Source organism: Achromobacter pulmonis, from assembly GCF_902859765.1.
GTDB lineage: Bacteria > Pseudomonadota > Gammaproteobacteria > Burkholderiales > Burkholderiaceae_B > Achromobacter > Achromobacter pulmonis.
In genome coordinates this window covers 1-162,868 of record NZ_CADIJV010000010.1, presented here as the reverse complement: position 1 = coordinate 162,868, position 162,868 = coordinate 1, and the positions used below count along the sequence as shown (strand labels likewise).

Here is a 162,868-nt window from a genome sequence, read left to right as displayed (position 1 = left end):
CCGCGCAGTGCCCCCCCGCGCCGCAGCGAAGGCGCGCGCGGCGACAACCCGCGCCGTGGTGATGGCCCACGCAGCGACGGTCCGCGCGCGGGCCGCGCCCCGCAGCGCGCGCCGCGCCTGGACGATCAGTACATCGCGCCGGCCACGCCCGCCGGGCGCTTCTACGATCCGTTCGAAGACGACGGCCCGGCGCCCGACTTCGCGCCCGAGCCCGATTACGACGACGACGCCCCGATCGCGACCGCCCCTGCACGCGGCCAGGGCGACGCCCGCCACCACGCGCCCACCGTCGAGGTCCGCGAGCGCCGCCCGCGCGAACCGCGCCAGGCCGAGCGCTTCAAGGTCTTCGCCCCGTGCCCGCAAGGCCTGGAAGAAGCCCTGACCGCCGAAATGCAGGCGCTGGGCTATGACGATGCCACGGCCGGCCGCGCCGGCTGTTCCTTCACCGCCGACTGGGCCGGGGTGCAGCGCGCCAACCTGTATTCGCGCCTGGCCACCCGCATCCTGGTGCAGGTCGCCCACGCCGAGATCTCGCACGAAGACGACATACTGGATCTCGCCCGCGACACCCCCTGGGAACGCTGGTTCGGCGCCGAACAGACCCTGCGCGTCGACACCTCGGCGATCAAGAGCCCGGTGCAGAGCCTGCAGTACTGCAACCTGCGCGCCAAGGACGGCATCTGCGACCGCCTGCGCGAGCTGGAAGGCGAGCGGCCCAGCATCGACACGGTGCGCCCCGACGCGCGCGTGCACCTGTTCCTGACCGGCCACACCGCAACGCTGTACCTGGATACCTCGGGCGAATCGCTGTTCAAGCGCGGCTGGCGCCTGGACAAGGGCGATGCGCCCTTGCGCGAGAATCTGGCCGCCGGCATGCTGGCGCTGGCAGGTTGGGACCCGGCCGCGCCGCTGCTCGATCCCTTCTGCGGCTCCGGCACCATCCTGATCGAGGCCGCCTGGATCGCGCTGGGCGTGCCTCCCGGCATCTCGCGCCCGTTCGGCTTCGAGCGCCTGCGCGGCCACGACGCCTACCGCTGGCGCGACCTGAAGGACGATGCGCGCTCGCGCATCCTGCCGCAGCTGGACACACCGCTGGTCGGCTACGACCTCGATCCGCAGGCCATCGAATTTGCCCGCAACAACGCCGAACGCGCCTGGCTCACCGCGGACACCATCCGCTTCGAGGTAGGCGACGCCCGCGAAGTGCAGGCACCGGCCGACCATGGCTGGATCGTCACCAATCCGCCCTACGGCGAGCGCATGGCAACCGAACAGGACGCGGACCTGTGGCGCGACTGGGCCACCTGCCTGAAACGCAATTTCGCCGGCTGGCAGCTGCACATCATCACCAGCGACCTGACCCTGCCCAACCAGATGCGCCTCAAGCCCAAGCGCCGCGTGCCGCTGCACAATGGCGGCCTGGACTGCCGCCTGTTCGGCTTCGAGCTGGTCGCCGCCGGTTACCGCGACGCCTGACCCCCCGCGCCCCGGGGAACTTCCCCCGGGCCGGGCTCCTTCAGCTCCCTCCTTGCCGTTGCCCGCGCGCGTTGTAAAAGCGCAGCAATACCGCGCCCGTATCCTGCTGATGGTGCCCCGCAGCGCCAATTTGGGGCATCATCAGCACCAGGGTGTTGCCAATGCGCACCAGGCACTTGCACAGTTTCAGGGTTAACCCTATAATTCGGGTTATCCCTAGTAGCTAAACAAACTGTGCAAGCCCGTGGAGGCTATTGTGATCAACCCGAACAACACCATCCGCCTGACCGACGAACTCGAGCGCCAACTGATGCTCCAGGCCATTGAAGAACAGTTCCGCCCGCATCCGATGCGTGCGTTGGCCGCGGGCCTGCGTAAGCTGGCCCATGGTGTCCGCGCCCTGGCTGGCAAGACGAGCGCCAAGAACGCGCACTCCGCCGCCTGAGCAAGGCCGCTGGGCCCGACGGCCCGAACGATTTCCCCTTGGGGGCTGCATAGCCCCTTTTATAGACCCGCCCTTACCGGCGGGTTTTTTTTATGCGCGCTCCCCTTGCATCGCGGCCCGCGGATACGCCGCTTTGTCGGATAAGATACCCGCCCATGACCGACGCCTTCCTCGACCAGACCCCCAACCGGCTGCGCCGGTTCGCCTGCATGATGTACGAAGCCGTGCTGCTGTTCGGCGTGGTGTTCCTGGCGGGCTACCTGATGGACACGCTGACCCAGAGCCGCAACGCGCTGGCGCTGAGGCCGCTGCGCCAGGCCTGGCTGTTCCTGGCCATCGGCGTGTATTTCGTGTTGTGCTGGCGTCGTCGCGGCCAGACGCTGCCGATGAAGACCTGGAACATCCGCCTGGTCGATCGCGACGGCAATCCGCCCTCCACCGTGCGGCTGATCCTGCGCTACGTGCTCGCCTGGCCCCTGGTGCTGGCGGGCGCCGCTGTGGTCTGGGCCGCCGCCAGCGCAACCGGATGGCCTTCGATGGACATGTTCATCGTGGCCGCGCCATTCACGATCTTCGTTTGGTCGTGGTTCGATCCCGACGGCCAGTTCCTGCACGACCGCTTGCTCGGTACTCGCCTGCGCAATGCGCCGCAGCGCAAGAAAGTACGTGGACCGCGCTGACATCGGACGCCTGAACGGGTACTGAACACACCCGCTTACAACTGGCAAAATCGTGCGGCGAATTTGGTGATGGCTTTCAGAAAGTTGAAAGTCGCGCGCAAAGACAATGGGGCCCCTTTTCACAGACGCCCTGGAATCATCATGCGCGCTTTCCTTTCCCGCCTCTCGCTGGCTGCCGCCAGCGCCCTGCTGTTCCTGCCTCTGGGCGCCTTGGCGCAGAATGCCGCCGCGCAGCAGGAAATCGAGGCTGCCATGAAAGCCGCCTACGCGGCCGCCCAGGAAGGCCCGGCCGACATCAAGCTGGACAATCAGGCCGTGGTGCGCCTGCCCGAATCGATGTTCTTCGTGCCGCGCGCCCAGGCCGACCGCCTGATGGCGGCCTATGGCAACGGCAAGGACCCGTCGCTGCTGGGCGTGGTCATGCCCAAGAGCGACGATGACGGCTGGGTCATCACGGTCAATTTCGACAAGGCCGGCTACATCAAGGACGACGACGCCAAGAACTGGAACGTCAGCGAGCTGCTCGACAGCCTGCGCGAGGGCACCGAGGAATCCAACGTCGAGCGCAAAAAGCGCGGCTTCCCCGAGCTGGTGATGGACGGCTGGGTCGAGGCGCCCAAGTACGACAGCAGCACCCAGCGCCTGGTCTGGTCGGTGGCCGTCAAGCACAAAGGCGAGGCTGCCGACGACAACCCCACAGTCAACTACAACACTTATGCGCTGGGCCGCGATGGCTACATCACGCTGGACCTGATCACCCAGAAGAACCTGGTGCCGAAGGACAAGACCGCGGTGCTGACCCTGCTGGACAATCTGAAATACGTCGAAGGCAAGCGCTACGCCGACTTCAATTCGTCCACCGACAAGGTCGCCGAGTACGGCCTGGCCGCGCTGGTTGCCGGCGTCGCCGCCAAGAAGCTGGGCCTGTTCGCCGTGATCGCCGCGTTCCTGGCCAAGTTTGCCAAGGTCGGCATCCTGGCCGCCGCGGCGCTGGGCGGCGGGCTGTGGAAGCGCTTTCGCGGCAAGAAGGCCGAACAGCAACAGCCCTGAGCGATGAAGCTGCTGCTACTGCTGTTCTCGGGCCTGAAGTTCGGCAAGCTGCTTGCCACCGGCGGCACCATGCTGCTGTCGGTGGCGGTCTACGCCTTCATTTTCGGTTGGCGCTACGCGGCCGGCTTCGTGCTGTTGCTGCTGGTGCACGAACTGGGCCACTACGTCGCCGCGCGCCAGCGCGGGCTGGATGTGGGCGCGCCGGTGTTCATCCCGTTCGTGGGCGCCTGGATCCAGCTCAAGGACATGCCGCATGACGCCGACACCGAGGCCTATGTCGGCCTGGGCGGCCCGCTGGCGGGCACGGTGGCGTCGCTGGCCTGCTACTTCGCGGCGCGCAGCAGCGGCAGCGACCTGCTGCTGGCGTTGTCCTACGCGGGCTTTTTCATCAACCTGTTCAACCTGATCCCGCTGTCGCCGTTCGACGGCGGCCGCATCACCGCCGTGCTGTCGCCGCGCATCTGGCTGGTGGGCGTGCCGGTGCTGGTGGCGCTGTTCTTCTGGCGGCCCAGCCCGATCCTGATCCTGGTGGCCGTGCTGGCCTTTCCCAACGTTATCCGGGCTTTCAAATACGATCCGTCCTTGCCTGAAAACCAGGCCTATTACGGCACCACGCTGGAAAGCAAGCTGACCTATACCTGCGCTTACCTGGGGCTGGTCTGCGTGCTGGCCATCATGGCCCACGACGTGCACGACATGCTGGGGCATCTGCGCGCCTGACGCGCGTTTTCCTGATGGCGGGCCGCATCCGGCGGACGCTGCCGTCACAACAGCGTCACGGATTTTTCATGTCACGGTCATCGCCGCATGGTTTCATTCCGAGGCATGACGACAGCCCCCATGGATAGCACCGTGAACGAAATCCGTCCTACGCACTGGCGCGCTCTCTGGATTTCCGACATTCACCTGGGCACCGCCGGGTGCAAGGCGGAGTTCCTGCTGGATTTCCTCGAGCACAACGATTCCGACACCCTCTACCTGGTGGGCGACATCGTCGATGGCTGGCAACTGCGCAAGCATTGGCACTGGCCGCGGGCCCACAATGACGTGATCCAGCGCATCCTGCGCAAGGCCCGCAACGGCACCCGGGTCGTGTTCATCCCGGGCAACCATGACGAGTTCGCGCGCGAGTTCGCCGGCTACGCCTTCGGCGACATCGAAATCCTGGATGAAGACGTGCACGTGACCGCCAAGGGCATGCGCCTGCTGGTGCTGCACGGCGATCAATTCGACGGCGTGATCCAGCACAGCCGCTGGCTGGCGCACCTGGGCGACGGCCTGTACCAATTGGCACTGTGGCTCAACCATCATTTCAATCGCCTGCGCCACCGCATGGGACTGCACTACTGGTCGCTGTCGCAGTATCTCAAGCACAAGGTCAAGAACGCAGTGTCGTTCATCACCGATTTCGAGGAAGCGCTGGCCGGCGAGGCCCGCCGCCGCGGCCTGGACGGGGTGGTCTGCGGCCACATCCACAAGGCTGAGCTGCGCGACGTGGGGGGCATTCTGTACTGCAACGACGGCGACTGGGTGGAAAGCCTGTCGGCCCTGGCCGAGACCCACGACGGCCAGCTGCAGTTGTTGGACTGGGCCGCGATCCAGGCCGAGCGCCAGGCCGATCCGGCGCAGCGCAAGCCGCGCTCGCTGTCCCTGCCGGCGCTGCCGTCGGCGTTGCGCCGCCAGGGCAAACACCCGTGATAACCCTTATACGTCCCCGTTACGCAACGGGGATATTGCAGTTCACGGCCCTCTAGGTCATGCTTGCGATTGGGGCAACGGGCAAAAACTGACCCGTTCACGCTGCAACATGCTCACAACATAGGGCCATGAACGACCAATATCAGGTGCTCTACCAAACATTCCGCTGGCTGGTTCCCACCCAGTTCAACATCGCGGAAGCGTGCTGCCACCGCTGGGCATCCAGTAGTCCGGATGCGCGGCGCATCGCCATCTACTACGAAGATGAAGCCGGCAACCGCGAGGTCTGGACCTATGCGCGACTGGCCGAGGCCGCCAATCAGCTCGCCAATGGCCTGGTGAAGATGGGCGTGGGCCGCGGCGACCGCGTCGGTGTGGTTTTGGGACAACGCCCTGAAACCGTGGTCGCGCACATGGCGATCTACAGCGTGGGCGCCGTGGTGCTGCCATTGTCGGCTTTGTTCGGCCCTGAGGCGCTGCAGAGCCGGCTGTGCGATTCCGAGACCCGCGTGGCCATCGTCGACCATGCCTCCAGCGCCAATCTGCTGGCGGTCAGCGACAACTGCCCCAACCTGCAACAGATCATCGGCATCGGCTTCGCCGACGAACGCGTGCTGCCCTGGCGCAGCCTGCTGGCACGCCAGCCCAGTGAATTCAAGGCGGTGCCGACGCGCTCGTCGGACCCGGCCATCCTGCTCTATACCTCTGGCACCACCGGCGCGCCCAAGGGCGCCCTGCTGCCGCACAGCGCGCTGATCGGCAACCTGCCGGGCTTCGTCGCCTCGCAGGACTGGTTCCCCCGTCCGGCGGACGTGTTCTGGTCGCCCGCCGACTGGGCCTGGACCGGCGGCATGATGGACGCGCTGCTGCCCACCCTGTATTTCGGCCACCCCATCGTCGGCACCCGCGGCCGTTTCTCGGTCGAGCGCGCATTCGAGCTGATGGAGCGCTACCAGGTCACCAACACCTTCCTGTTCCCGACCGCGCTGAAGATGATGATGAAGGCGGTTCCCGAGCCGCGCAGCCGCTATCAGCTGGCCCTGCGCTCGATCATGAGCGCGGGCGAAAGCGTCGGCGACACCGTGTTCGGCTGGTGCCAATCGGCTCTGGGCGTGACGCCCAACGAGATGTTCGGCCAGACCGAGATGAATTACGTGGTCGGCAACAGCCAGAAGCGCTGGCCGGCCCGGGCCGGCAGCATGGGACGCCCCTACCCCGGCCACCAAGTCGCGGTGCTGGACGACGCCGGCCAACCGGTAAAGGCGGGGGAAACCGGCGAAATCGCCGTCAATCGCTACGACATCCACGGGTACCCCGATCCGGTGATGTTCCTGGGCTACTGGCGCAACGAGGCCGCCACCCAGGCCAAGTTCAAGGGCGACTGGTGCCTGACGGGCGACCTGGCGCGGATCGATGCCGATGGCTACCTCTGGTATGCCGGTCGCGCCGACGACGTGTTCAAGTCGTCCGGCTACCGCATCGGGCCTGGCGAGATCGAGAGTTGCCTGATCGGCCATCCGGCCGTGGCCAATGCCGCGGTGGTGCCTAAACCGGACGCCGAGCGCGGCGCGGTGGTCAAGGCCTATGTGGTGTTGACGCCCGAATTCGCCCAGCGCGACCGCGATGACATCGTCGAGAACCTGCAGGAGCACGTGCGCGAGCGCCTGGCGCCCTACGAGTACCCCAAGGAAATCGAATTCGTCGAAGAACTGCCCATGACCACCACCGGTAAAATCCAGCGTCGCATCCTGCGCCTGCGCGAAGAAGAACGCGCGCGTACGCCCAGGCCACAATGACGCGGACGGGTCCGGCAGCGACCCGCCGCAGTATTCCGGAGACAGGGCATGCCCATTTACCAGCTCGACGACCTCATCCCCCGCATCGACCCCGCGGCCTACGTGGCCGACAGCGCCGACATCATCGGCAACGTCACGCTGGAAGCCGGGGTCAGTATCTGGTCGCACGTCTCGATCCGCGGCGACAACGACGCCATTCTGGTCCGCCAGGGCACCAATATCCAGGAAGGCAGCGTGCTGCATGTGGATAGTGGCTGTCCCATGACCATCGGCCCCAACGTCACCGTGGGCCACCAGGCCATGCTGCACGGCTGCACCATCCATGAAGGCGCGCTGGTGGGCATGCAGGCGATTGTGCTCAACAACGCCGTGATCGGCCGCAACTGCCTGATCGGCGCCGGCGCCATCGTCCCGGAAGACCGGGTCATTCCAGACAATTCCCTGGTCATCGGCATCGGCAAGATCGTGCGCGAGCTGTCGGCCGAGGAAATCGCCAATCTGCACAAGAACACCGCCCATTACGTGGCGCGCGGCCAACACTACAAGACGGCCCTGAAACGGCTGGCCTGAGACCGCCGCCGGGATCGCCCTGCGCCCCTGTCGCCGGCAGGGGGAATCGGCCGTCCGATCGGCTAACATTCCCCCATGACCGATCAGCTTAAAAAATACCTCCTCGAAGACCGCAGCGTCCGCGTCCAAGCGGTGCGCCTCACGGATACCTGGAAGGCCGCCCAGGCCAACCACGACTACCCGCCCGCCATCACCCATCTGCTGGGCGAGCTGGTGGCCGCCTCCACCCTGCTGGCCGCCAACATCAAGTTCGATGGTTCGCTGGTGCTGCAGATCCAGGGCGACGGCCCGATCGCCCTGCTGGTGGTGGAATGCCGTTCCGACCTCAGCCTGCGCGCCACCGTCAAGATACGCGAAGGCCATGTGGTGCCGGCCGAAGGCGACATGCAAAGCCTGCTGAACCCGGGCGGCAACGGCCGCTTCATCGTGGTGCTGGACCCGCAGGCCAAGGTGCCGGGCCAGCAGGCCTACCAGGGCATCGTCCCGCTGGAAGGCGATACCGTCGCCGAGGCGCTGCAGCACTACATGAAAGCCTCCGAACAACTCGACACCCGCCTCTGGCTGGCGGCTGACGCCGAGCATGCCGCCGGCATGCTGATCCAGCGCCTGCCGTACCACGGCGGTTCCGACTCGGCGGCGCTGAGCGAGCAGGCCGCCAGCGAGACCTGGGATCGCACCTCGGCGCTGGCCGCCACGCTCAAGCGCGACGAATTGCTGGCGACCGATATCGACACGCTGATCCACCGCCTGTTCTGGGAAGAGACCCTGGTGGCCTTCGAGCCCGCACCGGTGCGCTGGCACTGCCCCTGCACCCGTGAACGCGTCGCCAACATGCTGCGCTCGCTGGGAGAAGCCGAGGTCAAGGACATCCTGGCTGAACGCGGGCAGGTCGATGTCTCGTGCGATTTCTGCGGCAAACCCTATGCCTTCGACGCGGTCGATTGCGCCGCGCTGTTCACCGGCAACCCGCCCGCCAGCGACCAGACGCCGCCCACCGTGCACTGACCCCGGGCGGGGGCCAGCCCTCGGTTTGTACCCATCGACAGGCGGTCATGCCCGCGCCACACTGGCCGGACATGACCGCCTTTTTTCACGCCCCTTCGCGCCCCTGCCCCCGTCAAGCGGGCACCGCCGCCGTCGAATTCACCGTGGCCGCGGCCACGGTGCTGCTGCTGGCCCTGCTGGCATTCGAGGCTGCCCGCTGGCAGCTCGCCCGCCAGGTCGCCCATCTGGCGCTGTTGCAGGCGGCCCGCGCAGCGAGCACGGCGCGGGCCGACCCCTTCCACATGCGCGCGGCCTTCCTGCAGGCGCTGTTGCCGCTCCATGCCGGCCCCGGTGGCGAGGCGGGCGCCCGCCTGCGGCTGACCCGAGCGCTCGAACGCGACGCCGCCCTGATGGGCGCCCCGCCCTGGCGCATCGAAATCCTGCTGCCCGCGCCGCCAGTCTCCCCGCGCGATCCCGCCCAGAGCCGTGCCGGCACGCTCAGGCTGCGGCTGACCTACCTGTACCGTCCCCTGCTGGCACCGGTGCGGGCGCTGCTGGCGATGTTGGCCGGCAGCGACGACGGCAGCTATGCCGGCCGGGCCCGGGCGCGCGGCCTGGCACCGATTGGCCTGGAAATCGAAATGGAAATGCACGCCGGTCCGCCAGAACGGCGGGCCAGCCAGCCGTATCCGGCCGGGATGGTGCTAGGGGCTTGCCGTCGCCTGCGCTGCCCTTGAGCGGACGCGTGGCGAGGAATCAGTGACGCGTGCCGCCGGACGGGCCGACGTTGGCGGGTTGAGCGGGATGGGAGGCATTGGCGCGCGCGGGCGTGGCCGCATCGGTGGCCAGCGCGGCGCCGCCCGCGGGCGGTTGGGTGTTCTGCGGCAGGATATGCACGAAGACCTCGCCTTCGCGCATCATGCCCAGCTCGCCGCGGGCGCGTTCCTCGATGGCGCCGGTGCCATTGTCCAGATCGCGCACCTCGGCTTCCAGCGCGGCGTTGCGCGCGCGCAGGCCGTCGTTGGTCTCGCGCTGCTCAGCCACCTGGCGTTGCAGGTCCCAGACCTTGAACCAGCCGCCCTTACCCAGCCAAAGGGGGTATTGGATCAGGCCTACCAGCACGAACAGCACCAGGAACAACAGGCGCATACGCAGGAACCCTCAGCAGTCGTGGCGCTAACAAGGCCGCGGCGCCTGCCGCGGCCCGCTTACATTAACGCAAGTTGTAGAAGGCTTCCAGGCCAGGATACGACGCGACCTCGGCCAGTTCTTCCTCGATGCGCAGCAACTGGTTGTACTTGGCCATGCGATCCGAACGCGACAGCGAGCCGGTCTTGATCTGCATGGCGTTGGTGGCCACGGCGATGTCGGCGATGGTCGAATCCTCGGTTTCGCCCGAACGGTGCGAGACGACGGCGGTGTAGCCGGCGCGCTTGGCCATTTCGATGGCGGCGAAGGTCTCGGTCAGGGTGCCGATCTGGTTGATCTTGATGAGGATCGAGTTGGCCACGCCCTTCTGGATGCCCTCGCGCAGGATCTTGGTATTGGTGACGAACAGGTCGTCGCCCACCAGTTGCACCTTCTTGCCGAGCTGGTCGGTCAGCAGCTTCCAGCCTTCCCAGTCGTTTTCGGCCATGCCGTCCTCGATCGAGATGATCGGATACTTGTCGCACCAGGTGGCCAGCAGGTTGGTGAATTCCTGCGAGGACAGCGAAATGCCGCCTTCGCCGGCCAGGGTGTACTTGCCGTCGCGGTAGAACTCGGAGCTGGCGCAATCCAGGCCCAGGGCGATTTGCGTGCCCGGCTCGTAGCCGGCTTCGGTGATGGCCTTCAGGATCAGCTGGATGGCGGCTTCATGGCTGGCCACGTTGGGGGCGAAACCGCCCTCGTCGCCGACCGCGGTGGACATGCCCTGGCCGTGGATCAGCTTCTTGAGCATGTGGAAGACTTCGGCGCCCCAACGCAGGGCCTCGCGGAAGCTGCCCGCGCCCACCGGCAGGATCATCAGTTCCTGCAGGTCGAGGGTGTTGTTGGCGTGCGCGCCGCCGTTGATGACGTTCATCATCGGCACCGGCATGCTCATGGGGCCGCTGCCGCCGAAGTAGCGGTACAGCGACAGGCCCGACTCGTCGGCGGCGGCGCGGGCCACGGCCATCGAGGCGGCCAGGATGGCATTGGCGCCCAGGCGTTCCTTGGACTCGGTGCCGTCCAGCTCGATCAGGGTGCGATCGACGAAGGTCTGCTCCTGGGCGTCCAGGCCCATCAGCGCTTCCGAGATTTCGGTATTGAGGTTCTCGACGGCGCGCAGCACGCCCTTGCCGAGGTAACGGCTCTTGTCGCCGTCGCGCAGCTCGATGGCTTCGCGGGCGCCGGTGGACGCGCCCGACGGCACGGCCGCGCGACCCATGGCGCCGGATTCCAGCAACACGTCGCATTCGACGGTCGGGTTGCCGCGAGAATCCAGGATCTCGCGGCCGATGATATCGACAATTGCACTCATGACTTTACATTCCCTGAACGATAAACATATTCATGACGGCCGCGCCTTCGCGGGCATTGCGGGCGCGCCGGTACTGCCAGGAGTCGTAGAAAGCCTGGGCCGCGGCCATGGACGGAAACTCCATGACGACGGTACGGCCGGGCTCACGCCCCTCGAGGTGCCGGGATTCGCCGCCGCGCACCAGGATCTTGGCATCGTACGCGCGCATGGCGAGCGTGGACAGACGCTTGTAATCCTCGTACTGCGCGGGCTTGGTCACGGTGACGTCGGCGATGAGATAGGCACTCATGGGGTTCCTTCAGGGCAGTTGCGTTGATGGGGTCGCGGCGCCGGACCGCATGACACGGGCAGTGTCGCGCAACACGGCCGGGCCGTGCCTGTCCGATGCTAAGTGGTTGTATCCGAAAGCAGCGCCACGGCCCTGGGCCACAGCGGATTGTCCACCAGGAGCGGAGACGGGGACAAGGCCGGCGGCCCGGGCGGCGCGGATGCGCGGCTCGGTGCCGCCGGTTTCCATTACGCTCCCTGGCCGCGGCGGGCCTTCTGCTCGATGGCGGCGCGGATGTAGCTGGAGAACAGCGGATGACCGTCACGCGGCGTGGACGTGAACTCCGGGTGGAACTGGACACCGACGAACCAGGGGTGGTCGGGCAGTTCCATGATTTCCGGCAGGTTCTCGGTCGGGGTGCGCGCGCTGATCACCATGCCGGCCTCTTCCAGACGCGGCACGTAGACGTTGTTGACTTCGTAGCGATGGCGATGGCGCTCGTTGACCTCGTCGCCGTAGATCGACTGGGCGCGGGTGCCCGGCTTGACCGGCACGCGCTGCGCGCCCTTGCGCATGGTGCCGCCCAGGTCGGACGAGTTGTCACGCTTTTCGACCTTGCCTTCGCGGTCCATCCATTCGGTGATCAGGGCCACCACGGGGTGCGGCGCGGAGGGATCGAATTCGGTGCTGTTGGCGCCGCCCAGGCCGGCCACATGGCGCGCGAACTCGATCACGGCCAATTGCATGCCCAGGCAGATGCCCAGGTAGGGCACGCCGTTTTCGCGGGCGTAGCGGATGGCGGCGATCTTGCCTTCGGTGCCGCGCTTGCCGAAACCGCCCGGCACCAGGATGGCGTCCAGGTGCTTGAGCTGGTCGGTGCCGCGGGTCTCGATGTCTTCGGAATCGATGTACTCGATGTTGATCTTCGAGCGCGTGTGGATGCCGGCGTGCACCAGGGCTTCGGTCAGCGACTTGTACGATTCGGTCAGGTCGACGTACTTGCCGACCATGCCGATGGTGAGCTGGTGCTCGGGGTGTTCGAGCGCGTAGACCAGGTTGTCCCACATGGACAGGTCGGCCGGCGGCGGGGTCAGGCCCAGCGCTTCGCAGACGATGTTGTCCACGCCCTGCTTGTGCAGCATGGCCGGGATCTTGTAGATGGAGTCAGCATCCCACACCGAGATGACGGCGTCCAGGGGGACGTTGGAGAACATCGAGATCTTGGCGCGCTCGTCGTCCGGGATGGGACGGTCGGCGCGGCACAGCAGCGCGTTCGGGTAGATGCCGATTTCGCGCAGCTTCTGCACCGAGTGCTGAGTCGGCTTGGTCTTGAGTTCGCCGGCCGACGGGATGAACGGCACCAGCGTCAGGTGCACGAAGGCGGCATTGTTGCGGCCCATGCGCAGGCTCATCTGGCGCGCGGCCTCCAGGAATGGCAGCGACTCGATGTCGCCGACAGTGCCGCCGATCTCGACGATGGCGACATCGGTGTTGCCATTCCAGGCGGCATCGGCGCCACGGGCGATGAAGTCCTGGATTTCATTGGTGATGTGCGGGATCACCTGGACGGTCTTGCCCAGGTAGTCGCCACGGCGCTCCTTGCGCAGCACCGATTCGTAGATCTGCCCGGTGGTGAAGTTGTTCACCTTGTGCATGCGGGCGGACACGAAACGCTCGTAGTGGCCGAGGTCCAGGTCGGTTTCGGCGCCGTCTTCCGTGACGAACACTTCCCCATGCTGGAACGGGCTCATGGTGCCCGGATCGACGTTGATGTAGGGGTCGAGCTTGAGCATGGTGACCTGCAGACCACGCGACTCGAGGATGGCGGCAAGCGACGCAGCGGCGATGCCCTTGCCCAGGGAAGACACCACTCCGCCGGTGACAAATACGTATTTGGTCATCGTAATAAGCGCCCGGGACGAGCGGGCGCGTGCGGGAAATTTGGATTATAGCCGGGAGGCGGAACTTGTCTGGGTTTTCCCTTAGCGCCCAGGAGTAACATTTGGCTGCATCCGGTCGCCGGCCTGTCGCGCCCGCCGCGCAGGCTTCATGCTATGTTCGTCCCCGTTTTTGACACACCGAGGAGCGGCACCGTCGATGATCATTCCGTCCACCCGTCCGAATGCCCTGGCCTGGCACCTGGCCCTCATCGCGGCCGGCCTGCAGCTGCTGGGCAACACCCTGGTCCAAGCCTATCTTCTGACGGCCTCGCCGATGGCCGGGCTTTTGCGCCAGACCTATGCGCGCCCCGACATGGCCGCCACGACCGTGGTGCAGATCGTCGCCGGCAGCCTGCTGATCGGCCTGGTGACCTGGTGCACCATGCAAGGTTGGCTGCGGCGCCACGGCGCTGGCGGTGTTGACCGGCCGCGCCGACTGGTGGCGGTGCTGTTGGCGATGTCCCTGGTGCTGTTCGTCCTGGTTTCGGCCGGGCAGGCGCTGCTGCATCATGGCTTTTATTCGCTCGTCACCGATCACAAGGAATGGCTGGACAACGCCTTCGGCCGTTCCGGTCCGGCGCGCATGCTGCTGATGGTCCTGCCGGTCAAAGTGTGCGCCCTCCTGCTGGCGATCCTGGGCGGCTGGCTGGCGGTGCGCATCGCCGCCTGGAGCGTTACCCCCGACGCCGGGGCGCTCCCCCCGCCCTATCGCCCGCGCCACGCGGCATGGATCGCCGCGCTGACGCTGCTGCTCTGGCAATTGCAGGTCGGGCTGATAGTGGGCGCGTACTTCATGGCCTATGCCAGCTCGCAGCAGTGGCTGGACTACGCCCTGGGCTACTGGGTGCTGCCGGCCCTGGTCTTGGCGCTGGCAGCGTGGACGTGCCTGAAGAGCCTGCCCGGACACCTGGGCCCGGCCGGATTCGGTCGCGCGTTCGCCCACGGCACCTTCGCATTCTGGCTGACACAGGCTCTCGGGGTCGGCCTGGCCCTGCTCGTTCTCAACGCCATGAGCTGGCGCCAGATCATGCGGGCCGCCCAGATGCAGACGACGACCGTACTGTCGCTGCTGATCTATGGCGTGCTGCTGGCGCTGGCCTGCCGGGCTGGCGCGCGGCTGTTTTACCGGCGCGCGGAACCGCCGCGAGCCAACCCGGCTTGACGTCGCGCTCAGATGGCGGCGGTACGACGCGCCAGCCAGGCCAGCGCCTCTCCCTGCACCAGCGGCGACAGGCGCTCGAATACCGTTTCGTGATAGTCGTTCAGCCAGGCGATCTCGTCGGCGCGCAGCAGCGACACCTCGATGCAACGCGTATCGATCGGGCATAGCGTCAGCGTCTCGAAGCACAGAAACTCGCCCAGCTCGGATGTCAGCCAGGCGCGGTTGGCCACCAGATTCTCGATGCGCACGCCCCAGCGGCCCGGACGATAGATGCCGGGTTCGTTGGAGGTGATCATGCCCGGCTCCATCGCCGTGTGCGGTCCGGGGGCCGCGCGGTAGGAAATGACCTGCGGACCTTCGTGCACGTTCAGGAAGTAGCCCACCCCGTGGCCGGTGCCGTGGCCGTATTCGGCGCCGCCAGCCCAGATCGGCGCGCGCGCGATGGCGTCCAGCATGGGCGACGGCGTGCCGCGCGGGAACGAGGCGCGCGACAAGGCGATCATGCCCTTGAGCACCAGCGTGAAATCCACCTTCTGGTCGGCGCTGGGCGTGCCCACCGCGACCACGCGGGTGATGTCGGTGGTGCCGCCCAGGTACTGGCCGCCGGAATCGATCAGCAGCAGGCCGTCGCCCTCGATGGTGGCGTGCGACTCGGCCGTGGCGCGGTAATGCGGCATGGCGCCATTGGCGTTGAAGCCGGCGATGGTGGCGAAGCTGGGGCAAACGTAGTCCGGGCGGCGGGCGCGCGCGGCGGTGATCTGCTCGTCGATGGTCAGTTCGGTGATGCGCTCGTTGCCCAGCGCGCCTTCGAACCAGGCGAAGAATTCGCACAGGGCGGCCCCGTCCTGCGCCATGGCCTGGCGGACATTGGCCAGCTCGGCGTCGGTCTTGCGCGACTTGATCAGGGTGGACGGGTTGATGGCTTCGACGCGCGGCACGGCCGGGTCCATCGCGTGGAACACGCCGCAGGTGACGCGGGCCGGGTCGATCAGCAGCTTCTGGTCGAGTTCGAGCGAGGCCAGCGCGTCGGCGGCCTGGGCGTAATCGGCCACCTCGACGCCGTCGACGGCCAGCGTGGCGCGCAGGGCGGCGTCGATCTTGCCGTCGGCCACGAACAGCGTGGCGTGATCCAGGCCGATCAAGGCATGGCCGACGAACACCGGGTTGTAGTCGACGTCGGCGCCGCGCAGGTTGAACAGCCAGGCGATGTCATCGAGCGTGCTGACGAAATGCACGTCGGCGCCATGGGCGCGCATGGCCGCGCGCACCTGGGCCAGCTTGTCGGCGCGCGTGACGCAGGCCTGCGGCGCCACGTGCTCGTAGATCGCGGCCTGCGGCAGGCCGGCGCGATCGGTCCAGATCTCGTCCAGCAGGTCGGCGCGGATTTCCAACGTCGCGCCCGATGCGGCGGCAGCCGCCGCCAGCGCGCGGTACGCGGCCAACCCCAGCACCTGCCCATCGACACCGATGACGTCGCCGGCGCGGGTGTTGGCGGCCAGCCAGTCCACATGGCCCGGCGTGGTGGCGACGGCGATCTTCATCAGTTGCACGCCGGTGCCGGCCAGCTGCGCCTCGGCCTGCACCCAATAGCGGCTGTCGACCCACAGGCCGGCGAAATCGGCCGTCACGACCAGGGTGCCCACCGAGCCCGTGAAGCCCGACAGCCAGCGCCGGCCCTGCCAGCGCGCCGGCAGGTATTCGGACAGGTGCGGGTCCGAGGACGGCACGATATAGGCGGAAAGGCCGTGGCGGCGCATGGCCTGCCGCAGTTGGGCGATACGGGCGTCGGTGCTGGACATGGGTTTCCTTAGCGCAACATGAAGGACATGGCGGCCAGGCTGTTGAGCGTGCGGATGGCGGACTGCATGCTGTCGGTGGTGAACCGCAGGGTCACGCCGTCCACGCGTTCGAGCGCGGGCCACATGCAGAACAGGTCGGCAAGGGCCGCGCTCTGGGTCTGCAACCGGCATTCTATAGGGGGCGCGATACGGAACGGAACCGCCTTTCTCAGATCGCGCACCGCCGTCTCGGCGGCGGCGGCGATGGCGCGGCGCGCTGCCGCCGGCGACAGCGTCACGCCGCTGCCCTGGCCGTGCGCCACCTTGGTCTGCACCCACTGCGCCCCCGGGAACAGGTCGGCGGTCTCGGCGATGAACACGTCGTCGCCGGTGGCCAGGATGACCGGCACGCCCATCTCGCCCGCCAGCGCGCCGTACAGGCCCGCCTCGCCCAGTTCCATGCCGTTGATGAAGACGCGCGCGAAGGCGAAGCTGTTGATGGTGTGCGCCAGCACGCCGCGGCCCTGCGAGCGTGAGTGGTAGCCGATCATGAAGACGGCGTCGCAGCCCTCTTCCAGGCCGCCCATCATGCCCAGGTAACGCGGCTTGCCCAACACCAGGCGAGCGCGCTCGTCCAGGCCGTCCGGCAGCAGGTTGCGAAAGCCGCCATGCGAATCATTGACCAGGACCTGCGTGGCGCCGCCCGCGAGCGCGCCTTGCACCGCGGCATTGGCCTCGCCGGTCATCCAGGCGCGGGCACGCTCGTATTCGCCATTGCCGGCGCGCACTTGTTCAGCATGGAAGACGCCGGCGACGCCCTCGATATCGGTGGAAATAAGGATCTTCATGGGAATGCCTCGATGGGATTCAGAATTCGGTGTCCGCCAGCCATTGGCGCCAGGCGGGCGCGGCATCGCGGATGGCGGCGCGGTGATGGCCGTCGCGGCCATGCACGCCCTCGGCACGCCAGAGCGCGGCGATGATGGCCTGCTCGCAGGCCTCGGCCGCCGCCTCGAACAGCGGATCGATGCGGGTTTCGTGCAGCATGGCGAGCGCCGGCATCGCACGCTCGGCCTGTTGCGGCACGGTGTACGCGGTGGAGAACGCCAAGGCGATGTCGCCGCTGCCGTGCCCGAACACCGAGCCGGTGCGGGCCAGGCCGGCGCCGGCGCGCAGCGACAGGCGGCGCAACTGGCGCGCGTCGAGCGGCGCGTCGGTCGCCACCAGCAGAATGATGGAGCCCTTCTCCGGCACGATGGCGGCATTCTCGCCGGCCTGCGCCAAGCCGCGATCCAATTGGTCCGCCAGCCGCCGGCCGAATGGCCGGCCGGCCACGGTCAGGTTGGGCAGGCGGCCGAAGTTGGCCAGCACCAGCGCGCCCACGGTATAACGCAGCCCCGGCTGGATCGGCGCCACGCGCGAGGCCGAGCCGATGCCGCCCTTGAACGAAAAACACGACATGCCGCGCCCGGCGCCGACCGCGCCCTGCGCCATCCGCTTGTCCGCGGCGGCCAGCGCGTCGGTGTAGTGCGATTCCTGCACCGCCATGGCCTGGATATCGTTGAGATAGCCATCATTGCACTCGAACACGAGTGGATTGACCGTGGCCATGCCGCGGCCGATCTCGGGATTAGCGGCAATCGCCGCGCGGATCTGGGCGTTGGCCACGGTGCCCACGCCAAAGGTGTTGGTCAGCGCGACCGGCGTTTCCAGCACGCCCAACTCTTGTACCTGGACTAGGCCGGTGCTCTTGCCGAAACCGTTCAGCACCGTGGCGGCCGCCGGCACCTTGTCCAGATAGAGGTCGCCGCCATGCGGCCGCAGCACGGTCACGCCGGTCTGCAGCGCGCCATCGGCCAGCGTGCAGTGGCCGACGGTGATGTCGCCCACGTCGCAGATCGAGTCCAGCGGGCCGGCTTCCAGCTTGCCGACGCGGGGTTGGTCCAGCGCTTGTTTTTCCATGCTTGTCGCTGCGTGTCGCCACGCTCCAGAATGCAAAATGCCGCCGTCCTGCGTAGCCGTGGCGCCCGCCGCGAGGCGGGCGCCCGGACGCGGGCGGCGGCAAGGGAACCGATGCCGCGCCGTGCCCCGCGGGGCACGGCGCGATAACCATTATCCGCTCGGCGCTTACTTGCGGTCGATCTTGGGATCGAGCGCGTCGCGCAGGCCGTCGCCCAGCAGGTTGAACGCCAACACGGTCAGGAAGATCGCCAGGGCCGGGAAGATCGCCACGTGCGGGGCGATCACCATGTCGGCGCGCGCCTCGTTCAGCATCGCGCCCCACTCCGGCGTGGGAGGCGAGGCGCCCATGCCCAGGAACGACAGGCTGGCCGCGGTAATGATCGAGGTGCCGATGCGCATCGTGCCATACACCACGATCGGCGAGATCGTGCCGGGCAGAATGTGGCGCATGATGATGGTCCAGTCGGACGCGCCCACGCTCTTGACCGCCTCGACGTAGGTCATCTGCTTGATCGAGAGCGTGTTGCCGCGCACCAGACGGGCAAACGCCGGCACGCTGAACACGGCCACGGCGACAATCACGTTGACCATGCTCGAGCCCAGGATGGCGACCACGCCGATCGCCAGCAGCATGCCGGGAAAGGCCAGCAGCACGTCCGAGACGCGCATGGTGATGCGTTCCCACCAGCCCTCGTAGTAGCCGGCCATCAGGCCCATGAAGGTGCCGACGATGGCGCCCATGGCGACGGACAGGAAGCCGGCAGCCAGCGAAATGCGCGCGCCCATGATGATGCGGCTGAAAATGTCGCGACCGAGCGAGTCCACGCCCAGCCAGTGGGCCCAGGACGGGCCGGCGTTGAGGGCGTCGTAGTCGAAGAAGTTCTCCGGGTCGAACGGCACGATCCAGGGAGCGAGGATCGCCACCACGACCAGCAGCAGGACGAAGACGCCGGCGCCCACGGCCAGCTTCTGCTTCTTGAATTTGCGCCAGAACTCGGTGGCGGGCGTGCGCACGTCGTTCTTGGGCGCGGCGGCGGCAACGGTTGCGGCGGGTGTCGTATTGCTCATGGCCGCCTCACTTGTAACGGATGCTGGGATTGATGACGCCATAGAGCACGTCGACAATCAGGTTGATCAGGATGAATTCGAACGAGAACAGCAGCACCAGGCCCTGAATCACCGGGTAGTCGCGCTGGGTCACGGCATCGACCAGCAGGCGGCCGAGGCCGGGCCAGTTGAACACCGTCTCGACCACGATCGAGCCTCCCAGCAGGAAGCCGAATTGCAGGCCCATCATGGTGACGACCGGAATCAGCGCGTTGCGCAGCGCGTGCTTGATGACCACGCGGCGCTCGCTCAGGCCCTTGGCGCGAGCGGTGCGCACGAAGTCTTCCTGCACCACTTCGACGAAGGAAGCGCGGGTGAAGCGCGCCATCACCGCGGCCACCGCCGCGCCCAGCGTGATGGACGGAAGAATGTAGTGTTTCCAGCTGGAAGCGCCCACGGTCGGCAGCCAGCCCAGGTTCACGGAAAATATCTGCATCAGCATCATGCCCAGCGCGAACGCGGGGAACGAGATGCCGGACACCGCCAGCGTCATGCCCAGGCGATCGGGCCAACGGTTGCGCCAGACCGCCGACACGATCCCGATGATCATGCCGAAGGTGACGGACCAGGCCATGCTGGCGATCGTCAGCCACAGCGTGGGCATGAAACGATCGGCGATTTCGGTCGAGACGGGACGCTTGGTACGCAGCGAGGTACCCAGGTCGCCTTGCAGCATGTGGCTGAAATAGCGCACGAATTGCTGCGGCAGGGGCAGATCCAGCCCGAGTTCCTTGCGCACCAGTTCGACGGTCTGCTGGTCGGCCTCCTGGCCCGCGGCCAGTCGCGCCGGGTCGCCCGGAAGCATGTGCACAAACAGGAACACGACCACGGCCACCAGCAGCAGCGTGGGGATCATGCCCAAAAGACGTTTGACGATGTAGGTCAGCATTGAAATTCCTGCAACATCGGCGGGGACACCGCGTCCCCGCCGTATGTGGCCTTGCAAGGGCCTCGCGGCCCCGAGAGTTACCGCCGGATTACTGCTTCAGATCGATGTCGCCGAACCAGAACGAGGTGTCCGGTTCCACGTACACGCCCGACAGGTTCTTCGACTTGACGTACAGGTTGTTCTGGGTCACCAGGAAGGCCCACGGGGCATCCTTCCAGATGGTTTCCTGAACGTTCTTGTAGATCTCGGTCTTCTTGGCGCGATCGGTGGTCGCCAGGGCTTGCTGGACGCCGTCGTCAACCGACTTGTTCGAGTAGTACGACACGTTGTTGAGCACCGGCGGGAACGCGGCGGTGGTCAGCAGCGGACGCAGGCCCCAGTCGGCTTCGCCGGTCGAGGACGACCAGCCGGCGTAGTACATGCGGACCTTGGCGTCCTCAGGCTTTTGCACCTGTTGCACGCGCTGCACGCGCTGGCCCGATTCCAGCACCTCGACCGACACCTTGATGCCGACTTGCGCCAGTTGCTGCTGCAGGAACTGCACCACCTTCACCGAGGTGCCGTCGTTGTAGGCGGACCAGAGCTGGCTTTCGAAGCCATTGGGGTAGCCGGCTTCGGCCAGCAGGGCCTTGGCCTTCTTGATGTCGTACGGCCACGGGCCGGTCTTGTAGGCGAAGTCCACGCCTTGCGGCACGACGCCGTCGACGACGGTGGCGTAGCCCGAGAAAGCGACCTTGGACAGGGCTTCCTTGTTGATGGCGTAGTTGATGGCCTGACGCACCTTGATGTTGTCGAACGGCTTTTGCTGCGTGTTCATCGACAGGTAGCGGGCCATGATCGAGTTCTTGTGATCGACCACATCCAGCTTGTCGTTCTTGGACAGCACGGCGGCCTGCTCGAACGGCACCGGGAAGGCGAATTGCGCTTCGCCCGTCTGCACCACGGCGGCACGGGTGTTGTTGTCGGTAACGGTGCGGAACGTCAGGGTGTCGATCTTCGGATAGCCCTTCTTCCAGTAGCCGTCGAACTTCTTGACCTTCAGGTACTCGGCCGGCTTCCATTCGACGAATTCGAACGGGCCGGTGCCCACCGGGTGGAAACCGATTTCCTTGCCGTACTTGGCCAGGGCGGCCGGCGAGATCATCATGGCGGCCGGGTGAGCCAGCGCGTTGATGAAGGCCGAGAACGGCTTCTTCAAGGTGATCTTGACGGTCAGCGGATCGACCACTTCGGTCTTCTCGATGACGCTGAACTGGATGTAGCGCGACAGGCGGTTGTCCGGGTTGGACGGACGGTCGAAGTTGACCTTGACGGCTTCGGCGTTGAAATCGGTGCCGTCATGGAACTTGACGCCGGGGCGCAGCTTGAAGGTGTACACCAGGCCGTCTTCGCTGACGGTGTAGTCGGTGGCCAGCACCTTCTGGATCTTCAGGTCCTTGTCGAACTCGAACAGGCCTTCGTAGTAGGCCTTGCCGGCCGCCTGGTTCAGCGTGCTGTTGGTGTTGTACGGGTCGAGCGTTTCCAGCGCGATGGAGACGGCAAACGTCACGTCCTTGGCAGCATGCGCCAGCGGCGAAGTGAGCACGCCGAAGGCCACCGCGGCGGCGGCCATCAGCTTGGTGGGGCGCAGAACTTTCATCATTGCAACTCCTGGTTCCTGTGCGGAATTAGGGGGTTTGGTGGAAGAAAAACAAGTACGACAACAGACTCAATACGCTCCGCCGACCGGATGACGGGCGACGAAGTGATCGGTTCCTACCTGCACCAGCGGCTGCACCACCGGCTCGTCGCCGAGCCGGCGGATGGGGCTGGGGATTTCATCGGACAACAAGGTGCGCTTCATGTGGCGGCGCGCCGGATCGGCGATCGGCACGGCCGCCATCAGCTTCTTGGTGTACGGGTGCTGCGGGTTCTCGAAAATCGCCCGGCGCGGGCCGATCTCGACGATCTGCCCCAGGTACATGACGGCCACGCGGTGGCTGACACGTTCGACCACGGCCATGTCGTGCGAAATGAACAGGAACGCAATGCCCATGTCGCGCTGCAGATCGATCAGCAGGTTGACGATCTGCGCCTGGATCGACACATCGAGCGCCGAGACCGATTCATCGGCGATCACGACCTTGGGATTGAGGGCCAGGGCGCGCGCGATACAGATGCGCTGGCGCTGGCCGCCGGAGAATTCATGCGGATAGCGCTGCGCCATTTCCGGCGGCAGGCCGACGCGTTCGAGCAGCTCGGCCACACGCTGCTCGGCCTGCTTGCCCTTGGCCACGCCATGCACCAGCAACGGCTCCATGATCGAGAAGCCCACCGTGACGCGCGGATCGAGCGACGCGAACGGGTCCTGGAACACGAACTGGATGTCGCGGCGCAGCGATTGCAGCTCGCTGGTCTTCAGGCTCACGATGTCGCGACCGCCAAAGCGGATCTCGCCGCCCTGGCTTTCCACCAGGCGCAGCAGCGAGCGGCCGGTGGTGGACTTGCCGCAACCGGACTCGCCCACCAGCGACAGCGTCTCGCCGGGGTACAGGTCGAAGCTGACTTTCTCCACCGCGTGCACGCGGCGCTGCACCCGGCTCAGGATGCCGCCGCGCAGGTCGAAACGCGTGACCAGGTTGCGCACGCTCAAGATGGGCTCGCGGTGCGCGGCCGGCACTTCCTGCGTGCTGGCGGCGCCCGGCTCGGCCACCGGCTGGGCCTTGCCATCCACCTGCAGCAGCGGAAAGCGCGCCGGCAGGTCGGTACCCTGCATCGCGCCCAGCTTCGGCACGGCCGACAGCAGCGCCTGGGTGTAGGCGTGCCGGGGCGTGGCGAAGACCGACGCCGACGGCCCTTCCTCGACCTTGTCGCCGCGGTACATGACCAGCACGCGATCGGCCACTTCGGCCACCACGCCCATGTCGTGGGTGATGAACACCACGCCCATGTGCATTTCTTCCTGCAACTGACGGATCAGCTGGAGGATCTGCGCCTGGATGGTGACATCCAGCGCGGTGGTGGGCTCGTCAGCGATCAGCAGCGCCGGCTTGCAAGCCAGCGCCATGGCGATCATGACGCGCTGGCGCATGCCGCCCGACAACTGGTGCGGGTAACGGTTCAGCACCGACTTGGCTTCCGGGATGCGCACCTGCTCCAGCATGCGCAGGGCCTCGGCGCGCGCGGCGGCGGCATCCATGCCCTGGTGCTCGCGGATCGACTCGGCGATCTGGTCGCCGGCGGTGAACACCGGGTTCAAGGACGTCATCGGCTCCTGGAAGATCATGGCCATGTCGGCGCCGCGCACATTGCGCATCACGCGCTGGTTGGCGCCGACCAGGTCGATCACGGAACCGTTGCGGCGGCGCAGGGCCATGCGGCCCTGGGCGATACGGCCGCCGCCATGTTCCACCAGGCGCATCAGCGCCAGCGACGTCACCGACTTGCCCGAACCCGATTCGCCCACGATGGCCAGGGTTTCACCCCGGTCCACATGGAACGACAGGTTGCGCACGGCTTCGACCGTGCGCTCCGAACCCACGAAGCGCACCGTCAGGTCGTCGACCTGGACCACGCGGTTATCCGGCAGCGCCAGGCTGTTTGCGCGATCAACCATATCTCTAGTAATCCCCAAAACTGACAAAAACGAAGCCCGCCGCCGCTCAGCGGTAGATGGCAGTGACCGGCTTCTCGCCGACGCGGGCGTAACCGCGGTACATGCCTTCCGTGTTGAACGGCAAGGCCACATTGCCCTTGGCGTCGACGGCCACCAGGCCGCCCTTGCCGCCGATGGTGGGCAGTTTTTCCATCACGACGCGGTTGGCCGCCGTTTCCAGCGACGCGCCGCAGTATTCCATCTGGGCCGCCACGTCATAGGCGGCGACCATGCGGATGAACATCTCGCCGGTGCCCGTGGTGGACACGGCGCAGGTCCGGTTACTGGCATAGGTGCCGGCGCCGATCAGCGGCGCATCGCCGACGCGGCCGACCTGCTTGTTGGTGATGCCGCCGGTGGACGTGGCCGCGGCCAGGTTGCCCTGCGCATCCACCGCCACGGCGCCGACGGTGCCGAACTTCTTGTCCGCATCCAGCGGATCGGCCGGCGCCGGCTGGCCGCGCGCGACCATGGCCTGGCCGTCGTGGTCCAGCACCGCTGCTTCCGGCGTTTCGCGCTGCACCCGCAGCAATTGCTCGCGGCGCGCCTCGGTCGAGAAATAGGCGGGATCGACGATTTCCAGGCCGGCATCGCGCGCGAAGGCCTCGGCGCCCTCGCCGACGAAAAACACGTGCTTGCTGGATTCCATGACCTTGCGCGCGGCGAACACCGGGTTGCGCACGCAATTGACGTTGGCGATGGCGCCCGAACGCAGCGTGGCGCCGTCCATGATGGACGCGTCCAGCTCGTGCGTGGCGGCGCTGGTGAACACGGCGCCGTGCCCGGCGTTGAACAGCGGGCAGTCTTCCAGCAGGCGCACGGCTTCGGTCACCGCGTCCAGCGCGCTGCCGCCACGGGCCAGCACGGCCTGGCCGGCGGTCAGGATCGATTCGAGCGCGCTCAGGTATTCCTGTTCTTTCTCGGGCGACATGGCCGCGCGGGACATCGCGCCGGCGCCACCGTGAATCGCGATCACGGGTTGAATCATCGTTTACCTACTCCATGGATGAGCCACGGCATCACGGACTGGGTCACCCCAGCGGCGGCCGCGACGGAATTCTTGGCCCGATAGGCCACCGCCGCCGACAGGGCCTCGATCAGGCCCAGCGCGGCGGTTTCGGAATTGGGGATCAGTTGGCGGCCGGACACCGCGTACAACACCACGGATGCCGTCGGCGCCAGCGGCGAAGTGGGCTTGTCGGTCAACACCAGCACCGGTACGCCGGCCTGCTTGGCCGCGGCCGCCAGCGTCACGGTATCGGCCAGATAACGCGGAAAACCGATGGCGATCACCAGGTCCTTGCTGGTCATGCGCGACATCTGCCGCGCCGCATGCGACACGCCGCCCGGGCCGGCCAGCGACTCGACCGAATGCAGGTGCATGCACAGTCCGCGCTGCAGCATGCCGGCCAGGAACCCGCTGGCGCCGAACCCGATGATGAAGACGCGGTCGGCGGCCAGGATCGCCTCGACCGCCTGCTCACAGGCGCCGGCATCCAGATTCTGCAGATTGCGCTGGGCGTTGCGGATGTCTTCTTCGAGGATCGCGGCGAAGATCTGCACCGCGCTGGCCGAATGCGCCAGCTCGGTGCGCAGTTTTTCGACCGGTTCCAGCGCCGCCTCGAAACCGCGGGCCAGCTCCGCGCGGAACTGCGGGTAGCCCGGCAGGTCCAGGGCCCGCGCGAAACGGTTGGCGGTGGCGATCGAGACCCCCGTGGCCGCCGCGAATTCGTCGATGGTCATCGTGGCCACGCGGAACTGGTGGGCCAGGACATATTCGGCCATTTCGTGCTGCTTGCGGCTCAGCGCGGGCTGTGCCCGGGCGATCCGATCAGCGATCGTGAGTGTGGCCTTGGTCATCGGGGAAAGGGCGGGGAGCGTAGCGAAGGTTTATGTAAATCTGTTTACACACAAATTTTAGATAAGAAAATTCATTTTCATACTAAGGGTATACCCGTGATTTAATGTAACAGTGCCTCAAAAGAAACGGGGCCGGTTTGCGGTACGCTAATGGCCCTCCCCGCCTCCCCGTTTTTCGGACTTTCTCGAATGCCCGCCTGGACCTGTAAACCCCATGCCGAACTGACCCTGGCCGAGCTCTACGCCATCCTGCGCCTGCGCTCGGAAGTCTTCGTGGTCGAGCAGCAGTGCGCCTTTCTCGACATGGATGGCAAGGACCTGCTGGGACAGACGGAACACCTGATGGCCTGGGAAAATGGCGGGCTGCTGGCCTATTGCCGCCTGCTTGAACCCGCGCTGAATGACGGCCAGGCCATCATCGGCCGCGTCATCACCGCGCCGGCCGCGCGCGGCACCGGCCTGGGCCATGAACTGATGCGCCGCGCCAAAGCCGAGGTGGCGCGGCTATGGCCGGGCGAGCCGGTCTACCTGAGCGCGCAGGCGCGGCTTAAGGGCTACTACGGCGGCCACGGCTTCGCGCCGGTCACCGACGAATATATCGAGGACGGCATCCCGCACGTGGGCATGCTGCTGCGGGAATCGGCCTGATCCCGCCTTCTGGAGCGGAAATGAAAAACGCCCCTTGCGGGGCGTTTGCCATGCTGGCGTCGAGCGGGCTTACTTGACCGCCGACACATCCAGCTTGGCGAGCGTCTTGGACTGGATCTCGTCCACCGTCACGCCCGGCGCCGTTTCCAGCAGCTTCAGGCCGTTGTCGGTGACTTCCATCACGCCCAGATCGGTGATGATCAGGTCGACCACGCCCACGCCGGTCAACGGCAGGTTGCATTCGGGCAGCAGCTTGACGTCCTCGGTGCCGTCCTTCTTCTTGGCCACGTGTTCCATCAGCACGACCACGCGGCCGACACCGGCCACCAGGTCCATCGCGCCGCCCATGCCCTTGACCATCTTGCCCGGGATCATCCAGTTGGCCAGGTCGCCCTTCTCGGACACCTGCATCGCGCCCAGGATGGCCAGGTTGATCTTGCCGCCGCGGATCATCGCGAACGAGTCGGCCGACGAGAAGATCGACGAGCCGGGCAGCGTCGTGACCGTCTGCTTGCCGGCGTTGATCAGATCGGCGTCGACCTCGGCGTCGGTCGGGAACGGGCCGATGCCCAGCAGGCCGTTTTCGGACTGCAGCCAGACTTCGACGCCCTTGGGCACGTGGTTGGCCACCAGGGTCGGCAGGCCGATACCCAGGTTCACATAAAAACCGTCTTGCAGCTCGCGCGCGGCGCGCGCCGCCATTTCATCGCGGGACCATGCCATGTCGTCTTCTCCTTAGGCCGGGCGAGTGGTGCGTTGTTCGATGCGCTTTTCCGGATTGGCGTTCAGCACGATCCGGTGCACATAGATACCGGGCAGATGGATCTGGTCGGGGTCCAGGCTGCCGGTATCGACGATCTTCTCGACCTCGACCACCGTGAGCTTGCCGGCCATGGCCACGTTCGGATTGAAGTTGCGGGCCGTCTTGCGAAATACCAGGTTGCCGCTGCGATCGGCGATGTCCGCCTTGACCAGCGACACGTCCGGCACCAGCGAGCGTTCCATCACGTACTGGTGGCCATCGAATTCGCGGATTTCCTTGCCGTCGGCGACGATGGTGCCCACGCCGGTGCGGGTGAAGAAGGCCGGGATGCCGGCGCCGCCGGCGCGCAGCTTCTCGGCCAGCGTGCCCTGCGGGGTGAATTCGAGCTCAAGTTCGCCCGACAGGTACTGGCGTTCGAATTCCTTGTTCTCGCCCACGTACGAGGCGATCATCTTGCGCACCTGGCGCGTATTGAGCAGCTGGCCCAGGCCGAAGCCGTCGACGCCGGCGTTATTGCTGATGCACGTGAGATCCTTCACGCCCGAATCGCGCAGCGCGGCGATCAGGGCCTCGGGGATGCCGCAGAGACCGAAACCGCCCACGGCGATCATCTGGCCGTCCTTGACGATGCCTGCCAGCGCCTCCTGGGCGCTTGCATAAACCTTGTCCATCGCTCCAACTCCTAGTTAAGGTCGAACTGAAGAGGGCGCGGCTGCCGGCTGCGCGGCCCCGCATCATCGCGGCGGGCCCCGATGAAGGCGGATTCGCGGCGCCGAGGGTGGCGCGCCCCTGTGTTTCTATTATGGTTCTGCCGGGGATTTTAACGGCATGACCGGCAAATGCGCGCGCTGTTTCAAACGGCGCGGCGAAGTCGGACCACGCGCCCGGCCCCGCCGGCTACGCGGCCGGCCGGAACTGCGTGGCCATTTTCGCCAGCACTTCAGGCGGCCATGGCGCGGACGTATTGGCCACGTAGTCCATCCAGACCAGCACATTGCGGCCACGAGCATAGGGGCCGCCATCATCGCCGACCTTCTCGAGCAGCAGCTCGAATTCGGCGCTGGAACGGCCGATGCGCGTCACCTTGTGCGTCACGCGCACGGTCGCCGGATAGGTCAGGGGACGCAGGAAATCACAGGAAGCGTGGGCCAGGATGGCGCCGTCATCGGCCGGCAGCTCGAAGCCCGCGTGGTACAGGATCTGCATCCGCGCCTCTTCCATGAGGCGGAAATACAGCGTGTTATTGAGGTGGTTCAAAGCGTCGGAATCACCCCAACGCAAGGGCAGATCCGCCTGGTGGGTATCGCCCACCGCCAGCATCCGCGCAGACTGAATCTCCGGGTTCACCAATTGCTCCTGATGGCTAAAAGAAATACGAAGACGTGCAAGGTCTCCGCCTGCAATACAATCGCCGATAATACTTCCAGCCAAATATGGAATACATACGGGGAGCTTTGCAATGTCTGAACGCGAGTCGATGGAATATGACGTGGTCGTGGTTGGCGGTGGTCCCGCCGGCCTGGCCACCGCTATCCGTCTGAAGCAGCTGGCCGCTGAAAAGAACCAGGAAATCGGCGTCTGCGTCCTGGAGAAAGGCGCCGAGCTGGGCGCCCACATCCTGTCCGGCGCCGTGATGGACCCGCTGGCGCTGACCGAACTGATCCCCGATTGGAAAGAAAAGGGCGCGCCGCTGAACGTGCCCGTGACGCAGGACAAGTTCCTGTTCCTGTCCGAGAACGGCGCGCGCGCCACGCCCAACTGGCTGCTGCCGCCCTGTTTCCACAACGAGGGCAATTACATCGTCCGCCTGGGCGATGTGGTCAAGTGGCTGGGTGAACAGGCCGAGGCGCTGGGCGTCGAGATTTTCCCCGGCTTTGCCGCGGTCGAAGTGCTGTACGACGACCAGGGCGCGGTGCGCGGCGTGGCCACCGGCGACATGGGCGTGGCCCGCGACGGCAGCCACACCGCCCACTACCAGCCCGGCATGGAACTGCACGCGCGCTACACGGTGTTCGCCGAAGGCGCGCGCGGCCAGCTCGGCCGCCAGCTGATCGAACGCTACAAGCTCGATGACGGCCGCGACCCGCAAGCCTATGGCATCGGCATCAAGGAAATGTGGGAAGTCGATCCCGCGCAGTCCAAGCCCGGCCTGGTGATCCACACCGCCGGCTGGCCGCTCGATGCCGACACCTACGGCGGTTCGTTCCTCTACCACCTGGACAACAACCTGGTGGCGGTCGGCCTGATCGTCGGCCTGGATTACGCCAACCCGTGGCTGTCGCCGTTCGATGAATTCCAGCGCTACAAGACCCATCCCGCCATCCGCGGCACGTTCGAAGGCGGCAAGCGCATCGCCTATGGCGCGCGCGCCATCGCCGCCGGCGGCCTGCTGTCGCTGCCGAAGCTGGCCTTCCCCGGCGGCGTGCTGGTGGGCTGTGAGGCCGGTTTCCTCAATGCGTCGCGCATCAAGGGCAGCCACGCCGCCATCAAATCCGGCAAGCTGGCCGCCGAGGCCGCGTTCGACGCACTGGTGGCCGACCGCCGCCAGGACGAGCTGGCCGCCTATCCGGAAGCCTTCAAGAATTCCTGGCTGCACGCCGAACTGAACAAGGCGCGCAACTTCAAGCAGTGGTTCAAGAAGGGCCGTACCGTGGCCACGCTGATGACCGGCATCGAGCAACTGGTGCTGAAGGGCAAGATGCCCTGGACCCTGCGCCACAGCAAGCCGGACCATGCCTGCCTGCAGCCGGCCTCGCAGTGCGCCCGCATTGACTATCCCAAGCCCGACGGCAAGCTGACCTTCGACAAGCTCAGCTCGGTGTTCATCTCCAACACCAACCACGATGAAAACGAGCCCGTCCACCTGACGCTGAAGGATCCTTCGGTGCCGGTGCAGGTCAACCTGGCCAAGTACGGCGGCCCGGAATCGCGCTACTGTCCCGCCGGCGTCTATGAGTTCGTCAAGGACGATCACGGCGAGGATCGCCTGCAGATCAACGCGCAGAACTGCGTGCACTGCAAGACCTGCGACATCAAGGACCCGACCCAGAACATCGTCTGGGTGGCGCCGCAAGGCGGCGAAGGGCCGGTCTACAGCGGCATGTGACGGGCGCCGCCGGCCATGGCTGAACGCGTGCTCTTCATCGGCTGCGGCGATCTCGGCCAGCGCGCCGCGCGCCGCCTGCTGGCGCGCGGCGATACGGTCTACGCGCTGCGCCGCCACCCGCCGGCGGACGACACCAGCGGCATCCACTGGCTGCCGGGCGATATCAGCCGGCCCGACGGCTTGCCGGCCCTGCCGGCCGGCATCACCCGCGTGATCCATGTCGCCACCGCCGGCGCGCGCGATCCCGCCGCCTATCGCGCCGTGTTCGTCGACGGCCTGAACCACGTGCTGGACGCGCTCGACACGCGCCAGGTCGCGCGCATCGTGTTCGTGTCCTCCAGCGCCGTATATGGCGAACATCACGGCGACTGGGTCGACGAAGACACCCCGCCCGCGCCGCAGGGTTTCAATGGCCGCATCCTGCTCGATGCCGAAGCGGCGCTCGCCGCGCGCGCGATCCCGCACACCACGCTGCGCTTCGCCGGCCTCTACGGTCCTGGCCGCCTGCAACTGATCGAACGGCTGCGGGCGGGCAAGGCCCGCGCGCCGCTCGAACCGCCGCACTGGGCCAACCGCATCCACATCGACGACGCCGCAGCCGCCATCACGCACCTGGCGCTGCTGCCCGACGCGTTGCCCGTCTACATCGGCTGCGACGACACACCGCTGCCGCTGCACGAGCTCTATGCCGATCTGGCGCGAATGGCCGGCGCCCCAGCACCGGCTGACGGCCCCGCGCCGGCGGGTATCGGCAGCAAGAAGCTCAGCAACGCCCGCCTGCGCGCCAGCGGCCTGACGCTGCGCTGGCCGGATTCGCGCGCAGGCTATGCCGCGCTGCTGGCGGACGCCGCGCAGGCATAGTTCGACCAAGGTCGAATCGTCGAGGGCGCGCCACGGCCATACTGGCCGTCCCTTCGATCATCCGCGCGCCGCCCATGTCCACGCCCTTCCCGCCCGATCCGCTGCAGGCGGTCACGCACCCCGACCCCTACCCCTATTACGCCGCGCTGGCGCGCGAGCGGCCGCTGTACCGGGACACCCGGCTGGGACTGTGGGTGGCCAGCGATCCGCGGACCATCCGCGCAATCATGCATCATCCCGCCGCCCGCGTGCGCCCCTTGGCCGAAGCGGTGCCCCGGGGCATCGCCCGCGGGCCGGCCGGCTTGCTGTTCGGCCGCTTCCTGCGGATGAACGACGGTCCGCGGCACGTCCGCCTCAAGGCGCTGTTCAGTCAGTTCCTGGCGCGGCAGGCGCCGCTGGCCCCTTCGCCCGACTGGTCGCGACTGGGGGCGGACACGGCATCGGCCGGCGCCATCGACCGTTATCTGCACGCCGCGCCCGTTTTTGCGCAAGCCTGCTCGCTCGGCCTGCCCGGCGCCGTGGCCGCCGACTGCGCGCGCGACATCGGCGCCTTCCTCGCGGCCCTGCCGCCTGCCACCGCCGATGCGCGCATCGCGGCCGGACACGCAGCCGCCGAACGATTGTTGGCGCGGCTCGGCGCGCACCTGGATGACCCGGCCGCCGGCCCCGCCTGGCGCGGGCTGCGCCTCCAGGGGGAACAGGCCGGCCTCGATCCGGCGCTGCTTGCCGCCAACCTGGCGGGCCTGCTGTTCCAGTCATGCGAAGCCGGCGCCGGCCTGCTGGGCAACGCCCTGCTGCGGGCCGGCCGCCAGGGCGCGGGGGGCGGCCTGACGCCGGCGCAGACCGGCGAACTGGTCGACGCGACGCTGGGGCACGATCCGCCCATCCACAATACCCGCCGCTTCCTGGCCGGCCCTATCGAACTGGACGGCCAGCGCATCGAAGCCGGCGAGACCGTGCTGCTGGTGCTCGCCGCGGCGGCCATGGCGCAGCCCGACGCGCACTGGACCTTCGGCGCACTGGGCCACGCCTGCCCCGGGCGCGACGCCGCGCGCCGCGATGCCGCCGGCGCGCTCGCGCATCTGCTGCAAGCGGGCGTCAATAGCGCCGCCCTGGCGGCGCGCTTTCGCTACCGCCCCCTGCCCAACGCCCGCATTCCCCAATTTGATCTGGCCAAGGAACCCGCCCCATGATCGCCGTAATATTCGAAGTCGAACCCGCCGATGGCGACCCCGCGACCTATCTGCACATCGCCGCGGGCCTCATCGACGAACTGAAGACCATCGACGGCTTCATCTCGGTCGAACGCTTCCAGAGCCTGGCGACCCCGGGCAAGCTGCTGTCGCTGTCATTCTGGCGCGATGAAGACGCGGTCAGGCGCTGGCGCACGCTGCAATCGCATCGCCGCGCCCAGGAGGCGGGACGGGGCGGCGTGTTCGCCAACTACCGCCTGCGCGTCGCGCAGGTGCTGCGCGACTACGGCATGCAAGAGCGCGGCCAGGCGCCGGGTGACAGCCGCAGGCATCACGGCTGACGGCGCGCGGCCTCAGGCCAGGTGGCGGGCCACCGCCTCGACCACCCGGCGCATATCGTCGGCCGACAGGTCCAGGTGCGTCACCATGCGCGTCGGGCCGCCATAGACGGCGCGCATCAGGATGCCGTCGGCCGCCAGCGCGGCGGTCAGGGCATCGCAACGCGCCGGCTCGAACTCCGCGAACACCATGTTGGTGTCCTGGCTGAGCACCCGTACCCCGGCAATGCCGCGCAGGCCTTCGGCCAGCAGGCGCGCGTTGGCATGATCTTCGGCCAGGCGCTCGACATTGTGCTCCAGCGCATACAGGCAGGCGGCCGCCAGCACGCCGGCCTGGCGCAGGCCGCCGCCCAGCACCTTGCGCCAGCGGCGCGCGCGGGCGATCAGTTCGGCGCTGCCCACCAGCACGGAACCGACCGGCGCGCCCAGCCCCTTGGAAAAGCAGATCGACACCGAATCGAACGGCACGCACATCTCGGCCAACGGCTTGCCGCTGGCCACGGCGGCATTGAAGACGCGCGCGCCGTCCAGGTGGGTGGCCAGGCCGTGGCCGCGCGCCCAGTCGGTCGCCGCGCGCACATAGTCGGCCGGGATCAGCTTGCCGTGGAACGTGTTTTCCAGCGCCAGCAGGCGCGTGCGGGCGAAGTGCGGGTCCCCTTCGGGCTTGAGCGCCGCCGCCAGTTTTTCCAACGGCAGCGAACCATCCTCGGCATGCTCGATGGGTTGCGGCTGGATGCTGCCCAGCACGGCCGCGCCCCCGCCTTCGTACTTGTAGGTGTGCGCCTGCTGGCCCACCAGGTATTCGTCGCCGCGCTCGCAATGCGCCATCAGGGCGGCCAGGTTGCTCTGCGTGCCCGACGGGAAGAACAGCCCAGCCGCCTTGCCCGCGCGTTCGGCGACGGCTTGCTGCAACTGGATGACGGTGGGGTCATCGCCCATCACATCATCGCCCAGCGGCGCGCTGATCATGGCCTGCAACATGGCCGGGGACGGCCGGGTGACGGTATCGCTGCGCAAATCGATCATGAAGCGTCCTTGAAGGAAAACGGAAATCCGGTAAACGGGCCGGTCAGCCCGCGCGCGCGGCGGGCGCCGCGCGGCTTACGACAAAAATGCCGGCGAGAATCAGGGCCATGCCGGCCAGTTCGACCGGCGTCGGGCGCTCGGACAACACGGCCCAGGCCATCAGCATCGCCACCACCGGCACTCCCAGGCTGGACAGGCCGGCAATCGATGCTGGCACCCGCCGCACCACCTGCAGCCACAGCAGCCAGCCCGCCGCGGTGGCGATCAGCACGATATAGACCATGCCGGTCCACAACTGCCAGCCCCATTGCGCCGGAATCTGCGGCACCAGCCATGCCACGGGCGTCATCACCAGCCCGCCGAACAGCATCTGCCAGGCGGTGAACGTCATCACGTCGGGCGCGTGGCGCTCGAACATGCGCTTGGACAGCACCGTTCCCACGCCCCAGCACAGGCCGCTGCCCAGCCCCAGCAGCACCGGCCGCAACGCGCCCACGCCGTGCCAGGGTTCGATGAACAGCACCAGGCCGATCGCGGCCAGGCCAATACCGATGCCATGGCGGACGGTTGGCCGCTCGCCCAGCAATCCCCACGCGAACAACACCACCCAGAACGGCATGGTGTAGGCCATCAGCGACACCTTGCCGACGCCGCCGGACACCAGCGCGGTCTGCACGAAGCCCTGGAAGCCGGCGGTCTGGGTCAGGCCGATCAGCAGAGTCAGCTTCCAGGGCGGCAAGGCCAGCGGCCGACGGGTGACGATGGCCAGCGCGAACAGCACCAGGCTGCCAGTGACGTAGCGCAGCGCCACGAAATCGAAGGGGCCGATGTACGGGACGATCAGTTTCATCGCGATCCAGCTGCCCGCCCACACGAGGATGGTGCTGAACATCAGGGCAAGCCCTGCGCGATCGAAACTGCTGCGGCTCACGGCGGCGTCTCCGGGGAAGAGGGATGGAAAAACGAAGATGCCCATGCCGGCAAACCGGCATGGGCATCTCGCATTATGCGCCCGTCAGGACGGGGACTGTCCATGCCGTCCGCATGACGGACGGCGCACGCCGCTCACAAGGGCTTGGACAGTTGTTCCAGGATGGCGGGATTTTCCAGCGTCGACACGTCCTGCGTCACTTCCTCGCCCTTGGCCACCACGCGCAGCAGGCGGCGCATGATCTTGCCGGAACGGGTCTTGGGCAGGTTGTCGCCGAAGCGGATGTCCTTGGGCTTGGCGATCGGGCCGATCTCCTTGGCGACCCAGTCGCGCAGCGTCTTGGCGATGGCCTGCGCCTCGGCGCCCTCGGGACGGGCGCTCTTGAGCACCACGAAAGCCACCACGGCTTCGCCGGTGGTGTCGTCGGGACGGCCGACCACGGCGGCCTCGGCCACCAGTTCATGCGCGACCAGCGCCGATTCCACTTCCATGGTGCCCAGGCGATGGCCCGACACGTTGAGCACGTCGTCGATGCGGCCCATGATCCAGAAATAGCCGTCCGCGTCACGCTGCGCGCCGTCGCCGGCCAGGTAATAGCCGCGCAGTTCCGGCGGGAAATAGCTCTTCTTGAAGCGTTCCGGATCGCCCCAGATGTTGCGGATCATGGCCGGCCACGGGCGCTTGATCACCAGGAAACCGCCGTTGCCCTGGTCGACGTCGCCGCCGGTTTCATCGACGATGGCGGCGGCGATGCCCGGCAGCGGCAGCGTGCACGAGCCCGGCTTGGTCGGCGTGGCGCCCGGCAGCGGCGTGATCATGTGGCCGCCAGTCTCGGTCTGCCACCAGGTGTCGACGATCGGGCAGCGCTCGCGGCCGACATTCTTGTGATACCACATCCAGGCTTCGGGATTGATGGGCTCGCCCACCGTGCCGATGATGCGCAGGCTGTCCAGGTCGTACTTGGACGGATGGGTCTCGGGCGCGGCTTCGGCGGCCTTGATCAGCGAGCGGATCGCGGTCGGCGCGGTATAGAAGGTGGTGACCTTGTGGCGCGCGATCATGTCCCAGAAGCGGCCGGCGTTGGGGAACGTCGGCACGCCCTCGAACACCACCTGGGTCAGGCCGGCGGCCAGCGGGCCATAGGTGATGTAGGTGTGGCCCGTGACCCAGCCCACGTCGGCCGTGCACCAGTAGACGTCGTCCTTGCGCGCATCGAAGGTCCACTTGACCGTCAGCAACGCCCACAGCAGGTAGCCGGCGGACGAATGCTGCACGCCCTTGGGCTTGCCGGTGGAGCCGGACGTGTACAGGATGAACAGCGGATGCTCGGCGTTGACCGGCACCGGCTCGCAGGTGTCGGCCTGGCCGGCCTCGACGTCATGCATCCAGAGATCGCGGCCTTCGTTCCAGGCAACCTTGCCGCCGGTGCGGCGATAGACGATGACGCGCTTGACGGCTTCGCAGCCGCCCATGGCGATGGCGTCTTCCACCGCCGGCTTGAGCGGGATGGTCTTGCCGCCGCGCACCTGCTCGTCGGCGGTGATGACCAGCGAGGCGCCCACGTCGACGATGCGCTCCTGCAGGCTCTTGGCCGAGAAGCCGCCGAACACCACCGAGTGCGTCACGCCCAGGCGGGCGCAGGCCTGCATCGCCACCACCGCCTCGATCGACATGGGCATGTAGATGATGGCGCGATCGCCCTTCTTGTAGCCCAGCGCGGCGATGCCGTTGGCGAAGCGGCACACACGCGCCAGCAGTTCGCGGTAGCTGACCTTGGTGACTTTGCCGTCATCGGTTTCGAAGATGATGGCGGTCTTGTCGGCGTTGCCGTTGGTCAGGTGCACGTCCAGGCAATTGGCCGAGACGTTCAGTTCGCCGTCGCCGAACCAGCGGTAGAACGGCGCGTCGGATTCATCCAGCACCTGGGTGAACGGCTTGGTCCAGTGCAGGTTGTCGCGGGCCTGGCCGGCCCAGAAACCGTCGAAATCGTTCTCGACCTGCGCGCACAGCGCCCTGTAGGCGTCCATGCTGGGAATCGCGGCGCCCTGCGCCGCGCGCTCGGGCGGCGGGAAGACCCGGGTTTCCACCAGTACGGACTCAATTGCATTCGACATGATCTTGTCTCCAATCTGTGATTCTGTTGTTGATGCCGCTTTTTATGTGACTGCCCACTCGCAACCGTATCGCCGCGCTCTTACGGGCACCTTACGCAAAATACGGGCCATAAGCCCGCATCCCGCGGGAACGTGCGGCAAACGTGGCAGCAACGGCATCGACAACCGACAGCGCAATACGCAACCGGCCGGCCAGCGCGTCCGCCTTGCGGCACGCTATGACCGGAACTTCATAAGAATATCAGTTGCGGCGGCCGCACGCGCCCTCAAGCGGCGCGGCGCGCCAGGCCGCGCGCCATGTCCACGCGCGACAGCAGCGCCAGGCCGCCGACGAAGAACAGCCCGGTCACCAGGATCGCCAGGCGATGGTTGCCATGCGTGGCCCAGGTCACCAGGCCATAAGTGAGCGGACCGATGACCGCGGCCAGTTGCACCGCGAAGGTCCACAGCGAAAAGAACTCCGCCAGGCGGCCGGCCGGCGCCAGCGCGCCGGTCATGGCGCGGCCCGCGCTCTGGGTCGTGCCCATGCACAACCCGGCCAGCGTCGCCGCCACCCAGAACACCGGCGCCGTCACGGCCGCGTAGGCCACCAGCACCATCAGGATCCAGCCGCATAGCGTGATCGCCAGCGCCGGCTTGTGGCCGATGCGATCCTGCACATAACCGAACGAGAAGGCGCCCGCCGCCGCGCCGATGTTCACGGTGAACACCAGCAGCATGATCTGCGGCGTGGTGAAACCCATGACCTCGGAGGCATACACCGCCGCCAGCGTGATCACGACCGAGATGCCGGCCTGGTAACAGGCGATGCACATCAGCAGCCGGCGGAACTCCGGAAAATGCTGCCCGGTGTCGCGCCAGGCGTAGGCCAGCCGCTTGAGCATGGCCAAGGCCGCCTGCGGCTCGCCGCTGGGCCGCGCCCGTTCGCGCAACAGAAAGAAGGAAGGCAAGGCCGCCAGCGCGAATACCGCACAGGTCACCAGGATGACGCGCGGCACGAAGTGCTCGGCGTCGAGCCCGTCGGCCTCGGCCAGCTTCACCACCACCAGCGACAGGCCCAGCGTGAGCATGCCGCCGCAGTAGCCGAAGCTCCAGCCCCAACCCGATACCCGCCCCAGCGCCGATGGCTTGGCCAGCTCGGGCAGGAAGGCCGCCACCACGGACTCGCCGACGCAATAGCAGTAATTGGAGATGACGATCGCGGCCAGCGCCAGCCACACGTCGCCCGGCCCCGCCTGGGTCAATACCAGGGTGGCGGCCACGCAGCCGATGGTGCTGCTGTAGAGCAGCCGCCGCTTGCCGGCGCGGGCATCGGCGCGCGCGCCCAGCGTCGGCATGGTCAGCATGATGAGCAGATAGGACAGCGACAGCGCGGCCGTCCAGGCCAGCGTGGCCCACGGCGCGCGGCCGCCGACCACGCCGACGAAGTAGGTGCTGAACACCGCCGTGAGAATCACGGTGGTGTAGCCGGAATTGGCGAAGTCATACATGGCCCAGGCCCAGACTTCGCGCCTGGCCACGCCGGGGTTCAGCGGACTGCCGCCCGCCTCCCCCGCGGCAGACACGGCCGCGCCGGCGGGCGCCTGCCGTGGCGTTTCCTGGCTCACAGGCCCAGCGCGGCGATGCCCGCCTGGGCGATCAGGGCGTCTTCGGTCGACTTCACGCCCGACACGCCGACGGCGCCCACCACGTGGCCGTTGGCCACGATCGGCACCCCGCCTTCCAGCATGCCTTCGATCAGCGGCGCCGACAGGAAGGAATAGCGGCCGTTGTTGATGATCTCTTCGTAGACGCGCGATTCGCGCCGGCCCAGGGCCGCGGTCTTGGCCTTGGCCGGCGCGATGTGCGCGGAAATCGGCGCGGCGTCGTCCAGCCGCAGCATGCCCAGCAGGTGGCCGCCATCGTCCGACACGGCGATGGTGACGGCCCACTTGTTCTGCAGGGCGTGTGCTTCGGCCGCGGCCAGGATTTTCTTGACGTCTTCGGCGTTCAGCACCGGCTTGGTATTCATTGCAGCGACTCCTTGATCTGTTCGAGGGCGGTGGGATCTTCGATGGTGGTCAGGTCGCCGGGATCGCGGCCTTCGCATACCGCGACAATGGCGCGGCGCAGCACCTTGCCCGAACGGGTCTTGGGCAAGGCGCCCACGAACCGGATCCGGGCCGGTCGCGCCACCGCGCCCAGCTGATCTTCCACCAGCCGCATGATATCCGCTTCCAGCTGCTTTGCGCCCTCCGCCGTCTCCGCCGCCGCGGGATTCTTCAGTACGGCGAACGCCATTGCCACCTGCCCCTTGAGCGCATCGGCCATCCCCACCACGGCACACTCGGCGATGCCGCTGTGGCTGTTGACGGATTCCTCGATCTCGCGCGTGCCCAGGCGGTGGCCGGCCACGTTGATCACGTCGTCGGTGCGGCCCAGGATGAACCAGTAGCCGTCCTTGTCGACCAGCCCCCAGTCGAAGGTGGAATACACCTGGCGGCCCGGGATCGATGTGAAATAGGTCTGCACGAAACGCTCGTCATCGCCCCAGATGGTCGACATGGCGCCCGGCGGCAACGGCGGCACAATGGCCACCACGCCCTTCTGGTCGGGCCCCAGATCCTCGCCGCTGGATTCGCTGACGATGCGCGCGTCGAACCCGTAGACCGGAAACGACGGACTGCCGAAACGGGTCGGCACCGTTTCGACGCCCGGCTGCGCCGACAGGATCGGCCAGCCGGACTCGGTCTGCCAATAGTTGTCGATGATGGGCTTGCCCAGCCCTTCGGAGATCCACTGCGCGGTGGGCTCGTCCAGCGGCTCGCCGGCCAGGTACACCGCCCGCAAGGTCGACAGGTCATGTTTTTTCAGCAGCGCCGGATCCTGGCGCTTGAGCACCCGCACCGCCGTCGGCGCCGAGAACAGCGTGTTGACGCCGAATTGCTCCACCAGCTTCCACAGGATGGCGCCGTCCGGACGTACCGGCGTGCCCTCGTACAGCACCGTCGCCTGCCCACCGATCAGCGGGCCGTACACGATATAGGAATGCCCCACCACCCAGCCGATGTCGCTGGTGCAGAAGAAGGTATCGCCGGCCTGGCCGTTGAACAGATATTCCATCGACGAGGCCAGCGCCACGGCGTAGCCGCCCGTGTCGCGCTGCACGCCCTTGGGCTTGCCGGTGGTGCCCGACGTATAGAGGATATAGCTGGGCTCGGACGACTCCAGCCAGGTGACCGGCACGTGCGCTGCGCGCCGGGCGGCGCGCAACGTGGCATAGTCCAGATCGCGCCCGGCCACCGGTTCGAACGGCGCCAGGCCGCGGTCGAATACCACCACCGCGGCCGGCGGCGTCTTGCACAGCGCAAGCGCCCGGTCCAGCAGGGGCTTGTAGGGCACCACCTTGCCCGCGCGCGAGCCCGCATCGGTACACACGATGACCTTGGGCGCCGCATCATCGATACGCTGCGCCAGATTGACCGACGCGAACCCGCCGAACACCACCGAATGCACCGCGCCGATGCGGGCGCAGGCCAACATGGTGAAAACCGCCTCGGGCACCATCGGCATATAGACCAGTACGCGGTCGCCGCGCTCCACGCCGAGGTCCCGCAGCATGGCCGCGGCGGCGTTCACCTCCTCGTAAACCTCCTGGCGGGTATACACGCGTTCACGCTCGACCTCGGTCGACACCCAGATCAGGGCAGGCTTGTCCGCCTGGGTCGGCAGCCAACGGTCAACGGCGTTGTAGCAGAGGTTGGTCCTGCCCCCCACAAACCACTTGGCGAATGGCGGCCGGGAGAAGTCCAGGACGGACTCGAACGGCGTTTCCCAGTGCACCCGGCCCGCCTGCTCGCGCCAGAAGGCATCGCGGTCATGAACCGAGCGGTAATGGAAATCCCTGGTTTTTTGCATTTTTGTCTCCTGGTATCGTGCATACGCCTTATGGCTGATTGCTTTCTTTTTGAATCCTTCGGTCATTTTGGTTGGCAAACCTTGCACCAGGCTTGCCACAAGTCAAAAAATTCTGCCACGCGTCCACGCCGCACGGGCGCCGGACTGGTTACAGTAACGAACCAGTCTTAAAAGTTTGGTAGAATCCCCGCGAAGTTGTACATAACGTATCCGTTGGTTGGCTGCTTGATTCCAGCCGTTCAGATGTTTTTCAGCGTTTTTGACGCTTTATGACAGCTGAACGCCTGAGTTGCGCCGCGACCTTCCCCAGGCGAATGCATCGACACTCCACCAACGCGCGACTGAACTCCCCCTCTGGCCAGGCAAACCGCGGTCTGCGTTTGCTGGCGCTGGCGGCGTGCGTCGCGGGTCTGGCGGGTTGTGCGGGCACACATCAGAAATCCAGCGCCTACACGTCCGAGATCGATCCCTACGAAACCGAATGGGTCGCCACCGCGGACGATCCCATCGGTATGCTGGTGGTGCAGAAATTCAAACGCGAGCGCCAGCGCAGCCAGGCCAGCGGCGTCAGCAGCGACAACGCGCTGGTCAGCGAAGCACTCAACTACCTGGGCATCCGCTACCGCTTTGGCGGCAACTCACCCGATACCGGGTTCGATTGCAGCGGCCTGGTGACCTATACCGCCGAACGCTCGCTGGGCCTGAAGCTGCCCCGCAATGCCGCCGAAATCGCCCAGCAAGGCGTTTCCGTCTCCAAGAGCGAACTCAAGGCCGGCGATCTGGTCTTCTTCAACACCATGGGCCGCCGCTACTCCCACGTCGGCATCTACCTGGGCGACGACCGCTTCGTGCACTCCCCCAGTTCCGGCGGCGTGGTGCGCGTCGAGAACATGACCCTGGCCTACTGGTCCAAGCGCTACAACGGCGCCCGCCGCATCGACACCAGCCTCGTCGCCACGGCGCGCGCCTCCAACTGAACGCCCCGGCATTCTGACCAGCCGGCCGGCCCGGCGCCATCCACCATACCGCGGCCCCTGCGGCGAACACGCACGACCGCCCTGAACAGCAAAACGCCGCCGGACTTTCCAGTCCGGCGGCGTTTTTCCTCTTCGCGGCCCGGGGCCGCGGGCCTTTGCGGCCTCCCCAGTTTGTCAATCTTGCGGGCGGCGCACAGGAATCAATGGACGGCCGCGACGCCCGCGCACAGGCCGCACTGCTGCAGGGCCTGCTGCATGCTGCACACCGAGCGGCGACAAGCCACCACCCGGATACCGCCGCGCTGGGCCGCATTGCGGAAGGTCTTCATGACGTTGTGACCCAGGAAATCCGTCAGCAGGATGACCAGCTGGGTGCCGGAGGGCAACTGCAACGTTTTCTTCTGGTGCGAGGGATCACGGCCGCTGATGTGGTGCGTGATCGAAATATTGTGTCCTTTGAGCAGATCCGGGATGTTGCCGAGCCTGTCGGCGCCGACTACCACTGCACTCAATCCTGCCGTCATGTTGAACCTCACTGGGTCGTTGAGAGACTGGATGTAATGATAATGATTCCTATTTTTTAGTCAACTCAAATGAGATCAGTTCTTATTTAATAATTTTAATGAGCTTGCGCGAAGGGATAGCGAGTCCGCCCCAGCCGCGCTGCCGGCTGGGGCCCGCCGCCCCCGGACCAGGCAAGAAAAAGGCGGCTCCCGAATGGGGAACCGCCTGGGGAAAACCGCCTGCGTGCCGGCGTCTGGGGCCCTGCTATTTCGGCGTGCCCTGCACCGCGTCGGTCACGACCGCGCGGGTCAGGGACGGCGCCAGCATTTCCAGGAAGGTGTACACATAGTCCCGCAGGAACACGCCGGCCTTGACGCCCACGCGCGTGGTGTGCGTGCCGAACAAGTGGCCCACGGGCAGCCCCACCAGGTTCGAATCGCGCCGCGGGTCATAAGCCACCCCGGCAATGATGCCGATGCCCAGGCCCACATCCACGTAAGTCTTGATCACGTCGGCATCAATGGCTTCCAGGACGATATCGGGATGAACCCCCTGGTTGGCGAAGATCTCGTCGATCGTGCTGCGGCCGGTGAAGGCGCGGTCGTAGGTGACGATGGGATATTCGGCCAGTTGCGCCAGCGACAGGCGCTTGGCCGCACTGGAGGTCAGCTCGGCCAGCGGGTGATCGGGCCGCACCACCACGGTATGCTCCCAGGCGTAGACCGGCAGGGTCGCCAGCCCCGGCGTCAAGGCCAGCGACTCGGTCGCCAGCGCCAGGTCGGCCTGCTCGTGCAGCACCATTTCCGCCAGTTGCGCGGGGCTGCCTTCGGCCAGCGACAGGTGCACCTTGGGGAATTGCTTGCGGAACGCCGGGATCACGCGCGGCAGCAGATAGCGCGCCTGGGTGTGGGTGCAGGCGATCACCAGCCCGCCTTCGTCGCGGCGCGCGAACTCGTCGCTGACCTTCTTCAGGTTGTCGACCTCGCGCATGATGCGGTCGATCACCTGGGACACCGCCAGGCCGGGCTTGGTCAGCCCCTTGATGCGCTTGCCGTGGCGTTCGAAGATCTTGATGCCGAGCTCGTCCTCGAACTCGATGATCGCCTTGGACACGCCCGGCTGGGAGGTATAGAGCATCCGGGCGGCTTCGGTCAGGTTGAAGTCGCGCCGGATGGTTTCGCGCACGAAACGGAATTGCTGCAGGTTCATGAATTGGCCCCTGGTAGACGGGCCAATTATAAGTAATAAGGACGCCTTTATATATTACTTATAAATATAAGCTTAGGCACAAGGCGTCCCTCTTTCAGCGCATCGAGATCGTGGTGTTCACGGTTTTGGCATGCGCCGACCAGCGCGCCGTGACCGTCTTGGTCTGGGTCCAGAACTGCACCGCCTGCTTGCCGTTGGGGCCCAGGTCGCCCAGCTTCGAGCCGCGCGAACCGGTAAAGCTGAACCAGGCCACCGGCACCGGAATCGGCACGTTGATGCCGACCTGGCCGACGTCGATGTTGTTCTGGAAGTAACGCGCCGCGCCGCCGTCCTGCGTGAACAGCGCGACACCGTTGCCATTGGGATTGCGGTTGACGAATTCGACCGCCTCTTCCAGCGTCTCCACGCCCACCACGCACAGCACCGGGCCGAAGATCTCCTCGGTGTAGATGGTCATGTTTTCGGTCACGCCGTCGAACACGGTCGGGCCAACGAAGTTGCCCTGCTCGAAACCGGCGACCTTCAGATTGCGGCCGTCCAGCAGCAGCTTGGCGCCTTCGTCCACGCCCTTCTGGATCAGGCTTTCGACACGCTTCTTGGCATTCGGCGACACCAGCGGGCCCAGGTCGGCGGCGCGATCCATACCCGAATTGACCTTGAGCTTCTTGGCGCGCTCGACGAAATCAGGCAGCCAGTTGCGGGCGTCGCCCACCAGCACGGCGACGGAAGAAGCCATGCAGCGCTGGCCGGCGGCGCCGAAGGCCGCCCCCACCAGTTGGTTCAGCGCCACGTCCGGATCGGCGTCCGGCAGGATCACGCAGTGGTTCTTGGCGCCCATCATCGACTGGCAGCGCTTGCCGGCGGCCGAGGCGCGGTTGTAGATCTCGGTGCCGACGCGGGTTGAACCGATGAACGACACCGCCTTGATGTCAGGATGCTCGCACAGGCCGTTGGCGGTATCCGGGCCGCCATGCACCACGTTCAGCACGCCCGGCGGCAGGCCGGCTTCCAGCGCCAGCTGGGCCAGGAACAGCGACGCGGTCGGGTCCTGCTCGGACGGCTTGAGCACAAAGGTATTGCCGCAGGCCACTGCGATCGGGAACATGAAGCACGGCAGCATCACCGGAAAATTGAACGCGGTGATGCCGGCGCACACGCCCAGCGGCTGGATCAGGGTGTAGACGTCAATGCCGGAGGCGGCGTTCTCGGCGTATTCGCCCAGTTGCAGGTTGGCGATCGAGCAAGCGTGCTCGACCACTTCCAGGCCGCGGCCGACCTCGCCTTCGGCATCCGGCAGGGTCTTGCCGTGCTCGCGGGTGATCATCTCGGCCAGCTTGCCGGTGTTGGCGCGCAGCAATTCCTGGAACTTCAGCATAACGCGCATGCGCAGGCCCTGGCCGCTGTTGCGCCAGGTCTTGAAGGCTTCCTTGGCATTGGCGATGGCCTCGTCCAGTTCCTCGCGCGTGGCGAAGGGCACCTTGGCCACGACCTCCTGGGTGGCGGGGTTGATCACGTCACGCCATTCGGTGGTCTTGGACTGTACGAGCTTGCCGCCGATCAATAGCGGAACGCGGGGGACTTCACTCATTTGATGCTCCTCACACTGCATAGTCGATGCGGATGGAATCCGCGTTCTTGGATCTCGCGCGGGCGCCGCCGGACTGCCCCGGCGGCGCCACGCCTTACTTCTGCACCAGCGGGCAGGTCGAATCGGCCAGCGGCTGGAAAGCCTCGGACGCCGGAATGGTCGCCACCAGCTTGGAATAGTCCCAACCGCCCTTGGATTCGGACGGCTTCTTCACTTCATACAGATACATGTCGTGGATCACGCGGCCATCGGGACGGATCGAGGCGTTGCGCATGATCGGATCCTTGATCGGCAGCGCGCGCATCTTGTCCGCGACCACCTTGCCGTCGGTGCTGCCCGAAGCCGCCACCGCGCGCAGGTAATGCAGCACGCTGGAATACACGCCGGCCTGCGTCATGGTCGGTTTCAGGCCACGGAAGGCCTTCTCGAAGCGCGCCGACCACTGACGCGTGGCGTCGTCGTAATCCCAGTAGAAGCCGTCCACGTACGACAGGCCCTGGGCGCTTTCGAGCCCCAGCGCGCGCAGGTCGGACAGGAAGATCAGCAGCGACACCAGGCGCTGGCCGCCGGCCACGATGCCGAACTCGCGCGCCTGCTTGACCGCGTTGACCGTGTCCTGGCCGCCGTTGGCCAGCGCCACCACCTGCGCCTTGGAGCTTTGCGCCTGCAGCAGGTAGGACGCAAAATCCGGCGCGTTGAGCGGATGGCGCACGCTGCCGACGACCGTGCCGCCCAGCGCCTTGACGGCCTTGGCGGTGTCGGCCTCGAGCGAATGGCCGAAGGCGTAATCGACGGTGATGAAGTACCAGGACTTGCCGCCCGCCTTGACCGTGGCCTTGGCGCCGCCGGCGGACTGCGAGTAGGTGTCGAACATCCAATGGAAACCGACCGGCGAGCACTCTTTGTTGGTCAGGGCCGTGGTGGCCGGACCGGAGAACATCACCACCTTGTTCTTCTCGCGCGCGATGCCCTGCACCGCCAGCGCCACGGCCGAATTGGTCAGGTCGGCGATGGCGGTGACGCCGTCGCGGTCGAACCACTCGCGCGCCTTGGCCGCGCCCACGTCGGCCTTGTTCTGGTTGTCGGCCGACACCAGTTCGATCTTCATGCCCTTGCATTCCGCGGCCAGGCAATCGTCGATGGCCAGCTGCGCCGCCGCCACCGAACCGGGCCCGCCCATGCCGGCGTAAGTGCCCGACATGTCGGTCAGGACGCCGATCTTCACTGGCGGTTTATCCGCCGCATACGCCTGACCCAACAGCGCTGCGCCCAGACACAAGCCTGCGGCCAGCCCGCGTGCGTGCAATTCCATGGATTTGTCTCCTGAGTGTTATGCGTTATGGCGCCGTCTTTGCGGCCTGCCGCTCCCGGGGGTTGCCCCAGGGCTGCCGACCCAGTGTAGATGTGTGAAAATCAACAAGCAACACCAGAAATGCACATTCCTTGTGCATCAATGCACAATCATGTCAGAGGCGAAAAACGTGCTGGATTGGGACAGCCTGCGGTATTTCCTGGAAGTCGCGCGGACCCAGCGCGTCAGCGCCGCGGCGCGGCGGCTCGGGGTCGAGCACACTACCGTGTCACGGCGCATCCGCGCCCTGGAAACCGAACTGGACACCCTGCTGTTCGAGAAATCGCGCAGCGCCGGCTTTGTCCTGACCGAGGACGGCCAGCGCCTGTTCGTACATGCCGAGCAGATGGAAAGCACCGTGCACAGCGCCCGCGAGGCCCTGTCGGGCATCGGCCAGGCGCTGTCCGGTCACCTGCGCATCGGCGCCACCGAGGGCTTCGGCAGCTACGTACTGACGCCGCTGGCGGCCGATTTCCAACGGCGCTATCCGCACATCACCCTGGACATTCTGCCGGTGCCGCGTTTCGTCAGCCTGTCCAAGCGCGAGGCCGACCTGGCCATCACCATCGAGCGCCCCCAGCGGGGCCCGTATGTCTGCAGCAAACTGTGCGACTACACGCTGCGCCTGTACGGCACCCCCGAGTATCTGGCGCGGCACCCGCCGATCCGTGACCGCGCCGACCTCGCCAGCCACAGTTTCATCGGCTATGTCGACGAGCTGCTGTTCAGCGAACGGCTGCGCTACCTGGAAGACCTGCTGCCGGCCAGCCGGGTGGTGTTGCGCAGCACCAGCGTGGTGGCGCAGTACCACGCGGCGCTGCAAGGGCAGTCACTGGCCATCCTGCCCTGCTTCATCGCGGCGCAGGACCCGCGGCTCAGGCCGGTGCTGGAAACCGAAGTGGAGATCACGCGCTCGTTCTGGATGTATTGCCACGAGGACCTGCGCAAGCTCAAGCGCGTGACGGTGCTGTGGGAATTCATCCGCAAGTCGGTGCTGAAGAATGCCGATCTGCTGGCTGGCAAGCGCGGCACGATGAAATACCTGCCCTGAGGGCGAGCCCCGGGGCAGGTCAGGCGGCGCCGGTGGCGCGAAGCGTCCTCAACTGTTCTTGGGCGCCTTGACGCGCAGCCGCCGCGCCAGCAGGAACGCCGTGAAGGCCGCGACGATCAGGTGGATCGCCACCGTGCCCACGCCAAAACTGAGCTTGCCGTTGGAAATCCAGGCACGCGACAGGTTGATCAGGTTCATGTACAGCAGGCCCACCAGGCCGGCGATCAACAGGTCGCCGGAACGGCCCAGGCGCGGATTCACGGCACCCAGCGGGATCGCCAGCAACGCCAGGTTGAGCGCGGCCAGTGGCAGCGAGATGCGCCACATCACCTGCGACCAGCTGCTGGTGGTGTTATCGGCCATCAGTTGCGGCGTGGTGCGGGCCTTGGCCGAGCGTTCGGCGGCGGCGCGCGCGGCCGCAACGGGATCGTCGCCCCCCTTGCTCTCCAGGCGCAGCCCGTATTTGTCGAAGTGCACCAGGCGGATCTCGGGCGTGCCCGGCTTCAGGTCGTAGCGATGGCCCTCGCCCAGCACCAGGAAGCGGTCGCCATTGGGCAGGGTTTCGCTGTGGGCGCTGCTGGCGGTCAGCACGCTGAGCCATTCCGGCCCGGTTTCGCGCGCGAACACATTGCCCAGCTCGTCGGAGGGCTTGGCCGGATCCTCGGCGAAGAACACGCGGTTGCCGCCCGCCGATTCCGCGAACTGGCCCGCGGTGACCTTGGACAGGTCGGAGCGCTGCTCGAAGCGTTCGTGGTATTCGCCGATCTGGCGATAGGCCCAGGGCGCGGCCACCAGCGTCAGTCCGGCCACCGCGATGGCCACGGGAACGGCAACGCGCAGCACCGGCTTGAGCCAATCGGCCAGCGACAGGCCGCTGGCGAACCACACCACCATCTCGGATTCCCGGTAGTTGCGCGTGACCGTGGTCAGCACCGCAATGAAGACCGACACCGCCAGGATGGTCGGCAAGGCCGTGATGGTGGACAGCGCGGCCAGCACGAGCACGACGTCCGCCCCGATGTTGCCACCCGCGGCTTCACCGAGCAGGCGCACCAGCAGCACGCTGAGCCAGACGATGAGCAAGGTGGAAAAGACGACGCCAGCGTGACTGGTGATCTCGCTGACGACAGAGCGTTTGAATAGAGACATGGGAGAATATGCGGGATAATCGACCGCATCATACAGACGCACACGGGAAACCCTCATGGAATTTAGCACACAGACCACCGCTTCCCTGCACCAGATCAAAACCGCCGCGCTGGCGATCGGGGTCTACGCCGACGGCGTGCTGAGCCCCGCCGCCGACCTGATCGACCGCGCCTCCAACGGCGCCGTGCGCGCCGTCGCGAAGAACGAGTTCCGCGGCCGCGCCGGGTCCACCCTGGTGCTGCGTTCCCTGCCGGGCGTGTCGGCCCAGCGCGTGGTGCTGGTCGGCCTGGGCAAGCAGGACGAGTACTCGGCCCGCGCCCACGCCTCGGCCGAACAGGCCTTCGCCGCCGCCTGCGTCGCGGCCCAACTGACCGAAGGCGTGTCCACGCTGCTCGCCAACCCGATCGCCGACGTGGCCGTCATCGCCCGCGCCCGCAGCGCCGCCATCGCGGCCGGCAGCGCCACCTATCACTATGACGCCAGCTTCGGCAAACCGGACCGCGACGCCCGCCCCAAGCTCAAGAAGATCGTGCAGATCGTCGAACGCGCCGACGCCGCCCAGGCTCAGAAAGGCCTGCGCGAAGGCGCCGCCATCGCCAACGGCATGGACCTGACCCGCACCCTGGGCAACCTGCCCGGCAACATCTGCACCCCCACCTACCTGGGCGACACCGCCAAGCGCCTGGCGCGCGAGTTCAAGTCGCTCAAGGTCGAGGTCATGGACCGTAAACAGGTCGAGGCCCTGGGCATGGGGTCGTTCCTGTCGGTGGCGCGCGGCTCCGAGGAAGCGCTGCGCTTCATCGTCCTGCGCCACGCCGGCAAGCCCGCCAAGAAAGGCGCCAAGGCGGCGCAAGGCCCCATCGTGCTGGTCGGCAAGGGCATCACCTTCGATGCCGGCGGCATCTCGCTCAAGCCCGCCGCCACCATGGACGAAATGAAGTACGACATGTGCGGCGCCGCCAGCGTGCTGGGCTCGTTCCGCGCCCTGGCCGAACTGGAACTGCCGCTGGACGTGATCGGGCTGATCCCGGCCTGCGAAAACCTGCCCAGCGGCAAGGCCAACAAGCCGGGCGACGTGGTCACCAGCATGGCCGGCCTGACCATCGAGATCCTCAACACCGATGCCGAGGGCCGCCTGGTGCTGTGCGACGCGCTGACCTACGCCGAGCGCTTCAAGCCGTCCACCGTCATCGACATCGCCACCCTGACCGGCGCCTGCGTGGTGGCCTTGGGCCACGTCAACACCGGCCTGTTCACCAAGGACGACGCGCTGGCCGAGGCCCTGTCGACCGCCGGCCGCCAGGCCCTGGACACCGCCTGGCGCATGCCGATGGACGATGCCTACCAGGACCAGCTCAAGTCCAACTTCGCCGACCTGGCCAATATCGGCGGCCCCCCGGCCGGCGCCGTCACGGCCGCCTGCTTCCTGTCGCGCTTCGCCAAGTCGTACCGCTGGGCCCACCTGGACATCGCCGGCACCGCCTGGAAGAGCGGCAAGGACAAGGGCGCCACCGGCCGCCCCGTGCCGCTGCTGATGCAGTTCCTGCTGGACCAGGCTTGAACCGCCGCGCACGGAAACCGGCATGACGCGCATCGACTTCGCTTTCGGCGCGCCCGACCGCTTGCGCATGGCCTGCCAGGTGGTGCGCAAGCGCTATCTGGCAGGCCAGCGCCTGGTGGTGTACTGTAGGGAAGGTTCGCGCCTGGCGGCTTTCGACCGGATGCTATGGGCCTTCGACGACACCTCGTTCGTGCCGCATGTCCTGGCCAACGATCCGCTGGCGGCCGAAACGCCCGTCATCCTGACGGCCAGCGACCCATGGCAGGCGGCCCAGGCCGCGGTGGCTGACGGCCAGCCGCAGCCCTGGCTGCTCAATCTCGACGACACGTGCCCTCCGGGCTTCGAAGCCTTCGAGCGCCTGCTCGAGATCGTCTCCGACGACCCCGATGACAAGCAGGCCGCGCGCCAGCGCTGGCGGGCATACCAGGGCGCCGGCCACACGCCGCACAGCCACGACCTGAGCCAGCGCCAATCGGGCGCCTGAAGTCCCGCGCCGCGAGCGCCTTTCACCTTTACGCCCCGCGCCGCCCCCGGGCGACGCCATCTCGATTCCCGGGAGCCTTCCATGCCCCACTATCCCTCCGACGCCGGCATCCCCACCCTGACCCAGCGGGCCGAGCCCACGCTGGCACCGTACCAGCCGCCGCCGTCGGCCGGCTCCACGCCGGCCTCCCCGGCACACGACGTTGGGCGCCCGGATGCCGGCGACACCTGGCCGGTGCTGACCGATGTGGCCGACGACGACGTGCCGCTGTTGACCGACGTGGCCAATGACGAGGAACCGGCGCATCCGGCTGGCAGCGCCGCGCCCCTGCCGCGCGAGCCGCTGACCGAAACGCCCCCCTCCCCGATCCTGGCGGCGCGCCTGCAGGCCGAGATCGAGCAGGCCATGCGCCTGGCCCTGGCCGACGCCATCAGCCAGGTCCAGGCACGCTTGGATGCGGAACTGCCCGCCATCGTGGCGCGGGTGATGCGCGAGGTCAGGCCCGGTTGAATCCGCGACGAACGCCCCCACCATGCGATCATGCGGTATCGACGCGCGTCCCCCGAGCGTCAATTCCTCCAAGAACTGGATTCTTCAGGGAACTGTAAGGTATCCTTGGCATCTAAGCCTTCTAGGCAAATCACTTTCTGCCGTAAACAGGAGTCCTCCATGAACGAATATCGTCCGTCCCCTTTTAACCGTTCCGGCGCCCTGGCCGGCGCGCCGGGCGAGGTCGCGCGCAACAAAGTCCTGCGCAACACCTATTGGCTCCTGGCGCTCTCGCTGATCCCGACCGTGCTGGGCGCGGCCGTCGGCCTGTACACCGGCATCAACCGTGTCATGGGCGCCAGCCCGGGCCTGTCCGCCATCGTGTTCCTGGTGGGCGCCTTCGGCCTGATGTTCGCCATCGAGAAGAACAAGAACAACTCGCTGGGCGTGGTCCTGCTGCTCGCCTTCACGTTCTTCATGGGCGTGATGCTGTCGCGCCTGCTCGGCTTCGTGATGGGCTTCAGCAACGGTTCGCAGCTGGTGATGACGGCCTTCGGCGGCACCGCGGTCGTGTTCGGCACCATGGCCACGCTGGCCACCACCATCAAGCGCGACCTGTCCGGCCTGCAGAAATTCCTGTTCATCGGCGCGGTCGTGATCCTGGTCGCCGCGCTGGCCAACATCTTCCTGCAGTTGCCTGCCTTGATGCTGACCATCTCGGTGCTGGCCATCGTGATCTTCTCGGCGTTCATGCTGGTCGACCTGCAGCGCGTCGTGAACGGCGGCGAAACCAACTACGTGTCCGCCACGCTGGCCATCTACCTGGATGTCTACAACGTCTTCTCGAACCTGCTGATGCTGCTGGGCATCTTCGGCGGCAACCGCGAATAAGCGCGCGCCGCGCTACAGTCGCAAGGGCCTGCATGCAATATGCGGGCCCTTTTTCATTGGAGCGAGCCATGCCCGACCGCCGTCGATTCCTGCAGGCCGCTGCCTGCGCCCCCTTGCTGGCCCAGCCCTGGACAGCAAGCGCCCTGACCACGCGGCAGCCGATGCTGGCCCGCCCGATCTGGTCCACGGGCGACATGCTGCCGGTGATCGGCCTGGGCACTGCCGACACCTTCAACGTGCCGCCCTCGGACGCGGCAGCGATGGCGCCACTGGCGCAGGTCGTGGATGCATTGCTGGCGGCGCGCGGCGCGCTGATCGACACCGCCCCCAGCTACGGCCAGGCCGAGGCGGTTACCGGCGCGCTGCTGGCGCGCGAGCCGGACCGGCGTCCATTGGTGTTCCTGGCCACCAAGATCAGCACCCAGGGCCACGAGGCGGCCCGGCGCCAGATCGAGAACTCGCTGCGCGCGCTGCGCACGCAAAAGCTCGACCTGATCCAGGTCCACAACCTGATCGATACTCGCAACCAGTTGGCGCTGCTGCGCGAACTCAAGCAGCAGGGCGTGACGCGCTACATCGGCATCACGCACTACACCGACGCCGCCCATGACGAACTGACCGGGCTGGTCGAAAAGGAGCGGCCCGACTTCGTGCAGATCAACCTGTCGGTGGGCGCGCGCAATGCCGAAAAGCGCCTGCTGCCGGCCTGCCAGGCCAATGGCGTCGCGGTGCTCATCAACCGGCCGTTCCAGGATGGCGCGCTGTTCCGCCAGGTCAGGGGCCGGCCGCTGCCGGACCTGGCCGCCGAAATCGGCTGCACGTCGTGGGCGCAACTGTTCCTGAAGTTCATCATTGGCCATCCGGCCGTGACCGCCACCATCCCCGCCACCTCCAAGCCCGCCAACATGGCGGCCAATGCACAGGCCGGTTTCGGCCGCCAACCAGACGCCGCCTTGCGCGAACGCATCGCCGCCCTGCTGGACTGAAACCATGCGAGCCGGCGATTCCTGGCGCCGCCGGGCGGCGCAAGCGCTGGGCATCGAGACCGGCGAGCTGGCGGCCGGCGCCTGCGGTTTCGCCTTTTTCTTTTTCCTGTTCTGCGGCTATTTCATGCTGCGCCCGCTACGCGAAACCCTGGGCATCCAGGCGGGTGTCGACCAGTTGCAATGGCTGTTCACCGCCACTTTTCTTGCCATGCTGGCGGTGGTGCCGCTGTTCGGCTGGCTGTCGGCCCGGGTCGCGCGCGCCGCGCTGGTGACCTGGGCCTACGCCGCCTTCGCCATCACCATGGCCTGCTACGCCGCGCTGTTCCATTGGCGGCCGGACGGCATCTGGGCCGCGCGCAGCTTCTACGTCTGGCTCTCGGTCTTCAATCTGTTCGTGGTCTCGCTCGGCTGGAGCCTGATGGCCGACGTGTTCCGCATGGACTCGGCCAAACGCCTGTTCGCCTTCATCGCCGCCGGCGCCAGCGCCGGCGGCCTGTGCGGTCCGCTGCTGGGCGGCCTGCTGGCCGGCACGCTGGGGCCGGCGGGCCTGCTGCTGCTGTCGGCTCTGTTGCTGGCAGCGACGCTGCCGCTCAAGCGCTGGCTGCTACGCTGGCGCGCCGCAACGCGCTCGGACGCCGACACCACCGAGCTGGCGGCGCCGATCCGCGGCGCCACCCTGGCCGGTCTGGCGCGGGTGTTCCAGTCGTCCTATCTCCTGGGCATCGCCGCGCTGGTCCTGCTGCTGGCGACGCTCAGCACCTTTCTCTACATGGAGCAGGCGCGGCTGGTGGCCGCCGCATTCCCCGACACGGCGCAACGCATCCGTGTCTTCGCCGTGCTGGACTTCACTGTCCAGGCGCTGTCGCTGTTGTCGCAATTGTTCCTCACAAGCCGGCTCGCCGCCCGGCTCGGGGTGCGCTTCCTGGTGGCGGCGGTGCCACTGGCGATGGCGCTGGCCTTCCTGCTGCTGGCGGTCCATCCGGTATTCACCGTCCTGGCCGGCGCCATGATCCTGCGCCGCGTGGGCGAATACGCCTTGGTCAAGCCCGGGCGCGAGATGCTGTTCACCGCGGTATCGCCCGAGGACAAATACAAGGCCAAGAACGTCATCGACACCGTGGTCTACCGTGCCGGCGATGCGGCCAGCGGCTGGGTCAAGGCGGGCATCGACGCGCTCGGCCACGGCGTGGCGCTGATCGCCTTGCTCGGTGTGCTGTGCGCGCTGGCCGCGGCGACGCTCGGCTACGGATTGGGGCGCCGGGCCGATCGGCAAGCGCCCTCCAATTCTTAGGTTTTCCAGAATGACCATCTGATTCAACCAAACGGATTTCGGCCGTTGCCGCCGCACAATAGCGCAGCCCTCAACGTTCCGGGAACCGCCATGACACGCATCGCCAGCCTTGCCGCCCTGTTGCTCAGCCTGACCGCCGCGCCCGCGCTGGCCGATTATCCCGAACGCCCGATCACGCTGATCGTGCCCGCCGCCGCCGGCGGCAACGCCGACATCACCGCCCGCCTGATCGGTCAGGAAATGGCGCGCCAGCTGGGCCAGGCGGTGGTGGTGGAAAACCGTGTCGGCGCCGGAGGCCGCATCGGCACGCAGGCGCTGGTGCGCGCCGCGGCCGATGGCTACACCATCGGCTACGCCCACGTCGGCACGCTGGTGCTGCATCGCTATCTCTTCAAGCAACAACTCTACGACCTCGACCGAGACATCGTCCCCATCGGGCTGGTGGCCGAGACACCGAACGTCATCGTCGTCAAGGCAACCTCGCCCTATCGCGATCTCAAGCACTTCATCGACGCCAGCCGCGCCCAGCCCGACCGATTGACCATGACCTCGGCCGACCCGGGCACCACCAGCGAAGTCGGCGTCAAATTGTTCATCGCCCAGACCGGCGCGGCTGTACGCCAGATTCCGTACAAGGCCACCGCCGCCCAACTGGCCGACCTGCTGGGCGGCCATGTGGATGCCATGATGGAAAACCTGCCGCCGCTCATCGGCAATCTGAAGGACGGCCGGCTGCGCGCCCTGGCCGTGACGACCCGGCGCCGCGCCGCCTCGAATCCCGATGTGCCGACAGTAGCCGAGCAGGGCTATCCCGATTACGAGCAATCGGCCTGGAGCGCCCTGGTGGCGCCGGCCGGCACCCCGCCCGCGGTGATCGCGCGGCTGAATACCGCCATGAATAAAGCCCTGCATTCGGACGCGATCGCCAGGGAATTGCGCAGTCGATCGCAAGAACCGCTGGGCGGCACGCCCGACCAGGTCAAGACCCAGATCCAGAAGGAATTGCCCAAATGGGAAAACATCATCAAGGCGGCCGGCACCACGCTGGACTGATGACCGACCGCCCCGCACGCCCCGGAGACGCACCATGGCCCAGGTAAGCCGCGAAGACTTCACCTGCGCCGCGGCCACCAACGCCTCGGCCTACCGGCGCATCACCGTGCCGGTTCTGAAGATCGACGCGGGTCCCGGCCCTGCCGTCGCGCTGCTGGCTGGCGTGCATGGCGACGAGTGGGAGGGCCAGGCCGCCATCCTGCAACTCTGGCAACTGTTGCCTGGCGTACTGCAACGCGGCACCGTTTACCTGCTGCCCGCCGCCAACGCCGAGGCATCGCTGGCCGGTACCCGGTTGTCGCCGTCGGACCACGGCAATCTCAATCGCGCCTTCCTCGGCGCGCCGGCACGCGGCTACACCGAAAGCGTGGCCGCCGCGCTGCAAGCCCGGTTGCTGCCGCGCGTCCAGGCCCTGGTCGACGTACATAGTGGCGGCGCCTCGCTGCGCTACCTGCCGTCGTCGGTCATCACGCGCTATGGCGATGACGCATTCGATGAGCGCCTGCCGGCGCTGGCGCGCGCCTTCGGCCTGCCGCAATGCGTGTTCTTCCGGGGCGGCGAAAGCGGCTCCCTGCCGGCCGCCGCCAGTCGCCTGGGCGTGCTGCGCCTGAGCGCGGAAATCGGCGGCGGCGGCGAAACCACCCACACGCTGGTGGCGCGCTGCCGCGACGGCCTGCTCGGCTGCCTGGCCGAACTCGGGCTGCTGGCGGGCGCCCCGCCCCGCCCCGCCAGCCCCACGCTGCACGATCTGGACGCCCCGGCCGCCACCCTGCGCGCACGCGAAAGCGGCGTCTTCATCCCCGCCGTCGACCTGGGCCAGGCCGTGACGGCGGGCCAGGCCATCGGCCAGCTCATCGAACCGGCGCGCCCCGACCAGCCCGCGCGCACCCTCGCCAGCCCGCAGACAGGCACCGTCGTCTGCCTGCGCGCCATCGCCCGCAGCGATGACGGCGACTGCCTGCTGCAAGTGGCCCCCGCCCTCTCCCTGGACTCCCTAGCCTCGTTGTACTGACTCATGCAGATGAACCCCCGCTTGTCCGGCCTGCGCTGCCTGCGCTGCGAAGCCCTGCTGCCCCCCGCCGACTACCCCGAAGGTTGCCCGCACTGCCTCGCGGCTGGCCATCCGGCTTCGCTAGAATGCCACTACGATGCAGCGCCCGGCGATGCCATGGAACTGCCGGTATGGCAGCCCGTGACCCTCGGCGAGGGCGCCACGCCCTGCCTGGAGGCCGACGCCCTGGCAAAGACCGAAGGCGTCGGACAGCTGTGGCTCAAGTGCGAAAGCGCCAACCCCACCGGCAGCCACAAGGACCGCATGGCCGCCCAGTTGGTGTCGCGTGCGCGCTTGGCCGGCGCGCAACGCGTGGCTGCCGCCTCCAGCGGCAATGCCGGCGTCTCGCTGGCGGCCTACTGCGCCGCGGCCGGCCTGCGGGCCGACATCGCCATCACCCGCAACTGCCCGCCGCTGCAACGCGAGGCCATGCAACGCTTCGGCGCCCATCTCACTGCCTTCGACGACAGCCTGGCACGCTGGCCGCACGTGGCGGACCTGTGCCGCAATCAGGGCGCCTTCGCCGGGACCAACTACCTGAACCCGCCGGTGGGGACACATCCGTACGGCGTCGAAGGCTACAAGCCCATCGCGCAGGAAATCCTCGATGCCTGCGGCCTGCCCACCGATATCGTGGTGCCGACCGCGCGTGGCGACCTGCTCTGGGGCATTTTGCTCGGTTGGCAGCACCTGCTGCGCGCCGGCCGTATCCCGCGCCTGCCGCGACTGCACGCGGTCGAACCCTATGCCCGCCTGGCGCGCGCGCGCAGCGCCGGCGATGCCCGCGGCCTCTGGGAAGGCTCGACCGACCAGTACTCGATTGCCGGCGGCACCGTCACGCTGCAGGCGCTGGAGGCCCTGCGGCGTTCAGGCGGTTCGCCGGTCGACGTTTCCGACGCTGCCGCCGCCCAGGCACAGCAGCGCCTGGAACGCATGGGAATGGCCACGGAATTGTCGTCGGCGGCAGCGCTGGCGGCGGTCACACGCCTGCGCCGCGCCGGCCAGTTGGATGCGGAATCATCGGTGGTGTTGATCCACACATCGGACGGCCGCCGTGGTTAGCCCCGGCCCGGCCGCCGGACAAAGCGCTTCGCCCGGCTTCAGGCGCGCTTGACGCCGTAGCGCTCCACCAGCGGCGCCAGCGCCGCGCGCAGGCAGGTCGCCCAGTACTTGCCTGCCTCGGACAGCGGCCGGCTGCCATGCACGATCATGTGGCATTCGAAATGCACCGGCGCCGCCAGCGGCCGGTGACATAACCCCGCCGCCTCCAGACCGACAGCGGTCGCCGGATTGGCAATACCGACGCCATGACCCGCCAACGCCAAATGGCATACGGTGCTGGAATAAGGCGTCTCGATGGCGACCTTCAACCCCAGGCCGGCCTGCAACAACAGGGCGTCCAGGCGCTGGCGCGAAGCATCCTCGGCGTTCAGGGCAATCACATCGACCTCGGCCAGTTGCGCCAGGCCAACCTGCTGCGCCCGGGCCAGCGGATGTCCGTCGGGAAACACCGCCACCGCCCGCAGACTTGCCAGCCGGTGGCCGCGCAAGCCCTCCAGTTCGGATTCGTCGGCCACCGCCGCCAGATCGAGTTCGCCCGACACCACCATATCGCGCAGTGTGTTCGAGTCGCGGATCTGCAAATACAAGGGGGTGTCGGGATAGCGCTGGCGAAAGCGTGCGATCGTGTCGCTGACGATCGCACCGCTGTAGGCATGGATGCAACCAATGCGCAGGCGCGGCTGCGCCGCGCCACGGATGGCGCGGATCTTGCGGCCCAGCGTTTCCAGGCCCACGTTCAGGCGGCGGATTTCCTCGTACAGCAACGTGGCCTCGGGAGTGCGCTGCATGCGCTGGCGCACGCGTTCGAACAGGCGCAGTTCGATGGCGGCCTCGAGCGCGGCCAGCGTGGCGCTGACGGTGGCGGGCGACACGTCGAGCCGCCGGGCCGCGGCGGTCACGCTTTCCGTTTCATAGACGGTGCGGAAGGTCTCGACCTGCTTGAGCGTGAAGGTCATGGCCAGGCGTGCCGCCGGTTCAGATGCGCTGCAGGTCCATCAGCACCCGGCGCGTGGCCAGGGGCCGCCCGGCCAGATTCTCGGCCAGCCGCTCGCGCAGATCGCGGCGCAGGGCCGGCTCGATCACAGGGTCGTCGAAGTCCGGCTCGGCCTCGTCCACGCCGTACCCGGTTTCGCGCAACAGCGTCCACTCGAAGCGGCGCAATGCCCCTGCCGCACGGGTCCCCCCCGCCAACTGCTGCAACGCCATGTCGTAGGCATCGAACAACAGCGGATGAGCGTCTTCACGCGGCAGCAACCGCAGAAGCAGTTCGTTCATGTACCACGCCGACATCAGCGCGGTGCCGCTCAAGGCGCGCACGCCCATGATCTCGGCGCGCGTCAGGGTCTTGACCTCGCCATTGCCGGTCCAGGACAGCAGCAGCGGCTGGAAGGCCGACAGCACGGGACGCAGCACGGAGTACGGGCGCTTGGCGCCCTTGGCGACCATGGCGACACAGCCATGGTCGCGGGAGAAAGTCTGCACGATGAGGGAGGTCTCGCGCCACGCCGTGGCGTGGAGCATGTATCCCGGGCGATCCTGGACGCGAGGCGCCCGTCTACTCATAACCCAGGTCGCGCAGCGCACTCTCGCGGTCGGACCAGCCCTTGCGCACCTTGATGTAGATCTCAAGATGCACCGGCTTGTCCAACAGCTTGGCGATGTCCTGTCGCGCTTCCGTGGCGATGCGCTTCATGTGCATGCCGCCCGTGCCCAGCAGGATCGGCTTGTGGCTGTCGCGCTCCACCACGACGCAGGCGGCGATGCTCGCCCCCTTGTCGGTTTCTTCCCATTGCTCGATCACGACCGTACAGCCATAGGGCAATTCGTCGCCCACCAGGCGGAAGATCTTCTCGCGCACCAACTCGGCCGCGATGAAGCGCATCGGCCGGTCGGTCAGGGTGTCTTCCTCGAACATCGGCTCGCCTTCCGGCAGCCGCACCGCGATTTCCTGCAGCAGCTGGTCGAGCTGCTGGTTCTTGGTGGCGCTGACCGGCACCACGGCGCCGAAGGGATGCAGCGCCATGATCTTCGAGACGAACGCGAACAGCTCGTCGCGGTTCTTGAGCGCGTCGATCTTGCTGACGACCAGGATGGTGCGCTCCGGCGCGGGCAGCAGCGGCAGCAGCTTGGCGTCGCCCTCCGACCACTTGCCAGCCTCGACCACGTGCACCACTACGTCGACATCGGCCAGCGCCTGCGTCACCACGCGGTTCATCATGCGGTTCATGGCGCCGCCATGGCGGGTCTGGAACCCCGGCGTATCGACGAACACGAACTGCTCGTGGTCGCGCGTCAGCACCCCATGGATGCGGTGGCGCGTGGTCTGCGCCTTGCGCGACACGATGGAAATCTTGGAACCGATCAGCGCGTTGGTCAGCGTGGATTTGCCCACATTGGGACGGCCGACGATGGCCACGAAACCGGTACGGAAAGGGGTATCGCTCATTTAGTCTCTTGAGACACTGCCACGGGCAGCGACAACTGCGCGGTTTTGCGCGCCTTGCCCGACTTGCGGGCAGCCTTGGACGCCGGGCTGATGGCCTGCGCAGCCTCCAGCGCCAGCTTGGCGGCCGACTGCTCGGCCGCGCGGCGGCTGGCGCCGGGCGCGTTCACCTTGATCTCCAGCGCCGGAATGGCGCATTCGACCTCGAATTGCTGGCTGTGGGCCGCGCCGTGCGTGGCCACCACGGTGTACAAAGGCAGGGCCAGCTTGCGGCCCTGCAGGAATTCCTGCAGCAAGGTCTTGGCGTCCTTGCCCAGGGTCTTGGGATCGACCGAGGCCAGCACCGGCTGGTACTGGCGCACGATCACGCGGCGGGCGGCATCGAATCCGGCGTCCAGGAATACCGCGCCGAACAGGGCCTCGACCGTGTCCGCCAGGATCGATGGACGGCGGAACCCTCCGCTTTTCAATTCACCCTCGCCCAGGCGCAGGTATTGGGACAATTCCAGGCGCTGGGCGATGTCCGCCAGCGAGGCCTGCTTGACCAGGTTGGCCCGCAGGCGTGACAGGTCGCCTTCGTCGATTTTCGAATAACGCTCGAACAGCATCGCCGCGACGACGAAGTTCAGCACGGAATCCCCAAGGAATTCCAGACGCTCGTTGTGGCGCGCGCCATGGCTGCGGTGCGTCAGCGCCTGTTCAAGCAATGCTGGATCACCGAAGTGGTGATCCAACCGGTTTTCTAGCGTGGCTAGCGACATAATCAGTTGAACCGGCCGATGCGGCTGAGATCGCTGAAATTCATCCAGATGAAGAACGCCTTCCCGACGATATTGGATTCCGGCACGAAACCCCAGTATCGGCTGTCGGCGCTGTTATCCCGATTATCGCCCATGGCGAAATAATGCCCCTCGGGTACTTTGCAGCGTACCCCATCGCGGGAATATTGGCAGTTCCCGAGGTTGGGAAATTGGTATTGCGGCCGATATTCTTGCGGACGGCTCTCATCCAGCAGGATATTGTGGTTAACTTCGCCCAATTTCTCTTTATATTGTGCGATATAAGAGACACGGTCCGGCTCGAAGTAGTCGCCGTCGCGCACATGCGGCACCAATTCCCCATTCACATACAGCTTTTTGTCGATGTACGCCACTTCGTCGCCCGGCAAGCCGACCACACGCTTGATGTAATCGACGTCGGGATCGACCGGATAGCGGAACACGAACACGTCGCCACGCCGGGGCTCGCCAATGTCGATCACTTTCTTGTCGATCACCGGCAGGCGCAGGCCATAGCTGAATTTGTTCACCAGGATCAGGTCGCCCGATTGCAACGTGGGCAACATCGACCCCGAGGGAATGCGGAACGGCTCCACCACGAATGAACGCAGCACGAACACGAACAGGATCACCGGAAAGAAGCTGACCGCGTACTCGATCCACCACGGCACGCGGCGGGCCTTGTCGCCGGCTTCGCGCCGCAGGCGCTCGGCCTCCTGCGCATCGCCGATCAATGCCGCGTCGTACTGCGCCATCGCCTCCTGCGCCCGGCGCTCGCGCCCCCGCCGCAACACAGCCAGGTCGAGCACCCAGACGACGCCGGTCAGCACCAGCAGCACAAACAGGATCAGGGCAAAGTTCCAACTCATCAGCTAACCGCCTTTCTTGGGTTCTATTTGTCTTCCACCTGCAGGATGGCCAGGAAAGCCTCCTGCGGGATTTCCACGGTACCCACCTGCTTCATGCGCTTCTTGCCGGCCTTCTGCTTTTCCAGCAGCTTCTTCTTGCGCGAGATATCGCCGCCATAGCACTTGGCCAGCACGTTCTTGCGCAGCGCCTTGACGTTCTCGCGGGCAATGATCTCGGCGCCGATGGCGGCCTGGATCACCACGTCGAACATCTGGCGCGGGATCAGGCTGCGCATGCGCGTCACCACGTCACGGGCGCGATGGCGGGCGTTGCTGCGGTGGACGATCACGGCCAGCGCATCGACGCGGTCGTTGTTGATCAGCAGGTCCACGCGCACCACGTCGGCCGATCGGTATTCGAGGAACTCGTAGTCCATCGACGCGTAGCCGCGCGACACCGACTTGAGCTTGTCGAAGAAGTCCAGCACGATCTCGGCCAGCGGGATCTCGTACACCAGGTGCACTTGGCGGCCGTGATAGCTCATGTTGATCTGCACGCCGCGCTTGTTATTGCACAGCGTCATCACCGGACCAACGTAGTCCTGCGGCATGAACAGCGTGACCTTGACGATAGGCTCGCGGATATCGGCGATCTTGCCGATTTCCGGCATGCGAGACGGGCTCTCGACCGTGATCACCGAGCCGTCGCGCTGCTCGACCTCGTACACCACCGACGGCGCGGTGGTGATGATGTCCATGTCGAATTCGCGCTCCAGGCGTTCCTGCACGATTTCCATGTGCAGCAGCCCGAGAAAGCCGCAACGAAAGCCAAAGCCCAGGGCCTGCGACACTTCGGGCTCGAACATCAGCGCGGCGTCGTTCAGCTTGAGCTTCTCGAGCGAGTCGCGCAGTTGGTCGTACTCGGAACTTTCGACCGGGTACAGGCCCGCGAACACCTGCGGCTTGACTTCCTTGAAGCCAGGCAGCGGCGTGGCCGCCGGCTTGCTCGCCAGCGTCACCGTGTCGCCAACCTTGGCATCTTCGAGCTGCTTGATGCCGGCGATGATGAAGCCCACCTCGCCCGCCGACAAGTGCGGCCGCTGCTGCGATTTCGGCGTGAAGACACCGGTCTGTTCGCACAGGTGCGTGGCGCCGGAGGCCATCAGCAGGATCTTGTCCTTGGGCTTGAGGACGCCATTGACGATGCGCACCAGCATCACCACGCCCACGTAGTTGTCGAACCACGAGTCGATGATCAACGCCTGCAGCGGCGCATCCGGATCCCCCTGCGGCGCGGGCACGCGCGCGACGATGGACTCGAGAATCTCGTCGATACCCATGCCGGTCTTGGCGCTGGCCAGCACCGCCTGCGAAGCATCGATGCCGATCACGTCTTCGACTTCCTGACGGGCGCCGTCCGGATCGGCCTGCGGCAGATCCATCTTGTTCAACACCGGCAGCACTTCCACGCCCAGCTCGATGGCGGTGTAGCAGTTGGCGACCGTCTGCGCTTCCACGCCCTGCGAGGCATCCACCACCAGCAGCGCGCCTTCGCAGGCCGACAGCGAGCGGCTGACCTCATACGAGAAGTCGACGTGCCCCGGTGTGTCGATCAGGTTCAGGTTGTAGATCTTGCCGTCCTGCGCCTTGTAGTGCAGGGCAGCCGTCTGGGCCTTGATGGTAATGCCGCGCTCACGCTCGATCTCCATGGAGTCGAGCACCTGCGCCGACATTTCGCGATCCGCCAACCCGCCGCAGCGCTGGATCAGGCGATCGGCCAGGGTCGATTTGCCATGATCGATGTGGGCAATGATGGAAAAGTTGCGGATATGCTGCATGCTTGAATTTAAAAGGGACGTAACATTCGGCAAACTGCCGCAAAACGCCGCCGCCAGGGTAGGCACGGCCGACGGGGTTTGGAACCGCTAGGCCGGAACTCCGGCCGCCTGGCCCCTCTGGTTGTTGCTTCTGGGCCACGCCAGGGCGGCCTCCATACGTCTTCTGACGGCAGTCCGGGCAAAAACGAGGGGGCGCCAGGCGCCCCCTCTTGCGGCAACCAGCCATTTTAGCCGGTCTTGGACCTTATTTGCTTGCGGGCACCGCCACCCACTGGGTCTGCTCGCCGCGGCGCACCAGCAGGCCAACCGCGCGGTCCCTGTCCAGCTTGCCGACCAGCTCGGCGAACTGCTTGGCGCCGGTGACGTCGGTGTCGTTCAGAGCCAACACAATGTCGCCTTCCTGCAGGCCGGCCTTGGCCGCCACGCCCTCGGCGACCTTGACCTGCACGCCGCCCTTGATGCGCAGCTTCTTCTGCATGTCAGCGGGCACGTCGACCACGCCCAGGCCCAGCGCGTTGGTCACTTCCGGTGCGGCCGGCGCCCCCTTCTTGCCCGGAGCCGCCTTGTCGACGGGGATCTCGCCGACCTTGACCGACAGGGTCATCTTCTTGCCCTTGCGCCACACTTCCATTTCGGCGCGTGTGCCCGGCTTGGTTTCACCCACAATGCGCGGCAGGTCGGACCAGCGCTTGATGGCTTCCTTGTTGAACGTCAGGATCACGTCGCCCGGTTGCACGCCAGCCTGTTCCGCCGGACCGTCCACCTCGACGCTGCTGACCAGCGCGCCTTCGGCCTTGGGCAGGCCGATGGCCTCGGCCACATCCTTGCCGACCTCGCTAATCTGCACGCCGACGCGGCCGCGCGTGACCTTGCCGGTGGTGCGCAACTGATCCACCACCCGCATCGCCTCGTCGATCGGAATGGCCAGCGAGATACCCATGAACCCGCCGCTGCGCGAAATGATCTGGGAATTGATGCCCACCACCTCGCCAGCCAGATTGATCAGCGGCCCGCCCGAATTGCCGGGGTTGACCGCCACGTCGGTCTGGATGAACGGCAGGTATTCGCCGGTATCCCGGCCGATGGCGCTGACGATGCCCGATGTGACCGTGGAATCCAGGCCGAACGGCGAGCCAATCGCCAGCACCCACTGGCCCTTCTTGAGTTTCTTGGGATCCCCGATCACCAGCGGCGTCATGCCCTTGGCATCGATCTTGATCAGCGCCACGTCAGTGCGCTCGTCGGTGCCGATGACCTTGGCCTTGAACTCGCGGCCGTCGGTGAGCGTCACGTAGATGTCGGTGGCATCGCTGACCACGTGGTTGTTGGTCATGATGTAGCCGTCATCGGAGATGAAGAAGCCCGACCCCACGCCGCGCGGCACGGTGCGTTCCTCGGGCTGCTGCGGCTGCGGACGCTGGCGCGGGCCAGGCGCCTGGCCCGGCGGCTGGAAATCCGGGCCGAAGAACCAGCGGAACAGTTCCGCCGGATCATTGCCGCCGGGCCCCACGCCGCGAATCGGCACCGTTGCCGTGGTGCGGATGTTGACCACCGCGGGATCGGCCTTCTCGATGATGCTGGTGAAGTCAGGCAACGCCACCGTCGGCGTCGGGGTGGACGCCGTCGGGGCCTGCGCCTGCGCCACGGGCGCGAGGGCGGCCGACATCAGCAGCCCCGCCATCGCGGCCGCCAGCAGGCGGCGCAGGCCGGGGGTCGACACCATCATTGTTTTCATAGATTGCTCCGAAATCTCTTCTTGCCGCCGAGGCCGCCCATCAATTGGAACCGGCCGCCGGAGCATTCGCCACAGGTACGTATTCAGTCGCTTGCGCCAGTTGTTCCAGGGTCGCCACGGGCACTTCGCCCACGGCCGTCAGCCAGAAGTCGGCGATACGGGTGCCATAGACAGTAATCGATCCGCGCTGCGCCGCGCCAGGGGGCGGGTGATGCCCGTGCTGGCTGTCATAGGGTTCGATGAAGACCGAGATCGCCGCCAGGCCGTCGGACAGCACCATCTGGTTGACCGTGGCGCCGTGCCCCATCGAGCGCGCCACCTGCATCACCACCGCGAAACCCTTGGGCGCCGGGATGCGCCAGCCGAGCGCGCCCAGGTCGACCGGCTTCAAGGCGGGTTCGAGCACCTTCCAGTCGCGCGTGTTCCAACGCGAGGCCAGCGATTGCGGATCGACCTCGGCCCCCAGGCGCAGCGAGGTGAACGACACCTGCTCGACCACGCCGCGGGCGGCATTGAGGGTCTGGGCCTTGAGCAGCAGATTGGTCTCGACGTCAGCACAGAGGCGATAGCCATAGCGCAACTTGTCGAGCGGTTCGATAGTGATCAACCGGCACTGGCGCCCGGCAACGCGGTGCAGGGCTGATTCGGCGCGGATCTTGTAGTGATCGGTGAGCCGGGCCGGATCACCCAGCAGCAGGCCGGGGAAACGATCGCCGCGGCGGCGTTCGAGCAGCACGGTCTTGCGGTCGGGGATCAGGCATTGCACGTTTTCGTTGTGGCGCAGGTATTCCCGCGGCTGCCCGTCGAGGATTTCGAGCCGCTCACGCTCGCCGGTGCCGTCCAGGACATGGACCAGCCGCGACGACTGGATCATCTCGCCTTGCTGATACATGAAGACGCCGGCGTAATCCTGCTTGCGCGCGGCCTGCTGGATGCGCGAGAGCAGCTGGACCACGTCATCGCCCTGCGCGGCGGGCGCGGTATCGGCGGCACGGGCCGGATCGTGCGCGGCCAGCAGTGCGGTCAGGAGGGTGGCGGCGAACCAGCCGGCACGGTGGGCCTGCCACGAAGCAGCCCGTCCCAGCGCCGGCCAACGGGTCGGAAGCACCAGGGCCATCAGCGACCCGCCCCGACATCGAAGGACACCTGACGCACCGCGCTGGGGCCGGCCATCTGGCGATGCGCCTCCAGGTAATCGCTCAGGCCCGACGTATCGGCGCCACCGCCGAGGCTGGCGTCGGCCAGCACTCGCGTCTCGGTCCCCGTGGACCCGCCGGTCAGGTACGGCTGGGCCACCCACGCCACCGTGGCGACGGCCGCCGCCACCGCCAGGCCGGACAGCCCCATACGCAGCGGCGAACGGCGGCGCGGGGCCGCCACGATCGGCAGTTCGGCATCGAGCGCGCGCGACAGGCGCGCCTGGAACGCCGCGCTGGGCGTCAGCGCCAGATCGCTGTTGCGCAGGGCATCACCAATCAGATGATAGGTATCCCAGGTCTGCCGCCCTTCGCGGGTCAACAGGCCGGGAAGAATATCGTCGGTTTCTTCTCCATCCATCCAGGCGGAAACGGATTCCTCCCAGGAGGCTTCCGAAGAAACGACGGACTTGGCTGCTGTAGTCTGCATGACTGCCACTCCTTACCAGCGACGCTCGGCATCGGTGCCTAGCAACGGACGCAATTTGTTGGCGATGGCTTCTCGCGCACGGAAAATGCGCGAGCGCACCGTACCAATCGGGCAGTCCATGCTCTGGGCGATGTCTTCGTAACTCATACCTTCGATTTCACGCAGGACGATTGCGGTGCGCAATTCCTCGGGCAATTCCTCGATGGCCGCGTTCACCGTTTCGGCGATCTCGCGACTGGCGACCATGGACTCCGGCGTGCTTATATCGGTTAGGTTGTCGGTTTCGTTAAAAGTTTCACCGTCTTCCGTTTCTATCGCATTGGGCGCGCTTGGCCGCCGCCCCTGGGAGGCGAGCCAATTGCGGGCCGTATTGATGGCGATACGATACAACCAGGTGTAGAACGCGCTCTCTCCCCGGAACTGGGGCAGGGCCCGGTAGGCCTTGATGAACGCTTCCTGGGCTACGTCCTCGATTTCGGCCGGATCACGGATCATGCGGGCCAGCAGGCGCAGGATCTTGCGCTGGTACTTGAGCACCAACAGATCGAACGCCTTCTTGTCGCCGCGCTGGACGCGCGCCACGAGCTCGGCATCGACTTCGCGCTCGCTCATGCGGCCTCCCGCAGACGGACCGCCGGGGAGACACGCCGCGCCGCGCCGGCCAGCAGGCATAGGCGCCGCCAGCAGTCGGGTCGCAGCGTCCGCTGCCAGACGGTGAAAGTTACGTGGTGGTCGTTGAAGGCCATACTCCGGGAAGGCAAGAGCTGCAAGGTGAGCGTGAGCCACGCCGGACCGCGTCGCTGATCGACCAGCGCCGCGTCCCGCCAGCCACCCGGCAGGCGCACCTGCCAGGAGCCGGAGCCGGCCGCCGTGCGCAGAGCCGATACCGGGGACAGGCTGTGGCGGGTCAAGTGTAACAGCCCCGCCGCCAACGGCAGCGTGACCAGCATGGCCGCCACGGCCCAGGCCGTGTCGAATTGGGCGGCGCTGGCCACGACGCTGGCTACGGCGCCCACCAGCCCCAGGGCCGGCAGCGCCGCGGCGCCGGACGGCCGCAGGACAGGCACGCGAAACGTCCAGCGCCCCTTGCCCGGGCCTTCCAAATCAGAGCCGGCGAACGGCCATCGAGCCGTTGGTGCCGCCGAAGCCGAACGAGTTGGACAGGCCGACGTCGATCTTCATCTGCCGCGCCTCGTTGGCGCAGTAGTCCAGGTCGCATTCCGGATCCTGGTTGAAGATATTGATGGTCGGAGGCGAGACCTGGTTGTAGACCGCCAGGGTCGTGAACACGGCCTCGATGCCGCCGGCCGCGCCCAGCAGGTGGCCGGTCATGGACTTGGTCGAGTTCACCACCAGTTTCTTGGCGTGATCGCCGAAAGCCAGCTTCAACGCCTCGGTCTCGTTCTTGTCGCCCAGGGGCGTCGAGGTGCCGTGCGCGTTGACGTACTGGACGTCTTCCAGGTTCAGGCCGCCGTTGCGCAGCGCGTTGAGGACGCCGCGACGCGGACCGTCCTTGTCAGGCGCGGTGATGTGGTGCGCATCAGAACTCATGCCGTAGCCTGCGAATTCGCCGTAGATACGCGCGCCGCGCTTCTTGGCGTGTTCGTATTCTTCCAGCACCAGCACGCCGGCGCCCTCGCCCAGCACGAAGCCGTCGCGGTCGCGGTCCCAGGGACGCGAGGCCGTTTGAGGATCATCGTTGCGGGTCGACAGCGCGCGCATCGCGGCGAAGCCGCCGATGCCCAGCGGCGACACGGTCGACTCGGCGCCACCAGCCACCATGACATCGGCATCGCCGTACTCGATCAGGCGGGCCGCGCCACCGATGCAATGCAGGCCCGTGGTGCAGGCCGACACGACGGCGTAGCTGGGGCCCTTCATGCCATAGGCGATGGACAGGTGCCCGGAGATCAGGTTGATCAGCGAACCCGGCACAAAGAACGGCGAGATGCGGCGCGGCCCCTTGGCCATGTATTCGACCTGGGTTTCCTCGATGCGCGGCAGGCCGCCGATACCCGAGCCGACAATCACGCCGATGCGCTCGGCGTTGGCTTCGGTGACTTCCAGCCCGCTGTCGCGCCAGGCCTGCATCCCGGCAGCCAGGCCGTAATGGATGAAGGTATCCATCTGGCGGGCTTCCTTGGCCGAGATATAGGTGCTGATATCGAAGTCCTTGACTTCGCCGGCGATGTGCGTGGTGATGGCCGAGGGATCGAAACGGGTGATGCGGCTGATGCCAGAACGTCCGTTGACGATATTGTCCCAAGCGGTGGTCAGGTCGTTGCCGACAGGCGACACGATACCAAGGCCAGTGATGACGACTCGTCGCTTCACGGATGACTCCTCAAACAGACAAAAGAAAGGCGGTTTTCGGGATGCGCTGCGCGTGCGGCACGCGCTACTGCGGGTCGGGCGTCGATGCCCTTCCCGCGCGCGGACCACACGGCAAATTCCTGAAACCGCCCCGGTTCCCGGTTGGCGCCGAAATCGTGTTCGGAGCAACCGGAAGGATATAGGCTGAGCTTACTGCTTACCGTTCGAATTGATGTAATCAATCGCTTGTTGCACGGTCGTGATCTTTTCGGCCTCTTCGTCGGGGATCTCGGTCTCGAATTCGTCTTCGAGCGCCATGACCAGTTCGACCATGTCGAGCGAATCGGCACCGAGGTCGTCAAGGAAGGAGGATTCGTTCTTGATCTCGGCTTCGTTCACGCCAAGTTGTTCAGCGACGATCTTCTTGACGCGCTGTTCGATGCTTTCCATGCAGATCTCCAATTGGGAAAAATCCCGCGAATTATAGCCAAGCGCAGAGTACTGCAAACGCCAGGCCGTGACAAAAATAACGCCGCACTCTTTGATCTGTCGCCATCGGGGCGCAGGTGTGCCGATATGCGGCGTTTCCGGATGAACCGCGCGTCGCCGCCCCGGAGCCCCGGTGACGGCGCGGCGGCCTCGGCCGCCCGCGCGCTTCGTGACTTATTGCATGTACATCCCGCCGTTGACGTGCAGGGTGGTGCCGGTAATGTAACCCGCCTGCGGCCCGGACAAAAAGGCCACCGCATGGGCGATGTCGGCCGGCGCCCCCAGGCGGCCCAGCGGAATCTGCTGCAGCAGCGCGGCCGTCTGGGTCTCACCCAGGGCGCGCGTCATGTCGGTATCGATGAAACCCGGGGCCACGCAATTGACGGTGATGTTGCGGCTGCCCAGCTCGCGCGCCAGCGCCCGCGACATGCCGGCAACGCCAGCCTTGGCGGCGGCGTAGTTGGCTTGGCCGGGATTGCCGCTCGAACCCACCACGGAGGTGACATTGATGATGCGTCCCCAACGGGCCTTCATCATGTTGCGCAGCACCGCCCGCGACAGGCGGAAGACCGACGCCAGGTTGGTGTCGATGACCGCGGACCAGTCGTCGTCTTTCATGCGCATTGCCAGCGTATCGCGGGTGATGCCTGCATTATTGACGAGGATGTGCGGACCGCCGCCTTCCTTGCCGAGCGCGTCGATGAGGGCATCACAGGCTTCGGCGTTGGTCACATCCAGCACCACGCCACGGCCGCCGAACGGCGCCAGCGCTTCGGTGATGGCGGCCGCGCCCGATTCGGACGTGGCGGTGCCGACCACCACCGCGCCGCGCGCGGCCAGCTCCAGGGCGATCGCACGGCCGATGCCACGCGTCGCGCCCGTCACCAGGGCGGTCTTGCCCTGCAGTTCGATCGAGGTGTTTTCCATGGTCTTAGTTTCCGTTGACCGCGGCCAGCGCGGCTTCGAGGGAAGCCGGATCCGTAATGGCCAGGCCGGTGAGTTCGGGGTCGATGCGCTTGGTCAGGCCGGTCAGCACCTTGCCGGGGCCGCACTCGATGACGTGGGTCACGCCCTGCGCCTTCATGGCGCGCAGCGTTTCGACCCAACGCACAGGATGCCATGCCTGGCGCACCAGCGCATCCCGGATTGCCCCGGGCTCGGTCGGCGCGGCGACATCGACGTTGTTGATGACCGGCACCTGCGGAACCGACACCGTCACCGCCGCCAAAGCGCCGGCCAGCACATCGGCGGCGGGCTTGAGCAGGCTGGAATGGAACGGCGCGGACACGGGCAGCAGCAGCGCGCGCTTGGCGCCCGCGGCCTTGGCCAGTTCGCAGGCGCGCTCGACGGCGCCCTTGTGACCGGCGATCACCACCTGGGCCGGCGCGTTGAAATTGACGGCCTCGACCACTTCGCCCTGGGCCGCCGCGGCGCAGGCGGCGCGCACGGCATCATCGTCCAGGCCAAGGATGGCGGCCATGGCGCCGGTACCGACGGGCACGGCGGCCTGCATGGCGTCGGCGCGCACGCGCACCAGGCGCACGGCGTCTTCGAGCGTCAGCGAACCGGCGGCCGTCAACGCGGCGTATTCGCCCAGGCTGTGACCGGCGACGACATCGGGATTACGGCCACCCGCCGCGCGCCAGGCCGCGAAGAACGCGGCGCCAGCCGTCAGCATGGCGGGCTGGGTGTTGGTGGTGAGGTTGAGCTGTTCAGTGGGCCCCTGCGCAATCAGGGCGCCCAGGTCCTGGCCCAGCGCCTGCGATGCGCGCGCCACGGTATCGGTAACGGCGGCGACATCGGTCCAGGCATCCAGCATGCCGACCGCCTGGGAACCCTGGCCAGGAAAGACAAAAGCGATTTTCATGTTTGACCGTGTGGATAGATTCTGAGTCTGTGTAATGTCGGACTTGCCAGCCAGGCGGGCGCGGCATGCCGCGCCCCGGCCGATCCGGCCCTTACATGCGGGCCAGCACCGAGCCCCAGGTGAACCCGCCGCCCACGCCCTGCATCAGCACCAGTTGGCCGGGTTTGACGCGGCCATCGCGACGCGCGGCATCCAGCGCCAGCGGCACGCTGGCGGCCGAGGTATTGGCATGGCTGTCGACGGTAATGACGACCTTCTCGACCGGCACGGCAAGCTTGCGCGCCAGGAAATTGAGGATGCGGACGTTGGCCTGGTGCGGAATCAGCCAATCGACGTCGGCGATCTCGATCCCGGCTTCCGCGCAGGTGTCGCGAGCGGAGCGGTCCAGCACCGTGACAGCCTGCTTGAACACCGCCTGGCCATCCATGCGCAGGAACGGGTCGCCCGTGACATCGCCATAGGCCACGTTGCCGGCGGCACTCAGGATCTTCATCTGGCTGCCATCGGCATGCAGTTGCGCGGCCAGGATGCCGGGTTTGTCGGAAGCCTTCAGCACCACCGCGCCAGCGCCGTCGCCGAACAGCACGCAGGTGCTGCGGTCATTCCAGTCGAGGATGCGCGAGAACACTTCCGCGCCGATCACCAGCGCGCAGCGCGCACGGCCGGCACGGATGAAGCTGTCGGCGGTGCTCAGGGCGTAGACGAACCCGCTGCACACGGCCTGCACGTCAAACGCCGCGGAACCCTTGGCGCCCAGGTTGGCCTGCACCAGGCAGGCAGTGCTGGGAAAGACGAAATCGGGCGTGGATGTGGCCAGCACGATCAGGTCGATCTCGGAGGCATCGACCCCGGCATCGGCCAGCGCGCGGCGCGCGGCCTCGGTGGCCAGTTGGCTGGTGGTCACGCCGCGTTCGGCCAGGTGGCGCTGGCGAATGCCCGTGCGCTCGACGATCCATTCGTCGGACGTGGCGATATCGCGCGTCGCCAACTCCGCCGCCAGGGCGTCATTCGAAACCACGCGTTCCGGCAGGAAGCTGCCGGTGCCCGCGATCACGGAATATTTCATTGCGGTATCCATCAAGCGGTGTCCCCAGCCACGCCCGACTCGAGCGCGGAAGCGCCCGACGCCGACTGCACGCGCTGGTTTATCTGCGCCACCGTCTGGGCGGTGCGCTCCAGCAGTTTACTCACGACGGCTTCGCGCGCCCGTTGCAGCGCGAAACCGAAGGCGTAGGCATCGGCCGAACCATGGCTCTTGATGACCACGCCGCGCAAGCCGAGCAACGCCGCACCGTTGTAGCGGCGGTTATCGACGCGGTTGCGCAGGCGATTGAGCACGGGCTTGGCCAGCGCGCCGACCAGCAACGTGATCAGATTGCGTTTGAATTCTTCGCGGATGACGCTGGACAACATCTTGGCCAGGCCTTCCACGGATTTGAGCACGACATTGCCGACGAAACCGTCGCAGACGACCACATCGACCGTGCCCTTGAAAATGTCATTGCCTTCGACGTTGCCGTAGAAGTTCAGGGGGCTGGCGCGCAGAAGCTCGGCGGCTTCCTTGACGACCTCGTTGCCCTTGATGACTTCTTCGCCGATGTTGAGCAACCCCACCGTGGGGTTCTCGCGATGGTCCACCGCCTGCGACAGCGCCGCGCCCATGATGGCGAATTGCAGAAGGTGTTCGGCCGTGCAGTCCACGTTCGCCCCCAGGTCCAGCACCGTGGTGGCGCGGCCCGTCTGGTTCGGAATGGACGTGGCGATCGCGGGGCGGTCGATACCGTCCAGCGTCTTGAGCACGTAGCGTGAAATGGCCATCCAGGCGCCGGTGTTGCCTGCGGAAACGCAGGCGTCGGCGCGCCCATCCTTGACGGACTGGGCGGCCAGGCGCATGGAGGAGTCTTTCTTGCGGCGCAGGGCGACCTCGACCGGGTCGTCCATGGTGACGACCTCGGAAGCCGCCACGATCTCGAAGCGATCACGCTCGACGCCGCGGTGCTCGGAGAGCGCCGCTTCGATGGCGTCGGGAAGCCCGACCAGCAATAGCCGGGTGTCCGGAAATTGCCGGGCGAACTCGATCGCAGCCGGAATCGTGACGGGCAGACCGACGTCTCCGCCCATACAGTCTATGGCGATGCGTATCACGGGTGCCAGGTATCAGCGCTCAGCCGAAATGGTCCGAGTACGAGTTCGGCCCGGGGGCCTTATTCGTCGGCCTTGGTCTTCAGGACCTTGCGGCCACGATAGAAGCCGTTGGGGCTGATGTGGTGACGCAGGTGCGTTTCGCCCGTGGTGGGCTCGATCGCCGTCGACGGATTCACCAGAAAATCGTGCGAGCGGTGCATACCGCGCTTGGACGGGGACTTCTTGTTTTGTTGAACAGCCATGATGACTCCTAGAAACGGGGCGCATTGTACGCGATGCGGCCCGATGTTGATCTCAATCTTTGTGCTTCAGTTGTTCCAGCACCGCAAACGGCGACGGACGCTTGACAACGGGCTCTTGGGAAGCCTCGCCGTCCTTGGCCTGCGCGCCCGGGCATACATCATGCTTGGGCACATACGGAACGCTCAGAATGAGCTCATCTTCGACCTGGGCCAACAGATCGAAGTGATGCGAACCCACCACCTTTTCAGGCTGGTTGGACACAAAACCATTTCCTGCGCTTCCTGCCTCGCGGCCACCTTCGCCATCCTCGTCCTCGTCGTCAAAACCCGCGGCATGATCGCCATGGGAACTGTCGTCGTCGAGATCGGCTTCGGACTTGACCAACTGCAGCAGAACCTCGCTGTCCACCGGATAGGCGAACGGCTCATTGCACCGCTGACACACCACCACCGGATTCGCCCGCACATGAATGCGCAGCAGCGGCTGACCATGCAGCAGCCCGGTCTTGCCCATTTCTCCGCGCACGGACCACGTCACGAGCCCGGCATCACCCGCCGGCTGCTCGGGAAGCCCGTCAACCGCGCGCGTCAGCCGCACAAGAGGTATGGTGCCTTGCGCTTCCTTGCCCGAATGGGCGAATGCGAATGCGTCGATGGGCTTGATGATCTGTCCTTGCAATTTCGCGGCCCGCCCGGCGTGGCATCACCCCATCCGGGGTGGCGGCACACCAGCGGCGGCACACACCCAGCAGCAGTCAGCGGCAACATTCACGTCACCGGCGGCATGCTGCCCTGCAAAAATGCCGCAACACGTTAGATAATACTGTGACTTACGTCCCAACGTCAAATACCGAATGCCCTCACAACCCAGCCTGATCCTCGCCTCCAGCTCACGCTACCGCAAAGAACTGCTAGGCCGCCTGCGCCTGCCCTTCACCGCCATCTCGCCCGATGTGGACGAAACGCCACAGCCAGGAGAGTCGCCCGAAGCGCTGGCGCTGCGCCTGTCGGTCGCCAAGGCCATGGCGGTGGCCGGCAAGCACCCGGGCAGCATCGTCATCGGTTCGGACCAGGTCGCCACCATCGACGGCCAACCTATCGGCAAGCCCGGGGATTTTACGCGAGCCCAGGCGCAGTTGCGCGCACTTTCCGGGCAGATCGTGGAATTTCACAGCGCGTTGGCGGTTACTGATGGCCAACGGGTGGAAAAGGCCGATATTGTCACCCGCTGCCACTTCCGGCGCCTGTCTGACCGCGCCATCGACGCCTACCTGCGCGCCGAGGAGCCCTACGATACCGCAGGCAGCGCCAAGGCGGAAAGCCTGGGCATCGCCTTGATGGAAAGCATCCAGAGCGACGACCCGACCGCGATCATCGGCCTGCCGCTGATCGCCCTGACCGGCATGCTGGCCGGATTCGGCCTGGATCCCCTGGACGCCCCGGGAGCTCCCGCATGAGCGGCGCGCTGCACCTGATCCCGGTCGGCCTGGGCGAGGCCAACCCCGACAGCTGGCTGCCTGCCGACGCGCGCGCGCTGGCTGGCACCCTGGATACCTACATCGCCGAAAACGCCAAGACCGCGCGCGCCTTCCTCAAGCTGATCGGCACGACCCGCCCGCTGCAGGAAATCACCATCCACACGCTCACCGACAAGACCGACGCGGCCCAGATCAACGCCTGGCTCGAACCGCTACGCCATGGCGGTGAAATCGGCCTGGTGTCCGAAGCGGGCTGCCCCGCGGTCGCCGACCCCGGCGCCAAGGTCGTGGACACCGCCCATCGACTGGGCCTGACCGTCAAACCCTGGGTCGGCCCCTCCTCCATCCTGCTGGGCCTGATGGCCAGCGGCCTGGACGGCCAACGCTTCGCCTTCCACGGCTACGCGCCGGTGGACGCCGGCGAGCGCGCCAAGCAGCTCAAGGCCTGGGAGCAGCAGTCCGCCCGGCACAACCAGACGCAGCTGCTGATCGAGACCCCCTATCGCAACGCCGCCATGTTCGCCACGCTGCTGGCCAGCCTGAAGGGCGACACCAAGCTGTGCATCGCACGCGCGCTGACCACCGCCGACGAATGGATCGCCACCCGCACCATCGCCGACTGGAAAAAACAGCCTGCCCCGCAGTTGGACAAAATGCCCACCCTGTTCCTGTACCTGGCGCGCTGACCATGATCCGACTTGCCACAGTATTCCTGGCCCTCGCGGCCCTGGCTGGTTGCGCCCAGCGCGGCCCCGCCGGCCTGAACCTGGACACGTCGATCACTGCCGTCAGCCAGAGCAGCCGGGTGCGCTTCGTGGTCCTGCACTACACCTCGACCGACGACGCCCAGTCGATGAAACTGCTGTCACAGGGCAAGGTCAGCGCCCACTACCTGATCGACACGCCCGGACGCGCCTACCGCCTGGTCGACGAAACCCGCGCCGCCTGGCACGCCGGCGAAAGCGCCTGGTACGGCCTGAACGCCATGAACAGTACGTCGATCGGCATCGAGATCGTCAACCCGGGCTGGACCGACGGCGACGACGGCAAGCCACAGTGGCACGCTTATGGCGACCGACAGATCCGCGCGCTGACGATCCTGTTGCGCGACATCATCCAGCGCTACGGCATCGCCCCCGAGAACGTGGTGGGCCACAGCGACATCGCCCCCCAGCGCAAGGTCGATCCCGGCCCGCTGTTCCCATGGAAGCAACTGGCCGCGGCCGGAATCGGCCGCTGGTACGACGAGGCCGGCGCCGCCTCGCACCTGGCGCGCCTGCAGGCCCAGGGCACGCCCGACGTCGCCTGGTTCCAGCAACAGTTGCAGCGATTGGGCTACACCGCGCCGCAGAACGGCACATTGGACCGGGCCACCATCAATGTGCTGGCGGCCTTCCAGATGCACTACCGCCCCGCCCGGCATGACGGCCAGCCGGACGCCGAAACCGCGGCGATCATGCTGGCCATGCTGTAGCCGGCCGGTGTGCCGCTCACCCCGGGCGGCGGCGCCACCAAACGGCCAGCCGCCAGCCCAACAGCAGCGCCAGCACCGCGGCATACAGGATCGGCTGCGACAGGTCGTTCTTGCCGGCCTTGTGCCACCAGTAGTGCAGTATCGCCAGCAGGCCGATCAGATAGATGGCGCGGTGCAGTTGCTGCCAGCGCCTGCCCAGCTTGCGCATGGCCCACTGCGTGGAGGTAGCCGCCAGCGCCGTCATCAGCACGAAGGCAGCGAAACCCACGGTGATGAAGGGCCGCTCGCCGATGTCCTGCAGCATGGCGGCGGGATCGAAACCGCGGTCCCACCAGACCCAGGCCATGAAATGCATGGCGCCATAGAAGAACGCGAACAGGCCGCACATGCGGCGCAGGCGCACCAGCGCCGGCTGCCCGGTCAGGCGCCGCAAGGGCGTGATCGCCAGGGTCACAAGCAGGCACACCAGCGTCCAGGTGCCCGACGAACGCGTCAGGAATTCCACCGGATTGGCGGTCAGGCCATTGTTGAATCCCAGCCAGATCCAGCGCGCGAATGGCGCCAGGCCGAGCAGAAACAGCCCCGGCTTGGCGCGCGCGACGGCCCGCGCCGACCACTGTGGCTTGCGCGCCGCGACCACGCCGACGGGATCGATCCCGGGCGGCTTCAATAGTTGGCCTTCAGATCCATGCCCTGGTAGAGCGAGGCGACCTGCTCGGCATAACCATTGAACATCAAGGTCTTGCGCTTGGGCGAGAACAGGCCGTCCTCGCCGATGCGGCGCTCGGTGGCCTGGCTCCAGCGCGGATGCGGCACGGTGGGATTGACGTTGGCATAGAAGCCATATTCCTGCGGCGCCGCCTTGATCCACGAGGACACCGGCTGCTTTTCCACCAGCCGGATCTTGACCAGCGACTTGCCCGATTTGAAACCGTACTTCCAGGGCACGGCCAGCCTCAACGGCGCGCCGTTCTGGTTGGGCAGCACCTTGCCGTAGACGCCGAACACCAGCATTGCCAACGGATGCATGGCCTCGTCGATACGCAAGCCCTCGACATAGGGCCAGTCGAGGATGGCGGCGCGCACGCCCGGCATGTTCTCGCGCTGCACCGCGGTCACGAATTCCACGTACTTGGCGTTGGCGGTGGGCTCGACCTGCCTGAGCAGCGCCGACAGCGAATAACCGACCCAGGGGATCACCATGGACCACCCCTCGACGCAGCGCAGCCGGTAGACGCGCTCTTCCATTGGCGCCAGCTTGAGCAGTTCGTCGATGTCGAAGGTCCGCGGCTTGCCGACCTCGCCCTCCACGCTGACCGTCCATGGCCGCGTCCGCAGCTTGCCGGCATTGGCCGCGGGCTCGCCCTTGTCAACGCCGAATTCGTAGTAGTTGTTGTACGACGTGATATCACTGAAGGACGTCTGCTTGTCCATGACGCTGAAGGCGGCATTGGCCTGACCCGCCAGGGCGCCGCCAGCGGTCCCCTGGGCGAAGGCGCTGCGCGCCGCCCAGCCGGGCAGCCCCAGCCCCGCCGCCGCGACGCCCGCGCGCAGAATCAGGTCGCGGCGCGAGCGCCAGACAGCCTCGCTGGTGATTTCAGACGGAATGATGTCATCGGGCTTGCGTATCAGCATGGGATTCTCCTGGGGGCCGGCGCGTGGCGGCGCCTTTCGACCACCCCGCGCAGGGTATGGACGATGCGCGACCCCATGATATTCCGCCGACCGCGTCGGCGGCGATCAGCGATAGACCACGTCCGCCCGCGGGTGTTCCCGCGCAGGCGCCCGGTCCCAGGCATTGCGGTAACTCAGGCGGCCGCCGCCAGCGTCCGGCCCAGCAACCATTCGCGCACCAGCGGCACGCTGTCCAGGATGGCCTGCGGGTCACAACCCTCAAGCTCCTTCAGGGTATGCGCGCCGTAAGTCACGCCCAGGCCATGCACGCCGGCATTGGTGGCCATCTGCAGGTCGTGGGACGTGTCGCCCACCATCACGACGCGGGCCGGATCGACGTCCAGTTCGGTCATCAGTTCGTGCAGCATGGCGGGATGCGGCTTGCTGAAGGTTTCGTCGGCCGTGCGGGTGGCATCGAACACCGGCCCCAGGCCCGTCGCGGCCAGGGCGCGGGTCAGGCCGACCCGGCTCTTGCCGGTGGCCACGGCCAGGCGCACATTGCGTTCAGCCAGTTCGGTCAGCAATTCGGGGATGCCGTCGAACAGGCGCAGTTCGGGATCGCGCAGCAAGTAATGGGTGCGATAGCGCTCCAGGAAGCGCGGCAGCATCGCCGGCGTCAGCTGCGGCACGGCGCGGCGCAGCGCGCTTTCCAGCGACAGCCCGATCACCCAACTGGCGTCGGAAGCCGACGGCACCGGCAGCGCGAGGTCGCGGCAGGCCCCCTGGATGGCGGCCACGATGCTGTGCGTGGAATCCATCAGGGTTCCATCCCAGTCAAAAACGACCAGCGAATACGACATATCAGACCGACTCCAGTTGTTTCAGTATTTTCAGGCACGCGGGCGGCAGTTCGGCGGTCAGCGTCATCGGTTCGCCCGTCAGCGGATGATTCAGGGTCAATTGATGGGCATGCAGGAACATGCGGCCGAACCCCATACGGGCGAATTCGGCCCGCACCTCATCGTGGCCGTATTTGTCGTCGCCCACGATGGGAAAGCCGCTGGCCGCCAGGTGCACGCGGATCTGGTGGGTGCGGCCGGTGCGCAGCTCGGCGTCCACCAGGCTGTAGCGGCCGAAGCGCTGCTTGAGCGTAATGATGGTGTGGGCGCTTTGCCCATCGGGATCGACCTTGACGCGGCGCTCGCCGGACTGGGTGGTCCACTTGGACAGCGACAGCTTGATGTGCTGGCGGTCGTTGACCCAATCGCCCTCGACCAGCGCGTAATAGTGCTTGTCGCTACGGCCCTCGCGCAGCATGGCGTGCAGGGCCAGCAGCGCGCTGCGCTTCTTGGCCACCATCAGCAGGCCGGAAGTCTCGCGATCGAGCCGGTGCACCAGTTCGAGGAACTTGGCCTCGGGCCGCGCGGCGCGCAATTGCTCGATGACACCGAAGGACACGCCGCTGCCGCCATGGACCGCCACGCCGGCGGGCTTGTTCACCACCAGCATCGCGTCGTCCTCGAACACTACCGGGAACTCGGCGGCCGGCACCGGCCGTGGCTTGCCCGGATCGGGCAGACGCAGCGGCGGAATGCGGACCATATCGCCTTCCACCACCCGATAGTCCGCCGAGATGCGTCCCTTGTTTACCCGGACCTCGCCGCCACGGATGGCCTTGTAGATGTGGGTTTTGGGGACGCCCTTGCACAGGCGCATCAGGTAATTATCCAGGCGCTGGCCGGCGTGCTCGGCCCCCACTTCCACCATGCGGACGGAGGGGGTGGCCATAGGGGAGGAAGTTTCTTTGCGCATTGCGGAAAGCGACATATAATCGGGACAGCCTTAAGGGGCTGAATCAGCCGCTGGCGTAGAGATGCAACTCAAGAACGCAACTCCGTCGAGCGCGTGGGCCGCCATTGTACTGCCTGCTCATTCAACCCCTGGGTCATTTGGTCGCCGGCGCAACCGCGCCCTGTCGGATAGTGGTGTGGCATTCATCTTGCCCGCTGTCCCAGCAGGTCCGTTGCCTGCCGCAAGCGGCTTGAAGCACTGCAAGAATCGTCGCATATTTAAAGCACCAGCTGCGTGTAGGCAACCAATCCGACCGCAACTGCCGTTCACAGCACATTTCCGTCAAACCACATTCAGTGAAGCTGACCCTCCTGCTGAAAGAACCCCGTGCCCCACGGCACGACGTGCCCGCCTGACCCGCGGCGGATACGCCTGGGCGCCGCCCAGGTACGGTCCGCATCTTCTTGCCCGCTTCAGCCGCAGCCCGAGTGGCCCGAGGTCACGCGCCGATATCGGCGCGTCATGACAACGGAGAAACCCTCTCATGAAGCGCATGCTGTTCAATGCGACGCACCAGGAAGAATTACGCGTCGCGATCGTCGATGGGCAAAAACTCATCGACCTAGACATCGAGACTGCCGGCCGCGAACAACGCAAAGGCAACATCTACAAAGGTGTCATCACCCGGATCGAACCCGGCCTTGAAGCCTGCTTCGTCAACTACGGCGAAGACCGCCATGGTTTTCTTCCCTTCAAGGAAGTGGCCCGCAGCTTCTTCAAGGAAGGCGTCGACGTCCGCACCGCCCGCATCCAGGATGCCCTGCGCGAAGGCCAGGAACTGATCGTCCAGGTCGAAAAGGAAGAACGTGGCAACAAGGGCGCCGCCCTGACCACCTTCATCTCGCTGGCCGGCCGCTACCTGGTCCTGATGCCCAACAACCCCCGTGGCGGTGGCGTTTCGCGCCGCGTCGAGGGCGAGGACCGCCAGGAACTGCGCGACACGATGGAGCAGCTCGAGCTGCCCCAGGGCATGAGCATCATCGCCCGCACCGCCGGCATTGGCCGCAACGTCGAGGAACTGCAATGGGACTTGTCGTACCTGTTGCAGCTCTGGACCGCCATCGACGGCGCCGCGCGCGACAACTCCGCGCCGATCCTGATCTATCTCGAATCCAGCCTGGTCATCCGCGCCATCCGCGATTATTTCTCGCCCGAAATCGGTGAGATCCTGATCGACACGGACGAGATCGCCGACCAGGCCACCGCGTTCATGAGCGTGGTGATGCCGGACAACGTCCAGCGCGTCAAACGCTACCGCGATGACATCCCGCTGTTCTCGCGCTTCCAGATCGAACACCAGATCGAGACGGCCTACTCGCGCACCGTGACCCTGCCCTCGGGCGGCGCCATCGTCATCGACCACACCGAAGCGCTGGTTTCCGTCGACGTCAACTCGGCCCGCTCGACCCGCGGCGCCGACATCGAGGAAACCGCGCTGCGGACCAACTCGGAAGCCGCCGACGAAGTGGCCCGCCAGTTGCGCTTGCGCGACCTGGGCGGCCTGATCGTGATCGACTTCATCGACATGGAAGACAGCAAGAACCAGCGCGCCGTCGAACAGCGCCTGCGTGATGCCCTCCATTTCGACCGCGCGCGCGTCCAGATGGGCAAGATCTCGCGTTTCGGCCTGATGGAGCTGTCGCGCCAGCGCCTGCGTCCGGCCCTGAACGAAGGCTCGCACATCACCTGCCCGCGCTGCAACGGCACCGGCGTGATCCGCGACGCCGAATCCAGCGCCCTGCACGTCCTGCGCCTGCTGCAGGAAGAAGCCATGAAGGAAAACACCGCGGCGGTCCACGCCCAGGTGCCGGTCGACGTGGCGACCTACCTGCTGAACGAAAAGCGCGCCGACATCACCAAGATGGAAGCCCGCCTGAAGGTCAACCTGGTGCTGATCCCCAACAAGCACCTGGAAACGCCGCACCACCACATCGAGCGCCTGCGCCACGACGATCCGCGCCTGGAAGAAGTGAAGACCAGCTTCGAGCTGGTCGAGGCGCCCGCCACGGACGCGCCCTGGCAACCGCGCGAGAACGAGGTCAAGGCCCGTCCGGAAGCGCTGGTCAAGGGCATCACGCCCGCGCAACCGGCTCCGGTGTCGACCCCTGCCCCGGCGCCCGCCCCCGTCGCGGCCGCTCCGGCGCAAGCGGGCGGCCCCGGCCTGCTCAAGCGCCTGTTCGGCTGGCTCACCGGCAACAACGAACCCGCCAAGGCAGCTCCGGCCGCCACCCAGGAAGAGGCCGGCGCCAAGCGCGCCACGTCGCCTTCGCGCGGCGGCAAGGGCCGTCACGACGGCCAGGAACGCCGCGGCGAGCGCCACGGTTCCGACCGCAACCGCAACCGCCGCGGTGAATCGCGCGCGGAAGGCGCCGAGGGCAGCGAAGGCGGCCGCCATATCCGTGGCAATCGTCGCGCCGACGGCGAGCGCCAGGAACGAGGCGAACGCCACAATCGCAACGAGCGTGGCGAACGCGATCAGGCCGCGCTGGCCTCGAATCGTCCCGATAGCGCGCCGGAAGCCACTGGTGAAGACACCGGCGCCGGCCGCAACCGCCGCCGTGGCCGTGGCCGCAACCGCCGCGAGGAAGGCCAGGCCGACACGCCGATGAACGATCAGGAAAGCATGGTCGCGGCGCTGGCCCAGACGGTCGCCACCGCGCTGCCGGAAACCCGGCAGCCTGACGCCCAGGGCGAGGCCGACGTTGTCGAACAGAGCGCCGATGGGGCGCCCGCCATGGAAGGCGCCGAAGGCGCCGCCGATCCGGAACGCAAGCGTCGCCGCCGCCGCAGCCGCCGTGGCCGCCGCAGCCAGGACGAGTCCGGCGTGGCTGGCAGCGAAGAGCAGATGGAAGAGGGTGGCGAGGAAGATGCCGGCGAACAGGCCGAGGCCGAGGCCGTAACCGCGGCCCCCGCGCCGGCCGCCCTCCCGGTCGAGCAGGCCGCGCCGCAGGCCTTGGCTCCGGAGCAACCGGCTGAAGCCGCTCAAGCCGAACCGGCCTCCGCGCCGGTCGAGCAGGTTCCTGCCGTTGCCGAGCCGGTGACGCCGCAACCCACGCAGAGCCCGGTTGCCGAGGCAACCGCGCCGGTGGCCGTGGAGCCCGCCAGCCAGGTTTCCGAAGCCGCCCCCGCCGCCGCGCCGGTGGAAGCCGCCACGGTCGAACCGGTGGTGGAACCCGTAGTCACGGCCGCCCCCGCCGAGCCGGTCGCCGCGCCGGTCGAGCCGGTTGCCGCCTCTACCCCGGTGGAAGAACCGTCGGCCCCGGTGGCGACGCCCGCTCAGGTTGCTGCGCCCGCCGCCTCGACCGAACAGGCCGCGCCGGCCAGCACCCAGCCCATCGTGGTGCCGGCAACCGCGCCCTCGGCCAAGGCCCAGGCCCTGCATGAGGTGGTCAACGCCGCCGGCCTGCAATGGGTGGAAACCGACCCCGAGCGCCACGCCCAGACGCAGCTGCGTATCGCCGCAGCGCACACACCGGTCCGCCTGGGCCGCGAGCGCAAGCCGGTGGCGCCGGTTTCGAACGAACCGCTGGTTCAGGTCGAAACCCGCCACTAAGCACGGCGCCTGGCGAAAAGCCCCCATCATGCGATGGGGGCTTTTTTTTTGGGGCTGGCCAATCGGCGCGCGCATGGCCGCGCAAGTTGAGGCGAAAAAAAACCCTCGTCGCCGAGGGTTCTTTCATCAGACCGGACGCAGAACGATCAGAACTGGTACGTGTAGGTCAACTGCACCGTATCCAGGCCCGGGTTCGGGCGCTTGATGCTGGCGTTGGAGAAGTGCGAATAGCGCAGGCCGATGCGGTTGTTCGGCGTCAGCAGGAAGCCCAGGCCGACGTGGTCGCCGAACTGGAAGGCGGTGCTGATGTTCTCGTTGGCGAAGCGGGTGCGCGAAAACACGGTCGCGCCAATGCCGGCTTCGAGGTAGAAGCGCTCGCCGGCCCACCAGCGGAACATCGGGATGGCGTTCAATTGCCATACATTGCTGGGCGAGCGGTCACCGTTCGCCCACCAGTACGACACGCCGAGTTCGGGCGTCAGGTCCAGGCGGCCCCAGTTGCCACCGAACTGGTAGGTCCAGACCGAGGGCGTTTCGTAATTCAGCGTAAAGCGCTGGTAATGATCACCAACACCGTAGTGCAGGCTCACGCCACCTTGGGTGCCTTCGGACGACTGGGCGCTGGCGATCGTCGCGGCGCTGGCAAGGGCCAAACCAACTAGGCGGGCAAGCATCTTCTTCTTGGTCGACTGCATTGGAAGCAACTCCGTATTTGTTTGGGATGCACATCTCGGCGCAATTCACGAGTGTTATCCAGTACTACAGAACATAGCAAAAACCGGGCCGGAAGGCTTGCAATATGTCGTAATAAGGCAACAAAAAAGATGGAAAACACTGTTCCGTCCAGCAGAGGCAATGCCCCTGTCATGACGCAAAACCTGAGCGCGCAAAAAAGCCGCCGGCACTGACGCGCGGCGGCTATTCATGCATTGCGCCTACCGGGTCGGCAAGACCCGGACGGGATGGCTCAGGCGGGGGCGACGACGTCGGCCGGCTGGTTGGTCAGCAGCGCCAGCAGGCGGGCGATTTCCTCGCGCAACTGGCGGCGATCGACGACCATGTCGATGGCGCCCTTCTGCAACAGGAACTCGGCGCGCTGGAAGCCTTCCGGCAGCTTCTCGCGCACGGTCTGTTCGATCACGCGCGGGCCGGCAAAGCCGATCAGGGCCTTGGGCTCGGCGATGACCACGTCGCCCATGAAGGCAAAGCTCGCGGACACGCCTCCCATGGTGGGGTCGGTCAGCACACTGATGAACGGCAGGCCGGCGGCCGACAGGCGCGTCAGCATGGCGTTGGTTTTGGCCATCTGCATCAGCGACAGCAGGCTTTCCTGCATGCGCGCGCCACCCGAGGCGGCGACACAGATGAAGGGCGTCTTGTTGTCGAGCGCGGCCTGGGCGCCGCGCGCGAAGCGCTCGCCCACCACCGATCCCATGGAGCCGCCCATGAACTCGAACTCGAAGCAGGCCAGCGTCGCCGGCACGCCACGGATCGAGCCGCTGACCACCACCAGCGCGTCGGTTTCCCCGGTCTGCTTGACGGCTTCGGCCAGGCGCTCGGGATACTTGCGCGTGTCCTTGAATTTCAGCGAGTCGACCGAGCGCGTGCTCTGGCCGATCTCGACCCGCCCTTCCATATCGAGCAACGAGTCGATGCGGGCACGGGCGCCGATGCGCATGTGGTGATCGCACTTGGGGCAGACGTGCAGGTTGGCTGCCAGGTCTTCGCTGTACAGCACCGTTTCGCACGACGGACATTTCACCCACAGGCCTTCGGGCACGCGACGGGCGCCGCTGTCGCTGGTTTTATTGATGCGAGGCGGCAGGAGTTTTTCGATCCAGCTCATTGTTTGTTCATCCCGTAAGGAAGTCGCGCCAGGCCGCTCAGGCCGACGCGCTCGGTCGTTTTACTTGATCCAGCGCCTGCCGGATGGTGCGCAGCCAGCCGCTGGCGGCGGCGACTGCGGCGTCGGTTTGCTGGCCGGCGGGCGCATTCGCCACCGCCTGCTCCATGGTTTCAATCAGTTTGCTGCCGATGACGACCGCGTCAGCCACGCGGGCCACGCGCTGCGCGCTTTCCGCGTCGCGGATGCCGAAGCCCACGCCGACCGGGATGTCGCGCACGTGGCGGCGGATCACCGCCACGCGTTCGGCGACGTCGTCGGTATTGAGCGAGCCGGCGCCCGTCACGCCCTTGAGCGAGACGTAATAGACATAGCCGCGAGCCACGTGGGCCACCGCCTGGATACGCGCTTCGGTCGAGGTGGGGGCCAGCAGGAAGATCGGCGCGATGCCGTGGCGGCCGAGGGTGCCGGCAAACTCGACCACTTCTTCGGGCGGATAGTCGACCACCAGCACGCCGTCGACGCCCGCGGCTTCGGCCCGGCGGGCGAATTCGGCCTGGCCCATGCGTTCGATCGGGTTGGCGTAGCCCATCAGCACCACGGGGGTGGCCGTATCGCGCTGGCGGAACTCGGCCACCAGGTCGAGCACCCGGCCCAGCCCCACGCCCTGGGCGATGGCGCGCTCGGCGGCGCGCTGGATCACCGGGCCGTCGGCCATGGGATCGGAAAACGGCACGCCCAACTCGATGACGTCGGCGCCGGCCTCGACCAGCGCGTGCATCAGGGGAACGGTGGCGGCGGGCGACGGATCGCCTGCCGCGATGTAGGGAATCAGCGCCGCGGCACGGCCGGACTCGGCGGTGCGCCCGAAGGCGGCGGCGATGCGATCGGAACGGGTTGTCGTCATGTTAGAGCTCGATGCCGGCACGTTCGGCGACAGTATGCATATCCTTGTCGCCTCGGCCCGACAGATTGACCAGGATGACGGCGTCGTGCGGCAGCGTGGGGGCCATCTTCACGGCCTGGGCGATGGCGTGGGAAGATTCAAGCGCCGGCATGATGCCTTCGATGCGGCAGCAATCATGGAAGGCCTTGAGGGCTTCGTCGTCGGTGATGCCGACGTATTCGGCCCGGCCGCTGTCCTTGAGCCAGGCATGTTCGGGACCGACGCCGGGGTAATCCAGGCCGGCCGAGACCGAGTGCGTTTCCTGGACCTGGCCGTCGGCATCCTGCATGACGTAGGTGCGGTTGCCGTGCAGCACGCCGATCCGGCCGGCGGCCAGCGATGCGGCGTGCTTGCCGCTGTCCATGCCCTCGCCCGCGGCTTCGACGCCGATCAGGCGCACGTTCTCGTAGGGGATGTAGGGATGGAAGATGCCCATGGCGTTGGAGCCGCCGCCGACCGCGGCCACGACGTAGTCGGGCTGGCGACCGATGGCCTCGGGCATCTGCGTCAGGCATTCGTTGCCGATGACGGTCTGGAAATCCCGCACCATGCGCGGATAGGGGTCGGGCCCCGCCACCGTGCCGATGATGTAGAAGGTGTTCTCGATGTTGGTGACCCAGTCGCGCATGGCTTCGTTGAGCGCGTCCTTGAGGGTGCGCGAACCGGACGTGACCGGCACCACCGTGGCGCCCAGCAGCTTCATGCGGTAGACGTTGGAAGCCTGGCGGCGCACGTCTTCGCTGCCCATGTAGACCACGCATTCCATGCCGTAGCGGGCAGCCACCGTGGCCGTGGCCACGCCATGCTGGCCAGCGCCGGTTTCGGCGATGACGCGCGGCTTGCCCATGCGCTTGGCCAGCAGCGCCTGGCCGATGCAGTTGTTGACCTTGTGCGCGCCGGTGTGGTTGAGGTCTTCGCGCTTGAACCAGATCTGGGCGCCGCCCAGCTGTTCGGACCAGCGGCGGGCATGATAGACCGGGCTGGGACGGCCGACGAAATGCTTGAGTTCGTAGTTGAACTCTTCCAGGAAGGCGGGATCGACACGATAGCGGTCATAGGCCGCGCGCAGCTCGTCGAGCGCGTGCATCAGCGTTTCCGCCACGAAAACACCGCCATAAGGGCCGAAATGGCCCTGGGCATCCGGAAAATCGTAAGGTTTCACCAAGCATCTCCCCCGGCATCACGACCGGCCACTGCGGCCCGCGAATCCGGTTTGCAACCCGTCATTTTACCTGACGCCGGCCAGGGCGGGGACGCACCCCGGCCCTGGGCCGGACGCAGCTGGACCGGGTATCGTCGACCGGGCACCCCGGCCGGGCGTGTCAGAGCGACTGCCCCAGGCGGCGCAGGAAGGTCTCGCAGGCCGCCAGTTGATCGAGCGCGACGAATTCGTCGGGCTTGTGCGCCTGTTCGATGTGGGCCGGGCCGCAGACCACGGTCGGGATGCCGATGCCCTGGAACAGGCCGGCTTCGGTGCCATAGGCCACCTTGCGGGTGGCGCGGTCCTCGGTCAGGGCGCGCACCAGCTGAGTGATGGCCGCCTCTTCGGACGCTTCCAGCGCGGGCGCGGCGGCGCCGGTCTCGATCTCGATGCTGGCGCCGTCGAATTCGGCCTTCATGCGCGGCAGGAGCTCTTCGCGCACGTATTTTTCGACTTCGGCCTGGATCTGGTCGGGTTGCATGCCCGGCAGGTTGCGGAATTCGTAGGTGAATTCGCACAGCTCGGGAATGGTGTTGACCGCGATGCCGCCGCGGATCTGGTTGGTGGTCATGGTCGAGAACGGCACGTCGTAGAACTGGTCGTACGGGCCATTGGCCTTGAAGCTGTCGGCCAGGTCGCGGATGCGGCAGATCAGGCGGGCGGCGTATTCGATGGCGTTGCAGCCGCGCGGGGTCAGCGACGAGTGCGCCGCCTTGCCATGCACCTTGCAGCGGAACAGGTTGATGCCCTTGTGCGCCACCACCACCTGCATGCCGGTGGGCTCGCCCACCACGCAGCCTTCGGGGCGGATGCCGCGGTCGTGCAGATCAGCCAGCATGTACGGCGCGCCGGCGCAGCCGACTTCCTCGTCGTAGGAAAATGCCAGATGGATCGGCTTCTTGCGCGGCATGGCCAGGAAATCCGGCACCAGCGCCAGCGAACCGGCGATGAACCCTTTCATGTCGCAGCTGCCACGGCCATACAACAGGCCGTCTTTCTCGACCAGCTTGAACGGGTCCGTGCTCCAGTCCTGGCCGTCGACCGGCACCACGTCGGTGTGGCCCGACAGGACGATGCCGCCCTGCTGGTTGCCGTCCTGCGCGGGCAGGGTCGCGAAAAGGTTGGCCTTGGTGCGCTCGGGATTGTGCGCCAGCCACGCCTCGACGCCCTGGCCCTTGAGCCAGTCGCGGACGGTCTCGATGAGGGCGAGATTGGAATTTCGGCTGGTGGTGTCGAAACCGACCAGCGTCTCCAGCCAGGTGCGCGCGTTCATGTAGCAACTCTCTTGGGGAAAAGCAGCAGTGTAAAGCCAGGAAGCGTCCGCGTCCCGCGCCCCAGGCCGTTGTGACGGCGCGCCTGGGCCTAGAATGTCGGCCTTCAAGCAGCAAGCCCCTAGGAGCAATCGTGCAGCACAAAGCAGTTCCCACGCGCAACATCGTGGCGGCAGTCATCGGCAATGCCCTCGAATGGTATGACTTCCTGGTATTCGCGTTCATGACGCCGATCATCTCGAAACTGTTCTTCCCGACCGATCCCAGCGTTCCCGGCAGCGAACTGAATGCCATCCTGATGACCACGGCGATCTTCGGCGTCGGTTTCTTCATGCGGCCGGTGGGCGGCATCATCCTCGGCCTTTATGGCGACAAAAAAGGCCGCAAGGCGGCCATGGTGCTGGTAACGTCGCTGATGGCGGTGTCGATCGCCCTGATCACCGTGGCGCCCACCTATCACGCTGCCGGCATCCTGGCCCCCCTCTTCATCCTGATCGCGCGGCTGCTGCAGGGCTTCTCGGCCGGCGGTGAGTTCGGCACCTCGACCGCCCTGCTGATCGAGATGGCGCCCAATGGCAGGCGCGGTTTCTACGGCTCGTGGCAGATGGCCGGACAGATGCTGGCGCTGCTGATCGGCGCGGCCTGCGGCACGCTGATCACCGAGTTCTTCACGCAGGAGCAGATCGCGGCCTGGGCCTGGCGCCTGCCGTTCGCTTTCGGCCTGGTGATTGTGCCGATCGCCATCTATATCCGCCGCAACATCGACGAAACCGATGCCTTCAAGCAGCTCAAGGAAGAGGAGCGCCAAGCCGCCGCGCGCGGCGAGGTGCAGCGCCTGAGCCTGGCCGAGATGGTCCGCAGCCACACCCGCGAGACGCTGATCGGCGTGGGCCTGGTGGTCACGGCGACGGTGTCGATCTACATCACCTTCACCTATCTGGTGACCTATTCGACCCAGATCCTCAAGCTGCCGCTGAACCAGACCTTTCTGGTGCAGATGGCGGGCGCGGCATTGATGGTGCTGCTGACGCCGTTCATGGGCGCCTGGTCCGACCGTGTCGGCCGCCGCCCTCTCGTGATCGGCTCGCTGATCGGCTACCTGGTGGTGCTGTATCCGCTGTACCACTGGCTGTCGGATGCGCCGTCGATTGGCCGCCTGCTGACGGTGCAGATCGTGGTGTGCTTCTTCGTGTCGGCCTTCTTCGGCGTATTCAGCACCGTCATGGCGGAACTGTTCCCGGCCCGGGTGCGTTCAGTGGGCCTGTCGCTGGCCTATAACGTGGCGGTGATGATCTTCGGCGGCTTCGCCCAGTTCATCGTGACCTGGCTGATCAAGACCACGGGTTCGCCGATGGCGCCCGCCTACTACGTGATGTTCGGCGTCGCGCTGGGGCTGGTGGCCTCGTTCTTCATGCGCGAACGCGCCCACGAGAACCTGGACCACTGAAGCCCGCCGGCAGGATCCCGGGCCGCCCCGGCCCGGGGCGCGACCTGCACACCCGAGCCGGCGCGCCCGGCTAGCGCCGCGCCGCCGACGACACGCCCGGCACTTCGGCCAGCGCGGCCAGCGCGCGCGCCAGCGATTCGCCGCCGCGCACTTCCACCGTGAACACCATATGGGCCAGCGACTGCCGGCTCTGGGTGTTCACGCCCACCACGTTCAGGCGCAGCCGCGCGAACACTTCGGACAGGTCGCGCAGCAGGCCGGGGCGGTCGTGCGCGCGCACGCTGATGTCGACCGGATAGAAAGTGTCCGCCGGCGTCTCGCCCCAAGCCACTTCGATCACGCGCTCGGGTTCGCGCGCCGCCAGCGCCAGGTAGCTGTGGCAGTCGCCGCGGTGGATCGACACGCCGCGCCCCCGCGTCACGAAGCCGGCGATCGCGTCGGGCGGCGCCGGACGGCAGCAGCGCGCCAGTTGCGTCAGCAGCGAGTCCACGCCCACCACCAGCACCCCGCTCTTGCCGCTTTTCTCGGCGCTGCCGGCGCTGGCGTGGCGCAGGGCGGCCGGCTGCGGCTCGACGGCGGGCGCCGGCTGCTGGAACACGGCGTCGATCTGGCGCAGGCTGAACTCTTCCTTGGCGGCGGCCACGTACAGGTCGTCGGCGCGGGCGAAACCGAGGTTCTGTGCCAGCTGTTCGAGGTTGACCGCGGTTTTGCCCAGCCGCTGCAATTCCTTCTCGACCAGCGCCTGGCCCTGCGTGATGCGCTGTTGCAGTTCGATGGCGTTGAACCACATGCGCACCTTGGCGCGGGCCCGCGGACTGGCCAGGAACCCCAACTGAGGATTGAGCCAGTCGCGCGACGGCCCGCCGGACTTGGCGGAAATGATCTCGACCGTCTGGCCGGTAGCCAGGCGCGTCTGCAGGGGCACCATCTGGCCGTCGACGCGCGCGCCGCGGCAGCGGTGGCCCAGGTCGGTGTGCAGGTGGTAGGCGAAATCGACCGGCGTGGCGCCGGCCGGCAACTCGATCACACGGGCCTGCGGCGTCAGCACGTAGATGCGCTCGTCGGTCGGCGCGGGCGCGACCGAGGCATGGCGGTTCTTGCCGGGCCCGGACTTGGCGGCGGCCGGCCTGGCCGCGTCCGGCTTGTCGGCGGCGGGCGTCTCGCCGGCCTCGACATCGCTGTTCCAGGCGAGCAGCTGGCGCATCCAGGCCAGTTGCCGGTCGTATTCGCTGGAGGCGGCCACCTGCCCGCCCTTGGCGCCGGCCTCCTTGTAGCGCCAGTGCGCGGCCATGCCGTACTCGGCGAACTGGTGCATTTCGCGGGTACGGATCTGCACCTCGAACGGCCGGCCGTCGTCGTCGGTCACCACCGTGTGCAGCGAGCGGTAGCCGTTGGGCTTGGGCCGCGAGATGTAATCGTCGAACTCATCGGACAGCGGCGTCCACATCTCGTGCACCATGCCCAGGGCCATGTAGCACGCGCGCACGTCCTCGACGATGATGCGCAGGGCGCGCAGGTCGTACATCTGCGAGAAGTCGAGCCGCTTGATCCGCATCTTGTTCCAGATGCTGTAGATGTGCTTGGGCCGGCCGCTGACCTCGGCCTCGATGCCGTGTCTGGCCAGCGCCGTCTGCAGACGCTCGATGGCGTCGGCGATGAAGGCCTCGCGCTCGGCCCGCTTTTCCTCGAGCAAACGGGCAATCTGCTTGTAGCGGTCGGGCTCCAGGAAGCGGAACGCCAGGTCTTCCATTTCCCACTTGATCTGCCAGATGCCCAGGCGGTTGGCCAGCGGCGCGTACAGATCCAGGGTTTCGCGGGCGAAAGCGGTCGAACAGGGGGTCTTGCTTTCGGCATGCCAGCGCAGCGTGCGCAGGCGCGAGGCCAGGCGCATCAGCACAATGCGCAGGTCGGCCGCCATGGCCAGCAGCATCTTGCGCTGCATTTCCTTCTGGGTGCCGGTTTCCGCTTCGACATCGCTGGCCTGGCGCGCCACCACGCCAAGGCGCAGCAGGGCGCGCGTACCCTGCACCAGGCGGGCGACCTCGGCGCCGAAGGCGGCGGCGATCGGGTCGTTACGCAGCGCAGGCGCCGGCGCGGTCAGGTCGGTGGGCAAGGCTGCCAGCAGCGCCGCGGCGCGCGTGGCGGCGTCGGTGTGCAGGCCCGCCAGGATCCGCACCACGCCGGCGCCGTGCGAGGCGAGCGGTTCGCCGGTCAGGGCGTGCTGGCCCTCGAAACGGGGAACCGACCAGGCCACCGCCTGGTCGATAAGCGCCAGGCCGTCGGCGTCGAGGCCCGCGCCCGCCTCCTGCCGCCAGGAAGCGTCGAAAGGCGAAGGCGCATCAGGTACAGGCGGGGCGGACATCGCGAACGTCGTGCGGAACGGTAATCGAAGATTCCGACACTCTACACTAGGAATCGACGCTGAAAACCCTGGCCCGTGCCAGGCCTATATACAAGGAACCCAAGCTTATGTTGCGCTGGCTCAAGGGCCGGGGCGCTCGCGCTGCCGAGGTGGCGCAGATGCAGGCCCGGATCGCACCCGACCTCTGGCGGCAGGTGCTCGATGCCCATCCCTTCCTGGCGGCGCTGGACGCCGAGGAAACCGCGCAGTTGCTGGCGCGCTCGGCCTGGCTGCTGGCCAGCAAAACCATCAATGGCGCGCAGGGCCTGGAAGTCACCGACTTCATGCGCCTGTCGATCGCGGCCCAGGCCAGCCTGCCGATCCTGAACCTGACGCCCACGCTGTACGAGGGCTGGGACGAGATCATCGTGTATCCCGCCGGGTTCCGCATCCCGCGCCAGCAGATGGACGAGAACGGCGTGATGCACGAATACCTGGAAGACGCCGCCGGCGAGGCCTGGGAAGGCGGTCCGCTGGTGCTGTCGTGGGCGGATACGCAACTGTCCGAGGGCGGTTTCAACGTGGTGATCCACGAGTTTGCGCACAAGCTCGACCTGCAAGCCGGTCTTGCCGACGGCATGCCGTCGCTGGCGGCGCATGGCGATCTCAAGCCGCGCGACTGGCGCCGCGTCCTGGACGACAGCCTGGAGCGCTTCATTGCCGCGGTGGACGCGGTGGAGGCCGCCATTCCCCATGACGTGGATCCGGAAAGCGCCGAGGCCGATGCCTGGTATGGCCGCTTGCCGCTCGACCCCTATGCCGCCACCGATGAGGCGGAGTTCTTCGCCGTCAGCTCCGAGCACTTCTTCGTCGATCCCCACCCCATGGCCGAGGCTCTGCCCGAATGGTTCGGCCTGCTGCGGGCCTACTACCGCCAGGACACCCTGGCGCGCTACCCATGAAACGGCTGCTGATCGTGTGGCATTCCCGCACCGGCGCAGCGCGCCAGATGGCCGAGGCAGCCGCCCGGGGCGCGGCCGCCGCGGCGGCGCTGCTGGAACAGCCGGACGATCTGGCGGTGACGCTGCGCCGCGCCGCGGACACCGGGGTGGACGAGGTGCTGGCCAGCGACGGCTTGTTGTTCTGCGCGCCGGAAAATCTGGCCAGTCTGAGTGGCGAAATGAAGGAATTCTTCGACCGCTGCTACTACGGCGCGCTCGACCGCATCGCAGGACGGCCCTACGCCTGCCTGGTCAGCGCCGGCAGCGACGGCGCCGGCGCGGCCCGCCAAGTGGAGCGCATCTGCACCGGCTGGCGCCTGCGGGCCGTGGCGCCGGCCCTGATCGTCAACCTGGGCGCGCAGACACCCGCGCAGATTGCCACCCCCAAGCGCGTGGCGCCGGCCGAGCTGGCGCGCTGCGAGGAAGCCGGCGGCCTGCTCGCGGGCCTGTTGCTGACGGCGGGTTAGCGCGAGCCAGCCGGCGCGAAAGGCCGCCCAGGGCCCGCGATCCTCGCAGGCGATCAGCGCGCGGGCCTGGCATCGGTCACCACGCCCCTGGAAACAAAAAGCCCTCCGGCATGCGGAGGGCTCTTCATTCTGCGGCCGCGCCGATCAGGCGACGGCGGCGGTGACGACGATCTCGACCTTGAAGTCGGGGTTGGCCAGGCGAGCCTCGACGGTAGCGCGCGGAGGCGAGTTGCCGTCGGCGACCCAGGCGTCCCACGCCTTGTTCATGCCGTCGAATTCCTTCATGTTGGCCACGTAGATCTGGGCCATCAGGATCTTGGTCTTGTCGCTGCCGGCCTCGGCCAGCAGGCGGTCGATGGTGGCGAGCACTTGCTCGGTCTGACCGGTGATGTCCAGCGTGGCATCGTCCGGCACCTGGCCCGCCAGGTACGCGACGCCGTTGTAGACGGCCATGTCCGACAGGCGCTTGGCGACGTGGAAGCGCTTGATGCTGCTCATGAATATTCCCCTAATGACGAGTTGCGGGTTGGAACAATACGAAGAATGGCGAACTTTACCCTGCCGCCGCGTCAGGCGGGCGGCAACTGGAAAACCTGGCGCAGATAGGCCAGGTAGGCCGGATCGTCGCACATGGTTTTCTCGGGCGCGTCCGACACCTTGGCCACCGGCTGGCCGTTGCAGCGAACCATCTTCATGACGATCTGCAGCGGCTCGTGGCCCAGGTCGTTGGTGAGGTTGGTGCCGATGCCGAACGAGACCTTGCAGCGTCCGGCGAACTGGCGCGCCAGCTCGATGGCGCGCGGAAAGGTCAGCGAGTCCGAGAACACCAGCGTCTTGGCGCGCGGGTCGACGCGGTTCTTGCGGTAGTGCTCGAGCAGCCGCTCGCCCCAGACGAAGGGATCGCCCGAGTCGTGCCGCGCGCCGTCGAACAGCTTGCAGAAATACATGTCGAAGTCGCGCAGGAAGGCGTCCATGCCGTACACGTCGGACAGTGCGATGCCCAGATCGCCCCGGTATTCCTTGGCCCACACTTCCAGCGCGAACACCTGCGAATCGCGCAGCCGCGGACCGAGCGCCTGGCAGGCCTGGAGGTATTCGTGGCCCATGGTGCCCAGCGGCAGCACCTCATGCTGCTTGGCCAGCAACACGTTGCTGGTGCCGGCGAAGTGCGGCCCCATCTGGGCCTTCATGGTCGAGACGATTTCTTCGTGCCAGACCTTGGAGAAACGACGGCGGGTGCCGTATTCGGCCACGCGGAAATCGGCCAGCGCCGGATCATCCAGCACCAGGTGCATCTTCGATTGCAGGCGCTTGCGGCCTTCGGCCCAGTCCGGGTTCTGGCGCGTGTTGCGGAAGTAGACCTCGTTGACGATGGCCAGCACCGGGATCTCGAACAGGATGGTGTGCAGCCAGGGGCCTTTGACCTCGATGCTGATTTCGCCCGGCCCCTCGCCTTCCTCGATGCGGATGCAACGTTCCGGCAAATGGAACAGTTCGAGAAAATCGACGAAGTCGCTTTTGATGAAACGCAAGCCGCCCAGATATTTAAGTTCGTCCTCGGTGAAGCGCAACTGGCACAACTGGTGCACTTCCTCGCGGATTTCGTCCAGGTAGGGGCGCAGGTTCACCCCCGGCGTGCGGCACTTGTAACGGTACTCGACCTGGGCGGCGGGAAACTGATGCAGCACCACCTGCATCATGCTGAATTTGTACAGGTCGGTGTCGAGCAGCGAGGTGATTATCATGATTACGCGTATCGTTTCGCGACACCATAGCATAGCGGGGCCGGCCAAACTCCGAATGCGCCACGATGTCAACAGGGTATTGGCGGCGGTTTGGCGCCGCATTGGGTAAAATTCGCCCAACAAGACACAATGCCGCCTGCCCGGAGTTCCTGAGAATGACCCACGTTGTCACCGAAAACTGTATCAAGTGCAAGTACACCGATTGCGTCGACGTATGCCCGGTGGACTGTTTTCGTGAGGGTCCGAACTTCCTGGTGATCGACCCCGACGAATGCATCGACTGCGCCGTGTGCATCCCCGAATGCCCGGCCAACGCCATCTATGCCGAGGAAGACGTGCCGCAGGACCAGCTCAACTTCATCGCCCTGAACGCCGAGCTCTCGCCCGAGTTCGCCAGCATCAGCCGCGCCAAGAAGCCGCTGCCCGACGCCGACGAATGGAATGGCAAGCAGGACAAGCTGCAATACCTGGAAAAATAATCCGCGAGCGCGCGGCCGTCCCCGGCCCGCGCCGCGCGATGCGCCGATGACCGACGATTCCAAATACACACGCCAGACCGTCACCCACGTCCATACCTGGGTGCCCGACAAGCTGTTCTCGGTGCGCACCACGCGCGATGAGGCCTATGCCTTCCTGCCGGGCCAGTTCGCCCGCGTCGGCCTGCCAGGCGCGGAGGATCCCGCCGGCCCGCCCACGCTGTGGCGCGCCTACTCGATGGTCTCGGCCCCGCACCAACCCTGGCTGGAGTTCTATTCCATCGTCGTGCCCGAAGGCCTGTTCAGCCCGCGCATGGCGCGGCTGCAGCCGGGCGACACCCTGTATGTCGAAAAAGCGCCCTACGGCTTCCTGACGCTGGAGCGCTTCGCCCCCGGTGGCGACCTGTGGCTGCTGGCCTCCGGAACCGGGCTGTCGGCCTATCTGTCGATCCTGCGCGACCCGGCCGTGTGGCGCGCCTATCGCCGCATCGTCCTGGTGCACGGCGTGCGCACCGCGGCGGAGCTGGCTTACCGCGACGAAATCGAGGGCTGGCGCAATGATCCGTCCCTGGCCGAGGGGTTCGCGGCCGAGCCGGACAAGCTGACGTACCTGCCGATCGCCACCCGCGAGGCCCTGCCCGGCATGCCGCAGGCGCGCCTGACCACCCTGATCGCCGACGGCGGACTGGAACGGCTGGCGGGCCTGCCGCTGGACCCGGAGCAAGCAAAGATCATGCTTTGCGGCAATCCGGACATGCTGGCCGATGCCCGCAAACTGTTGGGCGAACGCGGCTTCAAGCCGGGCCGTCGCGGCATCCCCGGCAACCTGGCGGTGGAAAACTACTGGTGATTGCGCGCCAGCGCGGACCCGCCTCCTGGCCCATCCGGCCTACGGCAAAAATCCCTCTTTTTTACGCTGCCGCTGTCGCCCGATTCGGCCCTAAACTGGTGCACAAGGGATGACGGGTCGTATTTTTGCAACAAAATTTCCGGTTTTCGGACGCTTTCGTCAGACAAATTGGAAATACCGTTACTCCCCGGCGCAATAATCGGGGCACACGCACGACCCAGAAGGACTTCCCCAATGCTGTACCAATTGCACGAAATGCAGCGCGCCTTCCTGACTCCGTTCGCTGCATTCACGGACGCCGGTTCCCAGCTGTTCTCCAGCCCCTACAGCCCCCTCGCCTACACCCCGATCTCGCGCCAGATGGCCGCGGGATACGAGTTGATGACGCGCATCGGCAAGGAATACCAGAAACCCGCCTGGAACCTGCCCGCCACGCAAATCAACGGCAAGTCGGTCCGGGTCACCGAATCGGTCGCGCTGGACAAGCCCTTCTGCCGCCTGGTGCACTTTCACCGCGACGTGCGCCAGGCCCCGCAGGACGATCCCAAGGTGCTGCTGGTCGCGCCGCTGTCCGGCCACCACGCCACCCTGCTGCGCGATACCGTGCGCGCCCTGCTGCCCGGCCACGACGTCTATGTGACCGACTGGATCGACGCGCGCATGGTGCCGCTGTCGGCCGGTCCGTTCCATCTGAACGACTACGTGCGCTACGTGCAGGACTTCATCCGCCATCTGGGGCCGGACGTGCACGTGATCTCGGTCTGCCAGCCCACCGTGCCGGTGCTGGCCGCCGTGTCGCTGATGGCCTCGGCCAACGATCCGCGCCAGCCGCGCAGCATGGTCATGATGGGCGGACCGATCGACCCGCGCCAGTCGCCCACGCAAGTGAACCGCCTGGCCACCACCAAGCCCTATTCGTGGTTCGAGAACCAGGTCATCCACCCGGTGCCGCCGCGCTATCCGGGGTCGGGCCGCAAGGTCTACCCGGGGTTCCTGCAGCATGCCGGCTTCATGGCCATGAACCCCGACCGCCACATGAAGTCGCACTACGACTTCTACCTGGATCTGCTGCGCGGCGATGACAGCGACGCCGAGGCCCACCGCCGCTTCTACGACGAATACAACGCCGTGCTGGACATGCCGGCCGAGTTCTACCTGGACACCATCCGCATGGTGTTCCAGGAATTCGCCCTGCCCAACGGCACCTGGGAAGTGGACGGCCAGCTCGTGCGTCCGGCCGACATCAAGCAGGTGGCGCTGTTCACCATCGAGGGCGAACTGGACGATATCTCCGGCCAGGGCCAGACGCGCGCGGCCATCAAGCTGTGCAAGAACATTCCGGCCGAGCGCAAGATGCACTACACCGCCCCCAACTGCGGCCACTACGGGATTTTCTCGGGCCGCCGGTGGCGTGAAATGATCTGTCCTAAAATCGCGGAATTCATCCGCCAGTCGGCCTAGGACGATCCGTCCTTGCCCACCGTAGTCCACGGGGCCCGAGCGGCCCCGTTCGTTTTTGCGCCCGCGCGGCCACGCCCGGATTCGCGCCCGCGCGGCGCCTTACGTTTTTCACTGTTCGCCATGTCCTGTCGTTCACTCGCCGACCGCGTCGACGCCCTGCTGCCCCAGACGCAGTGCACCAAGTGTGGCTATGACGGCTGCCGGCCCTATGCCGACGCCATCGCCGCCGGCGACGCCCCCATCAACCGCTGCCCGCCGGGCGGCGAGGAAGGCATCGCCGCGCTCGCCGCGCTGCTGCAGACGCCCGTCCTGCCGCTGGACCTGAGCCGCGGCGCACCCGGGCCGCTGCTGGTGGCCCGCATCGACGAGGCGCACTGCATCGGCTGCACGCTGTGCATCCAGGCCTGTCCGGTCGACGCCATCGTTGGCGCCAACAAGCGCATGCACACCGTGCTGGCTGACTGGTGCACCGGCTGCGACCTGTGCGTGGCGCCCTGTCCGGTCGATTGCATCCAGATGGTGCCCGCCGGCCGCGCCTGGAGCGCCGCGGATGCGTCCGCCGGCCGCCAGCGCCACCACCGCCACCAGGCGCGCATGGAACGCCTGGCCGCCGACAACGCCCGCCTGATGGCCCCCGAGCCCGTGGCCGCGGCGGCCCCAGCCGCCATCGCCGACGCGCAGGACGAAGACCGCAAGCGCGCCGCCATCGAGTCCGCGCTGGCCCGCGCCCGCGCCCGCCGCACCCCCCAACGCCCATGAACGCCGCCAAACGCCGAGAGATCTTCGCCCGCCTGCAGGCGGCCAATCCTCATCCCACTACCGAACTCGAATACGAGACGCCGTTCCAGCTGTTGATCGCGGTGCTGCTGTCGGCGCAGGCGACCGACAAATCGGTGAACATCGCCACGCGCAAGTTCTTCCCCGAGCACGGCACGCCGCAGGGCTTGCTGGCGCTGGGCGAGGCCGGACTGGCGGACTACATCAAGACCATCGGCCTGTACCGTACCAAGGCCAAGAACGCGATCGCCACCTGCCGGCTGCTGCTCGAACGCCATGGCGGCGACGTGCCGCAAACCCGCGAAGCGCTGGAAGCCCTGCCCGGTGTCGGCCGCAAGACGGCCAACGTGGTCTTGAACACTGCCTTCGGCCAGCCCACCATGGCGGTCGACACGCATATTTTCCGCGTCGCCAACCGCACCGGTATCGCCCCGGGCAAGAACGTGCTGGAAGTCGAATTGAAACTGGAAAAGTTCGTGCCGCGCGAATATATGCAGGACGCGCACCATTGGCTGATTCTGCAAGGCCGGTATGTGTGCGTGGCGCGCAAACCAAAATGCCCGCAATGCGGCATTTCCGATCTCTGCGAATACAAACATAAAACCCCCGCGTGAGCGGGTCGCGGCATCCCGCCAGGCCCGTGTTGAATAGTCATCCACGCGATGCCAAAACCGGGTTTTCCCCGAGGCGCGCGATGATGACGGAGCGATGACCGCCAAGCCGGCTTTGCTGCAACGCATTGCATGTCGACATAGGGTTTTCTCCCAGCAGGAATGCGAATTGTCCGCTATCCGACAATTCGCCATTGCGCACCGCAAAACCTATGACAAACCCTCATGGAATTTTGATTCAGAGGTGCGCATACTCGCCGGCAACTCTTATAGAAAACCGTGCGGTTTCGACGGTTTTCCTTACCCCGCGGGGGCCCTGCGCATAACGCCGGGCAGGGTCCATATAAATACAACGCCGGTGCAGCGGACATGGACGACACGATCCTGGAGACAAAAGGCCTCACCAAGGAATTCCGCGGTTTTGTCGCGGTCAATGGGGTCGATTTGCGTATCAAGCGAGGCGAGATTCATGCCTTGATCGGGCCGAACGGCGCGGGCAAGACCACATGCTTCAACCTGCTGACCAAGTTTCTTTCTCCCACCTCGGGAACCATCAAGTTCAATGGCATCGACATCACCGGTGAGCGTCCGGCGCAGATCGCGCGGCGCGGGGTGATCCGCTCGTTCCAGATTTCGGCGGTGTTCCCGCACCTGACCGTGCTCGAGAACGTGCGCATTGGCCTGCAGCGCAAGACCGGCCTGTCGTTCCACTTCTGGCAGAGCGACAAGCGTCTGGCCGCGCTGAACGAGCCGGCGCGCGAACTGCTCGAGCAAGTCGACCTGGGCGCGTTCGCCGACGAAACCACGGTCAACCTGCCCTATGGCCGCAAGCGCGCGCTCGAAATCGCCACCACGCTGGCGATGGAACCCGAGCTGATGCTGCTGGACGAGCCCACGCAGGGCATGGGCCACGAAGACGTGGACCGCGTCACGCAGCTGATCAAGCGCGTGAGCGCCGGCCGCACCATTCTGATGGTGGAACACAACATGAACGTCGTGTCCTCGATTGCCAACACCATCACCGTGCTGGCGCGCGGCGCCGTGCTGGCGGAGGGCACTTATGCCGAAGTGTCACGCCACCCCGCGGTGATGCAAGCCTACATGGGCACCACCGACGGCGAACTCCAAGGAGCGCACGCATGAGCACCCCGGCACTGGAAATCTCGGGCCTGCAGGCCTGGTACGGGGAATCGCATATCCTGCATGGCGTGGATATGCGTGTGGGCCAGGGCGAGGTCGTCACGCTGCTGGGCCGCAACGGCGCCGGCCGCACCACCACGCTGCGGGCCATCCTTGGCCTGACCGGCTCGCGCAAGGGCTCGGTGCGCATCCACGGCACCGAAGCCATCGACTTGCCCACCTACAAGATCGCCCACCTGGGCGTGGGCTATTGCCCCGAGGAACGCGGTATCTTCGCCAGCCTGTCGTGCGAGGAAAACCTGTTGCTGCCTCCGGTGGTCGGCTCGCTCGGCGGCGGCATGTCGCTGGCCGAGATCTACGACATGTTCCCCAATCTGCAGGAACGCCGGCACTCGCCCGGCACGCGCCTGTCGGGCGGCGAACAACAGATGCTGGCGGTGGCGCGCATCCTGCGCACCGGCGCCAACCTGCTGCTGCTGGACGAGATCTCCGAAGGCCTGGCACCGGTCATCGTGCAGGCGCTGGCCCGCATGATCACCGCGCTCAAGCAGCGCGGCTACACCATCGTCATGGTGGAGCAGAATTTCCGCTTCGCGGCGCCGCTGGCCGATCGCTTCTACGTCATGGAGCACGGCCAGATCGTCGAACACTTCGAAGCCGCAGAACTTTCAGAGAAACAGGACACGCTCAACGAACTGCTGGGCGTCTAAAGCAACCTGTCACCCGCCGGGTTCCCGGCATCCCATACACCGAAGGGAAGAGGAGTCATCCCATGAAGCTGCACACCATCACTGCTGCACTGGCCATGGCAGGCCTGGGATTCGCCGGGGCAACCGCCCAGGCACAAGGAATCTCCGACGATGTCATCCGCATCGGATTCATCACCGACATGTCCGGCGTCTATTCCGACATCGACGGCAAGGCCGGCCTGGAAGCCATTCGCATGGCGGTCGAGGATTTCGGCGGCTCGGTCAACGGCAAGAAAATCGAAGTGCTGTCGGCGGACCACCAGAACAAGGCCGACGTGGCGTCGGCCCGCGCCCGCGAATGGTTCGACCAACAGAAGGTCGACGTGATCATCGGCGGCACCAACTCGGCCACCAGCCTGGCCATGGCCGCCGTGGCGGCGGAAAAGAAGAAGCCCTTCATCGCCATCGGCGCCGGCGCTTCCGACCTGACCAACGCCCAATGCACGCCCTACACCGTGCACTATGCCTACGATACCGTGGCGCTGGCGCGCGGCACCGGCTCGGCGGTGGTCAAGGACGGCGGCAAGAGCTGGTTCTTCCTGACCGCGGACTACGCCTTCGGCCACGCGCTCGAGCGCGACACGATGGAGGTGGTCAAGGCCGCCGGCGGCGAGATCAAGGGCCAGGTGCGCGCGCCGCTGGGCGCCTCCGACTTCTCCTCGTTCCTGCTGCAGGCGCAAGCCTCCAAGGCGCAGATCCTGGGCCTGGCCAATGCCGGCGGCGACACCATCAATTCGATCAAGGCGGCCAACGAGTTCGGCGTCACCAAGACGATGAAGATGGCGGGTCTGCTGGTGTTCATCAACGACATCCACTCGCTTGGCCTGGAAGCCACCAAGGGCATGTACCTGACCGACGGCTGGTACTGGGATCAATCCGACGCCTCGCGTGCCTGGTCCAAGAAGTTCGAAGCCAAGGCCGGCCGCAAGCCGTCCATGCTGCAGGCGGGCGATTATTCCTCGGTCACGTTCTACCTGAATGGCGTGAAGGCCACCGGCACCGACGATGCCGACACCCTCATGAAGTGGATGAAGTCGAACAAGATCAACGACTTCTTCACCCAGGGCGGCTATGTGCGCGAAGACGGCCGCATGATCCATGACATGTACCTGATGCAGGTGAAGACGCCGGCCGAATCCAAGGCACCGTGGGACTACTACAAGGTCGTCGCCACGCTGCCGGGCGACGAGGTCTACACCAAGCTGTCCGAGTCGACCTGCAAACTGGTCAAGAAGTAATTCCCGTCGATGCGACCCTTGATGCGACCTGGCCCGCGCGGCCGGGTCGCCTCTCGAATTTGCCCGCTTCCCTTCGTACGCGCAGGATTTTTACAAGATGACTGATATTTTCGGCATCCCCATACAGGCCTTGTTCGGCCAGTTGCTGCTGGGACTGGTCAATGGTTCCTTCTATGCCATGCTGTCGCTCGGCCTGGCCGTTATCTTCGGACTGCTGAACGTCATCAACTTCGCGCACGGCGCACTCTACATGCTGGGCGCGTTCGTCGCCTGGATGGGGCTGTCGTACCTGGGGTTGAACTACTGGATCATGCTGATCCTGGCGCCGATCGTGGTCGGCCTGTTCGGCATCGTCATCGAGAAGCTGCTGCTCAAGCATCTGTACAAGCTCGATCATCTTTACGGACTGCTGCTGACTTTCGGCCTGACACTGCTGATCGAAGGATTGTTCCGCAGTTTCTATGGCGTGTCCGGCCAACCGTACCCCACGCCGGATGCCCTGCGCGGCGCCACCAACCTGGGCTTCATGGTGCTGCCCAATTACCGCGGCTGGGTCGTGGTGGCATCGGTGATCGTCTGCATGTCGACCTGGTTCGTGATCGAGCGCACCCGGCTCGGCGCCTTGCTGCGCGCCGGCACCGAGAACCCCAAGCTGGTCGAGGCCTTCGGTGTCAACGTGCCGCGGATGATCACGCTGACCTACGGCTTCGGCGTGGCGCTGGCGGGTTTTGCCGGCGTGCTGGCGGCGCCGGTGCTGCAGATCTCGCCGCTGATGGGATCCAACCTCATCATCGTGGTGTTCGCCGTGGTCGTGATCGGCGGCATGGGCTCGATCATGGGCGCCATTGTCACCGGGCTGGGCCTGGGCGTGATCGAGGGCCTGACCAAAGTGTTCTGGCCCGAGGCGTCCAGCACGGTCGTCTTCATCATCATGGCCATTGTCCTGTTGCTCCGCCCGGCCGGGCTGTTCGGAAAAGAGAAATGAATCGTCAATTCCTGGGCTATGCGGTCCTGGCCGTCGTGGTGGCCATCCTTCCCTTCCTCGGGGTGTATCCGATCTTCGTCATGAAGATCATGTGCTATGCCCTGTTCGCCTGCGCCTTCAACCTGCTGCTGGGCTTCACCGGCCTGCTGTCGTTCGGCCACGCGGCCTTCCTGGGCAGCGCCGCCTATGCGGCGGGCCACGCGCTCAAGGTCTGGGGCGTGCCGACCGAGATCGGCCTGTTGTTCGGCGTCGCGGTGGCCGCGCTGCTGGGCCTGGCGATGGGCGCGCTGGCGATCCGCCGCAGCGGCATCTACTTCGCCATGATCACGCTGGCGCTGGCGCAGATGGTGTTCTTCTTCTTCCTGCAGGCCCATTTCACCGGCGGCGAGGACGGCCTGCAGAGCGTGCCGCGCGGCACCCTGCTGGGCATCGTCGACCTGTCCGACGACCTGAACCTGTATTACCTGGTGATGGGTGTGTTCGTGATCGGCTACTTCATCATCTGGCGCACGGTGAATTCGCCGTTCGGCCAAGTGCTGCAGGCGCTGCGCGAAAACGAACCGCGCGCGATCTCGCTCGGTTACGACGTGGACCGCTTCAAGCTGCTGGCATTCGTGCTCTCGGCCGCCATCGCCGGCCTGGCCGGCGCCACCAAGACGCTGGTGTTCGTGTCGGCCACGCTGTCGGACGCCACCTGGCAGATGTCGGGCCTGGTGATCCTGATGACGCTGATCGGCGGCCTCGGCACGCTGACCGGGCCGATCCTGGGCGCCTTCATCGTGGTGCTGCTGGAAAACAAGGTCGGCGACTTCGGCCAGATGTTGGCCAACCTGACCGGCGTGGACTGGTTCCTGCGCCTGGGCGAATCGGTCACGATCGTGATCGGCCTGATCTTCGTCATCTGCGTGCTGGCGTTCCGTCGCGGCATCGTCGGCGAGATCAGCGCGCTGGTCGAGAAACGGCGCGCCACCGCGCGCGTCTGAGGCGCGGCCCGGCGCCGCCCTCCTCCCGATCCCACAGGGCCGCGCGATGCGGCCCTGTTCTCATGGCGCGCCCGCGCCGCGCCTTTACAATGAACGGCACGCAATCCGAAAGGTGCTCCACCATGCGCATCAAGCCCTTGTCTGCCGCCATCCATGGCGTCCTGGCGCTGTCCGCCCTCCTGTTCGCGCCCACGGCCGCCCAGGCCGCCAAGCCGGTCTGTGAAATCGACCGCCCGGTGCGCTTCAGCGGCCTGAACTGGGAATCGAACCTGGTGCTGGCCGGCATCGAACGCTACGTGATGGAACACGGCTACGGCTGCAAGACCAGCGTCGAGATCGGCGAGACCCTGCCCATGCTGGCCGCGCTGCAGCGCGGCGACGTCGACGTCACGCCCGAAGTCTGGCCCGGCCAGATCGAAGTTGCCTGGAACAAGGCCCTGGCCAGTGGCCGCGTGCAGGGTCTGGGCCACGTCTACGATGCCGGCGAAGGCTGGTACGTGCCGCGCTACACCGTGCAACGCCATCCGGACCTGAAGACCGCCGCGGACCTGGCGCGTTTCAAGCACGTTTTCGCCGACCCCGAGGACCCGGGCCGTGGCCGCATCTACGGTTGCCCGGCGGGCTGGGCCTGCGGCACGCTCAACGACAATCTGCTGCGCGCCCTGGGGCTGGAACGCGACTACAGCCTGTTCGCGCCCGGCTCCGGCGCGGCGCAGAAGGCCGCCATCCTGTCCGCCTACAGACGCCAGCGCGACATCGTCTTCTACTACTGGACCCCGACCGCGCTGGTTGGCGCGCTCGACCTGGTCAAGCTGGAACTGCCGGCGTTCGACCAGGCTGCCTATACCTGCCTGACCGACCCCAAATGCGCCCATCCGGTCGCCACCGCATTCAAGCCCAATCCAGTGGTCACCGGCGTGAACACCGCCTTCGCCAAGGACGCGCCGCAACTGACCGCCTTCCTGGCCCGGCTCACCATCCCTGGCGATGCCATCGACGCCACGCTCGGCTGGCTCGAGAACGAAGGCAAGGAACCCGAGGATGCAGCCCGCTACTTCCTCAAGCAATATGGCCCGGTCTGGCGTCAATGGATGCCGGACGACGTCGCCACACGGGTGCAGGCGGCGCTGGATCGGGAGTGACCCGGCCCGCGCCTCATGTATCCTGACGTTTCGGCGCCGCTCTCGCGCCCACCCGATACTCCCGAAGGAAAGCCATCATGGATGCCTTGTTCTGGCACAACGGTCACTGGACCACCGAAAACCCCAAACTGCTCGGCCCCGCCGACCACGCCTTCTGGATGGCCAGCATGGTCTTCGACGGCGCGCGCGCGTTCCGCGGCCTGACGCCCGACCTGGACCTGCACTGCCAGCGCGTGGTGCGCTCGGCCGAGAAGATGCTGATGAAGCCGCAGCTGGGCTGGCAGGAAATCCAGGCGCTGTGCCTGGAGGCGGTGGCCAAGTTCCCTGAGGGCAGCGAACTCTACATCAAGCCGATGTTCTTCTGCGCCGACGGCTTCCTGCTGCCGGATGCCGACAAGACCCAGTTCGTGCTGCACGTCTTCAAGGTGCCGATGCCGGGCGACCAGGGCTTTGCCGCCTGCTTCTCCAGCTTCGCGCGCTCCTGGCCCAACATGGCGCCGACCGACGCCAAGGCTTCGTGCCTGTACCCCAACGGCCAGCGCGCCATCCGCGAGGCGATGGACAAGGGCTTTGACAACGCCATCATGCTGGACGGCGCTGGCAACGTTGCCGAGTTCGCCTCCAGCAACCTTTGGATCGCCAAGGACGGCGTGGTCTCGACCCCGGTGGACAATGGCACCTTCCTGAACGGCATCACCCGCCGCCGCGTGCTGGCGCTGCTCAAGGCCGACGGCGTGCAGGTTCAGGAACGCAGCCTGACGCGCGCCGACATCGAGGCCGCCGACGAAGTGTTCTCGTCCGGCAACTACGGCAAGGTGGTGCACGTGAACCGCGTCGAAGACCGCAACCTGGAATACGGCCCGCTGGCGCGCCGCGCCCACAAGCTGTACATGGACTACGCCGAAAGCACCCGCAAGTAGGCGCCCCGCGCGGCGCATGGAACGCGCGGCCCCGGGGGCCGCGCCGCACGACAAGGACACGCCCAGCATGCATTCCCGACGCGAGTTCCTGCGCGGTGGCGCCGCGGTCGCCGGCGCCGGCAGCGCCCTGGCGCTGCTGCCCGCGTCAATCCGCCGCGCCTTGGCGATTCCCGCCAGCCGCCGCACCGGCACCATCGAGGATGTCGAGCACATCGTCATCTTCATGCAGGAAAACCGTTCCTTCGACCACTACTTCGGCGGCCTGGCCGGGGTACGCGGCTTCGGCGACCGTTTCCCCATCCCGGCGCCGGCCAGCCCCGATTTCGAACGCCGCACGGTCTGGGCGCAATACAACGGCCGCCCCGACGAAGGCGCACCGCGCAGCGTGCTGCCGTTCCGGCTGGACACCCGCGCGGCCTACCAGGCGATGCGCGTGGCCAGCACCCCGCACACCTGGTCCAACGCCCAGGACGCCTGGGACGCGGGCCGCATGGGCCAATGGCCGGCCGCCAAGAAAAACCACTCGATGGCCTACTACACCGAAGCGGACATGCCGTTCCAGTACGCCATGGCGCGTGCCTTCACGGTGTGCGACGCCTACCATTGCTCGTTCACCGGCGGCACCAACACCAACCGCCTGTTCCTCTGGAGCGGCACCAACGATGGCCTGGCGCGCGGCCACGGCCCCGCGCTCGGCAACACCTACAACAAACTGGGCGGCGGCGATCCGGCCGGCGCCTACACCTGGACCACCTATCCCGAACGCCTGGAACGCGCCGGCATCCGCTGGCGCATCTACCAGGACATGGCGGATAACTATTCGCTCAATCCGACCGCCGGCTTCAAAGCCTATCGTGACGCCTTTCACGGCGTGCCGGGCGCGCTGGCCGCGCTCAAGGACAAGGCGCTGACCACCCGCGGCCTGGACGGGCTGCGCCAGGACGTGCTTGACGGCACGCTGCCGCAGGTGTCCTGGATCTGCGCCACCAAGGCCGGCTCCGAACATCCCAGCCCCTCCAGCCCGGCGCAGGGCGCGGACTACACTGCGCAGGTGCTGGATGCGCTGACTGCCAATCCCGAGGTCTGGAGCAGGACCGTCCTGCTGCTGATGTTCGACGAAAACGACGGCTTCTTCGATCACATGCCGCCGCCCGCCCCGCCCTCGCGCGGCCACGATGGCCAGTTGGCAGGCGCGTCCACCGTGGATACCGCCGGCGAATACCACGAGATTGTCACCGGCGCCGAGAAGGACGATACGGCCGCGCACCTGCACGGCGTCTACGGGTTGGGACCACGTGTGCCCATGTACGTGCTGTCGCCCTGGACCAAGGGCGGCTGGGTCAATTCGGAAGTGTTCGACCACACCTCGGTGCTGCGCTTCGTCGAACGCCGCTTCGGCGTTGCCGAACCCAACATCTCGCCGTGGCGCCGCGCGGTCTGCGGCGACCTGACCTCGATCTTCGATTTCGCCACGCCCGATGACGCCAATTTGACACGCGCCCTGCCGGCCACCGCCGCGCGCGCGGCACAGGCCGCCGCGTTGCCCGGCGCCATCACCCCGCCCGCGCCCGAACGGCCTGCGCTGGCGCGGCAGGCGGCCGGCACCCGGCCTTCGCGCGCGCTACCCTACGCGCTGTCGGCGCGGGCCGACGTCGGCAACGAAGGCATCGTATTGCACATGTCCAACACCGGCGCCGCCGGCGCCGTGCTGCACGTATACGACCGCCTGCGCCTGGAGCAAGGCCCGCGCCGCTACACCATCGAGGCCGGCAAACAACTGCAAGCCAGCTGGCCGGTGATGGGCAACGATGGCCGCTACGATCTGTGGCTGCTCGGCCCCAACGGTTTTCATCGCCATGTGGCGGGACGGCTGCATGCGGATGCCGAGCCGCTGTCGGTCGAAGCCATCTGCGATCCTGCCGGACCGACATTGCGCCTGAAGCTGCACAACCCTGGCGCGTTGTCACGCGGCTTCCAGATCGAGGCCAACGCCTACCACTACGCCGGCCACCACGAACCGGCGCTGGCGCCTGGCGTCGGCGCCACCCTGGCCTGGAACCTGGCCGCCAGCGGCGGCTGGTACGATTTCAGCGTGCGCGCCGACGACGCGCCCGGCTTCATCCGCCGCTTCGCCGGGCGCATCGAGACCGGCGCGCCGTCCTCCTCCGACCCCGCGATGGGCCAGGAATTGATCCTGCGATGGACGCCGCCCGCCTGAAACCACCCGCCCCCTACGAAAACGCCGTGACCTTCCGGTTCGGCGATTCGCCCGAACTGGCCGATGAACTGCTGGCGTTGGTATTGTCGGGCGCCAAGACCGCCACTTGCGGCGCGCTGCGCGACTTCGACGAGAAGGAACCCGTGCCCGAACCGGGTCGACGCGACGTGGTGTTGGACGGCCGTGGCCGTCCGGCCTGCGCCATCGAGACGCTCAGCGTCGTGATCCAGCGTTTCGACGACGTGGACGAGGCCTTTGCCACGGCCGAGGGCGAAGGGCCCTACGAGGTGTGGCGATCGGAGCACATCGCCTATTTCGACCGCAACGGCGGCTACGCGCCTGGCATGTTGCTGGTGTGCGAACGCTTCCGCGTGGTCGAGGTGTTCGAACGCGAGGCGGACTGACGCGTCCGCCTCGCCATCGGCATCAGGCCTCGGCCTGCTCGGCAGCCTTGCCCAGGCCGAGATAGCTCTCGATCACCTTGGGATCGCCGGCCAGCTCGCGCGCCGGGCCATGCAGGATGACCTCGCCGGTTTCCAGCACGTAGCCATAGTCGGCCACCTGCAACGCCGCGCGGGCGTTCTGTTCCACCAGCAGGATCGCCACACCGGTTTCACGCAGGCGCGCGATGATGTGGAAAATCTCCCGCACGATGCGCGGCGCCAGTCCCAGGCTGGGCTCATCCAGCATCAGCAGCGCCGGCTTGGCCATCAGCGCGCGGCCGACCGCCAGCATCTGGCGCTCGCCGCCCGACAGCGTGCCGGCCTGCTGGGCGCGGCGTTCGCGCAGACGCGGGAACAGGTCGAAGACCTCATCAAGCGTGTCGCGCCAGCCGCTTTCACGGGCGCGGTAACGGCGGAAACCGCCCAGCAGCAGGTTGTCTTCCACCGACATGCTGCCGAACAGCTCGCGCCGTTCGGGCACCAGCGACATACCGGCGGCGACCCGGCGCTCGACCGGCCAGCCCGACACATCGGTGCCGGCGTACTGCACACTGCCGGTCGCGTGACCGGTCTGCGGCAGGGAGCCCATTATGGCGTTCAGCATGGTGGACTTGCCGGCGCCGTTGGCGCCGATCACAGTCACAATGCTGCCAGCGGGCACGGTCAGCGTGGCGCCGGCCAGCGCGCCGACCTTGCCGTAGCGGGCCGACAGGTTGCTGACTTCGAGAACAGGTTTGGACGCGTTCATTGCACGCCTCCCGTGGCGACGGGCTTGGCCTGGTCTGCTTCCGGCAGGTCGTCGTCAATGCCGCCCAGGTAGGCTTCCAGCACCGCCGGGTTCTGTTGCACCTCGGCCGGCACGCCTTCGGCCAGCTTGGTGCCGAAATCCATCACCACCAGGTGGTTGGTCAGGCGCATCACAAAATCCATGTCGTGTTCAACCAGCAGAATGCTCATGCCCTCGGCGCGCAGTTGTTCCAGCACGCGGGCCAGGTCTTGCTTTTCCTTGTAGCGCAGGCCGGCGGCCGGCTCGTCCAGCAGCAGCAGCACCGGGTCGCTGGCCAGGGCCCGCGCGATTTCCAGAATGCGTTGCTGGCCCAGCGCCAGGTTGCCCGCCTGCTCGTAGAGGTATTCCCCCAGGCCGACCCGCTTGATCTGCTCGGCGGCCTCATGCAGCAGTTGCGCTTCACGGCCGCGGTCCGTGTGCAGGGCGCCGGCCCAGACCCCGACATCGGAGCGCAGGTGCGCGCCCAGCGCCACGTTCTCCAGCACGGTCATGCCGGGCAGCAACTGCACGTGCTGGAAGGTGCGCCCCACGCCCAGCCGCGCGATCTCGCGCGCCGACCGGCTGTCGATCCGCTGGCCCATGAACGTGACCTGGCCGCGCGTCACCGGCAGCACGCCGCTGATCAGGTTGAACGTGGTGCTCTTGCCGGCGCCGTTGGGACCGATCAAGCCCATGATCTCGCCCGAGCGGACCTTGAAGCTGATGTCGTTGACCGCCACCAGGCCGCCGAATTCCTTGCGGATGGCGTCCACTTCCAGCACCACCTGCCCGGCCTGCGGACGCGCGCGCAGCGGCAGGGCCGGCGCCGGCTTGGGCGGCGCCAGGTTGCGGCGCGAGCCCTCAGCGCCGGTAAGGTTGCCCCACCAGCCCGCCAGGATCGGCCAGAGGCCGTTGCGGGCATACTGCAGCATCAGGATCAACAGCACGCCGAAGACAATCATCTCGAAGTTGGCGTTGGTGTCCAGCAGCTTGGGCAGCAGGTTCTGCAATTGGTCCTTCAGCACCAGGATGACGCTGGAACCGAGCAACGCGCCCCAGACGTAGCCCGCGCCGCCGACCACGGCCATGAACAGGTATTCGATGCCATAGTTCAGGCCGAAAGGGCTGGGGCTGACCGCGCGCTGCATGTGGGCATAGAGCCAGCCCGACACGCAGGCGAGCAAGGCCGCCCAGACGAAGATCACGACCTTGTAGGCGGCCGTGTTCACGCCCATCGACTCGGCCATGCCGGCGCCGCTCTTGAGGGCGCGGATGGCGCGGCCGGGACGCGAATTCAGCAGGTTGCGCGTCGCCCACAGCGCCAGCAGCACGAACACCCATATCAGGTAATAGATGTGGCGGCCGCTGGCCAATGACACGCCGAAGATGCTGATGGGCTCGATGCCGGCAATGCCGTCATGCTTGCCCAGCCAGTCGAGATTGCCGAACAGGAAATATAGCGACAGGCCCCAGGCAATGGTGCCCAGCGGCAGGTAATGGCCCGACAGCCGCAGCGTGATCGCGCCCAACAGATAGGCCACCACCGCGGTCAGGACCAGGCCGGCAGGCAGCGCCAGCCAGGGCGAGACATCGTGCTGCGTGGTCAGGTAGGCCGTGGTGTACGCGCCCAGGCCGACAAACGCGGCCTGGCCGAACGAGGTCAGGCCGCCGACACCGGTCAGCAGCACCAGCCCCAGCACCACCAGGCTGGCCAGCCCGATGTAATTCAATTGCGTCACCCAGAACTCGGGCGTGACCGACAGCAGCGGCAGCCCCGCCAGGACGACGATGAAGACGGCAAGCAGAATACGGTTCATGGCGGTTACTCCTCTTCGTCCACGTGATGGGTGCTGAACGAACGCCAGACCAGAACCGGGATAATCAGGGTGAAGACGATCACTTCCTTGTAGGCGCTGGCCCAGAAGGACGAGAACGATTCCAGCACGCCCACCAGCAGCGAGCCGGCCGCCGCCACGGGGTAGCTGGCCAGGCCGCCGATGATGGCGCCGACGAAGCCCTTCAGGCCGATCAGGAAGCCGGTGTCGTAGTAGACCGTGGTGATGGGCGCGATCAGCATGCCGGACATGGCGCCGATGGCGGTAGCCAACGTGAAGGTCAGGCTGCCCGACATGGTGGTGCTGATGCCGACCAGGCGGGCCCCGCGGCGGTTGACCGCCGTGGCGCGCAGCGCGCGGCCATAAAGCGTCTTGCCGAAGAACAGCCACAACGCGATGATCAGCAGCGCGCAGGTCGCCACCACGAACAGGCTCTGCGCCGACCAGGTGGTGAAACCCAGGTTGACCTGACCGCTCACGAACGCGGGCGTGCGCCAGCCTTCGGCGCCGAAGAACACCAGGGCCAGGCCGGTCAGCGCGAAGTGCACCGCCACCGACACGATCAGCAGCACCAGCACCGTGGCCTCGGCCAGCGGCTGGTAGACGATGCGGTAGACCATCGGGCCCATCGGAATCACCAGCAGCAGCGTCAGCAGCATGTTGAGCCACAGCGAATTGCCGGCGGCGGTGTAGGTGACCGTCAGCCACAGCAGCGCCAGCGGCACCACGAGACAGGTCAACACGGCTTTGAGCAGGCCTGCCGCGCTGCGGGTCCGCAGCGCGCGCAGCAATTCGAGCGCCAGGCAGACCACGCCCAGCAGCGGCAGGAGATAGGCGGTGCCGGGCACCTTGCCGTCCACCAGCATCGCGAGCGTCAGGGCGCCGAACGCCACGAACTCGCCCTGGGGAATGAAAATGACGCGCGTAACGGCGAATACCAGCACCAGCGCCATGCCCAACAGGGCATAGATGGCGCCGTTGACGATACCGTCTTGCAGCAGAATCAGCGCAATTGAGGAATCCATCTAACAACCTTATTGATTCTTGGTGTTCCGACCCCGCCCGGAACACTGATACGACACACCGGCCGGAAAGGCCGGTGCGAAGCATGGGGCGCCCTCATGGGCGCCCGTGGATCGGGCAATCCAGGGGAATTACAGGTTGGGCTGGTAGACCCACTTGCCGCCCTCGACCTTGACGATGACGCGCGAGCGTTCGTCAAAGCCGGCGTGGTCGGTCGGCGACATGTTGAACACGCCCTGCGAGGCGGCCAGGTCCTTGATGTTTTCCAGGGCGTCGCGCATGGCGGCGCGGAACTCCGGCGTGCCGGGCTTGGCGCCGGTCTTCAAGGCTACCGGCAAGGCGGCCACCACCAGCTGGCCGGCATCCCACATGTGGCCGCCGAAGGTGTTGGTCGATCCGGCGCCATTGGCCTTTTCGTAGGTCGCAACGTAGGCCAGGGCCGACTTCTTGACCGGATTGCTGTCGGGCAACTGGGCCGCGACCAGCAGCGGACCGGCCGGCAGGTACATGCCGTCGCAGTCCTTGCCGCACACGCGCAGCACGTCGTTGTTGGCGGCGCCGTGGGTCTGGTAGATGGTGCCGCCGTAGTTGCGGGCCTTCAGTTCCTTCTGCGGCAGGGCCGACGGGGTGCCGGCGCCGGCGATCAGGATGGCGTCCGGCTTGGCGCCGATCAGCTTGAGCACCTGGCCCGTCACGCTGGTGTCGGTGCGGCTGTATTTCTCGATGGAGACGATCTCGATGCCCTTGGCCTTGGCGGCCTTCTGCATCACGTCCAGCCAGCCGTCGCCGTAGGCGTCGGCAAAACCGATGAAGCCCAGCGTCTTGATCTTGGACTTGGCCATGGCGTCGGCCAGCGCGCCGGCCATCAGGGCGTCGTTCTGCGGCGTCTTGAAGACCCAGCGGCGCTTCTCGTCCACGGGTTCGACGATCTTGGCGCTCGCGGCCACGCTGATCATCGGCACCTTGGCTTCGGCCGCCACGTCCACCATGGCCAGCGAGCCCGGCGTGACCGAGGTGCCGATCAGCACATCGACCTTGTCGTCCGTCGCCAGCTTGCGCGAATTCTTGACGGCTTGCGTCGTGTCGGTGGCGTCGTCCAGGACGATCCATTCGATCTTCTGGCCGGCCACTTCCTTGGGCAACAGCGCGACGGTGTTGCGCTCGGGGATGCCGAGCGATGCGGCGGGGCCGGTGCTGGACACCGTCACACCCACCTTGACCTGGGCACTGGCCAGCAGCGGCAGGGTCAGGGCAACGGCGGCGGCGGCCGCGGTCAAGCCGAAGTGCTTGCGCATGTTTTGTCTCCTGTGGTGGCTCTTGGATGCCCCGGACGAGGCGGAAGCGAGCCTAGTTAAAGTTATACAGAAAAAAATATTATAGGGTTAAAACAGTATCAGATGACCTGGCACAACTACGGTAAATCCCTGATGTGCTACGGAAACCCTATTTCAGCAAACGCATTCGTTAATGGCGAACTTGTACTTGAAAGCCCGGCGGGCGTCAGTTGGGGGATTCCCTTGCCCGGCTCAACGGCCACGCATGGGCCAGACCCGCTCGACACGCGTTGCCACCCAAGCCGCCAGCAGCGCCTTGATCAGGTCGCCTGGCACGAACACCAGCACCGCGAGCGCGGCCTTGGACAGCCCCATCTTGGTGACTACGGCCAGCCACGGCACCCCGCAGGCGTAGACCACCAGGATGCCGCCCACGATGCAGGCGGCGGCACTGCCGGCCAGTTGGCGGCCAAAGCCGGCCGCCGCGCCCGCCAGACGCCGTGCCAGCCAACCGGTGACGAACGCGCCGACCACCAGCCCGGCCAGGAATCCACCGGTCGGGCCGAAGAACGCCCCCAGGCCGCCACGCCCCCCCGGCAGCACCGGCAGGCCGATCGCCGCCAGCGCCAGGTACAGCAGGCAGGCCAGCGCGCCGCGTCCCGGCCCCAGCATGGCGCCGGCCAGCATGGCCCCCAGCGTCTGCAACGTGACCGGCACCGGGATACCCGGCAGCGGAATCGGCGGAATCAGGCTCAGCACCACGATCAGCGCAGCGAACAGCGCCACCAGCACAGTATTGTTGGATTTCATTGCAATGCCCTTTCTATATGTAGAGAGACCGGGGATCGGAGCCGGCCGGGAAACTACGGGCTGCGGGCGTCGATGGCCTCGGCCACTTCCTGCGCCCGCTTCAGGGTCAGCACCACCAACGGCACGATCAGCGCCACCGGGTTGGCGCCCAGGCCGCGCGCCGCCTGGGCCTCGCGGATCTCATGGAAATTGCGCCAGATCTCGGGCACGAAGCGCAAGGCCAGCGCCAGCGCCAGCGCCACCTTGCCCGCGTCCAGCAGGCCGATGCGCTGCAACGGCATCAGCACCCGCTCGCACACGGCGATCAGGTCGGAACTGCGGCTCGACAGCGTCACCGCCAGCGCCAGCCCGACCATCGCGGCGATGCGCAAGACTACCGCCAGCGCCTCGCGCCAGCCCTGAAACCAGGCGGTGAACGCAGCGACCGCCAGCAGCACCCAGACCAGGCCGCGCACCTGGCGCCAGACACCGCCGGGCGACGCGCCGGCGCACCACAGCAACAGGCCGGCGACCAGGCAGGCGCCCGCCAGCACAAGCGGATCGCGCAGCAGGAACAGCCCGGCGCCGGCCCCGGCCAGCGCCAGCAGCTTCAGGCCGGCGGGCAGCCGGTGCAGCGCCGAGTCGCCGGGAATATATAGGGGCTCGATCACGCGCAGTGGTCCCGGTACCAGCGCAGCGCGGCGGCCGGCGTGTCGTCGGCGGCGATGGCCCCGTCCTGGACCACCAGCACCCGCTCGAAATCCTCCAGCAATGCCAGGTCGTGGCTGACCACGATGGCGTCCTGCGGCAGGGCGGCGATGGCGTCGCGCACCCGGTTGCGGTTGCGCAGGTCCAGCTGGGTGGTGGGCTCGTCGAACACCACCAGCCCGGGGCGCATCACCAGCACCGCCGCCAGCGCCACCAACTGGCGCTCGCCGCCGGAAAGCGTGTGGCTGGTGCGATCGGCCAGGTGGGCCACGCCCAGCGCGGCCAACTCAGCCTCGATGCGGGCCTCGCGTTGCGCGCGGTCGGGCTCCAGGTGCTTCAGGCCGAATGCCAGATCCTCGCGCACGATCGGGAAGACGATCTGGTTCTCGGGGTTCTGGAACACGAAGCCGACCTGGCGGCGCACCGCCTTCAATTCATGCCGGGTATCCAGGCCACCGACCCGCACACTGCCCGAGGTCGGCAGCACCAACCCGTTGACCAGCCGCGCCAGCGTGCTCTTGCCCGCGCCGTTGGGGCCGACGATGCCGACCCGGCGCCCGCCCAGCGCCAGGCTCACCCCGCGCAACACTTCCGCCTGGGGCGTCGATACAATCGCCTGGTCAAACTCGATTAACATGGGGCGGAATTATGCCCGAACCATTTCGGGCATCGGCACTCCAAGAGTTGATATGGACAAAGTACGCAAAACCGACGCCGAATGGCGGGCCCAGCTGTCCCCGGAAGAATACGTCGTCACCCGCGAAAAGGGTACTGAACGCGCATTCACCGGGCGCTACTGGAATACCTTCACCCCGGGCATCTACCGCTGCGTGGGCTGTGGCACGGCGCTGTTCGCGTCGGACACCAAGTTCGACGCCGGCTGTGGCTGGCCCAGCTATTTCCAGGCACTCGACCCGGACCTGGTGCGCGAGGAACGCGACACCACCCACGGCATGGTGCGCACCGAGGTGCTGTGCAACGTCTGCGACGCGCACCTGGGCCACGTCTTCCCCGACGGCCCGGCGCCCACCGGCCTGCGCTATTGCATCAACTCCCTGTCGATGACGTTCGAGCCGGAAGCCGAATGAAGAAGTTCCTGTTCGACCTCTTTCCGCTGTTCCTTTTCTTCCTGGCCTACCGGTTCACCGACATCTTCGTGGCAACCGGGGTGGCGATGGCGGCGGCGGTGCTGCAGATCGTCTGGCTCAAGGCCACCGGCCGCGCCACCGAGGCGATGCACTGGATCAACCTGACCGTGATCCTGGTGTTCGGCGGCGCCACCATCTGGCTGCACAGCGACGTCTTCATCAAATGGAAGCCCACGGTGCTGTACTGGCTGTTCGGCGGCGCCCTGGTGTTCGCGCGCCTGCTGTTCGGCCGCAACCTGATCCGCCGCCTGATGGAAAAGCAGATCCAGTTGCCGGATGCCGCCTGGGACAAGCTCAATCTGATCTGGGCCGCCTTCTTCCTGTTCGCCGGCGCCATCAACCTGTACGTGGCCTTCTCGGGGCACTTCACCGAGTCCCAATGGGTCAGCTTCAAGGCCTTTGGCCTGATGGGCCTGATGATCGTCTTCGTCATCGGCCAGTCGATCTGGCTGGGCAAGCACATCGAGGCCGAAGACAGCGCCAACGCCCCGCCCAAGCCCTGACGCCCGCGGCCCCGCCCTTTTCCCGGCGCGCGCCGCGCGCCGGAACTTTACGATCACCACCATGTCAGAGACCACCGACCGCATCACCCTGATCCGGGAGCGCCTGGCCGTCCTGGAGCCGGTTTCCCTGGACATCCAGGACGACTCGCATTTGCATGCCGGTCACGAAGGCAGTAAAAACGGCGCCGGCCATTATCGCGTCCACATCGTGGCATCCTGCTTTGTAGGACTGAACCCCGTGGCGCGACATCGGCTGGTGTATCATCATTTGCAAGATTTGATCCCCTATCCGATTCATGCGCTTGCGCTCGACGCCCAGGCTCCCAAATAGAAAGTAAAAGGATATTCATGAAACGCATCGTCATGCTGGCCGCCGCCTGCGTCATCGCCGTGCCCGCTTTCGCCCAGAACGTCGCCACCGTCAATGGCAAGGCCATTCCGCAGAAGAGCCTGGATCAATTCGTCAAGCTGCTGGTCAGTCAGGGCGCCACCGATTCGCCGCAACTGCGCGAGCAGGTCAAGCAGGAGATGATCAACCGCCAGGTCTTCGTGCAAGCCGCCGAGTCCGCCGGCATCGCCAAGCAGCCCGACGTCCAGACCGAAATCGAACTGGCGCGCCAAGGCATCCTGGTGCGCGCCCTGATGGCCGATTACCTGGCCAAGCACCCGGTCTCGGATGCCAAGGTCACGGCCGAATACGAGAAGATCAAGAAAGAACAGGCCGGCAAGATGGAGTACAAGGTCCGTCACATCCTGGTCGAAGACGAAAAGACCGCCAACGACCTGCTGGCCCAGTTGAAGAACAACAAGGGCAAGTTCGAGGAACTGGCCAAGAAGAACTCCAAGGACCCCGGCAGCGCCGAAAAGGGTGGCGACCTGGGTTGGGCGCCTCCGACCAACTACGTCCAGCCGTTCGCCCAGGCCGTGACCCAGCTCAAGAAGGGCCAACTGGTCGACAAGCCGGTCCAGACCCAGTTCGGCTGGCACATCATCATGGTCGACGACACCCGTCCGGTCGAATTCCCGCCGCTCGAACAGGTCCGCACGCAACTGGAAGAAATGCTGCGCCAGCAAACCCTGGCCGACTACCAGAAGCAACTGCGCGAAAAGGCCAAGATCCAGTAAATCCGGCCTCGCCCCGCGAACAACTGCCCGCCCTGCGCGGGCAGTTTTTTTTGTCTGAACAAGATGCCGCGGGACGACGGCGACCACGCCGGAAATGAAAACAGGCCGCGCGCCGGAAGCGGGCAGCCTGTTCGACAGGGCCAGGGAGCGATGCGCCAGGCGCGATCAGGACGCGCCCAGCAGCGCCTTCAGCCCGTCCTCGTCGAGCACCGTGACGCCCAGTTCCTGGGCCTTGGTGAGTTTGCTGCCGGCATCCTCGCCGGCCACCAGATAGGCGGTCTTTTTGGACACCGAGCCGCTGACCTTGCCGCCGGCGGCCTGGATGCGCATGGAGGCTTCCTCGCGCGTCCAGTTCGGCAGCGTGCCGGTCAGCACGAAAGTCTTGCCGGCCAGCGTGGTGTCCTGCGGCACCGCCTCGGCTACCGGATGCACCCCCTGCGCCTTGAGCTGTTCGATCACGTCACGGTTGTGCTGCTCGGCGAAGAAGCGGCGGATCGAGCCCGCCACCACCGGCCCCACGTCCGGCACCGACGACAGCGCGTCCTCGTCGGCGTCCATGATGGCTTCGATGCTGCCGAAATGCCGGGCGACGTCGCGCGCGGTGGTCTCGCCCACGTGACGGATGCCGAGCGCGAACAGCAGGCGCCCCAGCGCCGGCGCGCGCGCCTTGTCGATGGCCTCGACCAGATTGTCGGCCGACTTCTGGCCCATGCGGTCCAGCCCGACCAGTTCGAGCGGGCGCAGGCCGAACAGGTCGGCCAGCGACTTGACGCGACCGCTGTCCACCAGTTGTTCGACCAACTTCTCGCCCAGTCCTTCGATGTCGAGCGCCTTGCGGCTGGCGGCATGCCATAAGGTCTGCTTGCGTTGCGCCGCACAGAACAGGCCGCCGGTGCAGCGGGCGATGGTTTCGTCTTCCAGGCGCTCGATCGCCGAGCCACAGACCGGGCAGGCCTTGGGCATGACGAATTCGCGCGCATCCGCAGGGCGCTTGTCGAGCACCGCGCTCACGACTTCCGGAATCACGTCACCGGCGCGGCGCACGATGACCGTGTCGCCGATGCGCACGTCTTTGCGGCGGATTTCGTCTTCGTTGTGCAGCGTGGCATTGGTGACAGTCACCCCGCCCACGAACACCGGCTTGAGCCGGGCGACCGGCGTGATGGCGCCGGTGCGGCCGACCTGCACCTCGATGTCCAGCAGCGTGGTGGTGGCCTCTTCGGCCGGGAATTTGTGCGCCAGCGCGAAGCGCGGCGCGCGCGCCACGAAGCCCAGCAGCTTCTGCGCCGGCAGCGAGTCCACCTTGTAGACCACGCCATCGATGTCGTAAGGCAGCTCGGGACGCAAGGCGCCGACCTTGGCGTAGAAGGCCATCAGGCCCTCTGCGCCGCTGGCGCGATGATTGTGCCGGACATTGACCGGCAGGCCCAGCGAGGCCAGCCAGTCGAGCATGGCGCCGTGCGATGTCTCGGGCAGGGTCGAAGCATCCGCCGCGCCCGCCGTGGCTTCGTCGAACAGGCCGCTCTGCGTGCCCGGCAGGCCACGCACTTCACCCCAGCCGTAGGCGAAAAAGCGCAACGGCCGCTTGGCGGTAATACGCGGGTCGAGCTGGCGCAGGCTGCCGGCGGCCGCATTGCGCGGATTCACGAATACTTTCTCGTCGCGCTTGGCCTGGGCCGCGTTGAGCTTCTCGAAATCGGCGCGGTTCATCAGCACCTCGCCGCGCACCTCCAGCACCTCGGGCGCCGCGCCGCTCAACTGCAGCGGAATCGCCTTGATGGTGCGGATATTGGAGGTGACGTCCTCCCCGGTCTGGCCGTCGCCACGGGTGGCGGCCTGCACCAGGCGGCCGTTCTCGTAACGCAGGCTGATCGCCAGGCCGTCGAGCTTCAGTTCACAGAAGTACTCCGCCTGCTGCGCCGGGCCCAGCAGGCCCGCGCCGCGCAGCGTATCGGTGACGCGGCGATCGAACGCCACCACGCCCTCTTCGTCGAAAGCATTGCCCAGCGACAGCATCGGCACCGCATGGCGCACGCTGCCGAAGGCCGCAACCGGCGCCGCGCCCACCCGCTGGGTGGGCGACTCGGGCGTGACCAGTTCGGGATGCGCGGCCTCCAGATCCTGGAGTTCGCGCATCAGGCGGTCGTATTCGGCGTCGGAGACCGACGGGTCGTCGTAGACGTAATAGCGGACGTTGTGCTGCTCGATTTCCGCGCGCAGCCGTGCCGCGGTTTCCGCCGCGCGGGTCCCTGCGGCCTTGCTCATTATGCAAACACCCGCTGGGCGCGTTCGCTGCCGGCGGGCAGGCCAGCCTGTTCGAGCTGGCCGAACAGCACTTGCAGCCGTTCGTCGATGACGCTTTCCGAGCCTTCGGCCAGCGGTTTGCCCTGGTCGTCGACCAGGTCGGCGCGCAGGCGTGCCGACAGTTCGCGACCCACATCGACCATGCGGCCGAAGGCGCGGCTGTCGGCCGGGCTGCAGGGCACGTCCAACAGCAGGTACAGGCGCTCGACGCCGCCCATGCCGGCGTCGAAGGCGGCGCCATCGGCGCGCGCCAGCGTGAAGCGGGCCACGCCGTTCTCGGCGGGCCAGGCCAGGCGGCTGCCATCGGCGACGAAACCGGCATCACGCGCCACGCTCAACACTTCGGCGGCCGGCTGGGCGGCACCCAGCAGCAGGGTCAGGCCAACCTGGGTGTCCAGGGCGGCGCAGGTGTCATCCAGGCGCGCCGCCTGTTCCAGGACGGCCTGCTGGTCGGGGCCCTCGATGGTGGCATCGAAGCGTTCGGCCAGATCCTGGGCGCGGGCCCAGGCCTGCGACCATTCGATGGCGGTCAGCGGGCCACTGCGATTGGCCAGCAGCACGGCCAGCTGCATCGACGCATAGGACTCGCCGCCGTGCAGGCGCGCGCGGTGGCGGCGCTGGTCGGTTTCGGCGAACACGCGCATGGGCTTGCGGCCCACCTGGCGCAGGCTCTGCAGGTAGGGCAGCAGATCGGCGCCCCGCACCGGCTCGGCGAAATTGACCTCGATGACCACTTCGCAGGCGGGATCGGGTTCCTCGGCGTCATCGGCGTCACTGCCCGGATCGACCGGCCGGGGTTGCTCGGGGTGCGCCTTGGGCGCGTCGCCCATGCCCGGTTCGCGGCGCGCGGGCGCGCCGCCAGCCTGCGCCGCGTCCGCGCCCAGCAGCGGGTCCTGCTCGGTGGTGGGGAAATGGGTCTGCATCTTGCGGCGGACACGGCGGTCCTGCCACCAGTTGAAGCCCAGCACCAGCAGTATCAGCAAGACGCCCAGGGCAATCAGCCCGATCTGCAAATCACTCATGTGTAAATCCCGCGCCATGAAGCCGGCGCCATTCTGAATATTGGGTTTATGCCGCTTCGGAGGCCATCATCTGGACGGCCGAATCTATGTCTACCGCAACGATACGCGAAACCCCTTGCTCTTGCATGGTCACGCCCACCAGTTGCTTGGCCATCTGCATCGCGATTTTGTTGTGCGAGATGAACAGGAATTGGGTCTGCTCGCTCATGTTGGCGACCAGGTTGGCGTAGCGCTCGGTATTGGCGTCATCAAGCGGCGCGTCCACCTCGTCCAGCAGGCAGAACGGGGCCGGGTTGAGCTTGAATAGCGCGAACACCAGCGCGGTGGCCGTCAGCGCTTTCTCGCCCCCCGACAGCAGGTGGATGGTGCTGTTGCGTTTGCCTGGCGGCTGCGCCATGACCTGCACGCCGGCGTCGAGGATTTCCTCGCCGGTCATGGTCAGCTTGGCCTCGCCACCGCCGAACAGCTTGGGGAACAGCTCGCCAAAATGGCCGTTGACGACGTTGAAGGTCTCTTGCAGCAGTTCGCGGGTTTCGCGGTCGATCTTGCGGATCGCGTCTTCCAGCGTCTCGATGGCGGTCATCAGGTCTGCGTGCTGGTCGTCCAGGAACCCCTTGCGCTCGCGCGAGGTGTTCAGTTCATCCAGCGCGGCCAGGTTGACCGAACCGAGCGACTCGATCTGGCGCGAGATGCGGGTGACTTCCGATTGCAGCCAGTTGGCGCGGCGCCATTCGTCGGGCTGATTGGCCAGATCCTGAGCCAGGGCCTCGCGGTCGACCTCGCGGGCATCGAGCTGCTCGGTGAATTGTTCCTCGGCCAGGCGCGCGGCCTGATCCTGCAACTGCAATTCGGTGATGCGGGCGCGGCGCGGCTCGAGCGTGCGCTCTTGTTGCAGGCGGTCTTCGTCGGCGCCGCGCAGCAGCGCCGCCAGGTTTTCCATCTCCTGGCGCGCGCGCGCCAGCGCGTCTTCACGCTCGGCGCGAACTTCCAGCGCGTCCTGCAGGCCGGCCTGGGACGCGGAGGCGTCCAGGTCGACCAGGTCGGCCAACAATTGTTCGAGTTCGACGCTGCCGCGATGGCTCTGGTCGGCCGCCAACTGCTGGTTGCGCTGCAGGTCGGTGATGCGGACCTGGATCGCGCGCTCGGCGAACTCGGCTTCCTGGGCGGCGCGCTCAAGTTCGCGCAGGCGGGCGCGGGCGGCCTCGGCCTGGGCGGCCAGGGTCTCGCCGTCCATTTCGGCGTCGGCGAACCGCGATTGATGCTCGGCCAGTTCCTCGTCCAGCGCCTCGAAGCGGGCCTCGGCCTCTTCGCGGGTGGCGCGCAGGTCTTCCTCGTGCGCCGAGATCTCTTCGAGATCCTGGCGCAGGCGCGCGGCGTGCTGGCCGGACTGCTCGGCCTGCTGCTGCAGGCGCGAATGTTCGAGTTGGATGTCATGCACCCGGCGGGTCACTTCGGCGACCCGCTGGCGCGCCGGCGCGATCGCCTGGGTCACCTGCTGCCAGGCCACTTCGGCGCGGGCCACGGCGGCGCGGGCCTGATCCGTGATCAGTTGCTGGGCCTTGATCTCGCGCTGCAGGTTCTCGATTTCCTGCTGGCGCGCCAACAGACCGGCCTGTTCGGAATCCGGCGCGTAGAAACGCACGCTGTGCGCATCCACCAGGTGGCCGGCCTTGACCACGCAGGCGGCGCCTGCGGGCAGGCTGGCGCGGGTGGCCAGGGCCTGGGCCAGATCGGTCGCGGTATAGATGCCGCCCAGCCATTCGTTAAGCAGCGTGCGCAGGTCCGGATCGGTGATGCGCAGCAGGCTGGCCAGCGGCGTCAGGCCGGCCGGCGCCGCCGGGGCGGGCGCCGCGGGCGGCAGTTGGTAGAAGGCCAGGCGGGCCGGCGGCGCATCGTCGGAGAAGGCGCGGGCCCAGTCCAGGCTGCGCACCTCGAGCGAGGCCATGCGCTCGCGCAGGGCGGCTTCCAGCGCGGTTTCCCAGCCGGGCTCGATGTGCAGCTTCTGCCACAGGCGCGTCAGGCCGGCCAGTTCGTGCTTGGCCAGCCACGGCTCCAGCGCGCCCTGCTTCTGCACATCCTCTTGCAGCTTCACCAGCGCCGACAGGCGAGCCTCCAGACGCGCGAGGTTCTGCGCATCGGTCTGGGCGGCCGCCTGGGCGCGGCTGCGCTCGGCGTCGGCCTCCGGCACCTTGCCCTCGAGGGCGGCCAGCTCTTCCTGGGCCTGTTCGAGCTGCTCCTCGCCGGCGACGCGGTCGCCGGCCAGTTGTTCCAGGCGCACCGGATCGGGGCTGTGCAATTCGCGCAGTTCCTGCTGCAGGCGCTCGCGGCGCTGCTCCAGGGCCTGCAGTTGGCGGTCGGCATCGCGTTGGGTCTGGGCCACCAGGGCCAGGTTCTGTTCCACGCGGGCCAGCGCGGCGCGCATCTCGTCGCGGCCGGAGGCAGCTTCGCGCACGCGTTGTTCGACAGCGGGCAAGGCGGCCTGGGCGTCCTCGGCGGCGGCCCGCGCCTCTTCGGTGCGGGCGGCGCCAGCGGCCAGGTCTTCCTCGGCCTGCGCGATCTGCTCGGCGCAGTGTTCACGCTGGCTGGTCCATTCGGCGATCTGCTGCTGCAACTGGTCGCGGCGCGCCTGCAGGCGGTTGCGCGAATCCACCACGTGGCGGATCTCGGCCTCCAGGCGGCTGACCTGGGCGTTGGCCTCGTACAGCGCGCCCTGGGCGGTATGGACCGCATCGCTGGCGGCGTAATGGGCCTGGCGCCGGGATTCGAGCGCGGCCTCGCCGGCCCGCAGGCCGGCGATGGCGGCTTCCAGCTCGTTCTGGGCCTGGGCCATTTCCTGGGCCTTCCTGGCGCGTTCTTCACGCGCGCCGGTTTCCTTCAGGAACCACAGCGCATGCTGCTTCTTTTCGCCGTCGGCCTGCAGCTCGCGGTAGCGCGTGGCGACCTCGGCCTGGGCCTCCAGCTTTTCCAGCTGGCTGTTCAGTTCGCGCAGGATGTCTTCGACCCGGGTCAGGTTCTCGCGCGTGTCGGACAGGCGGTTTTCGGTTTCGCGGCGGCGTTCCTTGTAGCGCGACACGCCGGCGGCCTCTTCCAGGAACACCCGCAGTTCCTCGGGGCGCGCCTCGATCAGCCGGTTGATCATGCCCTGGCCGATGATGGCGTAGCCGCGCGCGCCCAGGCCAGTGCCCAGGAAGATGTCGTGGATGTCGCGGCGGCGGACCTGCTGGTTGTTGACGAAATAGCTGCTGGTGCCGTCGCGCGTCAGCACGCGGCGCACGGCGATCTCGGCGTAGGTGCTCCATTGCCCGGCGGCTCGGCCTTCGCTGTTGTCGAACACCATTTCGACCGACGCCCGGGCCGCCGGCTTGCGGTTGCCCGAGCCGTTGAAGATGACGTCCTGCATCGACTCGCCGCGCAACTCCGAAGCCTTGGCCTCGCCCAGCACCCAGCGCACCGCGTCGATGATGTTGGATTTGCCGCAGCCATTGGGCCCCACCACGCCCACCAGTTGGCTGGGCACGGGAATCACGGTGGGGTCGACGAAGGACTTGAAGCCGGCGAGTTTGAGCTGAGTGAGACGCACAGTACGATGACGACGGGGTGGGTTGAACGAAAGGCGTTAACGGACCTGCCGCACACATTGCAAACCGGCCCCTGAAGGGCCGGCATGGGGATGGATCGTATGATACCGCAGGCAGTCTGTCCCCAAACGTGAACAACGGTCAAGCCCGCAGGCGGCCCCGTCCCAGCCCCCCGGCCGCATGACACGCCTCAACCCACGGGCAAACGCTGAATAGCCCTACCTGCGCCACGGGCTATACTCGCTGACACTTTTTCGCAAGACGCATAATTTTCACGCAGACCGACCGGGCTCAGGTCAAAGTACGGGGACATTCTTGAAACGAGGTTTCTATCTGGTCATGGCCGCGCAGGCCTTCTCGTCATTGGCGGACAACGCGCTATTCATCGCGGCGATCGCCTTGATCCAGGAACTGCACGGCCCCGACTGGCTGGCCCCGATCATGAAATGGTCCTTCGCCCTGGCGTACGTGGTGCTGGCGGCTTTCGTCGGCGCCATCGCCGACTCCTATCCCAAGGGCCGCGTGATGTTCTCGACCAACGCCCTGAAAGTCGCCGGCTGCCTGCTGATGTTCTCCTATGCGAGCCTCGGCATCGCCTCGCAGTACCAGACCTACCTGGTCTGCGCCGCCTACGGCGTGGTGGGCATCGGCGCGGCGGCCTACTCGCCGGCCAAGTACGGCATCGTCACGGAAATGCTGCCCCCCACCATGCTGGTCAAAGGCAACAGCTGGATCGAGGGCCTGACCGTCTTCTCCATCATCCTGGGCACGGTGCTGGGCGGACTGCTGATCTCCACCACGGTCTCGACCGCGCTGCTGCAACATTCCTTCATCGGCAAGCTGGTGCATACGCCAGCCGAGGCCGCCATCCTGGTGATCGCCTTCGTCTACCTGCTGGCGGCGCTGTGCAACCTGCTGATCCCGCACACCCACGTGCGCTATCCGCCGCAGCAGAAGAACCCGGTCAAGCTGGTGCGCACCTTCTGGGGCTACGTCCGCGTGCTCTGGAAGGACAAGCTGGGCCAGATCTCCCTGGCCGTCACCACCCTGTTCTGGGGCGCCGGCGCGACGCTGCAACTGATCGTCATCGAATGGGGCCGCAGCCACCTGGGCTACCAACTGGACAAGGCCTCGATGCTGATGGGCGTGGCCGCCCTGGGCACCGTGGTGGGGTCGATCCTGGCTGGCCGCATCCCGCTGCGCCGCGCGCTGTCGGTGCTGCCGGTCGGCGCCGCCATGGGCCTGGTGGTGCTGCTGATGCCCATGGTCTATTCGCCCTGGAGCGTCTACCTGCTGTTGCTGATCACCGGCGGGCTGGCAGGCTTCTTCGTGGTGCCCATGAATGCGCTGCTGCAGCACCGCGGCCACGTGCTGCTGTCGGCCGGCCATTCGATCGCCGTGCAGAATTTCAACGAGCAGCTCAACATCCTGCTGATGGTGGCCATGTACACGCTGCTGCTGTGGCTGCAACTGCCCATCAACATCATCATCGTGATCTTCGGCACCGTGGTGGCCGTGCTGATGGTGGTGTTCATGCGCTGGAGCAAGCGCAACCTGGCCGACAACCCCGAGCTGCATGATCAGATTGGCCAGGAAGGCCACGGTCACGCGCTGGATTCAACCCCGCACTGAAGGCGTCTCGCCGTCCGGCAATGCCCAGGCCCGCCACCCGGCGGGCCTTTTCATACCCGCGCGGCCAGCTTCAGGTCTTGCCAGGCACGCGCCTTTTCCGCCGGGCTGCGCAACAGATAAGCCGGGTGATAGCTCACGATCACCGGAATCTCGCGTCCCTCGTCCGTCTTCATCTGGTGCACGCGGCCGCGCAGGCTGCCAATGGTGGCATCGGTGCCCAGCAGTGTCTGGGCCGCGAACCGGCCCAGCACCAGGATGCGCTCCGGCTTGAGCAACGCGATCTGGCGCATCAGGTAGGGACTGCAGGCGGCGATTTCCTCGGGTTTGGGATTGCGGTTGCCGGGCGGCCGGCACTTGATCACGTTGGCGATGAACACGTCGCGCTCGCGGCTCATGCCCACGGCCGACAGCATCGCATCGAGCAACTGGCCGGAACGGCCAACGAAGGGCTGGCCCTGCCGGTCCTCCTGTTCTCCCGGCGCCTCGCCCACCACCAACCAGCGCGTGGGCTGGCCGCCATGGCCGAACACGGCGTGGCGGCGACCGCCGCACAGGCCGCAGGCGGTGCAGGCCACCACCTGCTCGCGCAATTCGTCGAGGTTGGCGTGCTTGACCGCCATGGCCACCGGCATCGGCGCAGGGGCGGCCTCCACGGCGGCCTCGGCCTTGGGCGCCGGCTTGGGGGGAGGACCGTTGCGCAGGCCAGGGCCCGCCGGACGGAGCGTGTCGGTCGGCGCCGGCACGGCGTCCGGCACCGGCGCCGCCGCGGCCGGCGGCGTCGAAAAATCCTGTTTCAGGACAGGCACTTGCGGCGCCGGCGCGGCGACCGCCGGGGGGGCCGGCCGCAGCCACAGGCGCTCCATGCCCAGCTCGCGCAGCCACAGGCGCTGCAGCGGATTGACGCGCGGCGCGGCCGAAGCCGGCGTGGAATGCGGCGCCGTCACGCTGCCGCCCCCTGAGACGCGGCTGCGACGGGTCCGTCCAGGCGCTTCTGCATCACCAGCGCATCCTCGCGCCCGCCCCGCTCGGCCGGGTAATAACCGCGCCGCAGGCCGATCTGCAAATAGCCACGGGCCTTGTAGAACTCGACCGCGGCCGTATTGGAAGGCCGCACCTCGAGCAACACGCCGTCCAGGCTGCGCTCGCGCGCCTGCTGCTCGCACCAATCCAGCAAAATGCTGCCCAGGCCCTGGCGGTGCAGGTCGCGCGCCACGGCGATCACCAGCAGGTGGGCCACGTCGGGCGCGAACATCAAGATACAGAATCCCGCCAGCCGGCCATCGCGGCGTAATGTCCAGGCGCCATAGCCGGCCGCCAGCGCGTCGGCGAAATTGCCGCGGGTCCAGGGGAAGGACTGGACGTTGGCCTCCAGGGCCACCACCTCGTCCAGGTCGGCATCGGTCAACCCCTGCGGCGCCACGGGCGCCAGCGTCGATTGCGCCTTGGGATTGCCCCCCTCCCCGCGCAGGCGTTCAGCGGTCGTGAACGCGACCTTGTCGCGCACATAAAGCGGCGCGGCCTGCTCCGGCGGCAGGGCCTGGCCACGCAGCCAGGCCTGGCTGGCCAGGCGCGCCACACTGGCGGCCTCGGGCCGCAGGGCCGCGCTGGCGCGGCGCCACCCGGCCGGAACCGGCATCTGGGCGGCATAGGCGTCCCAGGCGTCGCCCGCCAGCAATGGCGTCAGTGGCCGGCCGGCGGCCCGTGACCAGGCCGGCAGATGATGCGCCGTCCAGGCCACCACCTCGTCCGCCGCGATCAGCAGGGGCGCCTGCAGCGTGTCCCAGGCGGGCTCACCCGCGGCGTCGACGTCCGGGCGATAAACCGCCAGGTAGACTTCATTCATGCGAGCGTCCAGTGCCACCACGATGGCCTGCGCCGGCGAGCCTTCCGCCTGGGCCGCCACGGCTTGGTGCGACACCACCGGCAATACCGGGATCCCCAGGCCCATGGCCATGCCCTGGGCCACGCCGCAGGCCACCCGCAGCCCGGTGAAGCCGCCCGGCCCCTGGCCGAACGCCACCGCCTGCAAGGCGTCCGGCGCCAGCCCGGCCTGCGCCAGCAATTCGTTGGCCATGGGCAAAAGACGTTCCGCGTGCTCCTGGGAGCCCTCGTGCTCGCGCACCGCGACCTCCAGCCGGCCGCCCGAGGCGCGCAAAAGGGCCACGCCGCACCGCGACGAAGAGGTTTCCAGAGCCAGCAGGTTTAGTTCCATAGGTGCAGATTGTACGAAATACCGGGGCGGTTCCCCCGTATGTAAGGGGGATTTCAACCATGGTTCGCAATGTGTAATATCTTGTGAACGCCCACTAGCCGCTGGTTCTTGTCACTGTTACATTTCCGGCCATGAATACGCAAAACACCACCCCCACCCGAAAAATCCTCGTCGTCGACGATGATCCGCGCTTGCGCGATCTGCTGCGCCGGTATCTGTCCGAGCAGGGATTCAACGTTTTCGTCGCCGAAGACGCCAAAGAGATGGGCAAACTCTGGCAACGGGAGCATTTCGACCTGCTCGTGCTGGATCTGATGCTGCCCGGCGAGGATGGCCTGTCCATCTGTCGCCGGCTGCGCGGTGGCCACGACAATACCCCCATCATCATGCTGACGGCCAAGGCGGAAGAGATCGACCGCATCGTCGGCCTCGAGATGGGCGCGGACGACTACCTGTCCAAGCCGTTCAATCCCCGTGAGCTGCTGGCCCGGATCAATGCGATCCTGCGCCGCCGCGGCACCGAGGAACATCCCGGCGCCCCCAGCCAGGAAAACGAATCGATCGCCTTCGGCCCCTACGTGCTGAACCTGTCGACCCGCACCCTCACCCGCAATGGCGAGCAGGTGCCGATCACGACCGGCGAATTCTCCGTGCTCAAGGTGTTTGCGCGCCATCCGAAGATTCCCCTGTCGCGCGACAAGCTCATGGAGCTGGCCCGCGGCCGCGAATACGAAGCCTTCGACCGCAGCCTCGACGTACAGATTTCGCGCCTGCGCAAGCTGATCGAGCCGAACCCGTCCAAGCCCGTATTCATCCAGACCGTCTGGGGCCTCGGATACGTGTTTGTGCCGGACGGTGGCAGTTGATCGATACGCCCGCCCCGGGCAGGAGCGCAGCCTCGTGCCCCGCTTGCGCAAAACCTTCAGGAACCTGACGTCACGTCTGCGGCTCGGCTTGTTCGGCCGTACGTTCCTGCTGCTGGCTGCCCTGATGCTGGTCAGCCTGGGGGCGTGGCTACAAGTCTTCTTCAGCATGGAGCTGGGACCGCGCGCCAACCAGATGGCGCAGCGGGTGATCACGGCCGTCAATATCACGCGCACCGCGCTGATCTATTCCCACAACGACGAACGCAGCAAGCTGCTGCTCGACCTGGCCACCAACGAAGGCATCCAGGTCTATCCGCGCGAGGTCACCGACTTTGCCGAAGCCCTGCCCGACGACGATTACTGGCAGCGCGTGGCCCAGCACATCCGCACGCGCTTCGGCCCGGAAACCCAGATCGCCTGGGGCGTGAATCAGGTGCCCGGCTTCTGGGTGAGTTTCCAGATCGAGAAAGACCTATATTGGCTGGTGTTCGAGCGCGAGCAAATCGGGCTGACGGGCGGCATCGAATGGCTGGGATGGGGCGCCACGGCGCTGCTGCTGTCCCTGGTGGGCGCGGCGGTCAGCGTCGGCTTCGTCAACCGGCCGCTGTCGCGCCTGGCGCGGGCCGCCCAGGTGCTGTCGCGCGGCGAGACCCCGGCGGCCCTGCCCGAGCAGGGGCCGCTGGAAATCCGCGACCTGAACGCCTCCTTCAACCGCATGGCCAAGGACCTGCGGCAGGCCGAAGCCGACCGCGAACTGATGTTGGCGGGCATTTCCCACGACCTGCGCACGCCGCTGGCGCGCATGCGCCTGGAAATCGAGCTGAGCGGCGTATCCGAGGACGCGCGCCAGGCCATCGACGAAGATCTGGGCCAGATCGACCACAGCATCGGCCAATTGATGGAGTACGCCCGCCCCGCCGGCACCCTGCCGCAACTGGCGACCGACATCTCCGCGGTGCTGGCCGAACTGTATGAACGCGAGCGCAGCCATACCTCGTCACTCGGCGGCGAACTGGAAGCCACGCTCGAGCCAGGCCTGCGCGCGCGCATCACGGCGCTGGACCTCAAGCGCATCGTCAGCAACCTGATCGAGAACGCGCGCCGCTATGGCCGCTCGCCCGATGGCATGGCCCACCTGGTCATGACATTGCAAGCCGAGGGCGGCATGATCATCATCGAGGTGTCCGACCGCGGCCCCGGCATCGCCCCCGAGGACGTCGACCGGCTGCTGCGGCCCTTCTCGCGCGGCGAGGCCGCGCGCACCGGCGTCAGCGGCGCCGGCCTGGGCCTGGCCATCGTCGAGCGCCTGCTCAAGCATGTCGGCGGCGCCCTGCGCATGCTGCCGCGCGAGGGCGGCGGCCTGACCGCCCGCATAGAGTTGCCCAAAGCGAAGTTTAGGAATTATCAATTAGACAACGATAATCCATAGCGTAGAATTTATGGTTTGAGGCACAGCCTTAATTCCACCAACAACTACTGGGAGTAAACATGAAAACTGTTGGCGACAAACTCGAGCCCTTCAAGGTTACCGGCGTCAAGCCCGGCTTCAACCAGCACGAAGAAAATGGCGTCTCGGCTTTCGAAGACATCACCGAAAGCTCGTTCCCCGGCAAGTGGAAGGTGATCTACTTCTACCCGAAGGACTTCACGTTCGTGTGCCCCACCGAAATCGTCGGCTTCAACAAGCTGGCCAAGGATTTCGAGGACCGCGATGCCGTCCTGCTGGGTGGCTCGAGCGACAACGAGTTCGTCAAGCTGGCCTGGCGCCGTGAGCACCCGGACCTGAACAAGCTGGGTCACTACCAGTTCGGCGACACCACCGGCGCCCTGATCGACCAGCTGGGCGTGCGCGAGAAAGGGGCGGGCGTTGCCCTGCGCGCCACCTTCATCGTCGACCCGGACAACACCATCCAGCACGTTTCGGTGAACAACCTGAACGTCGGCCGTAACCCGGAAGAAGTGCTGCGTCTGCTCGACGGCCTGCAAACCGACGAGCTGTGCCCGTGCAACCGTACGGTTGGCGGCGCCACGCTGTAAATTCCAGCCCGGCCGGGGACCTGTCCACAGGTCCTTCGCCGGGCTTTAACTGCGCTAGATTATAGGTAAAAACTATGGAATTTCTGACGACCATTAAGGAACAACTGCCGGATTGGGCCAAGGACATCCGCCTGAATCTGGACGCCGTGATTGCCCGCTCGACCCTGGCCCCGGAAGACGCCGTCGGCGCAGCCCTGTCGGCCGCCTACGCCGCGCGCAGCCCGGTGCTGGTCGACGCCTTCAAGAGCGGCCTGTCGGAAGCCGACGCCAATGCCGCGCTGACCGCTTCTGCGCTCATGGGCATGAACAACACCTGGTACCCGTACGTCGAAATGACCGGCGACGCCCAGTTGAAGAGCCTGCCGGCGCAGTTGCGCATGAATGCCTACGCTACCCACGGCGGCGTGGAAAAGAAGCGCTTCGAGCTGTTCGCCCTGGTGGCCTCCATCATCGGCAAGTGCCACTTCTGCGTGGCGTCGCACTACGAGAACCTGAAGAAGGACGGCCTGTCCACGGAACAACTGCGCGACGCCGGCCGCATCGCTTCGGTGGTCAACGCCGCCGCCCTGGCGCTGGCCGCCCAGGGCAAGTAAGCCCGCCGCGGCCGGCCCTGCCGCGGGGCCATGAAGAAAGCCCGCTTGCTCACGCAAGCGGGCTTTTTGCTGGAGACGGCCCCGCTATTGCCCCTGGGATTTGACAGCCTTGGTCGGCAGACCATTGGCCACCCATGCCTCCAGGCCGCCGCGATACCAATAGACCGGCCAACCCATCATCCCGGCGCGCAACGCGGCGTTATAGGCCGAACGGTCATTCATGCCGGCCCCCAGGATGATCAAGGGGACATTGTGTTCTTTCTCGGTGCCCGCCTTCTTGTGCAGCCAGCCATCGAACGCTTCCTGCATCTGGTCGGTGATGCTGCCATCCGAGCCGGCATCGCTCAGCGGGAAGGCCCCGGGGATGGTTTCGCGCTGCCCGCTGGTGTCGATCACCAGGAAATTCTTGTTCTTTTCGTCGGTCAGCAAGGCCACCACGTCTTTGGTGGTGATCACTTTGGCCCGCGGATGCGTGGTCGGCGTCGGCCCCTTGTAGGGCGCCGAGAACAGCAAGGTAGTCGGCGGCACGCCGCTGTCCTGCAGTTCGTCGAAGCCCCCGCCCGGCGCGCGTTGCGGCTGGCCCGCCGGCGCCTGTTGGCGCGGCGGCGGCTGCGGCACCTGCCGCTGCGGCGCTCCGGCCTGCTTGGGCTCGCCGCCGACCGTGCCCATCTCGATGTCGGAGATCATCACCGCGATGTTCTCGATCAACTCGTAGCACATCGTGATCGAGCCTTCGCGCGGGCTGTACCAGGCGTTGAGCTTGCCGCAATCCTTGAAGACCACATTCACCGGCCGCGGCAAGACGTAGGTCTGGCCGAGCAGCTTGATGTTCGTGGTGATGGCGTCGGACAGATTGTTGGCGAACAGGTTGCCGATACGCCGCGATGACGGTTCGAACGTCACGTTCACCGGCGCGCCGGGCGCGTTCGCCGGCTGTTGGCCGTCGGGCGACCAGGCGCCAACGCGCGTATGCGGCGCCAGGATGCGGCGCCAGGCCCGGTTCTGCTTGGTGAATTCATCGGCGCAACGCGCTTTGGTGCGATCTTCGAACCCGACCTGATCGACCAGCGAAGCGAACACCCCCGGATTGCCGCCATACATGATGCACAGCATGTTGCGGAAGCGCTTGAGATCGCCCGTGTGCTCATCCTGCCAGGGCGAATTGCCAGCGCCCCGGGCCTCGGCCAGCTTGCCGCTGTAGTACCACTGCAGGGCCGCGTACTTGGCCGCGCCCTGGGCCATGGCGTTGGTGTCCTCGTCGCTCGACGGGTACATGGTCGGCTCGACGATCTGCAGCGCCGAATAGATATCGACCGCGTCTTCCTCGGCGCCGGTCGAAGGCAGTTCCAGTTCGCCGATCAGGGCGTGGCCGAACTCATGCATGAAGATGCTGCGCATGATGCCGATGTAGACTGCCACGATGCGCAGCGAATCGCCGCCGAAGCGCGGGTACGGGCCAGCGCCCGGCAAACCGCTGTTGCTGCCGGAATCCGGCGCCGCCTGGGGGGGGCGCGGCTGTGGTGGCGGAGCGTTGCCGCCCTGGGCCGGCTTGCCACCCTGGGCGGGAGCGATGTTCGAATTGATGGCGAAGTCGGCGATGCCGAAGGTGCCGACGTCGTAGGCCATGATGCCGAGTTCGGAACCCAGCGCGGGTTCATTCTCGATATCGCCGATCTTCTGGCCATTGACAATGAAGCGGGCCGCGCCCGGCACCTCGACCACCTTGATGCGGTCGGAGCCATCCAGCTTGGCCACATTGGCCACATTGGCGATATCGCGGCGCTTGTCGCCGTCCAGACAGAACAGGATGGTCTGCTTGGCGGCCGTGAGTTCCAACAGGCACAAACCCTTGCGCGCGCGGTTGGTCAGCGCCAGGCCAATGGATGCCTTGGGATTCTTTGAGTTCAGGACCACATTCACGTCGGTGATGCGGCCGGTCTCCGGCGGCTGCCCGACTTTCAGGTAAAGCGTCTGCTCGCTGCCGGCCAGGGCCTTGTTGCGCAGCGTGAACCAGCCATCCTCGACCCCGGCGGTCCAGCCTTGCAGCATCTGCGTGCGAACCGCGCCCGAGAGCGGGCCGAGCTGCTGCTCGAATTCTGCATGTGCAGGCGAACCAACGGCGGCAAGCGCCAAGAACAAGGCAGCGCCACGTACATGCATCTTGGTGTCCCTATTATCCAGGCGTTAAGTAGCGGCAGAATATTCCAGTTCAAATTCACCTGCAAGACGAAAACACCGGTGTTTCCGGCCCCCCGCGCGCCACAGGACGCGGGAACCGCGCCCAACCGCAGCAGCCACGCGGCTTCCGCCCTATTTTGCGGTTTGTTAATTTGTTATGGACATGTATCTGTGCGCGTTAAACAACGCCGGCGCGCGAAAAAAAGCGCGGTGAATACCGCGCCATCGATTCCGGCAGAGGCCGCCAGCCGCGTTTCAGGCGCGTGCCAGCAGCGCCACCACCGTGGCGGAAATGCCTTCCTTGCGGCCCAGGTATCCCAGGCCCTCGTTGGTCTTGGCCTTGATGTTGACCTCGGTTTCGGCCAGACCGGTATCGGCGGCGATGTGTCGCACCATGGCCGGCGCGTGCGGCCCGATCTTGGGGGCCTGGGCATGTACGGTGGCGTCGATGTTGACCGGCGCCCAGCCGGCCTGGCGCACGCGCGCCACGGCCTCGCGCAACAGCACGCGGCTGTCGGCGCCCTTGAAGGCCGGGTCGGTATCGGGGAAATGGCGGCCAATGTCGCCCAGGCCGGCGGCGCCCAGTAACGCGTCGGTGATGGCGTGCAGCAGCACATCGGCATCGGAATGGCCCAGCAGGCCGTGGGTGTGCGGAATGGTCACGCCGCCGATGATCAGCGGCCGCCCCTCGACCAGGGCGTGCACGTCAAAACCCTGTCCGACGCGAAAAGGAATACTCATAGCCATTTTTCCATCAGTTCGAAATCGTCCGGCCAGGTCACTTTGAAATTGCGCATCGCGCCGGGCACCAGCAGGGGAGCATAGCCCGCGGCCTCGATCGCCGAGGCTTCGTCGGTAACCACGGCGCCGCTGACTGCGGCCGCCGTCAGTGCATCGCGCAGCGCCCCGGCGCGGAACATCTGCGGCGTCTGCGCGAGCCACAGGCCGTTGCGGTCCAGGGTGCGCTCGACCCGTTCGTGGCCGGCCTTGACGGTGTCGGCCACCGGCAGTGCCAGCAAACCGCCGACCGGATCCGCGAGGCAGGCGTCGATCAAGCGCGCCAGCGCCGATGCCGGCAGGCCGGGACGGGCTGCGTCGTGCACCAGGACCCAGGTGTCATCGGCCACGCCGCTCTCGGCCAGGGCGCCGGCCACGGTATCGGCGCGGGTGGCGCCGCCGCAGGCCCGCCAGACGGTGCGCGGCAGCCCCGCCAGCGCCTGGTCGACCCAGCCGTCGCCGGGCGTCACCGCCACGCGCACCTGCGACACGCGCTCGTCGGCCAGCAGCGCGGTCACGGCGTGGCGCAGCATGGGCTGTCCGGCCAACGGACGATATTGCTTGGGCACGCTCTCGACGCCGGGGTGGCTGGCGCGGGCGCCGACGCCAGCGGCGGGAACGATTGCGATGATTGAGTCAGACATGGTGCGGTGATTTTATAATCTTCCGCTTGATGCCTGCTCCCAGCCTGATGCCCGCTCCCACCTCCCCCGCCACGGCAGCGCCGCCCGTCCCCGCGACCGCCCCTACTCTCGCCGCGCTCAAGCCCGGCACACGCTACGCTCAACCGCGCCCGCCCGGTTCGGGCGACGCCTGGCTGCTGGCCGACCTGGCCCGGCAGGCCGCCGCGCCGCTGGTGGTGCTGACCGCCGAACCGCTGGAGGCGCAGCGCCTGGCCGAAGAGATCGCGCTATTCGCGCCCGGCCTGCGCGTGCGCCAGCTGCCCGACTGGGAAACGCTGCCGTACGACGCCTTTTCGCCGCACCAGGACCTGATCTCCGAGCGCCTGCACACCCTGCATTCGCTGATGATGAAGACGGTGGACGTGCTGACGGTGCCGGTCACCACCGCGCTGTACCGGCTGGCGCCGCCGTCGTTCCTGGCGGCCTACACCTTTTCCTTCAAGCAGAAGGACAAGCTCGACGAAGCGGCGCTGCGCGCGCAGCTGACGCTGGCCAACTACAACCACGTCACCCAGGTCACCGCGCCGGGCGAATTCTGCCTGCGCGGCGGCCTGATCGACCTGTTCCCGATGGGATCGGCTCTGCCCTACCGGCTCGACCTGTTCGACGACGAGATCGAGACCATCCGCAGCTTCGACGTCGACACCCAGCGCAGCCTGTATCCGGTGCGCGAAGTGCAACTGCTGCCGGGACGCGAATTCCCCATGGACGAGGACTCGCGCAACCGCTTCCGCGCGCGCTTTCGCGAAGAGTTCGAGGGCGATCCATCGCGCGCCCTGCCCTACAAGGACATCGGCAACGGCATCCCGTTTGCCGGGGTCGAGTACTACCTGCCGCTGTTCTTCGACGAGACCGCGACGCTGTTCGACTATCTGGCCGACAACGCCATCACCGTCTCCGTCGGCGACATCGACGACGCGATGCTGCGCTTTCACCAGGACACCGGCAGCCGCTACAGCTTCCTGAAAAGCGACCGCGAACGCCCGGTGCTGCCGCCGTCGGCACTGTTCCTGGACGAGCAGGCGCTGTATGCCCGCCTGAAGGAATTCCGCCGCCTGGCGTTGACTGCCGGCCAGCCGCATCCCGACTTCCGCGCCGCGCCCGACGTCAGCGTGGCGCGCCGCGCCGACGACCCGATCGCCAAGCTGCGCACGCATGTCGGCACGCCGCAGGGCCGCGTGCTGCTGTGCGCCGATTCGGCCGGCCGCCGCGAAACGCTGGTACAGATGCTCAACGAGTTCGGCGTCACGCCGGACGCGCAGCCCGACAGCATTGAAGCCTTCCTCGCCTCCGACGCCCACTTCGGCATCGTCGCCGCGCCTCTGGGCACGGGCTTCGAACTGCCGCAGGCCAACCTTGCCTTCCTGACCGAGAACGACCTTTATCCGGGGCTGGCCAGCACCGGCCGGCGCGGCAAGCGCGACCAGGAGCGCGCCAGCAACGTCGAAGCGATGGTGCGCGACCTGTCCGAACTGCGCGCCGGCGACCCGGTGGTCCACGCGCAACACGGCATCGGCCGCTACCATGGCCTGGTCAACATGGACATGGGCGAAGGCGAGATGGAGTTCCTGCATCTCGAATACGCCAACGGCAGCACGCTGTACGTGCCGGTGTCGCAACTGCACGTGATCGCCCGCTACAGCGGCGCGGATCCGGAAGCCGCGCCGCTGCACCAGCTCGGCTCGGGCCAGTGGGACAAGGCGCGCCGCAAGGCCGCCAGGCAGGTGCGCGACACCGCCGCCGAACTGCTGGCGCTGTATGCCCAGCGCGCGGCGCGCGAGGGCTTCGCCTTCAACCTGCCGCTCAACGATTACCAGGCCTTCGCCGAAGGCTTCGGCTTCGAGGAAACCGCCGACCAGGCCGCCGCCATCGAGGCCGTGCTTGCCGACATGACCTCGGGCCGGCCGATGGACCGACTGGTGTGCGGCGACGTCGGCTTCGGCAAGACCGAAGTGGCGTTGCGTGCCGCCTTCCTGGCGGTGGCCAATGGCAAGCAGGTCGCGCTGCTCTGTCCCACCACGCTGCTGGCCGAGCAGCACGCGCAGACTTTCTCCGACCGCTTCGCCGACTGGCCGGTGCGGGTGGTGGAGCTGTCGCGTTTCCGCTCGGCCAAGGAAGTGGCCGCCGCCATCGAAGGCATCAACGATGGCCGCGTCGACATCGTCATCGGCACTCACAAGATCCTGTCCAAGGATGTGAAGTTCAAGCGCCTCGGGCTGGTCATCATCGACGAAGAGCACCGCTTCGGCGTGCGCCAGAAGGAAGCGCTCAAGGCGCTGCGCGCCGAGGTCGACGTGCTGACCCTGACCGCCACGCCGATCCCGCGCACGCTGGGCATGTCGCTGGAAGGTATCCGCGACTTCTCGGTCATTGCCACGGCGCCGCAGAAACGGCTGGCGATCAAGACCTTTGTGCGGCGCGAAGACGGCAGCACGCTGCGCGAGGCGCTGCTGCGCGAACTCAAGCGCGGCGGCCAGTGCTACTTCCTGCACAACGAGGTCGAGACCATCCACAACCGCCGCGCCCGCCTCGAAGAGCTGGTGCCCGAGGCCCGCATCGCGGTGGCCCACGGCCAGATGCCCGAGCGCGACCTGGAACAGGTGATGAAGGGCTTCTACCAGCAGCGCTACAACGTGCTGCTGTGCACCACCATCATCGAGACCGGCATCGACGTGCCCAGCGCCAACACCATCGTGATCCACCGCGCCGACCGCTTCGGTCTGGCGCAGCTGCACCAGTTGCGCGGCCGTGTCGGCCGCTCGCACCACCAGGCCTACGCCTACCTGCTGACACCGGGCGAGGACGCCATCACCAGCAACGCCAAGAAGCGGCTGGAGGCAATCCAGGCCATGGAGGAACTGGGCTCGGGCTTCTACCTGGCCATGCACGACCTGGAGATCCGCGGCACCGGCGAGGTGCTGGGCGACTCGCAGTCCGGCAACATCCAGGAAGTGGGCTTCTCGATGTACAACGAGATGCTCAACGAAGCGGTGCGCGCCCTGCGCGCCGGCGAAGAGCCGGACCTGGACGCGCCGTTCAACCTGGCCTGCGAAGTCAACCTGCACGCGCCCGCGCTGCTGCCATCCGACTACTGCGCCGATGTCCACGCGCGCCTGAGCGTCTACAAGCGCCTGGCCCACGCCGCCGACGAGGACGACCTGATCCAGATCCAGGAAGAGCTGATCGATCGCTTCGGCAAGCTGCCGGAGGCGGCGCAGACCCTGCTTGCCACTCATCGCCTGCGCCTGGCCGCGCAACCGCTGGGCATCATCAAGATCGACGCCAGCGAAACCCAGGCGCTGCTGCAATTCGGCCCCAAGACCAGTGTCGATCCGGCCAGAATCATCGAACTGGTGCAGCGGCAACGCCACATCAAACTCGCCGGACAGGATAAATTGCGGGTTGAGATCAAGGCCGCGCAGATCCCCGCCCGTGCCGATGCCGTACGCGCTGTGCTGCGCGCCTTGAAGTAACCCGCCCCCGACCCTCGCATTTTTATGACTATCCATCACCTCGTCGTCCAATCCCCCGGCCTGACGGTCGAACATGCCGAACAGCTCGCCGCACTGGCGCAGGCCCAAGGCGTGGCCCGTATCAGCGCCACGGCCGCGCGCCTGCTCGACGTGCAGCACGACGAGGCGACCCGCGCCGACGTGGTGGCCTGGGCCGAGCGCCACGGCATCGACACCGCCTTCGTGCCGGCCGGCCTGAAGCTGGCGCACTGCAAGGTGCTGGCGATGGACATGGACTCGACGCTGATCAACATCGAGTGCATCGACGAGATCGCCGGCGTGGCGGGCGTCAAGGACAAGGTCTCCGAAATCACCGAAGCGGCCATGCGCGGCGAGATCAAGGATTTCGCCGAAAGCCTGCGCCGCCGCGTGGCGCTGCTCAAGGACGTGCCCGCGCAAGCCCTGGAGCAGGTCTACACCGACAAGCTGCGCCTGAACCCGGGCGCCGAGCGCCTGATCACCACCGCCCAGGCCGCCGGCATCAAGGTGCTGCTGGTGTCGGGCGGCTTCACCTTCTTCACCGACCGCCTGCGCGAACGCCTCAAGCTGGACAGCGCGCACGCCAACACGCTGGAGATCGACAACGGCGTGTTGACTGGCCGCGTGCTGGGCGACATCCTCGATGCCGACGCCAAGGCCGTCTATCTGCGCGAGTTCGCGCGTACCCACGGCGCGACCAAGGAAGAGATCATCGCCATGGGCGACGGCGCCAACGACCTGAAGATGCTGGCGGCCGCGGGCTTCCCCGTGGCGTATCACGCCAAGCCGCTGGTACGGCAGCAGACGCGCTACGCGCTGAACGTGTCCGGGCTGGACGGCGTGCTGAACTGGTTTGAAAGCTGAGCGTGGCACGTTCCGCCACGCAAAACAACGCGCCATGAAAAATGCCGTTCATCCGGCTGGATGAACGGCATTGCCGGGAATGCCTATCGTGCGCGCCGCTCAGTAGCGAAGGCGTACAGACAACATGGCTGCCCGCCCCGTCCCGAGCGCGGCATGGTTGCTCGGCCGGGCCCGCGTGTAGAAGGTCTGGTCGAACAGGTTCATCACGTTGAGTTGTACCGACAGGCTGGGATTGACCTTGTACTTGGCCATCACGTCGAAGCGCCAGTATGACGGCACCCAGCGCGCCCTGGGCGCGCCGTTCGCCGCGACGCTCGCATCGGCGTTGCCATAGGCCTTGGCGACATAGTAGGCGCCGCCGCCCAGCGTCAGTTCAGGCAGCACCTTGTAGGAAGACCACAGGCTGAACGCGTGGCGCGGCGTATTCGGCAGCTCCTGGCCCTCGGCGCCGACGTCCCTGCGACCGCCGCGGATCAGCTTGCTGTCCATGAAGATATAACCACCATAGACATTCCAGGCCGGCGTGATGGCGCCCGAGAAGCCCAGTTCGATCCCGCGCACGCGGGTCTGGCCCACCTGCTCGTATTCGCCCGGCAGCACCTCGACATTGGTGTTCTTGCGCCTGTCATGAAACACCGCGCCCGACAGCGTCAAGCGTTCGTCGAACATCTGCCATTTGACGCCTGCCTCCATCGAGCGGCTCTTTTCCGGAGCCGCAGCCTCGTCACGGTCTCTGCGCAAGATGTCGGAAGCCGTGGTGCCCGCCACCGCGGAGGGCGTGGACGCGGTGCCATAGCTCGCGTAGAGGGTGCCTGCCGGCACCGGCTTGTAGACCAGGCCCAGCTGATAGTTCACGAGATTGTCGGTGCGGCTGTAGTGTTCCGTCGCCGAAGGACGGCCGCTGGTGCGGTAGTTATCCCAGCGCAGCCCACCACTGGCCTGCCAGTGTTCGCCGAACTTGATGGTGTCGAAGGCGTACAGCGCCAAGGTGTCGGTGGCATAGGGAGCCGCCAGACCGCGGGCGGTACGGCAAGGGTAGGACACATTCGGATCGGGATTGTGCAATGAGGTATGCGCCAGCGCGTCCGGGCAAGCCGTAATACCGTCGGACACCAGGACCTGGTCGTTGTTTCTCGCCATGGTCTGCTTGACTGAGCTGTATTCGAAGCCCAGGTCAAAGCCGTGCTTGAGCGCACCCGTTTGGAACTCCCCGCTCAAATCGGTCTGGTTAGTGAACGCCTTGGTGACGAAATACCTGCCATATGCCGGCCTGTCCACAATCCCGGCAGGCAGGTTCGCGAGCGTGAGGTTGGGCTGGGTGGCGAGATAGTCGGCGGTTTCATGGCCGTATCGCAGCACGTTGCGCAGCTTGAGCTTATCGGAAAAATCGTGCTCGAAGTCAACGGTGGCCATATCGTCGCGCGTCTTCATGAAATCGCGTCCGGCCAGGCCGTAGAAATTCTTGCGGCTGATGCCAAGCGTCTCCGTGACCGGCAGTCCCACCTGCGGGTCATACGGAATGGAGTAGTCCGGCATGCTGTCGTTCTGGTAATGGTAGTAGCTGAGCGTGATGCGGGTCGGCGTGCCCATCCCCAGCGTCAGCGACGGCGCCATGCCCCATCGCTCGAAGTTCACCGCCTTGTCGCGTCCCGGCACGTCGCCCTTGGAGCCCATGACGTTCAGGCGGAATGCCGTCTTTTCGCCCAGGCGCCAGTTGCTGTCGAGGGTGCCGCGATAATTGTGATCCGTGCCGATCTGGCCGGTGGCTTCGATCGCATCCTTGGCCTTGGGCGCCTTGCTGACCATGTTGATGCTGCCGCCCGCGCCGCCCCGGCCGGCATAGACCGAGTCGGGCCCCTTGATGATCTCGACCTGCTCCAGGTTGAAGGTGTCGCGCGCCTGCATGCTGACGTCACGCACGCCATCGAGGAACAGGCTGCTGGCGGCGTTCTGGCCGCGGATGATGGGCAGGTCACCGCCAGCGCGGCCGCCCTCGCCGGCCGCGAAGGTAATGCCCGGCGAATTTTGCAGCACGTCCTGCAACGATGTCGCGGACTGATCGGACATGACCTGCTTGGGCACCACCTGCACCGAGCGCGGCGTGTCCAGCAGCGGCGCCGTCATCTTGGGCGACTGGACGCTGTCCGGCTGGTAGGGCGAGGTCTCGCCCTGCACCTGGACCGGCGCGAGCTGCGGGACGTGCCCGGCGCCGGACTGCGCCATCGCATAGGGACTGATGAACAGCGCGGGGACCGCCACCGCGGCCGCCAACGACCCGGCCAATGAATTCAACGCGTACGAATCTTCGTGTTTCACGATTAATCTCTCCCGCGCAGAAATGACAATCATTCCTGCTTATGAAAGATTGCGATTCTCTACGGGAAAGTGGCCCGACCCCGCCCCAATCAGCGAAATCGGACGCGGTAACGCGAGCATGACGAAGCTTGACGGCTTTTAACCACAAAAACGGTAATCGACGCCCACACCGCCAAAACAAAAACGCCCCTTACGGGGCGTTTACGATGACGGCGATCGCGCGGCGCGCTCAGGGCCGCAGCGGCGGATGGCGCTTGAACAGGTAGCGATACACGAAGCCGGGATAGGCCAACACCAGGTACAGGCTCAAGGTGATGGCGTAGAACTCCCAAGTCTGCTTGAAGCGGTTACCCAGCACGGACTCGAACGCGAAGCCCAGGGCGCCCACGATCAGGTAGAACACCAGCACTTCAACCAGGCGCAGCCAGAACGGCTTGACTGCCTCGGCTCCGCCCCGCTTCCACGGCAACACCGCAAACACCCGCTCGGTGAGGAACGGCAGGTTCGCGCTGACCAGGGCCAGCGCGATCAGGAGCCATACCGCCAGGGTCTGGTTCATGGCTCCGTTCCGCTCACAGGCTGAGCGAGCTGCGGATGGCCTGCACGCACAGGGCCATCAGGCCGCCGGGCAACAGCCCCAGCACCAGGATCAGCAGGCCGTTGACCGACAGCACGCCGCGCTGGCCCAAGGTGGCCGACATCGGGGCGGCATCGGCCGCCGGCTCGTCGAAGTACACCACCTTGACCACGCGCAGGTAGTAGAACGCGCCGATCAGCGAGAACAGCACCGCAACCACGGCCAGGGTGACGTGCCCGGCGCTGATCAGGGCCTGCAGCACCGCCAGCTTGGCATAGAAGCCCACCAGCGGCGGAATGCCGGCCAGCGAGAACATCAGCAGCAGCACGACGGCGGCATGCCACGGGCTGCGGCGGTTCAGGCCCTTCAGGTCGTCGATCTGCTCGCACTCGAAACCCTGGCGCGACAGCAACAGCACGATGCCGAAGCTGGCCAGCGTGGTCAGCACGTAGGTCAGCATGTAGAACAGCGAGGCGCCGTAGGCGGCCGAGGCCAGTTCCGGCTTGCCGGCCACCGAGCCCGACATCAGGCCCAGCAGCACGAAGCCCATGTGCGAGATGGTCGAGTAGGCCAGCATGCGCTTGAAGTTGGTCTGCGCAATGGCGGTGAGGTTGCCGATGGCCAGCGACAGCACCGCCAGGATCATCAGCATCGGCTGCCAGTCGGCGGCCAGGCCATGCAGGCCGTCGACCAGCAGGCGCAGCGTAATGGCGAAGGCCGCCAGCTTGGGCGCGCCGCCCAGGATCAGCGTGACCGCGGTCGGCGAACCCTGGTAGACGTCCGGCACCCACATGTGGAACGGCACCGCGCCAAGCTTGAACGCCAGGCCCGACACCAGGAACACGATGCCGAACACCAGCGCCATCTTCTCGGCCTTGCCGGCGGCGATGACCTTGGAGACTTCGGCCAGGTCGAGATGACCGGTGGCGCCATAGACCATCGACATGCCGTACAGCAGGAAGCCCGAGGCCAGCGCGCCCAGCACGAAGTACTTCATGGCGGCTTCGGTGGCGACGACGTTGTCACGGCGCAGCGCGATCAGCGCGTACAGCGCCAGCGACATCAGCTCCAGGCCCAGGTAGATCGAGATCAGGTTGCCCGACGAGATCATCACCATCTGGCCCAGCAGGGCGAACAGCGTCAGCACGTACAGCTCGCCGCCGCGGACCATGTCGCGCAACTGAGCGTAGACGCGGCCGTAGACCAGCGTGACCGCCACCGCGATATACGAGGCGATCTTGAGCAGGTGCGACAGTTCGTCGGTGACGTACAGGCCGTTGAAGGTCGAGCCGGTGACACCGTTCTTCCACTGCAATGCGGACACCACGGTCAGCACGCCCAGCGCCAGCATGGTCAACAGGAACGTCGGCTTGCGCTCGGGGTGATTGCTGACCGCGTCGACGAGCAGGATAGCCAGGCCGAAAACCAGCAGGAGGATTTCCGGTGTCGCCAGGGCGAAATCGATTTGGGATTGCATCATTGTCTTGTCTTACAGTTTCGAGACGGCAACGTGTTGCAGCAGGGCCTCGACCGACACGTGCATCACGTCGGTGAAGGGCTTGGGATAGATCCCCATGTACAGCACGGCGATCGCCATCACGCCAAGAATCACGAATTCGCGGCGGTTGATATCGGTCAGCTCGCGAACGTGGTCGTTGGCGATGTCGCCCAGCACCACGCGCTTGACCATCCACAGCGAATACGACGCCCCCAGGATCAGGGCGGTGGCCGCCAGCAGGCCGATCCAGAAGTTGTGCTCGACCGCGCCCATGATCACCATGAACTCGCCGACGAAGCCGCTGGTGGCCGGCAGGCCGCTGTTGGCCATCGAGAACAGGATGAAGAACGTGGCGAAGCGCGGCATCACGTTGACCACGCCGCCGTAGTCGGCGATGCGGCGCGAGTGCATGCGGTCATAGAGCACGCCTATACACATGAACATGGCGCCCGAGACGAAGCCGTGGGAGATCATCTGCACGATGGCGCCTTCGACGCCGGCCGTGTTGAAGATGAAGAAACCCAGGGTGACGAAGCCCATGTGGGCGACCGACGAATAGGCCACCAGCTTCTTCATGTCGTCCTGCACGATCGCCACCAGGCCGATGTAGATCACGGCGATCAGCGACAGCGTGATCATCAGGCCGGCCAGGCTGTGCGAGGCGTCCGGCGCGATCGGCAGCGAGAAGCGCAGGAAGCCGTAGGCGCCCAGCTTCAGCATGATCGCGGCCAGCACGATGGAGCCGCCCGTGGGCGCCTCGACGTGGGCATCCGGCAGCCAGGTGTGCACCGGCCACATCGGCACCTTGACGGCAAACGCCGCCAGCAGCGCCACAAAAATCAGGATCTGCGGGGTGTAGCCCAGTTTGGTCTGCTGCCAGGTCAGGATGTCGAACGAGCCGCCCGAAGCATTCCACAGGTAGATGAACGCGACCAGCGTCAGCAGCGAACCCATCAGGGTATAGAGGAAGAACTTGAAGGCCGCGTACACCCGGTTCGGTCCGCCCCAGACGCCGATGATGATGTACATCGGGATCAGCGTGGCTTCGAAGAACACGTAGAACAGCATGCCGTCCAGCGCGCAGAACACGCCCACCATCAGACCCGACAGGATCAGGAAGGCGGCCATGTACTGCGACACGCGGCTGGTGATGACCTCCCAGCCAGCCAGCACCACGATGATGGTGATGAACGCGGTCAGGAGCACGAACCACAGCGAAATGCCGTCGATGCCCAGGTGGTAGTTGACGTTGAAGGCTTCGATCCAGGAGGCCTTCTCGACGAACTGCATGGCAGCCGTCTTGGAGTCGAACCCGGTGTACAGCGGGATCGTGACGAGGAAGCCGGCGATCGAGCCGATCAGCGACAGGCCGCGCGTCAGGCCGGGACGGTCGTCACGGCCCAGCGCCAGCACCAGCAGGCCGAATACGATCGGGACAAAGATCGCAAGCGTGAGCCAGGGGAAAGTGTTGGATGCCATCTCGCTTGCCATCATTGGGGAATCAGCACAAAGAAAGTCACCAGCGCCATGATGCCGATGATCATCGCGAACGCGTAGTGATAGATGAAGCCGGACTGCAGGTGGCGGCTGACGGCCGACACCCAGCCCACCACGCGGGCGCTGCCGTTGATCAGCAAGCCGTCGATGATGCCGCGGTCGCCGGTCTGCCACAGGCCACGGCCCAGGCAACGCAGGCCGCGGGCGATGATCTGCTCGTTGACCCAGTCGACGTAGTACTTGTTCTCAAGCACCTTGTTCACGCCAGACAGGCTCGACTTGATCGCGGCCGGCACCTTCGGGTTGATCAGGTAGCAGTACCAGGCGATGACCGCGCCGGCCACGACCAGCCAGAACGGCAGGGTCTGGAAGGCGTGCAGGCCGAAGGCGACCCAGCCATGCCATTCCTCGTGCAGTTCGTGCATGGCGGGATGCTGCGGCAGCACCGTGATCACGCCGTTGAAGAACTTGCCGAACAGCATCGGATCCACCGCCCAGGCGCCGATCAGCACCGACGGGATCGCCAGCAGGATCAGCGGCAGGGTGACGACCCAGGGCGACTCGTGCGGCTTGCCGCCGTGGTGGCCATGGCCATGGTCGTCGTGGCCGTGGTCGTCATGGCCGTGGCCATGACCGTGGTCGCTGGTATCGAAGCGTTCCTTGCCATGAAAGACCAGGAAGTACACGCGGAACGAGTACAGCGAGGTCACGAACACGCCGATCAGCGTGGCGTAGTAGGCAAAGCTGGCGCCCCAGACGTGGGCGGCGCCGGCGGCTTCGATGATGTGTTCCTTCGAGTAGAAACCCGAGAAGAACGGCGTGCCGACCAGGGCCAGCGTGCCCAGCAGGAAGGTGATCCAGGTGATGGGCATGTACTTGCGCAGGCCGCCCATGTTGCGGATGTCCTGGTCGTGGTGCATGCCGATGATGACCGAACCCGCGCCCAGGAACAGCAGCGCCTTGAAGAACGCGTGCGTCATCAGATGGAAGATCGCCACCGAGTAGGCCGAGGCGCCCAGCGCGACGGTCATGTAGCCCAGCTGCGACAGCGTCGAATACGCCACCACGCGCTTGATGTCGTTCTGGATGATGCCCAGGATGCCCAGGAACAGCGCGCCGATGGCGCCGATCACGATGATGAACGACAGCGCGGTGTCCGACAGCTCGAACAGCGGCGAGAAACGCGCGACCATGAAGATGCCGGCCGTCACCATGGTGGCGGCGTGGATCAGCGCGGAGATCGGGGTCGGGCCTTCCATCGAGTCGGGCAGCCAGGCGTGCAGGGGAACCTGCGCCGACTTGCCCATGGCGCCGATGAACAGGCAGATGCAGGCCACGGTCAGCAGCATCCAGTCCGAACCGGGCAGCGTCAGCTTGGCCAGCTTGTCGGCCTGGGCGAACACTTCACCGTAGTGCATGGTGCCGGCGTAGGCGAACAGCAGGCCGATGCCCAGCACGAAGCCGAAGTCGCCGACGCGGTTGATCAGGAACGCCTTCATGTTGGCGAAGATCGCCGTGGGGCGGGTGTACCAGAAGCCGATCAGCAGGTACGACACCAGACCCACCGCTTCCCAGCCGAAGAACAGCTGCACCATGTTGTTCGACATCACCAGCATCAGCATGGAGAACGTGAACAGCGAGATGTACGAGAAGAAGCGCTGGTAGCCGGGATCGTCGGCCATGTAGCCGATGGTGTAGATGTGCACCATCAGCGACACCGAGGTCACCACGACCATCATCATGGCCGACAGCGGATCGATCAGGAAGCCGATTTCCAGCTTGGTCTGGCCGATCAGGCTCCAGGTGTAGACCGCGCCGTCGAAGCGCAGGCCGTTGAGCACGTCGCCCAGCACCACCACCGAACCGATGGCGGAGATGAGCACGCCCAGGATGGTGATGACGTGCGAGGCGCGGCGGCCGATCGGACGGCCCAGGAACCCGGTGCCGAAAAGGCCCGCGAGGATTGCTCCGGCCAGCGGCGCCAGCGCGATGAGCAGGTAGAGATTGGGTGAGCTAGACATTTTCTTCCAATACCCCGTCAGCCCTTCAGGCGATCGAGTTCGTCAACGTTGATCGTGTTCAGGTTGCGGAACAGCAGCACCAAAATGGCCAGGCCGATCGCCGCTTCAGCGGCGGCCACGGTCAGGATGAAGAACACGAACACCTGCCCGGCGGTGTCGCCGAACCAGCTGGAGAACGCCACGAAGTTCATGTTGACGGCCAGGAGCACCAGCTCGATGGACATCAGCAGGATGATCAGGTTGCGGCGGTTCAGGAAGATGCCGAAGATCCCGATGGCGAACAGGATCGCCCCCAGGATCAGATAATGGGCCAGCGTCAGCGTCATTGTTTTTCTCCTTGGGGCGCGGCGGGCGCGGCGGTGCCGTTCTGCGCCCGGGCGCGCTCGCTCTGGGCGGGCATGCTCACCATGCGGAAACGGTCCTTCGAACGCACGCGGACGGCGGCGACCGGGTCGTTGTACTTGACGTCACGACGGCGGCGCAGGGTCAGCGCGATGGCGGCGACCATGCCGACCAGCAGCAGCGCGGCGCCGACTTCGATGGCATAGATGTAGTGCGTGTACATCGCTTCACCGAGGGCGCGGGCATTGTTGTAGTCGCCGGCCACCGGGGCTTGCGGGCCCGAGCCGTACCAGGTCGAACCCAGCACGAAGGCCATTTCCAGCACCATCACCAGGCCGATCACCAGGCCCAGCGGCAGGTAGGTCTTCATGCCCTGGCGCAGGGCATCCATGCGGATGTCCAGCATCATGACGACGAACAGGAACAGCACCATCACGGCGCCCACGTACACCAGCACCAGCAGCAGCGCGAGGAATTCGGCGCCCAGCAGCATCCACAGCATGGCCGCGTTGGCGAACGCCAGGATCAGGTGCAGGACGGCGGTGACCGGGCTGCGCGCGGTGATCACGCGGAACGCCGCGATCACCAGCACGGCGGCCAGTATGTAAAACAGGACAGTGGTAAAAGTCATGGATCAGGACCCTGGGCTCAACGGTAGGGAGCGTCTTCGGCCCGGCGGCGGGCGATTTCGGCTTCGTAGCGGTCGCCCACGGCGAGCAGCATGTCTTTGGTGAAATACAGGTCGCCGCGCTTTTCGCCGTGGTATTCGTGGATGTGCGTTTCCACGATCGAGTCCACCGGGCAGCTTTCCTCACAGAAGCCGCAGAAAATGCACTTGGTCAGGTCGATGTCGTAGCGCGTGGTGCGGCGGGTGCCGTCGTCACGCTGGTCCGACTCGATGGTGATGGCCAGCGCGGGGCACACGGCTTCACACAGTTTGCACGCGATGCAGCGCTCTTCCCCGTTGGGGTAGCGGCGCAACGCGTGCAGGCCGCGGAAACGCGCCGAGGTCGGCGTCTTTTCCTGCGGGTAGCGCAAGGTGACCTTGCGCTTGAAGAAATACTTGCCCGTCAGGCGCATGCCCTTGAGCAGTTCGGTCAGCATCAAGCTGCCGAAGAAATCTTTGATCGCTTCCATATCCTGCCTCTGCCTGGCGGCTTAGCGCCAAATGTTCCAGGGCGTCTGCATCCAGATCGCCACAACGACCAGCCAAACGCCGGTCAGCGGGATGAAGATCTTCCAACCCAAACGCATGATCTGGTCGTAGCGGTAACGCGGGAACGACGCCCGGAACCACACGAACAACGAAACCACGACAAACGTCTTCAGACCGAGCCAGATCCAACCCGGAATCCAGGTCAGCGGCGCGATGTCGATCGGCGAAGCCCAGCCGCCCAGGAACATGATCGAGGCCATGCACGACAGCAGGATCATGTTGGCGTATTCGCCCAGGAAGAACAGCGCGAAGGCCATGCCCGAGTACTCGACCATGTGGCCGGCCACGATTTCCGATTCGCCTTCCACCACGTCGAACGGGTGGCGGTTGGTTTCGGCCACGGCCGAAATCACATAGATCACGAACAGCGGCAACAGCGGCAGCCAGTTCCAGGACAGGAACGTCAGGCCCTTGTCGGCGAACCAACCGCGGTTCTGCACATGCACGATCTCGGACATGTTCAGGCTGCCGGACACCAGCAGCACCGTCACCAGCACGAAACCGATGGCCAGTTCATACGACAGCATCTGGGCCGAGGCGCGCAGCGCGCCCAGGAAGGCGTACTTGGAGTTCGAGGCCCAGCCGGCGACGATCACGCCGTACACGCCGATCGACGTGATGGCCATGATGTACAGCAGGCCGGCGTTGACGTTGGCCAGCACCACGTCGGGGCCGAACGGCACCACCGCCCAGGCGGCCAACGCCGGCATCAGCGTGACCACGGGGGCCACGACGAACAGCACCTTGTTGGCCTGGCTGGGGACCACGACTTCCTTGGTCAGCAGCTTGAAGACGTCGGCGAACGGCTGCAGCAGCCCCTTGAAACCGACGCGGTTCGGGCCCATGCGCACGTGCATGGCGCCGATCATCTTGCGCTCCCAGTACGTCAGGTAGGCGACGCACAGGATGATGGGCACGGCGATGACCACGATCTTGATGAGGGTCCACAGGACCATCCAGACCGTCGGGCCCAGCAATGCCGTTCCCTGGCTTTCAAGAACATTGAGCCATTCCATCAGGCACGCTCCACGCTGAGTTGACCAAATGCGCCACCCAGGGCTGCGGTATTTTCAAAGGCTGCGGCGATGCGCACGGCGCGGTCGGCCACGGCGTCGTCCTGCACGGTTTCGAGCTCGACAGCGCCCTGCCCGCCCGTCACACGCACCTTGACGCCGGCGGTCAGGCCGAGGCTGGTAAGCGTGTTGCCGTTCATGCGCGCGGCGGGCAGCTTGGACGCCGGCGCGGCCTGCAGCGGCTCCGAGCGGCGCACCATGGCATCGCTGCGGTAGATCGGCACGTCGGCGACGCGTTCCAGGCCGGTAAGAGCCTGACCCAGGCCCAGCGGCGCCTTGATGTCGTTGGACAGGCGGGCTTCGACGCCGCCGGCCAGCGCGGTGTCGCGCACGGACTCGGAGGTTTCGTCATCGAAGCCGGCCAGGTGCAGGACGTTGCCCAGCACGCGCAGGACCTTCCAGGCCGGACGGGTCTGGCCGAACGGCGCGACCGTGCCCTTGAAGCTCTGGGCCAGGCCCTGGGCGTTGACGAACGTGCCCGAGGTTTCGGTGAAAGGCGCCACCGGCAGCATGACGTCGGCCCATTCGGCGGCGGCCGAGCGGTAAGGCGTCAGCGCCACGGCGAATTGCGCGCCGCGCAGCGCGGCGATCGCTTGCTGGCCGTTATCGGCATCCAGCAGCGGCTCGGCATGCAGCACCACGTAGGCCTTGAGCGGCTCGGCCAGCATGGCAGCGGCGTTCTTGCCACCCTTGCCCGGGATGGCGCCGGCCAGGTAACCGCCGACGGTGTTGCCGCCCGAGGTCAGGAAACCGAACTTGCCGCCGGCCAGGTCGGCCACGGCGCGGCCGTTGGCGGCCAGGGTCGAGGCCTGGGCACTGGCCACGGCCAGGTTGCCCATCAGCACGGCGGTGTTGGCGCCCGACGCCAGGCTGGCGGCGATGATCTTGGCGTTCTCGCCCGGCGTGACCGCGGCGAACTCGGCCGGCACCGCGGCTTCCTTGGCTTGCGCCAGGGCCACGGCCACTTCGGCCAGGGCGCGCGGCAGCTCGGACGGGGCCACGGTCAGGCGGCCGGCGACCGGCATCAGGGGATCGTCGGCGGCGCTGTCGACCATCAGGATCTGCGTGCCGCGCTTGGCGGCCTGGCGCAGGCGCTGGGCCATCAGCGGGTGGTCCTTGCGCAGGAACGAGCCGACCACCAGGACGCGGTCCAGGTTGTCGAGTTCGGCAATGGGCATGCCCAGCCACGGCGCGCCGGTCAGCGCGGCGTCGAAGGCCGGATCGGTCTGGCGCAGGCGGAAGTCGATGTTCTCGGAACCCAGCGCGCGGACCAAGCGACCCAGCAGCGCGTATTCCTCGGTGGTGGCGTATTCGGACGCCAGCGCGCCGATCTGGCCGGCGCCGAAGCTGTCACGCACACGCGACAGGCCCTGGGCCACGGCGGCCAGGGCGTCGGCCCAGGAGGCTTCCTGCCACTTGCCATCGGCGCCCTTGATCATCGGGGCGGCCAGGCGGTCTTCGCTGTTCAGGCCCTCGTACGAGAAGCGGTCGCGGTCGCTGATCCAGCATTCGTTGATGGCTTCGTCTTCGAACGGCACCACGCGCATGACGCGGTCGCCCTTGACCTGGACCACCAGGTTGGCGCCCAGGCTGTCGTGCGGGCTGACCGAACGGCGGCGGGCCAGTTCCCAGGTGCGAGCGCTATAGCGGAAGGGCTTGGAGGTCAGCGCGCCCACCGGACAGATGTCGATCATGTTGCCCGACAGTTCGGACTCGATCGAGCGGCCCACGAACGACGTGATTTCCGAGTGCTCGCCGCGGCCCAGCATGCCCAGTTCCATGACGCCGGCGATTTCCTGGCCGAAGCGCACGCAGCGGGTGCAATGGATGCAGCGGCTCATTTCCTCGGCGGAAACCAGCGGACCCAGGTCCTTGTGGAACACCACGCGCTTTTCTTCCTGGTAACGCGAGGAAGAGCCGCCGTAGCCCACGGCCAGGTCCTGCAGCTGGCATTCGCCGCCCTGATCGCAGATCGGGCAGTCGAGCGGGTGATTGATGAGCAAGAATTCCATCACCGACTTCTGAGCGGCGCGAGCCTTCTCGGAGCAGGTGTGCACGACCATGCCGTTCGTCACGGGGGTGGCGCAGGCGGGCAGCGCCTTGGGCGCTTTTTCCACTTCGACCAGGCACATGCGGCAGTTGGCCGCGATGGACAGTTTCTTGTGGTAGCAGAAATGCGGCACGTAAAGCCCGACTTTCTGGGCCGCATGCATCACCATGCTGCCTTCGGGCACTTCTACCGTATTGCCGTCGACGGTTAGTTCAACCATTGCTGTTCCTGAGACCTACAGATATTGCGGAACCACACACGACTTGTGCTCGATGTGGTGCGCGAATTCGTCGCGAAAATGCTTGAGGAAGCCACGCACGGGCATGGCGGCGGCGTCACCCAGGGCGCAGATGGTGCGGCCCATGATGTTGCCGGCCACGTTGTCCAGCATGTCCAGATCTTCCGGACGGCCGTGGCCGTGCTCGATGCGGTGCACCATGCGGTAGAGCCAGCCGGTGCCTTCGCGGCACGGCGTGCACTGGCCGCAGCTTTCCTCGAAATAGAAATACGACAGGCGCAGCAGCGACTTGACCATGCAGCGCGTCTCGTCCATGACGATCACGGCGCCCGAGCCCAGCATGGAACCGGCCTTGGCGATGGCGTCGTAGTCCATCGTGGTTTCCATCATGATGTCGGCCGGCAGCACCGGAGCGCTCGAGCCGCCGGGGATCACGGCCTTGAGCTTCTTGCCGCCGCGCATGCCGCCCGCCAGTTCCAGCAGGGTCGAGAACGGCGTACCCAGCGGGATCTCGTAGTTGCCGGGACGCTCGACGTCGCCGGTGATCGAGAACAGCTTGGTGCCGCCGTTGTTGGGCTTGCCGACTTCGAGATAGGCCTGGCCGCTGTTGCGGATGATCCAGGGCACCGCCGCGAAGGTTTCGGTGTTGTTGATGGTGGTGGGCTTGCCGTACAGGCCGAAGCTGGCCGGGAACGGCGGCTTGAAGCGCGGCTGGCCCTTCTTGCCTTCCAGCGATTCGAGCAGCGCGGTTTCCTCGCCACAGATATAGGCGCCGTAGCCGTGGAACGCGTGCAGCTGGAAGTTGAATTCCGAACCCAGGATCTTGTCGCCCAGGAAGCCGGCGGCGCGCGCCTCTTCCAGGGCCTCTTCGAAGCGCTCGTAGACTTCGAAGATTTCACCGTGGATGTAGTTGTAGCCGACGCTGATGCCCATGGCGTAGGCGGCAATCGCCATGCCTTCGATCACGATGTGCGGGTTGAAGCGCAGGATGTCGCGATCCTTGAACGTGCCGGGCTCGCCTTCGTCGGAGTTGCAGACGAGGTACTTCTGGCCGGGGAAGGCGCGCGGCATGAAGCTCCACTTCAGGCCGGTCGGGAAACCCGCGCCACCACGGCCGCGCAGGCCCGACGCCTTGACCTCGGCGATCACGTCTTCCGGCTTCATGCCGGTGGTGAGGATCTTGCGCAGGGCTTCGTAGCCGCCGCGCTTGACGTAGTCGGCCAGGCGCCAGTTGGCGCCGTCGACGTCGGCCATGATCTGCGGCTTGATGTGGCGGCCGTGCAGGCACATCGAATTGGACAGGTCGTTCAGCGGGTTGGGCTCCAGGCCCTGCGCGAACTGCTTGTAGATGTCGGGCGCGTTCATGCCGACTCTCCTTGCGCCTTGAGGGCCGCGACCAGCGCGTCCAGCTTCTCTTCGGTCATGCGCACGCACATATGCTTGTTGTTCACGATCAGCACGGGGGAATCGCCGCAGGCGCCCATGCACTCGCCCTCGACCAGGGTGAACTGGCCGTCAGCGGTGGTTTCGCGGTAGTCCACGCCCAGCTTGCGCTTGAGGTAGTCGCCGGCACGTTCGCCGTCGCGCAAGGCACAGGGCAAGTTGGTGCAGACCGCGATCTTGGTCTTGCCGACGGGCTTGACGTCGAACATGTTGTAGAAGGTGGCGACTTCCTGGACCGCGATGGGCGGGACGCCGATGTAGTTGGCCACGTCTTCGATGATGTCGGTAGCCAACCAGCCCTTCTCTTCCTGCGCGATGGCAAGAGAGGCCATGATGGCGGACTGCCGCTGGTCGGCCGGGAACTTGGCGAGTTCTCGGTCGATTTTCTGGTAGGCCTGTTCGGAAAGCAGCATAGTTTGAATCCGGGTTATGCGGGCGTGCTCGTGACGGTTCTGGGCGGATCAGCGATCGATCTCGCCGAAAACGATGTCCTGCGTACCAATGATGGTGACGGCGTCGGCGATCATGTGACCGCGCGACATTTCGTCCAGCGATTGCAGGTGGGCGAAGCCGGGCGCCCGAATCTTCAGGCGGTACGGCTTGTTGGCACCGTCCGACACCAGGTAGATGCCGAACTCGCCCTTGGGGTGTTCCACCGAGGCGAACGCTTCACCCGGGGGCACGTGGAAGCCTTCGGTGAAGAGCTTGAAGTGGTGGATCAGCTCTTCCATGTTGGTCTTCATGGCGGTGCGCTTGGGCGGGGCGATCTTGTGGTTCTCGATCATGACCGGGCCCGGGTTGTTGCGCAGCCATTCCACGCACTGGCGGATGATGCGGTTGCTCTCGCGCATTTCGGCGATGCGGACCAGGTAGCGGTCGTAGCAGTCGCCGTTGACGCCGACGGGAATGTCGAAATCGAGCAGATCGTAGACTTCGTAGGGCTGCATCTTGCGCAGGTCCCAGGCCACGCCCGAGCCACGCAGCATCGGGCCGGTGAAGCCCAGCGCCTTGGCGCGGTCGGGATCGACCACGCCGATGCCGACCAGGCGCTGCTTCCAGATGCGGTTGTCGGTGAGCAGGGTCTCGTACTCGTCGACGCAGGCGGGGAAGCGGTTGGTGAAGTCTTCGATGAAATCCAGCAGCGAGCCCGAACGCGCGTCGTTCATGACGCGCAGTTCCTTGTCGCCGCGATACTTGCTGGAGTCGCCGTACTGCGGCATGGTGTCCGGCAGGTCGCGATAGACGCCGCCCGGACGGTAGTAGGCCGCGTGCATGCGTGCGCCCGAGACCGCTTCGTAGCAGTCCATCAGGTCTTCGCGTTCACGGAAGGCGTACAGGAACACCGCCATGGCGCCCACGTCCAGCGCGTGCGAACCCAGCGACATCAGGTGGTTCAGGAGGCGCGTGATTTCGTCGAACATCACGCGGATGTACTGCGCGCGCAGCGGGGCTTCGACGCCCAGCAGCTTCTCGATGGCCATGACGTAGGCGTGCTCGTTGCACATCATGGACACGTAATCCAGGCGGTCCATGTAGGGCAACGCCTGGATGTAGGTCTTGTGCTCGGCCAGCTTTTCGGTGGCGCGGTGCAGCAGGCCGATGTGCGGATCGGCGCGCTGGATGACTTCACCGTCCAGTTCGAGCACCAGGCGCAGCACGCCGTGGGCGGCCGGGTGCTGCGGACCGAAGTTGAGCGTGTAGTTCTTGATTTCTGCCATGATTCAACGTCCCAAGCCGTAGGTGTCTTCGCGCACCACGCGCGGCGTGATCTCGCGCGGGTCGATCGTGACGGGCTGGTAAATGACGCGCTTCTGTTCCGGGTCGTAGCGCATTTCGACGGTGCCCGAGAGCGGGAAGTCCTTGCGGAACGGGTGGCCGATGAAGCCGTAGTCGGTCAGGATGCGGCGCAGGTCGGGGTGGCCTTCGAAGACGATGCCGTACAGGTCGAACGCCTCGCGCTCGAACCAGCCCACGGCCGGCCAGCATTCCATCAGCGATGCGACCATCGGGAACTCGTCGTCCGGCGCCCAGGTGCGCACGCGCAGGCGCCAGTTGTGCTCGACCGACAGCAGGTGCGCGACCACGGCGAAACGCGAGCGGTGCACCTTGGCGTTGGTTTCCTCGGGCAGCTGGCGCGTGCCGTTGCCCCAGGTCAGGTAATCGACGCCACAGAGGTCGATACAGATTTCAAAGCGCAGGCCGGCTTCGGTGCGCAGCTTGTTGCAGACGGAGAACCACTGCTGCGCGGGCACTTCGAGCGTCAGCTCGCCCAGCGCCTCGGTCAGCGCGATGTCGGCGCCGAGGGTGGTCTGCAAATTGTTTTTCAGGGTTTCGAGCCTGGTCATCATCTTGTACGCTTAGGTGAACCGATACGCTGTTTCGCGGGATCCTGCGGCGGCATTTGCGGCGGCCACGGACCGGAGCGCAAACTCAGCGCGCAATCGTGTTGGTCAGGCGGATCTTGTTCTGCATCTGCAGCAAGCCGTAGACCAGCGCCTCGGCCGTGGGCGGGCAGCCCGGCACGTAGACGTCTACCGGTACGATGCGATCGCAGCCGCGCACCACGGAATACGAGTAGTGGTAGTAACCGCCACCATTGGCACAGGAGCCCATCGACACCACCCAACGCGGTTCGGGCATCTGGTCGTAGACCTTGCGCAACGCCGGCGCCATCTTGTTGCACAGCGTGCCGGCGACGATCATCAGGTCGGACTGACGCGGGCTCGGGCGGAAGATGATGCCGAACTGGTCCAGGTCGTAGCGGGCCGCGCCCGCGTGCATCATCTCGACCGCGCAACAGGCCAGGCCGAAGGTCATGGGCCACATGGAGCCGGTTTTCGCCCAGTTAAGGAACTTGTCGGCGCTGGTTGTGATGAACCCTTGCTTGAGAATGCCGTCTATAGCCATATTCGTCTCTGATAGCGTGCGGTGATGAAATAACCCGGCGGGTTATTCCCAGTCCAGCGCGCCCTTTTTCCATTCGTAGATGAAGCCGACGGTCAACACGGCGAGGAAAACCATGACCGTCCAGAAGCCGACGATTCCAACCGTACCCTGGGCGATGGCCCACGGGAACAGGAACGCGATTTCCAGGTCGAAAAGAATGAACAGGATCGCCACCAGGTAGTAGCGCACGTCAAACTTCATGCGCGCGTCTTCGAACGCTTCGAAGCCGCACTCATAGGGGGATAGCTTCTCGGCGTAGGGACGCCGCGGGCCAAGGAGGGAGCCCGCCGTCAGAAGCGCGAACCCGATAAGGGTGGCCACTACGATAAACAGCAGGACGGGGAAATACTGTTGCAGGTTCATTCAGGCGTCCGTCAAATGCGCAAACCTTAGGATTGTAGCATTCGCGCGGTTACTTCCGGCTGAACTCTGTAGCGTGAACAGCGGGTGAAAGACTGCATTTCTCCGGTGGAACAATCGCAGTCTTTGACGGGACGCAAACAGGATACCGCAATCTCCATCCAGGCGCCTCGCGCCCACCCGATTTCGGGTCACGACGGACACTGATTCAAATAAAAAAGCCACCCCGAAGGGTGGCTTCATATGAGCTGGCCGCAGCCAGCTCATGCACTACGAATCTTGGCAGGGCTTGCACCCTGCTTTCGATTAGAAGCGGTGACGCAGGCCCACGCCGACGGCGGTCGACTTGACGCCATCCAGGAACGCGTAGTTCTTGGCGTACGAACCGTAGGCGTACAGGTTGGTGCGCTTGGACAGGTCGTAGGTGTAGCCCAGGCTGAACACGTTCATCGTGGCGTCGTCGCCGGTCAGCTTGTCGTTCGAAGCCGACACACGCTGCCACGAACCGAACAGCTTGCTGGCGCCGCCGATGGGGGCCGACAGACCGACCAGGTACGAGTTGGCCTTGAAGCCATCGGCGAAGGCGTTGGTGCCGAAGCCGATCGAACCAGCCGAGGTCTTGACGTCTTGGCTACCGAACCAGCCATCGGTCGTGCGAGCGTAGGCCAGAGCCAGCTTCACGACTTCAAAGTCGTACGAACCGCCAATGGTGTATTGACGCGGGGTGGCGTCAACTTGACCTTGGGTCAGCTTGTTCGAGGCGTTCAGTTGGTCGTACGACAGAGCGACGTTCAGCGGGCCGTTGACGTAACGCAGGCCGGTCGTGATGGCGCGGGTGTTGTCAGCGGTGCGGAAGCCGGTCTGAGCGGTGTTGGTGTCATTGGCGTTGAACGAGTAGCCGACGCCGAACTGGAAGCCGCTGAACGACGGGGTCTGGTACATGACCATGTTGTCGTAGCGGACGGTGTTCGCGGCGCTCAGGCCCAGACCGATGTTGGCTTGGCCGAAACCGGCGCCGAACGGATCGATCGAACCGAAGTACTTCGAGGCGATGTTGGTTTGACGACCGAAGTCAACTTGACCCCAGCTGTCGCTGGCCAGACCGATCGTGGCTTGACGGCCGAACAGACGGCCACCTTGAGCCGAGGTGCCGTTACCCGAGTCGAAGCCCGATTCCAGTTGGAAAACAGCGCGCAGGCCGTCACCCAGATCTTCCGAACCACGCAGACCCCAGCGCGAACCGTTCTGGACGCCGTTGATCATGCCGAACTTGCTGCCGTTCTGAGCGTCAGTGCCACCGCTGATCTTGTTGTAGCCGAGGCCCGTGTCGATGATGCCGTACAGGGTGACAGACGTTTCTGCCTGGGCGACACCGGCAAAACCGGCGAGCAGGGCGGCAGCGAGCAGAGTCTTTTTCATTTAAGAAATCTCCGTTGATTTGAGTGACAAGAGCAGCAATCCAGCAAACCAGCCTGCCGCCCCCCCTAACTCCGCGAAGGGAAGTTGACGCTATTGCATCAAAAATCGGGGGGGCTGGCTATGGTCGACACCAGAAAAGTGCAGGTTTGCGACAGGCCTGTTGGGATATTGCAACATCAGACCGACTCCCCATAGGGCTAACCCTGCTTTTTACCAATGACCACGTATCCATGCGACTTTCAGCCCTGGCCCTAATATTTGTCGAACCCATCCCTGGTTTCTTTCAGATCCATTTCAAGACCGATTCCCGATCTCCCTGGCACCCGCCGACGGGCTGCCGGAGCGCGTGCGCGGCACTCCCCTCACCCACTAGAAATGACATTGTTATTTGAATAAAGCGCCGATATTATTCAAGAACACCTGGATATCCCCAATGACCCTCCGTACGCCCCGCAGCGACCGCAACGAACGCCTGACCGCCCTGCGGCGGCAACTCATCCTGGACGCCGCCCAGCGCGTGTTCGAGCGCGACGGCCTGGAGAAGACCAGCCTGCGCGCCATCGCCAAGGAAGCGGGTTGCACGACGGGCGCGATCTATCCCTGGTTCGCGGGCAAGGAGGCGTTATATGGCTCCCTGCTGGACGAATCCCTGCAGCGCCTGCACGCCCACCTGCTGGGCGCGACCGCCACCGGCGTTCCCGCCACGGCGGCGCGCCGGGCCATCCAGGCCTTTTTCGGCTACTACGCCGAGCGCCGCACCGATTTCTCGCTGGGGCTGTACCTGTTCCAGGGGCTGTGCCCGCGCGGGCTCGGCCGCGACATGGACGAGCAACTCAACGACCGGCTGCGGCAATGTGTCGACGTGCTGGGGCAGGCGCTGGCCCACACCAAGTCCTGGACGGCCGAGCGGGTACAGGTCGAACAGATGAATGTCTTCACCTACCTGATCGGGCTGTTGCTGCTGCTGCATACCCGCCGCTTGAAATCACTGGGCCAGCAGGCCGACGTCCTGCTGGATCATTACTGTCTCGCGCTGGAACAACGATGACTGCCACGCGCCCGCCCTGCGCCGATCCCGACGCGCCGCTGATCAGCCTGGCCGACTTCCGGCTGTTGCTGGCCGAGCAGCACCCTTTTTCGCTCCTGCTCGGCATCGAGGTCCGGCATATCGGCCGCGGCACGGCGCGGGCCGTGCTGCCGGCGCGCGACAGCCACCAGCGGCTCGGTGGCATCGTTGCCGGTCCGATGCTGATGGGCTTGGCCGATCTGGCCATGTATGCCGCCGTGGTCGGCGCCACCGGCCAGGCGCACGCGGTGACCGCCAGCCTGACCATCAATTTCCTGCGCAAAAGCCCGGCCGGCGCGATCCACGCCGATGCGCGGCTGCTCAAGGTGGGCCGCCTGGCGGCGGGCGAGGTCATCCTGACCGGCGCCGGCAGCGATGAACCGCTGGCCCATATCGTCAGCACCTGGTCGGTCCCCAAGCCATGAGCCCGCGCATCAGCATCGTCGGCATGGGCCGCACCGGCACCCAGGCGGCGCGGCGCCTGCTTGCGGCCGAGCCCGACATCGCCCTGACCGTCTATGACGTCGATCCGGACCGTTGCGAGGATTTCCGTGGCGCCGCCACCTTGGCGACCTCGGCGCGCGAGGCGCTGGCCGAATCCGACACCATCGTGCTGGCCCTGCCGCGCGAACGCGAGATCGACCGCACGCTGGAGCGCTTCAGCGACGGCGAAGTGACCGCGCCTGTGGCAGGCAAGCTGATCGTGGACCTGCAACCGCCGCCGGCCGAGCGCGCGCGCCGCCTGGACCAGGCGATCACCACCGCCGGCGGCCGCTACGCCTGCGCGCCGCTGCGGCCGCGCCCGGACGGCGCACCCGACGCCCGCCTATTGAACGCCCTGATCGCGCCGCGCTGAGGCAGCCTGGCGTTCGGCCACGGCCGCGCACAGCACCAGCCAGGCGAAGCTGATGGCGAAACCGGCCACCACGTCGCTGGCGAAATGCACTTGCAGCAGGACGCGGCTCAGGCCGATCGCCATCACCAGCCCCGCCGCCAGCGCCACGCCCGGCAGCCGCCAGGGCGCGGGCGCCAGGCGCCAGGCCAGGTAGCAGGCCGTGCCGTATACCGCCATCGCGGCCGAGGCATGACCACTGGGAAAACTCCAGCCCAGCGCGGTGGCAAATCCGTGATCGTGCTCGGGCCGCGCGCGCTCGAAGCCGTATTTGAGGACACGGTTGATCAGCCCGCCGCCGCCGGTGGCAGCCACGCAGAAGAGCGCCAGGCCCCACTGGCGGCGCGCCAGCAGCGCGAGGGTCATCACAATGGCGAATACCGTCAGGACGTCGCGGTCGCCCAGCGTGGTGAACCAGGACAGCAGCCATAACAGGGAATCGCCCATTGACATGCTGAGCGCGCCGGCCAGGGCGCTGTCGAATTCCACCACCACACCGGGCCGCGTCACCGCGTAGGCCAGCGTCAGGAACAGCGCGCCGGCCAGCGCCACGGCCGCGCCCCAGCCGGCCGCGCGCACCGCC

At 66.5% G+C, this 162,868-nt stretch carries 153 protein-coding genes; 62 read left to right on the top strand and 91 right to left on the bottom strand.

Annotated features, from left to right (window positions below; all coding sequences use genetic code 11):
- From HV701_RS11345 to HV701_RS11300, 10 genes are all read left to right on the top strand, one after another.
- Window positions 1-1,476, top strand: a 1,476-nt coding sequence (locus HV701_RS11345) for a THUMP domain-containing protein (RefSeq protein WP_254595161.1), incomplete at its 5' end; no start/stop codon positions are given.
- 256 nt (window positions 1,477-1,732) lie between these two features.
- Window positions 1,733-1,921, top strand: a complete 189-nt coding sequence (locus HV701_RS11340) for a hypothetical protein (protein WP_006393542.1) — start codon at window positions 1,733-1,735, stop codon at window positions 1,919-1,921.
- A 155-nt stretch (window positions 1,922-2,076) separates the two neighbouring features.
- The gene (locus HV701_RS11335) at window positions 2,077-2,601 is read left to right on the top strand and encodes an RDD family protein (protein ID WP_175133158.1); all 525 of its coding nucleotides are present in this window, start codon (window positions 2,077-2,079) and stop codon (window positions 2,599-2,601) included.
- 141 nt (window positions 2,602-2,742) lie between these two features.
- A complete protein-coding gene (locus HV701_RS11330) occupies window positions 2,743-3,651 on the top strand; it encodes a DUF2167 domain-containing protein (protein WP_175133157.1) in 909 nt (302 codons plus the stop codon).
- Between the two features lie 3 nt (window positions 3,652-3,654).
- Entirely contained in the window at window positions 3,655-4,371 is a 717-nt protein-coding gene (locus tag HV701_RS11325) for a site-2 protease family protein (protein ID WP_175133156.1), read from the top strand.
- Window positions 4,372-4,476: 105 nt separating this feature from the next.
- Window positions 4,477-5,349: a UDP-2,3-diacylglucosamine diphosphatase gene (locus HV701_RS11320; protein ID WP_175133155.1), complete on the top strand. Its 873-nt coding sequence runs from the start codon at window positions 4,477-4,479 to the stop codon at window positions 5,347-5,349.
- A gap of 128 nt (window positions 5,350-5,477) precedes the next feature.
- Window positions 5,478-7,145, top strand: coding sequence for an acetate--CoA ligase (locus HV701_RS11315; RefSeq protein WP_175133154.1), 1,668 nt, complete (start codon window positions 5,478-5,480; stop codon window positions 7,143-7,145).
- 48 nt (window positions 7,146-7,193) lie between these two features.
- Window positions 7,194-7,715 (top strand): gamma carbonic anhydrase family protein, encoded by a 522-nt coding sequence (locus HV701_RS11310; RefSeq protein ID WP_175133153.1) that lies wholly within the window; start codon window positions 7,194-7,196, stop codon window positions 7,713-7,715.
- 75 nt (window positions 7,716-7,790) lie between these two features.
- Window positions 7,791-8,720 (top strand): Hsp33 family molecular chaperone HslO, encoded by a 930-nt coding sequence (hslO, locus tag HV701_RS11305; RefSeq protein WP_175133152.1) that lies wholly within the window; start codon window positions 7,791-7,793, stop codon window positions 8,718-8,720.
- Between the two features lie 71 nt (window positions 8,721-8,791).
- Entirely contained in the window at window positions 8,792-9,436 is a 645-nt protein-coding gene (locus HV701_RS11300; protein WP_175133151.1) for a pilus assembly protein, read from the top strand.
- Window positions 9,437-9,455: 19 nt separating this feature from the next.
- Here HV701_RS11300 and ftsB read toward each other — a convergent pair whose 3' ends face one another.
- The 4 genes from ftsB to HV701_RS11280 form a co-directional block, all read right to left on the bottom strand.
- Window positions 9,456-9,848 carry a cell division protein FtsB gene (gene ftsB / locus HV701_RS11295; protein WP_175133150.1) on the bottom strand — a complete coding sequence of 131 codons (393 nt, stop codon included), beginning with the start codon at window positions 9,846-9,848 and terminating at the stop codon, window positions 9,456-9,458.
- Window positions 9,849-9,912: 64 nt separating this feature from the next.
- Window positions 9,913-11,199, bottom strand: a complete 1,287-nt coding sequence (gene eno / locus HV701_RS11290; RefSeq protein WP_054450719.1) for a phosphopyruvate hydratase — start codon at window positions 11,197-11,199, stop codon at window positions 9,913-9,915.
- A gap of 4 nt (window positions 11,200-11,203) precedes the next feature.
- On the bottom strand, window positions 11,204-11,488 hold the full coding sequence (locus HV701_RS11285) for a DUF1330 domain-containing protein (RefSeq protein ID WP_006389344.1): 285 nt from the start codon (window positions 11,486-11,488) through the stop codon (window positions 11,204-11,206).
- Between the two features lie 227 nt (window positions 11,489-11,715).
- On the bottom strand, window positions 11,716-13,368 hold the full coding sequence (locus HV701_RS11280) for a CTP synthase (RefSeq protein ID WP_175133149.1): 1,653 nt from the start codon (window positions 13,366-13,368) through the stop codon (window positions 11,716-11,718).
- A gap of 196 nt (window positions 13,369-13,564) precedes the next feature.
- Here HV701_RS11280 and HV701_RS11275 point away from each other — a divergent pair, with 196 nt between their 5' ends.
- Window positions 13,565-14,569: a hypothetical protein gene (locus HV701_RS11275; protein WP_175133148.1), complete on the top strand. Its 1,005-nt coding sequence runs from the start codon at window positions 13,565-13,567 to the stop codon at window positions 14,567-14,569.
- A gap of 8 nt (window positions 14,570-14,577) precedes the next feature.
- Here the strand turns inward: HV701_RS11275 and HV701_RS11270 are convergent, their stop codons facing one another.
- From HV701_RS11270 to HV701_RS11230, 9 genes are all read right to left on the bottom strand, one after another.
- Window positions 14,578-16,368 carry an aminopeptidase P family protein gene (locus HV701_RS11270; RefSeq protein ID WP_175133147.1) on the bottom strand — a complete coding sequence of 597 codons (1,791 nt, stop codon included), beginning with the start codon at window positions 16,366-16,368 and terminating at the stop codon, window positions 14,578-14,580.
- Between the two features lie 8 nt (window positions 16,369-16,376).
- Window positions 16,377-17,195 carry a M55 family metallopeptidase gene (locus HV701_RS11265; RefSeq protein ID WP_175133146.1) on the bottom strand — a complete coding sequence of 273 codons (819 nt, stop codon included), beginning with the start codon at window positions 17,193-17,195 and terminating at the stop codon, window positions 16,377-16,379.
- A gap of 19 nt (window positions 17,196-17,214) precedes the next feature.
- Window positions 17,215-18,309: a DmpA family aminopeptidase gene (locus HV701_RS11260; RefSeq protein ID WP_175133145.1), complete on the bottom strand. Its 1,095-nt coding sequence runs from the start codon at window positions 18,307-18,309 to the stop codon at window positions 17,215-17,217.
- A gap of 165 nt (window positions 18,310-18,474) precedes the next feature.
- Window positions 18,475-19,377: a glutathione ABC transporter permease GsiD gene (gene gsiD, locus HV701_RS11255; protein ID WP_175133144.1), complete on the bottom strand. Its 903-nt coding sequence runs from the start codon at window positions 19,375-19,377 to the stop codon at window positions 18,475-18,477.
- 7 nt (window positions 19,378-19,384) lie between these two features.
- Window positions 19,385-20,305 (bottom strand): glutathione ABC transporter permease GsiC, encoded by a 921-nt coding sequence (gsiC, locus tag HV701_RS11250; protein ID WP_175133143.1) that lies wholly within the window; start codon window positions 20,303-20,305, stop codon window positions 19,385-19,387.
- Between the two features lie 88 nt (window positions 20,306-20,393).
- Window positions 20,394-21,947, bottom strand: a complete 1,554-nt coding sequence (gsiB, locus tag HV701_RS11245) for a glutathione ABC transporter substrate-binding protein GsiB (RefSeq protein WP_175133142.1) — start codon at window positions 21,945-21,947, stop codon at window positions 20,394-20,396.
- A gap of 66 nt (window positions 21,948-22,013) precedes the next feature.
- On the bottom strand, window positions 22,014-23,900 hold the full coding sequence (locus HV701_RS11240) for a dipeptide ABC transporter ATP-binding protein (RefSeq protein WP_175133141.1): 1,887 nt from the start codon (window positions 23,898-23,900) through the stop codon (window positions 22,014-22,016).
- A gap of 46 nt (window positions 23,901-23,946) precedes the next feature.
- Entirely contained in the window at window positions 23,947-24,927 is a 981-nt protein-coding gene (locus HV701_RS11235; RefSeq protein WP_175133140.1) for an isoaspartyl peptidase/L-asparaginase family protein, read from the bottom strand.
- Window positions 24,924-25,799 carry a MurR/RpiR family transcriptional regulator gene (locus HV701_RS11230; protein ID WP_175133139.1) on the bottom strand — a complete coding sequence of 292 codons (876 nt, stop codon included), beginning with the start codon at window positions 25,797-25,799 and terminating at the stop codon, window positions 24,924-24,926. Before HV701_RS11230 ends, HV701_RS11235 begins: the two co-directional genes overlap by 4 nt.
- Window positions 25,800-25,988: 189 nt before the next feature.
- Between HV701_RS11230 and HV701_RS11225 the strand changes: the two genes are divergently transcribed.
- Complete coding sequence (locus tag HV701_RS11225; protein WP_175133138.1) at window positions 25,989-26,447, top strand: GNAT family N-acetyltransferase; 459 nt, start codon at window positions 25,989-25,991, stop codon at window positions 26,445-26,447.
- A gap of 69 nt (window positions 26,448-26,516) precedes the next feature.
- On the opposite strand, the gene HV701_RS11220 is transcribed toward HV701_RS11225, so the two are convergent.
- The 3 genes from HV701_RS11220 to HV701_RS11210 all read right to left on the bottom strand — a co-directional run bounded on the left by HV701_RS11220 (window position 26,517) and on the right by HV701_RS11210 (window position 28,530).
- Window positions 26,517-27,170 carry a CoA transferase subunit B gene (locus HV701_RS11220; protein WP_175133137.1) on the bottom strand — a complete coding sequence of 218 codons (654 nt, stop codon included), beginning with the start codon at window positions 27,168-27,170 and terminating at the stop codon, window positions 26,517-26,519.
- Between the two features lie 12 nt (window positions 27,171-27,182).
- Entirely contained in the window at window positions 27,183-27,881 is a 699-nt protein-coding gene (locus HV701_RS11215) for a CoA transferase subunit A (RefSeq protein WP_175133136.1), read from the bottom strand.
- A 226-nt stretch (window positions 27,882-28,107) separates the two neighbouring features.
- On the bottom strand, window positions 28,108-28,530 hold the full coding sequence (locus HV701_RS11210) for an acyl-CoA thioesterase (RefSeq protein WP_272909365.1): 423 nt from the start codon (window positions 28,528-28,530) through the stop codon (window positions 28,108-28,110).
- Window positions 28,531-28,669: 139 nt separating this feature from the next.
- Here HV701_RS11210 and HV701_RS11205 point away from each other — a divergent pair, with 139 nt between their 5' ends.
- From HV701_RS11205 to HV701_RS11190, 4 genes are all read left to right on the top strand, one after another.
- Window positions 28,670-30,316 (top strand): electron transfer flavoprotein-ubiquinone oxidoreductase, encoded by a 1,647-nt coding sequence (locus HV701_RS11205; RefSeq protein WP_175133134.1) that lies wholly within the window; start codon window positions 28,670-28,672, stop codon window positions 30,314-30,316.
- 15 nt (window positions 30,317-30,331) lie between these two features.
- The gene (locus HV701_RS11200; RefSeq protein WP_175133133.1) at window positions 30,332-31,177 is read left to right on the top strand and encodes an NAD-dependent epimerase/dehydratase family protein; all 846 of its coding nucleotides are present in this window, start codon (window positions 30,332-30,334) and stop codon (window positions 31,175-31,177) included.
- 74 nt (window positions 31,178-31,251) lie between these two features.
- Window positions 31,252-32,370 (top strand): cytochrome P450 family protein, encoded by a 1,119-nt coding sequence (locus HV701_RS11195; RefSeq protein ID WP_175133132.1) that lies wholly within the window; start codon window positions 31,252-31,254, stop codon window positions 32,368-32,370.
- Window positions 32,367-32,711: an antibiotic biosynthesis monooxygenase family protein gene (locus tag HV701_RS11190; RefSeq protein ID WP_175133131.1), complete on the top strand. Its 345-nt coding sequence runs from the start codon at window positions 32,367-32,369 to the stop codon at window positions 32,709-32,711. The genes HV701_RS11195 and HV701_RS11190 overlap by 4 nt, the downstream gene beginning before the upstream one ends.
- A 12-nt stretch (window positions 32,712-32,723) precedes the next feature.
- Here HV701_RS11190 and ltaE read toward each other — a convergent pair whose 3' ends face one another.
- From ltaE to HV701_RS11160, 6 genes are all read right to left on the bottom strand, one after another.
- On the bottom strand, window positions 32,724-33,734 hold the full coding sequence (gene ltaE, locus HV701_RS11185) for a low-specificity L-threonine aldolase (protein WP_175133130.1): 1,011 nt from the start codon (window positions 33,732-33,734) through the stop codon (window positions 32,724-32,726).
- Between the two features lie 43 nt (window positions 33,735-33,777).
- Window positions 33,778-34,665, bottom strand: a complete 888-nt coding sequence (locus tag HV701_RS11180) for a DMT family transporter (RefSeq protein WP_175133129.1) — start codon at window positions 34,663-34,665, stop codon at window positions 33,778-33,780.
- Between the two features lie 134 nt (window positions 34,666-34,799).
- The gene (gene acs, locus HV701_RS11175) at window positions 34,800-36,779 is read right to left on the bottom strand and encodes an acetate--CoA ligase (protein WP_175133128.1); all 1,980 of its coding nucleotides are present in this window, start codon (window positions 36,777-36,779) and stop codon (window positions 34,800-34,802) included.
- 266 nt (window positions 36,780-37,045) lie between these two features.
- On the bottom strand, window positions 37,046-38,386 hold the full coding sequence (locus HV701_RS11170; protein WP_175133127.1) for an MFS transporter: 1,341 nt from the start codon (window positions 38,384-38,386) through the stop codon (window positions 37,046-37,048).
- Complete coding sequence (locus HV701_RS11165) at window positions 38,383-38,790, bottom strand: heme-binding protein (protein WP_175133126.1); 408 nt, start codon at window positions 38,788-38,790, stop codon at window positions 38,383-38,385. Before HV701_RS11165 ends, HV701_RS11170 begins: the two co-directional genes overlap by 4 nt.
- Complete coding sequence (locus HV701_RS11160) at window positions 38,787-40,742, bottom strand: propionate--CoA ligase (RefSeq protein ID WP_276529847.1); 1,956 nt, start codon at window positions 40,740-40,742, stop codon at window positions 38,787-38,789. Before HV701_RS11160 ends, HV701_RS11165 begins: the two co-directional genes overlap by 4 nt.
- Before the next feature lie 248 nt (window positions 40,743-40,990).
- On the opposite strand from HV701_RS11160, the gene HV701_RS11155 reads away from it, so the two are divergent.
- Window positions 40,991-41,653, top strand: a complete 663-nt coding sequence (locus tag HV701_RS11155) for a C40 family peptidase (RefSeq protein WP_175133124.1) — start codon at window positions 40,991-40,993, stop codon at window positions 41,651-41,653.
- A 200-nt stretch (window positions 41,654-41,853) separates the two neighbouring features.
- On the opposite strand, the gene HV701_RS11150 is transcribed toward HV701_RS11155, so the two are convergent.
- The 4 genes from HV701_RS11150 to HV701_RS11135 form a co-directional block, all read right to left on the bottom strand.
- A complete protein-coding gene (locus tag HV701_RS11150; RefSeq protein WP_175133123.1) occupies window positions 41,854-42,177 on the bottom strand; it encodes a DUF2325 domain-containing protein in 324 nt (107 codons plus the stop codon).
- Between the two features lie 244 nt (window positions 42,178-42,421).
- Complete coding sequence (locus tag HV701_RS11145; RefSeq protein WP_175133122.1) at window positions 42,422-43,366, bottom strand: CysB family HTH-type transcriptional regulator; 945 nt, start codon at window positions 43,364-43,366, stop codon at window positions 42,422-42,424.
- Between the two features lie 94 nt (window positions 43,367-43,460).
- Window positions 43,461-44,954: a CoA-acylating methylmalonate-semialdehyde dehydrogenase gene (locus HV701_RS11140; RefSeq protein WP_175133121.1), complete on the bottom strand. Its 1,494-nt coding sequence runs from the start codon at window positions 44,952-44,954 to the stop codon at window positions 43,461-43,463.
- Between the two features lie 94 nt (window positions 44,955-45,048).
- Entirely contained in the window at window positions 45,049-46,266 is a 1,218-nt protein-coding gene (locus HV701_RS11135; protein WP_175133120.1) for an ABC transporter substrate-binding protein, read from the bottom strand.
- Window positions 46,267-46,435: 169 nt separating this feature from the next.
- Between HV701_RS11135 and HV701_RS11130 the strand changes: the two genes are divergently transcribed.
- On the top strand, window positions 46,436-47,356 hold the full coding sequence (locus HV701_RS11130; RefSeq protein ID WP_175133160.1) for a LysR family transcriptional regulator: 921 nt from the start codon (window positions 46,436-46,438) through the stop codon (window positions 47,354-47,356).
- Window positions 47,357-47,404: 48 nt separating this feature from the next.
- On the opposite strand, the gene lptF is transcribed toward HV701_RS11130, so the two are convergent.
- Window positions 47,405-48,505, bottom strand: coding sequence for an LPS export ABC transporter permease LptF (lptF, locus tag HV701_RS11125; RefSeq protein ID WP_175133119.1), 1,101 nt, complete (start codon window positions 48,503-48,505; stop codon window positions 47,405-47,407).
- Window positions 48,506-48,560: 55 nt separating this feature from the next.
- On the opposite strand from lptF, the gene HV701_RS11120 reads away from it, so the two are divergent.
- From HV701_RS11120 to HV701_RS11080, 9 genes are all read left to right on the top strand, one after another.
- Entirely contained in the window at window positions 48,561-50,066 is a 1,506-nt protein-coding gene (locus HV701_RS11120; protein WP_175133118.1) for a leucyl aminopeptidase, read from the top strand.
- 22 nt (window positions 50,067-50,088) lie between these two features.
- Window positions 50,089-50,550: a DNA polymerase III subunit chi gene (locus tag HV701_RS11115; protein ID WP_175133117.1), complete on the top strand. Its 462-nt coding sequence runs from the start codon at window positions 50,089-50,091 to the stop codon at window positions 50,548-50,550.
- An 81-nt stretch (window positions 50,551-50,631) separates the two neighbouring features.
- Window positions 50,632-51,060: a hypothetical protein gene (locus HV701_RS11110; RefSeq protein WP_175133116.1), complete on the top strand. Its 429-nt coding sequence runs from the start codon at window positions 50,632-50,634 to the stop codon at window positions 51,058-51,060.
- A 159-nt stretch (window positions 51,061-51,219) separates the two neighbouring features.
- Window positions 51,220-51,930 (top strand): Bax inhibitor-1/YccA family protein, encoded by a 711-nt coding sequence (locus HV701_RS11105; protein WP_175133115.1) that lies wholly within the window; start codon window positions 51,220-51,222, stop codon window positions 51,928-51,930.
- A gap of 68 nt (window positions 51,931-51,998) precedes the next feature.
- Window positions 51,999-52,916: an aldo/keto reductase gene (locus tag HV701_RS11100; RefSeq protein WP_175133114.1), complete on the top strand. Its 918-nt coding sequence runs from the start codon at window positions 51,999-52,001 to the stop codon at window positions 52,914-52,916.
- 4 nt (window positions 52,917-52,920) lie between these two features.
- Window positions 52,921-54,207: an NTP/NDP exchange transporter gene (locus HV701_RS11095; protein ID WP_175133113.1), complete on the top strand. Its 1,287-nt coding sequence runs from the start codon at window positions 52,921-52,923 to the stop codon at window positions 54,205-54,207.
- Window positions 54,208-54,297: 90 nt separating this feature from the next.
- On the top strand, window positions 54,298-55,260 hold the full coding sequence (locus HV701_RS11090) for a Bug family tripartite tricarboxylate transporter substrate binding protein (RefSeq protein WP_175133112.1): 963 nt from the start codon (window positions 54,298-54,300) through the stop codon (window positions 55,258-55,260).
- 34 nt (window positions 55,261-55,294) lie between these two features.
- Window positions 55,295-56,272, top strand: a complete 978-nt coding sequence (locus HV701_RS11085; RefSeq protein WP_175133111.1) for a M14 family metallopeptidase — start codon at window positions 55,295-55,297, stop codon at window positions 56,270-56,272.
- A gap of 3 nt (window positions 56,273-56,275) precedes the next feature.
- Window positions 56,276-57,373, top strand: a complete 1,098-nt coding sequence (locus HV701_RS11080; protein ID WP_175133110.1) for a pyridoxal-phosphate dependent enzyme — start codon at window positions 56,276-56,278, stop codon at window positions 57,371-57,373.
- 38 nt (window positions 57,374-57,411) lie between these two features.
- On the opposite strand, the gene HV701_RS11075 is transcribed toward HV701_RS11080, so the two are convergent.
- The 19 genes from HV701_RS11075 to HV701_RS10985 all read right to left on the bottom strand — a co-directional run bounded on the left by HV701_RS11075 (window position 57,412) and on the right by HV701_RS10985 (window position 74,377).
- On the bottom strand, window positions 57,412-58,329 hold the full coding sequence (locus tag HV701_RS11075; RefSeq protein ID WP_175133109.1) for a LysR substrate-binding domain-containing protein: 918 nt from the start codon (window positions 58,327-58,329) through the stop codon (window positions 57,412-57,414).
- A 19-nt stretch (window positions 58,330-58,348) separates the two neighbouring features.
- Window positions 58,349-58,936: a DNA repair protein RecO gene (recO, locus tag HV701_RS11070; protein ID WP_175133108.1), complete on the bottom strand. Its 588-nt coding sequence runs from the start codon at window positions 58,934-58,936 to the stop codon at window positions 58,349-58,351.
- Window positions 58,929-59,819: a GTPase Era gene (era, locus tag HV701_RS11065; RefSeq protein ID WP_175133107.1), complete on the bottom strand. Its 891-nt coding sequence runs from the start codon at window positions 59,817-59,819 to the stop codon at window positions 58,929-58,931. Before era ends, recO begins: the two co-directional genes overlap by 8 nt.
- On the bottom strand, window positions 59,816-60,577 hold the full coding sequence (gene rnc, locus HV701_RS11060) for a ribonuclease III (protein WP_175133106.1): 762 nt from the start codon (window positions 60,575-60,577) through the stop codon (window positions 59,816-59,818). Before rnc ends, era begins: the two co-directional genes overlap by 4 nt.
- Before the next feature lie 2 nt (window positions 60,578-60,579).
- Window positions 60,580-61,464: a signal peptidase I gene (gene lepB / locus HV701_RS11055; protein ID WP_175133105.1), complete on the bottom strand. Its 885-nt coding sequence runs from the start codon at window positions 61,462-61,464 to the stop codon at window positions 60,580-60,582.
- A 23-nt stretch (window positions 61,465-61,487) separates the two neighbouring features.
- Window positions 61,488-63,281: a translation elongation factor 4 gene (gene lepA / locus HV701_RS11050; protein WP_175133104.1), complete on the bottom strand. Its 1,794-nt coding sequence runs from the start codon at window positions 63,279-63,281 to the stop codon at window positions 61,488-61,490.
- A 244-nt stretch (window positions 63,282-63,525) separates the two neighbouring features.
- Window positions 63,526-65,016, bottom strand: coding sequence for a DegQ family serine endoprotease (locus HV701_RS11045; RefSeq protein WP_175133103.1), 1,491 nt, complete (start codon window positions 65,014-65,016; stop codon window positions 63,526-63,528).
- A 40-nt stretch (window positions 65,017-65,056) separates the two neighbouring features.
- Window positions 65,057-66,133 carry a MucB/RseB C-terminal domain-containing protein gene (locus tag HV701_RS11040; protein WP_175133102.1) on the bottom strand — a complete coding sequence of 359 codons (1,077 nt, stop codon included), beginning with the start codon at window positions 66,131-66,133 and terminating at the stop codon, window positions 65,057-65,059.
- Window positions 66,133-66,642, bottom strand: a complete 510-nt coding sequence (locus tag HV701_RS11035) for a sigma-E factor negative regulatory protein (RefSeq protein ID WP_175133101.1) — start codon at window positions 66,640-66,642, stop codon at window positions 66,133-66,135. The genes HV701_RS11040 and HV701_RS11035 overlap by 1 nt, the downstream gene beginning before the upstream one ends.
- A 12-nt stretch (window positions 66,643-66,654) precedes the next feature.
- A complete protein-coding gene (rpoE, locus tag HV701_RS11030) occupies window positions 66,655-67,254 on the bottom strand; it encodes an RNA polymerase sigma factor RpoE (RefSeq protein WP_175133100.1) in 600 nt (199 codons plus the stop codon).
- A complete protein-coding gene (locus HV701_RS11025; RefSeq protein ID WP_175133099.1) occupies window positions 67,251-67,745 on the bottom strand; it encodes a hypothetical protein in 495 nt (164 codons plus the stop codon). Before HV701_RS11025 ends, rpoE begins: the two co-directional genes overlap by 4 nt.
- A gap of 1 nt (window position 67,746) precedes the next feature.
- Window positions 67,747-68,976, bottom strand: a complete 1,230-nt coding sequence (gene fabF / locus HV701_RS11020) for a beta-ketoacyl-ACP synthase II (RefSeq protein ID WP_175133098.1) — start codon at window positions 68,974-68,976, stop codon at window positions 67,747-67,749.
- A gap of 189 nt (window positions 68,977-69,165) precedes the next feature.
- Complete coding sequence (acpP, locus tag HV701_RS11015) at window positions 69,166-69,405, bottom strand: acyl carrier protein (RefSeq protein ID WP_005012191.1); 240 nt, start codon at window positions 69,403-69,405, stop codon at window positions 69,166-69,168.
- Between the two features lie 213 nt (window positions 69,406-69,618).
- On the bottom strand, window positions 69,619-70,371 hold the full coding sequence (fabG, locus tag HV701_RS11010) for a 3-oxoacyl-ACP reductase FabG (protein WP_175133097.1): 753 nt from the start codon (window positions 70,369-70,371) through the stop codon (window positions 69,619-69,621).
- 4 nt (window positions 70,372-70,375) lie between these two features.
- Window positions 70,376-71,311 (bottom strand): ACP S-malonyltransferase, encoded by a 936-nt coding sequence (fabD, locus tag HV701_RS11005; RefSeq protein WP_175133096.1) that lies wholly within the window; start codon window positions 71,309-71,311, stop codon window positions 70,376-70,378.
- A 91-nt stretch (window positions 71,312-71,402) separates the two neighbouring features.
- Window positions 71,403-72,389: a beta-ketoacyl-ACP synthase III gene (locus HV701_RS11000; RefSeq protein WP_175133095.1), complete on the bottom strand. Its 987-nt coding sequence runs from the start codon at window positions 72,387-72,389 to the stop codon at window positions 71,403-71,405.
- Window positions 72,389-73,456 carry a phosphate acyltransferase PlsX gene (gene plsX, locus HV701_RS10995; RefSeq protein ID WP_175133094.1) on the bottom strand — a complete coding sequence of 356 codons (1,068 nt, stop codon included), beginning with the start codon at window positions 73,454-73,456 and terminating at the stop codon, window positions 72,389-72,391. Before plsX ends, HV701_RS11000 begins: the two co-directional genes overlap by 1 nt.
- 59 nt (window positions 73,457-73,515) lie before the next feature.
- Complete coding sequence (gene rpmF, locus HV701_RS10990; RefSeq protein ID WP_006389284.1) at window positions 73,516-73,698, bottom strand: 50S ribosomal protein L32; 183 nt, start codon at window positions 73,696-73,698, stop codon at window positions 73,516-73,518.
- Between the two features lie 52 nt (window positions 73,699-73,750).
- Window positions 73,751-74,377: a YceD family protein gene (locus HV701_RS10985; RefSeq protein WP_175133093.1), complete on the bottom strand. Its 627-nt coding sequence runs from the start codon at window positions 74,375-74,377 to the stop codon at window positions 73,751-73,753.
- Between the two features lie 175 nt (window positions 74,378-74,552).
- Between HV701_RS10985 and HV701_RS10980 the strand changes: the two genes are divergently transcribed.
- The 3 genes from HV701_RS10980 to HV701_RS10970 are packed head-to-tail and all read left to right on the top strand — an operon-like array spanning window position 74,553 to window position 76,650.
- Window positions 74,553-75,155: a Maf-like protein gene (locus tag HV701_RS10980; RefSeq protein ID WP_175133092.1), complete on the top strand. Its 603-nt coding sequence runs from the start codon at window positions 74,553-74,555 to the stop codon at window positions 75,153-75,155.
- A complete protein-coding gene (locus HV701_RS10975) occupies window positions 75,152-75,862 on the top strand; it encodes an SAM-dependent methyltransferase (RefSeq protein WP_175133091.1) in 711 nt (236 codons plus the stop codon). The genes HV701_RS10980 and HV701_RS10975 overlap by 4 nt, the downstream gene beginning before the upstream one ends.
- Window positions 75,863-75,864: 2 nt before the next feature.
- The gene (locus tag HV701_RS10970; RefSeq protein WP_175133090.1) at window positions 75,865-76,650 is read left to right on the top strand and encodes an N-acetylmuramoyl-L-alanine amidase; all 786 of its coding nucleotides are present in this window, start codon (window positions 75,865-75,867) and stop codon (window positions 76,648-76,650) included.
- Window positions 76,651-76,666: 16 nt separating this feature from the next.
- On the opposite strand, the gene msrQ is transcribed toward HV701_RS10970, so the two are convergent.
- The 4 genes from msrQ to HV701_RS10950 form a co-directional block, all read right to left on the bottom strand.
- Window positions 76,667-77,320 carry a protein-methionine-sulfoxide reductase heme-binding subunit MsrQ gene (gene msrQ / locus HV701_RS10965; protein WP_217467959.1) on the bottom strand — a complete coding sequence of 218 codons (654 nt, stop codon included), beginning with the start codon at window positions 77,318-77,320 and terminating at the stop codon, window positions 76,667-76,669.
- Window positions 77,317-78,285, bottom strand: a complete 969-nt coding sequence (msrP, locus tag HV701_RS10960; RefSeq protein ID WP_175133089.1) for a protein-methionine-sulfoxide reductase catalytic subunit MsrP — start codon at window positions 78,283-78,285, stop codon at window positions 77,317-77,319. The genes msrQ and msrP overlap by 4 nt, the downstream gene beginning before the upstream one ends.
- Window positions 78,286-78,458: 173 nt before the next feature.
- Complete coding sequence (locus tag HV701_RS10955) at window positions 78,459-79,124, bottom strand: HAD family hydrolase (protein WP_175133088.1); 666 nt, start codon at window positions 79,122-79,124, stop codon at window positions 78,459-78,461.
- Window position 79,125: 1 nt separating this feature from the next.
- The gene (locus HV701_RS10950; RefSeq protein ID WP_175133087.1) at window positions 79,126-80,091 is read right to left on the bottom strand and encodes an RluA family pseudouridine synthase; all 966 of its coding nucleotides are present in this window, start codon (window positions 80,089-80,091) and stop codon (window positions 79,126-79,128) included.
- A gap of 508 nt (window positions 80,092-80,599) precedes the next feature.
- Between HV701_RS10950 and HV701_RS10945 the strand changes: the two genes are divergently transcribed.
- A complete protein-coding gene (locus HV701_RS10945; protein ID WP_175133086.1) occupies window positions 80,600-83,668 on the top strand; it encodes an Rne/Rng family ribonuclease in 3,069 nt (1,022 codons plus the stop codon).
- Window positions 83,669-83,814: 146 nt separating this feature from the next.
- Here HV701_RS10945 and HV701_RS10940 read toward each other — a convergent pair whose 3' ends face one another.
- The 5 genes from HV701_RS10940 to argE form a co-directional block, all read right to left on the bottom strand.
- Window positions 83,815-84,363 carry an acyloxyacyl hydrolase gene (locus HV701_RS10940; protein ID WP_175133085.1) on the bottom strand — a complete coding sequence of 183 codons (549 nt, stop codon included), beginning with the start codon at window positions 84,361-84,363 and terminating at the stop codon, window positions 83,815-83,817.
- A gap of 272 nt (window positions 84,364-84,635) precedes the next feature.
- Complete coding sequence (accD, locus tag HV701_RS10935; protein WP_175133084.1) at window positions 84,636-85,514, bottom strand: acetyl-CoA carboxylase, carboxyltransferase subunit beta; 879 nt, start codon at window positions 85,512-85,514, stop codon at window positions 84,636-84,638.
- A 37-nt stretch (window positions 85,515-85,551) separates the two neighbouring features.
- On the bottom strand, window positions 85,552-86,418 hold the full coding sequence (trpA, locus tag HV701_RS10930) for a tryptophan synthase subunit alpha (RefSeq protein ID WP_175133083.1): 867 nt from the start codon (window positions 86,416-86,418) through the stop codon (window positions 85,552-85,554).
- 1 nt (window position 86,419) lies between these two features.
- Window positions 86,420-87,619: a tryptophan synthase subunit beta gene (gene trpB, locus HV701_RS10925; protein WP_175133082.1), complete on the bottom strand. Its 1,200-nt coding sequence runs from the start codon at window positions 87,617-87,619 to the stop codon at window positions 86,420-86,422.
- 160 nt (window positions 87,620-87,779) lie between these two features.
- Window positions 87,780-88,931 carry an acetylornithine deacetylase gene (argE, locus tag HV701_RS10920; RefSeq protein WP_175133081.1) on the bottom strand — a complete coding sequence of 384 codons (1,152 nt, stop codon included), beginning with the start codon at window positions 88,929-88,931 and terminating at the stop codon, window positions 87,780-87,782.
- A gap of 131 nt (window positions 88,932-89,062) precedes the next feature.
- Between argE and HV701_RS10915 the strand changes: the two genes are divergently transcribed.
- The gene (locus HV701_RS10915; RefSeq protein ID WP_175133080.1) at window positions 89,063-90,376 is read left to right on the top strand and encodes an MFS transporter; all 1,314 of its coding nucleotides are present in this window, start codon (window positions 89,063-89,065) and stop codon (window positions 90,374-90,376) included.
- Window positions 90,377-90,446: 70 nt separating this feature from the next.
- Here the strand turns inward: HV701_RS10915 and HV701_RS10910 are convergent, their stop codons facing one another.
- The gene (locus tag HV701_RS10910; protein ID WP_175133079.1) at window positions 90,447-92,738 is read right to left on the bottom strand and encodes a RelA/SpoT family protein; all 2,292 of its coding nucleotides are present in this window, start codon (window positions 92,736-92,738) and stop codon (window positions 90,447-90,449) included.
- A gap of 107 nt (window positions 92,739-92,845) precedes the next feature.
- On the opposite strand from HV701_RS10910, the gene HV701_RS10905 reads away from it, so the two are divergent.
- Together HV701_RS10905 and HV701_RS10900 are read left to right on the top strand one after the other, a co-directional pair.
- The gene (locus tag HV701_RS10905) at window positions 92,846-93,679 is read left to right on the top strand and encodes a M90 family metallopeptidase (RefSeq protein ID WP_175133078.1); all 834 of its coding nucleotides are present in this window, start codon (window positions 92,846-92,848) and stop codon (window positions 93,677-93,679) included.
- Window positions 93,676-94,185, top strand: a complete 510-nt coding sequence (locus HV701_RS10900; RefSeq protein WP_175133077.1) for a flavodoxin family protein — start codon at window positions 93,676-93,678, stop codon at window positions 94,183-94,185. The genes HV701_RS10905 and HV701_RS10900 overlap by 4 nt, the downstream gene beginning before the upstream one ends.
- A gap of 144 nt (window positions 94,186-94,329) precedes the next feature.
- Here HV701_RS10900 and HV701_RS10895 read toward each other — a convergent pair whose 3' ends face one another.
- Complete coding sequence (locus HV701_RS10895) at window positions 94,330-94,683, bottom strand: RidA family protein (protein WP_175133076.1); 354 nt, start codon at window positions 94,681-94,683, stop codon at window positions 94,330-94,332.
- Between the two features lie 71 nt (window positions 94,684-94,754).
- Window positions 94,755-95,930, bottom strand: coding sequence for a nicotinate phosphoribosyltransferase (gene pncB / locus HV701_RS10890; protein ID WP_175133075.1), 1,176 nt, complete (start codon window positions 95,928-95,930; stop codon window positions 94,755-94,757).
- Between the two features lie 155 nt (window positions 95,931-96,085).
- On the opposite strand from pncB, the gene fdxA reads away from it, so the two are divergent.
- The 14 genes from fdxA (at window position 96,086) to HV701_RS10820 (ending at window position 109,884) form a co-directional block, all read left to right on the top strand.
- Window positions 96,086-96,409 carry a ferredoxin FdxA gene (fdxA, locus tag HV701_RS10885; RefSeq protein WP_006389264.1) on the top strand — a complete coding sequence of 108 codons (324 nt, stop codon included), beginning with the start codon at window positions 96,086-96,088 and terminating at the stop codon, window positions 96,407-96,409.
- Between the two features lie 46 nt (window positions 96,410-96,455).
- The gene (locus HV701_RS10880; RefSeq protein WP_175133074.1) at window positions 96,456-97,256 is read left to right on the top strand and encodes a ferredoxin--NADP reductase; all 801 of its coding nucleotides are present in this window, start codon (window positions 96,456-96,458) and stop codon (window positions 97,254-97,256) included.
- A 234-nt stretch (window positions 97,257-97,490) separates the two neighbouring features.
- Entirely contained in the window at window positions 97,491-98,717 is a 1,227-nt protein-coding gene (locus tag HV701_RS10875; RefSeq protein ID WP_175133073.1) for a polyhydroxyalkanoate depolymerase, read from the top strand.
- A gap of 120 nt (window positions 98,718-98,837) precedes the next feature.
- Window positions 98,838-99,476, top strand: a complete 639-nt coding sequence (gene rsxB, locus HV701_RS10870; RefSeq protein ID WP_175133072.1) for an electron transport complex subunit RsxB — start codon at window positions 98,838-98,840, stop codon at window positions 99,474-99,476.
- On the top strand, window positions 99,473-100,108 hold the full coding sequence (nth, locus tag HV701_RS10865; RefSeq protein ID WP_175133071.1) for an endonuclease III: 636 nt from the start codon (window positions 99,473-99,475) through the stop codon (window positions 100,106-100,108). The genes rsxB and nth overlap by 4 nt, the downstream gene beginning before the upstream one ends.
- Before the next feature lie 366 nt (window positions 100,109-100,474).
- Window positions 100,475-101,248 carry an ABC transporter ATP-binding protein gene (locus HV701_RS10860; protein WP_175133070.1) on the top strand — a complete coding sequence of 258 codons (774 nt, stop codon included), beginning with the start codon at window positions 100,475-100,477 and terminating at the stop codon, window positions 101,246-101,248.
- Window positions 101,245-101,955, top strand: a complete 711-nt coding sequence (locus HV701_RS10855) for an ABC transporter ATP-binding protein (RefSeq protein ID WP_006389258.1) — start codon at window positions 101,245-101,247, stop codon at window positions 101,953-101,955. Before HV701_RS10860 ends, HV701_RS10855 begins: the two co-directional genes overlap by 4 nt.
- 62 nt (window positions 101,956-102,017) lie before the next feature.
- Window positions 102,018-103,232, top strand: coding sequence for an ABC transporter substrate-binding protein (locus HV701_RS10850; RefSeq protein WP_175133069.1), 1,215 nt, complete (start codon window positions 102,018-102,020; stop codon window positions 103,230-103,232).
- A gap of 97 nt (window positions 103,233-103,329) precedes the next feature.
- Window positions 103,330-104,217, top strand: a complete 888-nt coding sequence (locus HV701_RS10845; protein ID WP_175133068.1) for a branched-chain amino acid ABC transporter permease — start codon at window positions 103,330-103,332, stop codon at window positions 104,215-104,217.
- On the top strand, window positions 104,214-105,200 hold the full coding sequence (locus tag HV701_RS10840; RefSeq protein WP_175133067.1) for a branched-chain amino acid ABC transporter permease: 987 nt from the start codon (window positions 104,214-104,216) through the stop codon (window positions 105,198-105,200). Before HV701_RS10845 ends, HV701_RS10840 begins: the two co-directional genes overlap by 4 nt.
- A gap of 122 nt (window positions 105,201-105,322) precedes the next feature.
- Window positions 105,323-106,342 (top strand): ABC transporter substrate-binding protein, encoded by a 1,020-nt coding sequence (locus HV701_RS10835; RefSeq protein WP_175133066.1) that lies wholly within the window; start codon window positions 105,323-105,325, stop codon window positions 106,340-106,342.
- Window positions 106,343-106,419: 77 nt separating this feature from the next.
- The gene (locus tag HV701_RS10830; RefSeq protein WP_175133065.1) at window positions 106,420-107,262 is read left to right on the top strand and encodes a branched-chain amino acid aminotransferase; all 843 of its coding nucleotides are present in this window, start codon (window positions 106,420-106,422) and stop codon (window positions 107,260-107,262) included.
- A 67-nt stretch (window positions 107,263-107,329) separates the two neighbouring features.
- Window positions 107,330-109,480 carry a phosphocholine-specific phospholipase C gene (locus HV701_RS10825; RefSeq protein WP_175133064.1) on the top strand — a complete coding sequence of 717 codons (2,151 nt, stop codon included), beginning with the start codon at window positions 107,330-107,332 and terminating at the stop codon, window positions 109,478-109,480.
- A complete protein-coding gene (locus HV701_RS10820) occupies window positions 109,462-109,884 on the top strand; it encodes an ASCH domain-containing protein (RefSeq protein ID WP_175133063.1) in 423 nt (140 codons plus the stop codon). Before HV701_RS10825 ends, HV701_RS10820 begins: the two co-directional genes overlap by 19 nt.
- A 22-nt stretch (window positions 109,885-109,906) precedes the next feature.
- On the opposite strand, the gene HV701_RS10815 is transcribed toward HV701_RS10820, so the two are convergent.
- From HV701_RS10815 to HV701_RS10785, 7 genes are all read right to left on the bottom strand, one after another.
- Window positions 109,907-110,671 (bottom strand): ABC transporter ATP-binding protein, encoded by a 765-nt coding sequence (locus HV701_RS10815; RefSeq protein ID WP_175133062.1) that lies wholly within the window; start codon window positions 110,669-110,671, stop codon window positions 109,907-109,909.
- Complete coding sequence (locus HV701_RS10810; protein ID WP_175133061.1) at window positions 110,668-112,506, bottom strand: branched-chain amino acid ABC transporter ATP-binding protein/permease; 1,839 nt, start codon at window positions 112,504-112,506, stop codon at window positions 110,668-110,670. The genes HV701_RS10815 and HV701_RS10810 overlap by 4 nt, the downstream gene beginning before the upstream one ends.
- Window positions 112,507-112,511: 5 nt before the next feature.
- Window positions 112,512-113,549, bottom strand: coding sequence for a branched-chain amino acid ABC transporter permease (locus HV701_RS10805; protein WP_175133060.1), 1,038 nt, complete (start codon window positions 113,547-113,549; stop codon window positions 112,512-112,514).
- A 129-nt stretch (window positions 113,550-113,678) separates the two neighbouring features.
- On the bottom strand, window positions 113,679-114,842 hold the full coding sequence (locus tag HV701_RS10800) for an ABC transporter substrate-binding protein (RefSeq protein WP_175133059.1): 1,164 nt from the start codon (window positions 114,840-114,842) through the stop codon (window positions 113,679-113,681).
- A gap of 231 nt (window positions 114,843-115,073) precedes the next feature.
- Window positions 115,074-115,631, bottom strand: a complete 558-nt coding sequence (locus HV701_RS10795; RefSeq protein WP_175133058.1) for a biotin transporter BioY — start codon at window positions 115,629-115,631, stop codon at window positions 115,074-115,076.
- A gap of 53 nt (window positions 115,632-115,684) precedes the next feature.
- On the bottom strand, window positions 115,685-116,281 hold the full coding sequence (locus tag HV701_RS10790; RefSeq protein WP_175133057.1) for an energy-coupling factor transporter transmembrane component T family protein: 597 nt from the start codon (window positions 116,279-116,281) through the stop codon (window positions 115,685-115,687).
- On the bottom strand, window positions 116,278-116,955 hold the full coding sequence (locus HV701_RS10785; RefSeq protein WP_175133056.1) for an energy-coupling factor ABC transporter ATP-binding protein: 678 nt from the start codon (window positions 116,953-116,955) through the stop codon (window positions 116,278-116,280). Before HV701_RS10785 ends, HV701_RS10790 begins: the two co-directional genes overlap by 4 nt.
- A 52-nt stretch (window positions 116,956-117,007) precedes the next feature.
- Between HV701_RS10785 and msrB the strand changes: the two genes are divergently transcribed.
- From msrB to HV701_RS10765, 4 genes are all read left to right on the top strand, one after another.
- Window positions 117,008-117,406, top strand: a complete 399-nt coding sequence (msrB, locus tag HV701_RS10780) for a peptide-methionine (R)-S-oxide reductase MsrB (RefSeq protein ID WP_175133055.1) — start codon at window positions 117,008-117,010, stop codon at window positions 117,404-117,406.
- Window positions 117,403-117,969: a septation protein A gene (locus HV701_RS10775; protein WP_175133054.1), complete on the top strand. Its 567-nt coding sequence runs from the start codon at window positions 117,403-117,405 to the stop codon at window positions 117,967-117,969. Before msrB ends, HV701_RS10775 begins: the two co-directional genes overlap by 4 nt.
- Window positions 117,970-118,030: 61 nt before the next feature.
- Window positions 118,031-118,300 (top strand): BolA family protein, encoded by a 270-nt coding sequence (locus HV701_RS10770; protein ID WP_175133053.1) that lies wholly within the window; start codon window positions 118,031-118,033, stop codon window positions 118,298-118,300.
- 17 nt (window positions 118,301-118,317) lie between these two features.
- Window positions 118,318-119,094, top strand: a complete 777-nt coding sequence (locus tag HV701_RS10765; protein WP_175133052.1) for a peptidylprolyl isomerase — start codon at window positions 118,318-118,320, stop codon at window positions 119,092-119,094.
- A gap of 165 nt (window positions 119,095-119,259) precedes the next feature.
- Here HV701_RS10765 and ligA read toward each other — a convergent pair whose 3' ends face one another.
- Genes ligA through smc form a run of 3 tightly spaced genes read right to left on the bottom strand, consistent with a single transcriptional unit; the run spans window position 119,260 to window position 126,000 of the window.
- Window positions 119,260-121,359 (bottom strand): NAD-dependent DNA ligase LigA, encoded by a 2,100-nt coding sequence (gene ligA / locus HV701_RS10760; protein WP_175133051.1) that lies wholly within the window; start codon window positions 121,357-121,359, stop codon window positions 119,260-119,262.
- Window positions 121,359-122,420 carry a cell division protein ZipA C-terminal FtsZ-binding domain-containing protein gene (locus HV701_RS10755; RefSeq protein WP_175133050.1) on the bottom strand — a complete coding sequence of 354 codons (1,062 nt, stop codon included), beginning with the start codon at window positions 122,418-122,420 and terminating at the stop codon, window positions 121,359-121,361. The genes ligA and HV701_RS10755 overlap by 1 nt, the downstream gene beginning before the upstream one ends.
- A 46-nt stretch (window positions 122,421-122,466) precedes the next feature.
- On the bottom strand, window positions 122,467-126,000 hold the full coding sequence (smc, locus tag HV701_RS10750) for a chromosome segregation protein SMC (RefSeq protein WP_175133049.1): 3,534 nt from the start codon (window positions 125,998-126,000) through the stop codon (window positions 122,467-122,469).
- A gap of 313 nt (window positions 126,001-126,313) precedes the next feature.
- Here smc and lplT point away from each other — a divergent pair, with 313 nt between their 5' ends.
- Window positions 126,314-127,630, top strand: a complete 1,317-nt coding sequence (gene lplT, locus HV701_RS10745; protein WP_175133048.1) for a lysophospholipid transporter LplT — start codon at window positions 126,314-126,316, stop codon at window positions 127,628-127,630.
- 50 nt (window positions 127,631-127,680) lie between these two features.
- Here lplT and HV701_RS10740 read toward each other — a convergent pair whose 3' ends face one another.
- Complete coding sequence (locus tag HV701_RS10740) at window positions 127,681-128,574, bottom strand: uracil-DNA glycosylase (protein ID WP_175133047.1); 894 nt, start codon at window positions 128,572-128,574, stop codon at window positions 127,681-127,683.
- A complete protein-coding gene (gene tsaB / locus HV701_RS10735) occupies window positions 128,571-129,842 on the bottom strand; it encodes a tRNA (adenosine(37)-N6)-threonylcarbamoyltransferase complex dimerization subunit type 1 TsaB (RefSeq protein WP_175133046.1) in 1,272 nt (423 codons plus the stop codon). Before tsaB ends, HV701_RS10740 begins: the two co-directional genes overlap by 4 nt.
- Window positions 129,843-129,973: 131 nt before the next feature.
- On the opposite strand from tsaB, the gene risA reads away from it, so the two are divergent.
- From risA to HV701_RS10715, 4 genes are all read left to right on the top strand, one after another.
- Window positions 129,974-130,708 (top strand): response regulator transcription factor RisA, encoded by a 735-nt coding sequence (risA, locus tag HV701_RS10730; protein WP_003813882.1) that lies wholly within the window; start codon window positions 129,974-129,976, stop codon window positions 130,706-130,708.
- Between the two features lie 34 nt (window positions 130,709-130,742).
- A complete protein-coding gene (gene risS / locus HV701_RS10725) occupies window positions 130,743-132,137 on the top strand; it encodes a sensor histidine kinase RisS (RefSeq protein WP_175133045.1) in 1,395 nt (464 codons plus the stop codon).
- Between the two features lie 59 nt (window positions 132,138-132,196).
- Window positions 132,197-132,745, top strand: coding sequence for a peroxiredoxin (locus tag HV701_RS10720; protein WP_006389231.1), 549 nt, complete (start codon window positions 132,197-132,199; stop codon window positions 132,743-132,745).
- Window positions 132,746-132,819: 74 nt separating this feature from the next.
- A complete protein-coding gene (locus HV701_RS10715) occupies window positions 132,820-133,338 on the top strand; it encodes a carboxymuconolactone decarboxylase family protein (protein WP_175133044.1) in 519 nt (172 codons plus the stop codon).
- An 84-nt stretch (window positions 133,339-133,422) separates the two neighbouring features.
- Here HV701_RS10715 and HV701_RS10710 read toward each other — a convergent pair whose 3' ends face one another.
- From HV701_RS10710 to ispD, 3 genes are all read right to left on the bottom strand, one after another.
- Window positions 133,423-135,498, bottom strand: a complete 2,076-nt coding sequence (locus HV701_RS10710; RefSeq protein ID WP_175133043.1) for a DUF4344 domain-containing metallopeptidase — start codon at window positions 135,496-135,498, stop codon at window positions 133,423-133,425.
- 273 nt (window positions 135,499-135,771) lie between these two features.
- A complete protein-coding gene (gene ispF, locus HV701_RS10705; protein ID WP_175133042.1) occupies window positions 135,772-136,257 on the bottom strand; it encodes a 2-C-methyl-D-erythritol 2,4-cyclodiphosphate synthase in 486 nt (161 codons plus the stop codon).
- A complete protein-coding gene (gene ispD, locus HV701_RS10700) occupies window positions 136,254-136,937 on the bottom strand; it encodes a 2-C-methyl-D-erythritol 4-phosphate cytidylyltransferase (RefSeq protein WP_175133041.1) in 684 nt (227 codons plus the stop codon). Before ispD ends, ispF begins: the two co-directional genes overlap by 4 nt.
- A gap of 47 nt (window positions 136,938-136,984) precedes the next feature.
- On the opposite strand from ispD, the gene mfd reads away from it, so the two are divergent.
- Window positions 136,985-140,449: a transcription-repair coupling factor gene (gene mfd / locus HV701_RS10695; protein WP_420867813.1), complete on the top strand. Its 3,465-nt coding sequence runs from the start codon at window positions 136,985-136,987 to the stop codon at window positions 140,447-140,449.
- A 24-nt stretch (window positions 140,450-140,473) separates the two neighbouring features.
- Entirely contained in the window at window positions 140,474-141,331 is an 858-nt protein-coding gene (gene serB, locus HV701_RS10690) for a phosphoserine phosphatase SerB (protein WP_175133039.1), read from the top strand.
- A 99-nt stretch (window positions 141,332-141,430) separates the two neighbouring features.
- Here serB and HV701_RS10685 read toward each other — a convergent pair whose 3' ends face one another.
- The 17 genes from HV701_RS10685 to HV701_RS10605 form a co-directional block, all read right to left on the bottom strand.
- The gene (locus tag HV701_RS10685; RefSeq protein WP_175133038.1) at window positions 141,431-143,680 is read right to left on the bottom strand and encodes a TonB-dependent receptor; all 2,250 of its coding nucleotides are present in this window, start codon (window positions 143,678-143,680) and stop codon (window positions 141,431-141,433) included.
- Between the two features lie 196 nt (window positions 143,681-143,876).
- Window positions 143,877-144,206 (bottom strand): DUF2818 family protein, encoded by a 330-nt coding sequence (locus HV701_RS10680; protein ID WP_175133037.1) that lies wholly within the window; start codon window positions 144,204-144,206, stop codon window positions 143,877-143,879.
- Window positions 144,207-144,219: 13 nt separating this feature from the next.
- Window positions 144,220-145,704, bottom strand: coding sequence for an NADH-quinone oxidoreductase subunit NuoN (nuoN, locus tag HV701_RS10675; RefSeq protein ID WP_175133036.1), 1,485 nt, complete (start codon window positions 145,702-145,704; stop codon window positions 144,220-144,222).
- A 9-nt stretch (window positions 145,705-145,713) separates the two neighbouring features.
- Window positions 145,714-147,216, bottom strand: a complete 1,503-nt coding sequence (locus HV701_RS10670) for an NADH-quinone oxidoreductase subunit M (RefSeq protein WP_175133035.1) — start codon at window positions 147,214-147,216, stop codon at window positions 145,714-145,716.
- On the bottom strand, window positions 147,213-149,240 hold the full coding sequence (gene nuoL / locus HV701_RS10665; RefSeq protein ID WP_175133034.1) for an NADH-quinone oxidoreductase subunit L: 2,028 nt from the start codon (window positions 149,238-149,240) through the stop codon (window positions 147,213-147,215). Before nuoL ends, HV701_RS10670 begins: the two co-directional genes overlap by 4 nt.
- A gap of 17 nt (window positions 149,241-149,257) precedes the next feature.
- A complete protein-coding gene (gene nuoK, locus HV701_RS10660) occupies window positions 149,258-149,566 on the bottom strand; it encodes an NADH-quinone oxidoreductase subunit NuoK (RefSeq protein WP_006217969.1) in 309 nt (102 codons plus the stop codon).
- On the bottom strand, window positions 149,563-150,213 hold the full coding sequence (locus HV701_RS10655) for an NADH-quinone oxidoreductase subunit J (protein ID WP_175133033.1): 651 nt from the start codon (window positions 150,211-150,213) through the stop codon (window positions 149,563-149,565). Before HV701_RS10655 ends, nuoK begins: the two co-directional genes overlap by 4 nt.
- Before the next feature lie 17 nt (window positions 150,214-150,230).
- Window positions 150,231-150,719, bottom strand: a complete 489-nt coding sequence (gene nuoI / locus HV701_RS10650; RefSeq protein ID WP_175133032.1) for an NADH-quinone oxidoreductase subunit NuoI — start codon at window positions 150,717-150,719, stop codon at window positions 150,231-150,233.
- 21 nt (window positions 150,720-150,740) lie between these two features.
- Complete coding sequence (gene nuoH / locus HV701_RS10645) at window positions 150,741-151,814, bottom strand: NADH-quinone oxidoreductase subunit NuoH (protein ID WP_175133031.1); 1,074 nt, start codon at window positions 151,812-151,814, stop codon at window positions 150,741-150,743.
- Entirely contained in the window at window positions 151,814-154,141 is a 2,328-nt protein-coding gene (gene nuoG / locus HV701_RS10640) for an NADH-quinone oxidoreductase subunit NuoG (protein ID WP_175133030.1), read from the bottom strand. The genes nuoH and nuoG overlap by 1 nt, the downstream gene beginning before the upstream one ends.
- 15 nt (window positions 154,142-154,156) lie before the next feature.
- Window positions 154,157-155,524 (bottom strand): NADH-quinone oxidoreductase subunit NuoF, encoded by a 1,368-nt coding sequence (gene nuoF, locus HV701_RS10635; RefSeq protein ID WP_175133029.1) that lies wholly within the window; start codon window positions 155,522-155,524, stop codon window positions 154,157-154,159.
- Window positions 155,521-156,015: an NADH-quinone oxidoreductase subunit NuoE gene (nuoE, locus tag HV701_RS10630; protein WP_006389212.1), complete on the bottom strand. Its 495-nt coding sequence runs from the start codon at window positions 156,013-156,015 to the stop codon at window positions 155,521-155,523. The genes nuoF and nuoE overlap by 4 nt, the downstream gene beginning before the upstream one ends.
- A 48-nt stretch (window positions 156,016-156,063) precedes the next feature.
- Entirely contained in the window at window positions 156,064-157,320 is a 1,257-nt protein-coding gene (locus tag HV701_RS10625) for an NADH-quinone oxidoreductase subunit D (RefSeq protein WP_175133028.1), read from the bottom strand.
- 3 nt (window positions 157,321-157,323) lie between these two features.
- Window positions 157,324-157,950: an NADH-quinone oxidoreductase subunit C gene (locus HV701_RS10620; RefSeq protein ID WP_175133027.1), complete on the bottom strand. Its 627-nt coding sequence runs from the start codon at window positions 157,948-157,950 to the stop codon at window positions 157,324-157,326.
- An 82-nt stretch (window positions 157,951-158,032) separates the two neighbouring features.
- Complete coding sequence (locus tag HV701_RS10615) at window positions 158,033-158,509, bottom strand: NuoB/complex I 20 kDa subunit family protein (RefSeq protein ID WP_006217960.1); 477 nt, start codon at window positions 158,507-158,509, stop codon at window positions 158,033-158,035.
- A 42-nt stretch (window positions 158,510-158,551) separates the two neighbouring features.
- Window positions 158,552-158,911, bottom strand: a complete 360-nt coding sequence (locus tag HV701_RS10610; protein WP_020924744.1) for an NADH-quinone oxidoreductase subunit A — start codon at window positions 158,909-158,911, stop codon at window positions 158,552-158,554.
- Window positions 158,912-159,214: 303 nt separating this feature from the next.
- Window positions 159,215-160,327, bottom strand: a complete 1,113-nt coding sequence (locus HV701_RS10605; protein ID WP_175133026.1) for a porin — start codon at window positions 160,325-160,327, stop codon at window positions 159,215-159,217.
- Between the two features lie 433 nt (window positions 160,328-160,760).
- Here HV701_RS10605 and HV701_RS10600 point away from each other — a divergent pair, with 433 nt between their 5' ends.
- From HV701_RS10600 to HV701_RS10590, 3 genes are read left to right on the top strand one after another with little or no spacing between them, the layout of a single operon-like run.
- Window positions 160,761-161,375, top strand: coding sequence for a TetR/AcrR family transcriptional regulator (locus HV701_RS10600; RefSeq protein WP_175133025.1), 615 nt, complete (start codon window positions 160,761-160,763; stop codon window positions 161,373-161,375).
- On the top strand, window positions 161,372-161,818 hold the full coding sequence (locus HV701_RS10595; RefSeq protein ID WP_175133024.1) for a PaaI family thioesterase: 447 nt from the start codon (window positions 161,372-161,374) through the stop codon (window positions 161,816-161,818). Before HV701_RS10600 ends, HV701_RS10595 begins: the two co-directional genes overlap by 4 nt.
- Window positions 161,815-162,249: an NAD(P)-binding domain-containing protein gene (locus tag HV701_RS10590; protein ID WP_175133023.1), complete on the top strand. Its 435-nt coding sequence runs from the start codon at window positions 161,815-161,817 to the stop codon at window positions 162,247-162,249. Before HV701_RS10595 ends, HV701_RS10590 begins: the two co-directional genes overlap by 4 nt.
- On the opposite strand, the gene HV701_RS10585 is transcribed toward HV701_RS10590, so the two are convergent.
- A partial coding sequence (locus HV701_RS10585) for a phosphatase PAP2 family protein (RefSeq protein WP_175133022.1) occupies window positions 162,220-162,868 on the bottom strand: 649 nt, incomplete at its 5' end. The genes HV701_RS10590 and HV701_RS10585 overlap by 30 nt on opposite strands.

What these genes read in the sequence shown, in the direction of transcription:
- HV701_RS11215 (WP_175133136.1), bottom strand. Translation starts at nt 27,881, where the DNA reads ATGGACAAGGTTTATGCAAGCGCCCAGGAGGCGCTGGCAGGCATCGTC.
- HV701_RS10900 (WP_175133077.1), top strand. Translation starts at nt 93,676, where the DNA reads ATGAAACGGCTGCTGATCGTGTGGCATTCCCGCACCGGCGCAGCGCGC.
- HV701_RS11315 (WP_175133154.1), top strand. Translation starts at nt 5,478, where the DNA reads ATGAACGACCAATATCAGGTGCTCTACCAAACATTCCGCTGGCTGGTT.
- HV701_RS10765 (WP_175133052.1), top strand. Translation starts at nt 118,318, where the DNA reads ATGAAACGCATCGTCATGCTGGCCGCCGCCTGCGTCATCGCCGTGCCC.
- HV701_RS10855 (WP_006389258.1), top strand. Translation starts at nt 101,245, where the DNA reads ATGAGCACCCCGGCACTGGAAATCTCGGGCCTGCAGGCCTGGTACGGG.
- ligA (WP_175133051.1), bottom strand. Translation starts at nt 121,359, where the DNA reads ATGAGCAAGGCCGCAGGGACCCGCGCGGCGGAAACCGCGGCACGGCTG.
- HV701_RS10820 (WP_175133063.1), top strand. Translation starts at nt 109,462, where the DNA reads ATGGACGCCGCCCGCCTGAAACCACCCGCCCCCTACGAAAACGCCGTG.
- msrP (WP_175133089.1), bottom strand. Translation starts at nt 78,285, where the DNA reads ATGCTGATACGCAAGCCCGATGACATCATTCCGTCTGAAATCACCAGC.
- HV701_RS10795 (WP_175133058.1), bottom strand. Translation starts at nt 115,631, where the DNA reads ATGAAATCCAACAATACTGTGCTGGTGGCGCTGTTCGCTGCGCTGATC.
- ftsB (WP_175133150.1), bottom strand. Translation starts at nt 9,848, where the DNA reads ATGCGCCTGTTGTTCCTGGTGCTGTTCGTGCTGGTAGGCCTGATCCAA.
- HV701_RS11190 (WP_175133131.1), top strand. Translation starts at nt 32,367, where the DNA reads ATGATCGCCGTAATATTCGAAGTCGAACCCGCCGATGGCGACCCCGCG.
- HV701_RS11240 (WP_175133141.1), bottom strand. Translation starts at nt 23,900, where the DNA reads ATGGTTGATCGCGCAAACAGCCTGGCGCTGCCGGATAACCGCGTGGTC.
- HV701_RS10590 (WP_175133023.1), top strand. Translation starts at nt 161,815, where the DNA reads ATGAGCCCGCGCATCAGCATCGTCGGCATGGGCCGCACCGGCACCCAG.
- HV701_RS11045 (WP_175133103.1), bottom strand. Translation starts at nt 65,016, where the DNA reads ATGAAAACAATGATGGTGTCGACCCCCGGCCTGCGCCGCCTGCTGGCG.
- HV701_RS10880 (WP_175133074.1), top strand. Translation starts at nt 96,456, where the DNA reads ATGACCGACGATTCCAAATACACACGCCAGACCGTCACCCACGTCCAT.
- lptF (WP_175133119.1), bottom strand. Translation starts at nt 48,505, where the DNA reads ATGTCTCTATTCAAACGCTCTGTCGTCAGCGAGATCACCAGTCACGCT.
- hslO (WP_175133152.1), top strand. Translation starts at nt 7,791, where the DNA reads ATGACCGATCAGCTTAAAAAATACCTCCTCGAAGACCGCAGCGTCCGC.
- HV701_RS10680 (WP_175133037.1), bottom strand. Translation starts at nt 144,206, where the DNA reads ATGAACCAGACCCTGGCGGTATGGCTCCTGATCGCGCTGGCCCTGGTC.
- nuoL (WP_175133034.1), bottom strand. Translation starts at nt 149,240, where the DNA reads ATGTCTAGCTCACCCAATCTCTACCTGCTCATCGCGCTGGCGCCGCTG.
- HV701_RS11150 (WP_175133123.1), bottom strand. Translation starts at nt 42,177, where the DNA reads ATGACGGCAGGATTGAGTGCAGTGGTAGTCGGCGCCGACAGGCTCGGC.
- HV701_RS10815 (WP_175133062.1), bottom strand. Translation starts at nt 110,671, where the DNA reads ATGAACGCGTCCAAACCTGTTCTCGAAGTCAGCAACCTGTCGGCCCGC.
- HV701_RS11330 (WP_175133157.1), top strand. Translation starts at nt 2,743, where the DNA reads ATGCGCGCTTTCCTTTCCCGCCTCTCGCTGGCTGCCGCCAGCGCCCTG.
- recO (WP_175133108.1), bottom strand. Translation starts at nt 58,936, where the DNA reads ATGAGTAGACGGGCGCCTCGCGTCCAGGATCGCCCGGGATACATGCTC.
- HV701_RS11280 (WP_175133149.1), bottom strand. Translation starts at nt 13,368, where the DNA reads ATGACCAAATACGTATTTGTCACCGGCGGAGTGGTGTCTTCCCTGGGC.
- HV701_RS10810 (WP_175133061.1), bottom strand. Translation starts at nt 112,506, where the DNA reads ATGAACCGTATTCTGCTTGCCGTCTTCATCGTCGTCCTGGCGGGGCTG.
- ispF (WP_175133042.1), bottom strand. Translation starts at nt 136,257, where the DNA reads ATGAGTATTCCTTTTCGCGTCGGACAGGGTTTTGACGTGCACGCCCTG.
- HV701_RS11115 (WP_175133117.1), top strand. Translation starts at nt 50,089, where the DNA reads ATGACGCGCATCGACTTCGCTTTCGGCGCGCCCGACCGCTTGCGCATG.
- HV701_RS11000 (WP_175133095.1), bottom strand. Translation starts at nt 72,389, where the DNA reads ATGGATACCGCAATGAAATATTCCGTGATCGCGGGCACCGGCAGCTTC.
- HV701_RS11080 (WP_175133110.1), top strand. Translation starts at nt 56,276, where the DNA reads ATGCAGATGAACCCCCGCTTGTCCGGCCTGCGCTGCCTGCGCTGCGAA.
- HV701_RS10895 (WP_175133076.1), bottom strand. Translation starts at nt 94,683, where the DNA reads ATGAGCAGCATCAAGCGCTTCCACGTCGCCAAGCGCCTGTCGGACATG.
- HV701_RS11200 (WP_175133133.1), top strand. Translation starts at nt 30,332, where the DNA reads ATGGCTGAACGCGTGCTCTTCATCGGCTGCGGCGATCTCGGCCAGCGC.
- HV701_RS10655 (WP_175133033.1), bottom strand. Translation starts at nt 150,213, where the DNA reads ATGACTTTTACCACTGTCCTGTTTTACATACTGGCCGCCGTGCTGGTG.
- nuoH (WP_175133031.1), bottom strand. Translation starts at nt 151,814, where the DNA reads ATGGAATGGCTCAATGTTCTTGAAAGCCAGGGAACGGCATTGCTGGGC.
- HV701_RS10945 (WP_175133086.1), top strand. Translation starts at nt 80,600, where the DNA reads ATGAAGCGCATGCTGTTCAATGCGACGCACCAGGAAGAATTACGCGTC.
- HV701_RS11265 (WP_175133146.1), bottom strand. Translation starts at nt 17,195, where the DNA reads ATGAAGATCCTTATTTCCACCGATATCGAGGGCGTCGCCGGCGTCTTC.
- HV701_RS11195 (WP_175133132.1), top strand. Translation starts at nt 31,252, where the DNA reads ATGTCCACGCCCTTCCCGCCCGATCCGCTGCAGGCGGTCACGCACCCC.
- HV701_RS11105 (WP_175133115.1), top strand. Translation starts at nt 51,220, where the DNA reads ATGAACGAATATCGTCCGTCCCCTTTTAACCGTTCCGGCGCCCTGGCC.
- HV701_RS11230 (WP_175133139.1), bottom strand. Translation starts at nt 25,799, where the DNA reads ATGACCAAGGCCACACTCACGATCGCTGATCGGATCGCCCGGGCACAG.
- HV701_RS10940 (WP_175133085.1), bottom strand. Translation starts at nt 84,363, where the DNA reads ATGCAGTCGACCAAGAAGAAGATGCTTGCCCGCCTAGTTGGTTTGGCC.
- eno (WP_054450719.1), bottom strand. Translation starts at nt 11,199, where the DNA reads ATGAGTGCAATTGTCGATATCATCGGCCGCGAGATCCTGGATTCTCGC.
- HV701_RS10595 (WP_175133024.1), top strand. Translation starts at nt 161,372, where the DNA reads ATGACTGCCACGCGCCCGCCCTGCGCCGATCCCGACGCGCCGCTGATC.
- HV701_RS10970 (WP_175133090.1), top strand. Translation starts at nt 75,865, where the DNA reads ATGATCCGACTTGCCACAGTATTCCTGGCCCTCGCGGCCCTGGCTGGT.
- HV701_RS10615 (WP_006217960.1), bottom strand. Translation starts at nt 158,509, where the DNA reads ATGGCTATAGACGGCATTCTCAAGCAAGGGTTCATCACAACCAGCGCC.
- HV701_RS10975 (WP_175133091.1), top strand. Translation starts at nt 75,152, where the DNA reads ATGAGCGGCGCGCTGCACCTGATCCCGGTCGGCCTGGGCGAGGCCAAC.
- HV701_RS11085 (WP_175133111.1), top strand. Translation starts at nt 55,295, where the DNA reads ATGGCCCAGGTAAGCCGCGAAGACTTCACCTGCGCCGCGGCCACCAAC.
- HV701_RS11210 (WP_272909365.1), bottom strand. Translation starts at nt 28,530, where the DNA reads ATGCTGGCGGTGGGCGATACCCACCAGGCGGATCTGCCCTTGCGTTGG.
- HV701_RS11040 (WP_175133102.1), bottom strand. Translation starts at nt 66,133, where the DNA reads ATGGCCCTGGTGCTTCCGACCCGTTGGCCGGCGCTGGGACGGGCTGCT.
- HV701_RS10840 (WP_175133067.1), top strand. Translation starts at nt 104,214, where the DNA reads ATGAATCGTCAATTCCTGGGCTATGCGGTCCTGGCCGTCGTGGTGGCC.
- nuoK (WP_006217969.1), bottom strand. Translation starts at nt 149,566, where the DNA reads ATGACGCTGACGCTGGCCCATTATCTGATCCTGGGGGCGATCCTGTTC.
- HV701_RS11225 (WP_175133138.1), top strand. Translation starts at nt 25,989, where the DNA reads ATGCCCGCCTGGACCTGTAAACCCCATGCCGAACTGACCCTGGCCGAG.
- HV701_RS11090 (WP_175133112.1), top strand. Translation starts at nt 54,298, where the DNA reads ATGACACGCATCGCCAGCCTTGCCGCCCTGTTGCTCAGCCTGACCGCC.
- HV701_RS11275 (WP_175133148.1), top strand. Translation starts at nt 13,565, where the DNA reads ATGATCATTCCGTCCACCCGTCCGAATGCCCTGGCCTGGCACCTGGCC.
- nuoE (WP_006389212.1), bottom strand. Translation starts at nt 156,015, where the DNA reads ATGCTGCTTTCCGAACAGGCCTACCAGAAAATCGACCGAGAACTCGCC.
- ltaE (WP_175133130.1), bottom strand. Translation starts at nt 33,734, where the DNA reads ATGATCGATTTGCGCAGCGATACCGTCACCCGGCCGTCCCCGGCCATG.
- nth (WP_175133071.1), top strand. Translation starts at nt 99,473, where the DNA reads ATGAACGCCGCCAAACGCCGAGAGATCTTCGCCCGCCTGCAGGCGGCC.
- rpmF (WP_006389284.1), bottom strand. Translation starts at nt 73,698, where the DNA reads ATGGCTGTTCAACAAAACAAGAAGTCCCCGTCCAAGCGCGGTATGCAC.
- pncB (WP_175133075.1), bottom strand. Translation starts at nt 95,930, where the DNA reads ATGATAATCACCTCGCTGCTCGACACCGACCTGTACAAATTCAGCATG.
- HV701_RS11270 (WP_175133147.1), bottom strand. Translation starts at nt 16,368, where the DNA reads ATGTCCAGCACCGACGCCCGTATCGCCCAACTGCGGCAGGCCATGCGC.
- HV701_RS10685 (WP_175133038.1), bottom strand. Translation starts at nt 143,680, where the DNA reads ATGATTGTCATTTCTGCGCGGGAGAGATTAATCGTGAAACACGAAGAT.
- HV701_RS11155 (WP_175133124.1), top strand. Translation starts at nt 40,991, where the DNA reads ATGCATCGACACTCCACCAACGCGCGACTGAACTCCCCCTCTGGCCAG.
- HV701_RS11205 (WP_175133134.1), top strand. Translation starts at nt 28,670, where the DNA reads ATGTCTGAACGCGAGTCGATGGAATATGACGTGGTCGTGGTTGGCGGT.
- HV701_RS11235 (WP_175133140.1), bottom strand. Translation starts at nt 24,927, where the DNA reads ATGATTCAACCCGTGATCGCGATTCACGGTGGCGCCGGCGCGATGTCC.
- HV701_RS10835 (WP_175133066.1), top strand. Translation starts at nt 105,323, where the DNA reads ATGCGCATCAAGCCCTTGTCTGCCGCCATCCATGGCGTCCTGGCGCTG.
- HV701_RS10860 (WP_175133070.1), top strand. Translation starts at nt 100,475, where the DNA reads ATGGACGACACGATCCTGGAGACAAAAGGCCTCACCAAGGAATTCCGC.
- HV701_RS11075 (WP_175133109.1), bottom strand. Translation starts at nt 58,329, where the DNA reads ATGACCTTCACGCTCAAGCAGGTCGAGACCTTCCGCACCGTCTATGAA.
- HV701_RS10710 (WP_175133043.1), bottom strand. Translation starts at nt 135,498, where the DNA reads ATGCATGTACGTGGCGCTGCCTTGTTCTTGGCGCTTGCCGCCGTTGGT.
- HV701_RS11145 (WP_175133122.1), bottom strand. Translation starts at nt 43,366, where the DNA reads ATGAACCTGCAGCAATTCCGTTTCGTGCGCGAAACCATCCGGCGCGAC.
- HV701_RS10755 (WP_175133050.1), bottom strand. Translation starts at nt 122,420, where the DNA reads ATGAGTGATTTGCAGATCGGGCTGATTGCCCTGGGCGTCTTGCTGATA.
- HV701_RS10830 (WP_175133065.1), top strand. Translation starts at nt 106,420, where the DNA reads ATGGATGCCTTGTTCTGGCACAACGGTCACTGGACCACCGAAAACCCC.
- gsiD (WP_175133144.1), bottom strand. Translation starts at nt 19,377, where the DNA reads ATGAGCAATACGACACCCGCCGCAACCGTTGCCGCCGCCGCGCCCAAG.
- HV701_RS11325 (WP_175133156.1), top strand. Translation starts at nt 3,655, where the DNA reads ATGAAGCTGCTGCTACTGCTGTTCTCGGGCCTGAAGTTCGGCAAGCTG.
- HV701_RS11135 (WP_175133120.1), bottom strand. Translation starts at nt 46,266, where the DNA reads ATGGAATTGCACGCACGCGGGCTGGCCGCAGGCTTGTGTCTGGGCGCA.
- HV701_RS10620 (WP_175133027.1), bottom strand. Translation starts at nt 157,950, where the DNA reads ATGATGACCAGGCTCGAAACCCTGAAAAACAATTTGCAGACCACCCTC.
- HV701_RS10785 (WP_175133056.1), bottom strand. Translation starts at nt 116,955, where the DNA reads ATGTTAATCGAGTTTGACCAGGCGATTGTATCGACGCCCCAGGCGGAA.
- HV701_RS10905 (WP_175133078.1), top strand. Translation starts at nt 92,846, where the DNA reads ATGTTGCGCTGGCTCAAGGGCCGGGGCGCTCGCGCTGCCGAGGTGGCG.
- nuoG (WP_175133030.1), bottom strand. Translation starts at nt 154,141, where the DNA reads ATGGTTGAACTAACCGTCGACGGCAATACGGTAGAAGTGCCCGAAGGC.
- HV701_RS10825 (WP_175133064.1), top strand. Translation starts at nt 107,330, where the DNA reads ATGCATTCCCGACGCGAGTTCCTGCGCGGTGGCGCCGCGGTCGCCGGC.
- HV701_RS10805 (WP_175133060.1), bottom strand. Translation starts at nt 113,549, where the DNA reads ATGGATTCCTCAATTGCGCTGATTCTGCTGCAAGACGGTATCGTCAAC.
- era (WP_175133107.1), bottom strand. Translation starts at nt 59,819, where the DNA reads ATGAGCGATACCCCTTTCCGTACCGGTTTCGTGGCCATCGTCGGCCGT.
- HV701_RS10770 (WP_175133053.1), top strand. Translation starts at nt 118,031, where the DNA reads ATGTCAGAGACCACCGACCGCATCACCCTGATCCGGGAGCGCCTGGCC.
- fabD (WP_175133096.1), bottom strand. Translation starts at nt 71,311, where the DNA reads ATGAAAATCGCTTTTGTCTTTCCTGGCCAGGGTTCCCAGGCGGTCGGC.
- HV701_RS10850 (WP_175133069.1), top strand. Translation starts at nt 102,018, where the DNA reads ATGAAGCTGCACACCATCACTGCTGCACTGGCCATGGCAGGCCTGGGA.
- acs (WP_175133128.1), bottom strand. Translation starts at nt 36,779, where the DNA reads ATGTCGAATGCAATTGAGTCCGTACTGGTGGAAACCCGGGTCTTCCCG.
- fabG (WP_175133097.1), bottom strand. Translation starts at nt 70,371, where the DNA reads ATGGAAAACACCTCGATCGAACTGCAGGGCAAGACCGCCCTGGTGACG.
- nuoF (WP_175133029.1), bottom strand. Translation starts at nt 155,524, where the DNA reads ATGAACGCGCCCGACATCTACAAGCAGTTCGCGCAGGGCCTGGAGCCC.
- HV701_RS10950 (WP_175133087.1), bottom strand. Translation starts at nt 80,091, where the DNA reads ATGTCGCTTTCCGCAATGCGCAAAGAAACTTCCTCCCCTATGGCCACC.
- rpoE (WP_175133100.1), bottom strand. Translation starts at nt 67,254, where the DNA reads ATGAGCGAGCGCGAAGTCGATGCCGAGCTCGTGGCGCGCGTCCAGCGC.
- HV701_RS10800 (WP_175133059.1), bottom strand. Translation starts at nt 114,842, where the DNA reads ATGCGCAAGCACTTCGGCTTGACCGCGGCCGCCGCCGCCGTTGCCCTG.
- HV701_RS11165 (WP_175133126.1), bottom strand. Translation starts at nt 38,790, where the DNA reads ATGAATACCAAGCCGGTGCTGAACGCCGAAGACGTCAAGAAAATCCTG.
- gsiB (WP_175133142.1), bottom strand. Translation starts at nt 21,947, where the DNA reads ATGATGAAAGTTCTGCGCCCCACCAAGCTGATGGCCGCCGCCGCGGTG.
- HV701_RS11300 (WP_175133151.1), top strand. Translation starts at nt 8,792, where the DNA reads ATGACCGCCTTTTTTCACGCCCCTTCGCGCCCCTGCCCCCGTCAAGCG.
- HV701_RS10955 (WP_175133088.1), bottom strand. Translation starts at nt 79,124, where the DNA reads ATGTCGTATTCGCTGGTCGTTTTTGACTGGGATGGAACCCTGATGGAT.
- HV701_RS11110 (WP_175133116.1), top strand. Translation starts at nt 50,632, where the DNA reads ATGCCCCACTATCCCTCCGACGCCGGCATCCCCACCCTGACCCAGCGG.
- nuoI (WP_175133032.1), bottom strand. Translation starts at nt 150,719, where the DNA reads ATGGAAGCGATCAAAGATTTCTTCGGCAGCTTGATGCTGACCGAACTG.
- HV701_RS10720 (WP_006389231.1), top strand. Translation starts at nt 132,197, where the DNA reads ATGAAAACTGTTGGCGACAAACTCGAGCCCTTCAAGGTTACCGGCGTC.
- HV701_RS11310 (WP_175133153.1), top strand. Translation starts at nt 7,194, where the DNA reads ATGCCCATTTACCAGCTCGACGACCTCATCCCCCGCATCGACCCCGCG.
- HV701_RS11120 (WP_175133118.1), top strand. Translation starts at nt 48,561, where the DNA reads ATGGAATTTAGCACACAGACCACCGCTTCCCTGCACCAGATCAAAACC.
- HV701_RS10775 (WP_175133054.1), top strand. Translation starts at nt 117,403, where the DNA reads ATGAAGAAGTTCCTGTTCGACCTCTTTCCGCTGTTCCTTTTCTTCCTG.
- HV701_RS11035 (WP_175133101.1), bottom strand. Translation starts at nt 66,642, where the DNA reads ATGCAGACTACAGCAGCCAAGTCCGTCGTTTCTTCGGAAGCCTCCTGG.
- argE (WP_175133081.1), bottom strand. Translation starts at nt 88,931, where the DNA reads ATGAACGCGCGCACCTGGCTGGAGACGCTGGTCGGTTTCGACACCACC.
- HV701_RS10610 (WP_020924744.1), bottom strand. Translation starts at nt 158,911, where the DNA reads ATGAACCTGCAACAGTATTTCCCCGTCCTGCTGTTTATCGTAGTGGCC.
- HV701_RS10605 (WP_175133026.1), bottom strand. Translation starts at nt 160,327, where the DNA reads ATGAAAAAGACTCTGCTCGCTGCCGCCCTGCTCGCCGGTTTTGCCGGT.
- HV701_RS10600 (WP_175133025.1), top strand. Translation starts at nt 160,761, where the DNA reads ATGACCCTCCGTACGCCCCGCAGCGACCGCAACGAACGCCTGACCGCC.
- fdxA (WP_006389264.1), top strand. Translation starts at nt 96,086, where the DNA reads ATGACCCACGTTGTCACCGAAAACTGTATCAAGTGCAAGTACACCGAT.
- HV701_RS11260 (WP_175133145.1), bottom strand. Translation starts at nt 18,309, where the DNA reads ATGGAAAAACAAGCGCTGGACCAACCCCGCGTCGGCAAGCTGGAAGCC.
- mfd (WP_420867813.1), top strand. Translation starts at nt 136,985, where the DNA reads ATGCCCGCTCCCACCTCCCCCGCCACGGCAGCGCCGCCCGTCCCCGCG.
- HV701_RS11320 (WP_175133155.1), top strand. Translation starts at nt 4,477, where the DNA reads ATGACGACAGCCCCCATGGATAGCACCGTGAACGAAATCCGTCCTACG.
- HV701_RS10715 (WP_175133044.1), top strand. Translation starts at nt 132,820, where the DNA reads ATGGAATTTCTGACGACCATTAAGGAACAACTGCCGGATTGGGCCAAG.
- HV701_RS11095 (WP_175133113.1), top strand. Translation starts at nt 52,921, where the DNA reads ATGCGAGCCGGCGATTCCTGGCGCCGCCGGGCGGCGCAAGCGCTGGGC.
- acpP (WP_005012191.1), bottom strand. Translation starts at nt 69,405, where the DNA reads ATGGAAAGCATCGAACAGCGCGTCAAGAAGATCGTCGCTGAACAACTT.
- accD (WP_175133084.1), bottom strand. Translation starts at nt 85,514, where the DNA reads ATGAGCTGGATCGAAAAACTCCTGCCGCCTCGCATCAATAAAACCAGC.
- msrB (WP_175133055.1), top strand. Translation starts at nt 117,008, where the DNA reads ATGGACAAAGTACGCAAAACCGACGCCGAATGGCGGGCCCAGCTGTCC.
- serB (WP_175133039.1), top strand. Translation starts at nt 140,474, where the DNA reads ATGACTATCCATCACCTCGTCGTCCAATCCCCCGGCCTGACGGTCGAA.
- HV701_RS10980 (WP_175133092.1), top strand. Translation starts at nt 74,553, where the DNA reads ATGCCCTCACAACCCAGCCTGATCCTCGCCTCCAGCTCACGCTACCGC.
- trpA (WP_175133083.1), bottom strand. Translation starts at nt 86,418, where the DNA reads ATGACGACAACCCGTTCCGATCGCATCGCCGCCGCCTTCGGGCGCACC.
- HV701_RS10670 (WP_175133035.1), bottom strand. Translation starts at nt 147,216, where the DNA reads ATGATGGCAAGCGAGATGGCATCCAACACTTTCCCCTGGCTCACGCTT.
- HV701_RS10910 (WP_175133079.1), bottom strand. Translation starts at nt 92,738, where the DNA reads ATGTCCGCCCCGCCTGTACCTGATGCGCCTTCGCCTTTCGACGCTTCC.
- tsaB (WP_175133046.1), bottom strand. Translation starts at nt 129,842, where the DNA reads ATGGAACTAAACCTGCTGGCTCTGGAAACCTCTTCGTCGCGGTGCGGC.
- rnc (WP_175133106.1), bottom strand. Translation starts at nt 60,577, where the DNA reads ATGTCGCTAGCCACGCTAGAAAACCGGTTGGATCACCACTTCGGTGAT.
- HV701_RS10625 (WP_175133028.1), bottom strand. Translation starts at nt 157,320, where the DNA reads ATGGCAGAAATCAAGAACTACACGCTCAACTTCGGTCCGCAGCACCCG.
- HV701_RS10845 (WP_175133068.1), top strand. Translation starts at nt 103,330, where the DNA reads ATGACTGATATTTTCGGCATCCCCATACAGGCCTTGTTCGGCCAGTTG.
- nuoN (WP_175133036.1), bottom strand. Translation starts at nt 145,704, where the DNA reads ATGATGCAATCCCAAATCGATTTCGCCCTGGCGACACCGGAAATCCTC.
- lepA (WP_175133104.1), bottom strand. Translation starts at nt 63,281, where the DNA reads ATGCAGCATATCCGCAACTTTTCCATCATTGCCCACATCGATCATGGC.
- lepB (WP_175133105.1), bottom strand. Translation starts at nt 61,464, where the DNA reads ATGAGTTGGAACTTTGCCCTGATCCTGTTTGTGCTGCTGGTGCTGACC.
- rsxB (WP_175133072.1), top strand. Translation starts at nt 98,838, where the DNA reads ATGTCCTGTCGTTCACTCGCCGACCGCGTCGACGCCCTGCTGCCCCAG.
- gsiC (WP_175133143.1), bottom strand. Translation starts at nt 20,305, where the DNA reads ATGCTGACCTACATCGTCAAACGTCTTTTGGGCATGATCCCCACGCTG.
- HV701_RS11160 (WP_276529847.1), bottom strand. Translation starts at nt 40,742, where the DNA reads ATGACCGAAGGATTCAAAAAGAAAGCAATCAGCCATAAGGCGTATGCA.
- HV701_RS11100 (WP_175133114.1), top strand. Translation starts at nt 51,999, where the DNA reads ATGCCCGACCGCCGTCGATTCCTGCAGGCCGCTGCCTGCGCCCCCTTG.
- HV701_RS10875 (WP_175133073.1), top strand. Translation starts at nt 97,491, where the DNA reads ATGCTGTACCAATTGCACGAAATGCAGCGCGCCTTCCTGACTCCGTTC.
- risA (WP_003813882.1), top strand. Translation starts at nt 129,974, where the DNA reads ATGAATACGCAAAACACCACCCCCACCCGAAAAATCCTCGTCGTCGAC.
- HV701_RS11140 (WP_175133121.1), bottom strand. Translation starts at nt 44,954, where the DNA reads ATGAGTGAAGTCCCCCGCGTTCCGCTATTGATCGGCGGCAAGCTCGTA.
- ispD (WP_175133041.1), bottom strand. Translation starts at nt 136,937, where the DNA reads ATGTCTGACTCAATCATCGCAATCGTTCCCGCCGCTGGCGTCGGCGCC.
- HV701_RS11220 (WP_175133137.1), bottom strand. Translation starts at nt 27,170, where the DNA reads ATGGCATGGTCCCGCGATGAAATGGCGGCGCGCGCCGCGCGCGAGCTG.
- HV701_RS11335 (WP_175133158.1), top strand. Translation starts at nt 2,077, where the DNA reads ATGACCGACGCCTTCCTCGACCAGACCCCCAACCGGCTGCGCCGGTTC.
- HV701_RS11285 (WP_006389344.1), bottom strand. Translation starts at nt 11,488, where the DNA reads ATGAGTGCCTATCTCATCGCCGACGTCACCGTGACCAAGCCCGCGCAG.